Source organism: Leuconostoc inhae, from assembly GCF_019656015.1.
Lineage (GTDB): Bacteria > Bacillota > Bacilli > Lactobacillales > Lactobacillaceae > Leuconostoc > Leuconostoc inhae_A.
Genome location: NZ_BPKW01000005.1, coordinates 57,672 through 237,876 on the forward strand (window position 1 = coordinate 57,672; position 180,205 = coordinate 237,876).

The 180,205-nt window shown below is 37.2% G+C and carries 174 protein-coding genes, 5 tRNA genes, 1 other RNA gene, 2 pseudogenes, 2 riboswitches and 2 other annotated features; of the genes and pseudogenes, 159 read left to right on the top strand and 23 right to left on the bottom strand.

Annotated features, from left to right (window positions below):
* The first annotated feature begins 116 nt into the window (after positions 1–116).
* The 9 genes and pseudogenes from K5Q14_RS03965 (at position 117) to K5Q14_RS04005 (ending at position 10,271) form a co-directional block, all read left to right on the top strand.
* Positions 117–1,750 (top strand): annotated as a pseudogene (locus K5Q14_RS03965) (peptide ABC transporter substrate-binding protein).
* Between the two features lie 78 nt (positions 1,751–1,828).
* The gene (locus K5Q14_RS03970; RefSeq protein WP_010016046.1) at positions 1,829–2,746 is read left to right on the top strand and encodes an ABC transporter permease; all 918 of its coding nucleotides are present in this window, start codon (positions 1,829–1,831) and stop codon (positions 2,744–2,746) included.
* Positions 2,747–2,757: 11 nt separating this feature from the next.
* Positions 2,758–3,789 (top strand): ABC transporter permease, encoded by a 1,032-nt coding sequence (locus K5Q14_RS03975; RefSeq protein ID WP_220734701.1) that lies wholly within the window; start codon positions 2,758–2,760, stop codon positions 3,787–3,789.
* A 14-nt stretch (positions 3,790–3,803) separates the two neighbouring features.
* Positions 3,804–4,859 carry an ABC transporter ATP-binding protein gene (locus tag K5Q14_RS03980; RefSeq protein WP_220734543.1) on the top strand — a complete coding sequence of 352 codons (1,056 nt, stop codon included), beginning with the start codon at positions 3,804–3,806 and terminating at the stop codon, positions 4,857–4,859.
* Positions 4,856–5,794 carry an ABC transporter ATP-binding protein gene (locus K5Q14_RS03985; RefSeq protein WP_220734544.1) on the top strand — a complete coding sequence of 313 codons (939 nt, stop codon included), beginning with the start codon at positions 4,856–4,858 and terminating at the stop codon, positions 5,792–5,794. The genes K5Q14_RS03980 and K5Q14_RS03985 overlap by 4 nt, the downstream gene beginning before the upstream one ends.
* A gap of 113 nt (positions 5,795–5,907) precedes the next feature.
* Positions 5,908–7,800 carry a M13-type metalloendopeptidase gene (locus K5Q14_RS03990; RefSeq protein WP_220734545.1) on the top strand — a complete coding sequence of 631 codons (1,893 nt, stop codon included), beginning with the start codon at positions 5,908–5,910 and terminating at the stop codon, positions 7,798–7,800.
* Between the two features lie 180 nt (positions 7,801–7,980).
* Positions 7,981–9,666: a putative glycosyltransferase family protein gene (locus tag K5Q14_RS03995; RefSeq protein ID WP_246587551.1), complete on the top strand. Its 1,686-nt coding sequence runs from the start codon at positions 7,981–7,983 to the stop codon at positions 9,664–9,666.
* Between the two features lie 411 nt (positions 9,667–10,077).
* A tRNA-Tyr gene (locus K5Q14_RS04000) sits at positions 10,078–10,160 on the top strand.
* 39 nt (positions 10,161–10,199) lie between these two features.
* Positions 10,200–10,271, top strand: a tRNA-Gln gene (locus tag K5Q14_RS04005).
* A gap of 91 nt (positions 10,272–10,362) precedes the next feature.
* On the opposite strand, the gene K5Q14_RS04010 is transcribed toward K5Q14_RS04005, so the two are convergent.
* Both K5Q14_RS04010 and K5Q14_RS04015 read right to left on the bottom strand, forming a co-directional pair.
* Positions 10,363–10,749, bottom strand: coding sequence for an MmcQ/YjbR family DNA-binding protein (locus K5Q14_RS04010; RefSeq protein ID WP_220734546.1), 387 nt, complete (start codon positions 10,747–10,749; stop codon positions 10,363–10,365).
* A gap of 101 nt (positions 10,750–10,850) precedes the next feature.
* Positions 10,851–13,217: a phosphoketolase family protein gene (locus K5Q14_RS04015; protein ID WP_220734547.1), complete on the bottom strand. Its 2,367-nt coding sequence runs from the start codon at positions 13,215–13,217 to the stop codon at positions 10,851–10,853.
* 350 nt (positions 13,218–13,567) lie between these two features.
* A riboswitch (TPP riboswitch) is annotated at positions 13,568–13,675 on the top strand.
* Positions 13,676–13,730: 55 nt separating this feature from the next.
* Between K5Q14_RS04015 and K5Q14_RS04020 the strand changes: the two genes are divergently transcribed.
* From K5Q14_RS04020 to K5Q14_RS04105, 18 genes and pseudogenes are all read left to right on the top strand, one after another.
* Positions 13,731–14,234 carry a nucleoside 2-deoxyribosyltransferase gene (locus K5Q14_RS04020; protein ID WP_220734548.1) on the top strand — a complete coding sequence of 168 codons (504 nt, stop codon included), beginning with the start codon at positions 13,731–13,733 and terminating at the stop codon, positions 14,232–14,234.
* Positions 14,235–14,267: 33 nt separating this feature from the next.
* Positions 14,268–15,254, top strand: coding sequence for a thymidylate synthase (locus K5Q14_RS04025; RefSeq protein ID WP_220734549.1), 987 nt, complete (start codon positions 14,268–14,270; stop codon positions 15,252–15,254).
* Positions 15,251–16,006: a class I SAM-dependent methyltransferase gene (locus K5Q14_RS04030; RefSeq protein ID WP_220734550.1), complete on the top strand. Its 756-nt coding sequence runs from the start codon at positions 15,251–15,253 to the stop codon at positions 16,004–16,006. Before K5Q14_RS04025 ends, K5Q14_RS04030 begins: the two co-directional genes overlap by 4 nt.
* A gap of 422 nt (positions 16,007–16,428) precedes the next feature.
* Positions 16,429–17,271 carry a helix-turn-helix domain-containing protein gene (locus K5Q14_RS04035; protein WP_220734703.1) on the top strand — a complete coding sequence of 281 codons (843 nt, stop codon included), beginning with the start codon at positions 16,429–16,431 and terminating at the stop codon, positions 17,269–17,271.
* Between the two features lies 1 nt (position 17,272).
* Entirely contained in the window at positions 17,273–18,064 is a 792-nt protein-coding gene (sufC, locus tag K5Q14_RS04040) for a Fe-S cluster assembly ATPase SufC (protein WP_220734551.1), read from the top strand.
* Position 18,065: 1 nt separating this feature from the next.
* Entirely contained in the window at positions 18,066–19,250 is a 1,185-nt protein-coding gene (gene sufD / locus K5Q14_RS04045; RefSeq protein ID WP_220734552.1) for a Fe-S cluster assembly protein SufD, read from the top strand.
* Positions 19,237–20,472, top strand: coding sequence for a cysteine desulfurase (locus K5Q14_RS04050; protein WP_220734553.1), 1,236 nt, complete (start codon positions 19,237–19,239; stop codon positions 20,470–20,472). The genes sufD and K5Q14_RS04050 overlap by 14 nt, the downstream gene beginning before the upstream one ends.
* Complete coding sequence (sufU, locus tag K5Q14_RS04055; protein WP_220734554.1) at positions 20,450–20,884, top strand: Fe-S cluster assembly sulfur transfer protein SufU; 435 nt, start codon at positions 20,450–20,452, stop codon at positions 20,882–20,884. The genes K5Q14_RS04050 and sufU overlap by 23 nt, the downstream gene beginning before the upstream one ends.
* 14 nt (positions 20,885–20,898) lie before the next feature.
* Positions 20,899–22,329: a Fe-S cluster assembly protein SufB gene (gene sufB, locus K5Q14_RS04060; protein ID WP_246587562.1), complete on the top strand. Its 1,431-nt coding sequence runs from the start codon at positions 20,899–20,901 to the stop codon at positions 22,327–22,329.
* 2 nt (positions 22,330–22,331) lie between these two features.
* The gene (locus K5Q14_RS04065; RefSeq protein ID WP_220734555.1) at positions 22,332–22,637 is read left to right on the top strand and encodes a metal-sulfur cluster assembly factor; all 306 of its coding nucleotides are present in this window, start codon (positions 22,332–22,334) and stop codon (positions 22,635–22,637) included.
* Positions 22,638–22,940: 303 nt separating this feature from the next.
* Positions 22,941–24,116, top strand: a complete 1,176-nt coding sequence (locus K5Q14_RS04070) for a 2-isopropylmalate synthase (protein WP_220734556.1) — start codon at positions 22,941–22,943, stop codon at positions 24,114–24,116.
* Positions 24,113–25,186, top strand: a complete 1,074-nt coding sequence (leuB, locus tag K5Q14_RS04075; RefSeq protein ID WP_220734557.1) for a 3-isopropylmalate dehydrogenase — start codon at positions 24,113–24,115, stop codon at positions 25,184–25,186. The genes K5Q14_RS04070 and leuB overlap by 4 nt, the downstream gene beginning before the upstream one ends.
* Complete coding sequence (leuC, locus tag K5Q14_RS04080; RefSeq protein WP_220734558.1) at positions 25,183–26,559, top strand: 3-isopropylmalate dehydratase large subunit; 1,377 nt, start codon at positions 25,183–25,185, stop codon at positions 26,557–26,559. Before leuB ends, leuC begins: the two co-directional genes overlap by 4 nt.
* Positions 26,560–26,568: 9 nt before the next feature.
* Entirely contained in the window at positions 26,569–27,153 is a 585-nt protein-coding gene (gene leuD, locus K5Q14_RS04085) for a 3-isopropylmalate dehydratase small subunit (RefSeq protein ID WP_220734559.1), read from the top strand.
* Between the two features lie 10 nt (positions 27,154–27,163).
* Complete coding sequence (locus K5Q14_RS04090) at positions 27,164–28,450, top strand: MFS transporter (protein WP_220734560.1); 1,287 nt, start codon at positions 27,164–27,166, stop codon at positions 28,448–28,450.
* 17 nt (positions 28,451–28,467) lie between these two features.
* Positions 28,468–29,256: pseudogene (locus K5Q14_RS04095) on the top strand (L-threonylcarbamoyladenylate synthase).
* Positions 29,257–29,468: 212 nt separating this feature from the next.
* Complete coding sequence (locus tag K5Q14_RS04100) at positions 29,469–30,527, top strand: HoxN/HupN/NixA family nickel/cobalt transporter (protein WP_220734561.1); 1,059 nt, start codon at positions 29,469–29,471, stop codon at positions 30,525–30,527.
* A gap of 138 nt (positions 30,528–30,665) precedes the next feature.
* Entirely contained in the window at positions 30,666–31,754 is a 1,089-nt protein-coding gene (locus K5Q14_RS04105) for a GntR family transcriptional regulator (RefSeq protein ID WP_220734562.1), read from the top strand.
* A gap of 45 nt (positions 31,755–31,799) precedes the next feature.
* Here the strand turns inward: K5Q14_RS04105 and fba are convergent, their stop codons facing one another.
* Complete coding sequence (fba, locus tag K5Q14_RS04110) at positions 31,800–32,675, bottom strand: class II fructose-1,6-bisphosphate aldolase (protein WP_220734563.1); 876 nt, start codon at positions 32,673–32,675, stop codon at positions 31,800–31,802.
* A gap of 384 nt (positions 32,676–33,059) precedes the next feature.
* Here fba and araA point away from each other — a divergent pair, with 384 nt between their 5' ends.
* From araA to K5Q14_RS04130, 4 genes are all read left to right on the top strand, one after another.
* Positions 33,060–34,484: an L-arabinose isomerase gene (araA, locus tag K5Q14_RS04115; RefSeq protein ID WP_220734564.1), complete on the top strand. Its 1,425-nt coding sequence runs from the start codon at positions 33,060–33,062 to the stop codon at positions 34,482–34,484.
* Positions 34,485–34,494: 10 nt separating this feature from the next.
* Positions 34,495–35,874, top strand: a complete 1,380-nt coding sequence (locus K5Q14_RS04120; protein ID WP_220734565.1) for a sugar porter family MFS transporter — start codon at positions 34,495–34,497, stop codon at positions 35,872–35,874.
* Between the two features lie 96 nt (positions 35,875–35,970).
* Positions 35,971–37,593: a xylulokinase gene (locus K5Q14_RS04125; RefSeq protein ID WP_246587555.1), complete on the top strand. Its 1,623-nt coding sequence runs from the start codon at positions 35,971–35,973 to the stop codon at positions 37,591–37,593.
* Between the two features lie 6 nt (positions 37,594–37,599).
* Positions 37,600–38,322: an L-ribulose-5-phosphate 4-epimerase gene (locus K5Q14_RS04130; RefSeq protein ID WP_220734566.1), complete on the top strand. Its 723-nt coding sequence runs from the start codon at positions 37,600–37,602 to the stop codon at positions 38,320–38,322.
* 124 nt (positions 38,323–38,446) lie between these two features.
* Here the strand turns inward: K5Q14_RS04130 and K5Q14_RS04135 are convergent, their stop codons facing one another.
* From K5Q14_RS04135 to K5Q14_RS04145, 3 genes are all read right to left on the bottom strand, one after another.
* Positions 38,447–39,871, bottom strand: coding sequence for an aspartate ammonia-lyase (locus K5Q14_RS04135; protein WP_220734567.1), 1,425 nt, complete (start codon positions 39,869–39,871; stop codon positions 38,447–38,449).
* Between the two features lie 179 nt (positions 39,872–40,050).
* Entirely contained in the window at positions 40,051–40,734 is a 684-nt protein-coding gene (gene rpiA, locus K5Q14_RS04140) for a ribose-5-phosphate isomerase RpiA (protein ID WP_220734568.1), read from the bottom strand.
* Complete coding sequence (locus tag K5Q14_RS04145; protein ID WP_220734569.1) at positions 40,731–41,012, bottom strand: GNAT family N-acetyltransferase; 282 nt, start codon at positions 41,010–41,012, stop codon at positions 40,731–40,733. Before K5Q14_RS04145 ends, rpiA begins: the two co-directional genes overlap by 4 nt.
* Before the next feature lie 242 nt (positions 41,013–41,254).
* Here K5Q14_RS04145 and K5Q14_RS04150 point away from each other — a divergent pair, with 242 nt between their 5' ends.
* The 3 genes from K5Q14_RS04150 to K5Q14_RS04160 are packed head-to-tail and all read left to right on the top strand — an operon-like array spanning position 41,255 to position 43,546.
* The gene (locus K5Q14_RS04150) at positions 41,255–41,794 is read left to right on the top strand and encodes a dCTP deaminase/dUTPase family protein (protein ID WP_220734570.1); all 540 of its coding nucleotides are present in this window, start codon (positions 41,255–41,257) and stop codon (positions 41,792–41,794) included.
* A gap of 41 nt (positions 41,795–41,835) precedes the next feature.
* Entirely contained in the window at positions 41,836–43,203 is a 1,368-nt protein-coding gene (gene radA / locus K5Q14_RS04155) for a DNA repair protein RadA (RefSeq protein WP_220734706.1), read from the top strand.
* A gap of 19 nt (positions 43,204–43,222) precedes the next feature.
* On the top strand, positions 43,223–43,546 hold the full coding sequence (locus K5Q14_RS04160; protein ID WP_246587557.1) for a hypothetical protein: 324 nt from the start codon (positions 43,223–43,225) through the stop codon (positions 43,544–43,546).
* Between the two features lie 409 nt (positions 43,547–43,955).
* On the opposite strand, the gene K5Q14_RS04165 is transcribed toward K5Q14_RS04160, so the two are convergent.
* Positions 43,956–45,194, bottom strand: coding sequence for a YhgE/Pip domain-containing protein (locus tag K5Q14_RS04165; RefSeq protein WP_220734571.1), 1,239 nt, complete (start codon positions 45,192–45,194; stop codon positions 43,956–43,958).
* Between the two features lie 143 nt (positions 45,195–45,337).
* Between K5Q14_RS04165 and K5Q14_RS04170 the strand changes: the two genes are divergently transcribed.
* On the top strand, positions 45,338–45,925 hold the full coding sequence (locus tag K5Q14_RS04170; protein ID WP_220734572.1) for a TetR/AcrR family transcriptional regulator: 588 nt from the start codon (positions 45,338–45,340) through the stop codon (positions 45,923–45,925).
* Positions 45,926–46,090: 165 nt separating this feature from the next.
* Positions 46,091–46,237 carry a hypothetical protein gene (locus K5Q14_RS04175; protein WP_220734573.1) on the top strand — a complete coding sequence of 49 codons (147 nt, stop codon included), beginning with the start codon at positions 46,091–46,093 and terminating at the stop codon, positions 46,235–46,237.
* 443 nt (positions 46,238–46,680) lie between these two features.
* Here the strand turns inward: K5Q14_RS04175 and K5Q14_RS04180 are convergent, their stop codons facing one another.
* A complete protein-coding gene (locus tag K5Q14_RS04180; protein WP_220734574.1) occupies positions 46,681–47,799 on the bottom strand; it encodes a hypothetical protein in 1,119 nt (372 codons plus the stop codon).
* Entirely contained in the window at positions 47,777–48,394 is a 618-nt protein-coding gene (locus K5Q14_RS04185) for an ATP-binding cassette domain-containing protein (RefSeq protein ID WP_220734575.1), read from the bottom strand. The genes K5Q14_RS04180 and K5Q14_RS04185 overlap by 23 nt, the downstream gene beginning before the upstream one ends.
* Before the next feature lie 401 nt (positions 48,395–48,795).
* On the opposite strand from K5Q14_RS04185, the gene gltX reads away from it, so the two are divergent.
* From gltX to dnaB, 16 genes are all read left to right on the top strand, one after another.
* On the top strand, positions 48,796–50,292 hold the full coding sequence (gene gltX / locus K5Q14_RS04190) for a glutamate--tRNA ligase (RefSeq protein ID WP_220734576.1): 1,497 nt from the start codon (positions 48,796–48,798) through the stop codon (positions 50,290–50,292).
* A 139-nt stretch (positions 50,293–50,431) separates the two neighbouring features.
* Positions 50,432–51,334 (top strand): NADP-dependent oxidoreductase, encoded by a 903-nt coding sequence (locus K5Q14_RS04195; protein WP_220734708.1) that lies wholly within the window; start codon positions 50,432–50,434, stop codon positions 51,332–51,334.
* A 176-nt stretch (positions 51,335–51,510) separates the two neighbouring features.
* Positions 51,511–52,566: an alcohol dehydrogenase AdhP gene (gene adhP, locus K5Q14_RS04200; protein WP_220734577.1), complete on the top strand. Its 1,056-nt coding sequence runs from the start codon at positions 51,511–51,513 to the stop codon at positions 52,564–52,566.
* 184 nt (positions 52,567–52,750) lie between these two features.
* A complete protein-coding gene (locus tag K5Q14_RS04205; RefSeq protein WP_220734578.1) occupies positions 52,751–53,293 on the top strand; it encodes a hypothetical protein in 543 nt (180 codons plus the stop codon).
* Between the two features lie 371 nt (positions 53,294–53,664).
* Positions 53,665–54,525, top strand: coding sequence for an SAM hydrolase/SAM-dependent halogenase family protein (locus tag K5Q14_RS04210; protein ID WP_220734579.1), 861 nt, complete (start codon positions 53,665–53,667; stop codon positions 54,523–54,525).
* Positions 54,526–54,554: 29 nt separating this feature from the next.
* The gene (locus K5Q14_RS04215; protein ID WP_220734580.1) at positions 54,555–55,121 is read left to right on the top strand and encodes an ECF-type riboflavin transporter substrate-binding protein; all 567 of its coding nucleotides are present in this window, start codon (positions 54,555–54,557) and stop codon (positions 55,119–55,121) included.
* A gap of 55 nt (positions 55,122–55,176) precedes the next feature.
* Positions 55,177–56,862, top strand: a complete 1,686-nt coding sequence (locus K5Q14_RS04220; protein WP_220734581.1) for an ABC transporter ATP-binding protein — start codon at positions 55,177–55,179, stop codon at positions 56,860–56,862.
* Positions 56,863–56,945: 83 nt separating this feature from the next.
* On the top strand, positions 56,946–57,770 hold the full coding sequence (locus K5Q14_RS04225; RefSeq protein ID WP_220734582.1) for an energy-coupling factor transporter transmembrane component T family protein: 825 nt from the start codon (positions 56,946–56,948) through the stop codon (positions 57,768–57,770).
* A gap of 30 nt (positions 57,771–57,800) precedes the next feature.
* Positions 57,801–59,246, top strand: a complete 1,446-nt coding sequence (locus K5Q14_RS04230; protein WP_220734583.1) for a Sapep family Mn(2+)-dependent dipeptidase — start codon at positions 57,801–57,803, stop codon at positions 59,244–59,246.
* Positions 59,247–59,317: 71 nt separating this feature from the next.
* Complete coding sequence (locus K5Q14_RS04235) at positions 59,318–59,623, top strand: hypothetical protein (RefSeq protein ID WP_220734584.1); 306 nt, start codon at positions 59,318–59,320, stop codon at positions 59,621–59,623.
* A 167-nt stretch (positions 59,624–59,790) separates the two neighbouring features.
* A complete protein-coding gene (rpsF, locus tag K5Q14_RS04240) occupies positions 59,791–60,087 on the top strand; it encodes a 30S ribosomal protein S6 (RefSeq protein WP_010015962.1) in 297 nt (98 codons plus the stop codon).
* Positions 60,088–60,120: 33 nt separating this feature from the next.
* Positions 60,121–60,663: a single-stranded DNA-binding protein gene (gene ssb, locus K5Q14_RS04245; RefSeq protein WP_220734585.1), complete on the top strand. Its 543-nt coding sequence runs from the start codon at positions 60,121–60,123 to the stop codon at positions 60,661–60,663.
* 37 nt (positions 60,664–60,700) lie between these two features.
* Positions 60,701–60,985 (top strand): 30S ribosomal protein S18, encoded by a 285-nt coding sequence (gene rpsR / locus K5Q14_RS04250; protein ID WP_010015960.1) that lies wholly within the window; start codon positions 60,701–60,703, stop codon positions 60,983–60,985.
* Between the two features lie 145 nt (positions 60,986–61,130).
* The gene (locus tag K5Q14_RS04255) at positions 61,131–63,161 is read left to right on the top strand and encodes a DHH family phosphoesterase (protein ID WP_220734586.1); all 2,031 of its coding nucleotides are present in this window, start codon (positions 61,131–61,133) and stop codon (positions 63,159–63,161) included.
* Positions 63,162–63,228: 67 nt separating this feature from the next.
* Positions 63,229–63,681 (top strand): 50S ribosomal protein L9, encoded by a 453-nt coding sequence (gene rplI / locus K5Q14_RS04260; protein WP_220734587.1) that lies wholly within the window; start codon positions 63,229–63,231, stop codon positions 63,679–63,681.
* A 2-nt stretch (positions 63,682–63,683) separates the two neighbouring features.
* Positions 63,684–65,150 (top strand): replicative DNA helicase, encoded by a 1,467-nt coding sequence (gene dnaB / locus K5Q14_RS04265; protein WP_220734588.1) that lies wholly within the window; start codon positions 63,684–63,686, stop codon positions 65,148–65,150.
* 52 nt (positions 65,151–65,202) lie between these two features.
* Here dnaB and K5Q14_RS04270 read toward each other — a convergent pair whose 3' ends face one another.
* Both K5Q14_RS04270 and K5Q14_RS04275 read right to left on the bottom strand, forming a co-directional pair.
* Complete coding sequence (locus tag K5Q14_RS04270) at positions 65,203–65,688, bottom strand: metalloprotease family protein (protein WP_246587559.1); 486 nt, start codon at positions 65,686–65,688, stop codon at positions 65,203–65,205.
* Positions 65,689–65,743: 55 nt separating this feature from the next.
* Positions 65,744–66,244: an aminoacyl-tRNA deacylase gene (locus K5Q14_RS04275; RefSeq protein ID WP_220734590.1), complete on the bottom strand. Its 501-nt coding sequence runs from the start codon at positions 66,242–66,244 to the stop codon at positions 65,744–65,746.
* A gap of 79 nt (positions 66,245–66,323) precedes the next feature.
* Between K5Q14_RS04275 and K5Q14_RS04280 the strand changes: the two genes are divergently transcribed.
* The 14 genes from K5Q14_RS04280 to thiD all read left to right on the top strand — a co-directional run bounded on the left by K5Q14_RS04280 (position 66,324) and on the right by thiD (position 82,583).
* Positions 66,324–67,052, top strand: coding sequence for a GntR family transcriptional regulator (locus K5Q14_RS04280; protein WP_220734709.1), 729 nt, complete (start codon positions 66,324–66,326; stop codon positions 67,050–67,052).
* Positions 67,053–67,283: 231 nt separating this feature from the next.
* Positions 67,284–69,737 carry a phosphoketolase family protein gene (locus tag K5Q14_RS04285; protein WP_220734591.1) on the top strand — a complete coding sequence of 818 codons (2,454 nt, stop codon included), beginning with the start codon at positions 67,284–67,286 and terminating at the stop codon, positions 69,735–69,737.
* Positions 69,738–69,860: 123 nt separating this feature from the next.
* Entirely contained in the window at positions 69,861–70,385 is a 525-nt protein-coding gene (locus tag K5Q14_RS04290; RefSeq protein ID WP_220734592.1) for an NUDIX hydrolase, read from the top strand.
* A gap of 167 nt (positions 70,386–70,552) precedes the next feature.
* Positions 70,553–71,785, top strand: a complete 1,233-nt coding sequence (locus K5Q14_RS04295; RefSeq protein WP_220734593.1) for an MFS transporter — start codon at positions 70,553–70,555, stop codon at positions 71,783–71,785.
* Between the two features lie 207 nt (positions 71,786–71,992).
* Positions 71,993–72,811: a Cof-type HAD-IIB family hydrolase gene (locus K5Q14_RS04300; RefSeq protein ID WP_220734594.1), complete on the top strand. Its 819-nt coding sequence runs from the start codon at positions 71,993–71,995 to the stop codon at positions 72,809–72,811.
* 59 nt (positions 72,812–72,870) lie between these two features.
* Positions 72,871–73,368, top strand: coding sequence for a thiol peroxidase (gene tpx / locus K5Q14_RS04305; RefSeq protein ID WP_220734595.1), 498 nt, complete (start codon positions 72,871–72,873; stop codon positions 73,366–73,368).
* An 85-nt stretch (positions 73,369–73,453) separates the two neighbouring features.
* Complete coding sequence (locus tag K5Q14_RS04310) at positions 73,454–74,434, top strand: ribose-phosphate diphosphokinase (RefSeq protein ID WP_013231202.1); 981 nt, start codon at positions 73,454–73,456, stop codon at positions 74,432–74,434.
* 142 nt (positions 74,435–74,576) lie between these two features.
* Positions 74,577–75,284: a response regulator YycF gene (yycF, locus tag K5Q14_RS04315; protein WP_220734596.1), complete on the top strand. Its 708-nt coding sequence runs from the start codon at positions 74,577–74,579 to the stop codon at positions 75,282–75,284.
* Positions 75,285–75,389: 105 nt separating this feature from the next.
* Positions 75,390–77,261 carry a cell wall metabolism sensor histidine kinase WalK gene (gene walK, locus K5Q14_RS04320; RefSeq protein WP_220734597.1) on the top strand — a complete coding sequence of 624 codons (1,872 nt, stop codon included), beginning with the start codon at positions 75,390–75,392 and terminating at the stop codon, positions 77,259–77,261.
* Complete coding sequence (locus K5Q14_RS04325) at positions 77,251–78,549, top strand: hypothetical protein (protein ID WP_220734598.1); 1,299 nt, start codon at positions 77,251–77,253, stop codon at positions 78,547–78,549. Before walK ends, K5Q14_RS04325 begins: the two co-directional genes overlap by 11 nt.
* Positions 78,550–78,582: 33 nt before the next feature.
* A complete protein-coding gene (gene yycI, locus K5Q14_RS04330) occupies positions 78,583–79,347 on the top strand; it encodes a two-component system regulatory protein YycI (RefSeq protein ID WP_220734599.1) in 765 nt (254 codons plus the stop codon).
* A 62-nt stretch (positions 79,348–79,409) separates the two neighbouring features.
* Positions 79,410–80,549 carry a S1C family serine protease gene (locus K5Q14_RS04335; protein ID WP_220734600.1) on the top strand — a complete coding sequence of 380 codons (1,140 nt, stop codon included), beginning with the start codon at positions 79,410–79,412 and terminating at the stop codon, positions 80,547–80,549.
* A 640-nt stretch (positions 80,550–81,189) separates the two neighbouring features.
* Positions 81,190–81,669 (top strand): 23S rRNA (pseudouridine(1915)-N(3))-methyltransferase RlmH, encoded by a 480-nt coding sequence (rlmH, locus tag K5Q14_RS04340; RefSeq protein WP_220734601.1) that lies wholly within the window; start codon positions 81,190–81,192, stop codon positions 81,667–81,669.
* A gap of 107 nt (positions 81,670–81,776) precedes the next feature.
* Positions 81,777–82,583: a bifunctional hydroxymethylpyrimidine kinase/phosphomethylpyrimidine kinase gene (gene thiD / locus K5Q14_RS04345; RefSeq protein WP_220734602.1), complete on the top strand. Its 807-nt coding sequence runs from the start codon at positions 81,777–81,779 to the stop codon at positions 82,581–82,583.
* 74 nt (positions 82,584–82,657) lie between these two features.
* On the opposite strand, the gene K5Q14_RS04350 is transcribed toward thiD, so the two are convergent.
* On the bottom strand, positions 82,658–84,061 hold the full coding sequence (locus tag K5Q14_RS04350) for an MDR family MFS transporter (protein ID WP_220734603.1): 1,404 nt from the start codon (positions 84,059–84,061) through the stop codon (positions 82,658–82,660).
* A 115-nt stretch (positions 84,062–84,176) separates the two neighbouring features.
* Positions 84,177–84,320, bottom strand: coding sequence for a hypothetical protein (locus tag K5Q14_RS04355; RefSeq protein ID WP_010015935.1), 144 nt, complete (start codon positions 84,318–84,320; stop codon positions 84,177–84,179).
* A gap of 127 nt (positions 84,321–84,447) precedes the next feature.
* On the opposite strand from K5Q14_RS04355, the gene mutY reads away from it, so the two are divergent.
* The 6 genes from mutY to K5Q14_RS04385 all read left to right on the top strand — a co-directional run bounded on the left by mutY (position 84,448) and on the right by K5Q14_RS04385 (position 88,324).
* A complete protein-coding gene (gene mutY, locus K5Q14_RS04360; protein WP_220734604.1) occupies positions 84,448–85,470 on the top strand; it encodes an A/G-specific adenine glycosylase in 1,023 nt (340 codons plus the stop codon).
* A complete protein-coding gene (locus K5Q14_RS04365; RefSeq protein ID WP_220734605.1) occupies positions 85,470–86,591 on the top strand; it encodes an AI-2E family transporter in 1,122 nt (373 codons plus the stop codon). The genes mutY and K5Q14_RS04365 overlap by 1 nt, the downstream gene beginning before the upstream one ends.
* Before the next feature lie 224 nt (positions 86,592–86,815).
* Positions 86,816–86,897, top strand: a tRNA-Leu gene (locus K5Q14_RS04370).
* 63 nt (positions 86,898–86,960) lie between these two features.
* Positions 86,961–87,033: transfer RNA gene (locus tag K5Q14_RS04375), tRNA-Thr, on the top strand.
* A 123-nt stretch (positions 87,034–87,156) separates the two neighbouring features.
* Positions 87,157–87,513 carry a PadR family transcriptional regulator gene (locus K5Q14_RS04380; protein ID WP_220734606.1) on the top strand — a complete coding sequence of 119 codons (357 nt, stop codon included), beginning with the start codon at positions 87,157–87,159 and terminating at the stop codon, positions 87,511–87,513.
* Positions 87,491–88,324 (top strand): DUF1129 domain-containing protein, encoded by an 834-nt coding sequence (locus K5Q14_RS04385; protein WP_220734607.1) that lies wholly within the window; start codon positions 87,491–87,493, stop codon positions 88,322–88,324. Before K5Q14_RS04380 ends, K5Q14_RS04385 begins: the two co-directional genes overlap by 23 nt.
* 43 nt (positions 88,325–88,367) lie before the next feature.
* Here the strand turns inward: K5Q14_RS04385 and rlmD are convergent, their stop codons facing one another.
* Positions 88,368–89,864, bottom strand: coding sequence for a 23S rRNA (uracil(1939)-C(5))-methyltransferase RlmD (rlmD, locus tag K5Q14_RS04390; RefSeq protein ID WP_220734608.1), 1,497 nt, complete (start codon positions 89,862–89,864; stop codon positions 88,368–88,370).
* 294 nt (positions 89,865–90,158) lie between these two features.
* Here rlmD and K5Q14_RS04395 point away from each other — a divergent pair, with 294 nt between their 5' ends.
* The 12 genes from K5Q14_RS04395 to K5Q14_RS04450 all read left to right on the top strand — a co-directional run bounded on the left by K5Q14_RS04395 (position 90,159) and on the right by K5Q14_RS04450 (position 105,513).
* Positions 90,159–90,392 carry a transcriptional regulator gene (locus K5Q14_RS04395; protein ID WP_220734609.1) on the top strand — a complete coding sequence of 78 codons (234 nt, stop codon included), beginning with the start codon at positions 90,159–90,161 and terminating at the stop codon, positions 90,390–90,392.
* A gap of 71 nt (positions 90,393–90,463) precedes the next feature.
* Positions 90,464–92,587 (top strand): AAA family ATPase, encoded by a 2,124-nt coding sequence (locus K5Q14_RS04400; RefSeq protein ID WP_220734610.1) that lies wholly within the window; start codon positions 90,464–90,466, stop codon positions 92,585–92,587.
* A gap of 249 nt (positions 92,588–92,836) precedes the next feature.
* Positions 92,837–93,538: a trehalose operon repressor gene (gene treR, locus K5Q14_RS04405; protein ID WP_220734611.1), complete on the top strand. Its 702-nt coding sequence runs from the start codon at positions 92,837–92,839 to the stop codon at positions 93,536–93,538.
* Positions 93,539–93,576: 38 nt separating this feature from the next.
* Positions 93,577–95,625 carry a PTS sugar transporter subunit IIABC gene (locus K5Q14_RS04410; RefSeq protein WP_220734612.1) on the top strand — a complete coding sequence of 683 codons (2,049 nt, stop codon included), beginning with the start codon at positions 93,577–93,579 and terminating at the stop codon, positions 95,623–95,625.
* A gap of 24 nt (positions 95,626–95,649) precedes the next feature.
* Positions 95,650–98,022 carry a glycosyl hydrolase family 65 domain-containing protein gene (locus tag K5Q14_RS04415; RefSeq protein WP_220734613.1) on the top strand — a complete coding sequence of 791 codons (2,373 nt, stop codon included), beginning with the start codon at positions 95,650–95,652 and terminating at the stop codon, positions 98,020–98,022.
* The gene (gene pgmB, locus K5Q14_RS04420) at positions 98,015–98,695 is read left to right on the top strand and encodes a beta-phosphoglucomutase (protein WP_220734614.1); all 681 of its coding nucleotides are present in this window, start codon (positions 98,015–98,017) and stop codon (positions 98,693–98,695) included. Before K5Q14_RS04415 ends, pgmB begins: the two co-directional genes overlap by 8 nt.
* 272 nt (positions 98,696–98,967) lie before the next feature.
* Positions 98,968–100,032, top strand: a complete 1,065-nt coding sequence (locus K5Q14_RS04425; RefSeq protein WP_220734615.1) for an AEC family transporter — start codon at positions 98,968–98,970, stop codon at positions 100,030–100,032.
* 16 nt (positions 100,033–100,048) lie between these two features.
* Entirely contained in the window at positions 100,049–101,056 is a 1,008-nt protein-coding gene (locus tag K5Q14_RS04430; RefSeq protein ID WP_220734616.1) for an NAD(P)-dependent oxidoreductase, read from the top strand.
* An 83-nt stretch (positions 101,057–101,139) separates the two neighbouring features.
* Positions 101,140–102,741 carry an ATP-binding protein gene (locus K5Q14_RS04435; protein ID WP_246587560.1) on the top strand — a complete coding sequence of 534 codons (1,602 nt, stop codon included), beginning with the start codon at positions 101,140–101,142 and terminating at the stop codon, positions 102,739–102,741.
* Positions 102,742–103,461 carry a response regulator gene (locus K5Q14_RS04440; RefSeq protein WP_220734617.1) on the top strand — a complete coding sequence of 240 codons (720 nt, stop codon included), beginning with the start codon at positions 102,742–102,744 and terminating at the stop codon, positions 103,459–103,461.
* A gap of 78 nt (positions 103,462–103,539) precedes the next feature.
* Positions 103,540–104,532: a nucleoid-associated protein gene (locus K5Q14_RS04445; protein WP_220734618.1), complete on the top strand. Its 993-nt coding sequence runs from the start codon at positions 103,540–103,542 to the stop codon at positions 104,530–104,532.
* A 48-nt stretch (positions 104,533–104,580) separates the two neighbouring features.
* Positions 104,581–105,513, top strand: coding sequence for a DUF1810 family protein (locus tag K5Q14_RS04450; RefSeq protein WP_220734619.1), 933 nt, complete (start codon positions 104,581–104,583; stop codon positions 105,511–105,513).
* Positions 105,514–105,547: 34 nt separating this feature from the next.
* On the opposite strand, the gene K5Q14_RS04455 is transcribed toward K5Q14_RS04450, so the two are convergent.
* Positions 105,548–106,543, bottom strand: coding sequence for a ketopantoate reductase family protein (locus K5Q14_RS04455; RefSeq protein WP_220734620.1), 996 nt, complete (start codon positions 106,541–106,543; stop codon positions 105,548–105,550).
* A gap of 148 nt (positions 106,544–106,691) precedes the next feature.
* On the opposite strand from K5Q14_RS04455, the gene trpS reads away from it, so the two are divergent.
* Entirely contained in the window at positions 106,692–107,708 is a 1,017-nt protein-coding gene (trpS, locus tag K5Q14_RS04460; protein WP_220734621.1) for a tryptophan--tRNA ligase, read from the top strand.
* A gap of 96 nt (positions 107,709–107,804) precedes the next feature.
* Here trpS and K5Q14_RS04465 read toward each other — a convergent pair whose 3' ends face one another.
* Complete coding sequence (locus K5Q14_RS04465; RefSeq protein ID WP_220734622.1) at positions 107,805–108,974, bottom strand: LCP family protein; 1,170 nt, start codon at positions 108,972–108,974, stop codon at positions 107,805–107,807.
* A 201-nt stretch (positions 108,975–109,175) separates the two neighbouring features.
* Here K5Q14_RS04465 and K5Q14_RS04470 point away from each other — a divergent pair, with 201 nt between their 5' ends.
* From K5Q14_RS04470 to K5Q14_RS04510, 9 genes are all read left to right on the top strand, one after another.
* Positions 109,176–109,832 carry a phospholipid phosphatase gene (locus K5Q14_RS04470; protein ID WP_220734623.1) on the top strand — a complete coding sequence of 219 codons (657 nt, stop codon included), beginning with the start codon at positions 109,176–109,178 and terminating at the stop codon, positions 109,830–109,832.
* Positions 109,833–109,849: 17 nt separating this feature from the next.
* Positions 109,850–110,017, top strand: a riboswitch (Lysine riboswitch).
* 80 nt (positions 110,018–110,097) lie between these two features.
* Positions 110,098–111,537 carry an amino acid permease gene (locus K5Q14_RS04475; protein WP_220734624.1) on the top strand — a complete coding sequence of 480 codons (1,440 nt, stop codon included), beginning with the start codon at positions 110,098–110,100 and terminating at the stop codon, positions 111,535–111,537.
* Positions 111,538–111,731: 194 nt separating this feature from the next.
* Entirely contained in the window at positions 111,732–111,953 is a 222-nt protein-coding gene (locus K5Q14_RS04480) for a DUF1146 family protein (protein WP_220734625.1), read from the top strand.
* A gap of 100 nt (positions 111,954–112,053) precedes the next feature.
* On the top strand, positions 112,054–113,046 hold the full coding sequence (locus tag K5Q14_RS04485) for a rod shape-determining protein (RefSeq protein ID WP_220734626.1): 993 nt from the start codon (positions 112,054–112,056) through the stop codon (positions 113,044–113,046).
* Position 113,047: 1 nt separating this feature from the next.
* Positions 113,048–113,257, top strand: a complete 210-nt coding sequence (locus tag K5Q14_RS04490; RefSeq protein ID WP_220734627.1) for a DUF2969 family protein — start codon at positions 113,048–113,050, stop codon at positions 113,255–113,257.
* 64 nt (positions 113,258–113,321) lie between these two features.
* Complete coding sequence (locus K5Q14_RS04495; protein WP_220734628.1) at positions 113,322–114,542, top strand: FtsW/RodA/SpoVE family cell cycle protein; 1,221 nt, start codon at positions 113,322–113,324, stop codon at positions 114,540–114,542.
* Positions 114,542–115,543 (top strand): DUF2785 domain-containing protein, encoded by a 1,002-nt coding sequence (locus tag K5Q14_RS04500; RefSeq protein WP_220734629.1) that lies wholly within the window; start codon positions 114,542–114,544, stop codon positions 115,541–115,543. The genes K5Q14_RS04495 and K5Q14_RS04500 overlap by 1 nt, the downstream gene beginning before the upstream one ends.
* 60 nt (positions 115,544–115,603) lie before the next feature.
* Positions 115,604–116,737, top strand: coding sequence for a D-alanine--D-alanine ligase family protein (locus K5Q14_RS04505; RefSeq protein WP_220734630.1), 1,134 nt, complete (start codon positions 115,604–115,606; stop codon positions 116,735–116,737).
* Positions 116,737–117,603: a helix-turn-helix domain-containing protein gene (locus tag K5Q14_RS04510; protein ID WP_220734631.1), complete on the top strand. Its 867-nt coding sequence runs from the start codon at positions 116,737–116,739 to the stop codon at positions 117,601–117,603. The genes K5Q14_RS04505 and K5Q14_RS04510 overlap by 1 nt, the downstream gene beginning before the upstream one ends.
* Before the next feature lie 99 nt (positions 117,604–117,702).
* Here the strand turns inward: K5Q14_RS04510 and K5Q14_RS04515 are convergent, their stop codons facing one another.
* From K5Q14_RS04515 to rpsD, 4 genes are all read right to left on the bottom strand, one after another.
* Positions 117,703–118,146, bottom strand: coding sequence for a universal stress protein (locus tag K5Q14_RS04515; protein WP_220734632.1), 444 nt, complete (start codon positions 118,144–118,146; stop codon positions 117,703–117,705).
* A 407-nt stretch (positions 118,147–118,553) separates the two neighbouring features.
* Positions 118,554–119,840: a replication-associated recombination protein A gene (locus K5Q14_RS04520; protein ID WP_220734633.1), complete on the bottom strand. Its 1,287-nt coding sequence runs from the start codon at positions 119,838–119,840 to the stop codon at positions 118,554–118,556.
* A gap of 45 nt (positions 119,841–119,885) precedes the next feature.
* Positions 119,886–120,257, bottom strand: coding sequence for a DUF1694 domain-containing protein (locus tag K5Q14_RS04525; RefSeq protein ID WP_220734634.1), 372 nt, complete (start codon positions 120,255–120,257; stop codon positions 119,886–119,888).
* Positions 120,258–120,372: 115 nt separating this feature from the next.
* Positions 120,373–120,984 (bottom strand): 30S ribosomal protein S4, encoded by a 612-nt coding sequence (rpsD, locus tag K5Q14_RS04530; RefSeq protein WP_220734635.1) that lies wholly within the window; start codon positions 120,982–120,984, stop codon positions 120,373–120,375.
* A 314-nt stretch (positions 120,985–121,298) separates the two neighbouring features.
* Between rpsD and ezrA the strand changes: the two genes are divergently transcribed.
* From ezrA to K5Q14_RS04710, 36 genes are all read left to right on the top strand, one after another.
* Positions 121,299–123,011, top strand: coding sequence for a septation ring formation regulator EzrA (gene ezrA, locus K5Q14_RS04535; protein ID WP_220734636.1), 1,713 nt, complete (start codon positions 121,299–121,301; stop codon positions 123,009–123,011).
* 54 nt (positions 123,012–123,065) lie between these two features.
* Positions 123,066–123,611 (top strand): GNAT family N-acetyltransferase, encoded by a 546-nt coding sequence (locus tag K5Q14_RS04540; protein WP_220734637.1) that lies wholly within the window; start codon positions 123,066–123,068, stop codon positions 123,609–123,611.
* 103 nt (positions 123,612–123,714) lie between these two features.
* Complete coding sequence (locus K5Q14_RS04545) at positions 123,715–125,259, top strand: YhgE/Pip domain-containing protein (RefSeq protein WP_220734638.1); 1,545 nt, start codon at positions 123,715–123,717, stop codon at positions 125,257–125,259.
* Positions 125,260–125,346: 87 nt separating this feature from the next.
* Positions 125,347–125,937: a TetR/AcrR family transcriptional regulator gene (locus K5Q14_RS04550; protein WP_220734639.1), complete on the top strand. Its 591-nt coding sequence runs from the start codon at positions 125,347–125,349 to the stop codon at positions 125,935–125,937.
* A 54-nt stretch (positions 125,938–125,991) separates the two neighbouring features.
* Positions 125,992–126,141: a 50S ribosomal protein L33 gene (rpmG, locus tag K5Q14_RS04555; RefSeq protein ID WP_220734640.1), complete on the top strand. Its 150-nt coding sequence runs from the start codon at positions 125,992–125,994 to the stop codon at positions 126,139–126,141.
* 11 nt (positions 126,142–126,152) lie between these two features.
* Positions 126,153–126,326, top strand: coding sequence for a preprotein translocase subunit SecE (gene secE, locus K5Q14_RS04560; protein WP_013231226.1), 174 nt, complete (start codon positions 126,153–126,155; stop codon positions 126,324–126,326).
* Between the two features lie 152 nt (positions 126,327–126,478).
* Positions 126,479–127,108, top strand: coding sequence for a transcription termination/antitermination protein NusG (gene nusG / locus K5Q14_RS04565; RefSeq protein ID WP_220734711.1), 630 nt, complete (start codon positions 126,479–126,481; stop codon positions 127,106–127,108).
* Positions 127,109–127,235: 127 nt separating this feature from the next.
* The gene (gene rplK / locus K5Q14_RS04570) at positions 127,236–127,700 is read left to right on the top strand and encodes a 50S ribosomal protein L11 (protein WP_220734641.1); all 465 of its coding nucleotides are present in this window, start codon (positions 127,236–127,238) and stop codon (positions 127,698–127,700) included.
* Positions 127,700–128,392 carry a 50S ribosomal protein L1 gene (rplA, locus tag K5Q14_RS04575; RefSeq protein ID WP_220734642.1) on the top strand — a complete coding sequence of 231 codons (693 nt, stop codon included), beginning with the start codon at positions 127,700–127,702 and terminating at the stop codon, positions 128,390–128,392. The genes rplK and rplA overlap by 1 nt, the downstream gene beginning before the upstream one ends.
* Positions 128,393–128,430: 38 nt before the next feature.
* Positions 128,431–128,547 (top strand) — a sequence feature (ribosomal protein L10 leader region).
* 27 nt (positions 128,548–128,574) lie between these two features.
* On the top strand, positions 128,575–129,135 hold the full coding sequence (rplJ, locus tag K5Q14_RS04580) for a 50S ribosomal protein L10 (RefSeq protein ID WP_220734643.1): 561 nt from the start codon (positions 128,575–128,577) through the stop codon (positions 129,133–129,135).
* Between the two features lie 39 nt (positions 129,136–129,174).
* A complete protein-coding gene (rplL, locus tag K5Q14_RS04585; protein WP_220734644.1) occupies positions 129,175–129,540 on the top strand; it encodes a 50S ribosomal protein L7/L12 in 366 nt (121 codons plus the stop codon).
* 133 nt (positions 129,541–129,673) lie between these two features.
* On the top strand, positions 129,674–130,315 hold the full coding sequence (locus tag K5Q14_RS04590) for a class I SAM-dependent methyltransferase (protein WP_220734645.1): 642 nt from the start codon (positions 129,674–129,676) through the stop codon (positions 130,313–130,315).
* Positions 130,293–130,790 carry a nucleoside deaminase gene (locus K5Q14_RS04595; RefSeq protein WP_220734646.1) on the top strand — a complete coding sequence of 166 codons (498 nt, stop codon included), beginning with the start codon at positions 130,293–130,295 and terminating at the stop codon, positions 130,788–130,790. Before K5Q14_RS04590 ends, K5Q14_RS04595 begins: the two co-directional genes overlap by 23 nt.
* Positions 130,791–130,863: 73 nt before the next feature.
* Positions 130,864–131,382, top strand: a complete 519-nt coding sequence (locus K5Q14_RS04600; RefSeq protein ID WP_220734647.1) for an HD domain-containing protein — start codon at positions 130,864–130,866, stop codon at positions 131,380–131,382.
* Between the two features lie 23 nt (positions 131,383–131,405).
* Positions 131,406–131,493: signal recognition particle sRNA small type (ffs, locus tag K5Q14_RS04605), an RNA gene on the top strand.
* A 110-nt stretch (positions 131,494–131,603) separates the two neighbouring features.
* Positions 131,604–133,370 carry a DNA polymerase III subunit gamma/tau gene (dnaX, locus tag K5Q14_RS04610; RefSeq protein WP_220734648.1) on the top strand — a complete coding sequence of 589 codons (1,767 nt, stop codon included), beginning with the start codon at positions 131,604–131,606 and terminating at the stop codon, positions 133,368–133,370.
* A gap of 39 nt (positions 133,371–133,409) precedes the next feature.
* The gene (recR, locus tag K5Q14_RS04615; protein ID WP_220734649.1) at positions 133,410–134,015 is read left to right on the top strand and encodes a recombination mediator RecR; all 606 of its coding nucleotides are present in this window, start codon (positions 133,410–133,412) and stop codon (positions 134,013–134,015) included.
* Entirely contained in the window at positions 134,012–134,278 is a 267-nt protein-coding gene (locus K5Q14_RS04620) for a YaaL family protein (RefSeq protein WP_220734650.1), read from the top strand. The genes recR and K5Q14_RS04620 overlap by 4 nt, the downstream gene beginning before the upstream one ends.
* Before the next feature lie 74 nt (positions 134,279–134,352).
* Entirely contained in the window at positions 134,353–134,997 is a 645-nt protein-coding gene (gene tmk / locus K5Q14_RS04625; RefSeq protein ID WP_220734651.1) for a dTMP kinase, read from the top strand.
* A 5-nt stretch (positions 134,998–135,002) separates the two neighbouring features.
* Complete coding sequence (gene darA / locus K5Q14_RS04630; protein WP_220734652.1) at positions 135,003–135,332, top strand: cyclic di-AMP receptor DarA; 330 nt, start codon at positions 135,003–135,005, stop codon at positions 135,330–135,332.
* Positions 135,332–136,255, top strand: a complete 924-nt coding sequence (locus K5Q14_RS04635; RefSeq protein WP_220734653.1) for a DNA polymerase III delta subunit-related protein — start codon at positions 135,332–135,334, stop codon at positions 136,253–136,255. The genes darA and K5Q14_RS04635 overlap by 1 nt, the downstream gene beginning before the upstream one ends.
* 1 nt (position 136,256) lies before the next feature.
* Positions 136,257–137,132 (top strand): 16S rRNA (cytidine(1402)-2'-O)-methyltransferase, encoded by an 876-nt coding sequence (gene rsmI, locus K5Q14_RS04640; RefSeq protein WP_220734654.1) that lies wholly within the window; start codon positions 136,257–136,259, stop codon positions 137,130–137,132.
* A 36-nt stretch (positions 137,133–137,168) separates the two neighbouring features.
* Complete coding sequence (locus tag K5Q14_RS04645) at positions 137,169–137,906, top strand: acyl-[acyl-carrier-protein] thioesterase (RefSeq protein ID WP_220734655.1); 738 nt, start codon at positions 137,169–137,171, stop codon at positions 137,904–137,906.
* A 44-nt stretch (positions 137,907–137,950) separates the two neighbouring features.
* Positions 137,951–138,943 (top strand): UDP-glucose 4-epimerase GalE, encoded by a 993-nt coding sequence (galE, locus tag K5Q14_RS04650; protein WP_220734656.1) that lies wholly within the window; start codon positions 137,951–137,953, stop codon positions 138,941–138,943.
* 121 nt (positions 138,944–139,064) lie between these two features.
* The gene (locus K5Q14_RS04655; protein ID WP_220734657.1) at positions 139,065–139,268 is read left to right on the top strand and encodes a helix-turn-helix transcriptional regulator; all 204 of its coding nucleotides are present in this window, start codon (positions 139,065–139,067) and stop codon (positions 139,266–139,268) included.
* A 94-nt stretch (positions 139,269–139,362) separates the two neighbouring features.
* Positions 139,363–139,803 carry a hypothetical protein gene (locus K5Q14_RS04660; RefSeq protein ID WP_220734658.1) on the top strand — a complete coding sequence of 147 codons (441 nt, stop codon included), beginning with the start codon at positions 139,363–139,365 and terminating at the stop codon, positions 139,801–139,803.
* 76 nt (positions 139,804–139,879) lie between these two features.
* Positions 139,880–139,952: transfer RNA gene (locus K5Q14_RS04665), tRNA-Lys, on the top strand.
* A 108-nt stretch (positions 139,953–140,060) separates the two neighbouring features.
* On the top strand, positions 140,061–140,834 hold the full coding sequence (locus K5Q14_RS04670; protein WP_220734659.1) for a M15 family metallopeptidase: 774 nt from the start codon (positions 140,061–140,063) through the stop codon (positions 140,832–140,834).
* 69 nt (positions 140,835–140,903) lie between these two features.
* On the top strand, positions 140,904–141,548 hold the full coding sequence (locus tag K5Q14_RS04675; protein ID WP_220734660.1) for a deoxynucleoside kinase: 645 nt from the start codon (positions 140,904–140,906) through the stop codon (positions 141,546–141,548).
* 88 nt (positions 141,549–141,636) lie between these two features.
* Entirely contained in the window at positions 141,637–142,404 is a 768-nt protein-coding gene (gene proC / locus K5Q14_RS04680) for a pyrroline-5-carboxylate reductase (protein ID WP_220734661.1), read from the top strand.
* A 92-nt stretch (positions 142,405–142,496) separates the two neighbouring features.
* Positions 142,497–143,234: a GH25 family lysozyme gene (locus tag K5Q14_RS04685; protein WP_220734662.1), complete on the top strand. Its 738-nt coding sequence runs from the start codon at positions 142,497–142,499 to the stop codon at positions 143,232–143,234.
* Complete coding sequence (locus K5Q14_RS04690; protein ID WP_220734663.1) at positions 143,231–144,238, top strand: Gfo/Idh/MocA family protein; 1,008 nt, start codon at positions 143,231–143,233, stop codon at positions 144,236–144,238. Before K5Q14_RS04685 ends, K5Q14_RS04690 begins: the two co-directional genes overlap by 4 nt.
* Before the next feature lie 4 nt (positions 144,239–144,242).
* A complete protein-coding gene (locus tag K5Q14_RS04695; RefSeq protein ID WP_220734664.1) occupies positions 144,243–145,559 on the top strand; it encodes a DEAD/DEAH box helicase in 1,317 nt (438 codons plus the stop codon).
* A gap of 231 nt (positions 145,560–145,790) precedes the next feature.
* Positions 145,791–146,480: a response regulator transcription factor gene (locus tag K5Q14_RS04700; protein ID WP_220734665.1), complete on the top strand. Its 690-nt coding sequence runs from the start codon at positions 145,791–145,793 to the stop codon at positions 146,478–146,480.
* Entirely contained in the window at positions 146,473–147,756 is a 1,284-nt protein-coding gene (locus K5Q14_RS04705; RefSeq protein WP_220734666.1) for a sensor histidine kinase, read from the top strand. Before K5Q14_RS04700 ends, K5Q14_RS04705 begins: the two co-directional genes overlap by 8 nt.
* A 54-nt stretch (positions 147,757–147,810) precedes the next feature.
* Entirely contained in the window at positions 147,811–148,680 is an 870-nt protein-coding gene (locus tag K5Q14_RS04710; RefSeq protein WP_220734667.1) for a S1C family serine protease, read from the top strand.
* A gap of 77 nt (positions 148,681–148,757) precedes the next feature.
* Here K5Q14_RS04710 and K5Q14_RS04715 read toward each other — a convergent pair whose 3' ends face one another.
* Positions 148,758–149,084: a thioredoxin family protein gene (locus tag K5Q14_RS04715; RefSeq protein ID WP_220734668.1), complete on the bottom strand. Its 327-nt coding sequence runs from the start codon at positions 149,082–149,084 to the stop codon at positions 148,758–148,760.
* 518 nt (positions 149,085–149,602) lie between these two features.
* Here K5Q14_RS04715 and K5Q14_RS04720 point away from each other — a divergent pair.
* From K5Q14_RS04720 to K5Q14_RS04770, 11 genes are all read left to right on the top strand, one after another.
* Positions 149,603–150,508, top strand: coding sequence for a homoserine O-acetyltransferase/O-succinyltransferase family protein (locus tag K5Q14_RS04720; protein ID WP_220734669.1), 906 nt, complete (start codon positions 149,603–149,605; stop codon positions 150,506–150,508).
* Positions 150,505–151,614, top strand: a complete 1,110-nt coding sequence (locus K5Q14_RS04725) for a trans-sulfuration enzyme family protein (protein WP_220734670.1) — start codon at positions 150,505–150,507, stop codon at positions 151,612–151,614. The genes K5Q14_RS04720 and K5Q14_RS04725 overlap by 4 nt, the downstream gene beginning before the upstream one ends.
* Entirely contained in the window at positions 151,611–152,750 is a 1,140-nt protein-coding gene (locus tag K5Q14_RS04730; RefSeq protein ID WP_220734671.1) for a trans-sulfuration enzyme family protein, read from the top strand. Before K5Q14_RS04725 ends, K5Q14_RS04730 begins: the two co-directional genes overlap by 4 nt.
* 50 nt (positions 152,751–152,800) lie before the next feature.
* Positions 152,801–153,925, top strand: a complete 1,125-nt coding sequence (locus K5Q14_RS04735) for a vitamin B12 independent methionine synthase (protein WP_220734672.1) — start codon at positions 152,801–152,803, stop codon at positions 153,923–153,925.
* A gap of 104 nt (positions 153,926–154,029) precedes the next feature.
* The gene (locus tag K5Q14_RS04740; RefSeq protein WP_220734673.1) at positions 154,030–154,506 is read left to right on the top strand and encodes an S-ribosylhomocysteine lyase; all 477 of its coding nucleotides are present in this window, start codon (positions 154,030–154,032) and stop codon (positions 154,504–154,506) included.
* A 48-nt stretch (positions 154,507–154,554) separates the two neighbouring features.
* Positions 154,555–154,825: a binding site (T-box leader), on the top strand.
* Positions 154,826–155,056: 231 nt separating this feature from the next.
* The gene (locus K5Q14_RS04745) at positions 155,057–156,184 is read left to right on the top strand and encodes a 5-methyltetrahydropteroyltriglutamate--homocysteine S-methyltransferase (RefSeq protein WP_220734674.1); all 1,128 of its coding nucleotides are present in this window, start codon (positions 155,057–155,059) and stop codon (positions 156,182–156,184) included.
* A gap of 193 nt (positions 156,185–156,377) precedes the next feature.
* Positions 156,378–157,667, top strand: coding sequence for an O-acetylhomoserine aminocarboxypropyltransferase/cysteine synthase family protein (locus K5Q14_RS04750; RefSeq protein WP_220734675.1), 1,290 nt, complete (start codon positions 156,378–156,380; stop codon positions 157,665–157,667).
* A 92-nt stretch (positions 157,668–157,759) separates the two neighbouring features.
* Positions 157,760–159,358, top strand: a complete 1,599-nt coding sequence (locus K5Q14_RS04755; RefSeq protein ID WP_220734676.1) for a peptide ABC transporter substrate-binding protein — start codon at positions 157,760–157,762, stop codon at positions 159,356–159,358.
* Between the two features lie 34 nt (positions 159,359–159,392).
* The gene (locus K5Q14_RS04760) at positions 159,393–160,112 is read left to right on the top strand and encodes a gamma-glutamyl-gamma-aminobutyrate hydrolase family protein (RefSeq protein ID WP_220734677.1); all 720 of its coding nucleotides are present in this window, start codon (positions 159,393–159,395) and stop codon (positions 160,110–160,112) included.
* A gap of 136 nt (positions 160,113–160,248) precedes the next feature.
* Positions 160,249–162,093 (top strand): potassium transporter KimA, encoded by a 1,845-nt coding sequence (gene kimA, locus K5Q14_RS04765; RefSeq protein ID WP_220734678.1) that lies wholly within the window; start codon positions 160,249–160,251, stop codon positions 162,091–162,093.
* Positions 162,094–162,162: 69 nt separating this feature from the next.
* On the top strand, positions 162,163–162,327 hold the full coding sequence (locus tag K5Q14_RS04770; RefSeq protein WP_220734679.1) for a hypothetical protein: 165 nt from the start codon (positions 162,163–162,165) through the stop codon (positions 162,325–162,327).
* Positions 162,328–162,476: 149 nt separating this feature from the next.
* On the opposite strand, the gene K5Q14_RS04775 is transcribed toward K5Q14_RS04770, so the two are convergent.
* A complete protein-coding gene (locus K5Q14_RS04775) occupies positions 162,477–163,208 on the bottom strand; it encodes a type 1 glutamine amidotransferase (RefSeq protein WP_220734680.1) in 732 nt (243 codons plus the stop codon).
* Complete coding sequence (locus K5Q14_RS04780) at positions 163,208–164,566, bottom strand: Mur ligase family protein (protein WP_220734681.1); 1,359 nt, start codon at positions 164,564–164,566, stop codon at positions 163,208–163,210. The genes K5Q14_RS04775 and K5Q14_RS04780 overlap by 1 nt, the downstream gene beginning before the upstream one ends.
* A 173-nt stretch (positions 164,567–164,739) precedes the next feature.
* Here K5Q14_RS04780 and K5Q14_RS04785 point away from each other — a divergent pair, with 173 nt between their 5' ends.
* The 18 genes from K5Q14_RS04785 to K5Q14_RS04870 all read left to right on the top strand — a co-directional run bounded on the left by K5Q14_RS04785 (position 164,740) and on the right by K5Q14_RS04870 (position 179,937).
* Positions 164,740–165,627, top strand: coding sequence for a C40 family peptidase (locus tag K5Q14_RS04785; protein ID WP_220734682.1), 888 nt, complete (start codon positions 164,740–164,742; stop codon positions 165,625–165,627).
* A 190-nt stretch (positions 165,628–165,817) separates the two neighbouring features.
* Complete coding sequence (locus K5Q14_RS04790; protein WP_220734683.1) at positions 165,818–166,420, top strand: thymidine kinase; 603 nt, start codon at positions 165,818–165,820, stop codon at positions 166,418–166,420.
* Between the two features lie 89 nt (positions 166,421–166,509).
* Entirely contained in the window at positions 166,510–167,583 is a 1,074-nt protein-coding gene (gene prfA / locus K5Q14_RS04795; protein ID WP_220734684.1) for a peptide chain release factor 1, read from the top strand.
* Between the two features lie 2 nt (positions 167,584–167,585).
* Positions 167,586–168,593: a peptide chain release factor N(5)-glutamine methyltransferase gene (gene prmC, locus K5Q14_RS04800; RefSeq protein ID WP_220734685.1), complete on the top strand. Its 1,008-nt coding sequence runs from the start codon at positions 167,586–167,588 to the stop codon at positions 168,591–168,593.
* Positions 168,594–168,634: 41 nt separating this feature from the next.
* A complete protein-coding gene (locus K5Q14_RS04805) occupies positions 168,635–169,642 on the top strand; it encodes an L-threonylcarbamoyladenylate synthase (RefSeq protein ID WP_220734712.1) in 1,008 nt (335 codons plus the stop codon).
* Positions 169,643–169,853: 211 nt separating this feature from the next.
* The gene (locus K5Q14_RS04810) at positions 169,854–170,123 is read left to right on the top strand and encodes a phosphocarrier protein HPr (protein WP_220734686.1); all 270 of its coding nucleotides are present in this window, start codon (positions 169,854–169,856) and stop codon (positions 170,121–170,123) included.
* 2 nt (positions 170,124–170,125) lie between these two features.
* Positions 170,126–171,841, top strand: a complete 1,716-nt coding sequence (gene ptsP / locus K5Q14_RS04815; protein WP_220734687.1) for a phosphoenolpyruvate--protein phosphotransferase — start codon at positions 170,126–170,128, stop codon at positions 171,839–171,841.
* Between the two features lie 139 nt (positions 171,842–171,980).
* A complete protein-coding gene (locus K5Q14_RS04820; RefSeq protein WP_220734688.1) occupies positions 171,981–172,463 on the top strand; it encodes an RNA polymerase sigma factor in 483 nt (160 codons plus the stop codon).
* A complete protein-coding gene (locus K5Q14_RS04825) occupies positions 172,456–173,472 on the top strand; it encodes an anti sigma factor C-terminal domain-containing protein (protein WP_220734689.1) in 1,017 nt (338 codons plus the stop codon). The genes K5Q14_RS04820 and K5Q14_RS04825 overlap by 8 nt, the downstream gene beginning before the upstream one ends.
* 51 nt (positions 173,473–173,523) lie before the next feature.
* Positions 173,524–174,234: a tRNA (adenosine(37)-N6)-threonylcarbamoyltransferase complex dimerization subunit type 1 TsaB gene (tsaB, locus tag K5Q14_RS04830; RefSeq protein ID WP_220734690.1), complete on the top strand. Its 711-nt coding sequence runs from the start codon at positions 173,524–173,526 to the stop codon at positions 174,232–174,234.
* Positions 174,218–174,775, top strand: coding sequence for a ribosomal protein S18-alanine N-acetyltransferase (gene rimI / locus K5Q14_RS04835; protein WP_220734691.1), 558 nt, complete (start codon positions 174,218–174,220; stop codon positions 174,773–174,775). The genes tsaB and rimI (K5Q14_RS04835) overlap by 17 nt, the downstream gene beginning before the upstream one ends.
* Positions 174,750–175,172, top strand: a complete 423-nt coding sequence (gene rimI / locus K5Q14_RS04840) for a ribosomal protein S18-alanine N-acetyltransferase (RefSeq protein WP_220734692.1) — start codon at positions 174,750–174,752, stop codon at positions 175,170–175,172. The genes rimI (K5Q14_RS04835) and rimI (K5Q14_RS04840) overlap by 26 nt, the downstream gene beginning before the upstream one ends.
* Positions 175,173–175,195: 23 nt before the next feature.
* Complete coding sequence (tsaD, locus tag K5Q14_RS04845) at positions 175,196–176,212, top strand: tRNA (adenosine(37)-N6)-threonylcarbamoyltransferase complex transferase subunit TsaD (protein ID WP_220734693.1); 1,017 nt, start codon at positions 175,196–175,198, stop codon at positions 176,210–176,212.
* Positions 176,213–176,375: 163 nt separating this feature from the next.
* Positions 176,376–177,026: a redox-sensing transcriptional repressor Rex gene (locus K5Q14_RS04850; RefSeq protein WP_220734694.1), complete on the top strand. Its 651-nt coding sequence runs from the start codon at positions 176,376–176,378 to the stop codon at positions 177,024–177,026.
* 5 nt (positions 177,027–177,031) lie between these two features.
* Entirely contained in the window at positions 177,032–178,069 is a 1,038-nt protein-coding gene (locus K5Q14_RS04855) for a lipid II:glycine glycyltransferase FemX (protein ID WP_220734695.1), read from the top strand.
* A gap of 68 nt (positions 178,070–178,137) precedes the next feature.
* Positions 178,138–178,560, top strand: coding sequence for a GtrA family protein (locus K5Q14_RS04860; protein WP_220734696.1), 423 nt, complete (start codon positions 178,138–178,140; stop codon positions 178,558–178,560).
* On the top strand, positions 178,557–179,375 hold the full coding sequence (locus tag K5Q14_RS04865; protein ID WP_220734697.1) for an HAD-IIB family hydrolase: 819 nt from the start codon (positions 178,557–178,559) through the stop codon (positions 179,373–179,375). Before K5Q14_RS04860 ends, K5Q14_RS04865 begins: the two co-directional genes overlap by 4 nt.
* Positions 179,376–179,439: 64 nt before the next feature.
* Positions 179,440–179,937, top strand: coding sequence for a helix-turn-helix domain-containing protein (locus tag K5Q14_RS04870; protein WP_220734698.1), 498 nt, complete (start codon positions 179,440–179,442; stop codon positions 179,935–179,937).
* Positions 179,938–180,205 lie beyond the last annotated feature (268 nt).

Sequence of the window (180,205 nt, forward strand, 5' to 3'; positions counted from 1 at the left end):
TAAGCTCATGAAATATAACAATTAAATATTAGTTGTATATGAGAATATTAAATGATATAGTATTATTTACTAATGTGTATTTAAAAAAGACTGACATATCTTGGGAGGATATTAGTATGGATACATGGAAAAAAGTAGCTATCGGCGCAGCAGCTGTTGTGGTTGTTGTTGGTGGTACACGTGCAGCAGGTCTCTGGGGTGGTCAAAAAGCTGCCGCAAAAGGGACATTAAATTATTCACTACCAACAGATATTCAAACGTTAGATATTTCAAAAAATACAGATCAATATTCTAATCAGATTATTGGCAATTCTGGCTCTAACTTGCTGCGAGTTGATGCTAAAGGCAAGGCTATTCCTGATCTAGCTAAATCTATTAAGGTATCAAGCGATGGTCTTACGTACACTGCTACATTACGTAGCGGGTTAAAGTGGTCTGACGGATCAAAGTTAACAGCACAAGATTTTGTTTATTCATGGCAAAGAATTGTCGATCCCAAGACTGCTTCGCAATATGCTTATCTGGCGTCAGGCGTTAAAAACGCAGATAAAATTGTTGCTGGTAAAGAAAAAGTAGATGAATTAGGTGTTACCTCTAAAGGTAATACAGTTACCTTTAATTTAGAACACCCAATGCCACATTTTGAATACTTACTAACTTTTTCAAACTTTATGCCGCAAAAGGAATCATTTGTTACTAAGCAAGGTAAATCTTATGGTACAACATCTGAAAAACAGTTATATTCAGGCCTTACACTTTTAAGGGTTGGAATGGGACTAATGGCACCTTTGAACTTGTGAAGAACAAAAATTATTGGGATGCTAAAAATGTCAAAACGCAAACATTGACATACCAAGTTGTCAAGAAGCCTGAAACGGCTGTTCAGTTGTACAAACAGGGTAAATTGGATGAAGCACCATTAACCACAACAGAGCTTTATAGCGCAAATAAGAGTAGTAAGAACAGTGTTAAGGTACCAGAGGTACGGACGGATTATATTGAGTATAATCAAACGGGCACTAACAAGTTCTTAGCCAACACTAAAATCCGACAGGCTTTGAATTTAGCTACAAACCGTGATGAACTCGTTAAAGAAGTAACAGGTGGTGTGTCTACAGCTGGAACAGCCTTAGTACCAACAGGGTTAGCTAAAACAGCAAATGGTACCGATTTGGCTAAATATGTTGCACCTGGATATACTTATGATAAAAATCAGGCAGCTAAATTGTTTGCTGAAGGATTGAAAGAACTTGGCGAAACAAAAGCCACTTTGACGATTGAAGCAGCTTCAGATCAGCCAGCCAACAAAGTCGTTGTTGATTATTTGCAGGGTTCTTGGCAGAAAGCTTTGCCAGGGCTGACAATCAATCAAAAATTTGTACCATTTAAGCAAAGATTGCAAGATGCTCAGAATCAAAATTTTGAAATCTTGCTAACGGCGTGGGGTGGTGATTATCCAGAAGGCTCAACCTTCTATGATTTATTTAAAAATAATGGTGCTTATAATGATGGTAAATTTATCAATAACACATATACTGATGCCGTTAATAAAGCTGAAACAACAGATGCATTAAACCAAGCAAATCGTGATACGGATTACAAAAATGCAGAAGAATCTTTGTTTAAAAATGCTAATTATAGCCCATTGATGTTCAGGGCACATTATGCTTTACAAAATCCTGATGTCAAGGGCGTTGTAACAAATACAACAGGTCTGATTCAAGACTTCAAGTATGCATATCGTAAGTAATGATAGATCGTAAAAAATATTTAATTTCAAATAAGAATTAGCACAGGTTAGTTCTTATTTGTATAGGAAGATGATATTATGTGGAAATATATTTTAAAACGACTGCTATTACTTATCTTTACGCTTTTCTTAGTGGTTACTGCGACATTCTTCTTGATGCAAATCATGCCTGGAACGCCGTTTACTAACCCTAAATTGACGCCGGAAGCAATAGCACAATTGAAATCAACGTATGGGTTAGATCTACCGCTTTGGCAACAATATTTGAATTACTTAATTGGTGCCGCTCATGGTGATTTTGGCATATCGTTTCAATATCAAAATCAACCAGTTAGTATGTTAATTGGTCAGCGCTTGCCGATATCTGCACAATTGGGTGCGCAAGCATTGGTGGTGGGCGTTATTGCAGGACTATTTATGGGTGCTGCATCAGCACGTAATAAAAATAATAAAATTGATGGTACTTTAGGTATTATCTCAACACTTGGTATCTCAATACCAAGTTTCATCTTAGGCATTATTTTGGTTTATTTGTTTGGATTTAAGTGGCCACTTTTCCCAGTTTCAGGTTGGGGTGATTCATTTTCACAAACCATTTTACCAACCCTTGCTTTGGCTATGAGCCCAGCAGCTATTACGACACGTTTTGTTCGTTCAGAAATGATTGAATCATTAAGTTCAGATTATGTGCAGTTGGCTAAAGCTAAAGGATTGAGTGCTAAAGAAGTTGTTAATCAGCATGCTTATCGTAATTCTATGATTCCAGTTCTGACACTCATTGGGCCAATGGCTGCAGGTTTGTTGACAGGATCAACGTTGATTGAGCAGATTTTCTCAATACCTGGTATTGGTCAGCAATTCGTTTTGTCAATTCCGTCCAAGGATTTTCCAGTTATTATGGGAACCACAATCGTTTATTCAGCCATGTTGATGGTTATGATTTTGATTACGGATATCTTGACAGCAATTATTGATCCGCGTGTTCGTTTGCAATAAGGAGGCTTATGATGGCAGCAAATACTGAAGATTTTGTCATCGTTGGCGCACAAAATTCTGAAGCCAACGAACATATCTCAAAGCCGGCCTTGTCGTTTTGGCAAGATGCTTGGCGTCGCCTCAAGCTTAATAAGCTTGCGGTTATCTCACTGTGGTTCTTAATATTTATTTTGGCTTTTGCGGTCTTGTCAAATATATTTGTGCCACAAAAAAATGCTAACGCATTTAACTCTGATAAAGTCGGAGTATATAAGAATTTACCACCAAATTCTGGCTTACCAATTCCTGGGTGGAATGGTAAAATCAAAGCACCTGGTGATACAACAGCGACTAACGTTTACGAGTCGCAAGGTGTACCTGAAAACAAAAAGTTTATTTTAGGAACAGACAATATCGGTCGTTCAGTCGCCAAGCGTGTAACAGTCGGTTTGCGTATTTCCTTGTTAGTTGCTATTGTTGCGACTTTGATTGATTTGTTTGTTGGTGTTGCCTATGGTGTCTTTTCAGGTTGGAAAGGCGGATGGATTGATAATGTGATGCAACGTATTATTGAAATCTTGTCTTCTATTCCAAACTTGATTATTGTTACTATGCTTGGTCTGTTGCTCGGTGGCGGTGTGTTATCAATTATATTAGCGATTGCTATGACGGGCTGGCTTGGTATGGCACGTCAGGTGCGTAATATGACGCTAACACTGAAAGAACGTGATTATGTTTTGGCAGCAAAGTCGTTGGGTGAAAGCTCATTTAAGATTGCAATCAAACATTTAATACCAAATATGGCTGGTACGATTATTGTTCAAATTATGATGACAGTACCTAGTGCCATTATGTTTGAAGCCGTATTATCGGCAATTAACTTGGGTGTTAAACCACCAACTGCGTCTTTGGGTTCATTGATTTCTGATGCACAAGCTATGTTGCAATTCTATCCTTATCAAATATTAATTCCATCAGCAGTGCTGGTCTTAGTATCATTAGCTTTCATTCTGTTAGGTGATGGCTTACGTGATGCTTTTGATCCACGTGCGAGTGAAGACTAAGAGGTGTGCAGATTATGAGTAATCCAATTTTAAAAGTTGAAAATTTGCACGTAAACTTCAATACTTACGCAGGAACAGTGCAAGCAATTCGTGACGTATCGTTTGATCTAAACCAAGGCGAGACTTTGGCCATTGTTGGTGAATCTGGATCTGGCAAGTCAGTGACGACAAAAACATTAATGGGATTGAATGCAAAAAATGCTTTGATTCCAGATAATTCACGATTAATGTTTAAAGATCGTAACTTACTTGATTTGACGGAAGAAGAATGGCAATCTGTCCGTGGCAATGAAATTGCTATGATTTTCCAAGATCCTATGACTAGCCTTGATCCAACGATGAGAATCGGCATGCAAATTGCTGAACCGCTGATGAAACATCGTAAAATGAAAAAAGAGGCAGCGTTGGCACGTGCATTAGAGTTGATGAAAGGTGTTGGTATCCCCAATGCTGAAGAACATATCAATGATTATCCACATCAATGGTCTGGTGGTATGCGACAACGTGCGGTTATTGCTATTGCGTTGGCAGTTGATCCTGAAATTTTGATTGCTGATGAGCCAACGACTGCACTGGATGTAACCATTCAGGCACAAATCTTAAATTTAATGAAAGAATTACAAAAAGATACGGGTAGCTCAATTATTTTTATTACCCATGATTTGGGTGTTGTTGCTGGTATGGCTAATCGTGTGGCAGTAATGTATGCTGGTAAAATTGTTGAATATGGCACAGTTGATGAAATATTCTTTAATCCACAGCACCCCTACACTTGGGGATTGTTAAACTCCATGCCAACAACTGATACCAAAGTTGGCTCTTTGGTTGCTATTCCTGGCACGCCACCAGATTTATTAGATCCACCAACTGGTGATGCCTTTGCCTCACGTAACGAATACGCTTTAGCTATTGATTTAAAGGAAGAGCCACCGTTCTTTCGAGTAAGTGATACACATTATGCAGCGACTTGGTTGCTTGATGAACGTGCACCTAAAGTGACACCACCGGTACAAATTCAAAAACGTTGGACACGATGGCTAGAAATTCAAGGACAGGGGGCTCAATCATGACTGAAGAAACACCGAAGAAGTTAGTTGAGCTTAAAGACTTGCAACTTTATTTTAATAAAGGTAAGGCTAATGAAGTTCGTGCTATTGACCATGTGACTTTTGATATTTACGAGGGTGAAATATTTGGCTTAGTTGGCGAATCAGGTTCTGGTAAGACAACAATTGGTCGTGCAATTTTGAAATTACATGAGCCGACTGCAGGCGAAATATTGTTTAATGGTGAAGATGTCACGCACTTGAAAGGCAAGGCATTATTGGAATTTCGTAAAAGTGCCCAAATGATTTTCCAAGATCCGCAAGCAAGTTTAAATGGTCGTATGAAAGTACGTGATATCATTGCTGAAGGTATTGATATCAATAAGCTGGCTAAAAATAAGTCGGAACGTGATGAGAAGGTTCAGCAATTATTAAAATTAGTTGGTTTAAATGAGGACCATGCCTCACGTTATCCACATGAATTTTCAGGCGGTCAAAGGCAACGTATCGGGATTGCACGGGCATTAGCCGTTGATCCTAAATTCATCATAGCTGACGAACCTATTTCAGCTTTGGACGTTTCTATCCAAGCGCAAGTTGTTAATTTAATGAAAGAGTTGCAAAAGAGACATTCACTAACTTATCTATTCATTGCCCATGATTTGTCGATGGTGAAGTATATTTCTGATCGTATTGGTGTGATGCATTGGGGTAAGTTACTTGAGATTGGCTCAGCTGACGCAGTATATAACCACCCGCTACATCCATATACTAAGAGTTTGTTATCTGCTATTCCAGTGCCAGATCCAGAAGTTGAAAGTTTGAGAAAACACGTTGCGTACGATACAACGGTCGAGACAGACGGTAAAGAGCGGCATATGATTGAAGCAAATCCAGGCCATTTTGTTTTGGCAACAGATGAAGAAGCCGCGTTATATAAATCACAACAAAGTCTATAAACTATTAAAAGCTGTCATGAAGTTATGACAGCTTTTATATTGCACATTATCATGAAATTAAAATGAAAAATGTGTATAATTAACATGAGTTATTAATGAGAAAGTAGGATAATATGGTACGATTACAAGATAATTTTTTTGAAGCAATTAACGGTGATTGGGAGCAGACAGCAGTCATTCCTAATGATAAGCCACGTACAGGTGGGTTCAGTGATTTGTCTGACGAAATTGAACAATGGTTGGTAACAACAACCAAAAATTGGCAAAACGGGGACGATGTACCTGAAACAGCTATTTTAAAAAACTTTGTTGCGTATCATCGTTTGGCAGCTGACACAAAAACACGAGATGCACTTGGAACATCCCCTGTGCAGCCACTAATTGAAAAATATCAAAGCTACACGTCGTTTGCGGATTTTGCAAGTCATATTGTTGAACTAGAAAAATCAGGTTTTCCTAATGCTTTGCCGTTAGGCGTTGAACCAGATTTCAAAGATGCGCAAACAAATGTTTTATGGGCGGGTGCTTTGAGTATTCTTTTACCAGACACAACCTACTATGAAAAAGGGCATGCACAAGGCGAAATATTGTTAGCTAAGTTTCGCGAAGAACAAGAAAGTCTGTTACCACATTTTGGTTTTTCAAAATCTGAAACGACTGAACTAATTGATCAATATCTAACGCTTGATGCACGTGCTGCTAAAGTAGTTTTGAGTCAAGAAGAAAATCATGAGTATGCTAAGTTATATCATCCTTATGATTGGCAGACATTTACAAATTTGGCGCCAGAATTACCACTCAACGATATTTTAACTGCATTAATTGGCCAAAAACCAGATAAAGTTATTGTGCCAGAAGAACGTTTTTGGGCTGCAGCTGATCAATTTTATTCAGAGAAAGCTTGGCCATTATTAAAAGCTTATCTCATAGTAACGGTAGCTAATCAATTTACAAGTTATTTATCTGACAAAATTCGTGTTTTGGGTGGTCAATATCAACGGGAATTGACTGGATTACCAGAAGCCATGGGTGCTGAAAAAGCGGCTGTCTATTTGGCTGCACAGCCATTTAATCAGGCAATTGGCGTTTATTATGCGCAACAAAAATTTTCGCCCGAGGCCAAAGCAGATGTTGAAAATAAAGTAACAACAATGATTGCTATTTTCAAACAACGTTTGCAAGCTAATCAATGGCTTAATGAAACAACGCGTCAAAAAGCCATTATTAAGCTTAATACAATCGTACCTCACATTGGTTATCCGGAAAAATTACCCGACCGCTTGTACAAAAAAATAGTACAACCAGAAATGACATTATTTGACACAGCAACGCAATTTAGACAAATTGAAATTGCGCATGCATGGTCACAGTGGCATCAGCCTGTGGATCGTAGCGAGTGGCATATGCCGGCACATTTAGTTAATGCGTATTATGATCCACAACAAAATCAAATTGTCTTTCCAGCTGCTATTTTACAAGCCCCATTTTATAGCTTGCAGCAATCGTCATCAGCTAATTATGGTGGCATTGGTGCGGTTATTGCCCATGAAATTTCTCATGCATTTGATACGAATGGGGCTTCATTTGATGAGTATGGTAGCTTAAATAATTGGTGGACAGATGCAGATTTTGCGGCATTTAAGTTGCGTACAGATAAAGTTGTCAAACAATTTGATGGACTTGACTCATATGGTGCTAAAGTGAATGGCAAGTTGACTGTATCTGAAAACGTGGCAGATTTGGGTGGTTTAGCAGCCGCATTAGCAGCCGCTAAACTAGATTCAGACTTCTCTGCAGTCGCATTTTTTGAGAGTTGGGCAACAATTTGGCGTATGAAAGCACGTCCAGAATATATGCGCTTATTAGCTGCGTCTGATCCTCATGGACCAGCAGCCCTGCGCGTTAATGTACAAGTTAAAAATTTTGATGAATTCTTTGATGCATTTGACGTGAAACCTGATGATGACATGTGGTTAGCGGCAGGCGAACGTGTGCAAATTTGGTAAGGTAATTTATATTAATGGTCACAAGTCATAGATATCAGCATAATTATCTTGTTTGAAAAATAAAGAATGTTATTAATGTTTTATTTGAGCTCTACGTAATGTGTCAATTTCCACTCAATGCTATTTGATATTTTGGTATACTTATAGTTACACCATAAAAAGGGATAGTAAATGGAGATTATGAGTAAAAAAAATGGAGTAGTTATAGCGATAGTAGCTTTGTTAGTTGCGCTTGTTCCGATTATTGAGTTGTGGCATACCAAAACAGTGTATTCTGGAGCTGATTTACAATTTCACATTAATCGTATTCATGAATTAGTGACACAAGTTCGTTCGGGGAATGTTAATTTTATTTCTTATGCGTCATTTAATAGTGTTGGTAGTGGCGTGCAATATTTTTATCCGTCATTAACGTTAGCACCAGCAATACTCGTGTTTTTATTGATTAAAAACAGTGTGACAGCATATTATATAACGTTAGGTGTCTATGGGATAATTAGCTTTGTAATTGCACAATATTCGTTTGATAAATTATTAAAAGATAAATGGTTATCAATTTGTAGTAGTGTTATATTTTCATTATCTGCGTATCGTGTTTTTTCAATCATAGGTGTATCTGCCTTTGGAGAATTCATTGCTATTGCATGGATACCATTGATCTTTTTAGGTTATTATCGCATAGTGAAAAAAGAGGAATGGCGAACGCTTTTTATCGCAGTCACTTTAATGGGATATACGCACTTACTGAGTTTAGTTTTGACAGTTATCATCTTAAGTATGGTCACACTTGTTAGATTAGTTCTGAACTATCAGAAAGTAATCAGTGAGTTAGGTAGTTATGTTAAAGCAATAATAAGTTTTTCATTAAGCTTTTTGGCATTTTTAGTACCATTTTTGATGCTAACAAAACATAATAACATTGTTTCGCCTGATGCAGTTCTTCATTATCAATGGGCAAAAAGTTTTGCTGGTTATTATGTATCGAGTATTCATTTGGTATCAACACGAACACTAGGCTTTGTGTTTCTGATCACTTTGGCTGGGATATTTGTGATGTGGAAGATACTTTCTAAACAAACACGTATGTATTTTTGGATTGGCCTAGGATTAACCTTTATTGCTTCTTCTGATTTTCCATGGTTTATGTGGGAAAATACAGCCGTTGCGACATTACAATTTCCTTATCGTATATTGCCATTTGCTATATTTTTCTTAACAATTGCTAGCGTTTTAGCTATTAAGGATATTGCTAACAATAATGGTTCTCAATATACTAAGAAAGTATTGGCTGTTGTATTGATTTTAATTACTATAGGGACAACTTTGATTAGTATTCATGCATATAAAAAAGATATCAATCACACGTATCGCATAGAGACAACTAGTAAAGGATATTTGAACTATACGCCTTTTGCTACATATCGTGTGACAGCAAGTACATTTGATAAACAATACAATAATTACTTTAATACGTATGGTGCATTTGATTATTGGACAGCATTAGCTTTGAAAAATAAACCAACAATATTGGCGCACAAAGTATTAAATGATGATGGAAAGCAAATATTTTCTAAGACAATTCAAGGCAAATCCAACATCAGCTACGTTGTTAATAATCCGAAACAACAAAGAGTAGACTTACCATTTTTGAAATACAATGGCATTAACTATGTAGTGAGTGTTGATGGGAAACAAACCAACTTACATTCATCAAAACGTGGTACATTATCGATTGAAGTAAATCGTGGACAACATCGTATCATGATACAAACAAGGATGAATAAGTTATTCGTTATGAGTGTAGCGATTAGTTTATTTAGTATCATAATAATTATGATTTTTCCATATTGGACAAAACGTCAATAAATGTCACTTTTAGTATTAAGGTTACCTTGCCAAAGGGTACCTTAATATTTTTTTACGATAAAATGCAAGAAATGAGTTATAAATTTTGATAGAGTATTGTATATTGAAGATAATCGGTTAATGCCAGGTACATTAAATACCATACGCGCCATCTTTGTAGTAGAAGCTTTATTGTTCATTATCATTACTAAATTGAAAGTAGCGTTAAGTAAATTATAGTTGTTGTATTTGGAGCCGATATTATAATAAATATAACTATTCATTTAGTGCAGAAACTAATTATTATTGTGTCACTTTGGAAGGTGTTTTGTTTGTTATGAAATTTTTTTAAAAGTAATTGGAAGATAGTCTATTAAAAAACCTTGCTAAATGTTTCAAAATTTGGTATTATTATATAGTTGTTTGAGATATGGGAGTGTAGCGAAGTCTGGCTAAACGCGACGGACTGTAACTCCGTTCCTTCGGGTTCGTAGGTTCGAATCCTACCGCTCCCATAGCCGATTTAATAGTTAACGGCTAAAAAGATTAACTATTGCCCCTTCGCCAAGTGGTAAGGCAGTGGTTTTTGGTACCGCTATGCGCTGGTTCGAATCCAGCAGGGGCAATACAATTAACTAAAAAAGAGCTGAAAAGCTCTTTTTTAGTTATCTACTATTCTGATATAATTCAGATGTAAAAAGTATATTGCCGGTAAAATTAATCCGATGCCGTAAACGCTTTGCGAACAGCAAGCGGTAAATTTGCATACACAAGTTTATAGGAATGTATAATCATGTTTTCAATTTCTTGATCTGATAATGCTGATGTTGTGAGTTTAATCGAATTCCAATGTTTTTTATTTGCATAATATCCTGCAGTAATATCAGGGTAAATCTCACGCAGTTCGATATTAGCATCTGGATCACCCTTTAATGTAATAATTGAGGTTTCAGATGCAGTAGGAGACATCAAGCCAAACATTTTTCCGGAAATGTCAAAATAAATTGTGTGCCAATCTTCACGAAAATATACTTTGGCATGCGGTAAACTAGATCCAAAATCCTGAAAATGCTTTATTCGCGTGATGATTATTGGATTGACCATGAGCGAGTATCCTCCCAGCATTATTTTATGTTTATTATATCAAAAAAAGCTCAAGTGAATAACACTTGAGCTTCAAATAAAATGTGATTAATGTAAAACGGTTATTTCAATGGTTGCCATTGCCAATTTTCTACTTCTGGCAAGTCAGTGCCTTTTGTTCTTGTATAGGTAACGTGTTTATCAAGCATATCTGTCATTTCTTGAATAAGATCAGTATGTTTGATAGCGACATCATCTGGTAAGACATTAATAACAGACTTGACAAGGTTAAATCTATCAATTTGATTAAGTACACGCATATCAAATGGTGTTGTAATATCACCAGATTCGCGATAACCATGAACTGTGAGATTATGATTATGACGTTTGAAGAAGATGGACTCAATCATAGGTTCATAACCGTGGAAGGCAAACAAAACAGGTGTATCTGTTGTAAAGTAACTATCGAATTCATCATCACTCAAACCATAAGTTGCGTCTGCGCGTAATTTAAACAAGTCTAAGACGTTGATATAACGAATTTTCAACGTTGGCATATGTTGATTGAGAATTTGTATAGCTGCTAAACTTTCAGTAGTTGGTTCAGAACCAGCAGAGGCAATAATAATATCAGGCTTTTCGCCATGATCAGTGCTTGCCCAGTCAATCACGCGCAAGCCATTTTTCACCAGTTGTTGTGCTTCATCAGGAGAAAACCATTGCAAACGAGGATGTTTGCTGGCAACAATATAGTTGATTTGTTGCTTAGCCTGTACAGCATGTTGGAAAGTTGCGACTAAACTATTGGCATCTGCTGGGAAAAATTCACGAACAAAATTAGGTTGCTTTTCATATAACATGGTTGTGACACCAGGATCTTGGTGTGAATAACCATTATGATCTTGTTGGAATACTGTTGAGTCAGCAATAATATTGATAGCTGGCACATCTTTACGCCATGATACCTCGTGTGAATGATTCAACCACTTGAAGTGTTGTACAATCATATCATCAACTTCACGAATGAAGACTTCATAACTTGCAAAGAATCCATGTCGACCTGTCAAAGTGTAGGCCTCTAACATACCTTCGTCGTAGTGTTCAGAAAGCATCGAGTCAATAATACGACCTTCAGGTGCCATAAATTGGTCATTTGGTTCTTTAATTGGTAGCAACCATTGACGATTAGTTGTTTCAAAAACATCTTGGAAGCGGTTAGAGGCTGTTTCATCTGGCCCAAAGCCACGGAAATTAGTGGGATTAAGTTTAATAATGTCTCTGATATACTCACCTAACAAAATTGCATCTTGTGCCAAACGGTTTCCTGGTTTAGCGTCCTTAACCAGATAATTATCAAGATCAGGAAGTGATAACGGCTTAATGATACCTGCGTTGGTAACAGGATTACTTGCCATACGCAAATCTTTTTTAGGCAATACTTCTTGAATAGCTTCTGATAAATGACCATTATTATCAAATAATTCTTCTGGTTTATATGATTTTAGCCAATCAACGAGATCTGGTATATATTCAGGATGGTTTTGATCAGCAGGGATTGGAATTTGGTGAGCACGAAACGAGTTTTCAATAGGTTGACCATCCCAAGTCTTGGGACCAGTCCAGCCCTTGGGTGAACGTAAGACAATCATTGGCCAAATTGGGCGAGTAACGTTGTCACTTGTTTGTTGCGCTGCAGTTTCACGAATCTGTTTGATTTCTTCAAACACAGTGTCCATTGTTTTAGCCATTTCTTCATGAACTTGCATGATAGGCTTATCAAACGAACTAACGAAATAAGGATGCCAACCCAGACTATGGAAATATTCGGTTAAAGTATCATCAGATTCTCGTGACAAAACTGTTGGATTAGCAATTTTGAAACCGTTTAAATTCAAAATAGGTAATACAGTACCATCATTTTTTGGATTTAAAAACTTATTAACATGCCATGATGTCGCAAGAGGTGCGGTTTCTGCTTCACCATCGCCCACCACTACAGCAGCGATAAGATTTGGATTGTCTAACACAGCACCTGCACCATGTAAAATCGAATATCCTAATGCACCACCTTCATGAATAGAACCAGGTACTTTTGGATCAACATGTGAAGCAACACCACCTGGAAATGAAAAACGTTTGAACATTTTTTGCATACCAGTCAAATCTTGCGTAATTTCTGGGAAAGCTTCAGTATAGCTGCCATCTAAGTAAGCATTAGAAATCATGACTTGGCCACCGTGCCCTGGGCCTTCAACATAAAACATATCTAAATCAAATTTGTTAATTGCGCGGTTTAAATGTGCATAAATGAAGTTTTGGCTAGGAATGGTTCCCCAATGGCCGATAGGATGAATTTTTACTTGATCTGCGGTAAGTTTTTCTTTGAGTAGTGGATTATCTAACAAGTAGAGCTGGCCAACTGATAAATAATTAGCTGCCCGCCAGTAAGCATCTAAATGCTGAAGATAATCTTTTGAATCAATATTCATGTTTATTCCTCCAAGTTATGATGGTATATATAACAATGTGTATGAGATAATCATGTAAAAATTACAGCGACGTTTGATCATTACTTTGCAAAGTATTATGAAAAATCTAAAACTAAATTTGTTAGACATCAACTATTTTTTTACATACTCATCGTAATGGCTGTTGGATAAAAAGTCAATACCAATATTTAAATTGGACCGAACCAATTTAAGTATTGGTATTTTCTTTTAGAGAAGATATCGCTCACGGTAGGCGTTTATGAGATGAAAAAGTTATTTTATTAAATAGTTAGGCTTGCATCATTTTTATGATGTATGGTAGAATCACTTTGTTATTAATCGATTAATAATTAACATGCTAGGGGTGCTTTTAAAAAAGCTGAGAGAGAAGTGACAAACTTTGAACCCTTTGAACCTGATCTGTTGCAAGCAGCGTAGGAAAGTATGATACATACGATGGTTGTTCGTGGAACCATGTGGAAAACCATACGATATCTATCTGGAGCGTTTGTAATGATGACAGCAGTTATTACAAACGCTTTTTCTATACAGTTAAATTTAGGAGGAAGATTTTTGAACAAACGTATTTTTTTGGCTGCACCATTTAAACAGCTGATGACGGCAGAACAAGTGATTGACTCAGAAAACAAGAACCTGATTAATCGAATGATTGATCTACTGGAAAGTCATCATTTTGTGGTTGATAATGCGCATAAACGCGAAGACTGGGGAAAAAATATGATGACACCAAACCAGTGTACGCAGGCGGATTTTCAAGCGATTAAAAACTGTCAGTTATTTATGGCATTTCCAGGCACACCCGCTTCACCAGGAACACATATAGAGATTGGATGGGCATCAGCATTTGAAAAACCAATTGTTTTGCTTTTACAAAAAGAGACAACTTATGCTTATTTAGTCAGTGGCTTAGGTGCAATTGGTAATGTTAAATACCTGTATTATGAAGATACTGCTGATTGTTTATTACAAATACAACATTTTTTGAATCAGTATTAAAAATAGCGATTATAGATAATTAAGGGAATTGGTATGACAACTTATAAAACATTAGACAGTGCTTATATGTCTGTATTAGATGATCTATATTATCATGCAGATTTTTATAATGCACCACGTGGTTTCAAAAGCCGTGAAAAATTAGCGTTTAATTTTGCGCTTGAAAATCCAGTTCAACGTGGTATATATAACCCAAAACGAAAAAGTAATATTATTTTTAATTTTGCAGAGGCCCTATGGTATTTATCTGGTAGTAATAAACTGAGTGATATTAGTTATTACAATCAACGTATGCCTGATTATTCAATGGATAAAAAAACCTTAACCGGTACAGCATATGGGGCTAAAATTTTTCATTTTGGACAAGCACAGTTGAATCAATGGGAAAATGTTAAAAAAATTTTACGTGAAGATCCAGATTCCAAACGTGCTGTGGTGCAAATTTTTGACGCTAATGAATTGGCAGTTGTAGACAATTTGGATGTTTCATGTACACTTGGCTTACAATTTTTAATTCGTGACAATGAATTGCATATGGTTAGCTATATGCGAGCAAATGACGCATTTAGAGGTTTGGTAAGTGATGTGTTTTCGTTCACTGTGATACAAGAAGTCATGGCAACTGAACTTAATCTGGCGGTCGGTCATTATTATCATAGTGTGGGAACCATGCATATTTATGAACCAGATAATCAATGGGTAACTCATGTGTTAGAAGAAAAGCAATATGAGCAATTTGTTTTCCCGAGTATGCCTAAGGAAAATAACTGGTCAATGATTCAAAAGTTGATGATCTATGAAAGGCAATTACGTCAAAATCAAGTAACGATAAACTGGCAAGATATTGAGCAAACTGGTTTATCAATATATTGGCAACAAGTCCTTGCCTTATTTAGTATTTATCAAATGATTCATTACCATAAAGTAATTGATGACGATGTAGTCGCACATTTATTACCAATATATTGTTATTTTTTACATAATAAATGGCCGGATAAAATAAAGGTGGGAAAATTATGATAGAAAACATATTCAAAGATAATAAAATTGCGAATCAATTTAATCAGTATAATGATGTGTTAGAACAAGTGTTAGGATATGATAAAATATTTTCGTATTTTTCAGGAAAGTCACTTGATACAATTTTAGATTATGGTTGTGGACCTGGTAAAGTATCCCTCAGATTAGCACAACAAACTACTGCGCATATTTTAGCAGTGGATGAGTCTCCAAAAATGATCAATTTGGCTAAAACAGAAAGAGCACATAAAAATGTTACTTATGATGTTGTTGAAAATGATCATTTAAAGGGTGTACAAGATAATACAATTGGTGGCGCTATTGCTTGTTACGTGTTTATAAATAATCATTCTGAAAAACGTATTCAACATATTATGGCAGAAATATATCGTGTGCTAAAACCTGGCAGTCGCTTTATGGTATTGGATACAAATCCAAATACAACAGGTATTCCGTTTTCAACATTTCAAAATGGCGAAACGGGAAAACATTACGGTTATGGTGAACCAAGAGTAGAAACATTGCATGTCTCCGAGGATGAAGATCTTATTTTGCATGATTTCAATTGGCCCAATCGCATGTATGAAGGCAATTTAAAAAAAGCTGGTTTTTTAAACGTACAAGTCAGTTACCCCGTGTTAAGCGATTTTACGATTGGACAATTAAAAGAAATTGAAAAAACGTACCATTATAACCATTGGACAAATGAAAGAACGAAATCGCCATTTATTATGTATCAAGCGGTTAAATAATAATTATATTGAACGATGGCAAATAGTTGCTAAAAATTAGTGGCAAGTTATAAATGACTGAATTCAAAATATTAAAAGGCTTGACATAGGCATACTTTAATATTAGAATCAGTACATGTATTATAAACAAAAAAGAGAAAAATAATATAAATGCAAAAAAACATAGAAAATTCAAATTATTCCATCATTATTAACCTACTTCTCAGGTAACGTTTAGTAGGCTAATTTTTGTGGCTGTCTACTAAAATGTTTCAATTTAGTAGACAGTTGCGGGCTAATGTTGATTAAGGCGTGCCAACTGTGAAAGCAGTTTGGGATGCCTTTTTATATACAATAAGGTAGTCATTATGACATATTCTTATTCGTTGTTGAGGAACCAAAACGATTTGAATGATGCACCACCAGTTAGTAAGAGGGCCAAAATGGTTAACGTAGAAAAATTTATTCATACACGAAAACGTTTGAAAATGTCACAAATGACGCTTTGCACCAATATTTGCACACAAGCTACTTTATCTAAATTTGAAAATCATCAACAAGTACCGGCATTTGATATTATGATGTCCCTTTGCGAACGTTTAGGATTAACATTAAACGATATTTTTCCAATTAATGTGAAATTAAAAACAACACCTAATGAGCAAATTCTCGTACTTGCTATGAAAGCTTTGTTTTATCAAGATTTAGTTAAATATAATCAGTTGATGAAACAAGTTGACAGAGATAACATATTAGATTTAGAGCAACATACTTACCAATTACTGCAATATTTTTCATTAGTTTTTTTTGAACAGAATAGTGTACGATCAACAAAACTAATTAAAAAAATGGCGGTTTCCCAATTTGATCAGTTACAACAATTATTATTTTATGCGATAACTATTCATTATTATTACCAACAAGGTTTTTTTTCTGAAGCGAAAAAAATATTTGATGATGTTTGGCGACACCAACAAAAAATGACGGTAGCAGATCAATCAGGTTTCCAAGCAGCAATAATTTACTTATTAGCACAATATCAAATGTCGCTTAAAAATTATAAATATGCTATGATGTTGGCAACTTATGGAATCGATTTAATAAATGGTAGCGACGGCACTTATTTCTTAGAAAATTTGTTTTGGTTGTTGGTAGAAGCTAGTGACATATGGCATAATCAAAATTTTATTGTCAATGAAATGATTGATAATGCCCGCATGATTGCAAAATTCCATAAAAATGAAAGCATGCTGAATAAGATTAGTCAGCGAAAAAAGGATAGATAATATGACAACATTAAAAGTAGAAAATTTACATGTTTCAGTAGCCGGTAAAGAAATTTTAAAAGGTGTCGATTTGATTGTTAATACAGGTGAAATACATGCCATTATGGGACCAAATGGTACGGGAAAATCAACATTGTCGCAAACGATTATGGGACATCCAGCATATCAAGTTACACAAGGTAATATTTACATGGATGGTCAAAATTTAGCTGACCTGTCAGTTGATGAGCGTGCCCGTGCAGGATTGTTTTTGGCGATGCAGTATCCCTCAGAAATTCAAGGTGTTACCAATGCTGAATTTATGCGCGCGGCAATCAATGCACGACGTCCTGAAAATGATCAAATTAATGTGATGTCGTTTATTGAAAAACTAGATGAAAAACGTGAATTTTTGGCTATGACCGAAGAAATGGCCGAACGTTACCTCAATGAGGGATTTTCTGGTGGCGAGAAAAAGCGAAATGAAATTTTGCAGATGATGATGATTGAACCTCAAATTGCTATTTTAGATGAAATTGATTCTGGATTAGATATTGATGCCTTAAAAGTTGTTTCACGCGGTGTTAATAGTATGCGTTCTGATGAATTTGGGACACTGATGATTACACATTATCAACGGTTGCTTGACTACATTGTGCCTGATTTTGTTCATGTGATGATGGGTGGCAAAATTGTTAAAACAGGTGATGCCAGTTTAGCGAAAAAATTAGAAGCCGAAGGATATGCAGGTTTGCGAGACGAACTAGGTTTGGATGTACATCTAACAGATGAAGAAATAAACGCGGAGGTCTAATATGGCTAATAATATTGCAAGAGCGCCGTTACCATTACCAGAATTTGCTAAAGTCAGATATCATTCGTGGCAACTTGATGATTTGACACCAGCTACGGAAAATACGGAAACAACTTATTTTATGCAGAACCCTACTAGTGGTATTGAAGTGAGTGGACAATCTACTACGTATCGGCATGTGTCGGAAGAGATGATATCACAAGGTGTCATTGTAATGGGTATGAAACAAGCACAAATGGCACATGGTGATTTAGTTAAAAAACTTATTGGGCGTGTTATTTCAAAACAGGCTGATCGTTTATCTGCTCAAAACTATGAACAATTTAACACGGGTATATTTGTATATATTCCAGAACATGTACAAGTTGATGATGTTTTGCATCTGATATTGAATCATTTGGCCATGTCAGGTCAAGATTTCGTGGCTCGGGTTTTTGTTTATATTGGTGCACATTCAAAGGTTACCATTTTGCAAGAAATGCATACGATTGGTTCTGAAAAAACAAAAGCTTCTGTGGTCATTGAGGTCTTAGCCAATATTGGTGCGCAGGTGACTTACGCTAATATTGATTCTTTTGGGGAACAGACAACAGCATTTATTAATCGAGAAGCCATCGTTAGCGATCATGCGACTGTTGATTGGCAAAATGCTGAATTTAATGATGGCAATATTGTGATACGAGTAGCTAGTCAATTAAACGGCGAAGGGGCGACATCGCATGCTAATGTCATTGGTTTAACGATAAAAAAGCAAACACAAGGTCTGGTCACAACTGTTCTAAATAAAGGGCGTCATACTGTCGGGCGTATTTTTCAACGTGGTGTGATTTTAAATCGCTCAACCTTAGTATTTAATGGCATTGGTAAAATAATTAAAGGTGCCAAAGGATCAGACGCGCAACAAGAATCACGCGTATTGATGTTATCACGTCGAGCGAGAGGGGATGCTAATCCGTTATTGTTAATTGATGAAAATGATGTGACAGCAGGCCATGCTGCTTCTGTTGGCCGTGTAGATGACAATCAAATGTATTATTTAATGAGCCGTGGTATCAGTGAACGCATGGCTCGCAAGTTAGTTATTCGTGGCTTTATGGGAGAGGTTTTAGCAAAAATGCCAACTCAGGCAGCCCAACAAAAAGTCATGGCAGAAATAGAAAGAAAGTTACAATATGAAGACGATTAGATCCGATTTTCCAATTTTAAATCAAAAAATTAATGGGCAACAAATGATTTATTTAGATAGTGCAGCGACCTCACAAAAACCGCAAGTTATGATTGATGCTTTGGTTCAGTACTATCAAAACGATAATGCGAATGTTCATCGTGGTATTTATGACCTGTCACAACGGGCCACTGAACAATATGAACAGGCACGCGACAAAGTACAAGTCTTTATTCATGCCAAAAAACGGACAGAAATTTTATTTACGCGTGGCACAACTGAATCATTAAACTGGTTAGCAAGCACATATGGTGCTGATGAAATTAAACCAGGTGATGACATTCTTTTATCGTATATGGAACATCATTCAAATATCGTACCATGGCAACAATTGGCAAAACGTGTTGGGGCAAATTTGAAATACATTGATCTTAATGATGACGGGACGTTAAATTTAGCTGATGCTGAACAAAAAATGACTAATAAAACGAAGATAGTTGCGGTGACACATGTTTCGAATGTTTTAGGGGTTGTTAATCCCATTAAATTACTCGCCAAAATGGCTCATGAACATGGCGCTATTATGATTGCAGATGGCGCGCAATCGGTGCCTCATATGGCAGTCGATGTACAAGATATGGCTGTTGATTTTTTTGCTTTTTCGGGACACAAGATGTTGGGGCCAACAGGCATTGGTGTATTATACGGTAGAAGCGAACTATTGGAAAAAATGACGCCAGCACAATATGGTGGTGAAATGATTGAACGCGTCAGCTTGCATGAAGCGACATTTCAACCAATTCCTTGGCGTTTTGAAGCGGGGACACCAAATATTGCTGGTGCCATTGGGTTGGGTGCGGCTATTGATTATCTTACGCGTGTTGGTATGGCCAACGTGACAAAATATGAACACGAATTAGTAACTTACGCCATATCACAATTAACAAGTATTCCGGAAATTACGATTTATGGGCCACAAGATAGTGCGCATCATACCGGTGTGATTGCATTTAATATGGCTGGTGTGCACCCTCATGATTTAGCGACAGCGCTGGATCAAGAAGGCATCGAAGTGCGGGCAGGGCATCATTGTGCGCAACCGCTGATGACCTATTTAGGCATTGCAGCAACAGTACGTGTAAGTTTCTACCTCTACAATACTCGTGAAGAAATTGATCAATTAATTGCTACGCTTAAAAAAATTAAGGAGTATTTTAACCGTGAGTCTACACAATTTAGATAATTTATATCGTCAAACAATCATGTCATATGGCCAATACCCACATCATTTCCGACCAATGTTAGCACAAGAAACTTATCATATACAAAAGTATAATCCAACTTGTGGCGATATCATCGATTTGGCATTTGATATCGTTGATGATCAAGTGACTGATATTCATTTCTATGGTGATGGTTGTGTGATATCAAAAGCATCAGCATCTATGATGGGTGATTTAATATCTGGAAAAACGCGTGCACAAGCGACAGTTTTAGTGACAGAATTTTCTAAAATGATGCGTGGTGAAACATCAGATATTAAGTCTCTTGGTGAATCGCAAATTTTATCTGGTGTCATAAAATTTCCCACGCGTATCAAATGTGCCACATTAGGATGGCATGCTTTAGATGAATTATTAGCAATAAAAAAATGACAGGAGGTGCGATGATGGAAATAGATAGACAAGAGGCAATTGATAAAACGCGTGCAGCGATTGCAATTGACAAAGCTGACGAGTTGGGTTTTCAAGACGATTATAAGGCAGTATTTTCGACAGGAAAAGGACTAAATGAGGCTATTATTCGTCAAATATCTGCTAAGAAAAATGAGCCACAATGGATGCTAGATTATCGGTTACAAGCTTATCAAACGTACCTTAGTATGGACATGCATAGCTGGGGGCCAGATCTAAGCCATATTCAGTTTGAAGATATTTATTATTATAATAAACCAACCAACGATAAGTATCGTGATTGGGACGATGTGCCATCTGAATTAAAAGAAACGTTTGAACGATTAGGCGTTCCTGAAGCAGAAAGAAAATGGTTAGCTGGATCTTCTGCACAGTATGAATCAGAAGTGGTGTATCATCGTATGAAAGATGAGTTTGCTAAAACAGGTATTATTTTTACTGACACTGATACGGCAATACAAGAGTATCCAGAACTGATAAAAGAATATTTTGGTTCTTTGGTAAAACCAACTAATAACAAATTAGCCGCTTTAAATGCTGCGGTTTGGTCTGGTGGTACCTTTATTTATGTGCCCAAAGGTGTTCATGTCAATACGCCGATTCAATCATATTTTCGAATAAATACAGAAAACGAAGGTCAATTTGAACGCACGCTTATTATTGTTGATGAGGGGGCACATGTTGATTATGTTGAAGGCTGCTCAGCACCAATGTATTCTGGAGACGCACTACATGCTGCTGTCGTTGAAGTTATCGTCAAAAAAGATGGTTACTGTCGGTATACAACGATTCAAAATTGGTCAAATAATGTGTATTCATTGGAAACAAAGCGTGCAGCTGCTTATGAAAATGCCACCATGGAATGGGTTGACGGTAATTTTGGATCGAAAACAACGATGAAATATCCATCAGTTTATTTAAATGGTGAGGGTGCTAAGGGCACGATGTTGTCAATTGCAGTGGCTGGTGAAGGCGTTAATTTAGATTCTGGGGCACAAATGATTCATAATGCTAAAAATACATCATCATCTATTATTTCAAAGTCAATTGCACACGATGGCGGGAAAACAGATTATCGTGGCACAGTTAAGTTTGGTCGTGAGTCTGATGGATCGTTTGCTCACGTTGAGTGTGACACGATTTTAGTTGATGATCGATCATCAGCAGACACAATTCCGTATAATACGATTTTAAACGGTAATGTATCGATGGAACATGAAGCAAAGGTTTCACGTGTGTCTGAAGAACAATTATATTACTTAATGACACGTGGCATTTCTGCAGAAAAGGCCACCGAAATGATCATCATGGGATTTATTGAGCCTTTCACAAAAGAATTACCAATGGAATATGCTGTGGAATTAAATCGTTTAATGAAATTCGAAATGGTTGGATCGGTGGGATAAATATGTCAGAAAAAATAAAGCATGATATCATGGCTGTTTTAGAGACCGTAATTGATCCAGAATTAAGAATTGACATTGTTAACTTAGGCTTAATTAATGAGGTTGATATTAATGATGCTGGTGATGTGATCATCAATATGACATTGACTACAATGGGTTGTCCGTTAAGTAGTGTGCTAGAAGAAATGATTGATGCAGCATTAATCATTTTACCAGAAGTGAAAACAACCAAAGTTGTACTGACGTGGGAACCAGCTTGGAAAATTGATCGTATGTCTCGATACGCTAAAATGGCATTAGGATTATAAAATAGCTTAATTATATAAAATAGGAATAAAAACAAACTTTTATTTGACGCTTAACTTGTCAGTAGTTATGATTGAATTATTAAATAAAAAGGAAGTTTTTCACATGAGAAATCAGGTTACAGCACAAATAAATAAAATAAACACAGCCCTTCTCCTCAACTTGCTCAGACTACCCTAGCAAGTTGAGCTTTTAAGCTGGTTGTTAGGTATTTATCTAATGGCTAGTGAATTAAAGGATGTGAATGCAAAATCCCGGACTAGTCAATTTGACTAGTCCGGGATTTTTAATTTGAGGAGAATATTATGACAAATAAAGTAACTTTTTACGATACAACATTGCGTGATGGTGAGCAAACGATTGGGGTTAATTTTTCTGTTGAAGAAAAAATTGCTATCGCCAAGGGTTTGGATGATTATGGCGTATCAGCAATTGAAGCAGGTTTTCCTGCAGCTTCCCAGAAAGATTTTAACGAAGTGACGCGTATTTCAGAAGTTGTGGACAAAGCAAAAGTTGTCGGTTTAGCACGGATGGTACGGCATGATATCAATGCAGTTATTGAGGCCACGAAGTCTGCAAAATATCCAATGATTCATGTGTTTATTGCCACGTCACCCATTCATCGCGAATTCAAATTGCACATGACTAAAAAAGAAATTTTAGAAAAAATTAAATCAGATGTGACTTTCACGAAGCAATATATTCAAGATATTGTATTTTCACCTGAAGATGCCACACGAACGGAACCTGAGTTTCTGGTAGCCAGCGTGCAAACGGCTATTGATGCTGGCGCAACAATGATTAACATACCAGACACAGTTGGTTATGATACGCCAGAGGAATATGGTGAAGTTTTTGAAAACTTGCGTCAAAATATTGTCGGTTTTGACACCGTTGGTTGGTCAACACATACACATAACGATTTGGGCATGGCAACGGCTAATGCTTTGGCAGGCATTGAACATGGTGCGACGGAAATTCAGGGCACAATTAACGGTATTGGTGAACGTGCTGGCAACGTTGACATGATTGAAGCGGCAGCAGCGATTTATGTACGTCGTGAAAAATTCAAAGCAGCAACAGATATTGTTTTATCACAGTCAAAGGCGATTTCTGACATTGTTTCACGCGCGACACGCATGCCTGTGGCTAGTAATAAACCAATTATGGGACGCAATGCATTTGCTCATGAATCAGGTATTCATCAAGATGGCTACTTAAAAAATCCAGAGACGTATGAAATATTGAAGCCGGAAATGGTTGGTGCTACAGCGACATTACCTTTAGGTAAATTGTCAGGATCACATGCAGTGATGTCAGCACTAAACCACTTAGGATATCATGTGACACGTGATGATATGAAAGCAATTTTCCCTATTTTTAAATCAGTTTCTGAAGAATCTGACTTGATTACGGATGATCAATTAAAGGTTATTATGCAAGTTGTTGAAGAAAAAGAAATGGTGGGAAATCAATCATGACTGTAGTTAAAAAAATAGTCGTGTTGAAAGGTGACTATATCGGTCCGGAAATCATGACAGCGGGGTTAGCAGTATTGGACGCTGCGACAAAAGATACAACATTTTCTTATGAACTAATAGATGTACCGTTTGGCGGTGATGGTATCGACCGTGCCGGAGACCCACTACCACAAGCAACTATTGATGTGTCAAAACAAGCTGACGCAGTCCTACTAAGTGCAATTGGTGGCCCAAAATGGGATAATGCGCCACGCCGTCCAGAGCAAGGATTACTAGAAATTAGATCTGAACTTAAGTTATTTGCTAACATACGGCCAACAAAAGTGACGCGAGCACAAATTGACCGTTCACCACTGAAACCAGAGTATGTTGAAAATACGGATTTTGTCATCGTTCGGGAGCTAACATCAGGTGCGTATTTTGGCAGGCCACGTAAACTCGAAGCGCATCAAGCCATTGATACGATGTATTACAGTGAAAAAGAAGTGACTCGTATTATGCATCAAGGCTTCAAGATGGCTTTAAAACGCAATAGGCATGTCACCATTGTTGATAAGTCAAATGTCTTAGCGACATCAAAGTTTTGGCGACAGATTGCTAATGAAGTTAGCAAAAGTTATCCGGATGTGACAGTTGACTATTACTATGTGGATGCGATGACAATGGCTATTATGTCAAAACCTGCAACATTTGATGTTGTGATTATACCTAATTTGTTTGGGGACATTTTAAGTGATGAAGCAGCACAAATTACAGGCTCAATCGGTCAAATTCCTTCAATGTCAGTTGGTGAAAGCGGTCCAAATTTGTATGAACCAATTCACGGTTCAGCACCTGATATTGCTGGTCAAGGCATTGCTAATCCCATTTCTATGGTGAATACGGTAGCTATGATGTTAACGGAAAGCTTTGATGAAAAAAGGATTGCCAATAAAATGACACAAGCAGTAGACTACATTATTGAAAACCACTATGTGACACCAGACATGGGTGGCACGATGACGACCGATGAAGTCACACAAAAGATGGTTGATTACATCAAAAATTATGAATCGGCGGATATAAAATGAGCAAAACACTATTTGATAAAATATGGGAAAAACACGTCATTACTGGGGAAATTGGTGAAGCACAACTGATTTATGTGGATTTGCATTTAGTACATGAGGTGACCTCGCCTCAACCTTTTGACGGATTAAGAAATACAAATCGGCGTGTTAGACGGCCCGATTTAACTTTTGCAACCATGGATCATAATGTGCCAACAAAAGATATATTTAATGTACAAGATCAAATGTCTCGATTGCAGATGGACACATTAGTCAAAAACACGAAAGAATTTGACATCCCATTAGCATCAATTGGTGATGACAAGCAAGGCATTGTGCATGTTGTGGGACCTGAACGTGGTCTCACACAACCTGCCAAAGTAATCGTCTGTGGAGATTCACACACAGCAACGCATGGTGCTTTTGGTGCAATTGCCTTTGGTATTGGTACTTCTGAAGTGGAACACGTCTTAGCAACTCAAACGATTTGGCAGGTTAAGCCAAAAACAATGGGAATCAAAGTCACCGGAAAATTACCTAAGAATACTTATGCGAAAGACATTATTATGGGCATCATTGCTCAATATGGCGTGTCATTTGGGGTTGGTTACGCCATTGAATTTTATGGTGAAACAATTGCGAAACTTTCAATGGAAGCTCGCATGACTATGTGTAATATGTCAATTGAAGCTGGTTCAAAAACGGGTATGGTGCAACCAGATCAGACGACATTCGATTATATCGAGGGCCGTGAACAGGCACCAAACGATTTTGAATCTGCTAAAAATTATTGGTCACAATTTTATACAGATGATGAAAGTGATTTTGATGAGACGTTGACCTTTGATGTGTCAAATTTGAAACCGATGGTGACATGGGGAACAAATCCAGGCATGGCCACACCTGTTGATCAAAATCTACCAGAAATTAAAAATGATAATGATGCAAATGCTTATGACTATATTGGTTTACACCCTCATATGAAACCAGTTGATATTAAGTTAGATTATATTTTCATTGGTTCTTGCACAAACAGCCGTTACGAAGATCTTGAAATTGCTGCGAATATGATGAAAGGACGTCATTTAGCACCTAATATCATTGCGTGGATCGTGCCAGGTAGTCGGGCCATTCGAAATCGTGCAATTAAATCGGGCATTGCTAAAATATTTGAGGACGCTGGTTGTGAATGGCGTGAACCAGGTTGTTCGGCATGTTTAGCTATGAATCCCGACAAAATTCCGGCAGGAAAACATGTTGCGTCAACATCAAATAGAAATTTCATTGGCCGCCAAGGCGCAGGATCGAGAACGCATTTGGCTTCTCCAGCTATGGTTGCTGCCGCAGGAATCGCTGGCCACTTCGTTGATATAACAGCAGATGAATTTAAATAGGGGAATAGTATGGAAGCTTTTGTAAGAGAAATAGGCACAGCAGTTGTTATTCCAAATGACAACATTAATACTGATATTATCTTACCCAAACAATTTTTGAAAAATATTTTAAAAACGGGATTTGGCAAAGATTTATTTTATGATTGGCGTTACAATGCTGACGGTTCATTGATTGAAACATTTGAGTTGAATAAACCAGAGCATAAAAACGCTTCAATTTTAATTACAGGGGATGATTTTGGATCAGGATCATCACGAGAACACGCGGTATGGGCGTTAACAGATTATGGATTTAGGGCAGTCATTGGTGGCGGATTTTCAGATATTTTTTATATGAACGCAACCAAAAATGGCTTGCTACCAATTGTATTGCCTGAAAGAAATCGGAAAATATTACGCAATATTCAAGCAGATGAAAAGATTCGAATTGATTTACCTAAACAAACTGTGACTTATAAAAATGATACTTTTCACTTTGACATTAATTCACAATGGAAAGAAAAATTTATCAATGGCGAAGATGACATTGATAATACGATGAAATATGAAAAATTAATCACTGTCTTTGAAAGGCAACGTCCAAATTTTGGATAGGAGGTAGTTTATGGAACAAGCAATGATTTTGCAACAACGTATGGATACGACTAAAGAAACATCAACATTTTACCGTGTTTTTGCGATGATTGCAGCTGGCATGATTTTAGATGGTGCAGATGTTTATCTTGCAAGTGCGGTCAATAGTGCCATAGTTAGTACACATTTTGCGACACTGGCGCAAGGCTCTATATTTTTATCTTCAGGATTTTTAGGGCTTTTCTTCGGATCCATTTTTGCTGGCTTTATTGGTGACTTTTTTGGTAGAAGAAAAGCCTATTCAACCAATTTATTAATTTTTGGTGTGTTAACCTTATGTGCAGCATTTGCGACTAATGTATGGGTGCTAATTGGATTAAGATTTTTCGCAGCGATTGGGTTAGGCGCAGAAATTGTGACTGGATATGCATTAATTAATGAGTTTGCACCAGTTAAAAATCGTGGTCGCTGGAGTGGCATTACTTCGGTTATTGCTAACCTAGCTGCACCATTGACATTACTTTTGGCAGCAAGTGTTATTCCGCGTTATACATGGCGTGCAATGTTTATTATTGTTGGTGTGCTGGCACTAATATTGTGGCTTGTGCGTCGACATTTTCCGGAATCGCCTCGGTGGTTAATTTCACGTGGTGATTATGATCAAGCAGAAAAAATTATTGAAAAGTTAGAAGCTAATGGCTCATATCGTGTTAATGACACATTAACATATCAACCGTCAGTAAAAACAAAAATCGGCATGGGATTGCTAGTAGCGACAGTTTCAGTGAGTGCAGTTAACTTAATGCAGTATACATTTACATCATGGATGCCAACATTATTAATTAAACAGGGAATCGAAGTCGCGCATTCACTAACTTTTTCTGCAATCATGATGGCTGGGGCACCCATAGGTGCCCTGATAGGCGCCTTGTTAGTTGATTTTATTGGACGTAAGAAAGTGATTGTAACTGCATTCATAATGACAGCAGTATTTGGATTAATTTATTCACAGCAACATACAACAGCAGGAATTTTAACCATTGGATTTTTAGTGGTGACCATGATGTATATTTTAATGGCTTCGGTTGTCGGCGTTTATATGTCGGAATTATTCCCCACTTACTTTAGGTTCCGTGGTACAGGTTATGCTAATGGTGTTGCCAAAATATTAACAGTTTTAACACCCTATTTTGCAGCATGGGCGATGACACAATTTAGCGCTAATTTGATTTTTTATTTTATCGCAGCAGTAGCAATAATCGCAGCGATTGTGGTAGCCATTTATGGACCGGAAACAAAACAAAAAGCAATATATTAAAAGGATGGTATTTTATAATGACAGAGTTAACAACGACAAAGATTCACTGGAACGGTGGTGTTCAAAGCGAAGCCATTAGTATTTTGAAAGATGAAGGCGGCATGATTGTTAGCCCAACAAAAGTGGGCTATATTATTATGACCTCAGATGATAAAGGTTTGGAACGTAAATTTTCAGCTAAAAATCGTAAACGCAATAAGCCAGGTGTTGTCTTATGTGGTTCAGTAGAACAAGTCAAAGAACTAGCACAAATGACACCTGAAATCGAGCAGATGTATCAGCAACATTGGGATAAAGACATTTTGTTAGGTTGTATTTTGCCCTGGCAGGAAGAAGCTAAAAGTAAAATACCACACGATGGGACAAAAGATTTGATGATGGATAAACACGAAACCAGTTGTTTTGTTATCAAATTTGGCACACCAAGTGAAAATATTGCCAAAGAAATGTGGGAAAAATACGGTAAATTCTCATTTGCAAGTTCAGCCAATCCTTCTGGTCAGGGAAATCGCGGTTTAGTTGCTGGAATCGGTGCCTAAATTGAAAATGCTGCTGACATCATTATTGAAGCAGATGATTATGTGGCATCAATTCAACCTGATAAAACTTTAAATACACGTTATGAACAAGGTGTGATGGTGTCGATGGTTGATGATGCAGGTCAGTTAATTCCACAACAAAACGGTATTGTTGGTGTGCAACCCGCACCAGTACTAATTCGAAAGGGACTAGATGTTACTAAAATTATGGAAATTATGAGTAATATTTTCCCATCGTGGGACTATCGACATGGATTCTATTATTAATTCAAAAATTAAAATTAAATTGACAGGCTGGCATTTTAAATAACAAAACAGCCCAAGTAGTCAAACTTGAAATATTTTTGTGACGATATTTTGTCATCTAATAACGGTGCAAAAGGACATTTTTTGTACGTTAAGGACATGTTTTGTTCAAACAATGTTTATCAAGTCACAAACATGATAATCTACTATTAGACAACACGAGGAGAAAATTTATGATGTTAATGACCAAAAAACAGGCAACAATCCAGTCCGATGCTTTACGCTATGGTAGCGTTATTTTGATTTTTTTAATAGCTGGCATAATTTTATTGCTGACTCGTGCGGCGCAGTATCCTGAAATGATCGCGATGGCTTATTTGTCGTTTACAATGGGGCTACATCATGCATTTGACGTTGATCATATTGCAGCTATCGATAACATGACACGTAAAATGCTTAATGATGGTAAAAATACAAGAGGTGTTGGTTTTAGTTTTTCATTTGGCCATTCAATGGTTGTGGTGCTGATGGCATTGTTAACAGTTTTATTTGTTGAATGGGCTAAGCACACGATGCCGATTTTTGAACAAATTGGTGGGGCTATTGGCACATTGATTGCAGGTATTATGTTACTTATATTAGCTAGTGTTAATAGCTTCATTTTACATGACATTTGGTTGAAATTTAAGAAAATGAGTCATCAGCGTGATCAATCGACTGGCGTAGATAAACAAGTAGTGACATCGAAAATCTATCGTTTATTTCTAAGATTATTAGGAATGATTAAACATAATTGGCAAGTAGCTGTTGTGGGATTTTTATTTGGTTTAGGATTTGATACGGCAACACAAATTGCAGTATTGGCAACATCAGCTACTGCAGCCAATGCAGGTGTACCTTGGTATGCAACCATGGCTTTTCCGCTGTTATTTACCGCTGGTATGTGTTTAATGGACACAGTAGATGGATTTTTTATGAGCACGACGTATAATTGGGTATTTTCATCCCCTTATCGTAAAGTTTATTATAATTTAACACTTACTGGAATTTCGATATTAGCAGCTGGATTTATTGGATTTGTTGATTTAGTGCAGTCGTTTAGCGCCATGTTTGATTGGCACAATGCCTTAACACGTTGGGTAGCGGCTTTAGACTTTAATAAAATGGGGTTAATTTTGGTGATGTTATTTGTAGTCACTTGGATAATTGCTATCACTTTTTGGCATATCTTTAAATTAGCAGATAAAGAGGAAGTAGGTTTAATAACTGAAAATAAAAGCGTTAATAAATGATTTGCTGTAGCAGACTATATTTTGTATGAATACATGAGAATATGTTAAGATGAAAGTATCTTGAAATGACACAAAATAAATGATAGGTTTTGCGCAGATAATTGTTAGGAATAAATGTTCTGCACGAGTAATGTTACTATGGCAAATAAATATGAAATTGTTAAAAAAAGTATTCTAGATAAAATACTACGTGGCACGTATCAAAAAGATCAACAGCTGCCTACTGAAAGCGATATGATGTCTACCTTCTCTGTTAGCCGATATACAGTACGTCGCGCTATTTCTGATTTAGAAAATGAAAAGTTTATCTATCGCGTACAAGGTGGTGGCTCTTTCGTCGCTGATTGGTCGGATACAAAAAAATTTGAAGAAGTTCCTAAAGTTATTGGCATTTTATCGACTCATGTGGCGTCATATATTTTTCCGGCCATTATTGATGGTGCAGACCAAGTATTATCTGAAAATGGATTTTCACTGATTTTAGCCAATACACATAATGATCCGGTTCGAGAACGGACAGCACTTATAAATCTCATGAGTCAAAATCTAGGTGGGTTAATTATTGAACCGACTCAAAGTGCAATAGATACACCTAATGTTGATTTATATCAACAACTAGATCAGATGAATGTCCCTATGGTATTTATTAACGCGGGTTATAATAATTTTGAAGGTACGACATTGATGAGTGACGACACGGCAGCTTTTTATCGTGCCACTAATTATTTAATTGACCGAGGACATCAAAAAATTGTTGGCATCTTTCAAGTTTCTGATAGCCAAGGTGTACATCGTTTAGAGGGTTATTTAAAAGCCTATCAAGATCATCCAAATATTTTACCAAATTGTATGCCTATTATGTATAAGTCTGATGAAGTGAGTGATGCATTACAAAGTACCAACGAACTTTTACTAAAAGAACCAAACAAAAGGCCCACAGCAATTATTACGTATAACGATCAATTAGCAATCAGAATCATTGATTTAATACATGATATAGGTTTAAAAGTACCAGAAGATATATCGGTTATAGGATTTGATGATTTTCAGTTATCTCAATATTTATCTCCGAGATTGACGACAATGACACATGCTAAGCAAAATATGGGAAAAGATGCAGCTAAACTATTGCTACAAAAAATTAAACACCATAAAGTGACTGATATTGTGTATGATTCTAAATTAATAGAACGTGATTCTGTGAAAGATTTACGTAAAAAAAGCTAATTAGAAATTTATTTTCTAGTTAGCTTTTTTATGTATACCTTTGTATTATTGATGACTGCCAAAAACGTCTATACGATCAGATAGTGCGTTTTCAATGGCTGTAACACCGGAAGCTAAGAGCTTACGAGGATCATAATTTTTACCTTGTAGATCTTGATCTGACAATATAAATTTACGTAATGCTTGATGGAATGCCAATTGTGCTTCAGTATTGACATTTACTTTGGCAATACCCATAGTAATAGCTTCACGAATTTGGTTATCCGGTACACCTGAGCCACCATGTAAAACGACTGGAAAATTATAACCAATAGCATCATTGATTGCATCGGTTAATTTATGTAAATGGTTAAGCTGTAACCCTTGCCATTCCTCTGGATAGGTACCATGAATATTACCTATACCAGCTGCCAAAAAATCAATATTGGTATTAACCATAGCTACAGCATCGGCAATTGGTGCAATCTCACCATTACCGATAATACCGTCTTCTTCACCGCCAATGCTACCAACTTCAGCTTCTACTGATATGCCTTTTGCATGGGCTAATTCAACGATTTCGCGCGTTTGAGCTAAATTGTCCTTTAACGGTAAATGTGAGCCATCGAACATAACAGAAGTAAAGTTAGCGGCAATAGCATCTTTGGCTGCTTGGTAGTCACCATGATCAAGATGAATCGCAATTGGGACTGAAATTTTCATGTCATCATCTAAATCACGAATTAGATTGGCAACAGTTTTAAATCCGCCCATATACTTAATGGCACCCATTGAAGCCGCAATAATTGTGGGGGCCTGTTTATTTTCAGCAACACGTAAAATTGCTTTGGTCCACTCAAGATTGTTTGTATTAAAAGCACCAACAGCATAGCCGTTACTACGAGCATGTTGTATCATTTGTGATCCTGAAACGATTGTCATTTTTGAATACCATCCTTTTTTGAAAAACAGAGATCAATATGATACTAATTAACTGCCAATAATATTTTGCTCTGTATTTTTTATGATGTTGCTTAATTTAAAAATGCTACAATTTTAAAACGTAATCATAAACAAATGATGAAAGCGGTTACAATAAATTGAGCATATCAAAAATTATACAACTAAATGATTTAAAAAACAAGGTATACCAATTTTAAAAAAGATAACATTTTTATTTATTCTATAAAAAATATATTAATTGACATATACGGACAAATGTTTTATAGTGTTGTTGTAAGCGGTTACAAAAAGTTGTTAAATTCTAGATAAACAGGTTTTTGTATTATATTACTTATAAATCATGTATAAGAAAGAATGGAAAAGATGGCTATTATAAAAGATTACAAGTTTTGGTTTGTGACAGGATCTCAATCCCTGTATGGAACGGAAGTATTGACTCAGGTTGAAGAAGATTCTAAAAAGTTGATTAACAAATTAAACGAATCTGGTAAATTACCTTATCCAATTGAGTTCAAGACAGTGGGTATTACTGCTGAAAACATTACACAGGCTATGAAAGAAGCAAACTATGATGATTCTGTAGCTGGTGTTATTACTTGGGCACACACATTTTCACCAGCAAAAAATTGGATTCGTGGCACGCAATTATTAAATAAGCCGCTCATGCATTTAGCAACACAAATGTTAAATACCATACCTTATGACACAATTGACTTTGATTATATGAATTTAAATCAATCTGCTCATGGTGATCGCGAATATGCATTCATTAATGCGCGCTTACGTTTGAATAACAAAATTATTTTTGGTCACTGGGCCGATGATGATATTCAAACGCAAATTGCTAAATGGATGGCTGTTGCGGTTGGCTACAATGAAAGTTTCAAAATTAAAATTGTAACTTTTGCGGACAAAATGCGCGATGTTGCGGTAACAGATGGCGACAAAGTTGAAGCTCAAATTAAGCTAGGTTGGACAGTAGACTATTGGGGCGTGGGTGACTTAGTTGCTTACGTTAATGCAGTCAATGATGCTGATATTGATCAACTCTATGAAGACTTACAAGAAAAATATGATTTTATTGCAGGTGAAAATACACCGGAAAAATTTGAACATAATGTCAAATATCAAATACGCGAGTATATTGCCATTAAGAAATTTATGACTGACAAAGGTTATTCAGGATTTACGACTAATTTTGAAGACTTAGTTGGTTTGGAACAATTGCCTGGTTTAGCAGTTCAACTTTTGATGGCTGATGGCTATGGATTTGCTGGGGAAGGAGACTGGAAAACAGCGGCACTAACGCGTTTACTAAAAATCATTTCTCATAATCAGGCAACAGCCTTTATGGAAGATTACACTTTAGATTTGCGGAAAGGACACGAAGCAATTTTAGGGTCACACATGCTAGAGGTTGATCCCACAATTGCCTCAAATAAACCGCGCGTTGAGGTTCATCCATTAGACATTGGCGGTAAAGAGGATCCAGCACGTTTGGTCTTCACTGGGCGTACCGGTGATGCAGTTGATGTTACGTTAGCTGATTTTGGTGATGAATTCAAATTGATTAGTTATGAAGTCACAGGGAACAAGCCTGAAGCGGAAACACCATTTTTACCAGTTGCAAAGCAGCTTTGGACACCTAAAACAGGGCTTAAATCTGGTGCAGAAGGCTGGCTAACAGCTGGTGGTGGACATCATACAACATTGAGTTTTGCTGTCGATACTGAACAACTAACTGATTTAGCGAAGTTGTTTGGTCTGACGTTTGTAAATATTAAGTAATGGTGTAAACATGGAAAATAGATCTACAAAAAAAATAGGAAGCGCCTTCATTTACTTTTTTGGTGCTTTTGGTGGCATTTTATTTGGTTATGATATTGGTGTTATGACTGGTGCTTTGCCGTTTTTACAAAAGGATTGGCACTTAACGGATGCTGGTACAATTGGTTGGATAACATCAACACTGATGTTAGGAGCAATTGTCGGTGGCGCATTGGCTGGTCAACTGTCTGATAAGTTAGGACGACGGCGAATGATTCTTGCATCTTCGTTTGTGTTTGCCATTGGTGCTATCATGGCTGGGTTTTCACCAAATGATGGTGTCGTTTGGTTGTTGTTTGCACGAGTACTTCTCGGATTGGCAGTAGGTGCGGCTTCGGCCTTAGTGCCATCTTATATGTCTGAAATGGCTCCTGCAAAATCACGTGGTCGCTTATCAGGATTAAATCAACTGATGATTGTTTCTGGTATGCTTTTATCTTATATTGTCGATTATTTATTACAAGGGTTACCCCACACAATTGCGTGGCGTTTAATGTTAGGCCTAGCAGCAGTGCCTGCTATCATACTTTTTTTCGGTGTTTTACGGTTACCTGAATCACCTCGATTCTTGGTCAAGACGAATAAATTAGCTGTTGCTCGTCAAGTCTTAACCTATATTCGTACTGATACAGAAGTTGAACCAGAATTAGAGGAGATTCAAAAAACGGTAGCACTTGAAGCAGGTGCCCAAAAAAATATTACATTGGGAACTTTATTTTCAAGCAAGTACCGTTATCTTGTGACAGCTGGTATTGGTGTGGCAGCTTTTCAACAATTTATGGGAGCAAACGCTATTTTCTACTATATTCCTTTGATTGTTGAAAAGGCCAGCGGGCAATCTGCTTCTAGCGCGTTATTGTGGCCTATTATTCAAGGTGTTATTCTTGTGCTTGGTGCACTACTATACATGGCCATTGCGGATAGGTTCAAGCGTCGTACCTTGCTGACGCTTGGAGGTACAGTTATGGCATTGTCCTTCTTGATGCCTGCTGCATTAAATGCACTCCTTGGGGCGGATAAATTCCCACCTATGTTGATTGTTGTATTCTTATCTATATTTGTTGCGTTTTACTCATTTACGTGGGCACCACTTACTTGGGTATTGGTAGGAGAAGTATTTCCTTTAGCAATTCGCGGACGTGCGAGCGGCTTAGCATCATCGTTTAACTGGCTTGGATCTTTTGCTGTAGGTCTCTTATTTCCGATTATGACTGCAGCAATGCCACAAACATCAGTATTTGCAATTTTTGGTGTTATTTCAATCGTTGCCGTTCTCTTTATAAGGTTTGCCGTACCAGAAACTTATGGTAAAACACTTGAAGAGATTGAGGCACAAGGAACAAGTCATTAAAATACGAAAAGATTTAAATGTTTTATCTGAATCAAAACAAAAATGCTAGTCAGATGAACACACATTGATTAGCATTTTTCACTTAGGAGAATATTTATGATGACACATAAAGAAACAATGCAGGCGATTAAAGCAGGTAACATTGCTTTGGGCGTAGAATTTGGTTCAACTACCGTTAAAGCTGTGTTAACAACAGAAGATTTTAAAACAGTCGCTTCAGGTAGTTACGAGTGGGAAAATAATTTTAAAGATGGTCTTTGGACATATGCCATTTCTGATATTTGGCTAGGATTGCAGACTGCCTATACTAAGTTACAAAAACAAATTCACGATGATTATGGTGTAGAAATAACCAGTATTAAAACGATGGGATTTTCAGCGATGATGCATGGTTATTTGGCATTTGATAAGAATAATGAGTTATTGGTTCCCTTTAGAACGTGGCGCAACGCTATCACGGGTCAAGCTGCCTCAGAATTAACCCAATTATTTAACTTCAACATTCCGCAGCGGTGGAGCATTGCACACCTTTATCAAGCTATTTTAAATCAAGAAACCCACGTTAAGAGTGTTGATTTTATCACAACATTAGCTGGTTATGTACATTGGCAGTTAACAGGTGACAAGGTAATTGGTATTGGTGATGCCTCGGGTATGTTTCCAATTGACGAAAAAACTGGTACTTATAACCAAATAATGTTGGAAAAATTCAGGTCATTGAAATCAGTTCAACAATATAATTGGCAACTAGAAAATATTTTACCTAAGCCATTAAAAGCTGGGGAAAACGCTGGCTATTTGACAGAAAAAGGGGCAAATTTATTAGATCCTACGGGTCACCTAACAGCTGGCGCAATTATTGCGCCGCCTGAAGGAGATGCCGGAACTGGTATGGTAGCCACTAATAGTGTTAAAAAGAGAACAGGAAATATTTCGGTCGGTACGTCAATTTTTTCAATGATAGTGTTAGAAAAAAATCTTCAACATGTTTACAGTAACATTGATATTGTCACAACGCCCACTGGATTACCAGTAGCGATGGTACACGCTAATAATTCTGCCTCAGATTTAAACGCTTGGTCGAAGCTCTTTGCGCAATTTGCACAGTTAATTGATTATGATATTGCAACAAGTGAGCTTTATCAGACATTGTTTAACGCTGCGCTAAATGATGCTGAACCTGATGCAGGTGGCCTTTCTGGTTATGGGTACTATTCTGGAGAAAATATTACGGGAATTCCTGAGGGAAGGCCACTACTTGTGAGGCAACCTGACACAGATTTTACAATTGGTAATTTGATGCGTTTCCATTTGTTTACGGCTTTCGGTGCGATTAAAATTGGCATGCGTATATTAGAGGATGAGCAGGTATTGACCGATAATATTGTGGCGCAAGGTGGTGTATTCAAAACACCAATTGTTGCTCAAAAATTGTTAGCAGCAGCCTTAAATACCAATGTTACTGTAATGAAAACGGCTGGTGAAGGCGGCCCGTGGGGGATGGCAATTTTGTCTCTATATGCTGCTAATAAAAGTACCAATGAAACATTATCTGAATTTTTAAGTCATGTTGTTTTCGCTAATGAAAAGTCTGAAACGTTATCACCAGATCCAAGCGATGTTACTGGATTTGAGAAATTTATGGCAAGATACGTTGCTGGGTTGGACATTGAATTAGCGGCTATTAAAGCGTTACCATCACAAAAAAGAAAGGAATGAACACTGATGTTAGAAAATTTGAAGCAAATTGTTTATGAAGCTAATATGGCCTTGCCAGCTAATAATTTGGTGACGCTTACTTGGGGTAATGTCTCGCAAATTGATCGTGAAAAAGGGTTATTTGTTATTAAACCCAGTGGTGTCGATTATGCGACACTTCGACCTGAAGATATGGTTGTTGTTGATTTAGAGGGGCATGTGGTTGAAGGTGATATGAACCCATCGAGTGATACACCAACACACGCTTTTTTGTATCGACATTGGCCTGATTTAGGCGGTATCGTGCATACCCATTCAAAATGGGCCGTTGCATTTGCTCAAGCAGGGATACCAGTACCAGCAGCGGGAACAACACATGCTGACACATTTTATGGTGATGTGCCGTTGGCTGATAGATTAACACAAGTAGAAGTAGCTGAAAATTACGAATTAAATACTGGCAAATCAATCGTTCGTGTGTTTGAACGAGAAGGGCTTGATCCAATGGCAATTCCAGGTGTGTTGACCAATGATCATGGGCCGTTTACATGGGGAAAAGATGCGATGGATGCCGTCCACAATGCGATTGTTTTAGATGTTGTAGCCGACATGGATTATCATACGATGCAATTGAATCCAGCACAAGACATCCACGTGCCACAGTATTTATTAGATAAACATTACTATCGTAAGCATGGGGCTAATGCTTATTACGGACAAGGTAAAAAGTTTAAAATTAAAAATGCTTGAGACATTTTTACCATGTCATGTGCAAAAAATGCTTAAAAGCCAACATATCTTCAGTTCATAGAAGATATGTTGGCTTTTTCATAACAATTGTTTAAATATAGATCTATAGTTTGTGATGTTTTCGTTACTGTGCTGGGGCATGCAAAACTAGCCCATGTTCAGGTGTTCGTGCGTTAATGACGATATCTTCAATCTTAAATATATGAGTCAATTGATCAGGTGTAAAGTATGATTTTTTCTCAGCCAGTTGGCGCAATGATTTACCCGTTCGTATAGATTCTTTGGCAAGTTTGGCGGCTTCTTGATAACCGATAATTGGTGTCATGGCGGTAGCAAAACTAACTGATAAATCAATATCTTGCGCCAGTCGTGATTTGTTACTTGTGATGCCATCAATCGCGTTAAGTCGTAAGGTAGTCATTGCTGCTGTAAGATGTTCAATGCCAGCAAATAATGAACGAAATATAATCGGTTCAAAAGCGTTGAGTTCTAATTGTCCAGCCTCTGCAGCTGCGGTAATTGTTGCATCAAAGCCAAACATTTCAAAAGCGACTTGGTTCACAACTTCTGGAATCACTGGATTAACTTTTCCGGGCATAATTGATGAACCGGCCTGTTTTGCCGGTAGATTGATTTCAAGTAGCCCAGATCGTGGGCCAGAACTCATTAAACGTAAATCATTGGCAATTTTAGAGAGACTCATGGCGAGTGTTTTCAAAGTGCCTGATAAAGCGACCAAGCCATCAAGATTTTGTGTGGCATCAAACAGATCATGAGCCTGTGTTAATGGCAACTTGGTGATACCGGCAAGATTTGGCACAATATGTACTTGATAATGGTAGCTCACATTAATACCTGAACCGATTGCTGAACCACCCAAGTTCAGCATATAAAGTGGCTCGCGTGCACGTTGAATACGTAAAGTATCTCGCAGTAAAGGTTTTAACCAGGCGTGAAAGCTGTTACCTAAGGTCGTTGGCACGGCATCTTGCAATTGCGTACGACCCATTTTATAAGTTGTTGAAAATTCATCAGCTTTATTACCTAAAGCATCAATTAAATTTTGTAGTTCTAAAAGCAGTGGATCTAGCAAACGTAATAAGGCTATTTTTCCAGCACTAGGATAAGTATCATTAGTACTTTGGGCCATGTTAACATGATCATTTGGATTGATGTAGGTATAATCACCGCGCGAACGACCCGTTTGTTCTAAGGCAACATTAGCAATGACTTCATTCACATTCATGTTGGCGGATGTACCAGCGCCGCCTTGAATATCACTAATGGGGAACATAGATAAATCAATTGGCGTATTAAGCAGTGTTTTAGTTGCACTGACAATATGTTTGGCTACAGACCGGTCAAGATTACCTGAAGTAGCGTTGGTTTTTGCGGCTGCTTGTTTTATTTCTAAAAAGGCACGAATCAATTCAGGGTGTGTTGGTTGTGAAGAGATGGGAAAATTTTGTAAGGCACGTTGTGTGTGAATACCATAATAAGCTGTTTGTGGGATGTTGAGTTGGCCGAGTGAATCAGATTCAGTGCGCATGAGGATCTCCTTAGTAAATTCCTATAGGACTATTTTATCCCTTATTGCAGCTATACCAATTAAACATGTTACCTATCTTGACATGCGATATTCTTTGTAAATAGTGAGATTTCTAGTGCTATTTACTTATTTATCTGGCTAAACCAAAAAGAAAACAACATTTGTATGCTGTTTTCTTTTTATTTTACTTCTAATATTTTAGCGGTGTGATCATTTTCACCGATCACGACGCGATTGACGACATCCGTAAATAAACCATGTTCGACAACGCCGACCATTTTAATTAATTCATCCCCAAGTTCACGGGGATTTTCAATTAGTGGTAAATGCAAATCAATCAAAAAATTTGCGGAATCTGTACGCACAGGGTTACCATTTTGATCTAAGCGCCATGTTGGATGAAAGCCATCAGCCTGAAAGCGCTTAAAAAGCTGGTCTGAACCATAGGGAATGACTTCTACAGGTAGATATTGATTAAGCTTTGATACCCGTTTTGTTGCATCAACAACCCAAATATTCTCACGTGAGTTAAACGCAACAATTTTCTCCCAAAGTAAGGCCGCACCACCGCCTTTAATGGCTGAAAAATCATCAGCAATTTGATCGGCACCATCAATCGTTAAATCAATTTTGTCAACATCGTCAACATTATACATTGGGATACCAAGTTGCGCAGCGTTACGACGTGTTTTTTCAGAAGTTGCGACGCCAACAATTTTTAAATTTTCCTTGACTACGCGCTCCCCAAGCGCCTCAATGACATGAGCAATTGTTGATCCTGAACCAATACCGACAACCATATCATTTTGAACAAATTCAGCGGCGCGTCGGCCAGCGATAATTTTTTGTAACTCTTGACTCATGGTTTGTACTCAATCTCCTGATATTTAGCGGGTTTTTGGGCAAATGCCTTTTTCACGTAAGGGCAAACTGCCTTGATCGTCATATGATTAGTCTGTGCCTCGTTAATGACTGCATCAAGTAATTGTGCAGCAATGCCTTGACCACGTAGAGAAGGATCAACACGTGTTGCGTTAACTGAATATGTTTGACCATTATTAATGGTTGTATAAATAATTTCAGCTAATGTTTTGTCGTTGTCTTGTAAAAAATAGCGTCCTGGTTCATGTTGGAAGTCCATAATTTTTCTCCATTCTGTTACCAAATTTCAACCTGTTTAATGACATTTATTGATACCTTAATTGTACCGCATAATCTAGTGCTTAGCGATTGAACCATGGTATTTAGGAGACAATTTAAAGTTGTCATGAAATCTCTTTTAAAAACAGCCTGCTTTTACCGTATAATAGTAAAGAAAGATTAACTATAAATGGAGGAAACGTACAACTCGTGCTTTGTGTGTCAGTTGTACGCTAAAAAAATATGCGCGGATTTGAAATTGTTTCAGCTAAGGTCAATGATGGTCTTAATGTACCAAAACGTAGTACGCAAGCAGCAGCAGGGTATGATTTTGAAGCTTCAGAAGATATAGTCATTCCAAGTGCCACAAGTAATTTTTTTTTTAAAGGACTTAGCGTTTTGTCATTAGGTAAATTAAAAGGCGTACGTGATAATGCAGATCTCCAAAATATGCTTAAGCCAGTATTGATTCCAACAGGAATCAAAGCTTATATGGCGGAAGGCGAGTATTTGCAATTGGTGTCACGTTCTAGTGGACCAATTAAAAAACGAATTATGATGCCTAACGCAGTTGGAATTGTGGATGCTGATTATTATAATAATCCTTCAAATGAAGGCGAAATTTTCTTCCAATTCATTAATTTTGGTATGAAGGATGTGCATATTAAAAAAGGCGAGCGCATTGGACAAGGGATATTCTTGCCATATTTGTTGGCTGATGGGGATGAAAGTGTTGTCAAAGCGCAACGAAATGGTGGCTTTGGCTCAACTGGTCAAAATTAATCAAAAAGATATTTAAGCAATAGTAACAAAGGAGAATAACCATCGCTAAAGTTAAAACACAATTTATTTGTTCGAACTGTGGCTTCACATCAGCACGTTATCTAGGCCGGTGTTCAAACTGTGGTGAATGGGGGACATTTGTTGAAGAAAAAATTGCCCCTGAAGTTAATGATCGTAAGAGTCGTGTGAGCCTTGATGGCCGCACGGCAAAAGTTGAGAAAATTAACGAGATTACTTCTGAAGAGACACCACGCGTGGCAACGAATCTGAAAGAACTTAATCGTGTTTTAGGTGGTGGCGTTGTTCCTGGATCCATGGTGTTAATTGGTGGTGATCCTGGTATTGGAAAATCAACACTTTTGCTACAAGTTTCAGGGCAATTGGCACATGAGGGCCGTGTGTTGTATGTTACCGGTGAAGAATCAGCCACACAAGTCAAGTTGCGAGCTGACCGTTTAGGTGTCGGAAACGATGAATTTTACTTGTATCCAGAAACTGATATGACGGCCATTAAAAAACAGATTGATGAATTACAACCCGATTTTGTCGTGATTGATTCCGTGCAAACGATGCAAGAACCAGATGTCACATCTGCCATTGGATCAGTATCACAAATTCGAGAAGTGACGGCAGATCTCTTACAAATTGCCAAAACAAACAATATATCTATCTTCATTGTCGGCCATGTGACCAAAGATGGCGCGATTGCAGGACCTAAAATTTTGGAACACATGGTTGATACGGTACTTTATTTTGAGGGTGATAGTAATTATAAATATCGTATCTTGCGTGCGGTAAAAAATAGATTTGGCGCAACCAACGAATTGGGTATTTTTGAAATGCGCGATGGTGGTTTAATTGAAGTAGCGAATCCCTCTGAAATTTTCTTAGAAGAGCGGTTGGCTGGGGCAACTGGTTCGGCAATTGTTGTCGCACTTGAAGGCTCACGACCGATTTTGGTGGAATTACAAGCTTTGGTGACACCAACCGTGTTTGGTAATGCACAACGAACGGCTTCAGGATTAGATCGTAATCGTGTCTCGTTGATTATGGCGGTACTGGAAAAGCGCGCGAATTTATTGTTACAAAATCAAGATGCCTATTTAAAAGCAGCGGGTGGCGTTAAATTAGATGAACCAGCGATTGATTTAGCTATTGCGGTTGCCATAGCTAGTTCATATCATGATAAAGAATCACGTCCGAGTGATGTTTTTGTCGGTGAAATTGGTTTAACGGGCGAAGTACGTAGTGTTGCTGATATTGAAGGACGATTGAAGGAAGCGCGTAAACTCGGATTTAAGCGTGCTATTGTGCCTAAGAACAATTTAAATGGTATTGAATTTCCGGAGGGGATACAAGTTGTTGGTGTGACAACGTTAAGTGAAGCTTTAAAATTGGCTTTGGATTAAATTAATAGGGGTGAAATTCATGGGTGAAAGTGTTTGGACGTTGATTATGGGCTATTATTGGCTTTATCAATATGTTTTACGTGGCGTAGCGTATAGTAAGCGTTGGTGGCTTGGTTTACTTGCATCAGTGTTACTAGTTGCTTTAGATGTTGGGTTAGCTTGGTTAATTGGTTTAACACTTATAAACGATGATCTAGTGTTGTGGGGGAAGTTATTGCTAGTCGGAATATTATTGGCTAGTATGGTAGGTATTACAATAATTTTATATCGTTGGTGGCGCTTATTATATCAATTAACGCAACAAAAAGATGAATCAGGTCGATTGGTTGCTAAGCCGGCTTAATCAGATCATCACACCATCCTTCAATTTCAGAAGATTAAGGTGAACCATCTCAAACTGGCTGGCCGCAGATAAAGCCGACACCATACAAAACCTATCACCAAAAGATATACTGGCCATGCAACATGATATGGTTGAATTGCGTGCGGATAACGATATCTTAAAAAATCACTTGACGGTAGTTTATGATAAAATGAATGTATCCAGTGGAGTCGAAGCGATTGCATTAGCAGTGAGAAATCATATCATTTAACTGGTATGCTGTGTAATTTATGAATTTAAGAATTGTTATCATATATGTGTATTGCAACAAAAGCAATGATCAAACGAAAAAGCCAATTACCATATCAGGGAATTGGCTTTTTTGCGCGATTCATGACGCAGTCAGTTTCTTATGTTGGTCTGTTGTAAGTTAACTCGGTTTGACGATGCCAGAATTGTTCTTTTGAAAAGCGACAATCACCAAATGAAGTGCGATTGCAACGATTCCAATCATCAGGAGTTGTAGCCATAAGGTTTGTGTGCCGTTACCACCATATAAAATATTAAAATCAGATTGAATCGCGTAGAAACTAGGCGAGATGTAGCTCATTAGCTTAAAGAAATCTGGCAATATACGTTGTGGTATCATACCAGCGCCTGAAATAACCTGTATAAGCATAAATGGCATGTTAACCATGATACCAAGTTGTCCTAAAATTAAGGAAAAAATGAGGTTAACGTTTAATGCGCTAAATAATTCAATACTATGTGTTAACCATAGATGCCAATAGGTACTGGTATTAAAGTTCAACATGTATTTACCCAAGCCTACGATGATTAATGGTGCGAGAAGTGATAAGAGGCCAATTGTTATTTCAGTGTATAGATAGGCACGCCAGCGACCAATTAATGGTGCAAATGACTTATAACTTGTGACAATCAACATCGCAGCGATCATAGAACCAATGTAGAACGATAAGGTTAGAAAGAATGGCGCCATGCTGTGATGCATGCCTAAGGGAACAGGATTGATTTTAATAATATTGTCGTTATATGAGTTAGCAATCTTGCCATAAGTACTGTTAATCTGATTAACAGTCTCAGCTTTTGTTGCGTTTGCTTGTTTTAATATTTTTTCTTGTTGTTCAGGATTAGCTGTAACAGCTTCTGTGACTTCTTTTTGTAGTTGATTGAGTTCAGCTGCAGTTAAAATACCTTGACCCTGCTTTAACAAAACACTTTTTTGAATTTGACTACCCAGTGCTTTTGAGGCAGTTTCCATAGTTGTTGTCACAGTTGTTGGATTAGAGTAGTTAATATAAAATTTGAGACTAGCGGTACTATTGTGCGTGACATCTTTAATGTTATTGTTGAAATGTTCAGGCACATTAATAATGAGATAAATTTTGCGATCTTTTAATTGCGCCTTTGCTTCACTTAGCGTTAAATTTGTTTTGATATGTTTGAATGGTAACTTATCCTTCATTTGAGTTGTCAATGGACGACTATCAGAATCTTGATTAACAATAGCAACGGGAAGTTGATCCACTTTACTGGGAATTGCTTGATAGCCAGAAAAGTAAACACCCACCATGAGTAGACCATAAAACAATATAATAATCAAAGATCCGATGACACCTTTGCTTTGTAAAAATTTTTTAAAAGACATGCTATTTCTCCTTTTATTTTTCTGACAAAAGCTTAACACTTTTAATAAATGCATGCAAGTACTTGCATGCATTTATTAAAATGTTGAAGAGCAACTGTTATTGGTAAAATATTATGTTAATATAACTACAAAGAGGTGTTGCTATGTCTAAAGAAATTGACGATAAGAACTATGAATTGATTTTAAATGCCTTTGTGTCCTTACTCATTCAGGTGGGGTATCAGGCGACAACAATTAATAAAATAGCTGAGGCTGCTCATGTTAATCCGAGCACAGTCTTTAGAAAATTCAAAGATAAAGAAGGCCTTTTAGATGTTGTGATTGATAGGCACTTGCAAGATTTATCAACAATATTCGATGATTTTTCAGTCACGGGAAATATCGAAAATGACTTGGTAACGATGTCTAAAATATATCAAGAATTTCAATTGAGACACCAAGAAATCGTCGTGGTGGGTTTTCAGGAATCATTCAAAAGACCGGACATTGCGAAAGCTGTTGAAGATATACCAATTCAATTTAAAAAAATTTTATTGGCCTACTTCGATGAGATGAAGCGTCAACAAAAAATAGCAGCTACAATTGATACGGAAGCTGCTACGATGAATTTTGTCTGGTTAAATTTTGGCTACTTTATATCCGGCATTCGGTTTAGCAATCCTAAACTTTTAGTGACACCAAATGAATTTTATAATAAACAAATTCGCTTTTTTGCTAAGAGTTTGCAGTGATATTAAAATGGTTACGTGTTAAGAGCAGCTTGCCTATTGAAATATCATACGATAATCTCAATAGTTAAAAAGTAAATATTTTCACAAAGTTATTGACAAACGTAGATCATTCATGATTTAATTATATTTAAGAAGCATATTAAATATAATTTCAAGGGGAAGTACATGAATAAAGGAATGACAGTATTAGCTAGCGTAGCAGTTGTAACTGGGATTATGACACCAACAGTTGCTAAGTTTTATGGTTGGATTGTCATTTATCAGCGGACGATCAATAATAGAAATGTGCCAAACTATTATAAAACTAATTGATTGAGGTGATGATTTTATGAAAAAAGAATTGTTGCAAGTTCTTATACCGATTTTCGTGTTAATGTATCCACTCCGTTTATTATTCGACAAACTACCAAAATTAATGTGGTTGTGGACCATTTTGTATTTTGTAATTGGAATAACTAGTGTTATTTTGATTAAAAAAATACAGAGGAAATGATTGATTGTTTAGGGCATTAACCAATGAAAATGTTATTTATAAGTATGGCAGAAAGCGCTTGAAGTCAGTTGAGGGCTTTTTATAATAAAAAAATTCGCTTTTTTGCAAAAATTTGGTGTTTATATTGCATATAAATGGCACAGTTTCAATCAATTATAAAGTAGTTTGTGAATTAGAGATCACTAGTTATGTCTAAAGTGCAACAAAAAAGTAGTCCATAATGTAAACTACTTTTTTGTTGATCATTATGTTGACCTATATATTACAGTGTTTTTCTTCTATAACTCAATCCAGTACCGAGGGCGATCAATCCTAGCGACCAAACAACTAAAATAATAGTTAGTTTTTCAGTACTGACATCGCCATTATTTGTAAATAAATTTGTAATGTCAGATTTGCCAATGATGATACGGTTTAAGTCTAGATAATTCAAAGGGAACCAATTAGCTATAATACCCTTTGAAAAAATACTCGTATTTTGTGAAGCAATTAAAATACCAATTATTATGCCAATTTGTGTCAACGACTGCTTCACAAAGTGAACAACAATTAGCTGGAAAAATAAAATAATTATCATCAATAGTAGGGATAACAGAATGATATTACTTAAATAAGTGTAGCTACTTTGAGCGATAATGGTTTGTCCATTAGCTGTAGAGATCAACAGTTGATCTAAACTACCAAACTTATTTTTGATTATCAAAAAAATAAGTATAGGTGTAAAACTCACAATGGCTATAACCATGAAAGAAGTTAATGCAACTATCGACTTAGCTAGTATTTTTTTCCATTTTGTTAAAGGTAATTGATTAATCAATTTACGCCCAGGTTCACCGTTTTCAGGAATATATAGATTTATAATTATCAAAGAAAATGCGACTAACCAGACTATTGTGGAAATATTTTCCCACAAAACGTACACTAAATATGCTACTGCTGACATGTGCTTATTTGGAACAGTAGCTCGTTTTTTATGATTGACTGCCCATGAAAGTCGGTCTATCTTCATTTGGATTGTAACTGGTTGTTCACCTTGTAATTGGCCACTTTCTGTAGCCGTCTGTACCGATTGCCAATATGTTAATGCTTTTTTCTCATAGTTTTGATTGTTCTTCAACGCAGTCACAACACGCTCAGCATCATTATTTATTTTTTCCATAGTTTTCATTGTTTTATGCGCTTTTGGAATATTCTTTAAAGAATCATAACTTTGCTGAGCAGTCATTTTCTCAAGCCTGTATTCATATAGTAATTGCCCTTTATCACTACTAGGCAAGCTGAAATAAGGTAATGTGGTTAAAATGATTAATCCACATAATATTAACCATATAAGCTTAGATCGTATTATTCGTTTGTACTCAAATATGATTTGCGTTTTCATTCAAATCCCCATAGATATTCTCATAATCTGCTTTGACTTTTATAATATTGTTTGTATTTGGAAGGCTATTAACAACGATCCCACCTTTTAAATACCAAAACTCATCAACAAACTGGCTTAAATTATCAAGTAAATGTGAACTTACAATAACAATTTTATTTTTCTGTTTTAAATCGAGCATGACATTCGAAATAATAGACATATTTACTTGATCTAATCCGTTTATAGGTTCATCAAATAACATAACTTCAGCATCAACAATCAAGTAAACACCAATCATTACCATTTGGCGCATTCCTAGTGAAAGGCTAGCTATTTTTTTGTTTGTGTAATTTGATATTTTTAATAAATTAATGACTGAATCGCTCGATACTTTAGATTTCCAGCTTTGAGCGATATATTTAAACATTTCATTGACAGTTAACATCGGGAATAGTGCGTCTTGATTTTCCATAAAAAAAACCGTCTCGTTATTTGACAGAACGATTTGGCCAGAAGTAATTAAAATGTCTTTGTTTATTCCTCTCATTAATGTGGTTTTACCTGTTCCATTAGGCGCCACCAGCCCAACGATATGACCACTTTCTAATGTCATTGATAGATCATTGATTATTGGATATTTAGTATCATAGGATAATACTAAATTTTCTAGAGATAAGCTCATAGTTAATATACCGTGTAAATATATGTTGTTAAGGTTGCGTATTCTGTTGCAGCTATTGAGAGTGAAACAATTTTTGTAATTCTCATAAAATCTCCTTTTTGTAAACCGATTTTTAGTTTCTGAGGTTACTTTACAATAAAATAATTAAAAAGTAAATAGTAAAATGCTGATATAATTATAAAATCATTAGAAATAAAATGGTTGACAAGATCGCAATGATTTGAAATGAACAGTCATAATAATGTACAATAGAATAGACAAATAACTGCGGTAAAACCGCGTAATTAGGAGGAAACGTGCTTAATTTTGATTGAGTAGGCACGTCACACAACATGACTGAAGAAATTCGTGTCCGTTATGCACCATCACCAACGGGCCATTTACATATTGGTAATGCGCGTACAGCAATCTTTAACTGGCTTTTTGCGCGCCATTATAACGGCAAATTCATTATCCGTATTGAAGATACCGATACAGCGCGTAACATTGCTGACGGTGAAAAATCACAACTAGATAATCTAGCTTGGCTTGGCTTAGATTGGGATGAATCACCAGCAAACCCTGGTGAATATGGTCCATATCGTCAGTCAGAACGTAATGAACAAGGCATATACCAACCATTTATTGACGAATTATTGGCTAAGGGGTTGGCTTACAAGTCATATAAAACAACAGAAACAATCGCCGCTGAGCGCGAAGCGCAACAAGCAGCAAAGCAAGCACCGCACTATGTTTATGAGTATGAAGGCTTAACTAACGACCAACGCGAAGCCAAGTATGCTGAGTTTGAAGCGCAAGGTTTGAAGCCAGTTGTTCGTTTCCGTGTGCCTGAAGAAAAAGTTTATGCCTGGGATGATATTGTTAAAGGGCATATTGAAATTGGTGCTAAAGAAGTGGGCGGTGATTGGGTTATTCAAAAAGCAGATGGCATGCCAACCTATAACTTTGCAGTTGTTATCGATGACCATTTGATGAAAATCTCTCATGTACTACGTGGTGATGATCATGTATCAAACACACCAAAGCAAATCATGATCTTTGAGGCACTAGGGTGGCATGTGCCAAAGTTTGGTCACATGGCGTTAATTATTAATGGTGAAACAGGTAAAAAGTTATCAAAACGTGATGAAAATCTCTTGCAATTCGTAGAGCAATATCATGAATTAGGTTATCAACCACAAGCCATGGTGAACTTTATTGGTTTGCTTGGTTGGTCACCAAAGGGTGAAGATGAAATTTTCTCACTTGAAGCGTTCAAAGACATGTTTGACGAAAAGCGTCTATCAAAGGCTAATGCTAAATTTGATCAAAAGAAGTTGGAATGGATTAACAACCAATGGATGCGTCGTGATTTAGACCATGTCATGCCACAATTGATTCAAGAATTAGTCAACGCTGATTTAGTTTCCGCGGCTGATGCAGAAACTAAAAAAGAGTGGCTTGCTGAAGTCATCAAGGTAGCTGGTGTGGAAGGTATTTCTTATACACGTGAAGTTGTTGAATTGGTGCGTCAACCATTCTTTGAATTAGGAGATATGACTGATGAGATGGTTGATTACTTAACGTCAGACGATGGACGCAAAGTGTTTTCTGCTTGGGAGTCAGCTTATACAGCGTTGCCAGAATCAGCAACTGCAGAAGATTATATGACTACCATTCGTTCGATTCAAAACACACTTGAAATCAAGGGTCGTAATTTATGGAACCCAATTCGTATTGCGACAACGCATCAAATTCAAGGACCTAACTTGCCAGAAATGTTAGTTGTTATGAATAAGCAAACAATTTTAAGCACAATGGCTGCTGTTAAAGCAATGTATTTGAATTAATTAGTAACACTGTGAAGTGCTATCTCATGAATTTAAATGAGATGGTGCTTTTTATGTTAAGCAAAGTTCACGACACGGTTGATAGTTTGCAATATAATAAAGCTATAAACCTAAAAGTAACGTAGAAAGCGTGATAAAAATGTATGCCATTGAAATGATTGATTATGGGGATGTTGATGTCTTGGTTGCCACAAATACAGCTGTGCAACCAACAATTAAACCAACACAAATTTTAGTTAAACAGCATGCAGCGGCAATTGATCCTTATGATATGAAATTCAGACAGGGATTAATGGGTCAAGAAAAAGCAGTACCTTTAATTCTAGGTTCATCTGTAGCGGGTGAAATAGTTGCACTTGGCACAGAGGTTGATGGTTTTGCCATCGGTGATCGGGTGGCTGCGTCACCACATTTGAATAGTTATGCTGAATTTGTTGCTTTAGGCCGTAAAACTGTGGCTAAAATACCAGATAACGTGAGTTATGCACAGGCAGCAGCTTTGGCGTTAGGCGCACAAACAGGTTATCAAGCAATCACAGAAAATTTAAATAGCCAAGCAGGGGAATCCGTATTAATATTAGGCGGTGCTGGCTCAGTTGGCTTGACTGCAATACAAGTAGCTAAATTACGTGGGGCAGGTGACATTTATACGACAGCTGTTGGTGAAGGCGTGAACTTTCTGAAACACTTTGATTCAAATTTTCATGTGATTGATACACATACAGAACAAGTGGCTAATATGATACCTGATGGTGTTGACGTCATTTTGGATACACTAGGTCATGATTCGCTTAAACAAGCATTATCTGTATTAAAACCAACAGGCCGTCTGGTGTCACTGGTTGGGGATGACGATGATGTGCGTGTCACGCATAGCTATCTAAAATCAAATGGTGAACAGTTAGAACAACTACTTCAGTTGGTATCAGAGAATAAAGTTAAGGTAGTTATTTCAGATATTAAACCATTTAATGTTGAAAATTTGAAAAAATTTCAGATGTTAAAACATATTGTTGGTAAGTTAGTTTTAACGTTTGAATAGTTTTTAAAAGTACATGTCATAGCATGTACTTTTATTTTGTAAGTGAAAGTGATTTGATTCACTTTTATTAACAAAATAAGTGATAAAAGGGACCAAAATCTTTACAAACAATAAAAAAGCGCGTACAATTAAATTGTAAATTAGTTCACATGAGAACATAAAAAAGGGGTATTATTATGAAAGCAGCAGTTGTACGTCAAACACCAGATGGTTACGTTGATTTAATTGATGACTGGACACCAAAGCCATTAACATTTGGTGAAGCTTTAGTGGATATGGAGTATGTTGGTTTGTGCCACACAGATTTGCATGTTGCTGGTGCTGATTTTGGCAATCCAAATGAAATTGGTCAACGTAATGGTCAATTCCGTCGTGTTATTGGCCATGAAGGTGTTGGTCGTGTATCAAAGCTTGCGGAAGGCGCTGGCGATTACTTGAAAATTGGTGATCGCGTGTCAGTTGCTTGGTTCTATGATGCCTGTGGCGTATGTGATTATTGTGTTTCAGGAAATGAAACATTTTGTCGTAAAGTTCGTAATTCAGGTTATACAGTTGATGGGGCTATGTCACAACAAACTGTTGTCAATGCCAAGTATGCGGTTAAAGTACCAGAAGGCTTAGATCCACTTGAAGCCACATCAATTACTTGTGCAGGTGTGACGATGTATAAGTCACTTAAAGTTGGTGAGACGAAGCCTGGACAATGGGTTTCAGTTCATGGTGCTGGTGGTTTAGGTAACTTGGCTGTGCAATACGCTCATAACGTTTTTGGCGCACATGTTGCTGTTATTGATGGTAATGACGATAAGCTTGCTGCAGCCAAGGCAAATGGCGCTGAAGTTTTGATTAACCGTAAAAAAGTTGCTGATGTTGCTGCTGAAGTGCAAAAAGCAACTGGTGGTGTGCACAATGCGCAAGTGACTGCTGTCAACGCGGCTGCATTTAATCAAGCTGTGAGCTCATTACGTCCAATGGGTAAGCTCGTTGCGGTTGCCTTACCACAAGGTGATATGGCCTTGAACATTGCAAAAACTGTATTAGATGGTATTGAAGTGCGTGGCTCATTAGTTGGTACACGTGCTGATTTGAAGGAAGCCTTCCAATTTGGGGCCGAAGGTAAAGTTAAGCCAATTGTTGAAAAAGTTAACTTTAACGATATGAATGAAGTCATTGATGAGATGAAGGCTGGAAGTATTACAGGCCGTAAAGTATTCGATTTAACAGGATTATAATATGAGTGAACGTTCAGAGTGGCAATTCTTCTGAACGTTTTTTGTTAGATAAACAAGGATAAACATAGTTGTGATTATAGCAGTTAAGACTTGCTTGTGTTAGAATTGGGTAACAGATGTATTGGAGGAAATGTATAATAGATTGTTAACAAATTAGTTAACAGCAGGTATACACTGATGAATCATGCCATATTTTACACAACAACTTTTTAATGGACAACGCGATCGTATTTTACGTGTCGTTGACGAAGCTAACGAAGGACAGGAAACGGCTGGATTCATTCATATTTTTGATGAGCGACGTGTGTTTGATTTTGATTATGCCCTAGAATTAACTGACGGCAATATTACACAGGAAGCTTTTGATGAAGAGGGTGAAGCTAACAATACGTTTAGTATTAATTTCATGCCTTTGACTCAAAATGATCAAGAAGAAGTGCCTGATGAAGTCTTTGAAGCGTGGTCAGCATTAATTGGTCGTGATTATGCTTTGATGCCTCATGTGCACATTAATATGTATCAACAACCTTTGAAACAGGCAATTGAACAGATTGATAAAGACACTTTTGAAGAACGTTTGTTAGAATTAGTCACACGCATCTTAGGATCCTCAGTGGTTGGTTTTGAAGAAAAAACGTTGACGCTTTTCCCCAGTTATCTTGTTCAAGAACAACAAGAAATTCAAGAACAACAAGGCCCTTCAACGCAAATTATCTTACCAGATTGATAAAAATAATAAATGAATTGACAAAAATTAAGGATTGCCTTAAAATTATCATATATTAATAAATCAATGAAGCGAAGAGTAAATATTGCATGTCAAAAAAGCGAGTCGGAATAGTGAGAGCCGATATGTCATAAGATATTGAATATGAGCGTGGAGATGATAAATGGTGTTAGCTATTTGTCCGGTTAGAACCGTTATCACTATCAGGATTATTGAACGCTTTTTAAGTGGTTAATAATTGAATTTGGGTGGTACCACGTTTATTGCGTCCCAGTTAATCATTGTGATTAACTGGGATTTTTTTATTAATTGGAAATTTGAAAGGACTATGTCAACGATTATGTGAAAACATGTTGGCAAAACCAAGCATTATGACAAATAAACATCTCGTTTTACAAACTGATTTTGGGTTGCAAGATGGTGCAGTGAGCTCTATGAGAGGCGTCGCATACGGCGTTGCAAATGACATTGTGGTGAGTGATTTAACACATGGCATTACGCCGTTCAACATTTTTGAGGGCTCATTTCGACTATTTCAAACATTTAGTTATTGGCAAGAAGGAACGGTGTTTGTTTCAGTTGTGGATCCAGGTGTGGGTTCAAAAAGATTATCAATCATTGCTAAAACAACAGCTGGACATTATGTTGTAACACCAGATAATGGTACACTATCACATTTGTTGGCACATGGTTTAATTGAAAGTGCACGCGCGATTGATGAAAACACGCAACGCTTACCAGGATCTGAAAAATCGTCAACTTTTCATGGCCGGGATATCTATGCTTTCAATGGGGCACAACTTGCTAGTGGTCAAGTACATTATGAAGACTATGTGCAAGAAATACCATTAACAGACCTAGTTAATTTGTCTATTGAACCAGGTAAATATCAAGTGACAAGTGGCGGTCAATCAACTTTGGTAGGAAACATTGATATCACAGATGTTAATTTTGGATCACTTTGGTCAGATATTCCTGTGAGTGAATTTGAAAAAATGCAATTAAAATATGGGGATACGTTGCGTGTTCAAATTAAACATCTTGATAGTATTTTGTTTGATCAAGTATTACCATATGTGCATACATTTACAGATGTTGAACCAGGAGAACCTTTGATTTATATTGATTCGGTCTACACAGTGGCTTTTGGTGTGCACACAGGTAGTTTTGAACAAACCTATCACGTTGGTGCTGGACAAGATTGGACAGTGCTAGTAGTCAAAGAAAGCTGAATTTAGCTTAAAAAAAAGGAGTACAATAAATGAATACTAAGAAAAAATCTCAGGGCTTTTCAGTCCGTTCCGTTGTGGCAACAGGTATTGGTGCAGCAGTCTTCTTTGTGCTAATGAAGTTTATTGCTATCCCAACAGGTATACCAAATACCACGATTAACTTGGCAGAGGGTTGGCTCGCCTTAATTGCCGGTTTGTTTGGCCCAGTGGTTGGTTTATTAGTTGGTTTTATTGGCCATACATTAAATGATGCTGTTACGTATGGTTCACCATGGTGGTCTTGGGTAATTGCTGATGGTATTTTTGGGTTATTATTGGGTCTTGGAAAAAAGTATTTAGCCCTAGAGTATGGTAATTTATCAACTAAAAAATTAATACAATTTAATATTTGGCAAGCAATTTCGAATGTTATTGTTTGGTTTATTATTGCACCAATTGGTGATATTTTAATTTACAAAGAGGCAGCACAAAAAGTCTTTCTACAAGGCGCCGTTACAGCAGTAGTGAATACAGTATCTGTGGCCATTATCGGATCATTACTATTAGTGGCTTATGTTAAGTCACGTCCAAAGAAAAATAGTTTACGCAACGAATAATAATTGCTAAGCAAGTAGAGATGCTTGCGTACATAAATAAATACAAGGGAATATTATGCCAGCGCCAATAATTGATTTTCAACATGTTACATTTAAATACCATGCACAGGCTGAACCAACACTCCACGATGTCAGCTTTCAGATTTATCCAGGTGAAAAAGTACTTATTGCTGGCGCGTCTGGTTCTGGTAAAACAACACTTTTGCGTTTACTTAATGGGCTCATTCCACAAGCGTATGCTGGGGATATTACGGGTAAATTAACGTTAAACGGTAAAAATATTGTTGAACAAACGCTCTTTGATTTATCTTTGCAGGCTGGGACAGTATTGCAAGATTCTGATGCTCAGTTTGTCGGATTGACAGTGGCAGAAGATATTGCGTTTGCACTTGAAAATGATAATCAATCAGTATCTCATATTAAAGCAGAGGTCAGTAAGTGGGCTAACCGATTTGGTTTGGGAGAACGGTTAAATTTGGCACCACAAGCCCTTTCCGGTGGTCAAAAGCAACGCACAGCGATGGCTGGTGTTTTGGTAGATGATGGTAAATTATTGTTATTTGATGAACCTTTGGCTAGTTTAGATCCAGCTGCTGGTGTGGTTGCGATGGAAATGATAGACAAATTACAAACGGAACGTGATTTGACAGTGGTTATCATTGAACATCGCATTGAAGAAGTACTTAGTGCACATGTTGATCGTGTTATTGTTATGGCAGATGGTCGAATTGTAGCTAATGGCACGCCAACAGAAATGATCCAATCGGGTATCTTGCCAGAGAATGGGTTAGATGAGCCTTTATATGTTAAATTACTACGTCGTGCACATGTTGATATCGCGTCATTAGCAAACGTGGCCGACGTCAAACAGGTTGTTGTAGATGAGAACAAGGCAGCGATTGAGCAACTGAAAATACCGGTAAAAAAAGGATTACATCACACAAAAAAGTTAGTCATTGAAAATGTCGATTTTAGCTACGATAAAAAGCAACGTCTGTTTAAACAATTTAGCACGGTTATTCATCAAGGTGAAGTTTTAGGTATTGTTGGTAAAAATGGCTCAGGGAAAACAACATTATCACATTTATTGACAGGCTTTTTGATGCCTGATTCAGGTGATATTTTGTTGGACGGCAAATCTGTCTTACAACAGTCAATTAAAGAACGTGCAGATAATATTGGCTATGTACTCCAGAATCCAAACCATATGATAACCAAAGCGACCGTTTTTGAGGAAGTAGCGAGCGGATTAATCTTACGTCATGTGCCAACTGATGAGGTAGAGGCACGGACACGTGCTGTTCTAAAATTAATTGATCTCGATAGTATGCGGCATTGGCCGATTTCTGCGCTGAGTTTTGGTCAAAAAAAGCGTCTGACGATTGCTGCTGTGTTAGTGTTATCGCCTCAAATTTTAATTTTAGATGAACCAACTGCCGGACAGGACGCGACACATACGGGGGAATTATTAGATTTTCTAGCAACGATCAATAAGCAAGAAAATACAACGATTATCATTATCACACATGATATGCATTTACTTGCTAACTTTGTCGAGCGTGCATTAGTAGTTGTTGATGGCCAGTTGTTGGCAGATACAACACCTGCTGAATTATTAGCAGATGAAAAACTAGTGACAGCAGCTAGCTTGCGAACGACGAGTATTTATCAATTAGCAAATCGATTGGGTATTTCAAATCCTGAAGAGTTAAATGCGGCAATTGTCCATGGTCAAGTTTAGTTTAAACATTTTGGAAGGGGAAAGTGCTGACTAGTGTGTGGTGAATTTACCGACACAAAAGTGATATATTTGGCATAATGACTATGAATAATTTATTTGGATACAAAGAACGGGATACTTGGCTTAATCACACAACTGGTACAGCAAAACTAGTTGGTTTTTTGGCGATAAGTACGATGGGCATGATTTCCTATGATACACGATTTCTTTTAGCACTGGGTGTTTTAGCGATTGCTTTAATGAAAATGGCACAAATTAAATATCATGAATATGCGCTTATGTTGAAGTTAGTACTTGTGTTTGCAGTGATCAATTTAGTCATGGTAACTGTGCTTGCGCCACAATATGGTACACAGTTATATGGTACGCATCATGCTTTGTTTGGTAGTGGTTATTGGACAATCACACAAGAACAAGTATTTTATGAATTTAACTTGTTGTTAAAGTATCTATTTTCATTACCCTTGGCAATTATATTGCTTTTCACCACTAATCCAAGCGAGTTTGCTGCTGGTTTGAATAAAATTGGTGTACCTTATAAAATAGCCTATTCTTTTGCTATTACTTTGCGCTATATTCCTGATGTCCAAAGTGACTATCACACAATTAGTTTGGCGCAACAAGCACGCGGGTATGAAATATCTAAAAAAGCGTCACTATTAGCAAGATCAAAGGGTGCTGTACAAATTATCTTACCTTTGGTATTTACCAGCTTAGACCGTATTGAAACAATTAGCCAGGCGATGGAACTGCGGCGTTTTGGTAGAGAGAAAAAGCGATCTTGGTATCAAGAACAAGCCTTTTCAAAACGCGATATACTAGTTTTTGTTGGTTCAATTGGCGTTATTGTTATTGGCGTGGGACTTTTAATCGTTAATGGTGGTCGTTTATACAATCCATTTCAGTAAAAAGTTTGATAGGTAAGAGTGGTTAATAATATGGAAAAAACAGCACTTGAATGGCAAGAAGAGGCGAAAAATTACCAACTAGCACTGCAACAAGATTTGTTGCAGTTTTTGGCGATTCCATCAGTTTTAGATGCTAAAACAGCGACATTTCAGCAACCTTTTGGAACTGGTATCGAGACAGCATTGCAATTTTTATTTGATTTAGCGACTCGTGATGGTTTCACAGTAACTCGTGTAGCGGATAATATGGTTGTTGTCGTTGATTATGGCCCAAAAAATGCGTCTGAGACGGTTGGTGTTTTGTCACATGTGGATGTTGTCCCAGGCAACGCGTCTACTTGGCGAATGACCTTACCGTTTAGCCCTAAAATTGTTGGTAACCGTCTTTATGGCCGGGGTACACATGATATGAAAGCTGATCTAATGGCCAGTTATTATGCGTTATTACAATTAAAAAATAATGGTTTTTTACCAAAACGTAATATTCGGTTGATATTTGGTAGTGATGAAGAGTCTGATTGGCGTGATATGAAAACGTATTTGGCACAGGTTGGAGAACCAACGTTGGGATTCTCGCCAGATGGGGCATTTCCAGTAGTACCAGGTGAAAAAGGCGTGCAAACAATTACGATTAAATTTCAAGGGGAACCACGAGTTGATTCTAATTGGCAGTTGCTTAAGTTTGACGCTGGTGAACGAGATAATGTTGTACCCGGTGTCGCAAAAGCAATTATTAGGTTGCCAGATAACTATGATATTAATCAATTTTTGGGCACATATGAACAATACCTAACAAGAACGCCTTTAATCACTGGTATTGGTCAGTACGACGATGGGTACATTTTATTGACACTGTATGGTAAAGCAGTACATGGCGCCTATCCAGAGGATGGTTTAAATGCAGGGACGTATCTAGCGCATTTTTTGAATCAGTTTGAATTTGAGGGACAAGCACATGCTTTCTTAGAATTTTTAGGTGATGATAACCATCAGAATGTGTTTGGCGAAAAAGTAGGTCTTGTATTTCATGATGCTATTATGGGTGATCTTACAATGAATATTGGTAAAATGATCTATCGACAAGCCCAGCCCAGTCAAATACGGATTCAATTTCGTTTTCCAATTGGCATAACCGAAACAGCAATTTTAACACAAGTTCAGCGACATGTTGGTGATCTCCACGCTAAAATTTTCAAGGAAACGCAGTTTGGCAATCAACCACATATGGTTAGTCTTAGTGATCCAATTGTGGAAACGCTAGAATCAGTTTATGCACAACACACACACACGAAAAAAACCTATAAAATATCAAATGGTGGTTCCTATGCGCGACTATTGAAACGTGGCGTTGCATTTGGCGGACAATTTCCAGATGTTGAGGTGATGAGCCACCAACCTGATGAATATGTGTTGCTAGATAATATTCCAAGAGCGCAAGCCATATTTGCACAAGCTTTATATGAGTTAGCAAAGTAGTACTTGACAAAACGAACAAATGTTCGTAAAATAAAGTCTAGATAAACGCGATTTTCAATATGGAGAAGCACATGCAATTACCAGAATTTAGACAAGTGTTAGAACAAGCATTACCAACACAAATTGTTGATAATGTTTTGATGAAGGCTTATGCTTTTCAAGAAACAAAAAATAACGCACGTAAAGAGCGGGCACAATACGGTACCGTTAAATTAGAACGCAACGCCGACGCCATGTGGGAAGCTATTGTATCCAATTTGCTTGTCAGTATGCAAGGTAAAAAAGATGAAGCTATTTTAAAGCAATTAGACGATTCTGACTTCATTGATACAATTACGGATATGTTAGAAGAAGTTGAATTCAACAATGAATCGTAAGTGTTAAGCAGTTTTTTCACGTATCATTTGTTGACCAGATGGAAAATTCTGCGAAACACTTGAAATGTTAGGTTGTTTTGTAGTATCATTAATAATTGTGAGTATACAAAAAGTATATCCACTCCTTGCAGCCAAGGCTGCCGGAGACCAAAAGGAGGAAATAAAACATGGCTACATCATACGAAATGACTTATATCGTTCGTCCTGACTTAGAATCAGATGCAAAGAAAGCGCTCGTTGAGCGTTTTGACGGCATTTTGACTGATAATGGCGCAACGATTACAAAGTCAGCTGACTGGGCAACTCGTCGTTTTGCATATGAAATTGCTGGATACCGTGAAGGCGTGTATCACATCATCAATTTCACTGCAGAAGACGATGCTGCTATCAACGAATTTGATCGTTTGGCTAAGATTTCGCAAGATATCTTACGTCACATGATTATTAAGCGCGACGCAGAATAATTATGAAATTCCACTGGTGAAGGAGCTTTTATTATGATTAATCGAGTAGTATTGATTGGGCGATTGACCCGTGATGTGGAATTACGCTATACCCAATCGGGTACAGCTGTCGGTACGTTTAGTTTGGCGGTTAACCGTCAGTTTACTAATCAAGCTGGTGAACGTGAAGCTGATTTTATTAATGCCGTTATTTGGCGTAAAGCAGCTGAAAATTTTGCAAACTTTACTGGAAAAGGCGCCTTAGTTGCCGTTGAAGGTCGTTTGCAAACAAGAAATTATGAAAACAACCAAGGACAGCGTGTTTACGTTACTGAAGTTGTTGTTGATAATTTTTCATTACTTGAATCACGTGCTGAAAGTGATAAGCGACGTGCCCAAAATGGTACGTCTGAACCATCTAATAATGGTGGTGGCTTCAGTGCGCCAAGTGATAACTCATTTAGTGGCGTTGATCCTTTTGCTAGTGCGAACCAAAATTCAAACACGCAATCAACTGCAACAAATGATGCGGCTAACCCATTTGCGGCTAGTGGCAAAACAGAAATTGATATATCAGATGATGATCTACCATTTTAAAAATATAAATAAAACGATATGAAAGGAGCTTTTAATCATGCCAGAACAAAACTCTCGTCCACAAAACTCAGAACGTCCACAACGCTCGCGTCGCCCACAAGGCGGTCCACGTCGTCGTCGTAAGGTTGACTTCATTGCAGCTAACCATATTGAGTACATTGACTACAAAAACACAGAATTGTTGGAACGCTTTATCTCAGAACGCGGTAAAATTTTGCCACGTCGTGTAACAGGTACTTCAGCAAAAAATCAACGTAAAGTTACGATCGCTATCAAGCGTGCTCGTATTATGGCTTTGTTGCCATTCGTTACGGAAGATTAATATTATTGTCTTCAAAAACTCAGGTAACTACCTGGGTTTTTTGTTTATTTAGAAAAACTTCAATTGTGGTAAAATAGAACGTATAATACATTTTTAAGTGGTCGCACTAAAATGTTAATGATATATAAAAACACTGAGGTTACTTGTGAAAAAACTATTTAATTTTAAAACACTACCTATTTTTTTTCAAAATTCAAAATTAGGCACGGTGACATTATTGTTACTTTTCGTGAGTGTCATGAGTGGTATTTTTGCAGTGATGACTAATTGGGTATTTGGTTTAATCTGGATTATTGTGGTTGTTGTTGGTTTGATTTATTCGACGCAAGCATTAAAAGAAGTTAATGAAAGCGCACAAGAATATCTTTCTGGCCTAGGGTATCGTATTTCTCGTAGTGAACAAGAAGCGTTGATCCGTATGCCGATAGGCATCATCTTATTAAATGATACTGGAAAAATTGATTGGATTAATCCTTATATGCAAGCATATCTGGATAAACGTGATGTCTTAGGGCTGACACTTGCTGAATTGGATAAAAGTTTAGCTACTGATGTTAAACACTATTCGGATGCTAAAGAAACGAATACCATTACCTGGCAAGATAAACAGTTTTCACTTTATGTGCAGCAGAATTTACGTGTCATTTACATGATGGATATTAGTGAGTATGCTGCCATTGAAACTGAATATGAAGATCATCAATTGTTTAGTGGTTTAATTTCAGTGGATAATTATGAAGAAGTTACTGAAGGTATGAGCGAATCGGAAACGTCGACATTACGTACCTATGTAACTGGTGCTTTGGGTGATTGGGCAGTAACACATCATATCTATTTACGACGTTTGAATACAGTTCATTATGTGATGTTTGGTTATCAAACAGCATTGTCAGCTGCTGAAAAAGATAAATTTTCAATTTTAAAAGCTATCCGTGAAGCAACAGCGCAACAAAATTCACCAGTAACATTGTCCATGGGAATTGCATATGGAGAGCAAGATATCATTAGTCTAGCTAAAATGGCGCAAACTAATTTGGATCTGGCCTTAGGACGTGGTGGCGATCAAGTGGTTGTTAATTCAAATCAAACAGCTGCACGTTTTTATGGCGGTGCAACCAATCCAATGGAAAAGCGAACACGAGTGCGGGCAAGGATGATTTCCCAAACTGTTGCTGAACTCATGGAACAATCTGACAATGTTATGATTGTTGGACATGCAACACCAGATTTGGATGCGATTGGCGCAGGCCTTGGAATTTGGCGTATGGCACAAACCAAAAATAAACCCGCTTTTTTAATTATCGATGAAAAAACAGTTTATAGTGACATTACATCGTTATTAGCAGAAATTCGTAAGAATCCACCTGATATTGTGGCGCCAGGATCAAACATTAATGATTCAATTGTTGACGAAGCGCGTGCTTTAAAATTGGTAAGGGACAATACGTTATTAATTTTGGTTGATCATGCAAGCGCAGCGATTACAAGTGCACCACATTTATTGGAAAAAATGGCTAATCGTGTTGTCGTTATTGACCACCATCGTTTAGCCGAAAAAGGATTGGCTGAAAAACCTTTGTTAACTTATGTTGAGCCGTATGCATCGTCAACTTCTGAGTTAGTTGTTGAAATGTTGCAATATCAAGATCAAAGTCATGCCCCTATAACTAAGTTAGAGGCTACTGCGATGCTTGGTGGTATTCAAATTGATACAAAAAACTTTACTTTACGAACAGGGACAAGAACATTTGATGCTGCGAGTTACTTACGTGCAAACGGTGCAGATAGTAATTTGATTCAGTCCTTCATGAAGGAAAAGTTTACAGACTTTAAGGCAAGAACCCATTTAATTAATTTAGCAGTGGTTCATACTGGTAGTGCCATTGTAACAGGTGAAAATAATGCGACTTATTCTGGTTTGATTACAGCGCAGGCTGCTGATGAACTTTTGCAGATAAGTGGTGTTGAAGCGTCATATGTCATTACAAAACGTGCAGATAATCGCGTAGGTATTTCGGCACGCTCAACTGGTCAACATAATGTACAACGTGTGATGGAAGCTATGGGTGGCGGCGGACACCTGTCAAATGCCGCGACACAAATTTCGGATATGACCACAGAAGAAGTAACAGAACAGTTGCAGCACATTTTAACAGAAAATGTTGAGGAACAATAACTTATTTTAATAGGTTACGTTTGCAAATGTACTGCTGTTAACTGCAATAAATTTGGAGGATAAGTATATGAGAGTTGTATTTTTAGAAGATGTTAAGGGTCGTGGTAAAAAAGGCGAAATTAAAGAAGTGCCTGATGGTTACGCGAATAATTTTTTGATTAAAAACAAAAAAGCTGAACCAGCTACGGGGAAAAATTTAGGCGCTGTAAAAGGCCGTCAAAAAGCTGAAGATAAAGCTGCAGCAGAATCACTAGCTGAGGCACAAACGTTAAAAGCAAAAATTGAGGATGAAAAATTTGTTGTTGAATTAACAGGTAAGTCAGGAACTGATGGCCGCTTATTTGGTGCAGTATCAACAAAACAAATTGTTATAGCATTGGCAGATCAAAAACAGCTCAAAGTAGACAAGCGAAAGTTAGTCTTAAACCAACCTATTCATTCGCTAGGCTATACAGATGTGCCGCTGAAATTGCATCGTGAAGTGACGGCAAACTTGCGTGTTCATGTTAGTGAGGGTTAAATATGGACAATCCGGGTTCATACGAATATAGGCAAGTGCCACAAGATGTTGATGCGGAACGTGCGGTGCTCGGTGCTATTTTCTTCGATGTGAAATCAGATAATGCTATGGTAGAAGCAAATGCTATTATAGAAGCAGATGATTTTTATAGGCAAGCGCATCAAACTATTTTTAAAGCAATGCAACAATTAATTGATGAGCAACGGCCAATTGATATGTTGACATTGCAAGACAAACTAAATAGCATGCAGCAACTCGATAATATTGGTGGTATGGCCTATTTAGCGGAAATATCTGAATCATCAGCATCTTCTGCTAACCTCAAGCATTATGCTAATATTGTGCGTGAAAAAGCAATTTTGCGCCGTATGATTGATACATTAACAAGAAGTATGTCATTAGCGTACGATGCGGCAGAACCAAGTGAAGATATTTTAGAGGCACTTAATCGTAATTTAGATGGTCTAGCCGAAAATCGCGGGGATGAAGATTTTCAAAAAATTAAAGATGTGTTGCAAGAATTTCAATCTAATTTAGATAATGCCGTTGAAAATGACAATGATGTCGTTGGCTTAGCAACTGGTTATCCAGAACTTGATAAACTAACACATGGTTTTAGAGAAGATCAGATGGTTGTGCTTGGCGCTCGGCCTGCTGTTGGTAAAACAGCATTTGTTTTGAATATTGCAAAAAATGTTGCTAAAGCTGAACAAGTTCCGGTCGTTGTATTTAGCCTAGAGATGGGTGCTGTTGATTTAGTAACACGTTTAGTCGCTGCGGAAGGTGCTATCGATTCAAATCATTTAACAACAGGTCAAATGACACAAGAAGATTGGCAGTCGTTGACGTTGGCAATGCAATCGTTAGCTAATATGCAAATTTATCTTGACGATACACCAGGAATTAAAATTAATCAAATTAGCGCTAAATTACGTAAACTAGAAAAAGATATTGTTAATGATATGACAGCAGACCAACGTGTTAATAATCCACATCCATTAGGCATGGTGATTATTGATTATCTTGGTTTAATTGAATCAAATAACAAAGAAAGCCGACAACAGGCTGTTTCAGAAGTTTCGAGATCGATCAAAAAGCTTGCAAAAGAATTACATACACCTATTTTGGCATTGGCACAGTTGAGTCGTGGCGTTGAACAGCGAAACGATAAACGACCAGTGTTATCTGATTTACGTGAGTCTGGTTCGATTGAACAAGATGCTGATATTGTTGCCTTTTTATATCGAGATGATTATTATCGTAATGAGGGTGGGGAAGACGAAGGCAACAATGATCCGCGAGATGAAGAAGAGGCCGTACCTATTGAAGTTATTTTAGAAAAAAATCGTGCGGGGGCACGTGGTACAGCAACATTGATGTTTAATAAGCCAACATTTAAATTTAGCCCAATGGCACCATTGTTTCGCGATGATCCCAATGCTGGCCCTAATGGTAGTACTGGTTGGTAATAAAAAAAGTGAGATATTTTCTCACTTTTTTTGTATCGTAATCAATCGTATATTACAAAATAATAGCTATATTTTTGATTGTAAATTCAATTGCTGAAACGATAATAATGCTCATAAGATAGAAAGGTACACCATACCAAAAGTTAATCCAATCAGCTTTAGAAAGATTGAAACCTAAAATAAAGCTTGGGACAAAAAATATAGTCCCTAAAATTGACCATAAAGAGTCATAAGTCAATTTAGTAAGAAAGAAAAAAATAAGGCTCAAAACAAGCATAGGTGCTAAACCAATAAAAACGTTGCCTAAACGTTGATAAAAGCTGTGAGTATTGTAGGTGTGATTGACATAGCCTAAAACCCCATCATCACCTATTTGCCATAATTTAAAGTTAGTAATCTTATGACGGAAAATCAGAGCGACTAGTAAGTGACTTAATTCATGGATAATGATTCCCAAAAAGCCAAGTACAGCAACGAGCTTATAAGATGTATGACGTAATACCCATTTGGTTAAGAATAGGGATACTAGGTTTATCATATAGGCACTTATAATGGGAACAATAAACCACCAAATAATATGAGAAGTTAAAAAATCAATCATGTTCTAGTAAGTCGACAAAAGGTGCGTTGATTAATTCTGCAATGTCATTTGGGTTAGTTTTATCTGAACGGCCAAGCTCACCGCCACTAACTAAAAAGAACTCAGCATCCTTAGCTGTGGCGTCAATATATATAGGGAAGTGCTTATTTTGCCAAATACCTATTGGATTGTTAGCGCCATGAACATAACCGGTCGTTTTTTGTAGATCCTTAAGCGGTAGCATGGTTACTTTTTTATTGCCAGAAGCTGCGGCAAGCTTTTTCATTGATAACTGTTTTGTAATTGGCAAAACTGCTACTAATGGACCAGTCTTATCACCTGAAGCGGCCAAAGTTTTGTAAATATCATTGTGTGCGACATGATAAGTGCTTAGTATTTTATCGCGTTCTTGTTCAGACTTATCCAAAATATTGAGTACCAAGGGTTCATAAGTCAGACCATGTTTATCCATTATTTGTTCGGGAAGTGTTTTTTTTATTTTTTTCTTTGCCATAATGATTTTATTTTACCACAAATTGGCACCACCAATATAGTTACTGGTCAGACCAGTATATGGTATACTATTTTACATGATGTCAGAAGCAATTTATGTAACCGTACAAGCGGATTTAAAACAAAAAATTTACCAAGGTGAATTTCCAAATCTAAAACTACCAGATGAGCGTTCATTAGCCGAACAATATGCTGTATCACGCTCATCAATTAAGCGTGCGCTTAATGTTTTAGTACAACAAGGGGTTATTTTTAAAAAACGTGGGAGTGGCACATTTGTCAATCCACTTTATTTGAAGAATAATGCTATTTTTCAACATGAAGGGTCAAACCTTGGGGTATCAGACTCTTTTCGTGTGGATGGTCAAGCACCAAGCATTGAATTACTCGACTTTCAAGTTGTGGCGGCGACACCAGAGCAACAACAAGCGTTATTTTTAAATGATGGCGATTTTGTTTATGAAATCAAGCGATTGCGTCGATTAGCAGGTGAACCATTTATGATTGAACGCGGGTATGTGCCAATTGCCGTTGTGCCAGGTTTGAATAAAGAAATTGTCTCTGGATCAGTGTATGAGTACATTGAAAAAACTAAACATCGCACGGTGACAAAATCCTTTATGACAATTATGGCTGAACCATCAACGTCTGAAGATCAAAAATTATTGGAACTTAAAGCAAACGAACCGGTAGGAATCATGGAGGGTATTTTTTTCATGGATGACGGTACGCCTTTAGAATTTTCTACTATGCGTTTGCATTACAAATATTTACGATATAATGCCTTTGTCAGCCTCGATGCTGAATGAAAATAGTCACCGTATCAAACGTGGCTATTTTTTGTTGGAGTAATAGTAATTTAATTTTGTGATTGGGTCGTACCAATACTTATATAGAACCAACCAAACCCTAAACAAGCCGTAACCAATTCAAGCTTTTCACTTGAACAAAAAATGATAATCAGTTATACTGTAAGAGTAAATAACGGAGAAAAGTTCGCGGTTTACGATTCTCTCAAAAAATAAGGAGTATTAAATCTCATGGTAGATTTTAATTCAAAAGAGTACTTAGGACTCGTTGATAAGTGGTGGCGTGCTACCAACTATTTGTCAGCAGGGATGATCTTCTTGAAGAGCAACCCTTTGTTCTCAGTTACTAACACACCAATTGAAGCAGAAGACGTTAAAGTTAAGCCAATTGGTCACTGGGGAACAATTTCAGGACAAACATTCTTGTATGCTCATGCAAATCGTTTGATCAATAAGTATGATTTGAACATGTTCTATATTGGTGGTCCTGGTCACGGTGGTCAAGTGATGGTTACTAACGCCTATTTAGATGGTGAATATACTGAAGATTACCCAGAAATCACACAAGATTTAGAAGGTATGAGTCGTTTGTTCAAACGTTTCTCATTCCCTGGTGGAATCGGATCGCACATGACCGCTCAAACACCTGGTTCATTGCATGAAGGTGGCGAATTAGGTTACTCATTATCACACGCATTCGGTGCAGTTTTGGATAATCCAGAACAAATCGCATTTGCTGTTGTTGGTGATGGAGAAGCCGAAACAGGCCCATCAATGACTTCATGGCACTCAACAAAGTTCTTGTCAGCCAAGAATGATGGTGCTGTATTGCCAATTTTGGATTTGAACGGATTTAAAATTTCAAACCCTACTATTTTTTCACGTATGAGTCATGAAGAAATCACAAAGTTCTTTGAAGGTTTGGGATACTCACCACGCTTTATTGAAAACGATGACATTCATGATTACACAGCATATCACGAATTGGCTGCTCATGTCTTTGACCAAGCTATTGAAGACATTCAAGCTATCCAAAAGGATGCACGTGAAAATGGTAAATATGAAGATGGTACAATCCCAGCATGGCCTGTAATTATTGCACGCTTGCCAAAGGGTTGGGGTGGACCAACGCACGATCAAAAGGGTAACCCAATTGAAAATTCATTCCGTGCACATCAAGTACCATTGAATTTGGAACAAAATGATTTGTCAACATTGAAGCAATTCGAAGACTGGATGAATTCATATAAGCCTGAAGAATTGTTCAATGCTGATGGTTCACTAAAAGATGAATTGAAAGCTATTGCACCTAAGGGCGACAAGCGTATGTCAGCTAACCCTATTGCTAATGGTGGCCGTGCACGTGGTGCTAAGGCACAAGATTTGACTTTGCCTGACTGGCGTCAATTCACCAACGATATTACTAACGAAAATCGTGGACATGAATTTGAAGCAGTGACTCAAAACATGGATATGACAACACTTTCAAATTATTTGGAAGAAGTTATGAAGTTGAACCCAACTTCGTTCCGTGTATTTGGTCCTGATGAAACAATGTCAAACCGTTTGTGGAGCCTCTTTAACACAACTAACCGTCAATGGATGGAAGAAGTTAAGGAACCAAACGATCAATATGTTGGTCCTGAAGGCCGTATTATTGATTCGCAATTGTCAGAACATCAAGCAGAAGGTTGGCTAGAAGGTTATACGCTAACTGGTCGTGTTGGTATCTTTGCATCGTACGAATCATTCTTGCGTGTTGTGGATACTATGATCACACAACACTTCAAGTGGTTGCGTCATGCTTCAGAACAATCATGGCGTAATGACTACCCATCATTGAACTTGATTGCAACATCAACTGCATTCCAACAAGATCACAACGGTTACACACACCAAGATCCAGGTATGTTAACACATTTGGCTGAAAAGAAGTCTAACTTCATTCGCGAGTACTTGCCAGCCGATGGTAACTCATTGTTAGCTGTTCAGAGTCGTGCATTCTCAGAACGTCATAAAGTTAACTTGATCATTGCTTCAAAGCAACCACGTCAACAATGGTTTACTGCTGATGAAGCCGATGTATTGGCTAACGAAGGTTTGAAGATTATTGATTGGGCTTCTACTGCACCTTCTGGTGATGTTGATATTACATTTGCATCTGCTGGTACAGAACCAACAATCGAAACATTAGCAGCTTTGTGGTTGATTAACCAAGCTTTCCCAGCAGTTAAGTTCCGTTATGTAAACGTTGTTGAATTACTCCGTTTGCAAAAGAAGTCAGAACCTAACATGAACGATGAACGTGAATTATCTGCTGAAGAATTTAACAAGTACTTCCAAGCTGATAAGCCAGTTATTTTCGGCTTCCATGCTTATGAAAACTTGGTAGAATCATTCTTCTTCGAGCGTAAGTTCAAGGGTGATGTTTATGTTCATGGTTATCGTGAAGATGGTGATATCACGACGACTTATGACATGCGTGTATATTCACAGTTGGATCGTTTCCATCAAGCAAAAGAAGCTGCAGAAATTTTGTCAGCTAATGGCGCAATTGATCAAGCTGCTGCTGATACTTTCATTGCTAAGATGGATGAAACATTGGCAAAGCACTTCGAAGTTACTCGTAACGAAGGTCGCGATATTGCAGAATTTACTGATTGGAACTGGTCAGCTTTGAAGTAATTTAACTTTAGAGTCGTACTAATCATTGTATAATTTAAGTTATTAGTAAATAAAGTGAACCAAGCATATGTTTGGTTCACTTTTTTATGTCTTTATAATTTAGTTAGGAAAGGAACGCGAATTTTGTTAAACAAAGATGAACCTGCAGACAAACTAGGTGAAGTGTGGGATATTTATGATGTTAATAGGCAATTAACGGGGAGTAAACATTTAAGAGGTCAAGAACTCGGTATTGGTGAGTATCACTTGGTAGTGAACGCTTTGATTTTTAATGATGATGGTCAGGTATTAATGCAAAAGAGATCATTTAATAAAATAAGTTATCCGGGTATATGGACAGTGGCTACTGGTGGATCTGCCTTGGCTGGCGAAAATAGTAGGCGGGCTCTAATTCGTGAATTATCAGAAGAATTACATTTAAGGGTAACGTCAAATCGACTACAATTTATAAATTCGATTAATTATACAGATTGGATTGAAGACTGGTTTGCAGTGCGTATTGACGCATCGTTAACCAACTTAGTTTACCAAAGTTCAGAAATTGAGGCTATACGCTGGGCATCCCTACAAGAAGCAATAAAAATAAACAACCAAAACGGCGTAAACGATAATACGCTATTAACACAAGCACAAACATTGTTATTTTAATAGTCATTAAGAGTATATTCTTAATCGATGGCAGTGCTGTTTATATTGTAAAATACTGTGAAATTTGATATGATAGTGGTTGCATTCATTTCTTTTAAAATAAAGATATGGACGCTTTTTATTGGGATTAAATTATAAAATTAAATCAATGTGATGAGGGTGTTTTCATGTCGGAATTTTTTAAATTAGATCGTAACATTCAATTACGTATGGTTATCATGTTTATTACGATTGCTATCGGATCATCTGTTGGACCTAATATGACAATCTATTATGTTGCTTATTTTGGTGCCGGGATCACGGGAATATTGTTGGTTTTTGTCCAAGTAGCAGGATTTATTGCAGGCCTATATGGCGGTCATCTGGCTGATGTATGGGGCCGTAAACGCGTCATGTTAAGTGGTATTGGTGCAATGGCTGTTGGTTATACGATTGCAGCAACGATGAATTCACCCATGTATATTAATCCTTATGTTACTTTTTTTGGATTTTTGCTGGCAACAGTTGGGATGAGTTTTGCTTCACCTGCAGAAGAAGCAATGATGATTGATGTTTCAACTTTAAAAAATCGTAAATTCATATATGCGATGATGTATTGGGTCATTAATCTTTCTGTTATGATTGGTGCTGCATTGGGTGGTTGGTTCTTTAAAACAGCACGCTTTGAATTATTAATTGGAACAGCAATTGGTGCCATTATAAGCCTGATTATTGTTATGATTTGGGTTACGGAAACATTTCAAAAAGAAAAACGTCAAAACACGGGACAATCGGTTTTGGATGTATTAAAAAGTTATCGTACTGTATTTTCAGATCAACGCTACTTAAAGTTCATGGTAGCAGGCGTTGGTGCCGTTGTTATTTTTTCATCGCCAGATTACTATTTAGCAGCTCATCTGGCGGAGACGTTTCATAGTGTCACGGTACTAGGCATCCAAATTTTTGGGCAACGCATGTTGTCAGTTATTACTATTGTAAATACTGTCATGATTGTGTTATTAATGGGAACCATGACAAAATTATTTTCAAATTGGTCAAATTTGAAGGCGAGCCTTGTGGGTATTGCGATACAAGGCAGTAGCTTTGCTTTAATGTTTTTGCTTAATGATTTTTGGCCGCTGTTCATTGTAGCGATTGTGCTAACAATAGGCGAAATGATTGTGACGCCAGCTAATCAATCGTTGCGAGCTGAAATGATGAATCAAAATAAAGTTGGGGTATATAGTGGATTTAGTGCAGCAACTAGACCACTGGGCTATATTTTATCGTCAGGAATTGTGAGTATTTCGATATTCATTGGTCACATTGGCGCAGCAATTTTGTTACTTGTTGCAACAGGGGTAAGCATGTGGTTTACTTATTTGGCCGTTGTGATGCTACGTGAAAATAGAACGAAATAGTATCTTAAATATATTGAATTGGTGATGGGGTTTTAATGCATTGTAGTCACTTTCTTTGCTATAATGTAATTATGAACTTACAAATTGCAAGATTCATGATAGATACTAGCGCTTTTATTTTTAATGAAGGGGAATAGTAATTGTGTACAAGTCATGGACAAACAATTGAACATGACTTGTAATCTGATTACAAAGACGACACACATCATGTCAAAAATTAAAATTGTGGCAATTGATATCGACGGTACACTGCTTAATGACCAGCGGGAAATTACCCAAGAAGTGAAAAGAGCCATTCAGCAAGCTTTGGTAAACGATGTTAAAATTGTTATTACAACAGGTCGGCCTTTACCAGGTGTTCGTGATATTTTAGCTGATTTGGGTATTCAGGGTAAGGATCAATACGTGATTACATATAATGGTGGTTTGGTCCAGACAGCAGACGGTAAAAAAACACTATTTCGACAACCGTTAGCTGTTAAGGAATTTCAAGCAGTCAACAATTTTATGCTAACCCAAGATACTTACGTACAAGTTGAAACTCAAGATGCTGCGTATACGACAAATCATAGAATTCATCCTTGGGCCAGTTTTGAAAATAGTCTAGTTAATTTGCCATTGTTTGTTTTAGATACAGAAAACGACTTGGAAAAGGTTGAATTCATTAAGGCAATTGCCAATGCTGAAAGTAGTCAGTTAGATAAAGTGCAAGCCGCAATACCAACTGAAATTTCAAATCGTGTTAACGTGATTCGATCGACGGCTAATAACTTAGAATTTATTGACCGCCACGCATCTAAGGGCAATGCTTTGCTTGCCTTGGCGGATGTTTTAGGCATTGAACACATACAGACAATGGCTATTGGCGATCAAGCCAATGACTATTCAATGATAGAACAAGCTGGTATTGGTGTGGCAATGGGGAATGCAATCCCAGAATTAAAAGCTATTGCAGATGAGCAGACGGTAACAAATAATGAATCAGGTGTTGCAAAAGCAATTGAAAAATTTGTCTTAGACAAGTAAATAAATAGGTTATCTATTATAAATAACACTACTACGATAAAAAATGCGGAGGTCGCAAAATGAATGTATTATTATCTGGAGAAGAGACAGAATTAGTTGGCGAACCACTAAAAATTGGCGACACATTGCCACATTTTAAGTTAGAAGATGAGAATGGTGATAAAGTTAAGACGGCTGATTTAGTTGGCAAGTTGACTTTAATTTCTGTTGTACCTGATTTAAATACAGATACGTGTTCTTTGCAAACACGTCACTTTAATCAAGCAGTTGATCAATTCCAAGACGTACAATTTTTAACAATTTCAACAAATTCAGTTGCAGAACAACGTGACTGGTGTGCAGCTGAGGGGGTACATAACTTACGTATGTTATCAGATGAACAAGAGTCATTTGGTTATGCTACTAAATTGTATATACCGGCCCAAGGATTTGATACACGTGCAGTGTATATTGTAGATGCGAAAGGTGTTGTGCGTTATGCACAAATCGTACCAGAAGTATCAGAGGAACCAGACTATGATGACGCATTAAAAGCGTTGAAAACACTCTCAGCTTAAGTGTTTAATGGTTAATTAAAATTTCAAAAAAATATGACTATTTTTAAAATGAACTTGAATGAACATAAAACACTTGGAGCTAAAAATGCCAGAACCTAAATTGAAACTTTTTTCTTTAAGCTCAAATGAGCCACTTGCAAAAAAAATTGCTGAATCAGTTGGCGTACCGTTGAGTGAGATATCTGTGAAACGGTTTGCGGACGGTGAAGTACAGATTAACATTGAAGAAAGCATTCGTGGTGACAATGTTTTCGTTATTCAATCAACTTCTGCGCCAGTTAATGATAATTTAATGGAATTATTAATTATGATTGACGCGTTGCGTCGTGCTTCTGCTAATCAAATCAATGTTGTTTTACCTTACTATGGTTATGCGCGTCAGGATCGTAAGGCGCGTTCACGCGAACCAATTACAGCAAAGCTCGTAGCGAATATGTTAGAACGTGCAGGAACCACGCGCGTGCTAGCGTTAGATTTACACGCGGCACAAATACAAGGGTTCTTTGATATTCCAATGGATCATTTGCAGGCAGCACCGCTATTAGCTGATTACTTAATTGAATCAGGTATTGCTGATAAACAAAATGCTGTCATTGTTTCTCCAGATCATGGTGGTATGACACGCGCACGTAATCTGAACAATATGTTAGCGTTGGAATCTCCAGTTGCGGTTATTGATAAGCGTCGTCCAAAGCCTAACGTAGCTGAAATAGGTAGTATTGTTGGTGATGTACAAGGTAAAACAGCAATTATGATTGATGACATGATTGACACTGCTGGTACAATCACGCAAGGTGCACAATTAATCATGGCACATGGTGCTAAAGAGGTTTATGTGGTTGCTTCGCATGCTGTCTTTTCTGGCCCAGCTATTGAACGCTTACAAAATTCTGTTTTCACAAAAGTTATTTTAACTGATTCTATCGATTTACCAGATGAGAAAAAATTTGATAAATTGGAAATTGTATCAGTTGGTGAATTAATTGGTGAAGCGATTCGTCGCGTGAATAATAACGAAGCTATTTCATCATTGTTTAAAAATCGCTTTCATCGCCGATCACATTAACCATGAGTATATAGCTAAGTTAATAAGATGTCATAGAAAACTGATTAAATTCAGTTTTTTTGTGTTAAATATTACAGAATGGTAAAAAAATGATATACTTAGAGATAGACAAACTAATAGAAAATATATGAGGAGAACGTCCATGAGTAAAATTTTGGTTGTGGATGATGAGAAGCCAATCTCAGATATCATTAAATTTAATTTAACCAAAGAAGGATATGAAGTCGTAACGGCAGCTGATGGTCAGGAAGCATTGACAGTGTTTAATGAAGAAAAGCCTGATCTTGTTTTGCTTGACCAAATGTTGCCTGAAATTGATGGTGTTGAAGTACTACGTCAAATTCGTTCAAAATCAGAAATACCAGTTATTATGGTAACAGCTAAAGATTCTGAAATTGATAAAGTGTTAGGTTTAGAGATGGGTGCCGATGATTATGTCACAAAACCGTTCTCAAATCGTGAATTAGTAGCACGTGTTAAGGCTAATTTACGTAGCCGCAAAGCTGTTGCGCAGCATACTGATGAGTCTGTTGTGAATACTGATGATATTGAGTTAGGTGATTTGACAATACATCCGCAAGCATATATGGTGTCAAAAGCTGGACAAGATATTGAATTAACGCATCGAGAATTTGAACTACTTTATTATTTAGCACAACATATTAGTCAAGTGATGACACGTGAGCATTTATTGCAACAAGTTTGGGGCTATGATTACTTCGGGGATGTGCGAACGGTAGATGTTACTGTTCGTCGTTTGCGTGAAAAAATTGAAGATAATCCAAGTCACCCTAATTGGTTGGCAACACGTCGCGGGGTAGGATACTACTTGCGTCCTGATGCAGAGTGAAAAAATGTCTTCATTGCCGGTAAAGCAAACATTGTTACTTAATAATACAACTAAGATATTTTCTCTGTTATACGCCAAGGAGACAGACGCTAGGCGTCAGCAATTATGAACATTAAGACTAACTTTTTTAAATCTATACGTTTTCGCATCACACTTGTTTTTGTGTTGTTAATGATTATCGCACTCGAACTGTTGGGTGCGTTTTTTGTACGTCAAATAGAACAACAAAATTTAGCGACATTTCAACAACAAATGACCTTACCCAAATATGTGACAGATCAAATTACAACGGCGTTAAGAAATAGGGATGTTGATGCGGGTAACCATGAAATTCAAGATGTGCTAACTGGATTAAATAATACTAACCTTCAAGAAGCACAGGTAATTGATAAAACAGGTACAATTCGTGGGACGTTATCAGTTTCTGGACAACAAACAATTGGTCAAAAAACAACTGATTTGAACGCACAAAGAGCTGTTGCGGGAGAGCAATCTTTCTTAACTTCACGAACAATTAGTGAAAGCGGTGAACGCAAAGAGCTCATGACGACCACTCTCGGTGTCACGACGGGGCGCGTGCGAGATATAACTGGCGTCGTTGTTGTTAAAGCTAGCTTGTTACCAGTGTATCGCAATGTTAACAGCGTGATGCGCTTATTTGTCATTGCTGGCTTGGCAGCGTTGGTTATTAGTATCGCATTAGCATTATTTCTTGCACGTACATTAACACGACCAATTGCACAAATTGATGAACAAACAACTAAGATTGCCGGCGGTGATTATTCAATGGTTAATCATATCTATGGTTCTGATGAATTAGGGCACTTGGCACAATCGGTCAATGAATTATCAACCCGTGTTGAAGAATCAACAGAAACAGTCAATGCTGAACGAAATCGATTGGATTCTGTTTTGACTCATATGGCAGACGGTGTTTTAGCAGCTAATCGTCGTGGTGAAATTACCATTATTAATCAGGCAGCAGCAAATTTTGTTGGCGTTGATCGTGAAGAAGCTATCGGCAAAAATGTGATTGATTTGTTACATTTACAAGGCAAACGAACATTACGTGACATGTTAGAAAATCTTGATGACTTTCGAGTCGATTTATCAGACGATAGTAATGATATACTATTGCAAGCCTATGTGTCGTTAATTAAGCGGCAGTCAGGTTTTATTTCTGGTTTAGTTGTCGTATTACATAATATTACTGAACAGCAGCGTATTGATTCTGAACGACGCATGTTCGTGTCAAATGTCTCACATGAATTAAGAACACCGTTAACGTCAGTGCGATCGTATGTTGATGCTTTAGCAGATGGCGCAATTGACGATCCTGAAATGGCGCAAAATTTTTTGGGTGTGGTACAGGATGAAACACAGCGTATGATTCGTATGATTAATGATTTGTTAGCTTTATCAAGACTAGATCAAGGGACAATGGATGTCAGGCTCGAAATTGTTAATTTGAATAGTTTGTTTAATTTTGTGTTAAATCGATTTGACATGATTATTGAAAGTGATGCTAAAAACACTGATACACCAAATAAAAATTATAATATACAACGTGAATTTACAAATGAAGATGTTTGGGTTGAAGTAGACCCAGATAAATTTACGCAAGTACTTGATAACATTATGAACAATGCTGTCAAGTATTCACCTGATGGTGGGACAATTACAGCACGTCTAATAAAAACTAAAACACGTGCTATTTTAAGTATTTCGGACCAAGGATTAGGTATTCCGCGTAAAGATTTGGATAGTATATTTAATCGTTTCTTCCGTGTTGATAAATCACGTTCGCGCGCACAAGGTGGTACTGGCTTAGGATTGGCAATTTCTAAAGAAGTTGTTGAGCGTTTTAATGGTCGTATTTGGGTCGATTCTGTTGAAAATAGAGGATCAACTTTTTACATTTCACTTGCCTATGTAGATGATGATGTCATTGAGGGGGGGGATTGGGATGCGGAATAAACAAAAATTTCTGCAAAGTGCCTTATTGAATAGTGCACTTGTTCTAACGCTAGTTATCTCAGTCGTTTTAACAGGTTTTATTTTTAGTTCATTTGGTAAAAACGAAGCACCTGATCAGTCGACGGCACAACAACCAGAAAAACAATTGCTTGAAATATTTCGTCCGACGCAATATATTATCAACCAACCTAACGGCTCACAACAGTTGGTTATGAATGCCACTGATGCTAAATTAAAAAAAATCCGTAATGCATTGACAAAGGCACAATTAACAGACGCTCAGATAAAAACCGTGAGTGCTACTCAAATAAAAAAAATTTTAACGATCAAAAAAGCGCAAATTTTTCGTTATCCTGATGTTGTACCAATTTCTTACTTTAATATACGCTATGATCAGCGTGTTTCAACTCGAAAAAATGTTAATTTCGATTACTTTGTCTTAGCATTAGATCGTTCAAATAAAGGTTATTTTGTTAATAGTAAAACAAATCAAGTGATGACTGTAAAAGTAAATGAATTAAATAGCCATGATATTTGGCAACAAGCACAACAGTTACCTAAAGATATGACTGTTAACTTTCAGGCTTATCACAATCATGTTGTACTAAATTATCCAAAGCAAATTAAATTACCAGTGTATTCTTATTTAGTTAATCATCGTGACCCTAAAACCTACGTGTCTGCACTTCTAGGAACGATTAATCAACTTAATGTCACACAAGATGGTGATAAAACAGTTTATACAAACAAGTTAAATAATCAAAAAATAGTCTATGATCCAGACTGGGAAACAGTGACGTTTGAAGATAACAACACAAAAAATAAGTTACCTAAATCGTATCTGAATCGTTTAAATATTGGGCTCTCACAGATTAATTTATTACAGTCTGATTTTACAGACACGCGATTTTATGAAAGTCAGCAAAATGGTCAAAAAATTACTTTTCGTACCTATGTAGAAGGCTTCCCTGTTTATTTTCAGTCTGAAAGTGGTGCAATTCACATGACAATGGATAAACACGGAAATTTGACAAGTACGTATTCTCTTAATGAAATTGGCGTACCTGTACCCAATAATCAACCTGATGTGGTTTTACCGTCAACAGAAGAGATTGTTAAGCAACTATCTGATGCTGGTGTACATGAGAAAGATTACAATTTTATCACTCCGGGATATGAGTGGTTGATTGACAAAGATAGTCAGGCGGCAGTGAATATGCAGCCAACCTGGATGATTGAAACGACCACTGGTTGGCAAAGTGTGTCATCTTTTTTAAAAACACGTTAAATTAGGACTAATCATAAAATCAAGGAGAAAAATATGCAATTTAAACGAATTAAAATACTCATGTTAATTTTGTTTTTTTTGTTGGATATATTTTTGCTCAATTGGTGGCGTTCTGGAGAGGTAGCCCAAGAACGTGTAACAGATGCTAATACAGATATCATTACAGAAATGAAAAAACAAAAAATTAAATTACCTAGATTTGGCACTTCTCTGCATTACAGTAGCTATATTGCTGCGCAATATGCGAATAGAGATGAAATGTCATTACCTGCTGGTCTAGATATCTCGACTAGCAATCATACCAACAATGTCGTTGCCAAATTTAAGCGAGACGTGTTCAAAAAAAATAGTACGGCTTCAAATGAATCAGTGCTAGCGACATATAGCGCTGGTTATCGATTTAATCCAGTATTAACAGCAGACAAAACTAACACCGATCGTGTTTATTCACAAAGCGTTGAAGGATTACCAGTCATTGCTGAGAGCGGTATGATAACTTTTCAGTACAATAAAAGTGGTAAACCAGTAGGCTTTACGAAACGACAATTGGTCAATGTTGAACGACTTCGTGATGCTCGTGCGACAATAACAGAAGAAGATGCTATTATTGCACTATATCGTTACAATGAAATTGACAGTGGTGATCGGTTATCTAAGGGCTATCTGTCTTATGATAGGACCCTCACGGTTAATGGGTACGATATTTTTTTGCCGGTATGGGCTTTTGAAGCATATAGTGGCAATGAAAAATATGTTTTAAAAATTAATGCCTTTACAGGTGATAATTTATCGGAATGATTTAATCTAATATTAATTTTTAACGTGTACAATAAACATAATTCAAGTGATGGGTGGCTAAAATGGCACAACAATCAGTAACAAAAATTATATTGACAGGTGCAATTGCTGGTATTATTGGCGGTGGTGCAATTTTATATGGGCAACGTGGTGTTGAAAACTTACAAGCTACGACACAAAAAGTTAATACAAAAGCCACAAAAACAACGTCCATATCTGATACTGCCACTGCAACATCAGCGTATGGTAAGATTTCGGATGCGGTTGTTTCGGTATTGAATTTTTCAAAGTCAGGCGCTAATAGCTATCAAGAATCATCTGAAGGATCAGGTGTTATCTATAAAAAAGCTGGAGATGCTGCTTATGTAGTAACAAATAATCATGTTATTAACGATGCAGCCCAAATTCAGGTTATGCTTCATGATGGCAAAAAAGTTACGGCGACACTTGTTGGTAAAGATGCTATGACCGATTTAGCTGTATTAAAAATAGATCCAAGTGTTGTGACAACAACCGCTGATTTTGGCGATTCTAGTCAAATACAGGTTGGTCAAAAGGTATTGGCAATTGGATCGCCACTTGGCTCCGAGTACGCTTCCTCAGTGACTGAGGGTATTATTTCTGCTAAAAAGCGATTAGTAGCATCTACTTCTGAGAATGGTCAAAACTATGGTGGATCGACAGTTATTCAAACTGATGCGGCAATTAATCCAGGTAATTCAGGGGGGCCATTAGTTAACTTTCAAGGGCAAGTAGTCGGTATTAACTCGATGAAGCTTTCATCGTCAGCATCTGGTACCAGCGTTGAGGGCATGGGCTTTGCGATTCCTTCTGATCAAGTTGTTGACGTTGTGAATAAACTTGTTAGAGATGGCAAAATAACACGTCCTGCTATTGGTATTGGCCTTGTCGAACTTTCCGCAGTGACGGTGGATGATCAAAAAAAGCTATTAAAAATACCAACGTCTATTAATGGTGGCGTTGTTGTGATGAGCACAACTCAAAATGGACCAGCAGATAAAGCTGGTTTGAAAAAATATGATGTGATCACTGCAATTGATGGCAAGAAAGTCACGGGCCAAGCAGATTTACGTGAAGAATTGTATAAGCATAATTTAAATGACACTGTGACAATTACGTATTATCACCAACAAGATAAGAAAACGGTTAAAGTAAAGTTAACGCAAAAATTAGAAAGCTAACGCCTAGCGTTAGCTTTTTCTTTACCTTATGTTGACAAAAGTAGTAAAATAAGCGTTTTCATGAAATGTTGAAAACTAGTGTGAAAATGTTGATAAAAGTTTACAAAAGTCAATAAAATGTGGATAAATGATATTATATTGTGGAAAAACAGAGTGAAAATATAAAAAAATATTAAATCATGCTATTTTGCTAAAAATATCGATATGTTTCTATTTAAATAGCCATGGTTATCGTATTGTACGCATTTAGTTATAAAAATGACACTAAAATGCATAAATAATATTTAATTTACCTTAAATGCTAACGTTTGTGTTTAAAAGAATATGAATTGTCAAGGGAACATATGTGCTTATCCACAGTTGTGGATAAAAAAGTGGAAAACTGTGGATAAGTTATAATTTAGGAGACATTAGTGACATAAATAGCCTCAAACGGCCTCATAAAAGTTATCCACAATTTATGCTGATATAATCAAAAATTGTGGATAAAAAAGCATGCGAACATTTTAACAGTTGATATAATAGGAATATGATACTTTTGTAGTTTGCTTGTTCGTGTGGATAATTGTGGAAAACTATAAGATACAAATGTTTGCACAATAGATCAGAATATTAAGAAAGTTTAAAAATAGAGGATAATATGAACATTAAATTGATCACAGTTGGTAAATTGAAAGAAAAGTATCTCAAAGATGGTATTGCAGAATATACCAAGCGCTTATCACGTTTTTCTAAAATAGAAATTATCGAATTAATTGATGAAAAAACGCCTGAAAAGGCTAGTATTGCGCAAAATAATCAAATTATGGCTAAAGAAGGTGTACGTATTGATGAAAAAATTGCGCCACGTGATTTTGTTATTGTATTAGCAATTGAAGGTAAGCAATTAGCCTCTGAGGCATTTTCTAAAAAACTGACTGAGGTCACCGTTTCAGGCTATTCGACTATCACGTTTGTTATTGGCGGATCATTAGGACTTGATCCACTAATTAAGAAACGTGCTAATATGACAATGAGTTTTGGCCTACTAACACTGCCACATCAACTTATGCGGCTTGTTTTGATCGAACAAATTTATCGTGCTTTTATGATTCAACAAGGCTCACCGTATCACAAATGAAAATTTTATGTGAATTTGATAAAATAAAACGTGAATATTATAGCAAATAAACGGTGGTTGACATATAATATAGTAAATCATAATTATTTATAAAGGGGTGTGTTGACATGAATGAATTTCCACAAGTTTTAACGATTGCTGGGTCTGATTCAGATGGATCGGCGGGTATGCAAGCTGATTTACATACATTTTTTATTCGGAAAACATATGGTATGAGTGTGTTAGTTGCTGCAGTAGCAGGCAATTCATTGGGCATTCATGCTGCTGAAACATTACCTCTACCTTTTATTGAAAAACAATTTGAAGTTTTAGCTGATGATTTTCAAGTGAGGGCAAGCAAAACAGGTATGCTTTCAGATGCTGATTTAATTGCTACAGTTGTTAATGCTTATAAAACATATAATTTTGGGCCATTGGTTGTTGATCCTGTGATTACAACGAAACACGGCGCACAGCTCTTAGCTGAAAGTGCGTTTCAGGCATTGAAAACTGAGTTACTACCGTTGGCTGAAGTGGCTACACCTAACTTTTTTGAGGCACAACTCCTTACCGGACGGACTATTAATTCAGAGACTGATCAACGTGAAGCAGCACGTGATATTCAAAAATTAGGTGTGAAAAACGTCGTCATTAAGGGATGGCATAATCAAGAAAATCAATCTGAAGTTGCCGATTATGTGTTATTAGCCGATGGTAATGATTTTTGGTTGCGACATAGTTATTTTGATACAACGCATATTAATGGGACAGGGGATACTTTAAGTGCTACAATTGCTGCTGAAATAGCTAAAGGTACAGATGTCGCAACAGCTATTAAAATTGGGCATGATGTGACAAAAGCGGCTATTGAAAATGAAATTGCCGTTGGCCATCAATTTGGGCCGATTAATCATTGGGCTGCAGCAGATATTTAAACTGAAGACAAAAAAGCGACTAGTGGACAACTAGTCGCTTTTTCGAGTTTAATGTATAAAATAAGCTCTTATTCTTATATAAAATCTCTTGGCGCCTTGTTTCTAAAGAGTAGTGTGAGTGCAGCACCAACAAGCATGAGCGCTGCAGCAGTCAGGAAAGTTACTTTTATACCATGCAATTGGATAAGTACATCTAGCGTGCTGGCATGTGTTTTGCCATAGCTAAGAGCTGATCTTGTCATAATAGTAACTAGTGCTGCTGTACCAAATGAAGCAGCAATTTGACGAACGGTTGTGAACATCGCTGATCCATCAGGCATTAGTGCTAAAGGTAAGGCGTTAAAGGCTTCGGTCTGAATAGGCATTAATACTAAGACTAAGCCAAGTTGACGGATAAATTGACCAACAACAGCAAACCATAGTGGGGTTGTTAGTGTTAATGAGGCTAAGATAATTGTGCCAACGGCTGTAATTAAGATACCAATTAAAGTGAGGTACTTGACGCCATATTGGTCATATAGGCGACCACTCCATGGTGATAAAAACGCAGTGACTAAGGCCCCAGGAAACAGTACTAGTCCGGATATAAACGCTGACGCGCCACGAATAGTTTGCATATAGAGTGGTAGCATGAGCGCGCCACCATACATAGCAATCATTAAGACAATGTTAATTAACATGGCAATGACAAATTCACGTTCTTTTAAAACCGCCATGTTAAGTAATGGTGTTTTTGTTGAAAATTGCCGCCAAATGAACAAGGCAGTGACAATTAAGCCAATAACAACAAATCCCCAGACGGTGAATTCAGACCATGGTGTTGCGCCAGCATTTGAGAAACCATAAAGTAATGAACCTAGGCCAATGCTAGATAATACAACGCCAATAAAATCAAATTTGAGCATCTTTTGCTCACCAATATTCTGTAATAAAAAGTAAGCAAGTATGAAATCGGCAATAATTAGGGGTGCTACGATGAAAAATAAAAATCGCCAAGATAGATTGGTAACAATAAAACCAGATAGTGTTGGGCCGAGTGTGGGTGCAAAGTTCAGTGCTAAACCAATTAAGCCCATTGCACCACCACGTTTATCGGGGGCAAAAAGATTCATCACAATAACGTTCATTAGTGGGCCAAAAACACCAGCGCCCATAGCTTGAATCATTCTACCAGTAATTAGAATGGTAAAGTTTGGCGCAAATCCTGCTATAAGCGTGCCAATTGCGAATAAGCCAACAGCGGTAAGGTAAAGTCTACGTGTCGTTAACCTTTGAATTAGAAACGCAGTGAGGGGGACCATGACCCCATTAACTAGCATGTAGCCATTTGTCATCCACTGTCCTAGTCCTGGACCAATGTTGAATTCATGCATAATATTAGGCAAGGCAACATTCATCAGTGTTTGATTTAAAAAACCAAGAAATGTGCCTATGACAAGAATGATGAGAATTGATTTTTGTTTTTTTGATATATTCAAGCGCTATCCAACCTTTCTTTTTAAATAATTATAACATGTGGTTAATCATAATATATCGATAAATATGTAAACAAAAAACCAGTATTTTTACTGGTTTTTGTCAGGTCAAATTAAATTACTTTGTTACAGGTAATTCTTCTGACTTACCTTTTGCCCATTGTTGCAACTTTGCAATAGCAGTTTGACGTTGTTTCTTAGCTGAGTTGTGTCCGACCTTGCGAGCACGGGCGAATGAATTAAGCGGCTTCTTTAATGCCATGATGGGTACTCCTTTTTCAAATGTTTTTACATACAAGAACTTATTATACGTTATATGAGTTTAAAAATCAATCTTTTTAAAAAATAAGTGTTTCTAAAATATCATAAAATTAAGGTACAATAGATATATGGAAATATGGTCTGAACAAACAATTAAAGATTTTCGTCGTACGTTACTTGATTGGTATGATAAAGAGGGACGTTCGAATTTACCTTGGCGTGTGAATCATGAACCTTATCGCGTGCTTGTTTCTGAAATTATGCTGCAACAAACACAAGTAGATACGGTTTTACCATACTATGAGCGATTTATGTCGGATTTGCCAACTGTTGAGGATTTAGCAGACGCACCAGAAGCACAAGTATTGAAACTCTGGGAGGGACTTGGCTATTATTCGCGCGCGCGTAATTTACAAAAAGCAGCTAAGTTTATTGTGGCAGAGTTACATGGCCATTGGCCGGAAAGTTCAGATGATTTGCAGGCGTTACCCGGTGTGGGGCCTTATACGTCAGCGGCTATTGCATCTATTAGTTTTGGTGAGGCTGTACCGGCTGTTGATGGCAATGCTTACCGCGTATTTAGTCGATTACTTAAAATTGATGCTGATATTGCTAATACAAAGGCACGTCATATTTTTTACGATGCCATTTTACCAATTGTGGATCCGTTACGTCCTGGAGATTTTAATCAAGCGATTATGGATCTTGGATCAAGTTATATGACTGCTAAAAATCCTGACAGCCAAAACTCACCAGTTCGGGCCTTTAATGGGGCCTTTCGTGATGATGTGGAAACTAATTACCCAGTTAAAACTAAAAAACAAAAACCAGTCAAACGACAATATGTGGCAATTATTTCCGAAAAAGATGGCCAATTATTATTTGAACAAAGGCCAGATACTGGTTTATTAGCTGGTTTTTGGACGTTTCCATTAATCCCGATTACTAGTATTGATGATATTGAAGGGCAACAACTCAATATTAAGCCAATTATTCATGTGTTCACGCATCGGCGTTGGGAAATATGGTTGGTGAAACGAGCGGTTGAACGCCTGCCAAACCAAAAATATCTATCACCAAATGACTGGCAAACATTATCTTTACCTACGTTACAACATAAACTACTTAAAGCGCTGGAGGATTTAAAATAATGTTTCCTAATATGAAATTAAAAAAGTTGTTTTTTTGGACACTTGAGTTATTGGCAGTGGCTGTATTAATTTTCATTGTTTCTGGGTTTGATTTTTTGATGCGACCCATTACAGTTTTTATTTCAACAGTATTTGTGCCATTACTTGTAGCTGGTTTTCTTTATTATGTCTTAAAACCGATTTTAACATTAGTAAAAAAAATAAAACTTTTTGGTAAACCAATACCGCATCAATTTGCTGTTATTATCACTTTTGCCTTATTTTTGTCTGTTATTGCTATAGCGTTAATTGTTCTTGTGCCAACTTTGATTCGTGAAATATCAAATTTGATTACGGTTATGCCAAGCTTTGCAAAAGATATGCAAAGCTTTACAACAGAAACAATCAACAGTCGATGGTTTAAAAACCTTAATTTATCTGTTAATGCCGATCAAATTAGATCCGCTGTTGGTAAATATGCCGCATCATTTTTAACTGTTACGGCTGGAACTTTGGGAACGGTTGTGTCTACAGTTACCTCTGTTACGATTAACTTGGTTACCATTCCAGTTGTGCTATTTTATATGTTAAGTGATGGCAATCGTTTGGTACCTGCCATCAAAAAAGCTTTTCCAGATCGACATGCACAGAAAATATCTGAACTAACGACAAAAATGGATAACACGATAGAAAAATATATTTCAGGGCAGGCCATTGAAATGTTATTTGTTGGCGTTACAATGGCTATTGGGTATTTACTTATTGGACAGCCCTATGCTTGGTTACTCGCTGTCGTGGCTGGGATTACAAATATTGTGCCATATATTGGTCCTTGGATTGGCGTGATACCATCTTTAATTGTTGCCAGTACGCAATCTTGGAAACAGGTATTATTTGTTTTGATCGTGATGACGATTGTTCAACAACTTGATGGTAATTTTATTTATCCTAATGTTATTGGGAAATCATTAGCGATTCACCCATTGACAATCATGCTACTATTAATGGTAGCGGGGAATTTATGGGGTATTGTTGGAATGATCATTATTGTACCCGTATACGCAGTTCTAAGAGTAATTATTGCTTTTGTTTTTGAACTAGCTGCATTGACCAAAAATAAAGAAATACTACGGGAAGAATGATTTTTATTTGGTTATTTTAACGAGCTGTTGCCAAAAGAGTTAATTGTTATTTTATATGTGTTCCTATAGCAAAATTACCAATAAAAAATGTAACAAGCGTTGTTGTGATAAGATATGATGTTGATTTGATTAATTTATGTACGTCAATTAAAAGGTAATATGCAATTGGGTATTGACGTATGAGCATTTTTCAAGTAAACTAATATAGTTGCGTAAACAACAATGCGGGTGTGGCGGAACTGGCAGACGCGCTGGATTTAGGTTCCAGTGCCGCAAGGCGTGCAGGTTCGATTCCTGTCACCCGTATAAGAGAATTAGTATTCTCTGGGGTATCTAGTATGATTTAGGCATACTTGAGTACTTGGAGTTGCCGACTTAGCTCAGTTGGTAGAGCATCTCACTAGTAATGAGGGGGTCAACGGTTCGAATCCGCTAGTCGGCATCAGATAAAAGTAGTGATACATTGTATCACTACTTTTTATTTATTAATCTAGTAGGCTTTACAAACTAGTAGAGGCGGTTTATAATACTAGTATGCTAAACATATTACTGAGAAGGTATAAAAATGAAACAAAATATTTCTAGTCAAATGCTTAAAGGTATTCTACAAGGTGTGATGTTAATTATTTTAGAAAAAAAATCAGACTATGGATATGGCATTAGCAAACAAATTAATCGATATGGTTTATCAGATATACCGAAAGGTACAATCTATCCTTTATTAACAACAATGGAAAAGCGTGGCTTAGTTGAAGGAAAAATGAAACCATCACTAGAAGGTCCCGACCGTAAATATTATTTCATAACAGTTGCAGGTGTACAAGCTAAAAAAGATTTTATTAATGAATGGCAGTTTTTGGCGGGAGCAGTTAATCAATTGATTGACGAAGGGGAAAACAATGATAACAAAAGAAATAATTGAAGCAAATAATTTGTTACGTGAAAATTTGAATACAGAAAATAAAGCGTTTTATGAAAATTTATTATTGTACATCAGAATTGAAGGATTTGCACGTAACGAACACAAAATAGAGACGCAGTTATTAAGTATACTACAAGATATTTTGGAGGCACAAGGTGAAGGGGTTTCAGCAGCAGATTATTTTGGTAAAGAACCTAAAGTTATTGCTGATGATATATTGTCTGAAATGCCGCGTCATATTTTGGAAGTTATCAAAGTAGGTTTTTATGTCGTATTAACGTACATTGGTGTTTGTTTTCTACCATCTTTAATGGTTGCAGAGAAGCCTATTGATATTGGTATGTTAGTTATTTCAGGAGCTTTTCTATATATTGTGGTTTTGATTGGTTTTAAATATCTTGGACGAACAGTTTATCAAGTCAATACGATATTAAAAAATAAATATTTACAATATTTTGTCATTTGGATAGTCATCTGTCTTGCTATTGCACCAATTTACTTAATGAGCATGTTTTTGAAAACGCCACTACGTTTGAGGTTAGATGGTGGATTGGGGATGGTTATTATTTTGTTAGCATTAACAATCGGGCTATACTTCTTCATACGTGCAAAGGATAAAACACTGCTTTGGCCATTTATTATTTTTTTGGTTGGTGCAGGTGTCATGGGCATTGTGACACGATTGCCTAAACTAAATGCGATGTTGCTCCATACGGAAAAAGGACGATATTTAATAGCTGGCGTAATAATAGTGTTACTATTAACATTTTACTTACTAAATTTTGTTGCACTGAAAAAAATTAAAAAATAAGCAGTAGCTATGTGTAAAACATAGCTACTGCTTATTTTAATCATTAATCTCGTCGTGTCAATTTCACGACACCTTCCCAGCGTGCTGTTTGTGGGAACATATCAATACTTTGAATATAATCGACTTTATAGGCCTTTGTTAAGTCAACTAAGTCACGGGCCAATGTTGATGCGTTACATGAAATGTAAACGAACTTTTCTGGTTTTGTACGCAAAATTTCACGTCGCAAGGCAGTATCTAATCCAGTACGTGGTGGATCAACAACCAGTGCATCGGCTAACCAACCTTCTGACTGCCATTTTGGAAACAGGTCTTCTGCTGTTCCTATTTCATAGTGGGCGTTATCAATGTGGTTGATTTTGGCATTAATGTTAGCATCATCAACTGCTTCAGGAATGATTTCCATACCGCGGACTTCGCCAACTTTATCAGCTAAACTTAAACCAATAGTCCCGACACCAGCATAAGCATCGACTAGTTTATCAGCGTGTGTCAAGTTAAGCGCAGTGAGTGCTTCTTGATAGACTACTCCCATTTGTGTATGGTTGAGTTGCATGAACGCACGTGGAGACAACTGGAATGTTTTACCCATAACGGTTTCTTCGATGTAATCTTTACCCCATAATTTGATTGTTTCATCTCCCCAAACTAGGCTGGTACGACCAGGGTTGAAGTTTTGGAAAATACCGGTTACTTCAGGGAGTGCTTGATTGATGGCTGTAATCAGTGCAGTGTCGCCAGGGAAACCATCAGTATTGGTAACAAAGGTAAGTTGTACTTCACCAGTTGTATGTGACACACGAACAACAACAGTTTTAACAGTGCCGTGATTTTTATCTTCATTATAAATTGAAACTGAAAGCTTATCGAGCAATTCGCGAATTGCTCGCATAACTTTCATTGTAACAGGATCTTGGGTATGGACAACTGGTAGATCGACAAGATCGTGACTGCTACGTTTGTACATACCGACACTGAGTTTTTTACCAATTTTGCGAACAGGAAATTGTGCTTTGTTACGGTATTCGTAAGGATTTTCCATACCAATTGTGTCACGCAAATCGTAATCAGACCAACCGCGTGGTTGGAATTTTTCTAGTGATTGTACAAGGACATCTTTTTTAAAGGCTAACTGTGCGGGATAAGTCATGTGTTCGAGTTCAAAGCCACCGACTTCAGCAGCAAATTCATCCATGGGTTTAACCCGATTTGGTGATTTTTCACGGATTTTTAACACACGGGCCGCAATGTATTTAGGTTCGACCTCAGTAACTCTAACAACAGCCACCTCGTCTGGTAAAGCACCAGGAACGAAAACAATTTTACGTTTAAAGTAGCCAATACCTTCGCCATTGATACCTAAGCGTTTGATTGTGAGTGGGAAATTTTGATCGACATGGACATCCACACCATCGAAGTGAGAATCTTGTCTTTGACCTGATTTACGTGGATCAAATTTCTTGCCGTAAAAAGGTTTTTTACCACTGGAATTGAGGTTTTTTTGTGCGTAGGCACGTTTTTTTGGTGAATTTTCTGTCATGATGTTTATTGTCTGAGCGTGTTATTTGAACCAGTACTCAGACGTTTCCTTTCTGCATTGCAATGCCATGGTGACGTTGTTACTTATTAAGTATAACAGCTCAAAAAATATAAAATAGTTTACATATATGAGTGATTTACATTTGTGTTATAGTACATATGTGTTATAATTATAGTACATATGTGTTATAATTATAGTTGTAAAGGAGATGTGGAAAAATGATAAGAAGCAACAACTTTATTAACCGCAATCACGATCGTGTACGCGGACAAACTTTAAATTGGAGTGATGATTATGAGATTTGATATTAAGGCGTATTTGGATGACAATTCGCTAACGATCTACCGAGTAGCGAAAGATTCTGGATATGGTTATACAACAATTCATAAATCATTTAACAAAACGCAATCAGATGCAACTAGTTTGAATATGAGAGATCTTGATGCGCTTGCTAAAGCGCAACATCAAGCAATGTGGGAAGTATTACGAGACCTTGAAAAATTATATTTTAATTCAGACGAAGGTTGATGTAATTCAGTATGTTTCACGTAGCTGATAACTAAGTATCTGATATAAATGAAGAAAAAGGGGAATTTTAAATGGCTAATGACAATTTTTTAAATGATCCATTCGGATCAGATATGAACAATATTTTTAATAATATGATGGGCAATATGAATGGTTATAATTCTGAAAACCGCCGTTATCTTATTAATGGACAAGAAGTGTCGCCTGAGCAATTTGCACAATATCGTCAAAGTGGGCAATTACCTCAAGGTCAGCAAGCGTCAATCAATGGGAATAACGCTGGTCGACAGGTAGCCCAAACGCAGGGACAACCTAAGCAGGAAGGCATATTAGCTAAGTTAGGCCGTAATTTAACACAAGAAGCACGTGATGGCTTGCTTGATCCAGTAATTGGCCGTAATAAGGAAATTCAAGAGACTGCAGAAATTCTGGGCCGTCGTACGAAGAACAATCCTGTATTAGTGGGTGACGCTGGTGTTGGTAAAACGGCTGTCGTTGAAGGCCTCGCACAAGCAATTGTAACGGGGGATGTACCTGCTGCAATTAAAGATAAGGAAATTTACTCGATTGATATTTCAAGTTTAGAAGCAGGGACGCAATTCCGCGGTGCCTTTGAAGAAAATATTCAAAACCTGATGAAGGAGGTTAAATCAGCAGGCAATGTTATCTTATTCTTTGATGAAATTCATCAAATTTTAGGTGCCGGTTCTACTGGTGGTGAAGATGGTGGCAAAGGCTTGGCCGATATTATTAAGCCAGCCTTGAGTCGCGGTGAAATTTCGTTAATTGGTGCGACAACTCAAGATGAATATCGTAACACAATTATGAAAAATGCTGCTTTGGCTCGTCGATTTAATGAGGTCACAGTTAACGCACCATCTGCGCAAGATACATTATTAATTTTAAAAGGCATTGCGACATTATATGAAACGCATCATCATGTTTCTCTACCTGAAGATGTATTGAAAGCCGCTGTTGATTACGCGGTGCAATACATTCCGCAACGTTCGCTACCTGACAAGGCGATTGATTTGTTAGATATGACAGCAGCTCATTTGAGTGCTAAAAATCCAGTAACAGATAAAGTCAGTTTAGAAAAGCAATTACATGATACCAAAGAAAAACAGGAGAAAGCTGTTGCAGAAGAAGATTTTGAAGCTGCATTAAAATATAAGAATACAATTGCTAAATTAGAACAGAAAATTGACGGCGCAGATGAAGCGACAAAAGTTGTTGCCACTGCAAATGATGTGGCAGAATCTGTCGAACGTTTAACGGGTATTCCAGTAGCACAAATGGGTGCTTCTGATATTGAGCGTTTGAAGACAATCGGTGATCGTTTGGCTGGCAAGGTTATCGGACAAGAAGACGCAGTTAACATGGTTGCACGTGCAATTCGTCGTAATCGTGCTGGATTTGATGAGGGCAATCGACCAATTGGTAGTTTCTTATTTGTTGGTCCAACAGGTGTGGGTAAGACCGAGTTAGCTAAGCAACTCGCATTAGATATGTTTGGTAGTAAAGACAATATTGTACGGTTAGATATGTCAGAATATTCAGACTTGACAGCAGTATCAAAGCTAATTGGTACGACTGCTGGTTATGTTGGATATGACGATAATAGCAACACGTTGACAGAAAAAGTACGTCGTAATCCTTACTCAATTGTCTTACTTGATGAAATTGAAAAGGCAAATCCACAAATTTTGACCTTGTTGTTACAAGTGATGGATGATGGTCGTTTGACTGATGGACAGGGCAATGTTGTTAACTTCAAAAATACAGTGATTATTGCAACTTCCAATGCTGGTTTTTCCGATAAAAGTGATGGAGAACTCATGGCGCGTTTGGCACCTTACTTCCGTCCAGAGTTCTTAAACCGTTTTAATGGCGTGATTGAGTTCTCAACTTTGAGCAAAGATGATCTCAAGCAAATTGTTGATTTAATGTTAGCTGATGTGAATGAGACTTTGGCTAAAAAAGAGTTGACTTTGCAGGTTTCAGACGCCGTCAAAAATCACTTGATTGAAGATGGTTACGATGAAGCAATGGGTGCACGACCACTCCGTCGTGTCATTGAGCAACAAATACGTGATCAAGTCACCGATTTTTACCTAGATAATCCGGGTGCGAAGGAACTAATTGCAGACTTAATTGACGGGCAAGTTGTGATATCAGCTATTGTTCAGAAATAATATTGTGTCAAAAAACGGTTAGCAGTAACATGCTAGCCGTTTTTTAGTGTCTGATTATTGTCATTTTCAAAAAACAATTCAAATAACGATGATATTCAAAAAATCTTGTCTAGACTAGCAATCCTATGTTGCGTTGCCAAGGGCTTTACTTGTCTATACATTTGGGTAAAAATGCCAGTTTAATTAGTTGTAAGCGCTTACAGATGATGTTATATTTAACTTGTAAACAGCGATAGAGGAGAATTTGTGATGAATAAATATCAGATCATCCATGATGAATTGCTAAAAAAGATTAATGATGGGAAATATCCAGAAGATGCAAAATTACCTAGTGATTTTGCCTTAATGAATCGCTATCATGTTGCTCGTGAGACGTCGCGAAAGGCTGTTGCAATGTTAGTTGATGAAGGATATGTCATGCGAATTAAAGGTCGTGGGACATTTGTTATTAACCAAAATCGTTATTCATTTCCGATTTCGCATGTTGAAAGTTATCGTGAATTAGCAGCACGCTTAAATCTCAACGAGCGGACACAACTGGATGCTATTTCAGATAAAGACGTGCCATTGGTTTTTGATAATGATGGGCAATTACCCTTACCGGCAACGGAAATTGTGCGTATTCGTTATTTGGATAACGAGCCCGTCATTATTGACCGGGACTATGTTTTAAAAGATGTTGTCCCAGAAATTAAAAGTTTATCAACGTCATTGTCATTATTTGAATTATTTGAGCAAAAGTTAGGTTTAGTGATTAGTTATGCAAAAAAGACAATTACGATTGAAACCGCCAATACATTGGATAGGCAGTTAATGTCATTGACAGAACCAATGTCAATTGTTGTGATTCGTTCAGAAACATTTCTGAATGATGGGAGAATTATCTCATTTACTGAATCTCGTCATCGTGGCGATCGATTTAAGAGTGTTGAATTTTCTAGACGCCATTAGGATGACGTTTAAAAATGGTTATGTATAGGAGAAAAGAAATGGCACAAACAAAAATTTTGGCGCCGCTTGCCGGCAGACTTATTCCACTAATAGAAGTTGATGATCCAATTTTTAGCAAGCAGACGATGGGTGAGGGATTTGGGCTCATACCAACGGGTCATGATATTGTTGCCCCAGTGACTGGTGAAGTTATTGCCCTACAAGGACACGCATTTGGTTTGCATAATTCAGATGGCTTAGATGTGTTGACACATATTGGCCTTGAAACAGTCAGCCTTGATGGCAAACCATTTTCATGGACAATCAAAAAAGGCGATCATGTACGTGCTGGCGATAAAGTTGGGTCTGTTGATTTGACTCAAATTACTGCTGCTAAGTTATCTACAACCACCATGGTGGTTGTCACAAACACGGCTGAGAGGTTAGAAAAGTTAGAAGTCATCGGTTATCAACCAGTAACAGCTGGTGAAATGGTTGCTAATGCGACGATTAAACAAGAAGTAACCGAAACAACTAAAATGAGTAGCGCAAAAAAAGGACCTGATAATCAATATGAGGAACTTGCTACTGATATTATTGCTGGTGTTGGTGGTGCACAAAATGTAGATAAAGTGATTCACTGTATTACGCGATTGCGTTTTTATTTGAAAGATCATAACGCTGCTGATAATCATGCTATTGAAAGCTTAGATGGTATAGCGGGTGTGAATTATGCTGATTCATTAGGACAATATCAAGTTGTTATTGGTCCAGCTGTGGCTGATGTTTACGATGAGGTAGTTGCCCAGTTAGGTGATAGCGTTGTTGATGATGAAGCAACAAATCAAGCAGTTGCTGAAACAGCAGGCAACAATGCTTCTAAAAATCCAATCGTACATGCGTTTCAGGCAATTATTGGCACAATTACGGGTTCAATGATGCCAATAATTGGCTTGCTTGCTGCTGGTGGTATGTTAAATGGTTTCTTGAGTTTAGTATCGAATCAAGCATCATTTCCGGCTATTTATTTTATTGATCCAGCGTCAAGTACGTTTACAATTTTGCAATCAATGGCAATGGCACCGTTTTATTTTCTACCAATTCTAGTTGGTTTTTCAGCGGCACAACAACTTAAAAGTGATCCATTTGTTGTGGCAGCCATTGGTGCATTTCTTGTTAAACCAGAATTTATTAGTTTAACAAATGCTCATGTTGTCAATAATGAGCTTGCACAGCCTGGTAAAATTATGGGAACATTATTTGGGGTTAGTTTGAATTCGAGTTTCTTCGGCTTGCCAATTAATATTCCAAGTTATGCCTATTCAATTTTTCCAATTATTTTTGCCGCGTGGCTAGCACGCCCAGTTGGTAATTGGCTTAAAAAGAAGTTGCCCTTAGTCTTACGATCAATTTTCCAACCGTTACTAACATTAGTAATTGTGGCTTCTGTAGTGTTGATTTTTGTCGGACCTGCAATCACGTTAGCATCGCAAGGTATTTCTACTGTGATTAACTGGTTACTCCATTTGAATTATCCATTGTCTGGTTTGATTATTGGTGGTTTGTACCAAGCACTTGTCATATTTGGTTTGCATTGGATGGTTGTGCCATTGATTGCTAACGAAATTGCACAAACAGGACATTCAACGTTGAACGCTATTGTTAATTTTACAATGATTGCGCAAGGTGCTGGTGCGCTAGCTGTCTGGGCAAAAACAAAAATTCCTTCACTTAAAGGGCTTGCCGGCGCTGGCTTCTTATCAGCAATGGCTGGTATTACCGAGCCTGCTATGTATGGTATTAACTTAAAGTATGGTCGTGTGTTCTGGATGGCTAATATTGGTGGTGCTGTTGGTGGCTTGATTGCAGGACTGTTTAACTTGAATATGTATGGTTTCACTGGTTCATTAATTGGTTTCCCATCGTTTGCTGTACCAAAAGGACAGGTAGGCGCTGGCAATAATATGTTGATCTTCTGGATTGCGTCGGCCGCAACAATTATCGTGTCGTTTGCAATGGTTTACTTCTTCGGATTTAAAGATTCAGATGTGAATGCAATAAAAACCGTTGAGAAGAAAAATGCCTTTAAAGATGCTGTTGGTAAATAAGCTGTTAACATTTAAGGAGGAAACATGACAGAAAATACTTGGTCGTTAACTTATGATGATGTCGTTACTGGCGTAAAAAACTATGGTCGTGAAAGTTTACTTAGTTTAGGAAATGGTTTTCTTGGTTGGCGTGGCTCACTTGTTACAAACACTTATGATGACGATTTTTATCCTGGGTTATATGCAGCTGGTGTCTTTAATCAAACGTCAACACCAGTTGCTGGACGCGCTGTTATTAATGAAGATTTAGTTAACTTACCAAACGTGCAATTGATGACTGTATCAGTTGCTGGTAAATCTTTAGTGATTAACAATGAAACGATGACGACTTTGGCACGACGACTTGATTTTAAAACCGGCACATTAGTTGATCAATACTGTATTTTGGCAGATGATAACCCAGCGCATTTTGTTGATATTGAAACTACCAAAATTGTTGACCCGATAAATTGGCATTGTTTGGCTTTGAAATTTAAAGTGACACCTAGTTATGATGTTGATTTGACAATTGATGCCAAAATTGATGGTAGTATTGAAAATAAAAACGTTGCGCGTTATCGAGATTTTGATTCGAAAGAATTTATGATTCAATCAATAACTAACACAACTTTAACAACACGTACACGGACAACTGACGTAACAGTAGCTGTGGCATCGCGATCAAATGGCGAAAATGTGCAATCAAAAACAACTCAGATAACAGATGACAGTATTATTGATCATTATGTCACTCAGGGCCAAGCGGGAAAAGCAGTAACCATCACACGTGTGATGGCACTAGCAACTGATTTGGAAACAAAAACAGATGCCACATTATTCGTTCAGAATGCCATTAATCAGACAACATTTTCAAAAATTGAACAAAATAGTCATGACTATTGGCATGAAGTATGGCAGACAAAAGATATTCAAATTACTGGCGATGATGCGATGCAAAAATTAGTTAGAATGGGTATTTTTCATTTGAATCAAATGGGGAATAGACACGCTAATCCAGAGTTAGATGTGTCTGTTGGTTCTCGAGGATTAACTGGGGAAGGTTATCGTGGCCATATTTTCTGGGATGAACTGTTTGCGTTACCCTATTATTCAGCAAACGAACCAATTGTGGCACGATCAATTTTGAAATATCGCACCAATCGCTTGGCAGTAGCTGAAAAAAATGCTTTGTCTGAAAATGAGATTGGTGCAATGTATCCTTGGCAATCTGGGATGTATGGGGATGAACAAAGCCAGTTAATTCATTTAAATACAGTTGATAATACTTGGATTGCTGATAATTCTCGCCTGCAACGTCACGTGTCTTTGGCAATAGCCTATAACATGTGGGCATACCAGAAAATGACAGGTAAGCTAGATCATCTGGATAATAATGGGTTAGAAATGCTCATACAAATCGCTAGATTTTGGATTAACAAGGCGCAATTAGCAGGCGATCGATTTATTATTGCTGGTGTGATGGGGCCAAATGAGTTTCACGAAGAAATTCCTGGTGCGCATAAGGGTGGTTTACTTAACAATGCCTATACAAATATTATGTTAGTGTGGTTATTGAATTATTTGCATGACTTATCACAAAATCTAGCTAGCAATTTTAGTCAGGTCGCTAAGCAAGTTGGGTATACTGAAGAAGAACAAAAAAAGGCAGAGATGATGCGTCATCTCTTGAAATTGTCAATTAACAGTGATGGTATTGTTGAACAATATGAAGGTTTCTTTCAATTGAAACAGTTAGATTTTGCTGCTTATAAAACTAAATATGGCGACATTCATCGTATTGATCGACTTTTAAAAGCAGAGGGAAAATCACCAGATGATTATCAAGTCATTAAACAAGCTGATTTCTTGATGTTAATTTATAATTTAGGTGCTACGCATACTCGTGAGTTGATTATGCAATTGGGATATCAATTACCAGCTGATTGGTTAGCTAAAAATACGGCCTATTATTTAGCACGGACAACACATGGTTCAACAACATCGCGACCAGTATTTGCAGGTATTTATGTTGAACTTGCACGGCAGGGGAATACAATATTTGAAACACAAGCTTATGACTTTTTAACTGATGCAATTGGTTCAGATTATTATGATATACAAGGCGGTACAACAGCTGAAGGTGTTCATATGGGCGTGATGGGTGAGACACTAGCAGTCATTCAAAACGACTATGCTGGTGTGGATATGCTACATGGTACATTTACATTAAATCCACGGCTGCCTAAACAATGGTCAAAACTAAGTTTCACACAGCAATATCAAGGGACAAAGTTAACCATTGAAATGACAGCTAAAGAAGTGACAATTGTTAGTGATCGTGATATTAACATTGTGGTTGCTGGACAAACAGTTGAACTTATCGGCCAACAAGAGAGAAAGGTAGTTTACAATGGTTGAATTTTCAGACATTAAAGGCTTTACGTTTGATTTAGATGGTGTCATTACTGATACGGCTAAGTTTCATGAGCAAGCATGGCATGATTTAGCAACGCAAATAGGTGTTACTTGGTCTGATGATCTGGGTAGCCAATTGAAGGGCATTAGCCGTATGGATTCTTTAAATATGATTTTGTCAGCTGGGGGACAGCAAAACAAGTATAGTGATGATGAAAAATTAACGTTCACTGCACAAAAGAATACCCATTATGTTGAACTCATTCAAGGCATTACACCAGCAGACATTTTACCAGGAGTAACCGCGTTTTTGTCAGAACTTAAGTCTGGTGGCTATATTGCAAGTATTGCAAGTGCTTCTAAAAACGCACCGAAAATCCTTGAAAAGTTAGGCATTACCGATAACTTTGTCGGAATTGTTGATCCAGCAACCTTATCACATGGTAAGCCTGATCCAGAAATATTTACTAAAGCTGGCGATATTTTAAAGCTAGATCCAAACCAAATTATAGGGTTGGAGGACGCTAGTGCAGGAGTAGAAGCCATTAAAGCCTCAGGGCAGACAGCTTTAGGAATTGGCTTAGCTGCTAAATCTGCATCTCCGCAGTTATGGGTAGCAAGTACAGCAGAAATTTCGTTGGCAAATATTGCTGCTGGTATGCGAAATAATCTATAAATGCAATGTAATTATGAGAAAATAAATCAATTATAAGTTTGGTACTAGACGCTATTATGTGGCGTTTAGTACTTTTTTTATTGGTATCAGTTTGTTGATAAAAAAATAGTATGTTTAAAAAATTCAGGATAATTGTATATGAAGCTAAAAATTAAAAAGTTGTAGTGACATAAGTTACATAAGTTACTTTACTTTCTTTTTGTTAACTATTTCACATAATAAAGATATTATAGTTATTGGAAAGTACAATAAATTTATTGGAGGCTTTAAAAATGGACTTTTTCAATGCGTTGGAGAGGACGTTCACTAATGTTAATATTGTGAGCGCGATCACATCTACGGTGTTTATTATTTTAATTGGTTATGCTATGCGCAAACGGGGGATTTTTACAGATACATTTGCTAAAACGTTGACCAAAGTTGTATTAAGTGTTGCGTTACCTGCATTAGCGTTTACATCTTTCATGCAACCAATCGATCCTAAAACGTTGAGTCAGAGTACGAATGTTTTAATTTGGGGAATCATCATGTATATTGTTTTGATTTTTGTAATGAACCCATTTTTTGCTATGTACAAAACAAAGGGTGATCGACAAATGACCTTAAAAGTGTTATCTATTTTTGGATCAACAACTTTTTTTGGTTTACCTATTGTTGGTGCTGTATGGGGGGCCAAAGGTATACTCTATGGCTCAATATTTAATATAGGTTATCGTATTTTTCTTTACTCATACGCTTACATTAAAATGTCGGGGCTCAAAATGGAGGCATCAAATATTAAAAAAATGTTTCTTAACCCTATTGTGATTGCAACCTTTGCGGGTCTTATATTGTGGTTAGTACAAGGATTTGTACCAACAGTTGCGGTAACTGATTTAGCTGGTAAAATGCAAAATGTCGCTTTCTATAGAATTGATTTAACAGCAATGTGGTTAATGAAACCGTTAACCTATCTATCTGGATTGGCATCGCCATTAGCTTGGTTAGCAATTGGATCAACATTAGGTTCAATTTCATTTGCACAAGCCTTTTCAGATAAAACATCTTGGTATTATACATTGATTAAAATTATTGTGGTACCCATCATTAATATTATTTTACTTACGATCCTATCAATGACGCATATTTTGCCAGTTGATCAGACGGCATTGTCTGTTATTGTGATTATGATGGCAACACCACCAGCCACAGTGGCAGTTTCTTATGCCATTAGTTTTGATCGAGAAGCGTTGTTAGCATCAAACACATCTTTGTTGGCAACTCTAGGTGCTGTTGTTATGACACCGGTTTGGATTGTTGTGCTAAATATTATTGCGCATACTGGCTTATTTAATTAGTCAAAAGGGGATAAATATGTTTAAAATAACAGCTTATGGCGTTCGAAAAAACGAAATTGATTATTTTAAAAAATTAAATATTTTTGACTATGAATTAAATTTAATTGCTGATAATTTAAAAAAATCAAATATTACTACTGCAAAAGGGTCTGATGGTGTTTTATTACGTGCCAATAATGATGGTTCTGAACCAATATTACGTCAGTTACGTGCATGGGGTATTAAGTATGTGTTTACACGAACGATTGGTTATGATCATATTGATTTAAAGGCTGCGGAATCATTAGGAATTACTGTTGCACGCGTGCCGTCATATTCACCATATGCAGTAGCTGATTTAGCGATGAATTTAGGTATTACACTCGTGAGGCGCACTGCTATAGCAACATCACGCGCAGCACTGGCCGATTTTAAAGTTGAACCTGATTTGTTTGGGCGAGAAATTCACGATTTAACAATCGGTATTATGGGTACTGGTCATATTGGTTTAGCTGAGGCTAAGTTGTATAAAGGTATGGGAGCTAGAGTTATAGGATATGACATTTATCATTCGGATGCTGCTGAATCAGTTTTGGAGTTTGTGTCACAAGAAGAATTACTAGCTATGTCAGATGTGGTTAGTTTACACATACCACATTTTCCAGGGAAAAATGATCATTTCTTTGGTAGTAAATTAATTGGTCAAATGAAACGAGGAGCTATTTTAATCAATACATCACGCGCAGAAATAACAGATCAATCAGCAATTATCACTGCAATAAAAACGGGTCAACTTGGTGGATTTGGTGCTGATGTGATTTTACGTGAAAAAGAAATATTCGGACAGCAATTTGATGATAATCATCTTTTAAATGATAAGGAAGTAATGGCATTACTTGATTTATATCCTAAAGTACTGTTAACGCCACATATTGGATCATATACTGAAGAAGCGTTGACAGATATGATTAACATTAGTTATCAAAATTTTAATGATATGTTAATCAAGGGATCAACAACTAATGCTGTAGTCACAATGTCATAATTAATGAGTGTAAAGAGGATTTAGAACGTCTAAATCTTTTTTGTGTTATATTCAAGATAATACATAAATGTGGGGAATTTGAAGTGAAACAAATAAAGAATATACCATTATATGTAATAATTATCGGAATTGTTGTCATGGCAACGGTAATTTCGTTAGGAACGACAGGTATATTATTACAGCAAGTTATTGAAAAAAATGAGCGAGAAAACATTAATTTACGGCTAAAAAGTACTGCTCAAATGGCTGCCTTAGAGCCTATAATTATTCGCGGTTTGTCATTAAACGCGTCTCAAAGTGATAAAAATGCTGTACAAAATTATGCGCAACGATTGGCAAACACAGCTAATATTGATTTTGTTGTTGTAGTCAACGATGATTTGTATCGATTATCCCATCCAAATGAGAAGCAAATTGGCAAAAAATTTAGCTCACCACAAGATGCACGTCAGACTTTACAGGGAAAAGCACATTTTTCGACCAAAGTTGGCGTGTTGGGATTGGGTTATCGTTATTTCGAGCCGGTTTATGATACAAATCATAGTATTATTGGTCTTGTCAGCGTTGGTCTGACGGAGGATACGATTGCAAGATCTATAAAAACGGCAAGACGGCCAATATTTGTTGGTTTAATTGTCGGATTGCTAATTGGTATTGCTGGGGCAGTTTTTTTAGCTAAACGAGTAAAGAAAATACTATTAAATATGGAACCTCATGTTATTGCAAAAAAATTAGTTGAAAAAAATACGATTGAAAACAGTATGATGGAAGGTTTACTGGCAGTAGATGATCAGCAAAATATTATTGCAAAAAATATGACCGCTGATCAATTATTACCTGGAATAGGAGATATTGGGGATCATTTACCAATTGAAATTTTTCAAACATTTTTTGCAAGATCAGAAAAAGATAGTGACACGAAACGTGTGCTGTTTCAAACACGCGCCTATCTATATTCTGTGGCACAATTAGTTAGTCCAGCAGTCGGATCACTTTTATTATTTCGTGATATTACAGATTTCAAAGAAATTGTAGAGGAATTAGATGGAACAAAACAGTATGCACAGGCTCTAAGAGCGCAAACGCATGAATTTATGAATAAACTGCAAGCCATTACAGGATTGATTGAATTAAAAAAATACGATGAAGTGATTACATTAATACCACAGTTAACGAGTGATTATCAACAGAATATTGGGTATATCATGGCGCGTGTTAAAATGCCGGTTATTGCTGGTTTTTTAATTGGTAAAATGAATTACGCACAGGAACATGATATTATATTAAATATCAGTGAATCGTCTTATTTACCTAAGCTGGCTATTTTGAGAAGAGAAGTAACAAATATCATTAAAATATTAGGCAATATTATCGATAATGCAGTGGACGCACTATCTGATAGCAATAACTATCAGAAAAAAATTGATGTATTGTTACGATATGATGATGAGGGGCAGACACTTATTATTACTATTGAGGATAATGGTAGTGGTATAGCATCTAATCAGCTTGTAGAGATTTTAACTATTGGCTTTTCGACGAAAGGTCATGGACGAGGCTTTGGATTAACTACAGTTAATGCCATTATTATGGATCATCATGGTGTTTTTGATATACAATCAACATTGACTATCGGCACTAAAGTTTATATCGAATATCCGCTCAGAAATGCGAGGCCTATGTAAATGTCGTATAGTGTTTTAATAATTGAAGATGATCCGATGGTAGCCGATATTATTAGTCAATTTTTGAATCGCGTAACTACTACTTTATTTGAACCGATAATAATTGTAGGATGTCTAGAAGATGCTAAGTTACAGATGACTATGACAACGATAGATTTATTATTGGTTGATGTATATTTGCCTGATGGTAAAGGAACCGATTTTTTGACTGAACTACGAAAAAAACATAATTCAGTAGCTACGATTATGATTACAGCCGCAGATGATCGGGAAACTGTTAGACAGGCAATGACCAATGGTGTTGTCGATTATTTGATTAAGCCATTCCAAATGAAGCGGTTTAATCAAGCCATTCAAAAATTTATAATGTTAGAAAAAATAGCTTTGGGTAAAGAAAAATTATCCCAACAAGATATTAATGAGTATTTTCAGGGTGAATCACAATTGAAAAACTTGGATATGAAATTACCAAAGGGGATTTCTGACGCAACCCTTAAATTAATTATTACGACAATTTCTACTTTTTCCGAATCATTTTCTAATCACATGCTTTCACAAAGCGTGGCACTATCACGTGTAACAACTAAAAAATATTTAGATTATTTAGTTGAAAATGATTTGCTAAAGGTAAAAACAACATATCTTGAAGTGGGAAGACCATTAACACAGTACACAGTAAATCATTTGAAAAGTGATAAATTACAGCATTTAATGCCATGAGTTATTTAAAATTTGTATAAAAGTAATACCTATTGACATGATATAATAAGAACATTAAATTTAGAGGGTAACTTAATAATGATTATTCAGCATGCCATTTTACATATTTTAGACACAAATACTGGTAACTTAATCGCTTCCCAAGGCGAAATGTCAATAACTGACATAGGGGTGCATGATTATATCGAAAAACTTGTTAATAATATATATGCTAGTGATGTTAAGACTGGCACAATAACTGGAAACGATTATTTACAAACGCTATTAGCAGAAAAAGATTTTCCAGAGATGACCACAAAATTAGCGATGAAATTGTTTGAAGTCGTTACAGGTAGTGAAGGTATTCAGGCAGGAGATTTGTTAAGTTTTCAGGCAACGACCGATGATGGGCCAATTTTTGGTATGATAAAATTAAATTTTTCACCGCGGTACGCACATTCGGTCACGTATAATGAGGACCAAATGGTTAACAACCTTGTGCTAAATCAAGCTGTTTTACCTGCAGCAACACAAACCGTAGATGAAGCTATTTTGATTAATATGATGACGAATAACTATCATTTAATTGAAAAAAAGCATCTCATTGATGGTCATCGCGTGGCATATTTTTCGGAAAAATTTTTAAATATCATACCTAATGTTTCAATTAAAGAAAATTTGCAGACTATTAAACGAACAGTCAAAAACGTGGCTGAAAAGTATGATAATTTACCAGAACATGAAGTACTTGCTTCAACACAGGCAGTAATTTATGAAGCGCTAGAAGCAGGCAGCATTGATACTGATATGATTGCTGAAAAAGTTTTTTCTGATAATGAACCGGCAAAATTATTATATAGAGAACAAATTTCAAAAAAAATAACGGATAAAGAGATACCAGTAGAAAATACCCAAAAATATGAGAAAAAATACCGTGTTCAAAAATTTAAGTTAGATTCAGGTATTGAAATTTCTATTCCGATGGCTATTTATCAAGACAAAACTAAGGTTGAGTTTGTTAATCAGTCCAATGGGACAACATCTTTAATTATTAAAGACATTGAAACTGTATTGAATAAGTTTATGGTTTAACTGATATAATTAAACATAACAATGTGATGAAAGGAATACAGTGAAAATATGCCATATAAAGATTCATATGTCGCTAAAATACGTCAATTTGTTGGTCATGATTTTGAACTCGTTATGCCAACAACTGACGTTGTGATTGAAAATAAAAAAGGCGAGTTATTGATGATATATAACCGTGATTTTGCCGGATGGGCATTTCCAGGTGGTTATATTGAACCTGAGATGGCATGGCAGGAAAACGCAGCGCGCGAAGTACTTGAAGAAGCGGGCATACATGCGAATCCTGATAAACTAGCGTTGATGGGGACAATATCTGGCCGGAATTTTGTGGCACATTACCCCAATGGCGATGTTGCTAAACTCTATACGAATGTTTTTCTACTCAATGATTGGCTTTCTGAAGACAATACCGTGGACGAAACAGAAATAGATGCTAAAAAATGGCTATCACCTCAAACAATTGATCACATACACCTCACTTTTTCGGGTCAAGCGGTTTATCGGATGTACCGTCAGTATAAAAAAACAAACAGTGTGCAAGTGCTGACGCTCAACAATGAATTACAACGATTTTTAGATGCACAAAATGGTGAAATAGTAGGGGTTAACACTTTTGAAGATGCACTAAATGAACTTGAAAATGGTCAAAAACAAACGCACTGGATGTGGTTTGTTTTACCACAACTTAGTGACTTAGGAAAAAGTGAACGGGCGATGTACTATGGTATTCATGGGCAGCAAGAGGCACAAGCTTATCTGAATGATGTCACATTAAAGGATCGTTTGGAAAAAATTATTACCACAACCCTTGCTTTAGAGACCAATGATCCAATTACGCTATTTGGCGCAGTTGATGCTGAAAAATTTCAAGCGAATTTGACGTTGTTTAGTCAAATTAGTGATACTAAGCTGTATCAAAAGGCGCTAGATAAATACTTTAACGGTCAAAAACATGCAAAAACATTAGCGTTATTGCAGTAAAAAATCATGTCATATTATGACATGATTTTTTTCATTAGACACCGGTATAGCCCGGTGCTAGCTTATTAACAGGGGGCGTAAATTCACGCATTGCTTCAGCTAGATGAACGAAATTTGTTACCAGATGATGATTTGGCGCTTGAGTACCGTTTTTGTCGGCTAAATCAGCAATCCAACCGTTGATATAGTCAACTTCTGTGGGACGACCCTTAACGAAATCTTGGTACATTGACGGGAAATGCAATGGATTGGATACGTTGGATACATAATCAACTTGAGCAACCATGTCGTCACGTGTTTCAATCAATGTTACACCAGCTGCCTCGGCAGCATCATAAGCTTCATTAATTAGCGGACGTGCGATACCTTCTAAAAAGCCATCATAAGCCATCAATTGACCCATACGTGATTGAAACATCGTAGCAATAGAGTTTTCAACGGCATTAAAGAATACTTTGGTTAATAAAGTACCCATGAAATTTTCTGTATAAGAAGGATTTAAATGAGCAGCTTTAAAATCAGTTTGTAATGCAGTCATTGTTTCCGAAGGCTTCTCAGTAAGATTGGCATAGACAGACGAACCAGCACCTTCATCACCCATAAAGTCAACATCACCAAAATCATTTAATATTGTAGCAATCATGGCTGTACCGCCAATAATATGGTCGTCATCAAAATATTTTTGTAACTTTTCGATATGACCCATACCATTCATCGCGCCCAAAGCAGTTTGACCAGATTTGAATTTAGATGCTAAACGATCTAAGGTATCTTGTAATTGCATTTGTTTCATAAAGAATATCCAAACATCTGGCGTACCTTCATATGATTCTGGCGAGAAAATATTAATTTTTATTTCGTGACGGTCTTGATGATCACGTGATTTCCATACTTTTTTACCTTGAGTAATTATTTTATCAAGACTAGCTTGTGTTGGTTCAACAAAATCTACATGAACACCTGCATTTTCTTGAAGTAATATGCCATATCGTAACCCCATAGCGCCCGCGCCAACTACTGCATATTTCATATATCGAATCCTCCTTTTTGGTTATTAATGATATAATTCTAATCTTTTTCACATTGTAAGTCAACTTAAATCTAATTTATTTAACTGGGAAGTTATTGTGATATACCGTATAATATATTTTATAAGTTGTAAGTAAAGGAAGTTTGATATGTCTAAAGAAATTTATTTAACAGGTGACCGTCCAACAGGTAAGCTACATATTGGTCATTATATTGGGTCATTAAAGAATCGTGTACAAATGCAAAATTCAGGTCAATTCGATCCATTTGTGATGATTGCGGATACACAAGCTTTTACAGATAATGCGAGAAATCCAGAAAAAATTCATCAATCGTTAACTGAAGTCGCCTTAGACTATTTGGCTGTTGGTATTGATCCGACAAAAACAACTATATTTGTCCAATCACAAATCAAAGGTTTATTTGAATTAACAGAGTACTTTATGAATTTGGTGTCTGTTGCTAGGCTGCAACGTAATCCAACTGTGAAAGCCGAAATTTCACAAAAAGGTTTTGGGGAAGGCATTCCAGCGGGATTTTTAACTTACCCAGTATCACAAGCAGCTGACATTGCTATTTTTCGTGCAACAAAAGTGCCGGTTGGGGATGATCAAGAACCAATGTTAGAACAGACACGTGAATTAGTACGTTCATTTAATAATGCTTATCATTCTGATGTTTTGGTTGAACCGGTTGGTGTGTTTCCACCAAAGGGGCAAGGTCGTTTACCAGGTATTGATGGTAATGCAAAAATGTCTAAATCACTAGGTAATGGCATTTATATTTCAGATGATACGGACATTATGGCCAAAAAAGTAAAATCTATGTATACCGACCCACTGCATATTAATATTTCTGATCCAGGGCATGTTGAAGGGAATATAGTGTTTACTTATTTAGATATTTTTGACACTGATAAGCAGCGCGTACAGGATTTAAAAGATCAGTACACAGCTGGCGGTTTAGGAGATATGAAACTCAAAAAGCATTTAATTGAGGTGATGGAGGCTGAAATGGCACCTATTCGAGCACGCCGTCAAGAGTATGAACAAGATATACCAGCCGTTTTGCGTATGTTACAAGAAGGTTCTAATCGCGCCAATGTGATTGCCGAAGAAACAATGAAAGATGTTCGTCATGCAATGGGCATAGATTATTTTGGATAGTATTCACTATTAAAAATAGCACACAACGAGTTTTTCGTTGTGTGCTATTTTTTAAATTAATTCGTGATTATTGTGTATGAAGTGACGTTATTTATATCACTCACCATCATTCGTACTTGATGCCGTACTGTTATCTCCAAGTGGCCGTAAAGATGTGGCAATTGTTGATAATTCAGCAGGTATTTCACCACCATATGGTCGGCCGGTTTGTTCATGTTTTAAGCCCAAAGCCTTACGCATGAAATTAGTTGTACGTTGTTTTTCTTTTTGAGGAATAACTTCATATGATACGTTATTACCCTCAGAGTCAGGGTAACTTGTACTAACACCTTGCATATGTTCGGTAACAATATTATTTTTAGCCTTGATATATTTGCTAGCCATGGTTGTCATATCGCCAAAAGTTAAATCAGTGCGAACATTACTTGAAATAGTTGACATGAACTTTTCGTTTAATAATGTTGAGACATTGGCAGATTTCTTAATTAAACCTTCTAAGACGATACGTTGACGTTTTTGACGGCCGTAATCACCTTCAGGATCATCATAACGCATGCGAGAAAAGGCCAACGCAGCGTCACCATTCATCTTTGTTTTTGATTTAGACCAAGTTTGGCCATTATCATCAGAATGTTCAAATTTATTACTGTTTTTATGGAATCTGTAAAGATTCGGACCATAATCATGTGCAGTTTCTTGACTATATGTAAAATCAATTGGTGAATCAACTGAAATACCACCAACTTGATCAACCATATTGGCTAAACCACCCATATTAACTAACGCATAAAAATCAATTGGAATATTTAGAAATGCTTCTATGGTTTTGATTGAAGTTGCTGTTGAGCCATAGGCATAAGCTGCATTAAGTTTTTGAGGAAAAGTATCTTCATACCCAACAATGGATACCATTGCGTCACGAGGTAAAGAAACCATGGTTGTTTGTTTTGTTTTTGGGTTGATTAGAAGCAGCATCATTGAATCTGTGCGGCCACGATAGGTACGTCCAAGTTCACCAGTGTCTGTACCATATAATAAGATTGAAATAGGACGGCCACTTTTAACCACGTTAGAGACATTACGAGATTTAGTCAAACCAGCGCCCGCATACGACTTGTCAACAACACCTTTTGTGCTATGGATTGTGCGCCATGTAAAGAAGCTACCAACGATGAGTAGTATTGCAATTAAAAAAAGAATACTATTACGCAATTTATGACTGGGACTTTGATGACGATTTACACGTGAGTTTGGTTTAGGTTCCATGATGGAAGCTCTCCTGATAGTTAGTATTGCGCAATTTCATGACTAGAAAGGTCTAGTCTGCTAATTAAATATGATATATTACTATGGTACTAGACAGAGATAAAGACAATATTAAATTATAACAAAAATTAACAATTTTAAAAGACAACATTGTATATAATGGTACAATTATCGTGGTAAATAAACAAGAGAGTTAATAAAATGTTAATACAGCCCGATAAACTAAGAAAATTACTAATAGTGGTCTTCAGTGCATTATTTTTACTATTAGCCATCCAAATCAGATTTAATATGTTATTTATGCATGTTATCGATAATGGTGCTTCTTTGGTCATTCAAAATTTAATACCACACAGCCTACAGTATTGGATCAGTTTTGGTGGCTTATTCACTCACTATTGGATTTTGGTGCCTGCAATGGCGCTGGTATCTAGTTCACTTTATTTTATGAATTATAAAATTGCTATGTGGTGGTTTATTGTGACACAGGTATTGGCAATGATACTAGCGTTAACGATATCAGTTATTCTGAAAATTCATTGGTTGTCAGGGCCAAAACTTGGACCAACTATACCTAATATACTGTTAGTGTTGTGGTTACAAATATTAGCAATTGCCGCCGTGATTATTATGCCACGCCTTGTTAAAAATCGACGAATACGCCAGGCAGTAACTATAGTTACTATTATGCTTTGGTTGCTGATGTTAATGGCTTGCATACAACGTAATGACATGCCATTTTCAAGTGGTTTGGGATCATTATTTTTTGGTTATTTTTGGTGGCAGTTAAGTGAACAACAATATCGAAAACGTGCAAAACATTGGCGACACGTACTAGAAATTGACACTTTAATTTAAAAATGATATGATATTCAGGTTATCAAAGAGGTTGCAGCCAACATGAGTCACGTGAATGAGTCCGCCAAGGATGTTGAATTGACGTAAAAGGGACGGTTGCCGAAACATGATTTTTGGCAGAATCATGTTGGGCTGACAATTAATAGTTGTTAGACTGTCACGTAATGTGATGTGCTTTGAAAAGTTGATTAAACAATGACTTTTTGAACCTCTTTCTATGTAGTTAGAAAGGGGCTTTTTATTTGCCCCAACTAGGGAGATTTTTATGAGTGAGCAACAAGGTGGTATGAAACGTAATTTGAAAACACGTCACGTTTCTATGATAGCTTTAGGCGGTTCAATTGGCACAGGTTTGTTTGTTGCTTCTGGGGCAACAGTGGCTCAAGCAGGACCATTTGGTGCAATTGTGGCCTACATGGCTATTGGGGTCATGGTTTATTTTTTGATGACAAGTTTGGGCGAAATGGCAACTTATGCGCCAACATCAGGTTCTTTTTCTGATTATGCTGGTAAGTACGTTGATCCGGCATTAGGTTTTGCTATGGGATGGAATTACTGGTTTAATTGGGCAATTACATTAGCTGTTGATATTGTAGCCGTTGGATTGGTATCGAAATTTTGGTTTCCTAATACACCAGGTTGGATTTTTTCAGCGGTTGCCTTGGTATTCATCTTTTTGATTAATTTGTTTTCAGTAGGCGCATTTGGTGAAGCAGAATTCTGGCTATCAATGATTAAAGTGATCACAATCATCGCTTTTCTTATTGTTGGATTAGCCACCATTTTTGGTGTTATTCATTCTGATGTGAACGTCATGAAAAATTTATCTGTTGGTAATCATGGTTTTGTTGGTGGCCCACAGGCTATCTTGTCAGTTTTCGTAGTTGCTGGTTTTTCATTTCAAGGTACAGAATTAATTGGTATTACTGCTGGTGAAGCAGAGAATCCTGATCAATCAGTACCAAAGGCAATTAATCAAGTATTTTGGCGTATTTTATTGTTCTATATTTTAGCAATTTTTGTTATTTCAGCACTAGTTTATTATCGCGATCCGCGCTTGTTGAGCTCTTCTACAGAAAACATTGCTGTATCACCATTTACAATTGTGTTTAAAAATGCAGGCATTGCATTTGCTGCCAGTTTAATGAACGCAGTGATTTTAACGTCGATTGTTTCATCAGCAAATTCTGGTTCTTACGCGTCAACCCGTATGCTTTACGCTATGGCACGTAAAGGAGAGGCACCTAAAATATTTGCTAAGTTATCAAAGCGTGGTGTACCGGTTGCAGCATTGATTTTAACAACTATTATTGGCTTGTTAGCTTTTATTTCTAATACTAAAGGCGGTTCGGTGGCTTATACTTGGCTAGTTAATGCGTCAGGTTTGACAGGGTTTATCGCTTGGGTTGGTATTGCAATTTCGCATTATCGTTTTCGACGCGCTTATATTGCTCAAGGTAAAAAATTGAGTGATCTTAAATATAAAGCTAAATGGTTTCCTTTTGGTCCAATATTTGCTTTGATTATTTCGATTGGTGTGATTGTTGGTCAAGATCCTGCAAGTTTCACGCATTTAAATTGGGAAAAAATAGGGGTGACATACCTATCAGTCCCACTGTTTATTATTTTGTTTGTGGCCTATAAAATTCGCTATAAAACAAAAAAAATCAAATTGGAAGATGTTGATTTGACACAACATCGATAAAAAATAGTATAAATGGTGTATGAGTTAAAAAAACTTATATACTTTTTTATTAGAAATTAAATAAAAAATTACAGGATAAGTTACAAAAAGCACGAACTTATTGATATAATAAAATCACGATATTATCTAGCAATAGTGCTTTGAAAATTGCGCTTAAAAAATGTGATAATAAACAAGAGGGAACAATAAATACCATGAGTCCAATATTTATGTTGAGCATCAATATACTTGCTGTTTACTTTGTTTTTTGGTTGATTAGGCCGATAAATTTTGCCAAATTTATGCCATATACACCGACACAGGCGACGTTTTTTAAAGTTGTCATGGCAATTGTTTGTGGCTATTTGTTAGCGAGCTTTTTTATCTCGATGACCAACTGGATACTAGCAATGCCAAGCGCAGTATTTGGAAAGTAGTCTAAATGCATCTTATAATTATGGTATAATTGATTAGATTATACAGACAAGTCGGCGCGTACGTGCCCAGTTATGAAAATAATAAATTTGGAGATTAAACATGGCAAAAGATATTGGCATTGATTTGGGAACAGCTAACGTTCTCATTTATGTAGAAGGCAAGGGTATTGTATTAAATGAGCCATCAGTAGTGGCAGTTGATGACAAGTCAGATCGTGTGTTAGCTGTTGGTTCAGAAGCCTATCGTATGGTGGGTCGTACACCAGGAAATATTCGTGCCGTACGGCCTTTAAAAGATGGCGTTATTTCGGACTTTGATGTGACAGAAGCGATGCTGACATATTTTGTGGATAAACTCAATGTGAAAGGCTTTATGTCAAAACCAAACATTATGATTTGTGCACCAACTAACATTACTGAAATTGAACGTAAGGCCATTATTCAAGCTGCTGAAAAAGCTGGTGGTGCGAAAGTATATTTGGAATACGAACCAAAAGTAGCAGCAGTTGGTGCAGGATTAGATATTTTTAAGCCAATTGGATCAATGGTTATTGATATGGGTGGTGGCACATCTGATATTGCTGTTTTGTCATTAGGGGATATTGTTGTTTCTGAGTCAATCCGTTTGGCTGGAGACAAAATGAACTTTGATATTGTTTCATACTTAAAAAAGCATCACAATTTGATTGTTGGTGAACGTACAGCAGAAACAATTAAAATTCAAATTGGTTCTGCGCTTCCTGTTGATGAACCTTTGACGATGGAAGTTCGTGGCCGTGATAATTTCGAGGGCATGCCAAAAACGATTACAATTCATTCTAATGAAGTGGAAGAAGCATTGCATGATACACTACAACAAATTGTTCGCGCAGCACATTCAGTTTTGTCAAAGCTCCCGCCTGAATTAGCAGCAGATATCATTGATCGTGGCATTATGCTAACAGGTGGTGGTGCACTTCTTCATGGCATGGATCAATTGTTGGCTGATGCATTGGAAGTACCAGTCGTTGTTTCTGATTCACCACTTGATAATGTTGCCAAAGGTGCAGGCGCCTTGCTTGAACATATGAAATCAAATCGTAAAGGGTTATAAAATGCGTAAGAAGAATCAAAATTTTAGTGTAGACCTTACTGTTGTGGCAGATCAAACACAAGTGATGATCGATAATAAACAAGTTGGTTATATCGAAAAGGCAGAACGTGGGTTTGTAGGCTATTTTGGACAACAAGCAGTCATCAACCAAGCTAAAACACAAGATGAAGCGCTACAAGCTATTTTAGCTAGTTTTAACTTATATCAGTAATATAATGACAGAAGCCCTTATCGTATTTATGATGAGGGCTTGTACATAGACGAGGAACATCGACATGCAGCGTACGCCATCAAGACAAATGAGTAGTCGTACATCCGGTTCAGAACTAGACTGGGGTATTATTTTAGCGCTATTATTATTTATGATTATTGGATTAAGCTCTGTTTTTCAAGCGGCACTTCATTCCCAATATGGAACCATGCAAATGGCTTTAAAAACGACTATTGTGCAAGGTGTTTTTTGGATAATTGGCACATTAATTATTTTATTCTTATTACGTTTTGATGCTTCTCAACTTTGGCGCTTGGCACCAATAGCTTATGGATTAGGTATATTTTTGCTAGTTGCTGTTTTAATTTTATATGATAGGCAGATGGCAAATTTAACAGGAGCTAAATCTTGGTTTGTTCTCGGGCCTATTTCATTTCAACCATCTGAAGTTGTTAAACCAGCGTTTATTTTGATGTTGAGTCGTGTTGTCGCACAGCATAATCGATTGTATGAACATCACACCACAAGATCAGACGGGTTGCTATTAGGAAAAATGGCACTTTGGTTTTTGCCAATTGCGGTGTTAATTGCCTTGCAAAATGATTTAGGAACGTTGTTAGTATTTATTGCTATATTTGGTGGCGTTGCTTTGGTTTCTGGCATCACGTGGCGAATCTTAGCGCCCGTAATTGCTATCGTAGCAACAATAGGTGTGACGTTATTAGCGTTAGTAACCTCAGCGCCTGGGAAAACGATTCTTGATGCATTAGGATTTAAATTATACCAATTTGATCGCATTCAAACTTGGTTGCATCCGGATCAAGACACCTCAGCATCAGGGTATCAGACATTTCAAAGTTTAAAGGCAATTGGATCTGGACAACTTACTGGCAATGGCTTTGGCAATTTAAAAGTTTATGTGCCTGTTCGAGAATCTGATATGATTTTTTCGGTTATTGGTGAGAGTTTTGGCTTTATTGGTGGGACAATATTAATTGCTTTATATTTTGGTTTGATTTATCGGCTGATTCGAGCCACATTTAAAGCACAAAACGCTTTTTATGCTTATATTGCAACTGGTGTTGTCATGATGGTTTTGTTCCACGTTTTTGAAAATATTGGTATGAGTATTGGTTTACTACCGTTAACTGGTATTCCATTACCATTTATATCTCAAGGTGGTTCGTCGTTACTAGGTAATTTAATTGGAGTTGGCTTAATTTTGACAATTGGTTATCAGCAACAAAATGATACGTTTAAAGAAGCAACAGGGTTTTCAATTTAATGGATGAATTAACAGAAATAAAGAAAAAATTTAGAGGCTTACGTCAACAAACACGCAAAGGGGACTTATTTCAATCACTAGGCCCGATAATATCAGAAAATTTAAGAGCATTACCATCTCAGGGCTTTACGCCAGTTGTCTTACCTGAAAATGGCGAACATGCGTTGGAACGTTTTCAAACCTATGATCACCAATTAGATCATCGGAATGATGATATATTAAATAACATAAAAGTACCGCCAATTTTGGATGAAGACATACAATTAGCTATCTCACAACTAGCTAATCCATCACCCAAATATCGTGACACAGGCGCTTTTTTGTTTCTAAGTGATATAATACAGAATGAGTTAATTTCTGAAAATCAACTCCGTTGGCTAACACAAAGTCTTGTATCGGATGAACAATTGTTTTCACATATTTTAGAGCCAGAAAATGATGGTATCTATGGCCGATCGTTTAGCATACTAGTGTTGTCATTATTGCTCTTTACGCAGCGAACTAAAACACACTTTATGTCTGCAGATCAATTAGATCTTGTTATTAACCAAATTGCTTTATATGTTGCTCTTGAACGTGATACACGAGGATTTATTGGTACAAACGGTTGGGCACATGCATTCACGCATAGTGGAAATGTGTTGGCTGAATTGTTCATGATGCCAGAAATTATGCGTGCCGATAAATTATTTTTGTTGGCCAGTATATTGGCAGGCTACCGTGAACTGAAGCAACCATTAATGATGGGCGAAACTGAGCGGTTAGTTGAAGTTATCATGTATGCTGCTAATGCTCATGAACTGTATGCTGATTATGTTCTGTTAACATTGAAATTATGGCGAAAAGATCTGGTCACACAGCGCGGTTTAAAAACGGAAGCACAATGGCATCAATTATATAACAGGTCACGTTTTTTTCACGAAATTATTTTGCGTGGTTCACAAAACGTACCCAAAAAATTATATGATTATGCTGAACAAACAAAAGATTACTTAACTTAAAAGGTTATGTTTAGCAATATTACCTCATTTTTGATATAATAAAATTCGGAGTGAAATATAATGACTAAAAAACATGTTGCTTTATTATTTGGTGGTAATTCATCAGAACACGATGTATCGAAACGTTCAGCTCAAAATTTTTATGATGCAATTAATGCAACCGGAAAATATCAAATAACGGTTTTTGCAATTGCACAAAATGGTTACTTTTTAGATCCAGAGAGTTCAAAACGTGTGTTAGCTTTAGAAGACGAACAGCCAATTGTTGATGCCTATATGGCAAACGTTGATACAACTGACCCGCTTGCTCGCATCAGTGCATTACGTGCCGGTGGCGACTTTGATATTTTTTTCCCAGTTGTGCATGGTAATTTGGGTGAAGATGGTACGTTACAAGGATTGTTTAAATTATTGAATAAACCCTATGTTGGTGCACCATTACGCGGTCATGCAGTAAGCTTTGATAAAGCTATGACTAAAGAATTATTAACGGTTAACCAAATTCGTAATACAAAATATGTGGTGCTTGATAGCAAAACAGCTAAAGAGTGGACATGGGATAAAGTAGTGGCGACATTTGGTGATATTGTCTTTGTTAAAGCAGCTAACCAAGGATCCTCTGTTGGCATTTCTCGTGCTAAAACTGCAGTTGAATTTGAAGCAGCATTGGCAGATTCATTTCAATACGACTATAAAGTTTTGGTTGAACAGGCTGTTAAGGGTTCACGAGAACTAGAAGTTGGTGTTATTGGTAATGAAGAGCCAATTGTATCTGAAATTGGTGCGCATACCTTACCAAATCAAGGTTCTGGGGATGCATGGTATGATTACAATAATAAATTTGTTGATAATTCAGAGGTGCTTTTTGAAATCCCTGCAAAGTTATCAGAAGCTGTAACTAAAGAAGTAAAAGATATGGCCATACAAGCTTATAAAGTTTTGAACTTGCGAGGTGAGGCAAGAATGGATTTCTTGCTAGATGAGAACGATGTGCCATATCTGGGTGAACCGAATACATTGCCTGGCTTTACAAACATGTCGTTATTTAAACGATTGTGGGACTATTCAGATATTGACAATGTAAAGCTTGTTGATATGTTAATAACATATGGTTTTGAAGAATTTGAAAAAAATGCGCGACTAAGTTATCAATTTGTTACTTTGGGCGAAGAAAAGATAGGGAAGTTTAACTAATGGTTAAAAATAGTAGAAAAGATAATTTTGATGGCAAAGCCATTCGTGCGGCACGTAAAAAAATGCGTTTATCTCAAGTTGAATTGGCAGAAGGTATCACAACACAAGCCACGATTTCTTTAGTTGAAAACCAAAATCGTGTGCCTAATGCTGATGTGTTACTAGCGATATTGGATCGTTTGAATTTGGAAATATCAGAATTCGTATCGGGCGATTTTCTAACACAAAAAGCTAAGGAATTGTTGGGAAAAGTTGTACTGCAGATGAAACATGATGCTTTAGCTGAATTTGCAGAATTCGAAAAAGCATTGAGTCAAAATGCACCTACAATGCAAGCCTATTATATTTTAAAAGCAACTGATGCTTGTTACAATAAAAAAGACTTTTCAAAAGTTATTGACTATGCTAGCTTAGCAGTGGACAAAAAAACGCCATCATTGGGCGACTTTTACTCATTTTATGCTTATCGTCAAATGGGGACAAATTATTATCTACAAGGTGACATTGAAAGTGCTAAGGAAAAGTTTGATTTAGCCTTTGAGTTGGAACCTGATTTATTAACAGCAAACGAATTAGAATTTCATGGTGCACTTCAAGGACGTCAATACTATGCTGAGTTCTTAATTGCACAAAATGAATTAGATAAGGCAGCACAATTATTAGAAGAAGGTTTGTTGGCGTTGCGTAAGCGTGTTGATTTATTTTGGGTGCCTGATTTGAGTGAGCTGTTGGCTAATGTTGAGAAAAAACGAGGCAATGATCTGTCTGCTAAGCGACATATACACTATGGTAGAATTGCAGCGCTCTTATCAAACCGTAAAACAGCAGAAGAACGTTTGTCAGCTTTAGATACTGTTGCGTTCTAATTGAAATTATCATATAAAAGTCGCCACCCTCGTATACGAGGGTGGCGACTTTTATATGATGTTCATTAATTGAATTGGAGGAAGGAAATCTGCTAAAGATTAACCACGTACAACAAGTACATCAATACCGGCTGTGCGTGTTACAAATTCAGTAACAGAACCAATAACCAAGCGTTCAACGGCATTTAAACCAGTGGCACCAATAACAATGATATCGGCATTAACTTCATTCGGCACATCTTTAGCAATCAAGGCCTTTGGTGAACCATATTCAATGAGATAATCGACGTTTTTAACGCCAGCATCAATAGCTTGTTGCTTGTATTTATCAAGTGTTTTACGAGTTTCATCAGAGACAGCTTCGACCATCGTATCATCAAAACTGGCTACATTTTGAAAAGCACGCGTATCAATGACATTTAAAATTGATAGTATACCATTATCACCGGCATCAGTTGTTAACTCAATGGCGCGAACAAGCGCTGCTTCTGATTCTTTCGAACCATCCATTGGCACTAAAATGTTGTTATAGTTTGCTGTCATAAGAATTCTCCTTTAGTATTGTTTATACCTTAAGTATACCGCTTACATTGATAAATTACTATAATTTTTAAGCATTTGTTGCCGAAATGTTCTATATAAAAAAGCGTCCACATTTGTGGACGCACGGGACATGCCCGAGACACTCATGATACCGTTAACCGTTACGCAGGTTTTCCTCGGAATTGTCGAGGTGGATGGTTCATAACACTTATTAGATTACCGAATGAAAGGGCTTATCTGCCAAACTGAAAATTCCCATCCGAGAAATAAAAGTTGTAAGGAAAAAGCTGATGATGTAACAATGCGTATATCTGAGGAATCTATACTTTATTATAACGCGAAAAATTTGTAACAACCAGTCTTGACATTTTGAAACTAGTAATCATATTACTAGTTTCAAACAATTTCTATTGTAACCCCTTTTTTTGTTGTAACTTTAAGGCGTGATATATATCATGGAACGATTGTTCAATTTTAGAATTGCCTTTAGGTTGAAAATATGACGTGTTTTGAATACTATCTGGTAAATATTGTTGAGGGACCCAGTCATTATCGAAATCATGGGGGTAAATATAGGATGTACCATGACCTAAATCAGCTGCACCTTGATAATGAGAATCTTTTAGGTGGTTGGGGATATCTGATATTTTACCTGAATGAATATCATCAATTGCCATATCTAGTGCTTGATAGGCTGCATTTGACTTTGGAGAAAGTGCAAGTTCAATTATTGCATTGGCCAAAGGAATTCGTGCTTCCGGAAACCCAAGTGTCTGAGCAGCCTGAATAGCTGTTACGGCATGTTGAACAGCGGATGGATTGGCTAAACCGATGTCTTCGTAGGCAATAACAGTCAATCGGCGTGTTAAAATTGCCAAATCACCAGATTCTACAATTCTTGCGGCATAATGTAAAGCAGCATCAACATCTGAACCACGAATAGATTTTTGAAGAGCTGAAATGACGTCGTAATGGGCATCGCCATCTTTATCAGCAGACATTGCTTTACGTTGTACAGTTTCTTCAATAATTGGTAACGTTATATTAATGATATTATCTTTTTTATTAGGTGGCGTTGACAAAACAGCTAACTCCAAGCCGTTAAGTGCGCTGCGCAAATCACCATTTGTTGCTCGAGACAGCTGTGTCATTGCATTATCATCAAGGGTAACATTATAATTACCGAGGCCTTTTTCCTTATCGTTAAGTGCACGTTTGACAGCAATTTTGATGTCATTTTCGGTAAGTGGCAAGACTTGGAAAATTTGTGTTCGTGATCGAATGGCTGGTGTCACGTTAATGTAAGGATTTTCGGTTGTCGCGCCAATTAAAATAATTGAGCCAGATTCTAAGTGGGGTAATAAAAAATCCTGTTTTATTTTGTTTAATCGATGAATTTCATCTAGTAATAAAACGACAGTACCGGACATTTTAGCTTCTTCAGCAACAATTTGAAGGTCTTTTTGACTATCAGTAGCGGCATTCAACATACGAAATGCATATTTTGAAGATCCTGCAATAGCTGATGCGATTGACGTTTTGCCAGTACCTGGTGGGCCATATAAAATCATGGAACTCAGGCGTTTAGCGTCAACCATGCGTCGAATAATTTTGCCACTACCTACTAAATGCGGTTGTCCAACGATTTCTTCAATTTGAGTTGGGCGCATACGGTACGCGAGAGGTTGCTGCATAATATTAAACCTTGGTGATCCTTTTTTTATTATAGTAATAACTTATTAATTTAAATAAATATTGTCAATATTGACGGCAGTATCTGCTGCCAATAAAACGGCGATTGGGTCGTTTTGAGATGTAGAGTTTGTTGTATGAGAAAGTAGTGTGAACGGGTGCTTTGTACGTGTTGCTATAGCAACATAAGGGGCAAAGTTATCCCCAGCAATATTTTGATCAATTAAAACTTTACCCAAACTGTTTGATTTTAAGGTTGATTCAAATTGTGATTGCACATCTAAATTGTTTAGTTGTGAATATTTAACGGCAACCACGACACGTTCTCGAAATGTACCAAGATAATGTTTTTGTTCATCGGGGTTGATTTGAGATTGACCACCGAGTTGTTCCTTCTGTAAGCGTTCATTGATATCCATGTTTTATTCTCCGATACGTTGTAGTATATCTATTATACGTTATATTCAAATCACAATACAAACAAAAGAAAAACGCCACCAAAACGGTGACGTTTTAACCAAATGAATTAAGTGATTAACCCAAACGGTTATAATATTCGACGATTAATGATTCGTTAATGTCAGCATCTAACTCTTCACGTTCTGGCAAGCGAACTAATGAGCCTTCAAGCTTTTCAGAATCAAATGAAACGAATTGTGGATGACCAACAACTGATTCAACAGCTACTTGAATAGGGACAATGGTTTTTGACTTGTCGCGAACTGAGATAACTTGACCAGGTGTTACGCTGAATGAAGGAATATCAACACGTTTGCTATCAACCATAATATGGCCATGATTAACTAATTGACGTGCTTGTTGGCGTGTTGTGGCCAAACCAAGACGGTAAACAAGTGAATCCAAACGTTGTTCTAACAAAATCATAAAGTTAGTACCATGTGTACCCTTACGGATTTTACCAGCTTTGTTAAACAAAGAATGGAATTGACGTTCTGTCAAACCGTAAGTGAAACGCAACTTTTGCTTTTCACGCAATTGTGTACCATATTCAGAAATTTTAGCACGGCGGCCTGCACCGTGATCACCAGGTGCGTAAGCACGACGTGATAATTCTTTACCAGTACCAGACAATGAAACACCTAAGCGACGCGAAATGCGCCACTTTGGACCTGTATAACGTGACATATATATGTCCTCCAAAATGTAGTTTGTCGTACATTTGAGGGGTAAGTACCAGATGCGTGCAGCGCCGGACTTGACGTTTCTCAGAACCAGTAGCTATGGCCTTACTAACGATTTGGGGCGTTGTTGACGCGCTTCTTTACTTACTGCTACTCAATAACAACTTCTTCTAATAATAACAGAAATGGTTACGAGAAGCAAGTTATTAAGAAAGGTGTAAACGATTTGAGATTTAGCAAAATACATTACGATACTCGGCATTACATCTAATCGCGTGATAGAATGAAACTATCAATTAAAAAATGGGATAAAAACACATGAATCTGACTATATTAGTAATTGTTTTAGGCATCGTTGTCATTGCATACTTAGCAATATTTATCATGCAGCGAACAACAGTAAAAAAAGTGAACACATACCAAACTAAAAAAGAACAATTAGCATCTTTAAAAGTTCGTGATGAATTGGTTGAAGGACGGAAGTTGGCATTAACAGGACAGTCTTTAAAACAGTATCAAAGTTTAGAGGCTAGCTTTAATGATGTTAAAAATAATAAATTTCTAAAAATTGATCAACAAGCTAACCTTGTTTTATTTGAGGCACGAGGTATTAATTTCATTAAAACAGGGCACGAATTGTCACGTTTGGAATCGATGGTTGATGATACGGAGAGCACAATAAACACTGTTCGTAGTGGCTTGACAGAATTAAAAAAGATTGACGAAGCACATCGCGAAGCAATTAGCGACTTAAAAAAGAAATATGATGACTTACGTAAACGGTTGTTGGCAGAAAACTTTAAATTTGGTCCAGCAAATTCAGGACTAGATAAGTTTTTGAAGCAGCTTGAAGGTGATTATGATGAATTTACACGTCTAACAGAGGATGGGGATCATGCAACAGCGTCTGATATTTATGAACAATTAGCCATGGAAACAACACAAATGGAAAATATGATGGCTGATATTCCAGTGTTGTTTGAAAAATTAGATACAGTGTATGTTGAACAATTAAACGAATTGCTACAGGGACACACGAACCTCATTGGTCAAGGTTATGTTTTCCCAAACGATACATTGGTACAAGAACTTGAGGCAATTGACGCACAACGCCAACAGGTGCTTAAATTACTGGGTGAGCTTAAACTAAAAGAAGTATCAGAACAAAATGGTTATATTGATCGACGCATTGATACATTGTATGACATGATGGAAACAGAAGTGACGGCTAGAAAAGAAGTAACTAAAAATGCTGGTCAGTTGTCATCAGATTTATTACGGTTACGCGAGCAAAACAGTCAATTATCAATGACATTGGATCGTTTGGGGCAGAGATTCCAGTTCAATCATAAAGAATTAGAGACACGACGTACATTGTTGGAACAAATTAATGCTACCGAGGAGCAAGTTAATCATAATGATGATTTGCTTGAAGCTTCTGAAATGTCTTTTAGTGAGTTACGTGCCAAACAGGACAGTCAATTAAAGCGTTTTTCAGAAATTGAGAATCAACAAGTTGAAATTTGGGAAAAAATATCAGGGCTTGAAAAAGCACAGCATTCTGCCCGACAATTTGGTGGACAATATCAACAAGAAATTGAAACGATTAAACAAGCTGTTGAACGTATGAATTTACCTGGGCTACCAGAAAGCTACTTAGAATATTTCTTTGCAGTATCTAATGAGTTGAATAAATTAGCTAAATCATTGCAAGCACATCTGATTGATATGGATGAGGTACAGAGACAACTTAATATTGTTTCAGCTGATATTGATACGTTAAAAGAGAAAACAGAAACGCTTGTCGATCAAGCAACTTTAACGGAACAGTTATTACAGTACGCTAATCGTTATCGTACAGGTAGCGATCGTGTTGCCGCTGCTAGTGAGCAGGCTCGTATGTTTTACGAACGAGATTACAGTTTTGATAAAGCAATGGATGTTTTGGGCCCGGCTTTGGATAGTGTGGAGCCAGGCGTTTATGAAAAATTAGTCGATTCGTATATGCGACGTAAGACGCCATTACTATAAATTAGAAAAACCAGCTGATGCTGGTTTTTTTATAAATAAGAGGGGAGATTACATATGAATACTATTGATGATTATGATGAAATAGTCACAGATCGGCTATTATTGCGACGTGTTTTATTATCAGATGCACCACAAATGTATCAATGGTTGCGTGACGAAAATACAGTACAATGGCTATCAGGGACTGTGAGCAATAGCGTTGAGGAGGTTAAAAATCAGGCGATAAAGTCTTATTTTTGGCAAAATATTTTAAACACGAAAAAATATGGTATTGCATTACAAGAAACAAATAAGTTAATTGGTAGTATAGATTTTCGACAAAATGTATTAAAAAACAATGCTGAAATTGGCTATGTATTGACACCTTTACAGCGAGGAAAAGGATTTATGCATGAAGCGGTTAGTAGTTTGTTGACTATTGGATTTGTTGAACTGAATTTGGCTGATATTTGGATTAGTCATGACAGTGAAAATATCAGTAGTCGCCGTATACCTGAACGTTTAGGATTTGAAAAATTAGAAATGAATGATACATCAGCTCATGTCGTTTGGCATATGTCATCTGCACGATATCGTGAGAAATTTCAAATCAACTATTAATTTGAAAAAATGTTGTAAAAGTCATAAAAATTTATAAAGATACCCCAAAAGATAAATTTTATCGTTATGCTAGTAAGGTATATCGTAAATAGAAGAGGTTTTTATGTCAAGTTGGCAATATTTATTAAAAAATAAGCGACAATTAGTGAAGTGGTTAGTTGCTGCTATCATACCTGTTATATTTGTAGCAGGTTTCTTAGTCACAATGGGACATACGACCCAACAGGCCAGTAGATTAAAGGTGGCGGTGGTTAATTTAGATGATGGCGGTCGGTATCGTGGGAAACAACAAAATATTGGGACTGATTTTTCGCGTCGGTTACGCAATGAAAAAACATTCACTACTGTCAATTACCCAACAAAAAAGCAAGCCGAGTCAGCTTTACGTGATGGTGAAATTAGTGCCATTGTGGTTATGCCAGCAGCATTGACAAACCAGCTATCAGATTTTCAAAAATCTGGGAAAACGGTTAATTTGCAACAAATAATTGCTAGTGGGCAAAGTCAATTTGCATCGCAATATTTGCAACGCCAATTAACGCAAGCGTTGAATCGTGAAAATGCGCTTTTGATGGTCGGAACGGCTAATAGTTCAATGTTAAAAAATTTGGCAAATCAAAGTCAAAATTTATCTCAACAAGCAAACGATTTACAGACTAATTTGCAAGCTGTTGGAAATGGCATTAATGCGCAGACAGCTAGTGATCTTCAAAGCACAGCACAAGAAGAAACGGCAAAATTAGCAAGCTATTCCGCACAACTTAATGATGCGATTAGCGCAGGAGATACTACTAAGATAAGTGAAATGGCTTCAGCGATTAATGATGTATCCTATACAATGCAAACGTCTGTCGTCGGTGGTATTAGTAATATGGCAGCTAATTTAAATAACACAAAATCGTTGAGTGATGAATCTGGTATTATTCAATCAAGTGCAAAGAAGATTCAAAAAGGGCAGTCTGATATCGCTGGCAAATTAAAAGATACACTAGGTGACCAAGAATCAAGTAAAAATTCGTCACCATTATCACAAATGATGGTTTTTGATATGACAGATATGCAACCTGTTAAGCAAGATGGTCAACTTATTTTACCGAACCTATTAGCAATTGGTGTGACTTTGTTATCTGTTTTATTTGGCTTAATATTACCAATAAAATCAACCAAGTCAGAAATGCTTGCATTGGAACAATGGTGGCGCAATTTCCAAGTTGGCGGGATAATGAGTCTTGTGAGTGTCATGCTGATGACACTCAGTGCGGTATTTTGGCAGGTATCATTAGCAAAAATTTTCGCCATCACAACTGTGACTTTGTTGGCTTCTTGGGCGATGATGAGTATTGTTTGGTATTTAAAACAAGTCTTAGGTCAAAGTGGCTGGTGGTTGTCAATAGTTCTGATGATCGGGCAACTTATTTTTACAGTCACATCCCTACCTAGCAGCGTGTCAACGACTGCTTTTAATGTTATACGTAGTCTATTACCGTTGACTGCCTTAAAGCGTGCGATTAATCAGTTAATATTTGGTGGCAATGTACAACAAAATCTGGCTATAATAATAATTTGGCTACTTATTATCACTATTTTATTAGTGACATACTATCGCGTAAAGCAACGTCAAAATCTTAAAGAAATACTAGTTGATTGAACAGCAAGTTACTAAGTGATTAGTAAAAGTTACAAATATGAGCAAAATTGTATTATTTTGCGATTAAAAAGGGTGTAAAATAATGGTATGAGAACAAAAACAAGTACAAGTGAAGTCACACGTGAACGCATTTTGCTGGCAGCAACAGACTTATTTTTAGCAAAAGGGTATGAACAAACAACGACACGCGAAATTACTAAAGTACTCAACGTCACACAGCCGGCGTTGTATCATTATTTTGGCGATAAAGAGGCCTTGTTTGTTGAAGTCATCAAACGGGTAGGGAAACAAGTATCAGATGGTATGCTTGTTATTTTAAGCCAATCATATGATCAACCTAGTGATCAGCTTGTTGCTATGACACAAGTTATTGTTAGGCGTCATCCGCGTGATGTTTTCACCTTGATACATGGGAGCTTTAACCTACTATCGTTAGCAAATCAAAGAGAATTGGGCCTTGTTTTTGGCCGTGATTACGTGGCACCAATCGCAAAATTTTTTGATCAAGAAGCATTGAATCTTCGTCAACATGTTGATTCTCGTGTAGCCAGTTCCTTTTATATTACCAGTTTGGCACCGTTATTCGGTGATTTCCATCGTCTTAATGGCACAGTAGATATGACAGAAAGAATACAACAATTGCTTGATCTCATTCTTTATGGTGTCTCAGAACGTTGAACTTTGTACGGGTAGATGGTATGATATAATGAGAATTTAACGGAGACAACACATATGGCTAGTCAAAAAGTATCACTCGCGTGCACAATTTGTGGTTCGCGTAATTACACGGTAGCATTATCAAAAGATCGCACAGAGCGTCTTGCAGTTAACAAATTTTGTGCTTTTTGTGGCAAGCACACATTACACCAGCAAACAAAGTAAAGGTTAGAAATATGTTGAAGTATTTTAGAAACGTTGCAGCAGAGATGAAGCGAGTAACTTGGTTATCACAAGAACAAGCATCTAAAGAAACGGTGACAGTTATCACTGTTTCAGTTGTTTTTGCGTTATTTTTAGGTGGCGTAGACTGGCTTTTGCAAAGTGGATTTAATTTCATTCTAAATTAATAGCGAAATTATTCAAAATATAGTATACTAGTAGTATCAGCAAGGACTTCTTTACGAGGTCTTTTTTTATAGCAAAAAAGGAGAAGCCTTAGAAAACGTTGAATGATTACTATAGGTCAAAAGTAATGATGAACGAATTGGGCACATTAATTATGTCAGAAAATAACGACTTATCACAAGAAAACAAAGAAGAAACGATTGATAATAACGATAACATTGAAAAATCGTGGTTCGTTGTCCATACCTATTCCGGTTATGAACACAAAGTGAAAGCTAACTTAGAGTCCCGTACACAAACAATGGGGATGTCGGAACAAATTTTCCGAATTTTGGTGCCAGAACAAGAAGTGACAACTATTCAAGATGGCGAAGCAAAAACGTCTGTTGAAAACGATTTTCCGGGTTATGTTTTAGTTGAAATGGCAACACCACATGACTACAATATGACCGATGAAGCTTGGTATGTTGTGCGTAACACACCTGGTGTCACAGGATTCTTGGGTTCTCACGGGGCCGGATCAAAGCCAAATTCATTAATGCCTGAAGAAGTTGATCTTTTGATGAAGCGTATGGGTATGGTCACTCGTGAAGTAGTTGATTTAACCGTTGAGATTGGACAAACAGTTAAAATCATTACTGGGCCCTTTTCTGGTATGGAAGCAACTGTTACAACGGTTGATGTTGAGAAACAGACATTGGAAGCAACGGTGGAAGTGTTTGGACGTGAAACACCAACGGAATTAGACTTTGCTGATGTTGATACTGTTTTAGATGAAGCTTAAGATAGTACAAATTGCAATAAATACTTGCGAAAAAAGACATTATCTTATATAATTAATGGGTATGTCATCGACATGCGTGGGAGCAGCACTTAAGCTGCGTCTACCACAACACGAGGAGGAAAAAATCGTGGCTAAAAAAGTTACAACAGTAGTTAAACTACAAATTGCCGCTGCTAAAGCAACGCCAGCACCACCAGTTGGTCCTGCGTTGGGACAAGCCGGTATTAACATTGCGCAATTCACAAAAGAATTTAATGCGCGTACTGCAGAACAAGCAGGTTCAATCATTCCGGTTGAAATCTCTGTTTTCGATGATCGTTCATTCGAATTCGTTACAAAGACACCACCTGCTGCTGACCAATTACGTAAAATCGTTGGTAAGGGTTCAGGAGAACCTAATACTAAAAAGGTTGGAAACGTTACTTTGGATCAAGTTCGTGCAATTGCTGAAAACAAAATGGCTGATTTAAATGCCAATGACGTAACAGCAGCTATGCGTATGATTGAAGGTACAGCACGTTCAATGGGTGTTACTGTTGAAGGTGTTGACTTGACTGTTGACGGTACAGCAATCAAGGAGGATGCAGAATAATGACTCAAAAACATGGTAAAAAATATACTGCAGCGTTAGCAAAAGTAGAAGTTGAAAAGAACTATGCTTTGAATGAAGCAGTAGCTTTAATTAAAGAAATTGATTACGCTAACTATGACGCTTCTGTTGAAGTTGTCTTTAAGTTAAATGTTGACACGCGTCAAGCAGATCAACAATTACGTGGTGCTGTTGTGTTACCAAATGGCACAGGTAAAGACAAGAAAGTTATTGTCTTTGCACAAGGCGACAAAGCTAAGGAAGCGGAAGCTGCCGGAGCAGATGTTGTTGGTGCTGCTGACTTAGTTGCACAAATTCAGGGTGGATGGATGGACTTTGATACAGCCATCGCTACACCAGATATGATGGCGCAAGTTGGTCGCGTTGCACGTATCTTAGGTCCTAAGGGCTTGATGCCTAACCCAAAGACCGGTACAGTTACAATGGATGTTACTAAGGCTGTTTCAGATGCCAAGGGCGGACAAGTAACATACCGTACAGACCGTGACGGAAACGTTGCTGTGCCTGTTGGTCGTGTATCATTTGATGAAGCTAAGTTGGCTGAAAACATCAAAACAATTGCTGACACTGTTTTAAAGTCTCGCCCAGCAGCTGTTAAAGGTGCATATGTAGAACACGCTTCACTTTCTTCAACAGTTAGCCCAGCCGTTGCTTTGGATGTTAACGCATTGTAAAGTTTGACGATATCAACTTCGTTTGATATACTTATTAAGTAAATTAAATCATTTTGCCTAAGACTCAGGAGGTACGTGTACCTTAATATCCTGCCGAGGAAGTTTAAAAAACTTTTCCCGTGTGTCTTTTGGTACACGGGATTTCTTTTGCAAAATAATATTATGAAAGGAGAATATATATCATGAGTGAAAAAGCTATTGCAGTAAAAGCACAAAAAGTTGAAGAAATTGCTAATCAATTCAAGAATGCTGCCTCAGCAGTTGTTGTTGATGCTCGTGGATTGACAGTTGCTCAATCTACAGATTTGCGTCATCAATTGCGTCAAGAAGGTGTTGTGCTTGAAGTTATCAAGAACAAAATTTTGACACGTGCCGCTGAAAAAGCTGGATTTGCTGAATTGAACGACATTTTTGCCGGTCCTTCAGCCGTTGCATTTTCAAATGATGATGCTATTGCACCATCACGTATTTTGAAGAAATTTGCTGACGCCAACGAAAAGTTGGAAATCAAGGGTGGTGTTGTCGATGGCAACATTGCTAACTTGGACGACATTAACAAATATGCATCTTTGCCATCACGCGAAGGCTTGTTTGGACAATTGTTGGCCGAATTCCAATTCCCAATCCGTTCATTTGCATATGTTGTTAAGGCATTGCAGGAAAAGTTGGAAGAGGAAAATGGTGGCGAAGCCACTACTACCGAAGAAGTACCTGTTGCTGAAGCAGCAACAGATGCTGAATAATTAAAAAAACTAACATACAAAAAATTGGAGGATTTAATCATGGCTTTTGATAAAGACGCGATTATCGCATCATTGAAGGATGCAACAATCTTGGATTTGGCTGATTTGGTTTCAGCAATCGAAGAAGAATTTGACGTTTCAGCAGCAGCACCTGTAGCAGCAGCTGGAGCAGCTGACGGCGGAGCAGCTGAAAAGACAGACTTTGACGTAGAATTGACTTCAGCAGGTACTGCTAAGGTTAAGGTTATCAAGGCAGTTCGTGAAGCAACTGGTCTTGGATTGAAGGAAGCTAAGGACTTAGTTGATAGTGCACCTTCAATCGTTAAAGAAGGTCTTGATGAAGCTGCTGCCAACGAATTAAAAGAAGCTTTGGAAGCAACTGGTGCAGCTGTAGCATTGAAGTAATTTCGTTTTTTCGAAATTATGAATTAGGCAATATAAGTTGAGATTTTCTAATTTGAAATCATCACTAAATTGCTATATTAAAAGGGGTGCTTCGGTACTTCTTTTTTTGTACATAAGACTTAAGGAGCTATTAATGGATAAATCTAACGAAAAAATTGCTGGAGAAATGTATTTTACAGCTAGTCCAAATTCAGAACATCATTATCAGAATTTTGATTTTGATTTATTAGGTCATCAATTACACTTTACAACCGATAGTGGTGTTTTCTCTAAATCAACCGTCGATTTTGGTACAAGAACAATGATCAATGCATTAAAAAAAACAACGATTATTTCAGGGAAAATATTAGATCTTGGGACGGGTTATGGACCAGTTGGTGTAGCTACGGCAAAATACTTACAGCAACCAGTAGATATGACAGATGTCAATGAACGTGCTTTGGCATTAGCGCGTAAGAATGCAGAACAAAATGGCGTGAGTAATTTAGTTAACATTTTTCAATCAGATATATATGCTAATATATCTGATAAGTATGCCTTAATATTGGCAAATCCTCCTATTCGTGCTGGAAAACATGTTGTGACGGCAATGTTACAAGAAAGTATTCAATATTTGCTGCCAGGTGGTAAATTAATTGCAGTTTTACAAAAAAAACAAGGCGCACCTTCAGCGCAAAAAAATATGGCCGCCGTTTTTGGAAATGTAAAAGTTATTCACAAAGATAAAGGTTATTATATCTTGGAGAGCACATATGAACCAACAACCAACGTTTAGTAGCGAACAGATTGATTATTTCATGCAAGTTGCGTTAAATGAAGCGAAACTTGCTGAAACTGATGGTGAAGTGCCTATTGGCGCGGTTATTGTAAAAGACAATGTCATTATTGCTCGTGCGCACAATCATCGAGAGGTAGATCAAATAGCGACAGCACATGCAGAATTATTAGCTATAGAAGCTGCCAATCGCGTATTAGGTTCGTGGCGTTTAGAAGATACAGCCTTGTTTGTGACGCTTGAACCTTGTATTATGTGTGCAGGAGCAATCATCAACGCACGTATTCCGTCAGTTTATTATGGTGCAGAAGATAGCAAAGGTGGTGGTACAAGATCTTTATATCAGTTGCTAGAAGATGACCGTTTAAATCATCGTGCTGACGTTCACAATAATATTCGTGGTGCCGAAGGTGGTGCATTATTACAGAATTTTTTTAAAAAAATTCGGTTACAGCGTAAACTTGATAAAAAATAAGTGCAAATTAATACACAATTATTCTGTTTAGTATTATAATATAGGCAGACTTATCAAATGAGGAAAATTATACATGCAAAATCCGAATGCTTGGCGTAACGACCAAGAGTATTTAAACATCGTGGATGATTTGTTACAACACGATGAAGTACAACAGCTGTCACAATATACACAACATCATTTTTCAAATCGTTTACGCCATTCTATTTCGGTATCATATCGTTCTTATCTGATTGCTAAAAAAATTGGTGCAGATGAAACTGCTACTGCACGTGCAGGCCTGTTACACGATATGTTTTATTATGACTGGCGTGTGACTAAGTTTGAAGAAGGATCACATGCTTATGTTCATCCTCGTGTTGCATTAAAAAATGCGCAGAAAATTACTCATATCAATTCAAAAGAAGCAGATATTATTTTAAAGCATATGTTTGGTGCAACAATTGCATTACCTAAATATCGTGAAAGTTGGATTGTGTCAATTGTGGATGATTTCGCTGCAGTTAATGAATACCTTGTACCCAAGGCATACTTAACGTATTTTAAGTGGCATACAAAATGGACTAAAAAAATTGCAGAAGTATTTGCGTAAACTTTAAAAATTAGATATAATAATAAGGCAGGCAAGTGTTGGCTCTCGAACTGGGTCAGGACAGGAATGTAGCAGCTCTAAGGTTGTTCAATACTGTGCTTGTGTACATATTTGACCGCATTGCGGTCTTTTTTTGTAAATAACTTGTGGTCTTTAACAAGACAGATGTAGTAGACGAGTTTTTATGACATAGCAATAAACTAGTAATGGAGGTGTTGACATTGGCATATCAGGCATTATATCGCGTCTACAGGCCACGAACGTTTGATGATATGGTTGGGCAAGAGGTGATTACACAAACGCTTAAAAATGCTATTGAAACGCATCAAACAGGACATGCATATTTGTTTTCTGGTCCACGTGGGACGGGAAAAACATCGGCAGCTAAAATATTTGCACGTGAAATAAATGGTATTGATCCAACAACAGATGAGTCACAAATACCAGATATTGTTGAATTTGATGCTGCTTCAAATAGTCGCGTTGAAGATATGCGTGATATCTTGTCAAATGTTGATTATGCCCCAATTGAGGCAGAGTTTAAAGTATATATTATTGATGAAGTGCATATGCTATCAAATAGTGCTTTCAACGCATTACTTAAAACATTAGAAGAGCCACCAGCTAATGTGAAATTTATCTTGGCAACAACTGAACCGCAAAAAGTACCAGTCACTATTTTGTCACGTACACAACGGTTTGAGTTTAAACGTATTGATAGTTTAGTCATAAAGGCGCGTTTAGTAGACGTATTGAATAAACAACAGATCGCGTACGAAGATGATGCACTCCGTATTATTGCAAATGTTGCTGAAGGTGGCATGCGTGATGCTTTGTCAATATTAGACCAAGTTATTGCGTTTGGTACTGATAATGTGACGGTCGATAATGCCTTACAAGTCACAGGATCAACGACGACAACAGAATTATTAGCGTATGTGAAAGCCGTAAGTGCTGGCAATACACCTAGAAGTTTACAAGTGTTGCACGATATTTTAATTGAAGGTAAAGATGCACAACGGCTTGTTGTAGATATTATTGGTTTATTACGAGATATTATGCTTGTTGATGTTGCAGAAGAATTGATTAAGTCAACAATTCAATTATCAGAATTACAAGCATTGTCAAAAAAACTTGGCATAGCACGTATTGAACAAATGATGTTGATATTAGACGGTATTCAAAAACAGTTGATGCAGACTATGCAAAGCGACGTGTATCTAGAACTACTAACGGTAAAATTAAGTATGCTTGTCGAACCTGTAGCAATCGTATCAAGCTCCCTTGAAAAGTCATCGGTAAACGATGAATCACTTATGTCTTCACCAGTCAAAAATAAAAATGATCAAAAAGATCGAACAATAAATGCCAAACCTATAGTTACTGAAAAAGTTAAAAATATAACGCCTAGTGTTGCCGAACAAGAACAAGTCATTGCTCCGGTATTATCTGAGCAAATAAGTCATAATGCTGATAATGAATTATTAGTTCGAACTGGGCAACAAGCAGTGTTTGCTGTGTTACAGCTAGCTAAACGTGAGGCGTTGAGTCGTGCAAAAAGCAATTGGCCGACACTTATCACACAGTTTAACGTTGCGCAACAAGCAATGCTTACAATTGCTGAACCTGTCGCCGCGAGCGAGGAGGCTTTAGTATTAGCATTTGATTATCCAGCGTTGCTTGAACAGGCGTTAAATGATGCTCAAATGCAAAATAATTTGGAGAAAGCACTACGAGAGCAACATTTACCGATATCAATGGTATTTATTTCACAGGAAGATTGGCATCAAGAACGTGCAGCATATGTCAAAAATCTCAAATCAGGTGTGACGCAACACATTAATTTAACCGATTTGCCACGTGTGAGTAGTCAAACGTCAGCAATCAATTTAGAAGAACCAAAAACAGTGATCAAAGAAACAGAACCAGCTGTTGTTGCGGCCGCAAAAGAAATGTTTGGTAGTGATATTGTAACTGTTATTGATTAATAATAAAAGAAAGGATTGGCTCATGTAGCCATTTAATCTATGGATTATCCAGAACCTATTGCAAAATTAATAGATAGTTACACAAAATTACCTGGTATTGGTTCAAAAACTGCTACACGTTTAGCTTTTTATACGCTAGGCATGGACGAAACAGATGTGAATGATTTTTCAAAATCACTTGTTTCTGCTAAAAAAGATCTGACATTTTGTTCGGTGTGTGGTAATATTACTGAAAATAGTATTAATCCGTGTGTAATTTGTCGAGATCTCACACGTGATCAGTCGACAGTGTTTGTCGTCGAAAACTCTCGCGATATCATGGCCATGGAAAACACGAGAGATTATCATGGCCTTTATCATGTTTTGAACGGTGTCATCTCACCCAGTGCGGGAACAGGACCAGAAGATATTAATTTACCTAGTTTAATTCGACGTTTATCAGAGCATCAAGAAATTGATGAGGTGATTGTTGGGACCAATGTTACTGCTGAAGGTGAAGCAACAGCGATGTATCTTGCAAGGCTACTCAAGCCGGCAGGAATTAAGGTGACACGTTTAGCACATGGGTTAGCAGTTGGGTCTGATATTGATTACGCAGACCAGTTAACACTTATTAAAGCCGTACAAGGACGAACAGAATTATGATTTTTGGGAAAAAAAAGCGTGACTTACGTCATGAATATGATCAAGCCCTTGTTTTTCAAGTTGATAAGGCAAAAATAGATTGGGATATGGCGAAAAATTCCGAAGAAGCGTTATTAGATGGTCAAGTAAATGTACGCTTAATACAGGCTCAAACAGCATTAAATAAAGCAAAATTTAATTACCTTTATCGCGAGGCAAGACGCCGGAAAACAGTTGGTCACATGCAAACACATGTTTTAAAAACTGATCGTAATCAATTTTGATGCTGTGACCCATGTTAAAATGCTATTATTTTTTGTCTTAACTGTAAGAAACTAAGAAACAGGATACCAATATCATGACAAAACCATTATTTATTACGTTTGAAGGGCCAGAAGGTGCGGGTAAAACTAGTGTTTTGGAAATTTTAATTTCTGAATTAAAACCTTTACTCGGGGATGACTTAGTTACGACGCGTGAGCCGGGAGGCAATCCAATATCTGAAGCAATCCGTGCCATATTGCAACCTGCTGAAGATAATGGTATGGATGAACGAACAGAGGCCTTGCTTTATACAGCCGCACGTCGCCAACACTTGGTAGAAATTATATTACCAGCCTTGAAATCAGGTAAAGTAGTTATTTCTGATCGTTACATTGATAGTTCTTTAGCCTATCAAGGGGGTGGTCGAGGATTAGGTGTTGATAATATATGGCAAATTAATCAATTTGCTACAGAAGGTTTAATGCCAGACTTGACAATTTATTTTGATGTGCCACCAGAGCTTGGTTTGGCACGCGTTAAAGCAAATCGTCAAGGGAAAATCGATCGATTAGACAAAGAAAACTTATCATTTCATCAGACAGTTCGACAAACATATTTACAACTACAACATGACTTTTCTGATAGAATTAAAATAATTGATGCGACACAGTCATTAGATCAAGTAGTGGCTGATGCACGTCTATTGTTGTTAAAAACGCTTAAAGCTCGAAAGGAGTAATTTTTATGAAACTTATTACGGCTATTGTTCAGGATAAAGATACAACTAAATTAAGCAATGTATTTGTCAAAGCAAATGTACGTGCAACACGTTTAACGACTTCGGGTGGCTTTTTACGCTCAGGAAATACAACATTTTTAATTGCTATTGAAGATGAACGTGTTCAATCGGTACTTGACATGATTCAGTCTGTTTCACAAAAGAGAAAACAATATATGGTACCACCAGTGAGCTTAGATGCTGGTGGCGCTCATGTTGGTGTCTATCCGGTTGAAGTTGAAGTTGGCGGTGCCACTGTTTACACACAAAGTATTGAATCATTCCATCAGTTCTAATGCAATCAAATTTCGTAACAATAACACAAACGGTTTATCCGACACAAGCTTCGCATTTTATGAACTTAATTAGCAAAAGTCAGTTAAGCCATTTTTATTTATTTATTGGACCAAGTCAGCCAGAAAAGCTGGCTTTTTCTCAGTATCTCGCATGGCAAATTGTTACCCCAACTGAACGTAATCTCATAAGAATTACGGAAAATGATCATCCAGATGTTAAAATTATAAAACCCAGTTTGCCTAAAAGTGGAACAGGTACAAATAGAACTTGGAAAGTCGATCAAATTAGAGCCTTAAAACCCGAGTTTGTGACGGTTGCTCAAGAAAGCACACGCAAGGTTTTTGTTTTTGATGCTGTAGAAACGCTTCATGCTGAATCTGGTAATGCCTTATTAAAATTTATTGAGGAACCGACTGGTCCGCAATTGATTGTGATGTTAGCAGAAAATCTCAACGAGGTGATGACAACCATTCAATCACGCGCCCAGATTGTGCACTTGCTGCCTGAAACAATAGTAGATTCAGTAAGTGATTTAGTTGATGATGAGTGGCGGCAGGCGACGCAATTAATTTTATTTAAGTGGTTTGAGTTAATGATGCAACGCCGCATTGAAGCTTTTGTATACGTACAAACACACCTTGTTAATCAATTAAAAAATGATCAACAACAACAATTATTTTTTAATTGGCTACATCAACTATCACGTGACACGGTTGTCTTTGGTGAAATTCCGGATGATATGTTGATATTTCCAATGTTAGTTGGCTTATATAAAACATTGAGGCAGCATTACACAAAACAACAAGTAGTAAGAGCAAGTGATGCGGTGTTCATTGATGATCGCATACGTCAGAACAATGTGTCGTTACAAACGCGACTTGAAAAAATTGTGCTTGATGTGACGATTGCCCTAGGAGAATAACATGCAACAACAAAAAAGTTTTGAAAAAAAACAAACAGGGACATTATTTTTGGTGCCAACCCCGATAGGTAATTTGCAAGACATGACGCCACGCGCGATTGATACATTAAAAAACGTTGATTTAATAGCGGCTGAAGATACACGACATACACAACAATTACTTAATCATTTTGATATTGATACTAAACAAACAAGTTTTCATGAACATAATTGGCAAGTTAAAATTCCTGGTATTATTTTGGATTTACAAGGTGGCAAAAATGTGGCTCAAGTGAGTGATGCCGGTATGCCATCTATTTCTGATCCGGGCAAAGAACTCGTTGCTGCCGCAATTGAAAATAATATAACTGTTGTGCCAATTCCAGGTGCAACGGCTGGTGTTACAGCTTTGATTGCAAGTGGGTTAGTGCCACAACCTTTTTATTTTTATGGCTTTTTACAACGTAAAAACAATGAACAATTAGCAGAATTAGAACAATTATCAAGCATACGAGATACTATTATTTTTTATGAATCACCACATCGCATCAAAAAAACATTAGAAAATATACAAAAAATTATGGGCGATGATCGAGGTGTCGTTCTGGCCCGCGAATTGACTAAACGTTACGAGGAATTTTTACGTGGTACAGCACAAGAGTTAGTTGAATGGGCAAAAGATAATGACATTCGTGGTGAATTTGTGGTGATGATTGCTGGTTATCAAGGTGTAGTAGAAGAAAAAAAGAAATCTGATGACCTTGGTTTGTCTGTTCATGATGCTGTTGCGGCCTTGATCAGTAGAGGGTTGAAACCCAATATGGCAATCAAGCAAATTGCAAAATCACGGGGACTTGACAGACAGGCAGTTTATTCTGATTACCATGATATTGACTAAAAATCTATCGTGAGGCAATTTGTAAGGGGGATTATTATGCAAACATTTGAAATTAAACGACACGTTGAATATTATGAAGCTGACACAACTGGCAAGTTAACATTACCAATGATTTTAAACTGGGCAGTGTTGGCTTCAAAAAAGCAAAGTGATGCGTTAGATGTCGGACAAAAAATATATTTAGGCCGTGGTTTAGGTTGGATTATTTTGCAATATGAGATCCATATTACACGTCGTCCCGAAATAAACGAAGAAATTACAATTAAAACATACGCCGCAAAATATAACCCTTTTTTTGTCAGTCGGCCCTTTGTTTTTTTTGACATGAATGGGAACGAAATTATTCGTGTTGATTCAATTTGGACAATGATCGATATTAAAAATCGACGTATGGCACGATTGCCACAAGACATTGTTGATAAATATCAGGCAGAGCGTGTTAAACAAATTCCACGTATTGCCAAACCAGCGCAGTTTGGTACTGATGAAACGTTTGAAGAAAATGAGTACCATGTACGTTATCTTGATATTGATGCCAATAAGCATGTCAATAATTCAAAGTATTTTGAATGGATGCAAGATGTTATCCCGCCAGAATTTTTAACAACGCACGAAGTGACTGATATTAATTTGAAATTTGAGAATGAAGTTCGCTTAGGACATATGATTCAATCACAAGTGATTTTGGAACAACAAACCAGTAAACATCGTATCATGTTAGGTGATGTTGTTAGTGCAGAAGCTGAGTTTAAGTGGCGTGATGTGTCCTTTTAGTGTAAACTGAAGATATCATTAATTCTAAAATAGAGAGGCTTATTATGTCAGTATTGGTATTAGGTGGGGCAGGTTACATTGGCTCACATATGGTAAAAACGCTTGTTGAGAGTGGACGTGATGTTGTCGTTGTGGATGCGCTCTTTACCGGTCACCGTGATGCAGTTAATCCATCGGCTAAGTTTTATCAAGTTGATATTCGTGACAAAGCAGCGTTATCAGAAGTTTTCGACAAAGAAAGTATTGAGCAGGTTGTGCATTTTGCAGCTTTTTCAATTGTACCGGAATCAGTAGCAAATCCATTGAAATACTTTGATAATAATACAAGTGGTATGATCACGTTACTTGAAGTGATGAAAGATCATGATGTGAAGCAAATCGTCTTTTCTTCAACTGCTGCAACGTATGGTAATCCAGTAAATATTCCAATTAAAGAAACTGACCCACAAAATCCGATCAATCCTTATGGTGAATCAAAGCTTATGATGGAAAAAATCATGGCTTGGTCGGACAAATCTGATGGTGTTAAATGGGTTGCTCTACGTTACTTTAACGTAGCCGGAGCAGCTGAAGATGGTTCGATTGGTGAAGATCACACACCTGAAACGCATCTTGTACCAATTATTTTACAAGCTGGATTAGGACAGCGTAAGTATATTGAAATGTTTGGTGATGATTATAAGACACCAGACGGGTTTAATGTTCGAGATTATGTACATGTACTTGATTTAGCTGATGCACATATACGTGCTTTAAAATATTTAGCTGATGGACATGAATCAAATCAATTCAATTTGGGCTCTGCAACTGGTTTCTCTGTTAAAGAGATGGTTGAAGCAGCACGTGAAGCAACAGGCGTTGCTATTCCGTCAAAAATTGGGCCACGTCGTGCTGGTGATCCAGATATTTTGATTGCCAATTCTGATAAGGCACGTGATATTTTAGGCTGGGCACCAAAGTATGATAATGTGCAAGACATTATTAAGACAGCTTGGCATTGGCATCAAAATCATCCAACTGGTTATGATGATAAATAAATCTAAAAAATGAACCTACAAAATTTTGCAGGTTCATTTTTTTTAGGGAATTTTTTGACAAAAATTGTAAAAGATGTTTTACTACATATGTAAAACATCTTTTACAGAAAGAGAATGATAGATGGAAAATATAATTCGTGAACGTCGAAAACAAGGGCATTTATCACAAGAAGCATTAGCAAAAAAGGCCAATGTTACAAGACAAACAATTAATGCCATTGAAAATGCAAAGTACGATCCATCATTAGCACTAGCCTTCAAATTAGCAAAAATACTAGAAACAACAATTGACCAATTATTTATCGATAGTAAAGAAAATGGTTAAAATACAAAAAATCAGTCGAATGATGACAGTGATATTGGGCATGTATAGCAATATCGTAAATTGTATTATAATTTTAAATAAAAAGGGGATAAACGTGATTAATGTTAAAAAAAACGCTGTTAAAATGACAGCATTGGTGTTCGGATTACTTTTGTTATTTATAACATATAGTTTGACAGGCAAGACATCTATATTGGTAGGCTATTTTGTTTATGTGACGCTTCTTTTACATCATAAAAAAAGGCTAAAAGAAAAAGCTATAAAAATGTCGCCGAAAGCACACCTTAAAATCACAATAGATGAATTATATAATGATGAACGCGAATTGGCTGCTATTATGGGTGCCAAGCATTTTGCATTACGCATAGGTTTCATTGTGTTAGTTGTTTTAGCTTTAATTAGTGTATCATTTAATCGTTTTTTTGATAGAGTTATCACGCTATCATTAACTGAAGTAGGTTTGTTATTAATGGTTGTCATGTTTATCACTCAGGTTGCCTACGTTGCAAGATTATTTTATGAACTACGCGATTAGTCAAAGGGTATGAGAAAAATTGTTGCGTAAACAACAAATTCATGATATACTAATTTTTGTTGTGAAAGTGACAAATGGACAGCTAGCTCAGTTGGTAGAGCAACGGACTCTTAATCCGTGGGTCCAGGGTTCGAGCCCCTGGCTGTCCACTAAATAAATGCCGACACATTTCTGTGTTGGCATTTTTTGTATGATCATCAGAATTAGCAATTATTATCACGTGGGTTACAATGATAATAATAGGGGGAAGTTGTTGTATGAAAATGCGTTCTAAACATTGGGTTGGTTGGATATGTGGATTAATTATCATTTTTGTTGTGGCATTTGGTACAATTTTGCATGTTAATCATAGTAACAAATTAGTGAAAAAGCAACAGACAATGCAAAAATCATCTATCAAAAGTCAGCGTGATTCATTACCAAAAAATAGTAAATTGTCAGATTGGCAATTAATTTTGATTAATAAACAGCATCCACGTACATCTGAAATTCATTTTAATCAAGTGACAGTTGACGACAAACAAATAGATCAAAGAATTCTAAAACCTTTAACAGATTTTCGTGCTGGTGCTAAGGTAGCAGGTTATGATACAACCCTTGTATCAGGATATCGATCCATTGCTGCCCAGACTAAAGTTTATCAAGATTCTTTGCAACAAAATGAAGCAAACGGAATGGATCGAGAAACTGCAACAAAGCTGACGAAAAGTGTCATTCAAACGCCTGGTTCATCTGAACATCAAACTGGTCTTGCAGTCGATCTAGCAGGAAGCGATGCATTAGCAAAATATCCTGCCTTAATGGCACAAATGGACGAATTTAAATCACAAAAGTGGTTAATTAAACATGCAGCTGATTATGGTTTTGTTTTACGATATTTAAAGGATTCAAAATCAATATCACAAACTGGGATAGATTATGAATCATGGCATTTTCGTTATGTTGGTATTGCTAACGCGCAATATATGGTAAAACATCATCTGACTTTAGAAGCATATAGAAATATACTTAGAAATGCAGGGCAAAATTAGCTCTGAAAATTATGTCGATTTTTGATATACTAAGTATGTATCAAATTGACTGAAATTAGGAGAATTGGCATGATTGTATTATCAGGCACTATCGGCGCCGGCAAAACAAGTTTAACGGAGATGTTAGCGAACCATTTAGATTCAAAGGCATTTTACGAAAGTGTTGATGACAATCCAATTTTGCCACTATTCTATGAAAATCCAAAAAAATACGGCTTTTTATTGCAGATTTATTTTTTAAACAAGCGTTTAGCGCAAATAAAAGTGGCACAGACTACCGGAACAAATAATATTGTTGATCGTTCAATCTATGAAGATGCACTTTTATTTCAATTAACGGCGGACCTGAATCGTGCAACTCAAACTGAAGTAGATATATATAAGTCGCTTGTTGATAATATGATGGCTGATATTACTGGTGTCAATGATATTAAAAATCCGGATTTATTGATTCATGTGCGTGTTAGTTTTGAAACAATGCTTGAACGCATTGAAAAGCGTGGGCGTTCATTTGAACAGATAGCTGACAATCCAGATTTATATGAATATTATAAAGAATTAAATAAACGTTATGACGCTTGGTTTGAATCATATGATCGATCACCAAAAGTACAAATAGATGGTGATCGCTTTGATTTTGTAATGAGCGAAGAGGCTCGTGACAAAGTCTTAGATATGATTGATACAAAATTATCAGAAGTTAACACAAAATAAAAAGCGATGGGTTGTTTTGACTCATCGCTTTTTATAAAATGTTATAAAACGAACCATCAAGTAAGGGAAAATAATTTGGAGGACCGAAATGATTAAATATGGTTTTATCGGCACAGGTAATATGGCCCAGGCAATGATTAAAGGTTTACTAGCGAAAGGCGTATCAGCAAAAAGTATTGCCGTATATTCACCGCGATCTGCTGCTAAACTCACTGAAAAATGGGGAGTAATATCTTTATCAGCGCAAAGATTAATTGACGACAGTGATTTGATTGTGCTAGCATTTTTACCAAATCAATTAGAAAATGTTACAGCTAACTTAGATTTTAAAAATAAACTTGTCGTATCTGTTTTGGCAGGAATAACACTGGAACAATTAATAGCTGCGACACATACGACACAAATTGTTCGAACATTACCTAATGTCAATGTGGCAATTAATCAAGGTGTGACAGCTTTTTCTAATACTGCGTTAACAGCAACAAATAACACAATTTTCAAGGTGTTTTCAGATTACCTTGGCAGTAATTTTAACTTAGCAGAAACGCAATTTGCTATATTTTCTGCCGTTGCCGGTTCGGGACCAGCGTACGTGTTTAAATATATCGATGCACTGGCGCAAGCAGGTATTGCCAACGGACTGGAAACAGAATTAGCAACCGATATTGCTACACAAACAGTACTTGGATCTGCTCAAACCTTAGCTTTATCAACACATTCAGCAAAAGAGTTACAAAATGCTGTTGCCTCACCGGGAGGATCAACTCGTGCAGGATTAGACGATTTTGACACACAAAATTTTGATGATGTGATAGTACATGCCATTAAAGCTACGGTAGAACATAAGCATCTATAAAACTAACTGGTCGATGATAGCGCCATGCTTTGGAATGCTAATTTAGTGTATTTAATGAGCGATGTGCTAACAAATTTTGTATAATGGATATTATGACGAATAACGCTGAAAAAACAAAACAAATTAAAACAAAAAAAACGCTAACAGCAATGACTTGGTTTTTGATGATTGGTGGATTGACTGCTACTCTGGCAGTGTGGTTATTTGCCAAACCCGTTGTATTAACGGCAAACACGATACCCACTGGTTTTTCAGTTCAGGGCGTGGCGGTTAATCAAACATCAGGGTACGTGGATTATAGCAATTTAGCATCAAATGGCGTTGATTACGTTTATTTACGTGCAACTACAGGAACATCTTTTGTGGATGATAGTTATGAATCAAGTTATGATCGTGCGCGATCTGCACAATTGAAGGTTGGTAGCATTCAAGTTTATGATGCCAATGTTGATGCTTCAACACAAGCACAATATTTTATTGATAATGTTGGTAATCGTGTTGGGCAGTTGCCTATTGCATTTTATGTGACAGACAATCAAATAGACACACAAGCTAGCATTGATAGGTTAGCCACATTGATACAAATTTTAAAGACACATTATAATCGATCAACTGTCATTTATACAACACCAAGTGTGAAAAACAAGTTGAAATCGACAATTTCTGACACAAAGTACTGGTTGATTGACACGTCTACAACTAATAAATCAAATGCAAATCAATTCATTCAATATAGTGAAGACCATACGATTGGTAGTGGACTGAAAGCAATCAAAATGCCAACAAGTGTATTTAACGGTACAGAAAAAGAATTTGAGGATATAAAATGATTAAATTTGGAATTATTGGCACAAATTGGATTACAAAAATGTTCATTGAAGCAGCACTTGAGACTGGCGAGTATGAACTGTCAAAAATTTATTCTCGAACGCAAGAACGTGGGGAATCTTTTTTAAAGACGCTTACAGTTGACGATGTGGATGTTGATATTGTTACTACATTGAGCGATCTCTATACAGGCATTGATTTGGTCTATATTGCTTCGCCAAATGCACTGCATTTTGAACAATCAAAAGTCGCGATTGAAGCGGGTGTGCATGTTATTGTTGAAAAGCCAACAACAAGTAATCCAGCAGAGTTTTCAGAGATAGAAAAACTATTGACATTATATCCTGAAGTGCGTTATTTTGAAGCAGCTCGTCATGTTCATCAACCCAATTTTAAAATAATTCAGCAGACGATGGGCGAACTAACGCAATTACAGGGTGCGACTTTAGTTTACCAAAAATATTCATCACGTTATGATGCGTATTTAGCTGGTGAGGAACCAAATGTTTTATCACGTAATTTTAGCGCAGGTGCTTTGTATGATTTAGGCGTATATCCTATTTATGCAGCTATTGCACTATTTGGTGCACCCCGAGCAGTGCAATATTTGCCGATTTTATTGGCTAATGGTGCAGATGGCAAGGGTACAGCTAGTTTATTTTATGATGATTTCAATGTGACATTAATATTTGGGAAGAGTGCTAATTCTTATCTATCAAGTGAAATATATGGTTTGAAAGAAACCATTGCAGTATCAAATATTGCTGAGCTTGATACGATAACATACCATGATGGTGATGGACATGCTGACAATATTGGACAAAAGCCAGATGAAAATCCTATGAAGCACGAAGCACAAGACTTTGCAGATATTATTAATGACCCCGTTGAAAATCACACAAAATATAGTCAGTGGTTTCAACTTGCCAAACAAGTGAACCAAACTTTGTTTGACTTACGTTCGTCGGCTAGCATAGAATTTCCGGCAGACAAGAAAGAATACTAATTTCATGGCAATTAAACCAGAATTACAAGATAAATTTAAAAATCAATTTGAAAAGCCAACGCCGATACAAGATGCTGTTTGGGATCGCTTATCAGCGGGTGAAAATATTTTTGGTTTAGCACCAACTGGTACTGGTAAAACATTGGCCTTTATGCTGCCAATGCTATCGCGTATAGATGTTAAAGTAAAGCGAACACAGGTATTGATTTTAGCACCAAGTCAAGAATTGGCGATGCAAACAACAACTGTTGCACGTGAGTGGGGCGCATTAATTGGTGTTTCAGTGGCTAGTCTAATTGGTGGCGCCAATGGGCGACGTCAATCAGATAAACTAAAAAAAGAAAAGCCACACATCGTTATAGGCACATTAGGTCGCGTATTGACAATGGTTGACGGTGGTGCTTTGAAATTAAATGGTATTCAAACCATTATCTTTGATGAAGCTGATGCCATGTTGACAGATGAACGACATGATAGTTTGAAAGAATTAGCAAATCAGTTACCCGAAAATGTTCAACTTGGGTTGTTTTCAGCCACATCTGGTGTTGATTTGAAATATGTTGCTGATACATTTCATCAAGAAGTGCGGCCAATTTCAGTTGGTACAGATGCCCCAGCATCTATTAAGCATGAATTTCAGTATGTTGATCAAAAGGCACGAGCCAATATGCTGATTCAATTGGCTCGACATAATCAACAGGCGCTTGTATTTTTTAACACAATTAGCGGTTTGGTGAATATGCAGGCGACCTTGCGTCATGCGCATGCGAGTGTCATGAGCATTGGTAGTAATGACAAGCGCCAAGTACAACGTGCTGATGCGTTGCGTTTATTCAAAAAAGGCGAGGTAACTTTGTTACTTGTAACAGATGTCGCTGCTCGTGGATTAGACATTGAAGACCTACCTTTAGTCGTAAATGCGCAAATACCACAAAGCAAAAAAACATATGTTCATCGTACAGGCCGTACAGGGCGCATGGGCAAACCAGGTCGTGTATTAAATCTTGGTAATGATCATGATATACGAGATTTGAAACGCGAGTTAGGGGATGACTTTGAGTTGGTTAAGGCAGTGAATTCTTTTGCTGATAAAAAGGAAGCGTTAACGAAAAATAAATCATCCGAACGCGAGCGTTCAAAGGGCAATGACCGAGAAAAAACGAGTGACATGCTTTCGGTAGCACAAAACACTCAAAATGTGACACCAAAAATGAAACAAACCACAACGTCTGAAATAATAGACAAGCCAAAAAAGAAAAAACGTTCGAAAGTATCCAAAGATAAAGGTAAGCCAAAGTGGGCTAACAAACGTGAAAATTAAGCCAGTTTGGTGATGTCGAAGTGTCATTTATGAATGATACTTTTTTGTTTGAGAGAATACCTATGGTCTATCCATATCGCATTTGAAACAATACAGCTATTGCGTATCATTCTAATTTGAGGAATAGCCACTTTAATGAGAGGTTGTTTTTTACAATAGAGAAATTTAATCTCCTATTAATCATAAAGTATTACACTAAAGTATATAAAACAGTACATTGGAGATATAAAAATGGCTAAAGCAATTAGAATATTATTAATAGAAGACGATGTGAATTTGGCAGATAATATTGTCGGCTTTTTAGATGATTTTGCGGATGTCAATGTTGTTGATAATGGTCTTGACGGTGAATTTGAAGGTCAGGAGTCGCCTTATGACTTAATTATTTCTGATTTAATGTTGCCAGGTGAAAATGGTTTTGAGGTGATTAAATATCTGCGAAAAAATGATGTTGAAACGCCAGTTTTGATTTTGACCGCTAAAAGTTCACTTGATGATAAAATTGAAGGTTTTAATGTTGGGGCAGATGATTATCTTACGAAACCATTCTACCGTGAAGAATTATTAGTACGCGTCAAAGCTTTGTTACGTCGTGCAGGTGTATATTCCGAAGATAATATGATTACTGTTGGTGACGTTTTAATTAACTTAGAAAATCGTGGGGTGCAAGTTCATGGTCAGCAAGTTAAACTAGTCGGTAAAGAGTTCGATATTTTGACATATTTAGCGCAAAATAAAAACATTATTGTCACACGTGATCAAATTTTTGATCGCGTCTGGGGAATTGATTCTGATACAACAATCAACGTTGTTAATATCTATCTTAACAATTTGCGCCGAAAATTAGAATCTGTTGGGCAAAACGATTTAATTAAAACTTTGCGTAACATTGGTTTTATTTTAGAGGTTAAAGATGCCTAATGTCATTAATAAACAACAACAAATTCGCGGCTTCTTATTATTAATTGCGAGTTTTTTTATTATATTTTCAGTTCTTGGAAGTGTCATTTATTGGTCCTATACACGGACAATATTTCAAAATTCAGATACAGCTATCACACAACAAATTAAACAATATGATATGGCTGGTGCACTTCAAAATTCGGCTGATTCTAATAGAAAATCACCATTATTATTACAATCAAATATGTTAGCAGATGTTTGGGTATATAATAAAAATAAGAAATTGGTTATTGATGATCGTATACCAGATCCAATGCAATCGACTTATAAAAAGAAATTTAAATACACGTCAAAATTTGTGTCATCCAAACCAGAAACTGTACAGATAGGCAACGATTACTATCGTGGGATTAAAGTGAATTTTGTTAATGGTGCGAAAAATAATGATGGTAAATCTGTTAAATATGGTATTATCACTGTGAATGTGACAGATACTATTTTTAATCTTAACCAATTTAAAAAGGTTATTTTGTGGTCATTTGGTACCTTTGGATTACTGACTTTGATGGTTTCTTATTGGATTAGTTTAAAAAATATGAAGCCTATTCTCAAAGCTTGGCAGCAGCAACAAGATTTCGTTAATAACGCAGCACATGAATTACGAACGCCAATGGCCGTTATTCAAGGTAAATTAGAAAATATGCTCACGCGTCCAGAATCGACTGTTCGAGAACAGTCGGATGCGATTATATTATCTCTATCTGAAGTTCGGCGACTGACATCATTAACTAATAATATGCTTACTTTGGCAAAGTCAGGGTCTAACATGACACGTATTGAAAAAGAGTCGACTAATATTGCTGAATTTTTGTCACGAATTGTGGCACCTTATCAGGAAATGGCTGAGTTTGATGGTAAACAAGTATTATTATCTACACGCGTCAATCAACCTGTGTTTATTGATCAAAAACGTATTCATCAGTTACTGGTTTTGCTAGTAGATAATGCGATGAAATATTCTGAAGCAGGCGCCACCGTTTCGATTTCAGCAATAATTGAAAAACGAAAATTTGTGTTGAGTGTTGCAGATACAGGGCGTGGCATTAGTGATGAAGCTAAAAAGCATGTCTTTGATCGCTTCTATCGTGAAGATAAAACAGGTAGCCGACAAACTGGTGGCACAGGGCTTGGATTATCGATTGCTGAATGGATAGTACATGCACATGGTGGCAAGATTATTGTATTAGATAATCAACCAAAGGGAACAATCATCAAAGTGACACTGCCCCTTTAATGATTATTAACTGTTATTGCATGATAGTATATGTTATATGAGGAGGATTATATTATGAAACATGCCCTGATTACTGTAGCTGTCGTAGCCGCTGTTGTGGGTGGTGGTGTCGTCTATTCTGGTACGCAACCTAATTCTTGGTTTCAACAGCAAACAGCTACCAAAAAAGTAGCGCATATATCTGGTCAAGCATCGGTTGCCAAAATCGCTTATACGAGTAAAGATAATGCCACAACAGCGTATAATAAAGTGAAAAATGCAGTGGTAACGGTTCAAAATTTACAAAATAATGCGTCACAACAAAGCGATGGCTTTGCGGGACTATTTGGACAAACACAACAAGATAAGGGCCAAAGTTCGTCTGAAATTGAGACGGCTTCTGAGGGCTCAGGTGTCATTTATAAGGTTGCCAACGGCAACGCCTATATCATTACTAATAATCATGTAGTAGCTAAATCTGATGCCTTACAAGTGATTACATCAGATGGCGATAAGATAAAGGCAACTGTGGTAGGTACAGATGTTGAAAAAGATATTGCATTGATTAAAGTTAAAACAACTGTTATCAAATCGGCTGCCTCATTCGGTAAAATTAATGGGTTACAATCTGGTCAACAAGTATTAGCGATAGGGTCACCATTAGGATCTGACTATGCCACATCAGTAACAAGTGGTATTATTTCCGCACCACGACGTGAGTTATCAAGTGAACAAACGGGTGTTGGTGCGGCCAAGGTGATTCAAACGGATGCTGCAATTAATCCCGGAAATTCTGGTGGACCACTTATTAATTTAGCTGGTGAAGTGATTGGTATTAACTCCTCAAAAATTGCATCATCAACTGATGGTGTCAGTGTTGAGGGAATGGGTTTTGCCATTCCAGCAGATGTTGTTCAAGATTTTATTGCTAAAACGGAAAAATAGTCAAAAAAATGAAGCCACCTCACTTATTCATGTGTGAGATGGCTTCATTTTTTAAGTTGGATTATTTGAAAGGTGTTTCACAAAGTTTTTTGATACCAGTCAAGTACCTGATTAGGCGTTAAGCGCTCACCATGACCGATACGAGATATTTCTGTGCCATTTTCAAACAATACGAATGACGGAATACCACGCATATTGTATTTTGTGGCAACATCAAGGTTCTCATCACGATCAGCATCAAACCAGTTAGCAGTTTTGCTGATAGTATCTTTAATATTTTGGACAAAAGGCTTAATAGCACGGCAATCGCCACACCAATCAGCGGACAAAAACATGACATTACGACCAGAATGTTGGATATTTTCTTCGACGACAGTATTAGTATTGTGTGTTGGTTGATACATAATTTGCTCCTTTGGTTACATTGTAAAGAGTATACCATAATATTGACAGCAAGGCGGTTTTTATAAAAATGAGAAAAATAAAAATAAAATTTGGAAAAAGTGTTGACATCTCACAAAATGAAAGTTATAGTAAGTACAACATAAACGTTGAAAAGATAAGTACAATTTTAAATCTTAACAAGAGAGCTCGTGGTTGGTGAAATCGAGTAAGATATATCATTAGAAAATGGTCTTGGAGTTTCATAGATACGAGCAAGCGAGTACTCATATGTACGGCGCAGTAAGTTGAAATCGGTGGTGCTCGTTAACGCACAACGTATAACCTGGCAGTTTTCACAGATGTTCTCGACGACTTCTGACAGGCGTACGTTAAGGTGTGGGCGCAAGAGCCCTGCATGAACACCGGGTGGTAACACGTTATTAAAGCGTCCCGTAGTCTATATTATAGGCTACGGGACGCTTTTTATTTTATGATTTTCCGTCTTTACAAATATGAAAAATTAAGGAGGATAAGAAAAATGAGTGTCATATTACAAAATGGTTTGTTGAAACGTGAGCGATTGACATTAGGTGATTTTAAATTATTGCAACCAACCTTAAATGTTTTGGTAGTTAATCTTATGCCCAATCGATTACAAACAGAGAAGCAATTTGTACAATTACTCACAAAATTATCAGTTAACGTACGCGTCACATTTGCCATTCCGGCGTCACACCATATTAAAAATAATGCTGACATCATTAAAGCAAATTACGACACTTTTGAAGATATTTGGCAAAAAAAATATGATGGTTTAATTGTGACCGGTGCACCAGTTGATCGTATGAAATTTGAAACAATTGACTATTGGCAAGAATTTAAACAATTATTGACATGGCGAAAAACACATGTAAGAGAAAATTTGTTTACTTGTTGGGCAGCTTATGGCGCTGGATATGCTGAACGTAACTTTCCTGTACGGCGTAGTATAAAAAAAGTGTATGGCGTTTACCATGTGGACAATATATTGAATCAACGTAGTCATTTGACTAAAGATTTAACACAAATTACCATGCCACATTCACGTTATTTTACTATTCCAAATGAAGGTCTTGCACGTCGATTAAAAGTTGCGGGCAATGATGTGGTTGGTGCATTTATTTTACGTGATGAGCGTGCAAGTTCAACGTATATCACAGGTCATTTAGAATATGATACAAAAACGTTAGAAGACGAGTATCAACGTGACATAAAAAAAGATGCTCGTACGCAGCAACCAGAAAATTATTATGTTAACGGGCAACCTTGTAATACGTGGCAAAAAAGTGCCGAAAAAATATTTTTTAATTGGGGACAGTTATTGATGGCTGGTACACAACGTTCAGAAATGATTGATTTGTTGCCAGTGCAAAAATACACCTATGGAGGAGAAAAAACGGTATGAGTGGAAAAATAGATACAATTTTAGCGCAAGGCGGTAATGGTACGGATGATAATAAAACTGGTGCAATTGTGACGCCGTTATATTTTTCAACAGCTTACCGTCATCCAGGATTAGGTGAATCGACAGGATTTGATTATGCACGCTTAAACACACCAACGCGGCATATTTTAGAAGAACAGTTAGCCGTTTTAGAGCATGGGGTACAAGCGTTTGCAACAAGTTCAGGTATGTCTGCCATTGATTTAGTCTTCTCTACAGTACTCAAAACAGGGGATCATTTTCTGACAAGTAATGATCTTTATGGTGGCACTTATCGTTATTTTGACGGGCTTGTGACACAAAGAGGCGTGAGTTACGATCCCTGTAGTGATTTAGATGATTTTTTAGCAAAAATACAACCAAAAACAAAACTTATTTGGTTAGAAACACCTTCAAACCCGATGATGAAAATATTTGATATTCAACAAATAAGTGCCACTGTAAAGGCAAAATATCCAAATATTTTAATTGCGGTTGACAATACTTTCCTAACACCAATATATCAACAGCCGTTAACACTGGGCGCAGATATCGTGGTGCACTCAGCGACTAAGTATCTTGGTGGACATAATGATATTTTGGCAGGCGCTGTGATTACAGAGGACGATGACTTCGCAGAACAATTAGAAACAGCCTTGGTTACTAGCGGTCAGGTACTCGATCCATTTAGTTCATGGCTACTGCTTCGTAGTCTCAAAACATTGCATTTACGTATGGCACGACACAATGAAAATGGTCATTATTTAGCAGAAAAACTGCGTGATGTTAGCGGCGTAGCGCATCTTAATTATGCAGGTGTTGGGGGCATGATTAGTTTTTATTTAGCCGATGACTATGATGTTGATACTTTCTTGAAGGGCTTAAAAATTGCATCGTTTGCTGAAAGCTTGGGCGGACCCGAAACACTGATCACAATTCCTGCAGTGCAAACTCACCATGATATGAGTCAAGAACAACGCACGGCTTTAGGTATTACAGACCAATTAATACGTGTCAGTGCTGGCTTGGAAGATAAAGATGACTTGTTGACTGATTTAACGCAGGCTATAGAGGGGGCAAAAGTATGAGTGATTGGACACATGTTATTCAAGCTACAACGACACATGACCCTATTTCAGGTGCAATAAATACACCAATTCAGTTGAGTTCGACATTTAATCAACCAGATTTTGATCATTTTGGGCATTTTGACTACGCACGTTCCGGTAATCCAACACGAGAATCTGGAGAAGCGGCTATTGCTCAATTAGAGCACGGTAAACATGGCTATTTATTTAGTACAGGAATGGCAGCAATTAGTAGTGTCTTGTTTACGTTATCTGCTGGTGATCACATTGTGGTCAGTAAACATGTGTACGGCGGTACTTTTCGCCTGTTAGCTGATATTTTGCCACGGTGGGGTATCACACATGACCTAGTCGATTTTAGTGATTTGGATGCTGTTGCTGCAGCGATTACACCAGCAACAAAAGCGCTTTACATTGAAACCCCCTCTAATCCGACGTTACATATCACAGATATTGCTGCAGTAGTTAGTTTAGCTAAAGCGCATCATCTTTTCACGATTGCAGACAACACATTTTTATCACCGTTTTTACAAAAGCCATTGGATCTTGGTGTAGACGTTGTTATCCATTCGGCAACAAAATTTTTAGCTGGGCATTCTGATATTTTGGCAGGTGCTGTTGTGGTTAACCGCTCGGATTTAGCTGATAAAATCTACTTTATACAAAATGCGGTTGGGGCGACCTTAGGCGTGTTGGATACCTGGTTATTATTAAGAGGTATTAAAACGTTAGGTGTCCGTATGACACATGCCAGTTTGTCTGCTCAAAAAATTGCTAATTACCTTGAAGCACATAACAAAGTAAAACGTGTTTTATATCCTGGATTGACCAGTCATGAAGGGTATGCTATTCAAATGAAGCAAGCTAAGTCAGGTGGCGCAGTACTAAGTTTTGATGTGGGTTCTGAGGCGCATGCAAGAACAGTTGTTGAAGTATTACAAATACCGGTGTTCTCTGTTAGTCTAGGTGCAGTAGAAACCATTATTAGTTATCCACCTAAAATGAGTCATGCGGAATTGAATGAACAAGCCTTAGCTAACGCAGGCATTACACCTGGATTACTCCGATTTTCAGTTGGTTTGGAAGATGCAGATGACTTAATTGCCGATTTAGAACAAGCACTTAAACAAATATAAAAAAGGGAAATACGCTGTTAATAACTCAGAAGCAGCGTGGGGATAAACGCATGACGACAGCTACAACTAAACTGCATTATCATTTTGATCAAGTTGGTTCTTATTTACGTCCTGATCGATTAAAAAAAGCTCGTGAGCAATTTGCTAATGGTGAGATTGATAAACAAGCGTTATTGATCATACAGCATGAGGAAATAAAAAAAGTGGTTGATGAACAAGTGAAAGTTGGTTTGTCAGCGGTGACTGATGGTGAATTTAATCGCTCATGGTGGCATTTAGACTTTTTAGGACAACTCGGTGGGTTTGAATTTTATGAACAAGAAAATTCATATAAATTTCATGGTGCCAGCACACGGACTACTAATGTGCGTTTGAATGGTAAAGTTCATGCAAATTTTGCGCATCCTTTTTTTGAAGATTTTACTTACCTGCAATCAATTGTGCCCAGTGGCGTTGAAGTCAAACAGACGATACCGTCACCGACTTTAGTCATCAATCGTGATCACCGATCTGATTTGTGGTCAAAATATTATGAGACTTGGATAGATTTTTTGGACGATGTCGCACAAGCGTATCATGATACTTTGCAACATTTTTACGATTTAGGCGCGCGTTATATTCAATTAGATGACACAACTTGGGCCTATTTAATTACACAATTGAATGTAAATCGTGATAATCTAAAAGAGCGAGAAAAGTATGAACAAATTGCTGAAGATAATGTTTACGTGATTAATAAAGCGTTGCTAGATTTACCAACGGATTTGAAATTATCGACACATATTTGTCGTGGTAATTTTAAATCAACTTATCTGTTTGAAGGTGGTTATGAACCGGTTGCCAAATATTTGGGACAATTAAATTATGACGGTTTTTTCTTAGAATATGATGACGCGCGTTCAGGTGACTTCAAGCCGTTAGTTGATATTTGGCATAACCGGCAAAACGTTGAAATTGTTCTTGGCTTATTAACTTCTAAGTCAGCTGATCTAGAAGATGAAAAAACGATTATAAATCGAATTATTGCGGCTCAAAAATATGTACCAGCAAGCAATCTTGCATTGTCTACACAATGTGGGTTTTCTTCAACAGAAGAAGGTAATATACTAACAATTTCTGATCAGTGGCAAAAGTTGGCATTTGTTAAAAAAATAGCCGATGAACAATTAAGTTAAGATTTTTTTCGTGTAAACTAATAAATTAGGAGAATGCGATGAACTAAACTGATATTAAAGAATAACAATAACAACACAAAAAGGTAACTTAGAGGAGAAAAATAATGGCAGAAACAGTTGTTGAAAGTTTTACATTGGATCACACAAAGGTTAAGGCACCCTATGTACGTGTCATTGAATCACAAAATGGCCCACAAGGTGGACGCATAACGAACTATGATTTGCGTTTGACACAACCGAATGAAACAGCGATTGAAACTGGTGGCTTGCATACGTTAGAACATTTATTTGCAGGGCTTGTTCGTGATGAAATTGATGGGATTATTGATATGTCGCCATTTGGTTGCCGAACAGGATTTCATGTTATTTCGTGGATAGATTATGATGCTGAAACACTGGCAAAAGTATTCAAAAAAGTACTTGAAAAAATTGTTAGTGATGAAATAACTGAAGTGCCAGCCGCTGAAATTGAGAGCTGTGGTAATTTTAAAGATCATAGTTTACATTCAGCAAAAGAGTGGGCTAAAATCATTTTGGCGCAAGGTATTTCCAGTGATGCGTTTGAACGTAAAGTTGTCTGAAATATTTATGAAAAATAATTGACAATTTGATTAGTTTATAATATGATATTTATAACTAAGAAGAGAAAAGTACTGATTTAGCATTAAACAGAGAGTTCATGCTTGGTGGAAATGAACAATGCGACATTAGGAAAATGGTCTCGGAGTTATCGTCATTGTGAGTGTGTTTTGATAACCATAAACAATTACCGGGTGAGCCCGTTATAGCGACATCAATTCTCAACGCAATTTAATTTGAATGGCAAGATGATTGATATTAAGTTGTACTGCGCAAGCAGTACATAAACCCCGGGTGGTAACACGAGATGTCGTCCCGCAGTCTTATATATAAGACTGCGGTTTTTTGTTGTATATGGCATGAGTGTGCATGACGTAACAGATAGGAGGTAGCCATGAAAATTAGATATTGTAAAATATATTATTTACATACAAATAAAGTTGTGACGGGTATCTATTTACGTGGTAGCGGTGCGCAGACAGGCGCTTAGGGATATGTAAGATGTTAGCAACATATCCGTACATGACACAATAACAATAAAGAGGAAAAATAATGACAACAAGCACATTACAAAAAATTGGTTTTCAACATGTTGGATCGTTTTTACGACCAACTGAACTCAAACAAGCACGTGAAAATTTTAAAACCGGTAACATAACCATAGATGAATTATCAGCAATTGAAGATGCTGCAATTACTGACTTAGTCAACAAGCAAGTTGAAGCGGGGTTAGATGTTGTAACAGATGGTGAATTTCGTCGGTCATATTGGCATTTAGATAATTTTTGGGGATTTGGCGGCGTCGAGCATTTCAATTATGGGGAAGGTTATGTCTTTGCTCATGAAGAAACGCGAGATGATTCAGCTCGTTTGTCAGGAAAGTTAAGCTTTAATGCCAAAACACATCCATTCATTAAACACTTTCAATATTTAAAATCGGTTGCTGATGCAGCTGGTGTCGCTGCTAAGATTACTATTCCGTCACCATCACAGTTCTATACTGAATTGGTTCGTGGCAACAATGCTGAAAAAATTGCAGAATTTTATGGCACAGAAGAAGCCTTGTATGCCGATATTCAACGTGTTTATCATGAAGAAATTATTGCCTTGTATGAAGCAGGCGCACGTACAGTGCAATTAGATGATTGTACTTGGGGAATGCTAGTAGATCCCAATTTTTGGGAAACAATGGCTGGTGCTGGATTCAACGTCAATGATTTGAAAAAAGTTTATTTGAATTTAAATAATGGTGCTATTGAAAATTTGCCAACAGATTTGACGATTAATACGCATGTGTGCCGAGGTAATTATCATTCAGACTGGGCTGCTACTGGTGGTTATGATGCTGTTGCTGACGAATTATTTGGTCAAGAAAATGTAGCAAACTACTTTTTGGAATATGATTCCGAACGCGCCGGTGGTTTTGAACCGTTAGCTAAAGTTTCTGGGGATAAGCGCGTGGTTTTGGGATTGATTACGACAAAAACTGGCGAGTTAGAAGATAAGCAAGTGATTATTGATCGCATTCATGAAGCAGAACAGTATTTACCATTAGATCGTCTTTGGTTGTCAACACAATGTGGTTTCGCGTCAACTGAAGAAGGTAATGTGTTAACAGAAGAACAACAATGGGCCAAATTAAAGTTAGTCAAAGAAATTTTAGATGAAGTTTGGGCTTGAAAATAAGGCGGGTAACCGCTGTACATAAATTGAAAAAGGAGTAATCGTCAATATGCAAAAAATAACACCGCAACGTTTTTTTGATATTACACGAGTGCTTAGCGTACTCTTAGGAACTGGACTGGTTTGGTGCCGAATGTGATATTGACTGATCATAAGTTACTAGCACATTACCCAAAAGAGAGGAACAATTATGACAAAATTTAATAAGCAATACGCCTTTGAAACACGCCAACTACACGCTGGTCAAGAAGTACCAGATCCGACAACAGGAGCACGTGTAACACCTATTTATCAAACAGCGTCATATGTTTTTAAAGACACAGAAGAAGCAGCAGGCCGTTTTGCTTTAACTAATGCTGGCAATATTTATGGGCGTTTGACTAATCCAACTAATGCGGTGTTTGAAACACGTGTAGCAGCACTAGAAGGTGGGGCTGCAGCAATTTCACTAGCATCTGGTGCAGCAGCAGTTGCAGCTGCTATTTTGAACGTAGCAAGTAGTGGTGATCACATTGTTGCAGCTTCAACATTGTATGGTGGTACTGCCGAATTATTTTCAGAAACACTTAAAAAATTAGGAATTGAGACTACTTTTGTTAATCCAGATGAGCCAAAAAATTTTGAAAATGCCATTCAAGATAATACAAAAGTCATTTTTTTTGAAAGTTTAGGTAATCCAAAAATTAATATTATTGATTTTGAAGCAGTGGCAGCAATCGCAAAGAAACATGGTATTATTTCAGTGGTGGATTCTACTTTTGCAACGCCATTTTTAACACGACCACTCGAATATGGCATTGACGTTGTTGTTCATTCAGCCACTAAGTTTATTGGTGGCCATGGTACAACTTTAGGTGGTGTAGTGATTGAAAAAGGTGATTTTGATTATGCTGCTTCTGGTCGTTATCCTGATTTCACGACGCCAACGCAATCTTATAATGGCTTAGTTTGGGCTGAACTTGGGCCAGGTGCGTTTGTCACAAAGATTCGGGCAGAATATTTACGTGATACTGGTGCAACATTAGCACCGCAATCTGCATTTTATCTCCTTCAAGGTTTAGAAACATTGTCATTACGAATAGAACGCCATGTTGAAAATGCGCGTAGAATCGTTGAATTTTTAAATAACAACGATAAAGTGGCTTGGGTAAATTATCCAGAATTGGCGGATTCACCTTATAAGTCATTAGCAACTAAATATTTTAAAAACGGTGTCGGATCAATCTTTACTTTTGGTTTGAAAAGTGGTGAAGCAGGTGCTAAAACATTTATTAATAATTTGGATATATTTTCATTACTGGCTAATGTTGGTGATGCCAAATCGTTGATTATTCATCCAAAATCGACGACACATGCGCAATTAAGTGATGCACAACTTGCTTCGGCAGGTATTACGCCAGATTTGATTCGTTTATCTGTTGGTATTGAAAATGTGGATGATTTAATTTTGGCACTTGAAGATGCTTTAAAGGCAGTCTAAATAAGTGATAATATCAGTAACTGTACTAACACTAACATCGAGTATGTGTTAATGTTAGTATAGTTGAATACATAATCAAGGGGAATTGAGAGATGAACAAAAAAATTATCATTGGCCTTGTGGCCGCTGGTGTGATTATTGGTGGCGCTGTCATAGCTACAAAATCACAACAGTCAACGAATGAAAAAGTTTTACGCATTGCGACACAGAATAATATATCGACACTCGATCCTAATTATGCCGATGAAATAGGCGCTAACTGGGCAGAAGTCCAAACACTAGAGGGACTTTACACAACAGGCAAAAATGGTGAAATTGTTGCTGGTGTTGCCCAAAAAGTTGTTAAACCAACAGAAAATAATACGGTATACACACTTCATTTGAAGGAAAATGCAAAATGGTCGGATGGTACGAAAGTGACAGCGCAAGATTTTGTTTCTTCAGTCCAACGTCAAGTCGATCCAAAAACAAAGTCAACGCGTGCTAATCATTTTAAAGATATCGCTGGCTATGATGCTGTTTATAATAAGCATGAAGCTGTTAATAAATTAGGTATTCAAGCTGTTAATCAATATACAGTTAGAATCCAGTTATCACACCCTGTGCCTTACTTTAATTTTATTTTAGCTAATCAGTTGTATCCTATCAACCGTGCTAAGGTGAAAGAATACGGGAAAAAATATGGACAAACCGCTGCGACAACAGTTTCTAATGGTGCGTACACGATTAAAAAGTGGAATCAATCATCAACAACGTGGGAATTTGCAAAAAATAAGTACTACAATGATAGTAAAGATGTACACTATGACACCATTAAGGCTACTCAAGTAACAGACACAACGTTAGCAGCAAAACAATTTCAAACTAAAAAAGTAGACGAAGCGGCTGTTTCGGGTAGTGTGTTGTCTGATTTGAAAAAGACCAATGCTGATGATATTAAAGAAACTGCGGCAGGGCGTGTTGCCTTTATTGTTTGGAATGCTCAGGACAAAACTGTTAGTAACTCAAATTTGAAAAAAGCTGTGAGTTTAGCAATCAACCGTCAAACATTAGCTGACGAAGCGTTGGGTGATGGCTCTAAGCCAGCAAAATCAATCATACCAAGCGGTGAAATTAAAATTGCTGGTAAAGACTTAAATGATGGTTTATCACTACCCTATAATAAAACACAAGCACAACAATACCTTAAAAAAGCGCAGTCAGAATTAGGTCAGAAAAAAATCACCATTACTCTTAATACAGCAGATACTGATTCTTACAAGGCTTTGGGTGTATTCTTGAAGCAAAGTATCGAATCTGCATTACCTGATGTCACAATTAATTTAAACCGATTACCTTTAAATGCTGAAATTTCTGCCTTTAATAATCATAATTTTCAGGCGGGTACACTGTCGTGGTCAACAGATTATGATGATCCAATCGACTTTTTAGACATTGCTTATTCAAAGGGTGCGATTAACTTTACAAATTGGAAAAATGACGATTACGATAAAGTCTATGAACAGATTAATCGTCAAAATACTGCGAATGATGCACGTTATAAATTAGAACGCGAAGCGGCCAAGATTAATAATGAAGAAAATGGTGTCACGCCATTGTATCAAACATCAAACGTGCATCTACAAAGTAAGAGTGTCAAAAATCTAAATTATCCATTAGTTGGTTATCAAAACTATAAATACGCTAAATAATATCTGAAAATTCAATCTAATTAAAGGAAACAAAATGATTAAAAAAATAGGGATTCCGTCTAATAATGTGTTGCATGCCAACCCACGTTTCGGTACGAATTATGTTGACTATGTTCAAAAAAATTATATTGATGGTTTAACAAATGCTGGTGCGTTACCCGTGATATTACCAATTGCAAAACCGGAATCGGCAAAAGAATATGTTGATATCATTGATGCGTTAGTTCTGGTTGGTGGACAGGATGTATCGCCAGAATATTTTGGGGAAGAGCCACACTTAAAATTAGCGGAAATAGATCGCGGGCGAGATGCGTTTGAAATAGCCTTAGTGGCGGAAGCAATTAAACAAGAAAAACCTATTTTTGGTATTTGTCGTGGATTACAAATTATCAATGTTGCCTTAGGTGGGACATTATATCAAGACTTGCCAAGTCAATATCATGCACTAACGGTAAAGCACGATCAATATCCAACTAAATGGTATATGCCTACACATCATTTAGTGTTAAAAAGCCATAGTTGGTTGAGCGGCCTTTTTAATGAAGAAACACTCGTTAATTCATTTCATCATCAAGCAGCTAAAGATCTAGCTGCTGGTCTAACCTTAGATGCGACGAGTACAGATGGCGTAATCGAAGCATTTTCTGATGAGAGTCGTCGAATTTATGCGGTACAATGGCATCCTGAAATGTTGCTGATGGATCATGTGCCAGAAGCGCAAGCGCTATTTAATACTTTTGTTGCTAAAATTTAAATGACATTTGATCATACAATCGTTTATCAGCCAAAAAATCCTTAAGTTGAATATAAATCCAACTTAGGGATTTTTTTATGTGTTAAAAAAGCGTACAATATGTTGAGTAATAAATAACTGTATCGAGAGAACTCATATGTTTCAAAATATTAAGCGTATTTTAATTGGGAAACCCTTAAAAACATTAGATGAGGGTGGACAATATTTATCCAAGACAAAGGCATTGGCATTATTGTCGTCAGATGCTTTGTCATCAGTTGCTTATGGAACTGAATCAATCACAACGGCCTTATTAGCTGCCGGTGCTGTCGCATTATGGTTACAACTGCCGATTGCTTTGCTGGTTTTAATATTGCTAGCAGCGATTGTTATGAGTTATCGTCAGATTATTCACGCCTATCCCTCTGGTGGTGGCGCCTATGCTGTTGCCAGTGAAAACTGGGGACCTAAAGCTGGTTTAATTGCTGGCGGGTCATTATTGGTTGATTATATGTTAACAGTGGCGGTTTCGGCCTCGGCTGCTGCTGATGCTGTTACTGCTGCTGTGCCAGCGATGTTACCTTTTGCAGTGCCACTAGCGATTATAGTTGTTATTTTACTTACTGGTATGAATCTGCGTGGATTACGTGAAAGCGCTAATTTTTTGATGTTTCCAGTTTATTTCTTTGTGGCTGTCATCGCAATCATGATTCTTTGGGGCCTTTTTCAGGCAGTAACGGGTCAATTACCATATCATGCAGCTGCAAAGGTTGGTACCAGTTTTTCTGGTTTGTCATTTGTTTTATTTATGCGTGCATTTTCAAGTGGTTCATCATCATTAACGGGTGTCGAGGCCATTTCAAATGCTGTACCCAATTTTAAAGTGCCCAAAGAACGTCATGCTGCTGCAACGTTAACAACTATGGCTATGATTTTGGCTACATTCTTTGGCGGTATTACATTTTTAAGTTATTGGTATGGTATTAGACCAGATGCGCATTCAACAGTATTATCACAAATCGCAGCTATGACATTTGGTGGTCATGGCATAGGCTTTTATGTTGTGCAATTAGCGACGGCTATGATTTTGGCTGTTGCTGCCAATACGGGTTTCTCAGCTTTTCCGATGCTTGCTTTGAATTTGGCGCGCGATAAATATTTGCCACATCTTTATATGGATAAAGGTGATCGACTAGGTTATTCTAATGGTATCTTATCACTTGCTTTTGGTGCAGTGGTATTGCTGTTAATTTTCCATGGCTCAACGGATGCTTTAATTCCGTTGTATGCTGTTGGTGTTTTCGTACCATTTACTTTATCACAATCAGGTATGATTATTCACTGGTGGCGTAAGCGACCAAAAAATTGGTTGATTAAAGCGATCATTAATTTTATTGGTGCTTTCATTTCAGCCGTGTTAGTCATTACATTGTTTGCAACACGTATTGAGCATGTATGGCCTTATTTATTAATTATGCCTATTGTGATGTACATGTTTTTGAAAATTAAGCATCATTATACGAGCATTGCGCGTCAATTGAGATTGGCATATGCTAAAAATGATCATGCGGTGCGTCACCATTATGACGGATCAACTGTCATTGTATTGGTATCAAATGTTACAAAAGTGACAACTGAAGCAGTTGATTATGCCTTGTCCATTGGTGACTATGTAGTAGCCATGCATGTAAGTTTTGATGTTAATCCTAAAAAAGAATTAGAAACATCCAATCAATTTAAAGTTGATTTTCCTGATGTTCGTTATGTCGATATCCATTCTTCCTATCGATCAATCATTAAACCGGCATTAAGTTTTGTCGATGCCGTAGTTAAACAGGCAGAAAAACGCAATCATTCAGTAACAGTTTTGGTGCCACAGTTTGTACCTAAACAACCTTGGCAAAATATTTTGCATAACCAAAATTCGTTACGTTTGCGAACGGCATTTGCCGCACGTAAAGATATATCTGTTTCAACGTATTACTACCATTTATCAGAATAAGAAAAACCAATCAATACGAAAGGGGATAGCGTTAAACGCTGTTAAACAGTAGACGCTATTGATAATCTTATGTCACAAGAGACAAAGTTAATATTATTTTTCATTTGGGTCGTGATTGCCATGCTAATTTCAACAATTGGTCTGGTTGTTATTATCCGTTGGTATTACCGTGAGGTGAATAAAGTAAAGCAAGCTAAACGTGATGAACAAATGAAACAACATGATAGTGAATAGTTGAAAAACACCAACAGTGAAGGGTACTAAGAACATTAGACAAAGATCTAATCAATTTGGCGTGTACGATTCCCTTACTGCTGGTGTTATTTTTTTAATATTAATTATTGTCGTTTTTTCAAGCGTACTTTAAATAGCATTTATTTCAACTAAAATGTTTCCGTTTCAATTTGATCTAATTTCTCAGTCCAATCAACTTCGGGGTACTTACGAGACAAGGCTGTTGCTAAAACGCGTTTAGCTAAATTACCATTACGAGTAAAAATTGGGCCATGAAAATATGAACCATAAACATTACGATAAATGACACCTTCTGTGTGGTCCATACCATTATTACCGTTTCCTGAAATAACTGTTCCTAAAGCGCGTTCATTTTCACCTAAGAAAGTCCGGCCCTGATGATTTTCAAAGCCGTGATAAGTTTCACCTGTATCGTTATTTTTAATGACGACATTACCAGTAAGTCGTTTACCATTTAACACAGTTAGCTTATCATCATACATGTTAGTCGTGTAATGATCCATAACACCGATACCATCAACCTTAGTGCCGTCAGCCATAACCATATAGTGACCTAGTAGTTGAAAACCGCCACAAACTGCGAGTAAAGGACCATCGTTTTCAATATAATGGCGTACTTGGTCAGCTTTAATTTTCAAATCTTTGGCAACAATTGTTTCTTCATAATCCTGGCCGCCACCAAACAAAGCAAAATCAAAGTTATCGCCATCAAAATTATCACCAAGTGATACCAGATGATAATTAACAGCAACATCAATTTGTTTAGCATAATATGTTAACGCAATGATATTGCCATAATCGCCATATGTATTCATTAAATTACCATAAAGGTGTGCGACGGAAATCTCGAAATTTGCCATTAAAAGCCTCCTTTGATATAGCCTGCTGCCCCAAGTTGTTCACGTAATTGCAACATAGCTGTATACGTTGCTGCGATGTAAACTTTCTCAGTTGGTAGTGCCTTAATTGCAGTAACAATTTGAGTGAGATCTTCATATACAGCTTGATCTGGAAAACCAGCCATTTTCAAACGGACGCGTAAGTCTTTATAACGTTCACCACCAGTTGCAACTGCTTTGATGTGGGTATCATGCAACTTTTCAAATTCTGCATCCCATATCCAACTCGTATCGATACCATCTGCATAATTTGCATTCAGCAATGCTAGTAATGAAAAATCATTTTCTTCAGTGACCATCATATCAATGACAGAATTTGTACCGACAGGATTTTTAATCAAGACAATTGTGACATCTTTACCATCAACATGAAGCGCTTCTTGACGACCAAATATTTGCGCATTAGATTCAAATGCTGTTTTGATTTTTTCGGAATCGACATTGAACTCACGGCCAACTGCAAAAGCAGTCAGTGCATTGTAGATATTGTACAAACCCCCAATTTCAATGCGCAGTGGCGTATTGTCAATGCTAAAGGTTGAATATTTAGGTGTTAGATCATTGATACTTGTGACTTGATAGTTTAATTTTGGACGTGCAAAGTTGTCTGATGTACTAAAATATTTACCTAAATTAGCGTAAGTTATAAAATCGTACTTTAAGACAGAATGATCTGTAGGAGATAAGATACCATCGGTATTGATTGGTGCAACAGCAGGCTTGTAATCTGCTGGTTGCACATGATTAAAACCAAAATATTTGCGTTCATTAGTAAAATCGCCACGTGTAAAGATTGGTGAATCACCGTTAGCTAACACAACAGCTTCTGGTGCATGCTTAATACCAGCAATAATTTTATCGTATGTCGTGTAAATCTCACCATAACGATCAAGTTGATCACGGAAAATGTTAGTTAGTACAAACATTTTTGGTTTCATAGCAGCAGTTATCTTTTCAACGTTTGCTTCGTCTACTTCAAGTACAGCAATGGGTTTTTGACCATTTGGTGAGGGTTTAACTTTTGCCGTAACAAGTGTGCCGGTTATACCTTGAACCATATTTGAACCAGAAGGATTAGTAATAACAGTATAGCCACCTGCCTGCAAAACACGTGTGATGAGTGCAGTTGTCAGTGTTTTACCATTTGTACCAGTTACGATGATTAAATCAAAATTCTGTTGAATTGTTGTTAAAATGTTGGGATCGATTGATACCGCGAGTTTGCCTGGCAAACTTGTGCCACCACGATGTAAAACGTCATGTAGAAGCCAATAAGAACTTTTTGCAGTGACGCGTGCTAGTGTGCTTTTGAGTGTCATAATTTCCCCACTTTCATGATTATAATTTTACCACGAGCAAGCGCGTGGTGGAAATATTTACTGAAAAGTTAAGGCATATCTAGTAATATTATGATTAATTGATTTAACATTCATGCAAGCTGAAAGTGTTAATATAGAAGAGAATATAGAAAGCAATTGTGTGGAGAAGACGTATGGGTACATTACCGAATAAAAAAAGAATTCAAATGACACGAGATAAAAAAAGAAAACACCAGCGCGTGTTGCTGACTGCAGCTATGCTTGTCAGTTTGACGGGTGTTTTAACGATAACTAAAGTAATCAATTTATCTCAATTTGTTGAACCGATTCAAGCGATGGCAATCAATGTCTTACCAACCCAAACGACCATAACTGGTCAAAAAGTAACTTTCAAAAGAACAGTGACTAAACGTTATCTATTAGATAATAAGACGCAAAAAAAATTAGTTGGTTTTCAAACGATTGGGGAAAAAACGTATTATTTTGAACCAAAAACAGGTGAAATGGTCCATGGCTTAAAGACAATTGCTGGCAATAGTTATTATTTTGATAAAAATGGTGTGAGTGATACACAATTAGCATACGAAAAAACAGTTGGATCAGTATCAAGGAATAATAAAATTGTTGAAAAAGCGATTGCAGGTGGTATGAAACTTGTTGGCCAAAGTCCTTATGTGTACGGTGGTGGTAGAACATCAAAATCTATTGCCAATAACGAGTTCGATTGTTCATCTTTTATAGCTTGGTTTTATCGTCAAGCAGGACAACCGTTGGTTGTCCAATCAGCTGCATCCACAACAATATTGAACCAAATTGGCACAACGATTGCGTGGTCTGATATGCAACGTGGGGATATATTGGTCACACCTGATACCTATACAGAAGATCGGCTTCACGCTGCTATTTATTTAGGCAATGGTTTCATATTACATGATTCTGCACCAACTCATGGCGTAGCAATCAGCCGATTAGATGATTTAGTAAATCCTAAAACGTCGCAAACATTGACGTGGTCGGGATTATTCAAACCGGGAACGGTTCGACAGGTTGTTGATAATTAATTTTTTTGTTTCATGTCAAATCATAGTTTTTTGTTGTGCCAAAAATTGCTATAATAGTAAGTGACTGTTTCAATTCAAACAGCTTAAACGATATGTACAACATTAATTTTTCATCTAATAAGTCAGGGGGATAAGTGTTTATAAACAATGATGTAGGTTCATGATACGACATCACTAACACGCTAAAAATATGGCACAATTATTTTTTGAATACGGCGCAATGAGCTCGGGTAAATCAATTGAAATTTTAAAAGTAGCGCACAATTACGAATCACAAGGTCGACAAGTACTATTGATGACACCCATTACTGATACACGTGCAGGTATTGGTGTTGTCGCAAGTCGGATAGGGTTGTCTCGAGAAGCTTTAGCCGTCAAACCGGCAGACGATTTATACGTCTTGATTAAAAGCATGACAGCTGATAATTTGGCAGTTATTTTGGTGGACGAGGCACAGTTTTTAACACCAGAACAGGTCGATCAATTAGCCTATACGGTAGATAACTTAAATATTCCAGTGATGGCATTTGGTTTAAAACAAGATGCTTTTAACAACTTATTTGCTGGGTCAAAACGGTTGATCGAGTTAGCAGATAAATTAGAAGAAATGAAAACTATTTGTTCATTTTGTGGCAAAAAAGCAACAACACAGTTGAGAATAGTCAATGGCAGACCGCAGCGTCAAGGCGCTCAAGTCTTTATTGGTGGTGATGAAGCTTACATTCCAACGTGTCGCCGTCATTGGTACAACCCTGACTTAGCCAAAATTGCGACAATGTTTCCAATTCAGTAATAAAGCATCATGAGTCAGTTAATTCGTACATAACATAAATACGTGAACGGTAATATTTAGAAAACAGTTCACATCTTGGAGAATAATAGATGGACCCAATATTTCAATCTTTACAAACAGTTGTTGATCGTTATGATGAACTTAATGAACAGTTGGCTGATCCGGATGTTGCTGGGGATGGCCAAAAATACATGGCGTTATTAAAAGAAGCCGGTGAAATGCGTGAGACAGTTGAAGTGTACAAGCATTATCAACAGGTCATGCAAGGTCTTTCTGATGCCGAAGACATGCTTGAAGACGCGGAAATGGCACCACTTGCCAAAGAAGATTTGAACACGTTGAAACCTGAAAAAGTTAAGTTGGAAGATCAGCTTAAAATTTTGATGCTACCAAAAGATCCAAATGATGATAAAAACATTATCATGGAAATACGTGGCGCAGCAGGTGGTGATGAGTCATCGCTGTTTGCCGCAGATTTACTTGATATGTATCGACGCTATGCAGAGAAGCAACGTTGGGCTGTGAGCATTATTGATGAAACAATTACTGAAGTTGGTGGCTATAAAGAAGTCGCTATTATGATTACTGGTGATAATGTTTATTCAAAGCTGAAATTTGAATCTGGTGCACATCGTGTACAGCGTGTACCGTCAACCGAAACGCAAGGTCGTGTACATACGTCAACCGCAACGGTGGGGGTAATGCCTGAATTTGAGGAAATTGATTTTGAACTCGCCGAATCTGATTTGGAAGAGGAGTTTTTCCGTTCTGGTGGTGCTGGTGGACAAAACGTCAATAAAGTGTCAACAGCTGTACGTTTAGTTCACAAACCAACCGGTATTATGGTTAAAATGCAAGAAGAACGTACGCAAATAAAAAACCGTGATAAAGCACGCAAACTACTTGCTAGTCGTGTATATGATTTTTATGCACAACAAAACGAAGCTGAGTATGCGGAGAAACGTAAATCTGCGGTTGGTACTGGTGATCGTTCTGAACGCATCCGTACCTATAATTATCCGCAAAATCGTGTTACTGATCATCGTATCGGCTTAACACTCAATAAACTTGATCGTATTATGAATGGTGAACTTGGCGAAATTGTGGATGCACTTGTTATTGCAGATCAAACAGCCAAACTGGCTGAATTAAACCAAGCTTAAAAATGACTGAAAAAAAATTTGAAACACCAAAACCATTTAAGCAAGTGGGAAATAACGAACCAGCACGCAAAATCATGCCAGACAAGCTAACCACCCCAAAGTGGTACGACTGGGATGATATTAAGAAACCGACAAAGCCAAGCAACGTTAAAATATCATTACTTGAGGCTCGTAAGTGGGCGATCGAAGAATTGACAAGTGTTGGTATGCCAAAAGAAGATGCCCAAGATAATATCGATTTTTTGTTGAGTGGTGCTTTAAATATTAACTATGCTTATTTACGTGCTAATATAACACGCACGATGCCTGCAGAATTAGCAGCTATTTGGCCACAGTGGCTAGCCAAGCTGATGAATAACGAGCCTGTACAATACATTTTAGGACACGCGCCTTTTTATGGGCGTGAATTTATGGTGGATTCCAGGGTCTTGATACCGCGTCCTGAAACAGAACAACTAGTTGAATGGATTTTAAAAGATGCTGGTAGTACCAATGGGAAGCCGGTGTCAGTGTTAGATATTGGGACAGGAACTGGGGCTATTATTGAAACCCTGATGTTAGAAAATCCCCGTGTACGCGGATTTGCGGCAGATATTTCATCAGATGCTTTATCAGTTGCGGAAATGAATGCGCAACGTTTTGGTTTGCATTATCTACATTTGGTAAAAAGTGATGTTTATAGTGCTTTAGAAGGACTTGAATTTGATATTATTGTTAGCAATCCACCTTACATTGCGAGAACTGATGAAGATGAAATGGCTGATAATGTACTTGAATATGAGCCACATACAGCATTATTTGCTGATCATGATGGGTTAGCAATTTATGAAAAGATAGCAGCTAATTTGTCGCTTTATTTATCAGATCATGGTCGTGCGTATTTTGAGATTGGCTATAAACAAGGTCAGAAAGTTGTGGCCATGATGCAACAGGCCTTACCGCAAGCAGAAGTGACACTAAAAAAAGACTTCTCCGGCCTAGATAGAATGGTACGAGTAGTGAAAGGATAGGTGCGTAAGCTTATTATCAAGCGTTAGCGCATATGGTTACAATGAAGACTGAATTATTGACAAGTAATAATATAAAACGAGCCGGTGAGTTGCTTAGAGCTGGTGAAGTGGTCGCTTTTCCAACCGAAACTGTTTATGGCCTAGGTGCTGATGCGACGAATGAAATAGCTGTAAAAAAAGTTTTTACAGCTAAGGGACGCCCAGCAGATAATCCGTTAATCATGACAGTGGCTGATGCGCAACAATTAGATGATTTTGTTGTGATTTCGGAAGCAGCACGACAGTTAATGGCAACATTTTGGCCAGGGTCTTTGACAATTATTTTGCCTATACAGCCACAAAAAGTAGCGATGATCGTAACTGGTGGCTTGCAAACAGTGGCATTTCGATTGCCCAATAATGATGTGGCTCGTGCAATGATTCGTGACGCAGGTGTGCCAATTGTCGGGCCAAGTGCCAATACTTCTGGTAAGCCTTCGCCAACAACCGCACAACATGTCTGGCATGATATGAATGGCAAAATTGCTGCAGTTGTCGATGATGGCCCAACGCAAATTGGTGTGGAATCGACTGTCATTGATATGTCGGCTAAAGTGCCCACTATTTTACGCCCCGGTGCTGTCACGCAACAACAGTTGCAAGATACATTAGGCAGCACAGTGATTGATGCAACAAGTACGACATCGGTGGCAAATGATGTGACACCCAAAGCACCGGGGATGAAATATCGGCACTATGCACCAGATAAAAAAGTCGTCATGTTTGACCGATTAGATGCGATAGCATTAATGCAGAATTTACAAACACATGATGTTGTTATGGCACAAGATACAACAATAGAGATGATGCAGTTATCATTAGAACAATCATGGTCGCTTGGCACAACGCTTGAAAATGCTACGGAACAATTATTTGCTGGTCTGCGTTTTTATGATGATGAGACTCAAGTCGCGACGATTTACGTTGAAAAAATGCCGTCAATTGGTATCGGTAAAGCGTTCAACAATCGCTTAGCAAAGGCAGCAGGTAACCAAGAATTTAATATGTAAGCAAAGGGAGGGAGGCCTCCTTTTTTATTTACAGAAAACAACTGGTGATTTATATGTAAACGTTTACATATAAAACGCCGTCAGACAGGCATTCTAAACGATTTTGCTTGATATATCAAGGATTTACGCGACAATTCACTTGATATTTTGTAAGCGCTTTGATAAACTAATAACAGAGGCTGTTTTAACAGCTAAAAAGGAGAAATTAATTATGACACAATCAAAAGACTTTCATATCGTAGCAGAAACAGGAATCCACGCACGTCCAGCAACTTTGTTGGTACAAGCAGCATCAAAATTCACTTCAGATGTGACATTGTCATACCAAGGTAAAGATGTTAACTTGAAGTCAATTATGGGTGTGATGTCATTGGGTGTTGGTCAAGGCGCTGATGTAACAATCAAAACAGACGGTGACGATGAAGCAGCTGCTATGACAGCAATCGTTGAAGCAATGGAAACAGAAGGACTTGCAGAATAATAATGTCTAATAACTTCAAAGGAATCGCGGCAAGTAATGGCGTAGCAATTGCTAAGGCCTATTTGTTAGTTGATCCAGATTTGTCTTTTACTAAGACGACAATTACAGATGTGACAGCTGAACAAGCTCGTGTCGACGATGCTTCGAAGGCTGCTAGTGCGGATGTTAAGATTATTAAATCTCGTGCTGAAAAGAACTTGGGGGCTGATGAAGCACAGGTATTTGAAGCACATTTGATGGTTTTGTCAGATCCAGAAATGTCTGGCGCATTTAACCAGAAAATTGCTGATGATAAAGTAAATGCCGAGCAAGCAGTTAAAGAAGTGACAGACATGTATATTGGCATGTTTGAAGCAATGACTGATAATGCTTATATGCAAGAGCGTGCGGCAGATATTCGCGATGTCACTAAGCGTATTTTGTCACATCTCTTGAATGTGGCATTGCCTAATCCTGCTTTAATTGATGAAGAAGTGGTCTTAGTATCAAAAGATTTAACACCTTCTGATACGTCACAACTTGATCGTCAATTTGTTAAGGGTATCTTAACCGATTTAGGTGGCCGTACAGCACATGCTTCAATTATGGCACGTACACTAGAAATTCCTGCAGTGGTCGGCTCTGAAGTAGCCACACAAACAATCACAGCAGGTGTGACAGTGATTGTTGATGGCTTGACAGGTGATGTCATTGTTGATCCAGATGCAGAGACGTTAGCAACTTATCAACAAAAAGCAGCTGATTACTTAGCACAACGTGCAGAGTGGGCTTTATTAAAAGACCAACAATCTGTTAGTGCTGATGGTAAAAACTTTGTGTTGGGTGCTAACATTGGCTCACCTAAGGATATGGATGCTGTATTAGAAAACGGTTCAGAAGGTGTTGGGCTATATCGTACTGAATTCCTATACATGGAATCAGATCACTTACCAACCGAAGATGAACAATTTGAAGCTTATAAAGCTGTTGTTGAAAAAATGGCTGGTAAACCAGTGACGGTTCGTACAATGGATATTGGTGGCGATAAGAATTTGAGCTACTGGAAATTACCTGAAGAAGAAAATCCATTCTTGGGTTACCGTGCTATTCGTATTTCATTGGACCAAACAGAAATTTTCCGGACACAGTTACGTGCCTTACTACGTGCATCGGCTTATGGCAATTTGTGGATTATGTTCCCTATGATTGCCACGTTAGGTGAGTTCCGTGCGGCTAAAAAAGTCTACTTAGAAGAACGCGCTAAGCTTGAAGAAGCTGGCGTATCAATGGGTGAGATTAAGCTAGGAATTATGATTGAAATTCCTGCCGCGGCTGTTTTGGCAGATAAATTTGCCAAAGAAGTGGATTTCTTCTCAATTGGTACGAATGATTTGATTGGTTATACAATGGCTGCAGATCGTGGTAACGATAAAGTTGCTTACTTGTATCAGCCTTATAACCCATCAATTCTACGTTTGATTAATAATGTTATTGCAGCTGCACACAACGAAGGTAAATTTGTTGCGATGTGTGGTGAAATGGCTGGTGATCCAATTGCCGTGCCTGTTTTGATGGGCATGGGATTGGATGAGTTTTCAATGAGCGCACCATCTGTATTGCAGACACGTTCGTTGATGAAAAAGTTGGATACAGTTGACATGAAATCGTTAGCTGAGAAGGCTTTGGATGCCGAAACTAATGAAGAAGTGATTGCCTTAGTCGAGGCAGCAACAAAATAAAATAGTTTAATTTTCAAACTAAATTAATATAAATAAAAACAACTGCAAAGATGACTTGAGTGTTGAAGTCGTGTTTGCAGTTGTTTTTATTTGTAACCATTTGCTAGTCTGTTCGTTATATCTATGAAAGGAGGGAAAAATGGAAATTAATCACTATGAAAAAGAGTTAATCAATATTGCAAATGAAATCATTGGTTTTTTGATTAATAATGGCGCTAAAAAAAATGATGCGCAAGACATTATGCAGGATGTCTTCGTAAAATTGCTGCAAGCAGATATTATATTGGCACCAAATAAATTAAGACCCTGGCTTTATCGGGTTGCGTTATCGCGTTTTTATGATATTTATCGACGACAAAAACGTTATCGTGATATCTTATTAGAACAATATGCACAGTATTCTGAAGCTGAGCCAACATTGACAGATTATAGTGGGCTACAACGTGCATTGGAAAAGCTAAATGATTATCAAAGCGCGTTGATTGTATTATATTATGATGATCGAAAACACATCAATGATATTGCTATGATATATGATGTCAGTGCATCAAAAATTAAAGTAGATTTATATCGAACAAGACAGCAGCTAAAAAACATAATAATGGGGTATGAAAATGAGTGATAATGTTAATTTTGAAAAGATTATTAAAACAGAAAAACGTAAAAAATGGTTAAAAACAATAGCTGTTGCGAGTGCAGTAACAGTAATAGTTGGTGGCAGTTTGTTCTATGCTGTGCATAAGCAATTAGGTAGACAAATGGTCAAACAAGCTGCAAAACAACAACGGCAATTTAATATCGATGATCTGATAGCTTCACCAAATATTGTTTCGACATCACAATATTTTTCAATGACAAAAACAACACAAAGCACATTGAAAAGTGACCGCGAAAAAAATATTGATGGTTATCGGGTTGCTTATCCAGAAAAAAATGTGACATTTAACACGCATGGTATTGAAAGTGCTTCTGCACAAGCACCAAATATGTATAATAAAAATCCAGCAACGAAAGAAGTAATTGCTAGAAACCGGCAATCACAACAAAAGGAACCATTATTTTTCAATGTGAAGTATGAGCGCGCATATCAAGCTGCAAAAGATAAAAAAGCGTTGTTAGAGCCCAGTATATCAACACATGAGGCCGAGACATTAAGTCAATTATCAAATACTTTGGGTGAGGTGGCGATCACTTTTGATAAGCGTTATTCCTATGATGACATTCGCCAAATGATACCCGAAAATGTCATGATTAATTATTATTGGTTAGGCATTCATAGTGATAAATTGGATACAATGAGTGCGGCCGGTTCTTATATTGGGTTAAATGCTAGTGATGATGGTACTGGAAAACTGACTGAGGGAAAAGCAGAAAAAAACGAATTTTTGGGTTATCAGGGACTAAAAAGTGCATTAAAACAACAATCTGGGCAACAAACAGTTAATAATGTTGATATTGCAAAAGATGGTCAAAAACAAGTGTCAAAGAATCTCAAAACGGCAAAATTTGCTGGTGTAATTGTGACCGGCCGAACACAGAATTTAGCTAAGCTAGATAACCAAAAGTATACATTTGCGACAAATGTAGGTGTCACAACGCCAATTATGCCGTATCAAGAACCAATCAAATAACTTCTGTAACAACCACCAATTGGTGGTTGTTTTTGTGTTAAAATATAGATTATGAAGATTCTAGCATTTGACACAAGTAACCAGCCACTGACAGTGAGTTTGGCGGAAGATAATAACGTCCTACGGGTTTTTTCAACCAATGAGGCGCGTAACCATTCGATTCAACTTTTGCCGGCCATTCAGGCGACAATTGCAGCCCAAAATTGGACGCTAGCAGATATTGATCGTATCATAGTAGCTCAAGGACCCGGTTCCTTTACTGGTTTACGCATTGGCGCTACAGTGGCTAAAGTATTAGCTGACACTTTAAAAGTAGATCTTGTTGGTGTCTCTAGTCTAGCTGTTTTAGCACAACAGGTAACAGCCAAAGGGCTGATTGTGCCATTGTTTAATGCGCGTAATGATAATGTCTTTGCTGGTGTTTATCATAATGGTAAGAATGTTTTAGCCGATGCACATCAACCAATTGCTCATTTATTTAACTGGTTGCAGACTTATGATGAACCAATTATTTTCTTAGGTGATACAGATGTTTTTGCTACGCATATGACTGAGACATTTGGCGAACGCGCTCATATATTAACACCAAGTGAAAGTTTACCTGATGGTCAAGGCATTGTATCATTAGGAATGCAGGCAACGCCAGTTAGTAGTATTGATGATTTTAATCCGCAATACTTGCGTAAAACACAAGCAGAGTTGAACTGGCTTGCAGCACACCCAGGTGAGGATAACCCTGAAAATTATGTTTTTGAAGTTTAATCGTAATAATAAATTACCGAATATATTATCTCAATTTGAACAAAAATCTGTTGATTTAAAAGGTTTTTCATTTCAGTTGCGACGAGCTCATGTCGCAGATATTGATATGCTTGTCAATATTGAAGAGGCTGTGTATGCTGGCACTGCACCGTGGTTATTACGCGATTTTTTGAGTGAATTGTCACGACCAAATGTCCGTTTATATCTGGTCGTGGAACGAAACGGGCAAGTGATCGGCTTTGCGGGTGTTGCCTATCAACGTGACCAACGTGACATGCATATCACCAACATTGCGATTGTACCAGTTTGGCAAAATAAAGGGTTAGGCACCTTGATAATCAATGAATTACTTGATTTTTCAAGACAGTTAGGTGTTGATACCATGAGTCTAGAAGCACGTGCATCAAATCGTAGTGCCATCGTATTGTACACACGACTAGGGTTTCAACAAAGTGGCATCAAAAAAGGCTATTATATAGGTGACCACGAAGATGCAATTTCAATGGTAAATAATCTTGATAGTAAAACGCGCAACAATTGAAGATAGTAGTCGCATATTTAATCTCGCAAATGCTGCGTTTGGATCATCGCCTTGGCCTGAATCAGTGTTTGAACATGAATTAAAAAGTCCGCGAAGCCAGTATTTTATACTTGATGGCGGATTTTTAGGTGTGACACAAATTTTAGATGAGGTGGAAATTAATAGTCTTGCTGTTCATCCGGACAAGCAACAGCAAGGTATTGCACAACAATTGTTAGCATCCGCTTTTTCATTGCCAAATGTCGCACGTTTTTTGTTAGAAGTAGACGAATCCAATGTAGCAGCTATTTGTCTATATAAAAAAATGGGATTTAGTGCTTACTATCGCCGTGAAAAATACTATAAAAATGGCCATGCTGCTATTATGATGGAAAGGAAAGTATCTGTAACGAACTAATTCGTTACAGATATAAAAATATCATGACTAAAATTATATCATTTGAATCAAGTGCAGATGAAACAAGCGTGGCAATTGTTGAAGATGGTCGCACAATATTAAGTAATGCAGTTGCGACACAAATTAATTCACACCAACGGTTTGGCGGTATTGTGCCAGAAGTTGCCAGTCGCCATCACATTGAGTGGATAACACGTGTGTTAGATGATGCGTTGCAGACAGCTAATGTCAAACCGACAGAACTTGATGCTGTGGCTGTTACTTATGGACCAGGTTTAGTGGGATCATTACTGGTTGGTTTGATGGGAGCAAAGACTTTTGCTTTAGCGCACAATTTACCAATTGTACCGGTCAATCATTTAGCGGGACATATTGCTGCCGCCAATTTTAACACACCAATTATATATCCAGCACTGGCATTAATGGTTTCTGGCGGGCATACAGAATTAGTTTTAATGCGTGAAGAAAATAATTTTTCAGTTCTTGGAGAAACACGTGATGATGCTGCTGGAGAAAGTTTTGATAAGGTCGGTCGTTTACTTAAACTACCTTACCCAGCGGGTAAAACAATTGATGAAATGGCACATCGCGGTCAAGCAACAATTAAATTTCCAACGGCTATGGCACATGAAGACAACTATGATTTTAGTTTTTCTGGTTTAAAAAGTGCTGTGATTAATCACGTTCACCATGCAGAACAAAAAGGAGAAACGATTAATCGCGATGATCTGGCAACCAGTTTTCAAAATGCGGTTGTCGATGCCTTACTAGGTCGTACCCGTCGTGCGCTACAAGATTTTCCAGTAAAAAGTTTTGTGTTAGCAGGCGGTGTGGCAGCTAATTCGCAATTACGTCAAACGTTATCAGAATTGTTAGAACAGTTTCCAAATACACAGTTTATACCAGTACCGCAATTATACACTGGAGATAATGCTGCGATGATTGGGGCAGCCGGGTATTGGAATTATAAACAAAAAAAGTTCGCTGGACTAGACCTGAATACAAACCCTGGACTGGATTTTGATTTACTTGAATCGTAACAAGTTTGTGAATAGCTCACTATCTTTTGATAATAGGCCTGTTTTTGTGATATAATAGTTATGCAAAAGTTCACAAAGTGAATCAAACATTGCAATTTAAATATATGTCCGGATCTGTTAGGAATTTCTAATGAACCTGGCACATAATAAACTGGAGAAACTTATGACACAACAACCTAAAATTCCACGTGCAACAGCAAAACGATTACCTATTTATTATCGCTATTTAACGTTTTTACATGATGCTGGCACGAATCGTATTTCATCAGCTGAACTCAGTGACGCTATTAAATTTGATGCAGCGACAATTCGTCGCGATTTTTCTTATTTTGGTGCCTTGGGTAAGCGAGGCTATGGCTATGACGTTAAAGCATTACTTGATTTCTTTGCGAATGTACTTGATCAAGATAGCTTAATTAACGTTGCTTTAATTGGGGCTGGTAACTTGGGCCAAGCCCTGATGAACTTTAACTTTCATCAATCTTCAAATATGCGTATTTCTGCTGCATTTGATGTTGATGAATCACGTGCCGGTACAATATTGGCCGGTGTACCAATATATGCCATGACTGATTTAAAAGAGCAAATGACGGCACAACGTATTAATATTGCAATTTTGACTGTGCCGCAAGAAGTTGCACAAGATATTACAGATCAACTTGTTGATGCTGGTGTAAAGGGTATTTTGAACTTTACACCATTGCGTGTGACTGTACCAACAACTGTTCGTGTGCAAAACGTTGATTTAACAAATGAGTTACAAACATTGGTTTATTTTATTGATAACTACGGTTCAATTACGACAGGATTATAAATCGCATGACCATTTTAAATTTAAACGATATAGAAAAAGTTAGCGCATATCAAAATTTCGTACGTGAAGATCCACGTGGTCAAGTAACGCAAGATCCCCTATGGGGGCAATTAAAAGCTAATTGGGGACATGTCTATGTGTACCATGAAACAGATGGACAAATAGACGCTGTTTTAACTGTGCTAACTGTTGAGGCGGTTCCAGGTAAGTTATTGGGATATGCAGGTCGCGGTCCAATTGGTGATGTGACGAATATTGCGCTCATAAAATCGTTGATTGAAGAGGCGCTTGCAGCACTACCAAAAAATGTGTTTTTAATCCGCTTGGATCCTGAAGTGGCCTATAGTGATGAATTGAATGATGCTTATCAAGCAGCTGGATTTGTGACACGTAATCGCGACATTAAAAATATGCATGGCAATATACAACCTCGAAAAAATGTTGTTTTGTACTATGATGGTCGTGGAGAAGGTGCAACACCAATTACTAATGATACTGAATTAATGACCCATTTTAAACGAGATTATCGTAATCAAATCCGTCGTGCTGCAAAAGATGGGGTCACGGTAACAAGTGGGGATACACAAGAGGACATACGCTCATTTTTTGATACTTATGTGATGATGGCTGCCGCGCAAGGCATTACGCACCGACCAATAGATTATTTTTTAAGTATGCAAAAATTGTGGCAAAAAACAGGATTATTTAAAGTTTTTTTAGCACATTTTGAAGGCCAAGTCATTGCTAGTGGTATTGGTTTTAGTTATGGCGATGAAATTTGGTATATGTATGCTGGATCTAATCGGCAATATGCAAAACACTATGGACCTTATGCGGTACAATGGGAGATGCTCAAGTGGGGACTATCACTAGGCAAGGTTGAATATGACTTTGGTGGTGTTGGTGATTTTGTACCTGAAGATGGTCTTTATAAATTCAAACATGGCTTTGCGTATCATGACCCACATGCTGAATATATTGGCGAATTAGATTGGGTAGTTGATGATGTCAGTTATCAAGAATATCTCAAACAATTTAGTTAAGTCTGTCACCAGTTGACGGCTTTTTTTTATGTCATATGATATAATTAATAGATTATATTGGAGTGGTTATGTTGAATTTAAAAAATATTTTTACTAAGTACCAATCATTTTTGTTATACGTTATATTTGGTGTATTAACGACAATTGTTAATATTATTGTTTTCTTTGTATTATACAATATGCTCCACACAGGTCATAATGTAGCCTATGTTGTCGCTTGGTTTTGGGCAGTATTATTTGCTTATCTCACAAATCGTGTTTGGGTATTTCACTCGACAAACACGACGACAGCAGACATTGTAAAAGAAATCTGGCAATTTTACTTAGCGCGTGTTTTGACGGGAATTATTGGTTATTTTATTTTGACATTTGGTGTAGATGTGTTGCGTCAAGATGCAAATATTTGGAACATTATTCAAAATATATTTGTAATTTTTTCTAACTTTGTATTGAGCAAATTAATTATTTTTAAGAAGGACAATGACGCATGACAATTAAAATGATTGCATCTGATATGGATGGCACTTTTTTGACAGCAAACGATACTTACAGTCAGGGACGATTTGAACGTATATTAGATAACTTAAAGACGCGGGATATGCGCTTCATTGCAGCATCAGGACGTCAAGTTAAAAATTTACAAAAACTTTTTGAACCAACAATTTCAAAGGGATATCAAATTGATTATGTTGGCTCAAATGGTGCAATGGTTGCAACCCATGAAGAGCAACTTTATTCTGTCCACTTGTCACCAGAACAATTACATAAAGTCATTGATTGGAACGCTAAAAACCCTGAGTCGGCCGAAAATATTATTATCATGACTGGTGATAAAGCAACGTATGTGTCAAATCATGCTACGGGGCCTGTTGCAAAAATGGTATTTCAATTCTACCCAAATGTGACACAGGTTGAAAAATTGATGTCCGTTGATGATCACATTCTGGAAATTACTTTTGTGTGGCCAAATAATGAGGTCCAGCAGCACGTGTCCGAATTACGAGAAATATTTGGCGATGATTTGCATGCTACAGGTTCTGGGTTTGGTTCAGTTGATGTTTTAGGAAAAGGTGTTGATAAAGCTGCTGGTCTACAAGTATTGCAAGATTATTATGATGTGCTTGATCGAGAGGTTATGACTTTTGGTGATAACGGCAATGACCTAGAAATGTTGCAGAAGTACGAACATGGCTATGTTATGCCAAATGCTGACAAATTTATGCTTGAAGTGATAGAAAAAAAAGCCCTTAACACGAACGTAAATGATGGCGTGTTAGAGACAATTGAAAATTACTTAGGTATTTAAAAAAACGCGTTTGAACTGAACCCCTTGAATTGGAGGAAATCTGATTCAAGGGGTTTTACTCATTATGGCCAAATATACCATCGCTACCAAAATTAAAGCTGTGCAACTATATGAAGCTGGCAACGGGTCAACGACTATTGCCAAAATGTTAGGTTTGCCAGTCAAAGGCTCGATTCTACGTTGGGTCTATTTATGGCAAACTAAGGGGTTAACTGGATTGACTAAAAGTTCCCTGTTGCCAAAATACACGCTATCGTTTAAACTGAAAGTCATCACGTGGTTACGCGTTCACGATGCCTCTTTTCCAGAAACAGCTAAACAGTTCAATATCAGCCATCCAGCAACAATTTGGCAATGGCAACATCAATATGAGACACAAGGCATCGCTGGACTGACTGATAAAAGAAAGCGAGCGAGACCGATGGCTAAAAATCATGAACTTACTGCAGTCGAACAACTGAAACAACTCAAGGCACGAAATGACTATCTCGAAGCCGAGAATGCTTATCTAAAAAAATTGCGGGCCGTAATGGATCAAACCAAGAAAAAGCCAAAGTCATAGAGACATTACGGCCCGCCTATAAATTATGTCAGTTATTAACAATTGCTAGCCTAGCCTCTAGTTCATTTTACGCCGCGTTAAAAGCGAACCAACAACCGCCTAAAAACAAGGACCAGACCATCATCGAAACGATACAGGCTATTCGTGCCGATGATGAATTGGTGTCATTCGCAGATGCACTAGGTTATCGACCTATGACACACTATATTAATCAACGTCGCGCAGCACGTGGTGAAAAACCAGTGAACCATAAACGTGTCCAACGGAT

Excerpts from the sequence above, each read along its gene's own strand:
- K5Q14_RS03970 (WP_010016046.1), top strand. The coding sequence starts at position 1,829 with ATGTGGAAATATATTTTAAAACGACTGCTATTACTTATCTTTACGCTT.
- K5Q14_RS03975 (WP_220734701.1), top strand. The coding sequence starts at position 2,758 with ATGGCAGCAAATACTGAAGATTTTGTCATCGTTGGCGCACAAAATTCT.
- K5Q14_RS03980 (WP_220734543.1), top strand. The coding sequence starts at position 3,804 with ATGAGTAATCCAATTTTAAAAGTTGAAAATTTGCACGTAAACTTCAAT.
- K5Q14_RS03985 (WP_220734544.1), top strand. The coding sequence starts at position 4,856 with ATGACTGAAGAAACACCGAAGAAGTTAGTTGAGCTTAAAGACTTGCAA.
- K5Q14_RS03990 (WP_220734545.1), top strand. The coding sequence starts at position 5,908 with ATGGTACGATTACAAGATAATTTTTTTGAAGCAATTAACGGTGATTGG.
- K5Q14_RS03995 (WP_246587551.1), top strand. The coding sequence starts at position 7,981 with ATGAGTAAAAAAAATGGAGTAGTTATAGCGATAGTAGCTTTGTTAGTT.
- K5Q14_RS04010 (WP_220734546.1), bottom strand. The coding sequence starts at position 10,749 with ATGGTCAATCCAATAATCATCACGCGAATAAAGCATTTTCAGGATTTT.
- K5Q14_RS04015 (WP_220734547.1), bottom strand. The coding sequence starts at position 13,217 with ATGAATATTGATTCAAAAGATTATCTTCAGCATTTAGATGCTTACTGG.
- K5Q14_RS04020 (WP_220734548.1), top strand. The coding sequence starts at position 13,731 with ATGATGACAGCAGTTATTACAAACGCTTTTTCTATACAGTTAAATTTA.
- K5Q14_RS04025 (WP_220734549.1), top strand. The coding sequence starts at position 14,268 with ATGACAACTTATAAAACATTAGACAGTGCTTATATGTCTGTATTAGAT.
- K5Q14_RS04030 (WP_220734550.1), top strand. The coding sequence starts at position 15,251 with ATGATAGAAAACATATTCAAAGATAATAAAATTGCGAATCAATTTAAT.
- K5Q14_RS04035 (WP_220734703.1), top strand. The coding sequence starts at position 16,429 with ATGGTTAACGTAGAAAAATTTATTCATACACGAAAACGTTTGAAAATG.
- sufC (WP_220734551.1), top strand. The coding sequence starts at position 17,273 with ATGACAACATTAAAAGTAGAAAATTTACATGTTTCAGTAGCCGGTAAA.
- sufD (WP_220734552.1), top strand. The coding sequence starts at position 18,066 with ATGGCTAATAATATTGCAAGAGCGCCGTTACCATTACCAGAATTTGCT.
- K5Q14_RS04050 (WP_220734553.1), top strand. The coding sequence starts at position 19,237 with ATGAAGACGATTAGATCCGATTTTCCAATTTTAAATCAAAAAATTAAT.
- sufB (WP_246587562.1), top strand. The coding sequence starts at position 20,899 with ATGGAAATAGATAGACAAGAGGCAATTGATAAAACGCGTGCAGCGATT.
- K5Q14_RS04065 (WP_220734555.1), top strand. The coding sequence starts at position 22,332 with ATGTCAGAAAAAATAAAGCATGATATCATGGCTGTTTTAGAGACCGTA.
- K5Q14_RS04070 (WP_220734556.1), top strand. The coding sequence starts at position 22,941 with ATGACAAATAAAGTAACTTTTTACGATACAACATTGCGTGATGGTGAG.
- leuB (WP_220734557.1), top strand. The coding sequence starts at position 24,113 with ATGACTGTAGTTAAAAAAATAGTCGTGTTGAAAGGTGACTATATCGGT.
- leuC (WP_220734558.1), top strand. The coding sequence starts at position 25,183 with ATGAGCAAAACACTATTTGATAAAATATGGGAAAAACACGTCATTACT.
- leuD (WP_220734559.1), top strand. The coding sequence starts at position 26,569 with ATGGAAGCTTTTGTAAGAGAAATAGGCACAGCAGTTGTTATTCCAAAT.
- K5Q14_RS04090 (WP_220734560.1), top strand. The coding sequence starts at position 27,164 with ATGGAACAAGCAATGATTTTGCAACAACGTATGGATACGACTAAAGAA.
- K5Q14_RS04100 (WP_220734561.1), top strand. The coding sequence starts at position 29,469 with ATGATGTTAATGACCAAAAAACAGGCAACAATCCAGTCCGATGCTTTA.
- K5Q14_RS04105 (WP_220734562.1), top strand. The coding sequence starts at position 30,666 with ATGGCAAATAAATATGAAATTGTTAAAAAAAGTATTCTAGATAAAATA.
- fba (WP_220734563.1), bottom strand. The coding sequence starts at position 32,675 with ATGACAATCGTTTCAGGATCACAAATGATACAACATGCTCGTAGTAAC.
- araA (WP_220734564.1), top strand. The coding sequence starts at position 33,060 with ATGGCTATTATAAAAGATTACAAGTTTTGGTTTGTGACAGGATCTCAA.
- K5Q14_RS04120 (WP_220734565.1), top strand. The coding sequence starts at position 34,495 with ATGGAAAATAGATCTACAAAAAAAATAGGAAGCGCCTTCATTTACTTT.
- K5Q14_RS04125 (WP_246587555.1), top strand. The coding sequence starts at position 35,971 with ATGATGACACATAAAGAAACAATGCAGGCGATTAAAGCAGGTAACATT.
- K5Q14_RS04130 (WP_220734566.1), top strand. The coding sequence starts at position 37,600 with ATGTTAGAAAATTTGAAGCAAATTGTTTATGAAGCTAATATGGCCTTG.
- K5Q14_RS04135 (WP_220734567.1), bottom strand. The coding sequence starts at position 39,871 with ATGCGCACTGAATCTGATTCACTCGGCCAACTCAACATCCCACAAACA.
- rpiA (WP_220734568.1), bottom strand. The coding sequence starts at position 40,734 with ATGAGTCAAGAGTTACAAAAAATTATCGCTGGCCGACGCGCCGCTGAA.
- K5Q14_RS04145 (WP_220734569.1), bottom strand. The coding sequence starts at position 41,012 with ATGGACTTCCAACATGAACCAGGACGCTATTTTTTACAAGACAACGAC.
- K5Q14_RS04150 (WP_220734570.1), top strand. The coding sequence starts at position 41,255 with ATGCGCGGATTTGAAATTGTTTCAGCTAAGGTCAATGATGGTCTTAAT.
- K5Q14_RS04160 (WP_246587557.1), top strand. The coding sequence starts at position 43,223 with ATGGGTGAAAGTGTTTGGACGTTGATTATGGGCTATTATTGGCTTTAT.
- K5Q14_RS04165 (WP_220734571.1), bottom strand. The coding sequence starts at position 45,194 with ATGTCTTTTAAAAAATTTTTACAAAGCAAAGGTGTCATCGGATCTTTG.
- K5Q14_RS04170 (WP_220734572.1), top strand. The coding sequence starts at position 45,338 with ATGTCTAAAGAAATTGACGATAAGAACTATGAATTGATTTTAAATGCC.
- K5Q14_RS04175 (WP_220734573.1), top strand. The coding sequence starts at position 46,091 with ATGAATAAAGGAATGACAGTATTAGCTAGCGTAGCAGTTGTAACTGGG.
- K5Q14_RS04180 (WP_220734574.1), bottom strand. The coding sequence starts at position 47,799 with ATGAAAACGCAAATCATATTTGAGTACAAACGAATAATACGATCTAAG.
- K5Q14_RS04185 (WP_220734575.1), bottom strand. The coding sequence starts at position 48,394 with ATGACATTAGAAAGTGGTCATATCGTTGGGCTGGTGGCGCCTAATGGA.
- gltX (WP_220734576.1), top strand. The coding sequence starts at position 48,796 with ATGACTGAAGAAATTCGTGTCCGTTATGCACCATCACCAACGGGCCAT.
- K5Q14_RS04195 (WP_220734708.1), top strand. The coding sequence starts at position 50,432 with ATGTATGCCATTGAAATGATTGATTATGGGGATGTTGATGTCTTGGTT.
- adhP (WP_220734577.1), top strand. The coding sequence starts at position 51,511 with ATGAAAGCAGCAGTTGTACGTCAAACACCAGATGGTTACGTTGATTTA.
- K5Q14_RS04205 (WP_220734578.1), top strand. The coding sequence starts at position 52,751 with ATGCCATATTTTACACAACAACTTTTTAATGGACAACGCGATCGTATT.
- K5Q14_RS04210 (WP_220734579.1), top strand. The coding sequence starts at position 53,665 with ATGACAAATAAACATCTCGTTTTACAAACTGATTTTGGGTTGCAAGAT.
- K5Q14_RS04215 (WP_220734580.1), top strand. The coding sequence starts at position 54,555 with ATGAATACTAAGAAAAAATCTCAGGGCTTTTCAGTCCGTTCCGTTGTG.
- K5Q14_RS04220 (WP_220734581.1), top strand. The coding sequence starts at position 55,177 with ATGCCAGCGCCAATAATTGATTTTCAACATGTTACATTTAAATACCAT.
- K5Q14_RS04225 (WP_220734582.1), top strand. The coding sequence starts at position 56,946 with ATGAATAATTTATTTGGATACAAAGAACGGGATACTTGGCTTAATCAC.
- K5Q14_RS04230 (WP_220734583.1), top strand. The coding sequence starts at position 57,801 with ATGGAAAAAACAGCACTTGAATGGCAAGAAGAGGCGAAAAATTACCAA.
- K5Q14_RS04235 (WP_220734584.1), top strand. The coding sequence starts at position 59,318 with ATGCAATTACCAGAATTTAGACAAGTGTTAGAACAAGCATTACCAACA.
- rpsF (WP_010015962.1), top strand. The coding sequence starts at position 59,791 with ATGGCTACATCATACGAAATGACTTATATCGTTCGTCCTGACTTAGAA.
- ssb (WP_220734585.1), top strand. The coding sequence starts at position 60,121 with ATGATTAATCGAGTAGTATTGATTGGGCGATTGACCCGTGATGTGGAA.
- rpsR (WP_010015960.1), top strand. The coding sequence starts at position 60,701 with ATGCCAGAACAAAACTCTCGTCCACAAAACTCAGAACGTCCACAACGC.
- rplI (WP_220734587.1), top strand. The coding sequence starts at position 63,229 with ATGAGAGTTGTATTTTTAGAAGATGTTAAGGGTCGTGGTAAAAAAGGC.
- dnaB (WP_220734588.1), top strand. The coding sequence starts at position 63,684 with ATGGACAATCCGGGTTCATACGAATATAGGCAAGTGCCACAAGATGTT.
- K5Q14_RS04270 (WP_246587559.1), bottom strand. The coding sequence starts at position 65,688 with ATGATAAACCTAGTATCCCTATTCTTAACCAAATGGGTATTACGTCAT.
- K5Q14_RS04275 (WP_220734590.1), bottom strand. The coding sequence starts at position 66,244 with ATGGCAAAGAAAAAAATAAAAAAAACACTTCCCGAACAAATAATGGAT.
- K5Q14_RS04280 (WP_220734709.1), top strand. The coding sequence starts at position 66,324 with ATGTCAGAAGCAATTTATGTAACCGTACAAGCGGATTTAAAACAAAAA.
- K5Q14_RS04285 (WP_220734591.1), top strand. The coding sequence starts at position 67,284 with ATGGTAGATTTTAATTCAAAAGAGTACTTAGGACTCGTTGATAAGTGG.
- K5Q14_RS04295 (WP_220734593.1), top strand. The coding sequence starts at position 70,553 with ATGTCGGAATTTTTTAAATTAGATCGTAACATTCAATTACGTATGGTT.
- K5Q14_RS04300 (WP_220734594.1), top strand. The coding sequence starts at position 71,993 with ATGTCAAAAATTAAAATTGTGGCAATTGATATCGACGGTACACTGCTT.
- tpx (WP_220734595.1), top strand. The coding sequence starts at position 72,871 with ATGAATGTATTATTATCTGGAGAAGAGACAGAATTAGTTGGCGAACCA.
- K5Q14_RS04310 (WP_013231202.1), top strand. The coding sequence starts at position 73,454 with ATGCCAGAACCTAAATTGAAACTTTTTTCTTTAAGCTCAAATGAGCCA.
- yycF (WP_220734596.1), top strand. The coding sequence starts at position 74,577 with ATGAGTAAAATTTTGGTTGTGGATGATGAGAAGCCAATCTCAGATATC.
- walK (WP_220734597.1), top strand. The coding sequence starts at position 75,390 with ATGAACATTAAGACTAACTTTTTTAAATCTATACGTTTTCGCATCACA.
- K5Q14_RS04325 (WP_220734598.1), top strand. The coding sequence starts at position 77,251 with ATGCGGAATAAACAAAAATTTCTGCAAAGTGCCTTATTGAATAGTGCA.
- yycI (WP_220734599.1), top strand. The coding sequence starts at position 78,583 with ATGCAATTTAAACGAATTAAAATACTCATGTTAATTTTGTTTTTTTTG.
- K5Q14_RS04335 (WP_220734600.1), top strand. The coding sequence starts at position 79,410 with ATGGCACAACAATCAGTAACAAAAATTATATTGACAGGTGCAATTGCT.
- rlmH (WP_220734601.1), top strand. The coding sequence starts at position 81,190 with ATGAACATTAAATTGATCACAGTTGGTAAATTGAAAGAAAAGTATCTC.
- thiD (WP_220734602.1), top strand. The coding sequence starts at position 81,777 with ATGAATGAATTTCCACAAGTTTTAACGATTGCTGGGTCTGATTCAGAT.
- K5Q14_RS04355 (WP_010015935.1), bottom strand. The coding sequence starts at position 84,320 with ATGGCATTAAAGAAGCCGCTTAATTCATTCGCCCGTGCTCGCAAGGTC.
- mutY (WP_220734604.1), top strand. The coding sequence starts at position 84,448 with ATGGAAATATGGTCTGAACAAACAATTAAAGATTTTCGTCGTACGTTA.
- K5Q14_RS04365 (WP_220734605.1), top strand. The coding sequence starts at position 85,470 with ATGTTTCCTAATATGAAATTAAAAAAGTTGTTTTTTTGGACACTTGAG.
- K5Q14_RS04380 (WP_220734606.1), top strand. The coding sequence starts at position 87,157 with ATGAAACAAAATATTTCTAGTCAAATGCTTAAAGGTATTCTACAAGGT.
- K5Q14_RS04385 (WP_220734607.1), top strand. The coding sequence starts at position 87,491 with ATGATAACAAAAGAAATAATTGAAGCAAATAATTTGTTACGTGAAAAT.
- rlmD (WP_220734608.1), bottom strand. The coding sequence starts at position 89,864 with ATGACAGAAAATTCACCAAAAAAACGTGCCTACGCACAAAAAAACCTC.
- K5Q14_RS04395 (WP_220734609.1), top strand. The coding sequence starts at position 90,159 with ATGAGATTTGATATTAAGGCGTATTTGGATGACAATTCGCTAACGATC.
- K5Q14_RS04400 (WP_220734610.1), top strand. The coding sequence starts at position 90,464 with ATGGCTAATGACAATTTTTTAAATGATCCATTCGGATCAGATATGAAC.
- treR (WP_220734611.1), top strand. The coding sequence starts at position 92,837 with ATGAATAAATATCAGATCATCCATGATGAATTGCTAAAAAAGATTAAT.
- K5Q14_RS04410 (WP_220734612.1), top strand. The coding sequence starts at position 93,577 with ATGGCACAAACAAAAATTTTGGCGCCGCTTGCCGGCAGACTTATTCCA.
- K5Q14_RS04415 (WP_220734613.1), top strand. The coding sequence starts at position 95,650 with ATGACAGAAAATACTTGGTCGTTAACTTATGATGATGTCGTTACTGGC.
- pgmB (WP_220734614.1), top strand. The coding sequence starts at position 98,015 with ATGGTTGAATTTTCAGACATTAAAGGCTTTACGTTTGATTTAGATGGT.
- K5Q14_RS04425 (WP_220734615.1), top strand. The coding sequence starts at position 98,968 with ATGGACTTTTTCAATGCGTTGGAGAGGACGTTCACTAATGTTAATATT.
- K5Q14_RS04430 (WP_220734616.1), top strand. The coding sequence starts at position 100,049 with ATGTTTAAAATAACAGCTTATGGCGTTCGAAAAAACGAAATTGATTAT.
- K5Q14_RS04440 (WP_220734617.1), top strand. The coding sequence starts at position 102,742 with ATGTCGTATAGTGTTTTAATAATTGAAGATGATCCGATGGTAGCCGAT.
- K5Q14_RS04445 (WP_220734618.1), top strand. The coding sequence starts at position 103,540 with ATGATTATTCAGCATGCCATTTTACATATTTTAGACACAAATACTGGT.
- K5Q14_RS04450 (WP_220734619.1), top strand. The coding sequence starts at position 104,581 with ATGCCATATAAAGATTCATATGTCGCTAAAATACGTCAATTTGTTGGT.
- K5Q14_RS04455 (WP_220734620.1), bottom strand. The coding sequence starts at position 106,543 with ATGAAATATGCAGTAGTTGGCGCGGGCGCTATGGGGTTACGATATGGC.
- trpS (WP_220734621.1), top strand. The coding sequence starts at position 106,692 with ATGTCTAAAGAAATTTATTTAACAGGTGACCGTCCAACAGGTAAGCTA.
- K5Q14_RS04465 (WP_220734622.1), bottom strand. The coding sequence starts at position 108,974 with ATGGAACCTAAACCAAACTCACGTGTAAATCGTCATCAAAGTCCCAGT.
- K5Q14_RS04470 (WP_220734623.1), top strand. The coding sequence starts at position 109,176 with ATGTTAATACAGCCCGATAAACTAAGAAAATTACTAATAGTGGTCTTC.
- K5Q14_RS04475 (WP_220734624.1), top strand. The coding sequence starts at position 110,098 with ATGAGTGAGCAACAAGGTGGTATGAAACGTAATTTGAAAACACGTCAC.
- K5Q14_RS04480 (WP_220734625.1), top strand. The coding sequence starts at position 111,732 with ATGAGTCCAATATTTATGTTGAGCATCAATATACTTGCTGTTTACTTT.
- K5Q14_RS04485 (WP_220734626.1), top strand. The coding sequence starts at position 112,054 with ATGGCAAAAGATATTGGCATTGATTTGGGAACAGCTAACGTTCTCATT.
- K5Q14_RS04490 (WP_220734627.1), top strand. The coding sequence starts at position 113,048 with ATGCGTAAGAAGAATCAAAATTTTAGTGTAGACCTTACTGTTGTGGCA.
- K5Q14_RS04495 (WP_220734628.1), top strand. The coding sequence starts at position 113,322 with ATGCAGCGTACGCCATCAAGACAAATGAGTAGTCGTACATCCGGTTCA.
- K5Q14_RS04500 (WP_220734629.1), top strand. The coding sequence starts at position 114,542 with ATGGATGAATTAACAGAAATAAAGAAAAAATTTAGAGGCTTACGTCAA.
- K5Q14_RS04505 (WP_220734630.1), top strand. The coding sequence starts at position 115,604 with ATGACTAAAAAACATGTTGCTTTATTATTTGGTGGTAATTCATCAGAA.
- K5Q14_RS04510 (WP_220734631.1), top strand. The coding sequence starts at position 116,737 with ATGGTTAAAAATAGTAGAAAAGATAATTTTGATGGCAAAGCCATTCGT.
- K5Q14_RS04515 (WP_220734632.1), bottom strand. The coding sequence starts at position 118,146 with ATGACAGCAAACTATAACAACATTTTAGTGCCAATGGATGGTTCGAAA.
- K5Q14_RS04520 (WP_220734633.1), bottom strand. The coding sequence starts at position 119,840 with ATGCAGCAACCTCTCGCGTACCGTATGCGCCCAACTCAAATTGAAGAA.
- K5Q14_RS04525 (WP_220734634.1), bottom strand. The coding sequence starts at position 120,257 with ATGGATATCAATGAACGCTTACAGAAGGAACAACTCGGTGGTCAATCT.
- rpsD (WP_220734635.1), bottom strand. The coding sequence starts at position 120,984 with ATGTCACGTTATACAGGTCCAAAGTGGCGCATTTCGCGTCGCTTAGGT.
- ezrA (WP_220734636.1), top strand. The coding sequence starts at position 121,299 with ATGAATCTGACTATATTAGTAATTGTTTTAGGCATCGTTGTCATTGCA.
- K5Q14_RS04540 (WP_220734637.1), top strand. The coding sequence starts at position 123,066 with ATGAATACTATTGATGATTATGATGAAATAGTCACAGATCGGCTATTA.
- K5Q14_RS04545 (WP_220734638.1), top strand. The coding sequence starts at position 123,715 with ATGTCAAGTTGGCAATATTTATTAAAAAATAAGCGACAATTAGTGAAG.
- K5Q14_RS04550 (WP_220734639.1), top strand. The coding sequence starts at position 125,347 with ATGAGAACAAAAACAAGTACAAGTGAAGTCACACGTGAACGCATTTTG.
- rpmG (WP_220734640.1), top strand. The coding sequence starts at position 125,992 with ATGGCTAGTCAAAAAGTATCACTCGCGTGCACAATTTGTGGTTCGCGT.
- secE (WP_013231226.1), top strand. The coding sequence starts at position 126,153 with ATGTTGAAGTATTTTAGAAACGTTGCAGCAGAGATGAAGCGAGTAACT.
- nusG (WP_220734711.1), top strand. The coding sequence starts at position 126,479 with ATGTCAGAAAATAACGACTTATCACAAGAAAACAAAGAAGAAACGATT.
- rplA (WP_220734642.1), top strand. The coding sequence starts at position 127,700 with ATGACTCAAAAACATGGTAAAAAATATACTGCAGCGTTAGCAAAAGTA.
- rplJ (WP_220734643.1), top strand. The coding sequence starts at position 128,575 with ATGAGTGAAAAAGCTATTGCAGTAAAAGCACAAAAAGTTGAAGAAATT.
- rplL (WP_220734644.1), top strand. The coding sequence starts at position 129,175 with ATGGCTTTTGATAAAGACGCGATTATCGCATCATTGAAGGATGCAACA.
- K5Q14_RS04590 (WP_220734645.1), top strand. The coding sequence starts at position 129,674 with ATGGATAAATCTAACGAAAAAATTGCTGGAGAAATGTATTTTACAGCT.
- K5Q14_RS04595 (WP_220734646.1), top strand. The coding sequence starts at position 130,293 with ATGAACCAACAACCAACGTTTAGTAGCGAACAGATTGATTATTTCATG.
- K5Q14_RS04600 (WP_220734647.1), top strand. The coding sequence starts at position 130,864 with ATGCAAAATCCGAATGCTTGGCGTAACGACCAAGAGTATTTAAACATC.
- recR (WP_220734649.1), top strand. The coding sequence starts at position 133,410 with ATGGATTATCCAGAACCTATTGCAAAATTAATAGATAGTTACACAAAA.
- K5Q14_RS04620 (WP_220734650.1), top strand. The coding sequence starts at position 134,012 with ATGATTTTTGGGAAAAAAAAGCGTGACTTACGTCATGAATATGATCAA.
- tmk (WP_220734651.1), top strand. The coding sequence starts at position 134,353 with ATGACAAAACCATTATTTATTACGTTTGAAGGGCCAGAAGGTGCGGGT.
- darA (WP_220734652.1), top strand. The coding sequence starts at position 135,003 with ATGAAACTTATTACGGCTATTGTTCAGGATAAAGATACAACTAAATTA.
- K5Q14_RS04635 (WP_220734653.1), top strand. The coding sequence starts at position 135,332 with ATGCAATCAAATTTCGTAACAATAACACAAACGGTTTATCCGACACAA.
- rsmI (WP_220734654.1), top strand. The coding sequence starts at position 136,257 with ATGCAACAACAAAAAAGTTTTGAAAAAAAACAAACAGGGACATTATTT.
- K5Q14_RS04645 (WP_220734655.1), top strand. The coding sequence starts at position 137,169 with ATGCAAACATTTGAAATTAAACGACACGTTGAATATTATGAAGCTGAC.
- galE (WP_220734656.1), top strand. The coding sequence starts at position 137,951 with ATGTCAGTATTGGTATTAGGTGGGGCAGGTTACATTGGCTCACATATG.
- K5Q14_RS04655 (WP_220734657.1), top strand. The coding sequence starts at position 139,065 with ATGGAAAATATAATTCGTGAACGTCGAAAACAAGGGCATTTATCACAA.
- K5Q14_RS04670 (WP_220734659.1), top strand. The coding sequence starts at position 140,061 with ATGAAAATGCGTTCTAAACATTGGGTTGGTTGGATATGTGGATTAATT.
- K5Q14_RS04675 (WP_220734660.1), top strand. The coding sequence starts at position 140,904 with ATGATTGTATTATCAGGCACTATCGGCGCCGGCAAAACAAGTTTAACG.
- proC (WP_220734661.1), top strand. The coding sequence starts at position 141,637 with ATGATTAAATATGGTTTTATCGGCACAGGTAATATGGCCCAGGCAATG.
- K5Q14_RS04685 (WP_220734662.1), top strand. The coding sequence starts at position 142,497 with ATGACGAATAACGCTGAAAAAACAAAACAAATTAAAACAAAAAAAACG.
- K5Q14_RS04690 (WP_220734663.1), top strand. The coding sequence starts at position 143,231 with ATGATTAAATTTGGAATTATTGGCACAAATTGGATTACAAAAATGTTC.
- K5Q14_RS04695 (WP_220734664.1), top strand. The coding sequence starts at position 144,243 with ATGGCAATTAAACCAGAATTACAAGATAAATTTAAAAATCAATTTGAA.
- K5Q14_RS04700 (WP_220734665.1), top strand. The coding sequence starts at position 145,791 with ATGGCTAAAGCAATTAGAATATTATTAATAGAAGACGATGTGAATTTG.
- K5Q14_RS04705 (WP_220734666.1), top strand. The coding sequence starts at position 146,473 with ATGCCTAATGTCATTAATAAACAACAACAAATTCGCGGCTTCTTATTA.
- K5Q14_RS04710 (WP_220734667.1), top strand. The coding sequence starts at position 147,811 with ATGAAACATGCCCTGATTACTGTAGCTGTCGTAGCCGCTGTTGTGGGT.
- K5Q14_RS04715 (WP_220734668.1), bottom strand. The coding sequence starts at position 149,084 with ATGTATCAACCAACACACAATACTAATACTGTCGTCGAAGAAAATATC.
- K5Q14_RS04720 (WP_220734669.1), top strand. The coding sequence starts at position 149,603 with ATGAGTGTCATATTACAAAATGGTTTGTTGAAACGTGAGCGATTGACA.
- K5Q14_RS04725 (WP_220734670.1), top strand. The coding sequence starts at position 150,505 with ATGAGTGGAAAAATAGATACAATTTTAGCGCAAGGCGGTAATGGTACG.
- K5Q14_RS04730 (WP_220734671.1), top strand. The coding sequence starts at position 151,611 with ATGAGTGATTGGACACATGTTATTCAAGCTACAACGACACATGACCCT.
- K5Q14_RS04735 (WP_220734672.1), top strand. The coding sequence starts at position 152,801 with ATGACGACAGCTACAACTAAACTGCATTATCATTTTGATCAAGTTGGT.
- K5Q14_RS04740 (WP_220734673.1), top strand. The coding sequence starts at position 154,030 with ATGGCAGAAACAGTTGTTGAAAGTTTTACATTGGATCACACAAAGGTT.
- K5Q14_RS04745 (WP_220734674.1), top strand. The coding sequence starts at position 155,057 with ATGACAACAAGCACATTACAAAAAATTGGTTTTCAACATGTTGGATCG.
- K5Q14_RS04750 (WP_220734675.1), top strand. The coding sequence starts at position 156,378 with ATGACAAAATTTAATAAGCAATACGCCTTTGAAACACGCCAACTACAC.
- K5Q14_RS04755 (WP_220734676.1), top strand. The coding sequence starts at position 157,760 with ATGAACAAAAAAATTATCATTGGCCTTGTGGCCGCTGGTGTGATTATT.
- K5Q14_RS04760 (WP_220734677.1), top strand. The coding sequence starts at position 159,393 with ATGATTAAAAAAATAGGGATTCCGTCTAATAATGTGTTGCATGCCAAC.
- kimA (WP_220734678.1), top strand. The coding sequence starts at position 160,249 with ATGTTTCAAAATATTAAGCGTATTTTAATTGGGAAACCCTTAAAAACA.
- K5Q14_RS04770 (WP_220734679.1), top strand. The coding sequence starts at position 162,163 with ATGTCACAAGAGACAAAGTTAATATTATTTTTCATTTGGGTCGTGATT.
- K5Q14_RS04775 (WP_220734680.1), bottom strand. The coding sequence starts at position 163,208 with ATGGCAAATTTCGAGATTTCCGTCGCACACCTTTATGGTAATTTAATG.
- K5Q14_RS04780 (WP_220734681.1), bottom strand. The coding sequence starts at position 164,566 with ATGACACTCAAAAGCACACTAGCACGCGTCACTGCAAAAAGTTCTTAT.
- K5Q14_RS04785 (WP_220734682.1), top strand. The coding sequence starts at position 164,740 with ATGGGTACATTACCGAATAAAAAAAGAATTCAAATGACACGAGATAAA.
- K5Q14_RS04790 (WP_220734683.1), top strand. The coding sequence starts at position 165,818 with ATGGCACAATTATTTTTTGAATACGGCGCAATGAGCTCGGGTAAATCA.
- prfA (WP_220734684.1), top strand. The coding sequence starts at position 166,510 with ATGGACCCAATATTTCAATCTTTACAAACAGTTGTTGATCGTTATGAT.
- prmC (WP_220734685.1), top strand. The coding sequence starts at position 167,586 with ATGACTGAAAAAAAATTTGAAACACCAAAACCATTTAAGCAAGTGGGA.
- K5Q14_RS04805 (WP_220734712.1), top strand. The coding sequence starts at position 168,635 with ATGAAGACTGAATTATTGACAAGTAATAATATAAAACGAGCCGGTGAG.
- K5Q14_RS04810 (WP_220734686.1), top strand. The coding sequence starts at position 169,854 with ATGACACAATCAAAAGACTTTCATATCGTAGCAGAAACAGGAATCCAC.
- ptsP (WP_220734687.1), top strand. The coding sequence starts at position 170,126 with ATGTCTAATAACTTCAAAGGAATCGCGGCAAGTAATGGCGTAGCAATT.
- K5Q14_RS04820 (WP_220734688.1), top strand. The coding sequence starts at position 171,981 with ATGGAAATTAATCACTATGAAAAAGAGTTAATCAATATTGCAAATGAA.
- K5Q14_RS04825 (WP_220734689.1), top strand. The coding sequence starts at position 172,456 with ATGAGTGATAATGTTAATTTTGAAAAGATTATTAAAACAGAAAAACGT.
- tsaB (WP_220734690.1), top strand. The coding sequence starts at position 173,524 with ATGAAGATTCTAGCATTTGACACAAGTAACCAGCCACTGACAGTGAGT.
- rimI (WP_220734691.1), top strand. The coding sequence starts at position 174,218 with ATGTTTTTGAAGTTTAATCGTAATAATAAATTACCGAATATATTATCT.
- tsaD (WP_220734693.1), top strand. The coding sequence starts at position 175,196 with ATGACTAAAATTATATCATTTGAATCAAGTGCAGATGAAACAAGCGTG.
- K5Q14_RS04850 (WP_220734694.1), top strand. The coding sequence starts at position 176,376 with ATGACACAACAACCTAAAATTCCACGTGCAACAGCAAAACGATTACCT.
- K5Q14_RS04855 (WP_220734695.1), top strand. The coding sequence starts at position 177,032 with ATGACCATTTTAAATTTAAACGATATAGAAAAAGTTAGCGCATATCAA.
- K5Q14_RS04860 (WP_220734696.1), top strand. The coding sequence starts at position 178,138 with ATGTTGAATTTAAAAAATATTTTTACTAAGTACCAATCATTTTTGTTA.
- K5Q14_RS04865 (WP_220734697.1), top strand. The coding sequence starts at position 178,557 with ATGACAATTAAAATGATTGCATCTGATATGGATGGCACTTTTTTGACA.
- K5Q14_RS04870 (WP_220734698.1), top strand. The coding sequence starts at position 179,440 with ATGGCCAAATATACCATCGCTACCAAAATTAAAGCTGTGCAACTATAT.